Below are 224,736 nucleotides of genomic sequence, written 5' to 3'. Positions count from 1 at the left end.
TCATGGGTGGATCACTCCTTGTCGGAACCGAAGATGTCGAGGATCTCGTCCGGGCTGGTCGCCTTCTCGAGGCGCTCCACCTGGGCGGGATCGGAGAAGGTCATGGCGACCTTCTGGAGCAGCTCGAGATGCTCGTTGCCCTGGCCGGCGATGCCGACGACGAAGGTCACCGGGCTGCCGTTCCAGTCGATGCCGCCCGGGTAGCGGGTGAAGGTCATCGCCGAGCGGCGGATCGAGGACTTCGCCTCGTTCGTGCCGTGGGGGATGGCCAGGCCGTTGCCCATGAACGTCGAGACGGAGGCCTCGCGGTCGTGCATCGCGGAGACGTAGTCCTCGCCCACGGCGCCTGCGGCGACGAGCAGGGAGCCCGCCTCGTCGATCGCGGAGTCGGAGCCGGTCGCGGAGCCCTGCAGGACGATCGAGTCCCGGGAGAGGATCTGCGGCGCGGCGTCGGTGTCGGCGGCTGCGGTCTCCCCGGTTGCGGGGACCTCCGCCGCGTGACGACCCCGGGGCGAGGGCGCGGTCCCGGTCGCGGTGGCGCCCGCGCCGGCGGCCGCCGCGCCCGCACCGGCAGCGGCGGTGCCGGAGGCGTTCCCGCCGTCGGCCGTCGCGGCGGTGTCGGCTGCGTCGGCGTCGTCGGAGGCGTCCTCCCCGTTGTTGCGGCGGCGGACGAGGTCGACGACCTCGTCGTAGCGCGGGGAGTTCATGAACTGGTCCACGCTCACGTGGATCGCGGAGCCCGTGCGCTGGCGGGCGCGGTCGGTGAGCTCCTTCTGGGTCACCACCACGTCCCACTCGTCGTTCAGCGAGGAGATCGCCTTGTTGGTGACCTCGACGTCGTCGAAACCGGCGCCGCGCACCTTCTTGCGCAGCACGGTCGCGCCCATGGCGGAGGAGCCCATGCCGGCGTCGCAGGCGAAGACGATCCGCTGGATCGGGCCGGTGTGACCGGAGTCGTCGGCCGCGGAGGCGGCGCCCGCGCCCGCCCCGCCGGCGCCGGTGAGGGCGCCCGCCACGGAGGACTTCTTGCCCTTCATCTGCTCCATCTTCGCGGTCGCGGAGACGATGTCGCCGTCGTCCTGCTTGCCGACCTTCAGGAGGAGCATGGCCAGCACGAAGCTGACTGCGGTCGCTCCGAGGACGGCGATGATGATGCCGAGGTACGAGTCGGGCGTTGCGGCGCCCAGGATCGCGATGATCGACCCCGGAGCGGCAGGGGAGCGCAGGCCCGTGTGGAACAGGACGTTGAGGAACACGCCGGTCATGCCGCCGCCGATCGCGGCGAGGATGAGGATCGGCTTCATGAGCACGTACGGGAAGTAGATCTCATGGATGCCGCCGACGAACTGGATGAGGGCGGCACCGGGCGCGGAGGCGCGTGCGGCGCCGCGCCCGAAGATCGAGTAGGCGAGCAGGATGCCGAGGCCCGGGCCAGGGTTGGCCTCGAGCAGGAAGAGGATCGACTTGCCGTCCTGGGAGGCCTGCGCCAGGCCCAGGGGCGTGAGCACCCCGTGGTTGATGGCGTTGTTGAGGAAGAAGACCTTCGCCGGCTCGATGAGGATCGAGACGAGCGGCAGCAGGCCCAGGCCGATCAGGCCCTCGACGCCGGCGCTCAGCAGGCTCATGAACCCGTTGACGACCGGGGCGAGGCCGAAGAAGCCGACGACCGCCATGAGGAAGGCGAAGATGCCGGCGGAGAACATGTTCACGAGCATCTCGAAGCCCGCCGGGATGTGGTCCTGCCACAGGCGGTCGAGCTTCTTCATGAGCCAGGCGGCGAGCGGCGCCATGATCATCGCGCCGATGAACATGTGCACCTGGCCGATCTGCTCGTTCGCCGGCTGGGTGAGGTTCAGCTGCGCGATGAGCTCGTCGGAGCCGGCGATGACGCCCATCGTCGCGACGACGCCGACGACCGCGCCGCGCGCCTCGTAGACCATCCGGCCGCCCGTGTTCGCGATGAGCAGCGGGAGCAGGTAGTGGATCATCGGGCCGACGATCCCCGTATGCGGGGTGCCCGCGGAGTCCGCGAACCCGCCCAGCGCCGGGACCGGCGTGAAGCCCTTCTCGATGAAGAAGGCGGTGAAGATGCCCCACGCGATGAGCGCGGGGATGTTCGGCATCACCATGTTCGACAGCGAGGTGCCGACCTTCTGGAGCGCCACCCGCGGGCTGAACCCGCGCGGCGCCTCGGTTGCTGTGGTCATCACGTGTCCTCGGGGACGGCCGGGGGACCGACGGCGGTGCCCCGGGGGACGGGCCTGGCGCGGCGGGTGCCGTGCTCCGGTCGCCGGGTGCCCTCGGAGGGACAGAGGAAGATCCCGGCGGCTGGACGCAGTCTAGTTCTCCGCGGAGTCGCCGGTCAGGCCTTGCCGACCGCGATACCCGGGTCCTGTGACGCGTCGCCCTCCGCGGGTGCCTGGGCACGCGTGCCGCGCCAGCTCCGGAAGGCGAGGACGGTGAGGACGATCACGAGCGCCCAGGAGCAGCCGAGCACGACGCCGTGCGGCACGTCCGGCGATCCCATGAAGGCGCCGACCGCGACGAGCGAGAGCTGGCCCGGCAGCGAGGCGAGGACCGTCGCGACGAGGAAGTCACGGGCCGTCACGCCGAGGGCGCCGCTGCCGTAGTTCACGGGCCAGTAGGGGATGCCCGGCATGAGGCGCAGTGTGCAGACCGCGTAGAAACCGCCGCCGGCCAGCCGGTCCTCGACCATCGCGGCGTGGGAGCCGAGCAGGCGCATCACGGTCCGCTCGCCGAGCAGGCGGGCGATCCCGTAGCCGCCCAGGCAGCCGGTCACGACGCCGATCAGCGACAGCAGGGTCCCGAGCGGGACCCCGAAGATCATCCCGCCGGCCACGGCCATGATCGTCACCGGGATGGGGGTCGTCGCGACCGCCGCGTAGAGCAGCACGAAGACGATCGGGCCCCAGGCGCCGGCGGCGTCGACGTCGGCCCGGATCCCCGCGATCGAGGGCAGGCGGACGTTGAACGCGAGCCAGATCATGACCAGGACGACCGCGACGAGGGCGACGTTGCGCAGCACGGTGCCCCACGGCACGTGGCCGTGCGCGGGGGACGCGGCGTGCGTCTCCTCCGGGTCCTCCGTCGTGGTCACCGGGCCGTCAGCGCTCCGTCGGCTCGACGCGGCGCTCGCCGGCGCGCACCGGGATCGGCAGGTGGTTGCCCTCCGGGGGCTTCGGGCAGGTGCCGAAGGCGCTGAAGGCGGAGGGGAAGTTCAGGGCACGGTTGAGGTCCACGCGGGCACGCTCGCCGTCGATCTCGACGGGGACCTGGCGCCAGTCCGACGTCTCCGTCCCGGAGGTCTCGTCGGTGAGGATCAGCGTGCCCTCACCCGTGACCCGCAGCTCGACCTGCTCGCCGTCGACGTCGAGGGCGACGACGCCGGGGGAGGGCAGCTGCTGGGTGAGCCACGGCAGCGCGGAGCCGACGGTCACCGTCGTCGGGTCCGCGCGGAAGCTCCCCTCGAGCACGGCCGACGGGTCGTGGGGGAAGACGGGGACGCCGGTGAAGCCGGCGCGGCGCGGGGTCGCCGGGTCCAGGGGGCGCAGCCCCGTGCGGTCGCCGCGGCGGATGACGTCGATCCGCACTCCCGCGTCGGTCACGCCGAGCTGCACGTCGCCCGGATCCAGCAGGGTGAGGGTGCGCTCGCCGCCCACCTCGATGACCTGCGCCTGCGCGGGCTCGGCGAGGACGGTGTAATCCGAGGGTGCGCTGCGGGAGACGAGCCGGCCGCCCTCGAGCGCCCAGGTGCCCGGCACGCCGGGGAAGCTCAGCTCCCCGGCGCCCTCCTCCACCCAGTGCAGGCCCACCTGGGCGAGCACGGAGTGCGGGGCGGCGAGGCCCGCGTCGCGACGTCGGCGGAACTCCTCCCAGTCCTGGGTGTCGGAGGCGGTCACAGCAGGCCCTGCTCCGGGGTGCCGGCGGCGATCGGGGTCATGCGGGTGACGACCGCGGGCTTCGCGACGAGATCCGCGACGTCGCCGCGGAGGATCTCGACGACGCTGCCGGCGCCGTGCGCGTCGAGGTCCTCGGCGCTCGTCCACTTCTCGATCATCGTGACGGTGCCGTCCTCGGCGGCGTGGATCGCGTACTTCTCGCAGCCCGCCTCCTCGTGCACGGCGGCGATGCCGCGCTGCATGGCCTGGGCGAGCTCCTGCTGCTTCCCCTCGGCGGGGAAGAACACGGCGGTGACGACGACGGTCATCGGGACTCCTTCGGGTCGGTGCCGCGACGGTATCAACGCGCCGTCACCAGGGGCGAGGGCGTTCCAGCGGCCGACCCCGGGCCGGCCCGGACCGCGGCCGGGGAGCGTGAGGGGACTACAGTGCCTGTGCCCGTGCCGCGCAGAGGAGGTCAGGTGGCCCGCACGAACCCCGCACCCCGGCCGGCCCGGCCATGAGCGCCGACGATGCCCTGCACGAGGGGCAGCACTCGCTGACCCGCGCCGTCGCCGAGCGGCTGCTGCGCGAGCAGGCGCCCGCGCACGTCGAGCTGCCCGCCGACGCCGAGATCCACCTGCTCACCGGAGCCGGCACCACGAGCCATGTGGTGCGGGTGGGGGAGGAGCTCGTCGCGCGATTCCCGCTCATCGGGGAGGACCCGCGCGCGGTGCGGGCGGCGCTCGGGCGGGAGCACGCCGCGATGGCCGAGCTCGCCGGAGCGATCCCCGTGCCCGCGCCGCGGCCGCTCATGATCGGCCGCGGCGGCCACGGCTACCCGCTCCCGTGGTCCCTGCAGACCTGGGTCCCCGGCGAGATCGCGACGCCCACCGGCGCGGCGGGATCCGTGCCCCTCGCCCTCGACCTCGCCCAGCTGCTGAAGGCGCTGCGGGCCGTGCCCACCCGCGGGCGGACCTTCTCCGGCACGGGTCGCGGCGGGGACCTGCGCGCGCACGACGCCTGGATCGCCGAGTGCCTCGCCCGCAGCGAGCACCTGCTGCCCGTCCCAGAGCTCAGCCGAGCCTGGGAGCGGTGGCGGGAGCTGCCGCGGGAGGACGTGGACGTCATGAGCCACCAGGACCTCATCCCCGCGAACCTGCTCCTGGACGGCGGGGCCGCGCCCCGGCTCGCAGGAGTGCTGGACAGCGGCGGCTTCGGCCCCGCGGATCCCGCCCTGGACCTCGTCGTCGCCTGGCACCTGCTGGACGCCGGCCCCCGTGCCCTGCTGCGCGAGCACCTCCGCGTGCCCGAGCTGACCTGGCGGCGCGGGGAGGCCTGGGCCTTCGCGCAGGCGATCGGGCTGGTCTGGTACTACGAGAGGACGTCGCCCGCGATGGCGGAGCTGGGACGCAGCACGCTCGTGCGGCTGCTGGCCGACGCGGGGAGCTGAGCGGCGGCGGGGGCCCGTCGGCCTGCTGCGACCAGGAGCGGTGCTCAGCCCTCCCCGGCGAGATGCGCCCTCAGGTGCCGGCCGGTCACGCTCGCCGGATCCGCGGCGACCTCCTCGGGGGTGCCGAGGGCGACCACGCGGCCACCGGCCTCGCCGCCGCCCGGGCCCATGTCGAGGACGTGGTCCGCATTGGCGATCATGTCGAGGTCGTGCTCGATGACGACCACGCTCGCGCCGTGCTCCACGAGCCGGTCGAGCACGGCGAGCAGGGTGCGGACGTCCTCGGGATGCAGGCCTACGCTCGGCTCGTCGAAGACGAACAGGGCGTCGTCCTGGCGGCGGTCGATCTGCCCGGCGAGCTTGAGCCGCTGCGCCTCCCCGCCGGAGAGCGCCGGGGTGTCCTCGCCGAGGGTCAGGTAGCCCAGGCCCAGGTCGATGAGGGCCTGCAGCCGGCGGCGCACGGAGGGGAGGTCGTCGACGAGACCGATCGCCTCCCGCACGGAGAGGGACAGCAGGTGGGGCAGGGAGACGTCGCCGGGGTCGTCGGCCCGCGGGCGGAGGATCGCGTCGGCCTGCGGCCCGTAGCGGTGGCCGCCGCACTCGGGGCAGTCGATGTCGACGTCCGGCAGGAACTGCACGTCGAGGGAGACCTGCCCGGTGCCCTCGCAGCGCGGGCAGCGCAGGGAGCCGGTGTTGTAGGAGAAGTCGCTGAGCGTGAGCCCGCGCTCACGGGCGCCCTCGGTGCGGGCGAAGGCGCGTCGCAGCTCGTCCATGACGCCGGAGTAGGTCGCGACGGTCGAGCGGACGTTCACGCCGATCGGGCTCGCGTCGATCCGGTGCACGCGCCGGATGCCGGGCGCCTCGAGGGAGCGCACGTGGCCGGGCAGGGGGCGGTCGTCGATGAGGGCCTGCGCCGCGGGGACGAGGGAGTCGAGCACGAGCGTCGTCTTCCCGGAGCCGGAGACCCCGGTGACGGCGGTGAGGCGGCCGCGGGGCAGCTCGACCTCGAGCGGGTGGACGGTGTGGATCGCGTCGGTGACCAGGCGCAGCGACTCCCCGTCGCCCGCGGCGCGCTCCCGCACGATCACCTCCTCGCGGCCGTCGAGGAAGCCGCCGAGGCGGGAGGCGGGCGCCGCGGCGATCTGCTCGACGGTGCCCTGCGCGATGACGGTGCCGCCCTCCGCGCCGGAGCCCGGACCGATCTCGACGAGGTGGTCCACGGCGCGCAGCACCTGCACGTCGTGGTCGACGAGGACCACGGAGTTGCCGTCGGCGAGGAGGTCCTCGACGAGCCCCAGCAGGCCCTCGATGTTCGAGGGGTGCAGGCCGATGCTCGGCTCGTCGAGCACGTAGAGCACCCCGGTGGTGCGGTTGCGGACGGCCCGCGCGAGCTGCACGCGCTGCAGCTCTCCCGTGGACAGGCTCGAGCCGGCCCGGTCCAGGGCGAGGTAGCCGAGGCCCAGCTCGGTGAGCCGCCCCGCCATCGACACGAGCTGCTCGACGAGCACCCGCGCCATGGGGTGCATGCTCTCCGGCAGCGGGTCGATGATCGTGGGCGCCCAGGCCAGGAGCGCATCGAGGGTGAGGGCGGTGGCGTCGGCGAGGCCCAGGTCGCCGATCCGCGGCCCGCGGGCGCGCGGGGACAGCCGGGTGCCCTCGCAGTCCGGGCAGACGCTCTCGGTGAGGAAGCGGTCCACGCGGGCGAGCCGCTTCTCGGTATCCGCGCGGCGCAGCTCCTCGGTGACGGTGAGGCGCGCGTTGCGGAAGGTGAAGTCCAGCTCGTGCAGCCCCTTCTTCGAGGTGACGGTGATGTGCTTCTTCTCCTCGGGGCCGTCGAGGACGATCTGCCGCTCCCACTCCTCGAGGTCCTGCCAGGGCACGTCGATGCGCACGCCGAACTCGCGGGCGATGGCGGGCTGCACGTTGAAGCCGAACATCTGCCAGGGGACGACGGCGCCGTCCTCGAGGGTCCGCGTGGGATCGGGGACGAGGGACGCGTCGTCGACGGAGCGGATCGTGCCGACCCCGTCGCAGCGCGGGCAGGCGCCCTCGGCGTTGAAGGCGAGCTCCTCAGCGCCCGGGGCGATCACCTGCTCCCCGCACTCGGGGCAGGAGAAGGGGACCTCCGCGGCGACGTCGAGGGTGGGCGGGACCCGGTGGCCGTTCGGGCACAGGTGCGCGGCGAGCCGGGAGAAGATCAGCCGCAGCACGTTCAGCAGCTCGGTGGAGGTGCCGAAGGTGGAACGCACGCCGGGCACGGAGGGCCGCTGGCGCAGGGCGAGCGCGGCGGGCACGTGGGCGACCTCGTCGACGTCCGCCCGCGGCGCCTGCGAGAGCCGGCGGCGCGTGTAGGTGGACAGCGCCTCGATGTAGCGCCGTGAGCCCTCCGCGTAGAGCACGCCCATCGCGAGGGAGGACTTGCCGGAGCCGGAGACGCCGGCGATGCCGACGAGGGACTGCAGCGGGATGTCCACGTCGATCCCGCGCAGGTTGTGCACGCGCGCACCGCGCACGGCGATCGACGTGGGGATCGGCGGGGGAGTGCTGCGGCGATCGGTCACGAGGCCGAGGCTACCCGCGGGGCCCGACGGACGGGACGGCGACGGGCGCTCAGGCGCCGAGCCGCCCGGAGAGCCGCTCCATGCGCCGTGCGCTCGCCCCGTCGAGACCCACGATCCGTGCCCGCTTGCCGCGCTCGGCGTACTTGGTGACCACCGCGTCCAGCGCGGCGACGGTCGAGGCGTCCCAGACCTCCGCCGCGGAGAGGTCCACGACGACCTCCTCCGGGTCGCCCGCGTAGTCGAACTGGTGGACGAGGTCGTTGCTCGAGGCGAAGAACAGCTGGCCGCGCACCCGGTAGCGGCGCACGGTGAGCGTGCCCCCGTCGGCCCCGTCGGCCCCGTCGGCCCCGTCGGCCGTGTCAACCATGGTCGGCCCCTCCGGCTCCACGCGCACGAGGTGCGCGACCCGCCTCGCGAACAGCACGATCGCCGTGAGCACGCCGAGCACCACGCCGATCGCGAGGTTGTGCGTCCACACCGTCGCGACGACGGTCACCGCCATCACGACCGTCTCCGAGAGCGGCATGGCGCGCAGGGTCGAGGGGCGCAGGCTGTGCCAGTCCACGGTCGAGGCGCACACGGCGAGCATGACCCCGGCGAGGGCGACCATCGGCACCCGCCCCACGGCCTCGCTCAGCAGCAGCACGAGGATCAGCAGGAACACGCCCGCGCTGAAGGTCGACAGTCGCGTGCGGCCCCCGCCCTGCTTCACGTTGACCATCGTCTGGCCGATCATCGCGCAGCCGCCCATGCCGCCGAACGCGCCGGCCATGAGGTTCGCGACGCCCTGGCCCCAGGACTCGCGGGTCTTGTCGCTGCGGGTGTCCGTGATGTCGTCGACGAGCTTCGCGGTGAGCAGCGACTCCATGAGCCCCACGAGCGCCATAGCGAGCGCGTAGGGGGCGATGATCCGCAGCGTCCCGAGCGTGAGCGGCACGTGCGGCAGGCCCGGGACCGGCAGCGAGGAGGGCAGCTCGCCCTGGTCCGCGACGTCCGGCACCTGCCAGCCGGTGACGGCCACGAGCACCGTCACGACGACGATCGCGACGAGCGGGGCGGGGACGGCCGACGTCAGCCGCGGCACCACCACGAGCAGCACGAGGCAGAGGGCGAGCAGCGGGTACACGAGCCATGGCAGGTCCCGCCCCACGAGGTGCGGCAGCTGGGCGAGCAGGATCAGCACCGCGAGGGCGTTGACGAAGCCCGTCATGACCGAGCGCGGGATGAAGCGCATGAGCCGCGCGACGCCGAGCAGCGCGAGCAGGATCTGCATCAGCCCCGCGAGCAGCACCGCCGCGACGAGATAGTCGGTGCCGTGCGAGGCGACGAGCGGCGCGATCACCAGCGCCGTCGCCCCCGCGGCGGCGGAGACCATCGCCGGCCGCCCGCCCACGACCGCGATCGTGATCGCCATGATCACCGCGGTGAACAGGCCCACCTTCGGGTCCACGCCCGCGAGCACCGAGAAGGAGAGCACCTCGGGGATCATCGCGAGCGCGACGACGAGTCCGGAGAGCAGCTCGATCCGCAGCCGGCGCGGGGAGCGCAGCGCGGAGAGCACGGTGGGCGGCCGCTCCTGGGAATGGGCAGGGGCGTCCGCGGTCACGGCGGGGGAGGGGGTCATGACGTCCTCGGGGATCGGGGCGGGGCCGGAGCCGTCGCCGGGCGTCCCCGGCGCTCACCGCCGCATGCCAGGGTACGGCGGTGAGCCTCTCCGGCACCCGCCCGCCCGCTCCCAGGGCGCGCCGGGCCGGCCCTGGCACCATGGCCGGATGGACCTGCCCACGCTGCTCGGCGAGATCGGGGACCGCGCCGCGCCCGGACCGGCGCCGAGCGGGACCTGGTGGCCCCTCGTCTCCCTGTCCCTCGCCCTGGTCGCCGTGCTCGTCTCCCCGCTGTGGCGGCTGCTGCGCCCCGCCGTGACGATCGTCCACGAGCTCGGACACGCCGTGACGGGCATCCTCGCGGGCCGCCGCTTCACCGGCTTCGTCGTCTCCGCGGACATGTCCGGCCACGCGATCACCGTGGGCCGTCCGCGGGGGCCGGGCCGCGTGATCTCCGCCTGGTCCGGCTACCCCGCGCCCGCCCTCCTCGGGGCCGTGCTGATCCAGGTCGCGCTCGCCGGCGCCGCCGGGACCGCGCTCGCCGTCGCGCTGGCGGCGCTGCTCGTCTCCCTCGTCTTCACCCGTTCGGTGCACACGGTGCTCGCCGTGCTCGGCAGCGCCGCCGTCGTCGGCGCGGTGTGGTGGTGGGGGAGTCCCGCGCTCGTCGCCCTCGTGACCCTCGCCGTGGGCGCCTTCCTGCTGATGGGCGCCTGGAGGCACGTGCTCGTCGTCGCGAGCAGCGGCGGCCGCGGCGACGACCCCGCGCAGCTCGCCCGCCTCACCCCGCTGCCGGCCGCCGTCTGGATCGGCAGCTACCTGCTCGTGCTCGCCGCCTGCACGCTCTGGGCCCTCGCCGTGCTCGCACCGGGCCTGCGCAAGCTGCTCTGAGCGGCGCCGCGGTCACCGCGCGCGGCGCGCGTCGGCGCTGGTCTACCCTGGTCGCTCCCGTGCCCGCCCCTCCTCGAGGAGTCCGATGACCGCCCTGGCCCCCGCCGTCCCCACCCGCCGACCGGTGCTCGCCGACGCCCTGCTGCACCGCACCTCGTGGCTGCTCGACGCGGTCCTCGTGGCGGCCGGCGCCGCGGTCGTGGCGCTGCTCGCACAGGTCGAGATCCCGCTGCCGATCGTCCCGATCACGGGCCAGACCCTCGCCGTGCTCGTCGTCGGCTCCGCCCTCGGCGCGCGTCGCGGCGCAGCCGCCCTCGTGACCTACATGGTCGCCGGCCTCGCGGGCCTGCCCGTGTTCGCGGGCTTCTCCGGCTCGCTCGCCGCGATCATGACCCCGAGCTTCGGCTTCATCCTCGGCTTCGTGCCCGCGGCGTTCCTCGCCGGCTGGCTCGCCGAGCGCGCCTGGGACCGCCGCCCGTGGCTCGCCCTCGTGGGCTTCGTCGCCGCGAGCATCGTGCCCTTCCTCGTGGGCGTGCCCTACATGGCCTACATCCTGAACGTCGTCATGGGCGCGGGCTACGACCTCGCCGGCATCCTCGCCGTGGGCGTCACCCCGTTCCTCGCGGGCGGCCTCGTGAAGGCCGTCATCGCCGCGGTCCTCATCCCCGCCGCCTGGCGCGGCGTGCGGGCGATCGACGCGCACCGGCGGTGAGCGAGGAGCAGCAGGCCCCGCGCTACGAGCGCGAGGAGAGCCGCGCGGAGACCCTCGACCGCAACTGGAACGAGCTGCTGCAGGAGATCCGGGTCCTGCAGACGGGATCGCAGATCCTCGCGGCCTTCCTGGTCGTGCTGCCCTTCCAGGCGCGCTTCCCCGAGCTGGACGCCTTCCAGACCGCGCTCTACCTCGGGCTCCTGCTGCTCGCCCTCGTCATCGTCGCCCTGCTGCTCACCCCCGTGAGCCTGCACCGGCAGCTGTTCCGCCGGCGCCTCAAGGACCGGATGGTCCATACGGTCGGCGTGCTCGTGCAGGTCGCGCTGCTCCTGCTGGGCCTGCTGCTCGTCGCGGTCGCCGTGTTCGTGATCGACGTCGTCGTCTCCCGCGGGGCGGCGCTGGCCGCCGGGGCGGGTCTCGCGGTGCTCCTGGTGGCGCTGCAGATCGCGCTCCCGCGCGGCCTGGCACCGCGCCGGGAGGGCTGAGCGACGGGCGCGCCGGGCCGCCGACGGCCGTCCGCGGGAGCCCCCGCGCTGGCCTACGCTGGCCCCGTCACAGCAGGGTCCGTCCAGGGGCCTCGAGGGGAGGAGCACTGATGGGCGACCCCATCGAACCGCGCCGCGGCCCGAGCCGCGCCGACCGCCGGACCGCACGGCGACGCCTGGGACCGGGGCTCGTGTTCCTCGTCGTGGGGCTCACGATGATCGGCGGCTACGCCACGATCTTCCACGCGCTGATGGCCCGCGAGGGCCGCGAGTACTCGTGGATCAGCGCCGTGTACTGGGCGATCACCACGATGACCACGCTCGGCTACGGCGACGTGACCTTCGAGTCGGACGCCGGGCGGCTGTTCTCCCTGCTCGTCCTGCTCAGCGGCGTCGTCTTCCTGCTCGTGCTGCTGCCCTTCTTCGTGATCAACTACATGGTCACGCCGTGGCTGGACATGCGGCACACTGCGCGCACACCCCGCAAGGTGAGCCCGCAGCTGCGCGACCACGTGATCCTCGTGGGCTCCAACGCGGTGACCCAGACCTTCATCGCCCGGGCCGAGCGCTCCGGCGCCCCGGCCGTCATGGTCGTCGAGGACCCGGTCGAGGCCGGCCGCCTCCACGACCTGGGCCTCCAGGTCGTCGTCGGCCCCCTCGACTCCGCCTACACGTACCGCAACGCCGGGGCGGACCGCGCGAAGCTCATCGCCTCGACCCTCTCCGACACCGCGAACACCAACGTCGCCTTCACCGTGCGGCAGGTCTCCGGCGAGGTGCCGATAGCGGTCACCGCGGAGAAGTGGGCGAGCGTCGACGTGCTCGGCCTCGCCGGCGCGGACCACGTGCTCCAGCTCGGCGCGGAGCTCGGCACCGAGATGGCCGGCCGAGTGCTCGGATCGACCGGCCAGGTGCACCGGATCGGCAGCTTCGGCAGCACCGTCATCGCGGAGGCCGCCGCGCGCGGCACCTCCCTCGTGGGTCGCACCCTCGCGGAGGCGACCGCGGAGATCTCCTCCCGTGTGCGCATCCTCGCGATCATGCGCAAGGGCCGACTGCGCCCCCTCAAGCCCGAGCAGCGCATCACCGAGAACACGGTGCTCATCCTCGCGGGGGAGGTGGAGGACCTCGCCGTCTTCGACGCGGCCTTCCTCGCCGGGCAGCAGCTCGAGGCGCCCGTGGTGATCCTCGGCGGCGGCCGCGTGGGCCGCGCCGCCTCCCGCGCGCTCAGCGAGGACGGCGTGCCCAGCATGATCGTCGAGCAGATCCCCGGCCGCGTCGAGGCCTCGACCGGCGCCCGCGAGGGCACCGCGAGCTATCAGGTGGTCCACGGCGACGCGGCGGACCAGCGCGTGCTGCGCGAGGCCGGACTGCAGGAGGCCTCCGGCGTGCTCGTCACCCCGCACGACGACGACCTCAACGTCTACCTCACCCTCTACTGCCGGCGCCTGCGCCCCGAGCTGCAGATCGTCTCCCGCGCGACCTACGAGCGGAACGTCGCGACGCTCTACCGCGCCGGCGCGGACAGCGTGCTCTCCTACGCGACGATCGGCGCGACGGACCTGTGGAACCATGCCGGGCTCAGCCACCGCGTGCTCATCGCGGAGGGCAACGAGCTGTTCCTCGTGCCGTGCCCGCGGGTGCTCGTGCGCCGCAGCGTGCGCAACTCCGAGGTGCATCGCCGCACCGGCTGCCACATCGTCGCGGTCGCGGGGGAGGACGGCACACTCTCCTACGACTCGGAGTCGATCCCCTCCGGCGCGGTGAAGCTGCTGCTGCTCGGCGACCGGCACGCGGAGCGCATCTTCCGGGAGACCTACCTCCCGCTCGCCCGTCGCTGAGCGCCGCCCGCCGCGCCGCCGGGCCACAATGGGGGAGCACCCTCAGACCCCCGGAAGGGACACCGTGATCCCCAGCCCCGCAGACCCGACCACCGTCGACGGCACTGCCGCTGTCACCACCGCCGACGCCGCCGCCGTCGGCCCCACGGCCACCCCGGCGAGCTGGGAGACGATCCCCGCGGGCGCCGCGGACCTCCGCCTCGTGGTGAGCGACATGGACGGCAGCCTCCTCACCCCGAGCGGTGAGATCCCCGAGGGCTTCTGGGAGCTCATGGACCGCCTGCGCGAGCGCGGCGTCGCCTTCGTCCCCGCGAGCGGCCGCCAGCTCGCGACCCTGCAGGCGACCTTCGGCCCCGACGCCGCGACCGGCCGCGAGGGCGTCGCCAGCTACATCGCCGAGAACGGCACCCTCGTGGTGCACGAGGGCGAGATCGTCAGCACCACCGTCGTCGCCGAGGCGACCGCGGAGGCGGTGCTCGCGCTGGTCCGCGAGCTCACGGCAGGCGGAGCGGCCCTGGGCCTCGTGCGGTGCGGCATCGAGGGCGCGTTCGTCGAGAGCACCGATCCGGCCTTCCTCGCCGAGGCCCGCAAGTACTACCGGAACCTCACCGTCGTCGGCGACCTCGCCGACGTCGAGGGTCCCGTCCTCAAGCTCGCCGTGCACGACGCGGTCGACGCCGAGGCCACCGCCCCCGCCTTCGCCCGCTTCGAGGAGACCGAGCAGGTCGTCGTCTCCGGTCAGCACTGGATCGACGTCATGAACCAGGAGGTCGACAAGGGGCAGGGTGTGCTCGCCCTCCAGGAGGCGCTCGGCGTGACCCGCGCGCAGACCGCCGTGTTCGGCGACTACCTCAACGACACGGGCCTGTACGCCGTCGCCGACTGGTCCTTCGCGATGGCGAACGCGCACCCCGGAATCCTCGCCCTCGCCCGCTACGTCGCCCCCTCGAACGCGGAGCGCGGCGTCGTCACCGTGGTCGAGCACCTGCTGGGCCCTGCCGAGCACTGACGCGCCCCGCCTCCCACCGAACCTCCCTCCCGCCCGTCCCTGAGGAGCAGCCCATGACCTCCGCCCCCGTCAAGCTCGCCGTCGGCGATGCCGCCCCCGCCCTGGACCTGCCCCTCGCGGGCGGCGGCCGGGTCACGCTCGAGGACCTCGCCGGCGCCCCCGCGCTGCTGTGGTTCTACCCCGCCGCGAACACCTCCCTGTGCACCAAGCAGGCCTGCGACCTGCGGGACAACCACCAGATGTTCGTCGACGCGGGCTACCGGGTCATCGGCGTCTCCCCGGATCCGGTGCCCGAGCTCGACCGCTTCATCGCCGAGCAGGACCTGCCCTACGACCTCGCCTCCGACGAGTCGCACGCCGTCATGGCCGCCTACGGCGCCTGGGGCGAGAAGAACATGTACGGCAAGCTCGTCGAGGGCGTCATCCGCTCGACCTTCGCGATCGACGCCGAGGGCAGGATCGAGTTCGCGAAGTACCGGGTGGGCACGCCCAAGCACATCGCGCTGCTGCAGGAGAAGCTCGGCCTCTGAGCGCGTCGTCGGCGGGGCACAGGACGGCGCCGACGGTGCCGACGACTCTCGCCGCAGGTGCGGGTCCCGCGACCGGGAGCCGCCCCCGTCGGCCGGTCGCTGGATTGTGACGTGATCGCCCTCCCGCCGCTTTGGTGCGCATGCTCGGGCTCCCGTATGCTGTCACGGCATGTCCTCACCCGGTGCTGGCACCGGACGGTCATGAGGAGACGTGGCAGAGCGGCCGAATGCGCTCCCCTGCTAAGGGAGTAGGTGGTGATAAACCGCCTCGGAGGTTCAAATCCTCTCGTCTCCGCCCTCGATCGACGGGCCCCGGTGCGCAGCGCCGGGGCCCGTCGGCGTTCCCGGGCCGGCATGCGGCCCCCGCCCACCCGCCCACCTGCCCACCCGCCGCCCCGTCGGCCCGCCCGCCCCCGCCCGCCCGCCGCGCCGCGCACTTGCGTGGCGATGGTCCGATTCCGTTCCGTATTGGGGCCTGGGATGGAACGGAATCGGACCGTCGCCGGTGTGATAGGCGTGGGAGGGCGGGTGTCCCGAGGAATGGCCCTCCCCATGGGCGCGGAACGGGCGCGCGGTAGTCTGGGCGGCGTTTCCCCGCGCCGTCGCGGTCGCTCGCACCGTCGGCGGCCGTGCTGCGGCGCCGCCGATCATCAGGAGGCCCCGTGCCAGAGACCGACGCGTTCCCTGTGCCCACGCTCACGAGCGAGTTCCCCGTCGTCGGGGACGATCCGCACATCGATGCCCCGCTGCGGGCGACGGTCAGGCGGCTGTCCACGCTCCTGGGCCGCACCCTCTCCGACCAGCACGGTCAGGAGCTGCTGGACCTCGTCGAGCAGGTGCGCCAGCTGACCAAGGAGGCGAAGTCCTCGGGCAGCACCGCGACCGCGCGCGACGTGCAGAAGCGGCTCGCTGAGCTCCCCCTCGAGCAGGCGACCCCGCTGACCCGCGCCTTCACCCAGTACTTCCTGCTCGCGAACGCCGCCGAGCAGGTCTACCGCGTGCGCGCCCTGCAGGAGCGCCCCACCGCCGAGTCGTGGGTGCCCCGCGCCGTCCAGGGCGTCGTGGACAAGGTGGGCCCCGAGGGCCTGCAGGAGGCCGTCGACTCCCTCGATGTGCGCCTCGTCTTCACCGCGCACCCCACCGAGGCCTCCCGCCGCGCCGTGCTCACCAAGCTGCGTCGGATCTCCGACCTCCTGGCCACGGAGACCGCGGAGGGCAGCGTCGAGCGCCGTCGCCAGGACCACGACCTCTCCGAGGCGATCGAGGGCCTGTGGCTGACCGACGAGCTGCGCCGTGACCGGCCCACCCCGCAGGACGAGGCGCGCAACGTCCTCTACTACCTGCGCCAGCTCTACCTCCAGACCCTGCCCGGGTTCCTCGACGACCTCCGCGAGGAGCTCCGCGCCAAAGGGGCGGAGCTCTCCGAGCGCCAGGTCCCGCTGCGCTTCGGCTCCTGGATCGGCGGCGACCGCGACGGCAATCCCTTCGTCACCGCGCAGGTCACCCGCGAGGTGCTCCAGCTCCAGGCCGAGGCCGCGATCGACATCGCGACCCAGGTCATCAACGACCTGATCTCCGATCTCTCGATCTCCTCCGTACTCACGGGCGACGACGAGGAGCTCCGCGAGAGCCTCCGCGCCGATCTCGCCTTCGAGTCCCAGGTCGACGAGAACCAGCAGCGCCTCTTCGAGCAGGAGCCCTACCGCCTCAAGCTCGGCGCGATGCGCGCCAAGCTCGCCGCGACCCGGGCACGGCTGCGCAGCGGCGACGCGCACGTGGACGGCAAGGACTACCGCGACGGCGAGGAGCTCCAGGCGGACTTCGAGGTGCTGCGTGCGGCGCTCTCCCGCCATGGCGCCCACAAGGTCGCCGACGGCACCGTCGCGATCGCTCAGCAGGTGCTCGCCGGCTCCGGTCTGAACCTCGCGACCCTCGACGTGCGCGAGCACTCCGAGAAGCACCACGAGGTCGCCGCCCGTCTGTTCGACCGCGTGGGCGAGCTGGACCGGCCCTATGCCGAGCTCTCCCGCGTCGAGCGCACGGACGTGCTCTCCTCGGAGCTCTCGAGCCGCCGGCCGCTCGTGGGCGCCGCGATCTCCGAGGACGAGACCATCCTCGACGACGCCACGCGCACCACCTACGGCGTGTTCCGCGAGATCCGCGAGGCGCACCGCTCCTACGGCACCGCCGCGATCGAGACCTACATCATCTCGATGACGCACGGCGCCGACGACGTCCTCGCCGCGGCGCTGCTGGCGCGCGAGGCAGGGCTCATCACCCTCGCGGGCGGGCCGGGCAGCGACGAGAACCGGGCGGACATCGGCTTCGCGCCGCTGCTCGAGGAGGTCGCGGACCTCCGCAGCTCCGGCGAGATCCTCGAGCGCCTGTTCTCGGACCCCTCCTACCGCGAGATCGTGCGCCTGAACGGCGACCGCCAGGAGGTCATGCTCGGCTACTCCGACGGCAACAAGGACGCCGGCGTCATCACGAGCCAGTGGGAGATCCACCAGGCCCAGCGCTCGCTGCGCGACGCGGCGGCGCGCCACGGGGTCACCCTGCGCCTGTTCCACGGCCGCGGCGGGTCCGTCGGCCGCGGCGGCGGCCCCACCTACGACGCGATCCTGGCCCAGCCGTACGGCGTGCTCGAGGGCGAGATCAAGTTCACCGAGCAGGGCGAGGTCATCTCCGACAAGTACATGCTGCCCACGCTCGCGCGCGAGAACCTCGACCTCTCGCTCGCGGCCGTCATCGAGGGCTCCGCGCTGCACACCGCGCCGCGCACCACCCCCGAGCAGCTGGACCGTTTCGGCGAGGTCATGCAGCAGGTCTCCGACGCCGCCTTCACGCGGTACCGGACCCTCGCCGACGACCCCGACCTGCCCGAGTACTTCGTGACCTCCACCCCGGTGGAGCAGCTCGGCGATCTCAACATCGGCTCGCGCCCCTCCAAGCGCGCCACCTCGGACAAGGGGCTCGACGGCCTGCGCGCCATCCCGTGGGTGTTCGGCTGGACCCAGTCCCGCCAGATCGTCCCGGGCTGGTTCGGCGCCGGCTCCGGCCTCAAGGCCGCCCGCGAGGCGGGCCTCGAGCCGGATCTCCACGAGATGCTGAAGCACTGGCACTTCTTCCGCTCGCTCATCAGCAACGTCGAGATGACGCTCGCGAAGACCGACATGCAGATCGCCGCCCACTACGTGCACTCGCTGGTGCCGGAGCGGCTGTGGCCGCTGTTCGAGCGGATCCGTGAGGAGTACGAGCTCTCCGTCGCGGAGCTCGAGCGCCTCACCGGTGTGCTCGAGCTGCTGGACAACCAGCCCGTGCTCAAGCGCACCCTCGCTGTGCGCGACCGCTACCTCGACCCGATCTCCTACATGCAGGTCGCGATGCTGCAGCGCGTGCGCGCCGCCGCCGCGGCGGGCGAGGAGGTCGACCCCGAGCTCCAGCGGGCGCTGCTGACCACGATCAACGGTGTGGCCGCGGGCCTGAAGAACACGGGCTGATCTCCGGAGCCCGGCGCACGACGGCGGCCGTCCCCACCTCGGGGGCGGCCGCCGTCGGTGGTGGGTCCGCTCGATCCCGGTGATGATCGCGATGCGCAGCGCTTCTCCGGTCCGCCGGCGCTTGCGGTCCAGGGCGTTCTTCTGCAGCAGCGCGGAGAAGACTCCATCGTGGGAGCTCCGCGCCGAAGACCGGCTCCGGCGGGCGGATCTCGCTGAGCGCGAATGTCGTCGACCACATGGCGACGGCTCCTGTCGCCAGCATCGACTGGCAGACCTCCCGCCCAGCGATCTGCCGGGCGGGGAGCGGGTTGTCATGGCCCAGCGGGTGGGCGACGTGCTCGAGATCGACGGCGTGCGCCCGGAGCTCACGGGGATCTGCGCGGGACGGGTCACCCTCGACGAGGCCGGCTGAGACCCGGGGTTGCCGTCTGCGCCCGAGCCGGCCCGTCGCCGCACGGCTCGAGGGCGGTGACGCGGTCGGGATGTTCCGCGACGGCCCTGCCGAGCACCTCGGAGAGATCGAAGCGGTGGAGCGCAGGATCCACACCGTCGAGACGCCGACGGCCGCCACCGGCAGCACCGCCTTGGTGATCTGCACCCCGCCCGATCGAGAGGTCGAAACCGTCGCGTCGATCCGGGCTGCGGCATAGTCTGAGGAGGTGCTCGACATCCTCGACGGCGCCCGGGAGCGCCTCGCCCGCGCCTCCGATCCGGTCCCCTGCGCCGTCGCGACCATCGTCTCCGCCCAGGGCTCCGTGCCGCGGCCCGTGGGCACCTCGATGCTGGTGGGCGCCGATGGCGCACTGCACGGCTCGCTCTCCGGCGGCTGCGTCGAGGGAGCGGTGCTCGAGGCCTGCCGCGAAGCGCTCGAGACCGGGGGGAGCAGCCTCCGGAGCTTCGGGTTCAGCGACGAGGACGCCTTCGCCGTCGGACTGATGTGCGGAGGCTCGCTCGAGGTGCTGATCCAGCCGTTCGCTGCCCCGCCCCCGGGGGCGCGGAGCCCCCTCGGCACGGTCGACGACCCGTCCCCCGCCGCCTACGTGACCCGGTTGCCGCGAGATTCCGACTTACCACGAACGGTCGCTCCCGAGGGTGACGACGCCGACGACCCGCGCGCCGTCCTGCTCGCGGGCGACGGGGCCGAGGAGGTCCGCGGTGCGCTCACGATGCTGCTCCCCCCGGAGCTGCTCGAGGCAGGGAGCGCCCAGGTCGCCGCCATGCTCCGCGAGGCTCGCTCCGGCACCCTCCGCCTCCCTGCGGGTGCCTCGACGATCGACCTGTTCGTCGAGTCCCGTATCCGGCCCGCGCACCTGGTGGTGTGCGGGGCGAACGCCTTCGGGCAGGCGCTGGTGGAGGCGGCACGGCCGCTCGGGCTGCGGATCACGCTGTGCGACCATCGGCCGGCGTTCACCGATCCCACGGCGTTCCCGGGGGCGGAGGTGGTGCGTGCCTGGCCGCACCGGTTCCTGGCTGCGGCCGCGGAGCGCGGGGATCTCGATGCCCGCAGCATGGTCTGCGTGCTCACGCACGATCCGAAGGTCGACGTGCCGGTGCTCGCCACCGCTCTGCGGCTGGACATCGCCTACGTCGGTGCGATGGGGTCCCGGCGCAGCGATCACGATCGGCGCACGGCGCTGAGGGAGGCCGGGGTGGACGAGGAGGCGCTGTCGCGGCTGCGCTCCCCGATCGGCCTCGACCTGGGGGCGGGGAGCCCGTCGGAGGTGGCGGTCGCGATCCTCGCGGAGATCCTGGCCGTGCGGGCCGAGCGTCGCACCGTCGAGCCGCTGCGGGACGGCAGCGGTCCGCTGCATGCGCGCACCGCTGCGAGCCGCTGAGAGGTCAGCCCCGCACGTCCAGCCGCCACAGGTCCTCGGGGAGGTCGAGGTCCGCACCGTCGTCGATATCCGTGCAGTCCACGAGCTGCACGTGATCCCGTCGGGCGCGGAGCAGGTCGCGGGCGCCCACGTCCGCGCGCGCGGCCTCCGCGGCGGCGGTGGTCCAGGCGGCGTCGAGCAGCACCGGATGGCCCCGTCGGAGCTCGCCGGAGGCCTCCCGGTGGGCGGCGGCGGTGATCCCTCCAGGGCGGTGGGCGGCCAGCACCCGGGCCACCTCTGCCGCGCACGTCCCGGGGCGGTCCACCGGCGTGACCAGCACGTCGCGGCCCGGTCCGATCGCGGCCAGGCCGGTGCGCAGGGAGGTCCCCATCCCCTCGCGCCAGCGCGGGTTCTGCTCCGTGCGCGCCCACGGCATCCCGTCCATGACGGCGCCCACCCCCTCGGCGCCCGCGCCGGTGACGACCACGACCTCGGCGCAGCCGCCTTCGCGCAGGGCGCGAGCGACGTGCTCGACCAGCGGGACGCCGCGCAGGAGCAGCAGCGCCTTGGGGCCGCGGCCCAGTCGCCGTCCGGCGCCCGCGGCGAGGATCAGGCCGACGGGAGACGCGGCCGCCTGTCGAGGGCCCTCGGACGACGCGGCGCTCACCGTGCCAGGAGGTCGCTGCCGAACACGGGCAGGTCCCGCGCACGCACCCCTGTGGCATGGTGGACGGCGTTGGCGATCGCCGCGGCGGCGCCGACGGTGCCGATCTCGCCGATGCCGCGCGCGCCGAGCGGGCCGGCCTGAGGGTCCTCCTCGTCCAGCCAGTGCGCCTCGAGGGAGCGGATGTCGGCGTTGACGGGCACGTGGTACTCGGCGAGGTCGTGGTTGACGACGTGTCCGAAGCGAGGGTCGAGCTCGCCCTTCTCGTGCAGCGCCATCCCCACCCCCATGGTCATCCCGCCGAGGAGCTGGGAGCGGGCGGTGCGGGGGTTGATGATCCGCCCGACGGAGAACACCCCGAGCATGCGGTCCAGACGGATCTCGCCGGTCTCCTCCTGGACGCGGACCTGCGCGAACTGGGCGCCGTAGGAGTGCATGGCGAACTGCTTCTCGGCAGGGTTCTCCGCCGCCTCACCGATCGCTTCGACGCCATCGGCCGGGGCGGTGCCGTGCTCGCGGCGGAAGGCGTCCGCGGCGGCCAGCACAGCCGCGCTCCAGCTGGCGAGTCCGGTGGAGCTGCCGGCCACGGTCGCGTTCGGCAGCGCGGTGTCGCCGATCCGCAGCGCGATGCGGTCCGGGTCGACCTCGAGGGCGTCGGCGGAGACCTGGGTGAGAGCGGTCCAGGTGCCGGTGCCGAGGTCGGCGGCACCGATGCCCACCTCGTAGACCCCCGCCTCGTGACGGATCCGGGCCTTCGAGCCGGGCTGCCGGGATGCGGGGTAGGTCGCCGAGGCGACGCCGGTGCCGATCAGCCACCCGCCCTCCCGGCGTGCGCGGGGCCGCGGGTCGCGGTCGGCCCAGCCGAAGCGGGTGGCGCCCTCGTGCAGGCAGTCGATCAGCCGGCGTCGGTTGAAGGGCTTCCCTGTGTCGGGGTCGTGCTCCGGCTCGTTGCGCACCCGCAGTTCGATCGGGTCCAGCCCGCAGGCCTCGGCGAGCTCGTCCATCATGATCTCCAGGCCCACCATCCCCGGTGCCTCGCCGGGAGCGCGCATCCAGGAGGGGACGGCGACGTCGAGCGGGAGCACGCGCTGGGTGATGCGACGGTGCTCCCCGGCGTACATCTGCCGGGAGGGTTTGATCGCCACCTCGGGGAACTCCTTGGTGTGCGACGAGCTGGAGACCGCCTCGAGCCCGAAGGCGGTGATCGTGCCGTCGGCCCGGGCGCCGATCCGGAAGCGTTGGGAGGTGGCGGGCCGGTACCCGGTCAGCGCGAACATGTGCTGGCGGGTGACGGCGTGCTTCACGGCGCGGCCGGGCACGGCGTGCGCGGCCAGCGCCGTGAGCATCATGTCCGCGTGGGGCAAGCCCTTGGAGCCGAAGCCGCCGCCGACGTGCGGGCTGATGATCCGCAGCTGCTCGGGGTCGATGCCCAGCATCGGGGCGAGGGTCTGTCGCGCGGGGTGCACACCCTGGGTCGAGGTCCACAGCGTGAGCTGCTCGCCGTCCCAGCGCGCGATGGTGGTGTGCGGCTCCATCGGGTTGTTGTGCTCGAGCGGGGTGGAGTACCGCTGGTCCACCACGATCTCCGCGGCGGCGATCGCGGCCTCGAAGTCGCCGGTGTCGATGTCGTCACCGCCGCCCTCGGGTTCGCGCACTGCGGGGTGGTCGGGGCGGAAGACGGCGTCGTGCGGTGCGCCCTCTGCGGTGACCTCGACGAGGTCGGCGGCCTGGCGGGCCGCCTCCGGGGTCTCGGCGAGGACGGCGCCGAGGTACTGGCCGCGGAAGCCGATCCGGTCGTCCTGGAGGATCGCCAGCTCACCGTCCTCGGTGTCGGCGAGCCGGAGGGCGTTCTCGTGGGTGATCACGTGCACCACACCGTCGAGTGCGAGCGCGGCCGTGGCGTCGATGGCGGTGACGCGGCCGAGCGCGATCGTGGAGCACAGCGGGAAGAGATGGAGCGGATGCTCGACCGGGTGCTCGTAGGCGTAGGGCGCGAGGCCGCGCACCTTGTCGGGCCCGTCCAGACGCACCCGTCCGGTGCCGATCGCGGAGGCTCGCAGGAGGTCACTCATCAGGGGAATCCTCGTTCTCCTCGCCCAGGCCGGCGAGCTCGGCGAGCACGCTCCCCATCGCGCCCTGGGCCATCGTCACCTTGAACTCGTTGCCCGCGACCGGCCGGGCCCGCTCGAGCTCGGCCGCCGCGGCCCGGCGGAAGCTCTCGCGGGTGGCGGGGGCGCCGGCGAGGAGCTGCTCGGCGCGGCGAGCCCGCCAGGGGGCGTGGGCGACGCCTCCGAGGGCGATCCTCGCGGAGAGGATCGTGGGCCGCGCGGCGTCCGGGTCGAGCTCGAGCACCGCGGCGACCGAGACCAGGGCGAAGGCGTAGGAGGCGCGGTCGCGGATCTTGCGATACGTGGAACGGGTGCGGGCGGCGCCGTCCGGCGGGGGCAGCTCGACGGCGGTGATCAGGTCGCCGTGCTCGAGGACGGTGTCGCGCTCGGGCTCGTCCCCCGGAAGGCGGTGCAGCGCGGTGAGGGGCAGGCGCTTCTCGCCGTCGTCGCCCAGCACCACCACGGTCGCGTCCAGGGCGGCGAGGGCGACCGCCATGTCGGAGGGGTGGGTGGCGATGCACGCGTCGGAGGCGCCGAGGATCGCGTGGTAGCGGGTGTATCCCCCGAGCGCCGAGCAGCCGCTGCCCGGAGCACGCTTGTTGCAGGGGGTGGTGGGGTCCTGGAAGTAGACGCAACGGGTGCGCTGCAGCAGGTTCCCGCCGGTGGTGGCGGCGTTGCGCAGCTGGCCCGAGGCGCCGGAGAGAAGGGCGCGGGAGAGCATCGGGTGGTCGCGACGCACGCGCGGGTCGGCGGCGAGATCGCTGTTGCGGACCATGGCGCCGACGCGCAGGCCGCCGTCCGGCAGCTCCTCGATGTCCGCGAGGTCGAGACGGCCGAGGTCGACCAGCAGATCGGGGGCGGTGATCCCGAGCTTGAGGTGGTCGACGAGGTTGGTGCCGCCGGCGAGGTAGGCCGCGTCGGGTCGTTCGGCCATCGCGGCGACGGCGCCGGCGGGGTCGTCCGCGCGCACGTAGTCGAAGGGTCTCATCGGGCCGTCCCCTCGCTCGCGGTGCTCGCCCCGGCCGCCTGCCGGACGGCGGCGACGATGTTGACGTAGGCGCCGCAGCGGCACAGGTTCCCGCTCATCCGCTCGCGGATCTCGTCCTCGGTGAGCTCGATCGGGTGGTCGTGGCCGTGGTCCTCGGTGACCACGCTGGGGTGCCCGTCGGCCGCCTCGCGGAGCACGCCGGTCGCGGAGCAGATCTGCCCGGGGGTGCAGTAGCCGCACTGGAACGCATCCTGCTCGAGGAAAGCGGTGTGCAGGACGGAGGGCTCGCCGTCCGGGGCGAGGCCGTCCGAGGTGAGCACCTCCGCGCCGTCGAGGGACACGGCCAGCAGCAGGCAGGAATTCAGCCGCCGCCCGTCGACCAGAACGGTGCAGGCGCCGCACTGGCCGTGGTCGCAGCCCTTCTTCGGGGACATGTTCCCGAGGTGGTCCCGCAGCGCGTCGAGCAGGGTGGTGCGCGGGTCGACGGTCAGGTCATGCGGCTGACCATCGATGATGAGGTGGACTGGATGGCCCATCGGGCGCCTCCGGATCAGGTCGGGATTCGACCGTAGCGGGCGCCCGGAGGCTCGGCAACCGGTTCCCGCGGACACCGACCGATCGTTCGCCTGCGCCGCCCGTCCCCGCCGAGTCACCGGGCCTGCCCGTGTCGCCGTGCTCCTCGTTGCCGGCGCGGCGGCTGGGGATCGGCGCCGGGTACCGGGCGCCTGCATCGGGCTCGGCGAGGAAGCTGATGCCGTCGTCCACCCACCAGGGCGGCGGCATCCCGTGGAACGCGGCGGCGGTCCTATGGCTGATGACCGAGTGAGGGAGGACGCTCGTCTGCCGCACCGCAGTGATCCGATCGAGGCTCGCCGCGTCGCCCACGCCGCGACGTCCGCGCCGCGGTGGACCGGCGCGCACGGGGAGGAACGACAGAGGCGGCACCGACGGTGCACGCCAACTCCGCGGGATCCGCAGCCTGGTCCGCATCGATCCTCGGGGCGCGGGATCCTCAGAAGATGTGGCGCCTCAGAGAGCATGCTCGAGCGAAGACGCTCCCTGAGACGCCAGGAGTTTCCCGGCCGCCACATCTGAGGCTGGGCCGGCTCGCGGGAGCGGGAGTGGGGGCGGGAGGCGCGTGGGGCTCGGGCTCCGGCCGGCGCCGCGCCGGCGCCCAGGGGTCAGCGGGCGGTGCCGTCCACCGCGAACTCGTCGATCGCGGCGAGCTCGTCCTCGGTGAAGGTGAGGTTCTCGAGCGCGGAGATGTTCTGCTCGAGCTGCTGGACCGAGGAGGCGCCCACGAGAGCCGTCGCGACCTGCGGGTGGCGCAGCACCCAGGCGAGGGCGAGCTGGGCGAGGCTCTGCCCGCGGTCGTGGGCGATCGCGGAGAGGCCGCGCACACGCTCCTGGTAGAGCGGGTCGCTGATCTTCTCCTCGGAGAGCGAGCCGCTGGTCCGGGCGCGCGAGCCCTGGGGGACGCCCTGCTGGTAGCGGTTGGTGAGCAGGCCCTGCTGCAGCGGGGAGAAGACGGCGAGGCCCACACCGAGGTCCTCGACCGCGTCGAGCAGGCCGTTCTCGACGTGGCGGTTGAACATCGAGTACGACGGCTGGTGGATCAGCAGCGGCGTGCCGAGGTCGCCGAGGATCCGGGCGGCCTGGCGGGTCCGCTCGGGGGAGTAGTTGGAGATGCCCGCGTAGAGGGCGCGGCCGCTCTTCACGGCCTGGTCGAGGGCGCCCATGGTCTCCTCGAGCGGCGTCTCGGGATCCTCGCGGTGGTGGTAGAAGATGTCGACGTACTCGAGGTCCAGGCGCTCGAGCGACTGGTCGAGGGAGGACAGCAGGTACTTGCGGGAGCCCCAGTCGCCGTAGGGGCCGTCCCACATGGTGTAGCCGGCCTTCGTGGAGATGACCAGCTCGTCGCGGTGCCCGGAGAAGTCCTGGGCGAGGATCCGGCCGATGTTCTCCTCCGCGGATCCGGGCGGCGGGCCGTAGTTGTTCGCGAGGTCGAGGTGGGTGACGCCGAGGTCCACGGCGCGGCGCACGATCGAGCGCAGCAGCTCCGGGTCGCGGCCGGCGCCGAAGTTCTGCCACAGGCCCAGGGAGATGGGGGAGAGGCGGAGGCCGGAGCGGCCGACGCGGCGGTAGTCGGTGTGCGCGTAGCGCGTGGCGGCGGGGGTGTAGGCCTCGTTGCTCATGCCTCCAGCATAGTGCCGGGGCAGGGCCGACGGCAGGGGGAGATGCTGGTCAGCGCCCGGATCCTGGGAACGTCGGGCCTCTGCTCGACCGGTCGGTGCCCGGTCCCGCTGCGGAGCTCAGGACGCGGTGAGGTCCCGCTCCATGACGTCCATGCCGAGACCGGGGACCTTGAGGTCCTCGTCGCGGCCGGCGAAGGGGATGGTCTGCCCGGTCGGGACGAACCCGTGGCGCTCGTACCAGGCGTGCAGCTCGGGCCGCGACTGCAGCACGTGGATCTCGAGGACGCGCACGCCCCGCTCGGCGCAGCGCCGCACCTGCTCCTCGAGGAGCGCACGGCCGATGCCGCCGGACTGCGCGGCGGGATCGACGGCGAAGAGGCCGAACTCGGCGCGGTCCCCGTCGCGCGAGGTGTAGCAGCAGCCGAGGACGGGGGCCGAGGGATCCTCACCTGGGGCGGCGACGACGAGGTCGACGTCCGGGTCCCCGAGGAGCGCCTGCACCTCGCCGGCGTGGGTGCGGGCGCCGCCCACGAGGGAGCTCTCGGTGGTCCAGCCGCCCTCGCCGCGGTAGGCGGCCTCGACGATCTCGACGATCCGCGGCACGTCCTGCGGGCCCGCGGGACGGAGGGAGAGCGAGGTGGCGGTGCCGGTCACGAGGGGAGGACTCCGATCCTGCGCAGAGCGCGCAGCAGGCCGTGGCCGTCGGGGGCGGCGACGGAAGGGATGGGGCGGGTGGCGAGGACCTGGGCGTCGGCCTCCGCCGTGGTGGGCTCACCCGCCGGGGCGGAGGAGGCTCCGCCGACGGCGGCCGGGAGGGTGCCGGGCGGCGGGGCGACGCGCGGGGTGCCGCCGCCGAGCGGGCGCAGGGTGCCGTGGGAGAGCAGCTGCTCGGGCTCGGTCAGCTGACGGATCGCGATGGCCTCGACCTGATCGGGCCGCTCGGCCGCGAAGTCGCCGTAGATCGCGGGGTCGTGCTGGCCGTCGTCGCCCACGAGGATCCAGCGGATGCCGGGGAAGTCGCGGGCGAGGTGCTCGAGGGAGCGTTCCTTGTGGCGGCGCCCGGAGCGGAACATGCCCGTGTTCGTGGGCCCCCAGTCGGTGAGCAGCAGGGGGCCGTCGGGGTAGCCGTTCTTGTACAGGAACCGTCGCAGCACGGGGAACACGTTCCAGGCGCCCGTGGAGAGGTACAGGACCGGCATGCCGGGGTGGTCGCGCAGCAGCTGCTGGTAGAGCATCGGCATGCCGGGGACGACCTTGCGGGTGGACTGGTGGGCGACGAACGCGTTCCAGAAGGCGAGCATCGGCCGCGGCAGCCACGTGACCATGACCGTGTCGTCGATGTCGCTGACGAGGCCCACCTCCGCGTCCGGCGGGACGACGGTGACGTCTGCGGTGACGGCGTTGGACGGGGTGGTCCACAGGATCGCCTCGTGGTGCCCAGGCTCGAGCTCGACGTCGAGGCGCACGTCGACGATGCCGGCGCGGTCCGCGCGGGTCGTGATCTCCCGGTCGCCGATGCGCAGGTGCACGGTGCGGTGGGGCGCCACCTGGCCCGCGAAGTTCCGCCAGCCGCGCACCGCCATCCGCCGCATGTCCTCGACGGGCTGGTCGTGGTGGTCGGCGGGGGTGCGCGGCGAGGCGTAGCGGACCTTCGCGAGCACGCGCACGGAGCGGGTGCTGCCGTAGCCGTGGAAGGGCTGCAGGCGGAGGTCCCAGCCCAGGCGCCGCAGCACCCGGCCGATGCCCACGTTCTTCGCGTCCTCCACGCGCGCCGCCCAGTGGGGCTGCGCGGTGTGCTCGGGCGCGCCGCGACCGTTCAGTCGCGGTGCGGGCAGCGGGGAGCGCACGGGCGGGACCGCAGGCGGCTCAGACGCCGCGGGCCATCTTCAGCCAGGCGCCGTCGGGATCGTCCTCGACGATCTGCCAGCGCTCGCCCGTGTCCTGGAAGCCGAGGGCCCGGTACAGGCCGGTCGCGCCGACGTTGCTGGGGCCGACGTAGAGCGTCACCGTGTCGGCGCCGTCCTCCGCGGCCCAGGCGAGGACCGCCTCGGCGAGGCGCTGGGCGAGCCCGGTCTTGCGGGAGGTCGGGGTGACCCACATGGCCTGGAGCTCGCGCTCGTTCTCCGGGGAGTCCGCCTCGTGACGGACGGCGACCACGGCGAGGGGCTGGCCGTCCTCGACCGCGAGGAACCAGGCGGCGTCCTGGACGCGCTGGCGCCACACGGCGTCGTCGTACGTGGATTCCTTCTCCCAGCTCTGGCCGAAGGCCGCGGGGTCGGTGCTGAGAGAGCGGAGCCGGATCTCACGCACGAGCGACCAGTCGTCGTCGTGGGCGCGGATGATGTCGGCCATGGCAGTCCTCCTGAGCCGTCGGTGCGGGGGATGGGCGATGACCACCGGGGGTGGACTCATGCCGTGCGGGGCACGGCCAGGGCCGGCGCCTCCGCCAGCATCATACGGGCCATGGACGAACGGCGCGCACCTGCCCGCAGGAGTTGCGACAATGGCGCGATGGAGCCCTTCCGCGTCCTCACCGTCTGCACCGGAAACGTCTGCCGTTCCCCGGCGGCGGCGATCATGCTGCGCGAGGCCGTGCGCCTGGACGGGCTCGCCGACCGTGTCGAGATCGGCTCCGCCGGCACGAGCTGGGAGGCGGAGGGGCAGCCCATCGACGAGCGCACCGAGGTCGCCCTCGAGCGCGCGGGCTACGCCCGCCCCTTCGAGCACACGGCCCGCTCGATCCACCTCACGGAGCTGCTGACCTGGGATCTCGTGCTGCCGATGACGGCCGAGCACGCGCAGGTGCTGCGGCGCATGATCGATCAGGCGCCGGAGGGCTCCTCCGCGCCGGACGTCGTGCTGTGGCGGCAGTTCGATCCCGCGGTGCCGGTGCAGGCCCGCGAGGCGGAGCTGGGCGTCAAGGATCCCTGGTACTACGGGCAGAAGGCGTTCGACCGCACGGTGCTCCAGATGCAGAGGTCGCTGCCCTCGCTGCTGGTGCACCTGCGCCTCGCCCTGCGCGACCGCGACTGAGGCCGCGCGCCGTCGGCCGCGCCACACCCTCCGCGGGGCGGGCGAACGCGCTCAGGAACGGTGGCGGTGTCCGCGGGGCCCGGAGACCTGGCGGCTGCGGAGGGTCGCGCCGATGAACCCGGCGGCGGTCAGGAAGCCGATGCCGAGGGCCGCGACGAGCACCTGACGCAGACGGCCGAAGCCGTTCCCGTCCTCCTGGGTGATCGCGCTGAGCAGCTGGACGATCGGGCCGCCGCTCGCGTTGGGGTCGTCCGGGGTGGTCGGCGGGGCCACGGGCTCCTCGGTGGCGGATCCGTCGGCGCTGCCGGAGCTCGTGGAGCCGCCGGCGTCTGAGCCGCCGCTCGTGGTGGTGCTCTCCGTGGAAGCGCTGCCGGAGGTGCTCGCGGACTCCGAGGGCGACGCGGAATCGGTCGCGGTGAGCACGGGCTCCTCGACCGGGGCGGAGGGCTGCTCACTCGTGGGCTCCGGGTCCTGCGGCTGCTCGCTCCGCGGCGCCGTGGTGGTCGTGCTGGGGCTCTCGGAGGGCTGGGTGGTCTCGGAGGGCTCGGTGGTCTTCTCCGACTCCGGCGAGGTGGAGGGTGTCGGGGCCTTCGTCGTGGACGGCTCCGTGGTCGGCGTCCCCGGATCCTTCGTCGGGGTCTCCGACGGCGTCTCGGAGGGAGACTCCGACTCCGAGGGGGTTTCCGACGGGGTCTCCGGGGCGGAGGGCGTGCCGGTCCCGCCGCCGTTGCTGCCGTTGCCGCCTGATCCGTTCCCACCGCTGTCGCCGCCGCCGTCGGACGCGCAGCTGTCGTCGCCGCCGGCGTCGGACGGGTCGGGAGTGCACTGCTCCTCGTCCCCGCCGGCGTCGCTCGCCGAGCTGCTCCCGGTCGGGGTGGTCGACGTGTTCTCAGAGCTCGTCAGGGTCCGCGAGGGGGTCGTCGTGGCCGGCTCGACGGGGGAGTCGGTGGGGTCCTCGGCCGTGGGCTCGGGGGTGGTGGTCGTCGGCGTGGGCTCCGTCGTCGCGGGCTCGGTCGACTCCGGCTCGGTCGACGGCTTCGAGGTCTCGGCCTCGGTCGTCTCGGGCTCCGTGGTCTCCGGGGCCGCCGTCGTCTCGGAGTCCGTCGACTCCGTGGGCGTCGTGGGCGCGCTCGTCCCGGTCGTCGTCTCCTCGGCGTCAGGGGTCGTCCCGGACTCCGTGGTGGTCGTGGACTCCGTGGTGCCCTCGGACCCGTCCTCGTCCGCTGCGGGCGTCGACGCGAGCGGCGACTCCTGGGTGGCGTCGGGCTCGTCCGTCGGCGCGTCCTCGAAGGGCGTGGTCCGCTCGGAGGGGGTGGCCGCCTCGGCAGGGGTGCTCTCGCCCTGGTCGTCCTCCTCGGCGGTGCCGAGGGTGACCTCGACGGTGACGTCGTCACCGGAGGTCGTCGCGCTCGACGAGACGGTCGCGGGCTGCTGGGTGGTGGTCGTGCCCGAGGAGTCCTGGTCCCCGCCCGCGGCAAGAGCCGGGGCGGCGGCGGCGGGGAGGCCGAGGGCGAGCACCGCGGTGCCGGCGCACAGTCGTGAGCGCAGACGCATAGGCGAAACCCCCCTTCTCCCGGTGTAGTCCTGTGGGCAGGCTGTTCGTGGCACGTGCGGCAGATCCAGCGGGGAAGCTTACCCTACCGAACCTTTACCTTCTCATTCATGATGTGCGGGGAACGGCGGTCGGGGCAAGGACGTGTGCACGGTGCCACGGGCAACCGGGGAGACCTCCGTGAGGCCCCCGCGAGGTTCCCGGGAGCCCGATGGTGACCGTGCGGTCATCCCGACATGGACCGCCCGCGGCACCGATCGGCACCGCGGGCGGGGAGGGTCAGTCGGCGAGAGCGCCGTCGACCAGGGCCTTCGCCTCCTCCTGCACCTTCGCGAGATGCTCCTCGCCGCGGAACGACTCCGCATAGATCTTGTAGATGTCCTCCGTGCCGGAGGGGCGCGCGGCGAACCACGCGGACTCCGTGGAGACCTTCAGGCCGCCGATCGCCCCGCCGGCCGGGGCCTCGGTGATCGCCGCGGTGATCGGCTCGCCGGCGAGGTCCGTCGCCGTCACCTGCTGGGGGCTGAGCTTCTTGAGCTTCGCCTTCTGCTCGCGGTCCGCGGGGGCGTCCGTGCGGGCGTAGGCGCTCTCGCCGAAGCGCTCGACGAGCTCGCCGTGCAGGACGCTCGGGGAGCGGCCCGTCACCGCGAGGATCTCCGAGGCGAGCAGCGCGAGGATGATGCCGTCCTTGTCCGTGGTCCACACGGAGCCGTCACGGCGCAGGAACGAGGCGCCCGCGCTCTCCTCGCCGCCGAAGCCCACCGAGGAGTCGATGAGCCCGGGGACGAACCACTTGAAGCCCACGGGGACCTCGAACAGCTCGCGTCCCAGATCGGCGACGACCCGGTCGATGAGGCTCGAGGAGACCACCGTCTTGCCGACCTTCGCCCCCGCCGGCCAGCCCGGACGGTGCGCGAACAGGTAGGTGATCGCGACCGCGAGGTAGTGGTTGGGGTTCATGAGCCCCGCATCGGGCGTGACGATGCCGTGACGGTCGGAGTCCGCGTCGTTGCCGGTCGCGATGTCGTACTCGTCGCGGCGCTCGAGCAGGGAGGCCATCGACCACGGGCTCGAGCAGTCCATGCGGATCTTGCCGTCGCGGTCCAGGGTCATGAAGCCGAACTGCGGATCGACCTCCGGGTTCACGACCGTGAGGTCGAGGTCGTGGAGATCGCTGATCATCGCCCAGTAGTCCACCGACGCGCCGCCGAGCGGATCGGCGCCGATGCGCACGCCCGCCTTGCGGATCGCGTCGATGTCCACGACGTTCGGCAGGTCCTGCACGTAGGTGTGGAGGTAGTCGTGGCGACCGGCCTCCTGCAGCGCCTTCTGGCGGCCTGCGCGGCGCACACCCCGCAGGCCGGCCCCGAGCAGCTCGTTCGCGCGGTCGGCGATCCATCCGGTCGCGTCGGAGTCCGCGGGGCCGCCGTGGGGCGGGTTGTACTTGAAGCCGCCGTCGCGCGGCGGGTTGTGGCTCGGCGTGACGACGATGCCGTCGGCCCGCGAGGGGTCGGAGGCCGCCTTGCCGCGGTTGTGCACGAGGATCGCGTGCGAGACCGCCGGGGTCGGCGTGTAGCGGTCACCGGAGTCGATGAGCACCGCGACGTCGTTGCCGGCGAGCACCTCGAGAGCGGTGTCGAAGGCCGGGCGGGACAGCGCGTGGGTGTCGCGGCCGATGAAGAGGGGCCCGCGGATGCCCTGGCCCGCGCGGTACTCCACGATCGCCTGCGTGGTCGCGGCGATGTGGTCCTCGTTGAAGGCGGTGTCCAGGGAGGAGCCGCGGTGGCCGGAGGTGCCGAAGGCGACCTGCTGGTCCGGGTCGCGGGGGTCCGGGTGGAGGTCGTAGTACGCGTCGAGGAGCTCGTCGACGTCGACGAGATCCTCCGGGAGGGCCTTCTGGCCTGCGCGGGGATGCATGGTCACCACTCCGTTCCGGGGGTCGGGGTCACGCGGCCACTCTAGGTGCCCCCGGCCCCGACCGTGGCCCGCGCGGTCGATCCCTGAGACAGGAGGACCGCGCGGTCCGGGTCCGGGGAAGGAGATCGGGGCTCAGCTCCGCCGGGACCGCACGAGCAGGACGGCGCCCACGATCGCGAGCACCAGGCCGACGAGCCCGACGACGACGCCGATGATCGGCCCCAGGATCAGCGGCAGGGCGATGCCGAACACGTCGAGCGGCCCCATGTAGGCGGGCGCCTCGGTCCCCGTGCAGGTGATCGTGGCGGTCGTGTCCGCCGTCGCGACGACGCCGAGGCTCTGCTCGTAGGACGTGCCGTCGGGCGCGGTGATCGTGCCGGAGGTGGGGACGGTGGTGAGGTCCGACGGGCTCGCGCCCTCCACGGTGCAGGTGGCGCCGGCGTCCGCCGTCGGGACGTAGAGGATGAGCATCTCGCCCTCGCCCATCTCGACGGTGCCGCTCGTGCCCTGGACCACGGTGGGGCCGTCGGTCGCCTGCCCCATGACCCCGCTGAACCCCCAGATGATCCCGCCGACGGCGGCCGCGGGGCCCACGATGATCAGCAGCGCGAGGCCGATGATCAGCGGGACGAGCCCGCGGCGACGACGAGCGGGGGCCGGGGCCGACGGGCCGCCCGCGGGGGACGGGGCCGCGCCGTGCGAGGTCCAGGCGGCGGGCTCGTGCGGCGTCGGGCTTCCGTACTGACCCTGCGGCGCCGGGCTGCCGTACTGGCCCTGCGGGGCCGGGCTGCCGTACCGGCCCTGCGGTGCGGGGCTCCCGTACGCGCCCGGGGCGGCGGCGTCACCGGGCTGCGGGGTGGGGGCGGGCAGGCCGTAGGTGGGGCGCCGGCGCTGGCCGGGTGCCGTGGTGTCGCCGTCGGACATCAGGGGCTCCTTCGCGGGGGGACCCGGGAAGGATAGCGACGCCGCCTCCGAGAGGTCTCAGAGAGCCCCGAGCACGATCCGCATCCCCATCGCCGTGATCACACAGGTCACGATCGGGGTCGCGATCCAGAAGCCGACGATCTTCGCGGCGACCGTCCAGCGCACGTGCCGCGGACCGATCGCCGCGCCTGCACCGACCACGCTCGAGGCGAGCGTGTGGGAGCTCGAGATCGGCACCTGGAAGCCGACCACGGCGAGGGCCATGAGCAGTGCCGAGGTGCACTCCGCGACGAAGCCCTGCGCCGAGTTCAGCGACGTGAGCCGGCGCCCGATGGTGCGGATGATCCGGTGGCCGCCCATGAGGGTCCCCGCCGCGATCGCGACCGCGATCGGCGCGAGCAGCCACAGGGAGTCCGCGAGCGGGAAGCCGGCCGCCTGGCAGGCGAGGACCACGAGCGCGTAGGGGAGACGGGAGTCGCTCAGTCCGTGCCCCGTCGCGACCGCGCACGCGGAGACGGTCTGGGCGAAGCGGAGGTGCCCCACCCTCAGCCGCTCGGTGCGTCCCAGCGCGAGCAGGCCCCGCATGCCGGCGATGCTGAGGAGCATGCCCATGAGCGGTCCCAGCAGCGTCGCGAGGGCGAGCAGGCCGATCACGGGCAGCCAGGCCTCGAAGGCGCCGAGGGCGGCGGAGGCACCGAGGGCGGCCCCGAGGAAGGCGTGCCAGGTCGAGGAGGGCGTCCCGTACCACCAGGTGATGATCTCCCAGGCGAGGGTCGCGAGCAGCATGAGCACGAGCGCGATGCCGATGAGGTCCGGGGTGTCGGCGCTCGCCGCGATGATCGGGCCCAGCCCCAGCAGGGAGACCGCCCAGCCCACGCTGAGCGGCACGATGAGCATCCCGATCAGGGCGCCCAGGAGGTTGAGCACCGCGGCGAGGTTCAGCGCAGTGCTTTCCCGCAGCGAGCGGGTGGAGATGGTCGTGGAGACGGCGCTCGAGGCGTCGTGGAACCCGGTGTAGAACGCGGTGACGAAGGCGAGCAGCACCACGGCGACCAGAAGCGCGATTGTCACCTCAGGCGTCCTTGACGCGCAGCAGATCCGCGGTGCGCGCCGCCCGCTCCTGCAGCTCGACGATCGTGTCCACCGCGTCGATCACGTCCCGCTGGGGCAGCAGGTCGATCCCGGAGCCGCCGCGGGCGTAGAGCTCCCCGAGCGCCTGGCGGGTGAGCCGACGGCCCTGCCGGGCGACCTTGCGCACCTGCGCGTAGTAGTCGCCGAGCTCCCGCACGGTGTCGAGCTTCCAGCTCGCGGTGACGGTCAGCTCGGCGCAGCGCTCGATGCCCTTGGCCGCCTCGAGCAGCGGCGTGGGCTGCGTGCCACTGTGGAAGAGCACGAGCAGCTCGGCGCTGTGCTCCATCGCGGAGATCGAGTCCGCGACCGTGAGGGCGAGGGAGTAGAGAAGCTCCGCCTCGTAGGGCGTGATGAGGGAGTCCGCGAGACGGTTCGCGATGCGGCGCACGAGCTCCTCGGCGCTCGTGGAGTGCTCGTGCAGGCGGGGGGCGATGCGCATCCGCTCGCGGTAGCCCGAGCCGAGGACGGTCGAGTGGGTGTCCGCGGCCTGCACCTGGATCTCGGCGAGCTCGGCGAACAGTCCGTACATGGGGCGCTCGAGCCGCCGGGGGAACAGCTGCACCATGGCCAGACGCCTCCTCGCGCTCGGTGGCGCAGCCCTCGCCCTCGGCACCCGGATCAGGGGTGCGGGGCCGTTCCAACGTCGATGCGCCGGACCGGGATGCGCCTGTCGGCGCGAAGGCCGCTCGAAGCGGCAAATGTTGGAGCCCGGGGCAACCGCGGCCCGACGCGCGAACCATCGTAGGGCACTCGCCCGGGCGATGTCAGCGGGGAGGCCCGTGGAGCGGCCGCGGGCGGGGGAGGAGTGAAGCATCTCGCACGGCGCCCCCCAGCACGCCCCGCCCAGGAGGGGCCTCGGCGCCGTCAGTCCAGCGTGCCCGCCTCGGCGTGACGGCCGGCCGCGACGAGCTCCTCGCCCGTGCTCAGCAGCCGCTCCGCCTGCGCCGTGAGGCCCTCCTCGGGGGAGGAGTCGGCGAGGTGGGCGGTGCCGTGGGCGACGATCGTCGCGACCGCCCCGGCGCGGATCAGGGCCATGCCGAGATCGCCGGTGAAGGCGCCGCGCAGGATGTCGTCCATCGTGCGGCGCACCTCGTCGACGTCCGGCGGCTCGGAGAGGCCGGAGAGGTAGCGCAGGCCGGGCACGGTGCGGGAGCCCTGGCGGTAGCGCAGCACCACGTCGTCGCCGGCCCGCTGCACCCACGTGTGCAGCACGTACAGGCGCCAGAGCGCGCCCGGCAGGGTCGTCGCGGGGGCGCGGGACCACAGGGTCGCGAGGTCACCGAGGCCCTCGCGCGCGGCGAGGGTCAGCACCCGCTGCACGACCTCCGGGTCCTCGCTGTGGAAGACGCCGTCCAGCAGCGCGCTCGCCGAGCTGTGGGCGAGGTCGCTCGCGGTGCCCGGGTCCGGGTCGCCGGGCAGCTGGTCGGCGACGGAGGGGTACAGCGAGGCGGGACGGCGGAAGCGGGGGGAGGAGCCGGACATGCCCCGCACTGTACGACCGCTCCCTCCGCGCACGCACCTGGGGACCTCTCCCCATGGCGCGGCTCGCACGGCCGCCGTACGGTCGGGCCATGACCGTCCCCCGCTCGCTGGACCCCGGCACCGGCCCCCGGCCGCTGCCGGACTTCTCGCGCGGCGCCGCGACCGTCGAACGCATGCTGCGCGCGGTCGAGGGTCTCCGTCCCGCACCCCGTGACGCCGCCGCACCGCGCGCCGTCGCCGGGACCCGGCCGGGCGAGGGCAGGAGCGTCCCGGCCCCGCGTGTGCTGCTGCCCGCGCACGCCCTGCGACGCAGCGTGGTCGGCGCGGTCGCCGGCGCGGCGGGGCTCGCCGGGGCGACGATCGCGGCCGGCGCCGGGGTGCTGCTCGCCCTGTCCCGCACCGGCCCGGAGGCGCCCTCGCTCGGCCTCCTCGCCGCGGAGGCGGCGCTCGGCCTGCTCGTGCTGGTGCTCGGCGGCCTGGGACTGCGGTTCGCGCTGTCCGGGCTCGCGGCGGCGCGGGCGAGCGTCGAGATCGGGGCCGAGGAGATCGTCAGCCGCGGCGCCCTGCGCACGCGGCGGGTGCGCTGGGAGGACGTGGTCGACGTCGAGGCGCGGGTCGTGCACCCGGTCCACTGGCTCACGGTCGCGCTGCGCCTGCGCGGAGGACGGCGCGTGGTGCTGCCGGCGCTGGACCGACCGGTGCGCGAGCACGGCCGGCCGAGCGCCGAGGGGGTCCGGATCCTGCGGCGCGAGCTGCACCGGCGACGCCGCCGGGGCCCCGGCCACCGCTGAGGGCGGGCCGGTTCGCGCGGGGGACTGCGCGGGGAGCGGATCCGGGGCACGATGGGCGCACGGCGCCCGCGCGAGGGTCGGGTGCGCGGCAGGGGAGGCGACATGGAAGCGCTCGTGATGACGCTCGGCTCGGGATGGGTGAGCGGGGTGCGGCCCTACTTCATGGTCTTCCTGCTGGGGCTCGCCGGCCGCGTGCTGGGGCTCGAGCAGGTGCCCGAGGTGCTGCAGCGCACCGATCTCCTCGTCATCACCGGGATCCTGCTGCTCGTGGACCTCGCGGCGGACAAGATCGCCTTCCTCGACTCCTTCTGGGACCAGCTGCACCTGATCGTGCGGCCCGTGGCGGGCGGCGCGATCGGCTACCTGCTGGGCGGGGAGACCGACACGACCACCGCGATCGTCATGGCGGTGATCGGCGCCGCGACGGCCTTCGGCTCCCACGCCGTCAAGAGCACGACGCGCGCCGCCGTGAACATCTCCCCGGAGCCCGTCTCCAACGTCGTCGTCTCGACGGGGGAGGACCTCGCCGCCGTGGTGATGGGTGTGCTGACCGTGCTGCTGCCGGCCCTCGCGGCGGTGATCGCCGTGCTCCTGCTGGCCTGCGGGATCTGGGTGATGGTGCGGCTGCACCGCCGGTACCGCCATCTGCGCGCCCGGGCCCGGGAGGCCCGGGAGGTGCGGAGCGCGCGCGGGGCGGACCCTCTCGCCTGACGCACCGCGGCGGGGCGGGCGCAGCAGGTCTCAGGCGGAGGGGGCGGCGCTGACGCCGTCCTCCCAGAGGGCGCGGACGGCGTCGCCCACCTGGGCACGGTCGATCGGGGAGACCGAGAGGACCCCCTCCTCGTCGAGCGGGAGGTGGCCGGCGCGCCAGGAGCCGTCGGCCTCGACGTGGAGCATGAACGGGGTCTGCTCCTGAGCCGTCCCGAGCTCCGTGCGGCGCAGGGAGACCGTGCGGCCGGCGCCGTCCTCGAGGAAGGCGGTGACGATGTCCGTCACCGAGTGCGGCACCTGGGCGGGGTCCGGTAGGGCGGAGACGATGAAGGAGTCCAGCTCGTCCTGGGTGAGCATGAGCACCGCGTCCCCCGCGGAGACCACGAACGCCATGCGCATCGCCTCCCCCTCGGAGAGCGCGAGCCCCAGCCAGCGGTCCGCGGAGGTGAGCGTCCCCGCCACGACCTGCCCCTCCTCGCCGAGCAGCCACTGGCCGTCCTGTGAGCGCTCGACCTTGCCGCGGGCGCGCAGGCCCGAGGTGACGGCGGCGGTGACGAACTCGCGGGCCTCCTCGGGGGCGCTGCGCAGCCCCACCTGCTCGCGGGTGACCGCGGCGTTCTCGGTGGGGCGCAGGGAGATCATGAAGTCGATCTCGTAGGCGGTGTAGATCGTCGGCTGGTCGTCCGCCTCGGTCGTGGCGCTGGTCTGGCTCATCGGGGCTCCTCCTCCGGCGGCCCATGGCCGCCGCTCGATCGCTGGGGGAAGCATGTCAGATGCCCGGCGGCCCCCTCCAGCCGGGCGCCGGGGCTCAGACCAGGCCGCGTCGCTCGAGCAGGGGCGTGACCTCCCGGTCGCGGCCGCGCAGTCCGCGGTAGGCGGCGAGGAGATCGGCGGAGCCGCCGATCGCGAGGATCGCCCGCGCGAACTCCTCGCCCACCTCGCGCACGGGGCGGCCGGCGGCGAGCTGCTCCTCGAACCAGGCGACGGAGTCCGCGTCGAAGACCTCCGCCCACAGGTAGGAGTAGTACCCGGCCGCGTACCCGCCGGAGAAGGTGTGCTGGAAGTAGCCGGTGCGGTAGCGCGGGGCGACGAGCGGATGGGCGAGGCCCGCCTGCTCGAGCTGCTCCGCCTCGAAGGCGCGCGGGTCCTCGACGCGCGTGTCCCCGGGCAGGCGGTGCCAGCGCCAGTCGAGCACGGCGGCCGCGAGGTACTCCGCGGTCGCGAAGCCCTCGCCCCACAGCGCTGCGGAGCGCACCCGCTCGAGCTGCTCGGCGGGCACCGGCTCCCCGGTGTCGACATGGCGCGCGTAGTGCTCGACGATCCCGGGCCGCAGCGCCCACATCTCGTTGACCTGCGAGGGGAACTCGACGACGTCCCGCGGCACGGCCGTGCCCGAGGCGGAAGCGTGCTCGACGTCGGAGAGCAGCGCGTGCAGCGCGTGACCGAACTCGTGGAACAGGGTGCGCACCTCGTCGAGGGTGACGAAGGCCGGATCGCCCGGGGCGGGGCGGGTGATGTTCAGCGTGTTCATGACGATCGGCCGGGTGCCCTCGGCGCGGGAGCGCACGGAGAGCACGTTCATCCAGGCCCCGCCGCGCTTCGCGTCCCGGGTGAAGTAGTCGCCGATGAACAGGCCCACCTCCTCGCCGTCCTCGCGGTGCACCTCCCAGACGAGCGCCTGCGGGTGCGGGCCGGTGAGGTCGTCGCGGCGCGTGAAGGCGAGGCCGTAGACCTCGCCGGCGGCGCGCAGCACGCCGTCCTCGATCACCCGCTCGAGCACGAAGTAGGGCTGCAGGGCGGCCTCGTCCACCGCATGCTCCTCGGTGCGCACGCGCGCCTCGTAGAAGGCCCAGTCCCAGGGGGCGAGGTCCTCGACGCCGTCGCGGGCGGCGCGTGCCGCGATCCGTGCGGCCTCGCCCTCGACGTTGCGCATCGCGGGGCCGACGGTCGCCGCGAACAGCTCCTCGACGGCCTCGGGCACGGCGGCCGTGCGATCGGCGACGGCGAGGGAGGCGAAGTCCGCGAAGCCCAGCAGGGCGGCCTTGCGGGAGCGCAGCTCGGCGATCTGCGCGGCGAGGTCCCAGGTCTCGGTGCCGCGCTCGGCCGAGGCGCGGTAGAGCCGCTCGCGCACGGAGCGGTCCTCGAGGGAGGGGAGCAGGCGCTGGACGGTGGGCAGGACGAGCGAGAGCAGCCAGCCCTCGAGCCCGGCGTCGATCGCGGCCTCGCGCGCGGCCGAGCGCTGCCCCGCGTCGAGGCCCGCGAGCTGGGCCGCGTCGGTGAGGTGCACGGAGGCGCCCTTGAGGTCCGCGCGGGCCTGCTGGGTGAAGCGGGTCTCGAGGCGGGAGATCTCCTGGTTCAGCGCGGCCAGGGTCTCCTTCTGCTCGGGGTCGAGCCGCGCCCCGCGCAGCACGAAGCGCTGGTGCAGCCGCTCGAGCAGGTGGCGCTCCTCCGCGCTCAGCGCCGCTCGCGCCGTCTCGTCGCCGTGCAGAGCGTCGACGCGTGCGAAGAGCCGCGGGTCCAGGAACACGGCGTCGGAGAGCGCCGTCAGCCAGGGCGTGACCTCGGCCTCGACGGCCTGCATCTCGGGGGTGCCGTCGGTCGCGACGAGGTGGAAGAACACGCGGGAGACCCGGCGCAGCAGCGGGTCGCCGTCCTCCAGGGGCAGCACGACGGAGGCGAAGGAGGGCGGCGCGGTCGAGGTCGCGACCTCCTCGAGCAGCGCCTTCTGGGCGGCGACGCCGGCGCGGAAGGCGGGGAGGAAGTGCTCGGTGCGCAGCGCCGCGAAGTCCGGCAGGCCGTGGGGGAGGCCCGAGGGGGCCGCGAGGGGGTTGCCGCGCAGATCCGGCTCCTCCTGCCCGTGCTCGTCGGTGCCGGCGGGGGACGAGGGGCCAGTGGGCGCGGAGGTCATGCCCGCCACTCTAGTGTCCCTGCTCACGTGGGACCGGGCGCCGCCTACTCTGGTGCCCATGACCGCCGCCGCGACCGACCTCCCCGCCGCCCCGGGGTCGCCCTCCGCCGCGGCCGTCTACGAGCACCTCGTGCGCCGCGGGCCGCACGCCCGCACGGACCTCGCCGCCGTGCTCGGCCTGTCCCATCCGACCCTCACCCGCCTCGCCCGGGAGCTGCTCGAGAACGGCCTGCTGCGGGAGCTCCCGCCGCGTCCCCAGGCGAAGGGTCGGCCGCAACTGCCGCTCGACGTCGCCGAGGAGCACGTGCGGCTGATCGGCGTGAAGATCACCGCGACGGCCGTGCACACGTCGGTCGTCACCGTGCGCGGCCAGTCCCTCGAGGAGCTCGCCGCCCCGCTGCGCCGCACGGACCCGGACGCCGTGATCGCGACGGTCACGGAGCTGTGCGAGGCGCTGCGCTCCTCGCACCCGCGGATCGCGGGGGTGGGGATCGGCCTCGGGGGCAGGGTCGACGACGACGGCGTGGTCGCCCCGGCCGAGCTGCTCCGCTGGGAGGGCCCGGTGCCGCTGCGGGAGCGGCTCGAGCAGGCGCTGGGCCTGCCGGTGAGCGTCCGCAACGACATCCACGCCCTGCTCGAGGGGCTCGCCTGGTTCGGCGCGGGCCGCCGCCACGACTCCTTCGTCGCGATCACCGTGGGCGCCGGGGTCGCGGTCGGCACGGTCGAGGGCGGCGTCGTGCGCCGCGGCGCCGGGCACACGGCCGGGCTCACCGGCGCCCTCACCACGGTCACCCGCGACGGCCGCGGTGTGCGGCTCATGGACGTGGCCTGCAACGACGCCGTCATCGAGGCGGGCCGGGAGCGGGGTGTGCCGGGAGCCGGCACGGGCACCCCCGAGCAGCGGCTGCAGGCGGTGCTCGACGCGGTGCGCGCCGGCGATCCCGCCGCCCGCGAGCTCGCCGCGGAGGTGGGCCACGCGGTCGCCGTCTCCGCCGCCGGGGTGCTCGGCGTGCTGGACCCCGAGGCGCTGCTGCTGGGCGGCGAGAGCGTGGGGCTGCTGCGCGACGACCCCGCCTTCGCCGAGACCCTGCGTGCCCTGCTCCCCGCGCAGCAGCAGGACGTCGTGGTGCGCTACCTGCCCGACGACTTCGAGGACTGGGCGCGCGGCGCGGCCGTCATCGCGGCGAGGCGCTTCATCACGGGCACGGACCCCGTCTGAGCACGGGAGGGGCCCGGGCCGTGTCCCGGCCCGGGCCCCTCGCCCTCTCCCGCGCGCGTCAGGTGAACAGGGCGTTGACCTTCTCGTTGTACGCCGTCAGCGATGAGGCGTCCGTCTTGCGCAGCCAGAGGTCGTCGAGCGCCGGCTGCATGATCGACTGGATCTGGGCCGCGTTCTCGACGAGCGGGTAGAGCCCCGTCTCGCCGTTCTCGACGCGGTCCGTGTACGGGGAGGCGTCGAGCCCGCGCTCCTCGTAGGCGGCGATCGCCGCCGCCGTCCCGGCATCGGTCGCGGGGAACACGACGCCGCGCTGGCCGATGATCTCCTGCGAGGCGTCCGAGCCGAGGAACGCGACGAGCCGCGCCGCCTCCTCGGGGTGCTCGGACTGCGCCGAGATCGAGTCGCCGAGGCCGTTGAACATCGACATGGGATGGCCGATCGGGCCCGAGGGCAGCGGAGCGATCCCCAGTGAGAGCCCCTCGAGGTTCGCGTAGGTGCCGATCATCCAGGAGCCTGCGAGCGTGAGCGACGCCTTGCGCGACTGCAGCTGGGTCTGGGCGGGGCTCGAGTCGCCGAACATGCCGAAGGGCGGCAGGATCCCCTTGTCGACGAGGCCGAAGTACCAGTCGAGGGTCTGCTGCAGCTCGGGCTCGTCGTACCGGAAGCGCGTGCCCCAGGTGTCCTTGTCGGTGAACGCCCAGCCGGTGGAGAAGGCGAAGGGCGACCACGTGGACTGCCCCACGTAGTCGATCCCGGCGTCCGCCCCGAGCCCGTAGGTCGCGATGCTGCCGGCGTCGAAGCCGTCCTCGTCGCCGCGCTTCCCGTTCGTGTCCACGGTCAGGTGCAGCAGCATCTGCTCGAAGCTGCCGCCGTCGGCCGGGTTCCAGTCCAGGGACGCGAGGTCCTCGGGGGTGACCCCGGCCTCCTCGAGCACCGTCGTGTCGTACATGATCGCGATGGTGTCGTAGTCCTTGGGCAGCCCGTACTTCTTGCCGTCCTGGCCCGTCCAGAGGTCCTGGAGCCCCGGTTGGAAGCGGTCCTCGGGGATCTCCGCGATCGGGGCGAAGTCGTCGAGCGGGACGATCACGCCGAGGGAGAGCATCTCCGGGTACCGGCCCAGGTGGTCGGTGAAGACGTCGGGCCCGGCGCCGGCGACGAAGCTCGCGGTGAGCTTGGTCCAGTAGTCGTCCCAGCCCATCTGGGTGATCCGTACACGGATGCCCGGGTTCTGCTCCATGAACAGGTCGATCGCCTCGGAGTAGCCGGGCAGCTGGCTCGCGTCCCAGAGCCAGTAGTCGAGCTCGACGCCGTCGCCCGCGGCGGCGGAGGAGCCGCAGCCGGCGAGTGCCGTCGTGCCGGCCGCCGCGCCGAGGGCGGCGGCCCCGCCGAGCAGGCGCCGGCGGCTGAGGGAGTGCTGGCGGTGGTGGGGATGGTGGTTGGTCATCGTCGGTCCCTCACTTGATCCCGCTGAATCCGATGGAGTTCACGATCCGCTTCGCGAAGAGCGCGAAGAGGATCAGCATGGGCAGGGCCGCGACGAGCGTCGCCGCCATGAGCCCGGCCCAGTCGGTGCCCGTGTTCGGGGACTGCGCGCGGAACACCGCGAGCGCGACGGTCAGGACCCGCGAGGAGTCCGAGTAGGAGACCATCAGCGACCAGAAGTACTCGTTCCACGCGGTCATGTAGGTCAGCAGCCCGAGCGTCGCGAGCGGCGCCGAGGACATCGGCAGGATGAGCGTGAAGAACACGCGCACCTTGCTCGCCCCGTCGATCAGCGCGGCCTCCTCCACCTCGCGGGAGATGTTGTTGAAGAACTGCCGCAGGAAGAAGATCGCGAACGGGGAGATGAACAGGCTGGGCAGCATGATCCCGAGCAGTGTGTCCACGAGGTGCAGGTTCTTGATGAGCACGAAGTTGGGCAGCAGGGTGAAGATCTGCGGGATCATCATCGCCGCGAGGAACACGAGGAACACCGTCTCGCGGCCCCGCCAGCGCAGGCGGGAGAACGCGTAGGCGGCCATCGCGCAGGAGAAGGTCTGGACGACGGTGATGCTCGTCGCGACGACCACCGTGTTCAGCAGGTATTGCCAGAAGGTGATCGAGGCGCCGGAGCCGCCCTGGGAGACGGCGGTGTCGACGTCCTGGAGGCCGAAGACCCGTGCGAAGCCGCCCAGCGAGAAGCCCACGGGGAGCAGGCTGCTGGGGTTGGTGGCGAGCGCGGTGTTCGAGGAGAGGGCGGTGCGCAGCATCCAGTAGAAGGGGAAGACCGTGATCAGCAGGATCACGATCATCACGGCCCAGGCGGCGAGGCGGCCGGGGGAGAGGCGACGGCGCGGCCGCGCGGAGGGCGCGGGCGCCGCCGCGTGGGCGGTGGTCGTGACGGGGGCGTCGGTGGTGGTCATCGATGGGTCCTCTCAGTCCAGGTCCGACTCGCCGGCACGGCTCAGGAAGTACTGGGCGAAGGTGATGATCACGAGGATCACCAGCAGCGCCACGGAGAGCGCGGAGGCGTACCCGAACTGGTACTGCGCGAAGGCGTTCTCGTAGATGTACATCTGCAGCACCTTGGAGGCGTCCGAGGGCCCGCCCTGGGTGGTCACGGAGATCGTGTCGAACACCTGGAAGCTGCCGATGATCGACATGATCAGCACGAGCGCGAGGATCGGCCGCAGCAGCGGCAGGGTGATCCGGCGGAACAGCTGCCACTCGCCGGCGCCCTCCGTGCGGGCCGCCTCGTAGAGCTGCTCGGGGATGGACTGCAGCCCGGCGAAGAGCAGCAACGCTGTGTAGCCCATGTGGCGCCACACGTTCACGAGCGCGACGGTGGGGATCACCCAGGTCTCGCTCGCCCAGAAGGAGACGGGGTCGAAGCCGATCGCCTGCAGCGCGATGTTGACGATGCCGAGCTGGCTGTCGAGCATCCACAGGAACACGATCGCGGCGACGACGTTGGAGACGAGGTAAGGGGCGAGCACGATCGAGCGCAGCCAGGTGGACTGCGTGAGGCGCTGCATGAGCACCGCGATGAGCAGCGCGACGACCGTCTGCACGCCGATGTTGATGAGCACGTACAGCACGGTCACCCGCAGCGACTTCCAGAACACCGGGTCGGTGAGCATCGTGCGGTAGTTCTCGAGCCCCACCCACTGGGCGGGGGTGAGGATCGCGTACTCGGTGAAGGAGTAGTACAGGCCCGTGATCAGCGGCCAGACGAGGAACACGAGCAGGCCGACGCTCGCGGGCAGGATGAACAGCAGAGCCAGGCGGGTGTCGTCCCGGTGGCGGCGGCGGGGAGGCGCCGGGCGCGTGCCCGGCGTCCTCGTCGCCTCGGGGGTGGTGGTGGACATCGTCGTCCTCTCTCCGATGGGCGGGGGTCAGGGTCGGTCCGCGAGCGCGGTGACCTCGAGCAGGAACGCCGTCTCCGGCGCCATGACGGGGGCGGCGAGGCCCGTGCGCAGCAGCACCGCGCCGGGCACGTCGAGGTGGTCGACGAGGGCGGGCGGGCCGTAGCCGGCGCCCTTCGCGTCCGTGGCCGGGTCCGCGCCCTCGCGGGCCCAGGCGGGCCACACGTAGCCGGTGGGCTGGGGGCCGAGCACGAGCGGGCGCACGCGGTAGCGGCGCCGCGGGTCGAGGCCGGGCAGGCGGAGGGCGCCGACGGGGGCGATGTCGGGGGTGCCGACGGCGGTGACCGTGTACAGGGCCCGGTCGCGCTCGGGGGAGAGCACGCCGGTGATCCAGACGGCGTCCTGGCCGCGGTCCGCACGGACGAGGTCACCGGTGAACAGCAGCTCGCGTTGCTCCTTGTACAGGGCGATCCAGGTGCGCAGCTCGGCGAGCTCCTCCTCGGTCGCGCGGCGCAGGTCCCACTCGATGCCGAGGTGGCCCAGGATCGCGCTCGCGGCGCGGAAGGAGAGGGAGTGCAGACGGCCGGTGGTGTGGGAGCCGCCGGAGGCGATGTGGCTGCCCATGAGCTCGAGCGGCACGAGCTGGGAGGTCCAGCGGTTCATGGTCGCCCGCTCGAGGGGGTCGATGCAGTCGGAGACCCAGATCCTGTCCGCCCGCTCGAGGATGCCGAGGTCCACGCGGGCCCCGCCGGAGGAGCAGGACTCGATCTCGAGGCCGGGGTGCGCGGCCTTGAGGCTGTCCCAGAGCCGGTACACGGCGAGGGTCTGCTCGTGGACGGCGGCGGCGCCGGTCGCGCGGGTCGCGGCCTCGACGAGGTCGCGGTTGTGGTCCCACTTGATGTAGGCGATGTCGTGCTCGGTCAGGAGCGCGTCGATCGCGTCGTGGACGTGCTGCCAGGCCTCGGGGATCGTGAGGTTGAGGACCTGCTGGTGGCGGGCGGGCAGCGGCATGCGGTCCGGGCCGGGGGCCATGATCCACTCCGGGTGCGCGCGGGCGAGGTCGGAGTCCTCGTTGATCATCTCGGGCTCGAACCAGAGGCCGAACTGCATGCCGTGGCCGGTGACGCGCTCGACGAGCGGGGCGAGGCCGCCGGGCCAGGCCTCCTCCGAGACGGTCCAGTCACCGAGGCCCGAGGTGTCGTCGCGGCGGGAGCCGAACCAGCCGTCGTCCAGCACGAAGCGCTCGACGCCGAGCTCCGCGGCGCGGTCGGCGAGCTCGGAGAGCACGGAGAGGTCGTGGTCGAAGTAGACGGCCTCCCACACGTTGAGGGTGACGGGGCGGTCGGTGCCCGGGTAGGGGAGGCCGCCGTGCGTCTCGCGGTCGCGCAGGTGGGCATGGAAGCGGCGGGCGATCGTGTCGAGCCCGGCGGCGGAGTGGGCGCCGTAGAGCCAGGGGGAGGCGATCGCGGCGCCGGGGGCGAGGCGGCCCTCGCCGGGGAGCAGCAGCTCGCCGCCGCCGATCACCTGGACGCCCGCGGAGAGCCGCTCGGCGTGGTGGGTGTGGTTGCCGGAGAAGGCGGTGTGCACGGCCCAGATCTCGCCGGTGGCGAAGTCGAAGCCGGAGGTGCCCAGGTGCAGCAGGTGCGCGGCGTCGGCGCCGGTGCGGCCGCGGCGGTTCTCGCGCAGGTGGGTGCCGGTGACCATGGCGCGGCGCTGCGGGGTGCGCTCCTTGGTCCAGCGGCCGCCGAAGTCGAGCAGCTCGTCGGCGTCGAGGGGGACCGGCAGGGCGGGGGTGAGCTGGTGGACGGTGTAGGCGGTTTCGCCGGTGTTCGTGACCTCGGCGCGCACGCGCACGAGGCCGGAGGGGAGCAGCTCGACGTCGAGGCGCACGGCGAGGCCGAGGAGCTCGTCGGCGAGGTCGAGCATGACGAGGGCGGGGCCGGTCTCGAGGTCGGTCCCCTCGCCGGCGGGGAGCGTGCGCTCGGTGCCCTGCTCGGTGATTCGGACGCCGGTCACGGTGAGCCGCGGGGCGGTGCCGGAGCCGTCGTCGCGGGAGCCGGTGAGGCCGGGGCGGCCCAGCCAGCCGTCGGCGCTCTGGGGGAGGATCCCCGTGCGCAGCGGGACGTCCGGGCCGTTGCTCGAGATCGCGGGGGTGACGGCGGCGAGGAGCGTGGCGAGGTCCGTCCCGGTGAGCGGGCCGAGGTCCGCGCCCCAGTGGAGGATCGCGGGGACGCGCCCGCCGGTCGTGTCGAGCACGAGGGATACGCCGGCCACGCGGAGGTGCAGGCGCCGGGTCGTGGGATCGGTGGGCATCGTCGCTCTTCCTGATCGGGGGCGGGCGTCCTCGCCCGGTAATTACTTACGACCCGAAAATAAGGGGTGCGGGACGGGCCGTCAAGGGCCTCCCGCGGGCATCCCTCCACCCGTGCCCCGCACGGCGCTACCCTGAGCTCTCCCCTCCGACCCGACAGGAGCCGACTGATGATCTTCACCCAGTCCTCGAAGCTGCGCGACGTCTGCTACGAGATCCGAGGTCCGGTCCCGGCAGAGGCGGCACGCATGGAGGCCGAGGGGCACAAGATCATCAAGCTCAACATCGGCAACCCCGCGCCCTTCGGCTTCGAGGCGCCGGACGAGATCCTCGTGGACATGATCCGGTCGCTGCCCACCGCGCAGGGCTACTCCGACTCCAAGGGCCTGGTCTCCGCCCGCCGCGCGGTCGCGCAGTACTACCAGACCAAGGGCATGCCCGGCATGGAGCTGGACGACATCTACCTCGGCAACGGGGTCTCCGAGCTCATCCAGATGACCTGCCAGGCGCTCGTGGACGACGGCGACGAGGTGCTCGTGCCCGCTCCGGACTACCCGCTGTGGACCGCCTCGATCGCGCTCGCCGGCGGCCGCGCCGTGCACTACCGCTGCGACGAGGAGCAGCAGTGGTGGCCCGACGTCTCCGACCTCGCGGACAAGGTCACCGAGCGCACCAAGGCGATCGTCGTCATCAACCCCAACAACCCCACGGGCGCGGTCTACCCCGAGCACGTGCTCAGGGAGATCGTCGAGGTCGCCCGCAAGCACGGGCTGATGATCCTGGCGGACGAGATCTACGACAAGATCCTCTACGACGACGCGGTCCACCACCACATCGCGAAGCTCGCCCCGGACCTCCTGACCATCACCTTCGACGGGCTCTCCAAGGCGTACCGGGTCGCGGGCTTCCGCGCCGGATGGATGGCGCTCTACGGCCCCAAGGACCACGCGACGAGCTTCATCGAGGGCCTCGACGTGCTCTCGAACATGCGGCTCTGCCCCAACGTCCCTGCCCAGCACGTGGTCGCGACGGCGCTCGGCGGCCATCAGTCGATCCACGAGCTCCTGCTCCCGGGCGGCCGGCTCAAGGAGCAGCGCGACGTGGCCTACGAGGGGCTCAGCGCGATCGACGGGGTCGACGTCGTCAAGGCCCAGGGTGCTCTCTACATGTTCCCGCGCGTGGACCGCGAGATGTACCGGATCGACGACGACGAGCAGTTCGCCTTCGAGCTGCTGCGCTCCAAGAAGCTCCTGGTCACGCAGGGGACGGGCTTCAACTATCCGACGCCGGACCACTTCCGGCTCGTGACGCTCCCACCCGTGGACCTCCTCGAGGACGCCGTGGACCGCATCGCCGACCACCTGGCCTCCATCCGGCGCTGAGCCCGGTTCCCGGGATCGACGGGAGGGGCGCCCGCCTCCGCCATCCGGCGGGAGCGGGCGCCCCTCCTGCGCGCGGGTGCGTCAGATCGCGAGGCCGATCACGAGCGCGAGCACGGCCAGCAGCGGGAGTGTGCCCTGCTTGATCGCCGCGGCGCGGTGCGCGGGGGAGGCGAGCAGCAGGACGAGCGCGGCGGCGAGCATGCTGCCGGTGCCCGCGAGGGCGAGCGCGCCGCCCACGGCGGTGGATCCGGCGAGCAGCAGGATCGCGCCGAGGGCGGCGAGCACGGCGAGGAAGAGGTTGTAGAAGCCCTGGTTGAGGGCCATGAGCTTCGTCGTCTCGATCTCCTCGGGTGACTGCGCCCCGAACACCGCCTGGGAGCGCGGCGTGCCCCAGAGCAGGGACTCGAGCGCGAAGATCAGGACGTGCAGGGCCGCCGCCGCGAGGGCGAGCACGGATCCGAGGATGACCACAGGAACCTCCGGGGTTCTATTGAAGTAGTCATTCCATTATAGTGGGGGAAGCGGCGCCGGCACCAGGGCTCGGCGCCCGCGAGGCCGGGACGGGAACGGAAGGAGGAGCTCGTATGGGACGGCCCCTCACCTTCGATCGTGCCGAGGCGGTGCGCGCCGCGCGCGACGTCTTCTGGCACGAGGGCTACGAGGGAGCGTCCATGGCGACGCTCCAGCAGGCCACGGCGCTGAACGCGAGCAGCATCTACCACGCCTTCGGCTCCAAGCGCGGCCTGTTCGACGCCGCGGTCGAGGACTACCTCGACCAGGTCGTCCGCCCCGGCCTCACCCCGCTGCGCGGACCGGACGTCGAGCCCGGCGCCCTCGCGCAGTACTTCCGCTCCGCCCGCGAGATCTTCGCGGACCCGTCCGGACGCACCCTCCCCGACGGCTGCCTCCTGGTGAACACCGCCTGCTCCGGCCTCGCCCGGGACGACGGGATCGCCGAGGTGGTGCGCGTCTACCGCGCCGAGCTCCACGCCGCGTTCCTGCGCGGCGTCGGGGCCCGGCATCCGGGCCTCCCGCTCGCCGATCGCGAGCGCCTGGCCGAGTCCCTCGTCGCGCTGCTCGTCAGCGCTCTGGTCATGACCCGGGTGGACGCGGGGGCGGCGCTCGCCTCCCTCGACGCCGCCCTCACCTCCTTGGAAGGGAATCCGACACCATGAAGCCCCTGTATACCACCGAGGCCCTCGCCACCGGCGCCGGCCGTGACGGCCATGTCGACGTCGTCGACTCCGACCTCGCCCTCGACCTCGCCGTCCCCACCGCCATGGGCGGCACCGGCAAGGGCGCAAACCCCGAGCAGCTCTTCGCCGCCGGCTACTCCGCGTGCTTCCACTCCGCCCTCCAGCTCGTCGCCCGCGAGCGCAAGGTGAAGATCGACGGCTCGAGCGTCGGCGCGCGCGTGAGCATCGGCTCCGAGGAGAGCGGCGGCTTCTCGCTCGCCGTCGAGCTCGAGGTCGTCATCCCCGAGCTCGACCAGGAGACCGCGCAGGCCCTCGCGGACGCCGCCCACCAGGTGTGCCCGTACTCGAACGCGACCCGCGGCAACATCCCCGTCACGGTCACCGTCTCCGACGACTGACCCTCCCGCGCCCCCGGCGCGGATGCGGAGGGGCCCCGGCAGGAATCTCCTGCCGGGGCCCCTCGTCGTGGTGCGCCGGGATCAGGGGCGCAGCAGGACCTTGCCCTGGCGGCCGTCGGTCAGGGTCGCCGCGACGGCGTCCGCGACCTCGTCCAGGCCATAGGTGCCGGCGACCGGCAGGGTCGCCTCACCCGAGAGCAGGCGCGCGATGATCTCGCCGATCAGGCGGCGGCGCTGCTCGTCGCTCATGTCGGCGGAGATCTGGGCGCCCCAGAAGCCCTCGACCTTCAGGTCCTTGAAGATGATCGGCCCGGAGGGGAGCGCCATGGTCGTCGCGCCCATCGCGCCGAAGACGACGAGGCGGCCGCCGCGGCCCAGCAGCGAGAGCACCTGGCCGGCGGCCTCGCCGCCCACCGAGTCGAGGCCTGCGGCCACGTGGGCGTCGCCGATGAGGGCGCGGGCCTGCTCCTGCCAGTCGTCCTGGTCGATCGCGACGACGTCGTCGATGCCCTGCGCGGCGAGCTCCTCCACGCCGCTGCTGCGGCGCACGAGGCTGATCACGCGCAGGCCGCGGGCGCGGGCGAACTGGGCGACGAGGCGGCCCACGGCGCCGGTCGCGGCGTTCTGGACGAGCACCTCGCCCTCGCCGAGACCGAGGTGCTCGAGGAGGGACAGGGCGCTGAAGGGCATGGCGACGAGCTGGGCGGCGGCCTCGTCGGGCAGCTCCGCCGGCAGCGGGACGAGCGAGCCGGCGGGGGCGGTGAACAGCGCCGACCAGGTGCCCGGCGTCGCGGTGGCGGCGACGCGGTCGCCGACGGCCACGGAGTCCACGCCCTCGCCGAGGGCCTCGACGACGGCGACGGCCTCGCTGCCCGGCACGGCGGGCAGCTCGGGGCGCACGCCGTAGGTGCCGCGGATCGTCCACAGGTCGTGGTGGTGGATGGGGCTGAGGACCAGCCGCAGCAGCACCTCGCCGGCGGCGGGTGCGGGGGCCTCCGCCTCGCGGGTGGTGAGGACGTCGGCGGGCTCGCCGAACTGCTCGTAGGACACGGTGCGCATGGGGCCTCCTAGTAGTGGAATGACTGTTCCACTATAGGCCCGCGGCGTCGGACGCGCATCGCCCCGACGGGCGAGCTCCCTCACGTGGACGCACGACGGGCGCCGCCCGAGGAGGACGGCGCCCGCGGCGCTGCGGCCCGGCAGACCCGGGCAGGGGAGAGGGAAGGATCAGGCGGGGGTGCTGACCGAGATCGTGGTCATGCCGTCGCGGGAGACGCGCACCATCTCCTCGCGCTCGACGACCTTCACACGGGCACGGGGCTCGCCCTCGGCGTCGACCTCCGCCGCGCCGAGCGACTTCTCGTGCTCGTCGAGGGCGCGCCAGCCCTCCCACGTCGTGTACTCCACGCCGCGCTCGTCGAAGGTGCGCAGGATCGCGTCCGGGTCGCGCTCCGGCGCCGGGGTGAGGACGCCCGCGTCGATGTCCTCGAGCAGCGAGGAGATCGTCTCGATCGCATCGGACTTCGTGGCACCGATCAGGCCCACCGGGCCGCGCTTGATCCAGCCGTTGGCGTAGACGCCCGGGATGACGGTGCCGTCGGCCTTCGTCACGCGGCCGGCGGCGTTGTGGATCACGCCGCGGCTCTCGTCGTAGGGGACCCCGGGCAGCTCCGAGCCGAAGTAGCCCACCGCGCGGTACACGGCGCCGAGCTCGTAGTCCACGAGCTCGCCCGTGCCCACGAGCGAGCCGTCCTCCTCGAGGCGGGTGCGCTCGAAGCGCATGCCCGTGACCTTGCCGTCCTCGCCGAGGACCTCGACGGGGCGGTGCCAGAAGTGCAGGTGCAGGCGGCGCTGCACGGGGCCCCCGTGGGCGTCCGTGGGCTCCTCGCCGGCCGCCTCGCGGCGCTTCTGCTCCTCGAGCCAGCCCTCGAAGGTCGAGACGATCTGGTCGGTGCGCTTGTCCGCGCGGATCGCCTCCCACTCCGCCTCGGTGATCTGCTCGAGGTCGCGGCCCTCGAGGACGACCTGGACGCCCTTGGGGTGCGCGAGCTCGCGGGTCTCGAGCGGGGAGAACTTCGACTGCGCCGGGCCGCGACGGCCGAACACGTGCACGTCGGTCGTCGCCGCGGCGGCGAGGCCCGCGTGGACGTTCGCCGGGATCTCCGTGCGCAGCAGCTCGTCCGCGCTCTTGGCGAGCACGCGCGCCACGTCGAGCGCGACGTTGCCGTTGCCGATCACGGCGACGGACTCCTGGTCCAGCGCCCACTCGCGCGGGTAGTCGGGGTTGCCGTCGTACCAGGCCACGAAGTCCGCGGCGCCGAACGATCCCTCGAGGTCGATCCCCGGGATGTCGAGGTCCGCGTCCTTGAGCGCGCCGGTCGCGAAGATCGCCGCGTCGTAGTGGGTGTGGAGGTCCTCGATCGTGAGGTCCGTGCCGAACTCGACGTCGCCGAGGAAGCGGATGTCGCCGCGGTCCAGGATCCGGTGCAGCGCCGTGATGATGCCCTTGATGCGCGGGTGGTCCGGCGCGACGCCGTAGCGGATCAGGCCGAAGGGCGTGGGGAGCTGGTCGTACAGGTCGATCTCGACCGCCAGCTCACCGCTCTTCACGGGCGCGGAGCGCAGCAGGGTCTCGGCGGCGTACACGCCGGCGGGGCCGGAGCCGATCACTGCCAGGCGGAAGGGCTGCGTGGAGGAGGACATCTCACCTCGGTCTCGTGGCGCGCGGGGGCGCCGGGTCGCTGAGAATTCCGCGCCATCCTATATGCGGAAATGCCGGCGGCCGAGGAGTGTGAACCATTGCTCCCCTGCGTGACACGGGGGCCGCGGGAGGGCTCAGGAGGCGCGGCCCCGCGTGCCCGTCGAGGCCTGATCGGCCGCCGGCGCGGCGGTGGTCCCGGCGGCGGTCACCTCGTCACGGCGGTAGGCGGCCCAGAAGTACGCCGCGACGAGTACCGCGCCGCCCACGATGTTGCCCAGCAGCACCGGCACGAGGTTGTCCCAGAGCGCGTGCCCCGCCGTGATCGCCGCGAAGTCGGCCTTCGTGACCCCGGCCGCGGTGATCGCCTCGCCCTGCCAGAAGCCGGCACCCTCCGCGTTCTTCACGAGCAGGCCCAGCGGCAGCATGAACATGTTCGCGACGGAGTGCTCGAAGCCGGTCGCGACGAACAGCGCGATCGGGCCGGCGACGGCGAGGACCTTGTCCGCGACCGTCTTCCCGGCGATCGAGACCCAGACCGCGAGGCACACGGCGAGGTTCGCGAGGATCCCGAGCACGAAGGACTGCCCCCAGCTGTGGGTCACCTTCGCCTCCGTCGTGGTGAGGACGACGAGCCCCCACGCGGAGCCGTTCGTGGACGGGGTCCCGGCGAGGAAGATCAGCAGCGCGACCGTCAGCGAGCCCACGAGGTTGCCGGCGATGCTGATGCCCCAGTGGGCCAGCATCTGTCCCGTCGTGATGCGCCGGGAGAGCCACGGCATGGCCGTCATGGTGGTGCCCGTGAAGAGGTCCGAGCCGCTGACCACGACGAGGCCGAGGCCCACCGAGAAGGCCACGCCGCCGATGACCTTCGAGATGCCGACCGGCCAGTCGCCCATGCCCTGCTGCGAGGTCACCATGAACACGAAGCCGAGCGCGATGTAGGCGCCGCCCGTGAGGGACAGCAGGAACATGCGCCCGCGCGGCATGGTCGCCTTCGCGAGCATGCCCTCCTCGAGGGTGCGGGCGAGGGCGGCGGGAGCGGGGATGGCCGTGCTCGCCGGGGCGGGGGTGGTGGAGGGGGTGCTCATGGGGCTCCGTCCGGCAGGGGAGGGGATGTCGGGAAATGCGCCGACAGGCTAGTCCCCCTGACCCCCGCGGGAGGCGGTTTCCCCCGCATCCGGCCCGGCCGGGCGGTCGGCGGCGGGCTGCGGGACCACGCCGACGGCGACCCGGAGCGTGCTGCTCGCACCCGGCGGGCCCACGACGATGCCCTTCAGCGGCGGGACGTCCGCGTAGTCCCGGCCCCAGGCCGTCGTGACGAAGCGCTGGTCCACGAAGGTGTTGTTCGTGGGGTCGATGTCCACCCAGCCGGTGCCCGGCACGAGCACGCTCAGCCAGGCGTGGGAGGCGGCGGAGCCGATCATCTCGTCCGCCGGCTCCGTGACGAGGGCGCCGTCCGCCGCGGGGGCCGTGCGCAGGTAGCCCGAGACGTAGCGCGCCGCGAGGCCCGCGGCGCGCGCCGCGGCGACCCCGGCGTGCGCGAAGTCCTGGCACACGCCGTGCCGCGCCTGGAGCACCTCCTCGAGCGTCGAGGTGACGGTCGTGGCGGCGGAGTCGTAGGTGAACTCCCGGAAGATCATGCCGGTCAGCGCCGCGAGCGCCTCCCCGATCGGACGCTCGGGCGTGAGCACCTCGCGGGCGAGCTCCCGCGCGGCGGCGAGCGCGGGCACGCGCGGCGAGGGGTGGGTGAAGTCGATGCTCTCCGCCGGCATCAGCGGGCCCCAGTGCTCCGGGGTGCACTGCTCCCAGGGCCGCTCGAGGGTCTCCGCGGGATAGCGGCGCTCCGCGACGGAGACCACGGCGCGGGAGTGCACGTCGAGGTGCTCGTGCGGCTCGTCCACGAGCAGGTAGGTCGAGGAGTTGCCGAAGAAGTCGGTGTGCGCGGTGAGACGGGCGGGCGCCGGGTCCACGGTCACCTCGTGGGAGAGCACCCGCTGGTGCGGGGTCGCGCGGGGCTCCACGTGGGCCCGGCCGTAGTTGCGGGAGACCGCCTTCGCGTAGCGGTACGCGGTGAGGTGGTGGACGCGGTAGTCGATCGCCGGGGCGTCGGGGCCCTCGTCGCGCAGGGGGATGCGGGGCAGGTTCTCAGACATCGTCGAACCCCCAGGGGGAGGTGGACTCGGAGGCGCGGAAGAACCGGTTCTCCAGGGCGGTGGACAGCTCGCGCACGGACTCCATGGCGGCGCCCGCCTCGGCGACCAGACCGGTGGGGGATCCGGGCTCCTCGTCACGGGGCATGAGCAGCTCGCGCGGCTGCCAGGCGCCCACGCGGCTGCGAAGCGCCGTGAGCGGGGCGCGGAGCTCGACGGCGGGGGTCCGCTCCGGGAGCCGGTCGAGCACGGCGCCGAGCCGGTCGAGCTGGAAGGCGAGGGAGCGGGGGAGCGTCGCGTCGCCGATCAGCAGCTCGAGCAGCAGCTCGGGCTGGACCGCTGCGTGGTACGTGCGGCGATAGGTCGCGCCGGACTCCGTGATCGCGACGACGGCGGCCGTGACCCGGGCCTCCGCGGCGGCGCTACGGCGACCGCCCAGGGCGGCCTTGAGCAGGGCGAGCAGGGTGGAGGTCCGCTCGATCCTCCGGCCCGTCTCGGTGAGGTCCCAGCCGAGGTCGCGGGGCATGGAGTCCGCGACCGCGCCGGAGAGCGCGAGGCAGCCGTCGACCATGTCGGTGAGCCCCTGCTCGAGGGGCTCGTCGGCCCCGCCGAGCGCACGGATGCGACCGCGCATGCGGGAGATCGAGGGCCAGACGCTGTCCGAGACGAGGTCCCGCAGCCCGCGCGTGGTGTGGGCGAGTGCCGCGAAGGACTGCGCGAGCGAGCCGGGGCGGCCCGTGTCATGCAGCAGGCTGCGGATCTCGTCGCGCACGGCGCCGGCGTCGTGCACGTCGATCGTGTGGAAGCCGGGGAAGGTCGTCGTGACGTCGGTCGTCGCCTCGAGCAGCACGGCGAGCGCCGTGTGCGGGGCCCGGCCGGTCTCCGCGGAGAGGTCGTTCGTGGAGTCCAGGACGGTGCGCAGCAGGCGCGCGGTCGAGTCGACCCGCTCGAGGTAGCGGCCGAACCAGAAGAGGTCCGAGCCCACCGAGCGCGTCATCGCGGGGTACGGCGAGAGGCCCGTGACGGCGTCCGCGCCGCCTGTCCCCGATGCGCCGGTCGTGCCGGCTCCGCCGTGGGTCTCCGCGCCCGCGGAGGAGCTCGGGGGCACCGCGACCCAGATGTCCTTGAGGGTCTCGGGGGCGGCGTCCGCGGTGCGCGCGATCCCGCCGGGCATGACCTCGAAGCCGTCGGCCCCGGCCATGACGAGGAGCTGGAGCCGCACCGGGCGCTCGACGAGCGCGTCGCCGCCCGCGGGGTCCAGGGACGGCGCGGTCGAGGGCGGCGCCGCCCCGGGCGGCGTGGCGGGATCCGCGGGATCGTCCTCCGCCGGGCGCAGCAGCAGGTCCTCGTGGAGCAGCTGCCGGCACAGGTCCGGCAGCGCGCGCGCGAGCGCGGGGTTCTCGAGGATCCCCGCCCCGAGCGGGTTGAGGACCTCCACGTCGCCGCAGCGGGCGGCCTCGACGAGGCCCGTCACGCCGCCGAGGGGGGTGGGGCCCAGGTCCAGCGGGTCCAGCAGGGCGGAGGGCACGAGCCGCACGAGCGCGTCGATGCCGTCCCCGGGGTCGGGGTCGGCCCCCGGGAGCCGCAGCGAGAGCGAGCCCGAGCCGGTGCGGAGGTCCGTCACGGAGACGACGGGAGCCCCCAGCAGGTTCGCGAACCAGTGGTGGTCGAAGGCGCGAAGCGGATCGGTGCTGTCCGTGAGCACCACGGCGCGGCCGGCGCGGCCCTCGGCCCGGCTGCGCTGGTGGAGCGCGGAGCGCATGCCGTCCATGAAGGGGTGCAGCCGCCGCAGCGCGGTCGAGGAGTACAGCTCGGGGGCGCTGCGGGAGAGGGCGCGGCGCAGCTCGAGGGCGACGCCGGCGCCGTCGGGCACGTCCGTGTGGTCGGCGAGGACCTGCCATCCGCCGTCGGCGGCGCGCTGCACGGTGCAGCCGAGCGCGAGCAGGTGGGTGCCGCCGCGGGAGGGGATCGAGGTGGCGGTGCGCAGGTACGCGGGGTCGGCGAGCAGCGCGGCGGCCGGGGCGACGTCGCTGCCCAGCACGGTGCGCGGTCCGTAGAGATCGGCGTGCAGCGCGTCCAGCAGCCGGGCCCGCTGGACGAGGCCCGCGGAGAGCTCCCCCCACTCCTCCGGCCCCAGCACCACCGGCACCGGGTCCAGGGCGGGGGAGGGGACGGAGACGTCGGAGGCGAACAGCGAGCCGGCCGCCGCCGCGGCGCGACGCCGGCCGGCGGGGCCGAGGGCGTCGAGCGCGCAAGCGGGCGCGGTCGGGATCGCGAAGGTCACCGCGTCATCGTAGGCGGGCCGCCCGGGAGCGGCGCGCATGCCCACCCCGGGTGCCCGCCCCCGGTGACCGGCCGCGTCAGGAGCTGGTGACGACCGGGGCGCCCTCGGAGGGCTGGACGACGACGAAGCCCGGGCCGTGGAAGCCCAGCTGGAAGGACTCGCCGGAGCCGCGGCCGATGAGCGAGCCCATCTTGAAGTCGTTCTTGATCTGCGGCTGCAGGTTCGCGGACCAGCAGACGGCCGCCTGCGGGTCGACGTAGGTGGGCTGCTGCGAGCAGTCCAGGAGCATCGGCGGGCCGTCGGAGGTCACCGCGACCATGCCCTGTCCCTGGAGGAAGAGGTTGAACAGCCCGCCCGCCATGAAGCCGCCGGCGCCCAGGGAACGGATGTCCCACTGGATCGAGGAGTCGAAGGCGAGGAGGTTCTTCGTGTTCAGCGTGATCGCGTCGCCCTCGAGCTGGAGGAGGAAGATCTCCTCGGCGTTCTTCGCGAAGAACACCTCGCCCTGGCCGCGCACGTGCATGAGGTTGCCGCCCTCGCCGGTCGCGAGCTTCTTCAGGAGCTTCATGCCGCCGCCGGAGCCCTGGTAGGCGAAGTCCATCTGGCCCTGGTAGGCGACCATCGCGCCCGCCGCGGCGATGATCTCGGGGGACTGCGGCTGCAGCGCGCAGCGCAGCATCTTCGAGGACTGCAGCGCCCAGCGGTCCGTCGTCTGGCGCTCCTGGTTCGTGGCGTCGAAGAGGTTCGAGCGCATGGGACCCACCCTTCCGCGCCCGGGGGTCGGCTCCGGCCGCACGGCCGCTCCCGCGCGGCCGTGCGCATCGTCCCACAGCCGGGACCTCCCCGCACCCTGTGCGGAGCCTGCGTGCGCCTCGTGAAGGTCCGCCCCGGATGCACGTCGCCGCGCGGCCCGTTCCGTAGCATGGCGCGCATGGAGGAGACCCGACGCCAGCGCACGCCCCGCCGCGATCCCCGGCTCGGCGCGCTCGCCGAGGAGTCCGGCTACCGGATCGAGGAGCGCATCGGCGCGGGCGGCATGGGCATCGTCTACCGCGCCCACGACGCCGACGGTCGCGAGGTCGCGATCAAGCTGCTGCGCCACGACATCGCCGACGATCCCCGTGCCCGCGAGCGCCTCGCCCGGGAGGTCGCCGCCCAGAAGCTCGTGCGCAGCGAGTCGATCGTGCGGATCCTCGACGCGGAGCTCGACTCGCCGGACGCGTTCGTGGTCACCGAGTTCGTCCCCGGCCCCACCCTCGAGGACGCCGTGCGCGAGCGCGGCGGGCTGCACCCCGAGGCGGTGCGCGAGGTGGGGCTTGTGCTCGGCGACGCCCTGCGGGTCATCCACGCCGCCGGGGTCATCCACCGCGACCTCAAGCCCTCCAACGTGCTGCTGCGCGGCGCCCGCCCGCGGGACCTCGACGGCTTCGACCCCGAGGGCGACCGCCTGGACCCCGTGATCATCGACTTCGGGATCGCGATCGCCGCGGAGGAGTCCCGGCTGACCTCGACCGGGCTCGTCATGGGCACCGCCGCGTACCTCGACCCCGAGGTGGTGCGCACCAATCACACCGCGGAGGCGGGGGACTGGTGGTCCCTCGCGGCGATGCTCGCCTACGCCGCGACGGGCCGCGAGCCCTATGGCAGCGGCCGCGCGGATCTGGTGTTCCTGCGCGCGGACCGCGGGGAGATCGACGTCGACGGGCTGCCCGTCGAGCTCGCCGCCTGGCTGCGGGAGGCGCTGCAGGCGGATCCCGCGCGGCGTCCCGACCCGGCGACGCACCTCGGGAAGCTCGCGGAACTCGACCTGACCCGTTTCGAGGACGCGGGGGAGACCGAGGCCTTCGGGGCCGACGGCCGCACCGCCGTGCTCCCCGCCGGCGCGGCCGCTGCCGGCGCCACCGCGGCGACACCGTCGGAGGCGCCCGGGGACGAGGCGGCGAGCGGGGAAGGTGGCGACGGGGCGACCACGGTCCTCCCCGTCGCCGACGACGGTGCTGATGCTGATGCCGCCGACGACCCCGCGACGGGCGCCGGCGCCCCCGGACCGGAGGCCACCCAGGTGCTCCCCGTCGTCGCGGACGGCGACCGCACCGAGACGCTGCCGCGCATCGACGACGCCGGCGCGGCCCGCGCGGAGGCGGTGCGCGAGCAGCCGGGTGGCGGGTACGACGCGCCGACCGAGGCCCTGCGCACCGAGGCGCCGCGCACCGAGGCGCTCCCCGTCGTCGAGTCGCCCACCATGCGCCTGCCCGTGATCCAGGAGGAGCTCGCCGCGCCGCCCCGGCCGGTCCCCACCCCGACCCCGAGCGGGAACGACCCGCGCTCCTACGATCCGCAGCGACCCGTGCAGCGCGGGCCCGACGGTGGCCTCGCCGGCTATCCCGTGACCGCCCCGGTGGGCTCCCCGTACCCGGCGCAGTCCTCCGCCCCGTCGCCCTACCCGGCCCCGCAGCCCTACGGGCAGATGGCCCCGTACGGCATGGCGCCGCAGCCCGTCCCGCCGCCGCCCCGACGGCCGGTGCTCGTGTGGCTCGGCCACCTGCTGCTGATCGGACTCGGCGTCATCGCCCCCTACATCGCCCTCGTGCTTCTGCTGCTGCTGGGCGGCGCCGCCCGCACCTGGGAGCGCTCGCACCGGTCCGTCGCCGCACGACGGATGCGCGGCTCCTCGGGCGCCGGGCCGCTCTGGGCGGCGGGCACCGCAGCGCCCTTCCGGTTCCTACAGGGCGTCGCGGAGACGGCGCTCCAGGCGGTGCTGCCGCTGCTGCTGGGCCTGCTCGTCGGCGTCGCGGTGGACGCCGCCACGTACCTCGGGACCGGGACCGCCCTGCCGGACGGCGTCGCCCTCGGCACCGCCGTCGGCATCACGACCCTGCTGACCTGGGTCGGGATCGGATCGCGCACCACGCGCCTGGGCGCCCACCGGATGGTGGACGCGGCCGCCCCGGACCGCACCTGGACGGCCGTCCTGCTGGGCCTGCTGCTGCTCCTGCTCGTCGCGGTCGTCGCGACGATCGGCGCGCGCCAGGGCATGGTCGACTACTTCCCGTTCTCCTCCGGGCCGACCCTCGAGACCATCGCCTTCTGGCGCCGCTGAGCGGGCGGCGTGGGCCGGGTCTCCCGTCCCGGGATCGTCGAAGGTTCCACGGATACACTCGCGGCGTTCCCACCCTCGACCGCCGCACGGCGCAAGGAGAGACCATGGCGTCCGGATCCCCGAAGTCCGCGAGCGAGCGTCGCGAGGCGCAGCGCGAGGCGCTGCGCCAGCAGCGCCAGGCCGAGCTGCGCCGTCAGCGCTCGGTCCGGATCATCATCATCGCCGTCATCACGGTGATCGCGCTCGCCCTGCTCTCCGTCGCGGGCCTGTTCATCTACCGCGCCGCCACCGCGGACAAGCAGCCGGTCACCATGCCGACCGGCGTGAGCGAGGACGCCCCGTACCTCAGCTTCGGCGCGGAGGAGGGCTCCGGTGCCCCCGTCGTGGACCTGAACCTCGACTTCATGTGCCCCTACTGCGGGCAGTTCGACGGCGTGAACTCCGCGGACATCCAGGAGCTCGTCGAGAACGACCAGATGACGCTGCACCTCACGCCGCGCCGCTTCCTCGACGCGAACTCCACGAGCGGCGACTACTCCACGCGCGCCGCGAATGCGCTCGTGTGCGTGTACGAGGAGAACCCGGACAACGCCCTCGCGTTCACGACCCTCATGTACGAGAACCAGCCGGCGGAGGGCTCCGCGGGGCTCACCGACGACCAGATCCTCGAGTACGCCAAGCAGGCGGGCGCGAGCGACGAGGTGAGCAGCTGCATGAGCTCTAAGACGTACTGGGGCTACGTGCGCAAGGCGGCGGAGCCCTACGGCGCCGATCTCGCGAGCTCCACCCCGTACGTCGCGATCGACGGCACCGTCTTCGAGGACTACTACACCGAGGGCGCCTTCAAGCAGGCCGTGCTCGAGGCGGCGGGATCCTCCGCCTCCGACACCGGTGGCGCCTCCGACAGCGGACGCTGACATGGGCGGGGAGCCCTGCTCTCCGCTACCATTCCGGGGTCGATCGGCACGCTGATCGGCCCCGGCCCGCTGGAGTGGCGCAACGGTAGCGCACCTGTCTTGTAAACAGGTGGTTGCGGGTTCGATTCCCGTCTCCAGCTCGAGAGAGAGTCCCCCTGCCCGCGATGCGGGCCGGGGGACTCCCTGCGCCGTGGGGACCGCTCAGGCCTCGACGGGGACCTGGTCCCCGGCGTGGCGCCTCACCGTGTCGCGGATCTGCTCGGCGTAGCGGTAGATGTCGTCGAGGTCCTCGAGCAGGTACCGGGTCTCCACCTTGTTCTCGTCGAACAGGCCCAGGTGCTTGCGGGACTTCCCGTTGAACCACAGGCGGGCGATGGACTTGCGGTTGTTGTCGTCCAGCATGATCGCGAAGTAGGTCTTCGAGTCCCGGTGGGTGATGCGCTGCGGCTTCACGTCGCTGCAGGCGATCGCCTTGATGATCTGGTAGCCGGCGAGCTCCTGCTCGGTGGTGACGACGTCGGCGGGGCCGGTCGCCTCCTCGGCCGTCGTCGCGGCGACCTCGGCCTCCGCGTCCGGTGCCGGTGCGCCCGCGACGAGCGGCGCGGGCTCCGCCTCCCCGAGCGCCGACTTGAGGCGGGCGTTCACCTGCTCCTTGAGGAACTGCTTCATCGCCTTCGAGGTCAGCTCCGTGAACTGGCGGATGTTCTCCGCCGTGCCCCGACGGTCGGAGACGCGCCCCATGAGCATCTTGACGAGCTCGGGTGCCGGCTCACGGAACTCGTCCGCGATCTCGCGCCGGAGGGCGCCCACGTACTTCAGCTCCTCGGCGGAGCTGATCACGGAGTCGAGGTTGAAGGTCCCCTTCGTGAGCTTGCGCAGCTCGGGGAGGATCGTCTCGTCGATGTCGGCCAGGTCGAGCACGAGGAACGGGCGGTCGTCCATCATGTTGGGCTTGTCGAGGTCCGTGTAGAAGTTGAACACCTGCCCGTTGGTCAGCACGCCGATCCGGGCGTTGGTGACCGAGAAGTACCGGAACAGCTGCGAGGCGTGCTTGATGTGCAGCGGATCCCCGATGCGCTTGCACTCGATGAGGATCTGGACCTCGCCGTCCTTCATGATCGCGTAGTCGACCTTCTCGCCCCGCTTGGTGCCGTGGTCGGCCGTGAACTCCGGGACCACCTCCAGCGGGTTGAAGACGTCATATCCCAGGACGCGGGAGATGAACGGCATGATGAAGGCGTTCTTGGTCGCCTCCTCCGTCTCGATCGACGGTCCCTGGCTGATGATCTTGCTCGCGATATCCGCGATGGCCTCGTCGAAGTCCACCGTGCATCCCTTCCTCACCGCTCGACGGGCGAGATGCCCGATTGGGGAGGAGTGTGGCAGGAGGGCCGGACATCTGTCCGATACTTCGCCTGATTGGCCCGTGTGCGGTCGCGGGCCGCGTGGGCCGAGAAGGCATCGCCCCTTCGCGCCGCCTCGCCATGCCGGCCCTCGCCCATGCAGTGTCCTGCTCGTTACCGATCCGGTCCGGACCGGTCGCGGAGCGGGGCGGGGTCAGAAGGTGTCGTACGAGCTGCGGCTCACCGTGAAGCCCTTCCCGGTCATCACGTTCCAGCAGGTCATGCCGGAGGACTCGCTCGTGCAGGCCACATCGCCGTTCACGGCGCTCTCCCCGTAGGCGAGGGTCTGCGCGCCGCTGCCGAACTCCTGGGAGCAGTCCGGGGCGGCGTCCTCCCCGGCCACGACGATCGAGAACGGGCCGTCGGCGCAGCCCTCGATGTCGTCGCCGTAGCGGTGCTCCGCCACGGAGCAGCCCACGCTGTCGCCCTCGAGGCTGCAGGTGATGTTGCCGGTGGGGGAGGCGACCGCGTCGAGCTCCTGGGCGGAGTCCGGGGCGGGGGAGACCGGGTCGGCGCTCGGCTCCTCGGCGGCGCTGGACTCCTGCTCCGAGGGCTCCGCGGAGGCGGAGGTCGTGCTGTCGCGGCTGTAGGTGTCCTCGCCGTCGCTCAGCCAGGCCCGTCCCGCGAGCAGGCCGACGATCGCGAGGATCAGGGCGAGCAGCAGGCAGCCGCCGCAGGCCCACCAGACCCGGCGGCGGGACCGGCCGTCGTCGTCCGACGGCGGCCGGTTCTGGCCGCTCGTGCCCCAGGGGATCGGCCCGGCCGGGGCCGCGGCGGCAGGACCGGGAGCGGGGGCCGCGGGGGCGCTCGCACCGGCCGACGGCGCACTGCCGGAGTAGCCACCTGCAGCGGCGCCGCCCGCGACAGCACCGCCCGCGGCGGCTCCGGCGACGGCCGGGAAGGCGGCCGTGGGGGTGGGCGGCGCGGTCATGGGGGCGGTGTCGGGCTCGGGCGCCGGGGCGGCGGCCCCTGCGGCTGCCGCGGTCGAGGGACCGGGCTGCGCGGGCGACGCGGGGTCGGCCGAGGGGCGGACGACGGTCCACGCATCTGCTTCCGGGGCGTCCCCGGGGTCGGCGGCGGCGTCGGCGTCCGCGGCGGGGGAGCGCGTCGGCGCCGGGTCCGGCGAGGGTCGACCTGCGCCGGGCGGCAGGGCGACGACGCCGCTGCCCTCGTTGATGCGCACCCCGCTGCTCGCGGGGACCGGCTCGTGCGGCTCGGTGGGCGGGCCGGCGTCCAGCGGCACGGAGGCCTCCGGCGCGGCGGTGAGCGGGGCGAGCGAGGTGTCGGGCTCGGCAGCGGGGGCGGCGTCGGTCTCGGTCTCGGACCCGGTCTCGGGCTCCACCGCAGGAGCGGCGTCGGCCGCGGGGGCGGAGGGGGAGCCCGCCTCGGGCGCGGAGCCGGCACTCTGCTCGAAGGCCTGCTTCGCGGAGGGGTTCGTCGCGAGGATCCACGAGCGCGCGGCCTCCGGGCAGGACGGGTTCGTCACGATGGCGTCGTGCAGCTCGGGATGGCTCTGCGTGAGCTCGAGCAGCCGCTCCGGCGCGGTGCGCGGGTCGCGCGCCTCCTGCTCGGGCGTTCGAGGTGTCGTCACATCCGTCTCCGATTCCGTCGTCCCGGCCGCAGTCTCGGCCGAGTCCGGGCGAGCACGATACAGGTCCCGCCTCCGGACGCCGGTGAGCCGGCGGCGCGGCCGGCCCCGTGACGGCACCTCCACCGGGTCAGATCCCGACCGCGGAATCGTCGATCACCGGCAGGGCCGTGGTCTGGGTCATCGGCTCGCCGTCCTCCCGCAGCGGGCGCACGCGCAGCCAGTAGAAGCCGTGCGAGCCGAGGGTCAGGGTGAGCGAGCCGTCCTCCGCGATCGGCGGGAACTCGTGGCCGCCGAACAGGTCCCGCATGGTGCGCCGCTCGAGCCCGGTGACGTCGAGCGTCGTCGTCACGGGATGCGCCGCCAGGTTGAACACGCACAGCAGGGTCTCGGCGTGCTCGGCGGCGTCCTCTCGATATTCGGCGCCGTCGTAGCTGCGCGTGAAGGCGAGGACCCGCTCCGAGTCCGCCGCGACAGGCCCGTACTCGCCCATGCCGAAGGCCTCGTGGGCGCGGCGCACCGCGAGCATCCCCCGCACGAAGTGCAGCAGCGAGCTCGAGTGCGCCATCTGCGCCTCCACGTTCGCGGTCGCGTAGTGGTAGACGAGGTTCTGCACCACCGGCAGGTACAGCTTCCCGGGGTCCGTGATCTCGCTGAACCCGGCGTTGCGGTCGGGGGTCCACTGCATCGGGGTGCGCACCGCGTCGCGGTCCTCGAGCCAGATGTTGTCCCCCATGCCGATCTCGTCCCCGTAGTAGAGGAACGGCGAGCCGGGCAGCGAGAGCAGCAGGGCGTGGATCAGCTCGAGCTCGGCGCGGGAGTTGTCCAGCAGCGGGGCGAGGCGGCGGCGGATGCCGACGTTCGCGCGCATCCGCGAGTCCGGCGCGTACCAGCCGAGCATCGCCGCGCGGTCCTCCGGCGAGACCATCTCGAGGGTCAGCTCGTCGTGGTTGCGCAGGAAGGTGCCCCACTGGGCGCCGCGGGGGATCGACGGGGTCTGGGCCATGATGTCGATGATGTGCCGGGCGGAGCCCTCGCGCAGGGCGTAGAACAGCCGCGGCATCACCGGGAAGTGGAAGCACATGTGGCACTCCGGGGACTCCTCGGAGCCGAAGTACTCGACCACGTCGCTCGGCCACTGGTTCGCCTCGGCGATGATCACGCGGCCCGGCCAGTGCTCGTCGACGAAGGCGCGCAGCTCCGCGAGGAACGCGTGGGTCGCGGGGAGGTTCTCGCCGTCGGTGCCCTCCTCCTCGTAGAGGTAGGGGATCGCATCCGCGCGGAAGCCGTCGATGCCCTTGTCCAGCCAGAACCGCACGACGTCGAGCATCGCCTGCCGCACGGCGGGGTTCTCGAAGTTCAGGTCGGGCTGGTGGGAGAAGAAGCGGTGCCAGTAGAACTGCCGGCGCACCGGGTCGAAGCTCCAGTTGCTCTCCTCCGTGTCCACGAAGATGATGCGCGCGTCCTGGTACTTCTCGTCGGTGTCCGACCACACGTAGAAGTCCCCGTACGGGCCCTCGGGGTCGGAGCGGGACTCGAGGAACCACGGGTGCTTGTCGCTCGTGTGGTTCATCGGCAGGTCGATGATGACGCGGATCCCCCGACGGTGCGCCTCGGAGACGAGCCGCTCGAAGTCGGTGATCGACCCGAACTCCGGCAGCACCGCCTCGTAGTCGGAGATGTCGTAGCCGCCGTCGCGCAGCGGGGACGCGAAGAAGGGCGGCAGCCACAGGCAGTCGATGCCCAGCCACTGCAGGTAGTCGAGCCGTTCGATGAGCCCGCCGAAGTCGCCCGTGCCGTCCCCGTTGCCGTCCGCGAAGGCGCGCACGAGCACCTCGTAGAACACGGCGCGGCGGTACCAGTGGGGGTCGTAGTCGACCCCCGGTCCCTGCGGGGCGAACTGGGCGGAGTTCAGGGGCATCGGTTCCTCCAGGGGGAGTCGTGACCGCCGCGGCGTGCGCGCGGGGGTCGCGGGCGATGGCGACACGGTACTGCGCCGGCGGCCCCCGCCGTAGCATGGGCCCGATCATCCGGGGGACGGGGAGGCGCATGAGCGAGCAGTGGGGCCCGCAGGGGCCGACGCCGGCCCAGCAGGGCCGTCCGAACGGTCAGGGCCCGCAGGGCGGGTACCCGCAGCCGCCCGCGCCCCCGCAGGGCCGCCGCTGGGGGATCTGGATCGCCGTCGGCTGTCTCGCCCTCCTGCTCGTGCTGCTGCTCGTCGCGACGATCGGCGGCGTCGTCTACCTCGTGGGTCGCGACGGTCGCGAGGACCCGCCCGCGACGACCAGCGCCCCCGCGACCGTGACCTTCACCGGCACCACCTTCACGCTCACCCACCCCGACACCTGGGCGGAGGGCGACCGCACCCCGGACACCGGCATGGAGCTGAACCTGCGCCGCACCGCCGGCCAGGAGGAGGACGACGACGGCATGCAGCACGGGGACAACGTGACCGTCTACCAGTTCCAGTCGGAGCGGCAGGCCGTCGCCGAGTGCCGCTGGCAGGCCCCGTTCCTGGGCTGGGGCTTCGACGACCACGAGGACGCCGAGGAGCTCGACCGGACCGAGGTGGGCGGCGCCCCGGCCGCGCACCACCGGGTGCACGGCACGTGGGACGGCCGGCCGGTCGTCGCGGAGACCTGGTGCCTGGACGTGGACGGCGGCGTGCTGCAGATCGTCGCGGAGACCTACGGTGCGGAGGAGATCTCCTCCGAGGAGGCCCGGATCGTCTCGAGCCTCGTGGTCACCGCGGGCTGAACGGGCCGGCTCAGCCCTCCTGCCAGCTCCAGTCCTCGAGCAGCTGACGCGCCGCCTCGGGCTGCTCCTGATCCGGGGCCGGCGCCGACTCGGTGAGCACGGCGATCGCGGCGGTGCCGTCGGCCGCGCAGACCAGATCGGCGCGATAGGCGTCCACGGGCACGGCCTCGAGGGTGCGGCGGTCCGTGGTGCGGCCGTCGAGAGGCGGGGGATCGGCGAGATCGGTGCCGACCTGGGCGAGACCCTGGGTGATCGAGCCGGCCTGCAGAGCGTCGCACAGGGCGGAGGGCCCGGTGCCGTCCTGCGAGCGGAGGATCGAGATGCGCTGCGTGGAATCCGCGGACTCGAGGCCGGCGACGAGGGTGAGGCCCGCGCCCGCGGGCGCGCTGCGGGAGCCCCAGCCTGCCGGGGAGACGGTGGTGAAGCTGCCGCCGTCGATCGCGGTCCCCACCGGCTCCTCCCGGGCGATCGCCATGCCCGCGCCGATCGCCACCCAGAGCGCGGAGACCACGAGGAAGGCGATCGTGCCGGCCCGCCGTCGCGGATCGTCCCGGAGCGAGCGCAGCAGGGCGCGTGCGCGTCCCGCAGTGCTCGTGCCGCCGCTCATGGTCCCCTCCTCCGTCGGCCCCGCCCCACGCTAGACCGCGAGCGCCCCGTGCCCGCGCGCGTTGTGGACAGTCGGCGGGCAGTGGCCCGGGCGGGCCTCAGTCGCGCTCGATGCGCCAGTCCACCGGCGCGGCGCCCTGCTGCTCGAGAAGGGCGTTCACCTGCGAGAACGGTCGGGACCCGAAGAAGCCACGGGAGGCGGAGAGCGGGCTCGGGTGCGGCGAGGCCACGTGCGGCACGTCTCCCAGCATCGGCACGAGGGACTGCGCGTCGCGGCCCCAGAGCACGGCGACGAGCGGACCGCCGCGCTCCACGAGGGAGCGGATCGCGAGCTCGGTGACCTCCTCCCAGCCGCGGCGGCGGTGCGAGGCCGGTGCCCCGGGCCGCACGGTGAGCACTCGGTTCAGCAGCATCACGCCCTGCTCCTGCCAGGCGGTGAGATCCCCGTGGGAGGCGGGCGGGATCCCGAGATCGGCCGCGAGCTCCTTGTAGATGTTCACGAGCGAGCGGGGGAGCGGGCGCACGTGCCGCTCGACCGCGAAGGAGAGGCCGATCGGGTGGCCCGGGGTGGGGTAGGGGTCCTGGCCGACGATCAGCACGCGCACGTCCGCGAGCGGGGTGGTGAAGGCGCGCAGCACGTCCTCGCCGGCGGGCAGGTAGCCGTGTCCCGCGGCGACCTCCTCGCGGAGGAAGCCGCCGATCCCGTGGATGCGCTCCTCCACGGGGGCGAGGGCGCGGGCCCAGTCCTCGGCGAGGGTCTGCGAGAGGGGTCGCGGAGTGCTCGGCATGGTTCCAGTGTGGCAGGGGCGACAGGTCCCCGCGCGGCGGGCGGCGCGCCGCCGACGCCCGCCCCGCGCGCCGCCGTAGGGTCGATCCATGCCCGCCGAGCTCCCCTCCGATCCGTCCGCGTCCGCCCTCTCCGAGAGCGACCGCCGGATCCTCGAGCTCGAATCGCGCACCTTCCGCTACGTGGGGGCGAAGGAGCGGGCGATCCGCGAGGAGATCGGCATCTCCCGCATCGCCTACTACGTGCGTCTGAACGCGCTGCTGGACTCCCCGGACGCGCTCCGCACGGCACCCGCGCTCGTGCACCGGCTGCGCGGTCGGCGCGTCTCCGCGGACCCGTCCTCCGCCGCTTCGCAGGATCCGGGCCAGGTGGCCTGAGCCGCCGCATCCGTCGGGACGCGGAGCGTGTGCTCCCGCGACCTCCCCGGCCGAGCTGGTTCAATGGGCCCGTGGCAGATTCCCAGTACCCCTACCCGCCCGACCGGTTCGACGACGAGGCGGACGCCTCCTCGTTCCACGGCGCCCACCGCGCCGAGGAGCCGTTCTGGCGCCAGAACCTGGTCTACATCGTCATCATCGCGGCCGCGTTCGTGACCCTGGTCGTGCTGCTGTTCGTAATCGGGAACCTCGGTCGCGGCGGGGACGAGCGCTCCGCGGATCCCACGACCCCGGCCGCCTCCTCGGAGGCCGCGCAGAGCGACGGCGGCGGCGCCTCGGAGGCCCCGGCCGCGGAGGCCGACAAGTCCACCCCCGTCCTCGTCGTCAACGCCGGCGGCATCAACGGCCTGGCCGGGACCTGGCAGAGCGCCCTCGAGGACGACGGCTGGGAGAAGGTCGACGTCGGCACCGCGGACAACCGCCAGCAGGAGGCCGTGGTCTTCTACCGCGACGAGGCGGACGCCGCGAGCGCCCAGGCCCTCGCGGACTCGGTGGGCGCCGGCGAGGCCCGCCAGAGCGACGAGTACGACGCGAGCATCACCTTCGTGGCGATCGAGGAACCGGCCGACGACTTCGGCTCGGGCGACGGCGAGGGCTGAGCGCCCGGCAGAGCCCCGAGGACGGGCCGCCCACGCCGACCGGACTGCACGTCCGGGGCGCAGGGCGGCCCGTTCTGCATCAGACCGGGAGCCGCGATGTGCTCGAGGCGAACGGGGTTAGCACTCTCAGGGGGAGAGTGCTTATGATGATCTGGCACTCGGTGCACGGGAGTGACAGCTCTCCGCGTGCCGGGCCCTGAACATTCCGATCCCGTGAGGGATCCGCCGCCGTGGGACAGGAACACGGTGTCGGATGCCGTCCGTCGCGGGCACTGGATCGGGTGGACATCACAGACACGGGAGAGATTCCACCATGGCCAAGCTCATCGCTTACGACGAGGAGGCCCGTCGCGGCCTCGAGCGCGGGATGAACCAGCTCGCTGACGCCGTCAAGGTCACCCTCGGCCCCAAGGGTCGCAACGTCGTCCTCGAGAAGTCCTGGGGCGCCCCCACGATCACCAACGACGGCGTCTCCATCGCCAAGGAGATCGAGCTCGACGACCCGTACGAGAAGATCGGTGCGGAGCTCGTCAAGGAGGTCGCCAAGAAGACGGACGACGTCGCGGGCGACGGCACCACCACCGCCACCGTCCTCGCCCAGGCCCTGGTCAAGGAGGGCCTGCGCAACGTCGCCGCCGGCGCCAACCCGATCGCGCTCAAGCGCGGCATCGACAAGGCCGTGGCCGCCGTCTCCGAGACCCTGCTCGCGCAGGCGAAGGAGATCGAGACCAAGGACCAGATCGCGAACACCGCCGCCATCTCCGCGGCCGACCCGGCGATCGGCGAGCTCATCGCCGAGGCGCTCGACAAGGTCGGCAAGGAGGGCGTGATCACGGTCGAGGAGTCCAACACCATGGGCCTCGAGCTGGAGCTCACCGAGGGCATGCGCTTCGACAAGGGCTACATCTCCGCCTACTTCGTCACCGACGCCGACCGCCAGGAGGCCGTGCTCGAGGATCCCTACATCCTCCTGCTCTCCTCCAAGGTCTCCGCCGTCAAGGACCTCCTCCCGCTGCTGGAGAAGGTCATCCAGTCCGGCAAGCCCCTCGCGATCATCGCCGAGGACGTCGAGGCCGAGGCTCTCGCCGTGCTCGTCGTCAACAAGCTCAAGGGCTCCTTCAAGTCCGTGGCCGTCAAGGCCCCCGGCTTCGGCGACCGCCGCAAGGCGATGCTCGAGGACATGGCGATCCTCACCGGCGGCCAGGTCATCTCCGAGGAGGTGGGCCTCAGCCTCGAGACCGCCGGCCTCGAGCTGCTCGGCCAGGCCCGCAAGATCGTCGTCACCAAGGACGAGACCACCATCGTCGAGGGCTCCGGCGACGCCGACCGCATCGCCGGCCGTGTGAAGCAGATCCGCACCGAGATCGAGAACTCCGATTCGGACTACGACCGTGAGAAGCTCCAGGAGCGCCTCGCGAAGCTGGCCGGCGGCGTGGCCGTCATCAAGGCCGGTGCCGCGACCGAGGTCGAGCTCAAGGAGCGCAAGCACCGCATCGAGGACGCCGTGCGCAACGCGAAGGCGGCCGTCGAGGAGGGTGTCGTCGCCGGTGGCGGCGTGGCCCTGCTGCAGGCCGGCAAGGACACCTTCGACAAGCTCAGCCTCACCGGTGACGAGGCGACCGGCGCCAAGATCGTGAAGATCGCGATCGAGGCCCCGCTCAAGCAGATCGCCGTCAACGGCGGCCTCGAGGGCGGCGTCGTCGCGGAGAAGGTCAAGAGCCTCCCCGTGGGCCAGGGCCTCAACGCCGCGACCGGCGAGTACGAGGACCTCCTCGTCGCCGGCATCATCGACCCCGTCAAGGTCACCCGCTCCGCGCTGCAGAACGCGGCGTCCATCGCGGGCCTGTTCCTCACCACCGAGGCCGTCGTGGCCGACAAGCCGGAGCCCGTCAAGGCTCCCGCCGGTGGCGACGAGATGGGCGGCATGGGGGGCATGGGCGGCATGATGTGATCCAGCCCCACGGCTGATCACCTGCCGCTCGACCCGAGCGCACAGCGGGCCCCGATCCTCTCCGGAGGGTCGGGGCCCGCTGTCGTCGCCGGGCCGGTGCCGGGCAGGAGCGCGGTCCGGTCGCAGGCAGAATGGCCCGATGACCGACGAGATCCAGGAGCCCCTCGTCGTCCCCGTCCCGCCGGCGGAGGTGTACGCCGCGGTCAGCGACGTCATGCGCACGGGGGGAGTGGAGCCCGCAGTGCCGACGCTGCACCTGGGACTCGGACGCCCGCGGCGTGGACCACGGTGTCGTGGTGGCGCACGCGCACGGTGACCCGGTCGTCGGGGCCGACGCCGAGCTGCGCGAACAGGGTGCGGGGGATCGAGGTCCACAGGGACCCGTAGCGCACGTCGAGCGTGTCGATCGTGCCGGTGACGCGGCCGTCCGCGAGCTCCGGCTCCGTGATCGGCAGCCGCACGAGGGCCGCGGGGTCCAGGGCGGGGCCCACGTCCTCGAAGGCGGCGATCCCGGCGGCGAGCCGGGCGCCGGTGAAGGCGTAGATGTCCCGCCCGTGGAAGGTGTAGGACTCCTCGGATCCGGGCCGACGGTGGCGGGTCTCGTCGATCTCCCGCAGCTCCGTGATCCCGAAGATCGCGTCGAGATGGGTGAGGGTGCCGTTGTCCGGGGTGACCACGAGGTGGCCGGTCGCCGTGCGGGCGACGACGGAGAGGCGGTCGGAGCCGACGCCCGGGTCCACGACGGAGACGAACACCGTCCCCTCGGGCCAGTAGGAGAGCACCTGGGCGAGGCGGTAGGAGCCCTCCCAGATGTCGTACGGCGGGATGTTGTGGGTGACGTCGTGGATCCTCAGGCCCGGATCGACGCCCACGGCGACGCCGTACATGGCGCTCACCGCGCCGTCGTCGAGCCCGAAGTCGGACTGCAGGACGAGTGCGCTCATGGAGCGATTATGCGCGCGGCGCCCCGGCCGGGACCGGGGCGCCGTCATCCGGCGTCATCCGCCGTCACGGACGGCAGGTGCCGAGAGGGTGCGGGCTCAGAGCCCCCAGGCCTCGGCGAGCAGCTCGATGCCGCGGATCCGGTGCTCGGGGTCGAAATAGTTCGCGGTGACGATGAGCTCGTCCGCCTCGGTGGCGTCGACGATCGCCTCGAGCTGGGAGACGACGCTCGACGGGGAGCCGACGGCGCGGATCGAGAGGGTCTGCTCGACCTGCTGCATGAGGTGGTCGGGGTAGGCGCCCTCGAGGTCCCGCGGCGGCTGCGTCTTCATCCGCTGCCCGGTGACGATGCCGAGGAACTGCTGCACGTTCGTGGTGAACAGGTGCTGCGCCTCCGCGTCCGTCGGCGCGATGACGACGTTGACGCCGACCATCGTGCGCGGCGCGTCGATCTGCGCGGCCTCGCTCTGGGTGGCGCTGAAGCTCTCGCGGTACACGCGCAGCGCGTCGAGGTACTGGAAGGGCGCGAAGTGCGAGGCGACGGAGAAGGGCATCCCCAGCTGTGCGGCGAGCCGGGCCCCGTTGGTCGTGGAGCCGAGGATCCACATGGGCACGTCGGTGCCCTCGGCGACGCCGGCGCGGATCGGCAGGCGGCCGCTCGGCTCGGCCTGGGACCAGTCGCGCATCTGCTCGACGGCGGCGACGAAGGCGCCGGGCTCCGCGGAGGTGCGGGCCAGCAGCTGCGCCGTGTACTGGTCGGTGCCGGGCGCGCGGCCCAGGCCCAGGTCGATCCGGTCGCCGTGGAACTGGACGAGCGTGCCGAACTGCTCGATGACGGCGAGCGGGGAGTGGTTGGGGAGCATGATCCCGCCGGAGCCCACCCGGATCCGCTCGGTGAGGGAGGCGGCGCGGTCGATCAGCAGGCTCGTGGCGCTCGAGGCGAGGGACTCCGTGTTGTGGTGCTCGGCGTACCAGTAGCGGGAGTAGCCGGAGCGGTCCGCGGCCTGCGCGGCGCGCATCGAGACGGCGATCCCCTCCCGGGCGTCCTGCCCCTCGCTGAGGGGGACCAGATCGAGGATCGACAGGGGGACGTGGGGCGTGCTCATGGCGCGAGCCTAGCCACGTCACGGGCGCCGTGGCGGGGCCCGGAGGAGGGGGATGGATCACCCGCCCGGAGGCCCCGGAACGGGAAGAGACGCGGGGGTCGCGGCGTTGCGGATGCCGTGGAACTGTCCCTCCTCGATCGCACCCGCACGCGCTCCGACCTGCCCGAGCAGGCGGCGCCCGGGCACAGCATCGAGCGGGCCGTGGCCGCGGAGGCGCTCGGCTACCGCCGCTTCTGGGTCGCCGAGCACCATGCCGTGCCGGGCATCGCGAGCCCCGCCCCGGCGGTGCTGCTCGCCGCGATCGGCCAGCGCACCTCGAGGATCCGCCTGGGCTCCGGCGGCGTCATGCTCCCCAACCACCGCCCGCTCGTGGTCGCCGAGCAGTTCCTGCTGCTCGAGGCGCTCACCCCGGGCCGCGTGGACCTGGGGCTGGGGCGCTCGCTCGGCTTCACCGCCCCGGTGCGGGAGGCGCTGGGCCGTGACGCCGCGAGCCCCGAGGAGTTCGCCCGCGAGGTCGAGCAGGTGCGGGACCTCCTCGCCGGGGACGGCCCGATCACCGCCCGCCCGGCCGCCGCCACGCCGCCGCCGCTGCACCTGCTCGCGACCGGAGCGGGCCTCACGACGGCGGCGCAGCTCGGCCTCGGCGTCGTCATCGGCGGGCCGATCCTCCACAGCGAGGACCTCGGCGCGCAGGTCGGCGCCTACCGCCGCGGCTTCCGCCCCCATCGGGGGAGCCGTCCCCACGTCATGCTCTCGATGGACCTGCTCGTCGCGAGCACCGACGCCGAGGCCCGCGAGCTCGCCCTCCCGGAGATCTGGGCGATGGTCGCCTCCCGCGTGACGGGTGAGTTCCCGCCGCTCGAGGACCCGGCGACGATCCGCGCCCGCGACCTCACCGCTCGCGAGGCCTCCCGGGTCGAGCAGGGCCTCGCGACCGCCTGGGCGGGATCCGCCGCGACCCTGCGCCCGCGGGTCGAGCGCCTGGTCGAGGCGACCGGGGCCGACGAGGTCCTCGCCTCCGGATCGACCTTCGACCGGGGCGCGCTCGCCGCCTCCGACGCCGCGGTCGCGGAGCTGCTGGGCTGAGCGCCGGGCCGCACCCGTCGACGGACCGTACCCGGCGTGGCTATGGTGCTCGGGATCAGCCGATGGAGGAGGTGCAGGTGCCGACACGCATCACCGGTGACGATCCCTCCCACGATCCCGAGGCCGCCAAGCACCGTGCCGAGCGGGCGCCCGGTGAGGTCCTGGGAGACCGGCTCTGGTCACGGGACACCGAGGACCTGCACCTGGAGATTCCCGCGCGCAGGAGCGAACTTCCACGCGAACGAGGACTCTGACCCGCGCGACCGGCCGGAGTCCGACCCCCCCAGGGCAGGGGAGCGGTGAGGGGGCATAGCCTCGGCGCATGACCTCCTGGCAGCCGGACCTGCTCGCACGCCTCGCCGAGCGCGTCCCCGGTGACGTCGTCCCCTACGGCTCGGTGACCGCGCCGGAGCTGCTCGACGGGTGGAGCGACCTCGACGTGGCCGTCACCGCGCGGGAGCCCTTCGCCGCGCACCATCGCACCGCGACCGAGCACGACTCCCGCGCCGCCGAGGCGCAGGCCGTGCTCGCCGGGCCGCTCGGAGCGCGCACGGCCCTGGACGCCTACACCCTGTACGGGCGCCCGCGCGCCGAGATCGAGCCGGTCTACGCCGCAGATCCTGCCCCCCTCGAGGCGGTCCTCAGGCGGGGAGCGGCTTCCGGAAGCAGACGCTGATCCCGTCGGCCGGATCGTAGGGAGCGAACACGGGGACGCGCTCCCAGCCCTGCCGCTCGTAGAGCGCGATCGCCTCGGGCTGGCGGTTCCCGGTCTGCAGGAACAGCTCCGTGGCGCCCTGCTCGCGGGCGCCCTCCTCGAGCTGCTCGAGGACGGCGCTCGCGAGGCCCAGACGGCGGTGCCCGGCGTCGATGAACAGGCGCTTGACCTCCCAGCGGTCCGGGAGCCGGCGCAGGGTGCCCGTCGCGGCGACCTCGCCGTCCACGAGGGCGAGCAGCAGGAAGGCGACGTCCTCCGTGGTGGGCGGCGCCGGGCGGGGGCTGTCCCCGCGCAGGGTCGCGTACCGGGGGCCGATCTCCGCGTCCATCGCGGTGCGCAGGGCCTCGCCGCGCGGATCGTCCCAGCTGGTGCGCTCCCAGGTCAGGGTGCGGCCGTCCCGCAGGAGCGTCCGTCCCTGATCGGTGGCGGTCATGCGGGCACCTCCGTCGTGTCCCGGCGGGCGGGGATCGAGTTGATGAGCTGGCGCGTGTACTCCTCGCGCGGATCCGAGAGCACCCGGTCGACGGTACCCGCCTCGACGACCTCGCCGCGGCGCAGCACCGTGAGGGTGTCCGCGAACTGGCGCACCACGCCGAGGTCGTGGGAGATGAACAGGTAGGTCAGGCCCAGGTCCCGCTGCAGGGTGAGGAGCACCTCGAGGATCCCCGCCTGCACGGTCACGTCGAGGGCGCTCGTCGGCTCGTCGAGCACGAGGACGTCCGGCCGCAGGGCGAGGGCCCGGGCGATCGCGACGCGCTGGCGCTGCCCGCCGGAGAGTGTGCCCGGTCGCCGGGAGCGCAGCGCCTCGGGCAGGCGCACCGCCTCGAGCGCCCAGGCGGCGCGCTCCTCCCGCTCGGCGCGGTCGCCCACGCGGTACAGGTCCAGCGGCTCGCGGACGATCCGCTCCACGGTGAAGCGCGGGTCCAGGGAGGTGAAGGGGTTCTGGTGGACGATCTGCAGGTGACGGCGCACCTCGCGCAGCGCCCGACGGTCCGTCGGATCGACCGCGCGACCGCGCACGGTGAGGCTCCCCGCGTCCACGGTCTCGAGGCCCAGCAGGGCGCGGGCCGCCGTGGACTTCCCCGAGCCGGACTCGCCCACGAGGGCGTGGGTGCGGCCGCGGGGGATCGCGAAGGAGACGCCGTCCAGCGCCCGCACCTCGCGGTCACGGCTGCGGAAGGTGCGGGAGACGTCGGAGACCTGCACCTGCGGCGCATCGGTGGGGAAGGCGTCGCCCGTGAGCGGGTGCCGTTCGTCCCGCTCCGCGCGCAGCCCCGCGAAGCGGTCCGGGTTCAGGCCGGGGACGTCCGCCTGCAGGGCCCGCGTGTACGTCGAGCGGGGCGCGGTGAACACCTGCGCCGTCGGCCCCGCCTCCTGGACGGAGCCGTCCTGCAGCACGACGACCTCCTCCGCCCGGGCGGCCGCGATCGCGAGGTCGTGCGTGATCAGCAGGACCCCGATCCGGAGCTCGCGGCGCAGGTCGTCGAGCAGGTCGAGGATCTGCTTCTGCACGGTGACGTCGAGGGCGGAGGTCGGTTCGTCGGCCACGAGCAGCCGCGGCCCGGGCAGGATCGCGAGCGCGATGAGCACCCGCTGCAGCTGCCCGCCGGAGAGCTGATGGGGGAAGGAGTCGATGATCCGCTGCGGGTCCGGCAGCCCCACCCGCTCGAGCGCGCCGCGCACGAGCGCCTCGCGGTCCGCGCGGCGACGCGCTCCGGGCACGAGCGCCGCCGCCTCGAGGGCCTGCGCGCCGATCGAGCGCACCGGGTTCAGCGAGGAGCCCGGATCCTGCGGGACGAAGCCCAGCACGCGGCCGCGCAGCGGCAGGAACTCCGCCTCGCGCAGCCCCGTGAGCTCACGGCCCTGCACGGCGATCGAGCCGTCGACGCGGGCGCGGCGCGCGCCGAGCAGCCGTAGCACGGCCCGCGCGATCGTTGACTTGCCTGAGCCCGACTCGCCGATCAGCGCGAGCGCCGAGCCCTCGGCCACGGAGAACGAGACGTCGTGCACGACGTCGGTGTCCCCGTAGGCGACGCTCAGACCGCTCACCTGCAGCAGCGGGACGGGCGGCGCGGGCTCCCGGGCCGTTCCGTCGGTGCTGCCCTGCGTTCCCTCGAGAATGCTCATCGGTTCCTCCCCTGATCCAGCCAGCGGCTGATGCGGCTCACGGACAGCACGACGACGGCGATGACGAGACCCGGGGCGATCACGAGCCACGGGGCGTGCAGGAGATGCTCGCGGCCGTCGGAGACGAGCAGACCCCAGTCGGAGGCCGGGGGCGGATCCCCGTAGCCGAGGAACGCGAGCCCGGCGATCACGAGGATCGCGACGCCGAACTGCAGGATCGCGAGGGACACGACGGGCCGCAGCGCATTGGGCAGCACGTGCCGCAGCAGCACGTACGCGGAGGAGCCGCCGTTCACGCGCGCCGCCTCGATGAACACGCTCGTGCGCACCCGCAGCACCTCCGCCCGCATGAGCCGGGCGAACACGGCGACCGCGGAGACGCCCGTCGCGATCGCGGCGTTGCGGGTGTCGTAGCCGAGCGCCGTCACGACGACCACGGCGAGCAGGAAGCCGGGGATCGCGAGCAGCACCTCGACGACGCGGCCCACGACCGCGTCCACCCAGCCGCCGAGGTAGCCCGAGAGCAGGCCCAGCACGCCGCCCACGACCACACCGATGGCGACCGCGATCAATGCGCTCGTCATCGAGGAGGCGGAGCCGTGGATGATCCGCGTGAGCAGGTCCCGCCCCAGGTGGTCGGTGCCCAGCCAGTACTGCCCGCCGGGTGCGGTGAACTTGTCGTCCGGCACGCCGAGCGCCGGGTCGTGGCGGGTGAACAGGCCCGGCACGAGCGACCAGGCGAGGACCAGCAGGATCACCGCGAGGGACAGGATCACCGTCACGGGCGGTCGTCGGCGGGCGAGAGCGCGCGGGCGGGCCGCGGCGAGCGGCCCGGTGGTCAGTGCGGTCGCGGTCATCGGGTTCCCTCCGTCCCGCGCAGCCGCGGGTCCAGCAGCGGGTACAGCAGGTCGATCACGAGGTTCACGACGACGAACACGGCGGCGGAGAGCACCACGGCGACGAGCAGCACGGGGACGTCCTGCGCGGCGACCGCCTTCTGCACGACCGTCCCGACGCCCGTGCGGCCGAAGATCGTCTCGGTGATGAGCGAGCCGCCCAGCACCTCGCCGAGCACGAGGCCGACGACGGTCACGGTGGGCAGCAGGGACGGGCGCAGCAGGTGCCGCAGCACCACCTGCGCGGGCGGCAGGCCGCGCGAGGCGGCGACCTCCGCGTAGTCCTGGCCGGCGGAGTCGTCGAGCGCGGTGATGAGCACCTGCGCGATCTGCGCGGAGACGGGGATCGCGAGGGTCAGCGCCGCGGCGAGCGTCGAGCCCGCGCTGTCCGGGTCCACGAGGCTGAACAGTCCCAGGTTCACGGCGAGCACCTGGATCAGCACGAGGCCGATGAGGAAGTTCGGGGTCGAGAGGAACACCGTGGGCAGGGCGCGCACGAACCCGTTCAGCGGCCCCTCGGGCAGCAGCCGCGAGAGCAGACCCAGCACGGCCGCGATGAGCACCGCGAGCACGAGCGCCGTGACGGCGAGGGCCAGCGTCGAGGGGATCGCGGCGCCGAGCACCGCGGTGACCGGCTGCGAGGTGGACAGAGACAGCCCCAGGTCCCCGCGCACCGCATTGCCGAGCGAGATCAGCAGCCGCACGAGGACGGGCCGGTCGAGGCCGTGGAAGGAGCGGATCTGCGCCTTCTCCGCGTCGGTGTACCCGGCCTGCGGGCTGTCCAGCTGCGCGGAGATCGGGTCGCCCGGGATCGCGGCGAGCACGAGGAACACGAGCACGTAGGCGAGGACGACGACGATCAGCGCCTGGCCGGTGCGGCGCGCGGCGAAGGCGGCGTAGCGGCGGGCGGAGGCGGCGGCGGCCGACGGCGCCGCGGCCCGGCGGGGGAGGGTGGCCGCGGTGCTCATGAGGGCTCCTTCGTGGCGGCGTGGTACGAGGGGATCGCGACGGCGTTGAAGGTGATGCCGCTCAGACCCGGGGTCTGCACGTAGATGCGCTGCACGTTCTGCTCCAGGGGGATGAAGTAGGCCTGCTCGAGCACGTGCCGGGACAGCTCGTCGACCACGCCGGCGCGCTCCTCGCGGGAGACGGCGCCCGCGACCTCGTCCCGGAGCCGCACGAGCTCCGCGTCGGAGGAGCCGACGGCGAACCAGTCCTCGCCCTCGTCGGTCACGACCCCGGCGACCGTGCCGACGTCCACGAAGCTGCGGGTCACCTCGGCGACGCCCTGCGTCGGGTCGTTGGTGACGCGCTCGCCCCAGGTGGGGATGTCGAGCTTCTGCGTGCGCACATGGATCCCGAGCCGGCCCAGGTGCTGGCCGATCAGCTCCGCCTCGGGGACGGAGCCGGTGAGGTACGGGGTGGGGTAGATCGTGAAGCCGAGCTGCACGCCGTCCTTCGTGCGGAAGCCGTCGGCGTCGCGCTGCGTCCACCCGGCCTCGTCGAGCAGGGACGCCGCGAGGTCCGGGTCGTAGTCGAAGAGGTCCGTGAGGTCGGTGGCCTCGGGGACGCCGGACTGCAGCCAGCTCGTCGCCGGCTCCCAGGCGTCGGTGAAGACGGTCCGCAGGATCTCCGCCCGGTCGATGCCGCGCGTGAACGCCTGCCGCACGCGCACGTCGTCGAAGGGCGCGACGTCGGTGCGGAGGTTGTAGCCGTGCACGAAGCCGAGGTAGCGGGGCACCTCGATGTGGAAGCCGGCCTCCGTGAAGGAGTCCAGCACCTGCGGGTTCACGTTGTAGGACACGTCGGTCTGGTGGGCGCGCGCGGCGGAGGCGCGCAGCGTGTCGTCCGGGAGCACCGTGAAGGTGATCGCGGCGAGGCTCGCCGGTCCGCTCGCGCCGAGCACCTCGGGCGCCCAGTCGTAGTCCTCGCGGCGCACGAGGCGCACATGGTCCCCGGCGGCCCAGGAGTCCAGCACGAAGGGGCCCGAGCCGATCTGGAAGGCGAGGTCGGACTGCTGCTCGAGGGAGCCGGCGAGGCTCGACGGGGCCATGAGCTGGCAGCCGTGGTAGCCGAGGGTCGGCAGGAAGGAGAGGGTCGGCGCGGTGAAGGTGACCCGCACGGTCCGCGCGTCCACGGCCTCCGCGGCCTCGAAGGTGCTGCCCGGGAACAGGCCCACCCGGGCGAGCCCCTCCTCGGGCCGGCCGACGGCCCAGGCCTGGATGTTCGCGACGACGGCCTCCGCGTCCAGCGGCGTGCCGTCGGAGAAGGTGACCCCGTCCCGGAGGTGGAGCACGTACGCGGTCGCGTCCTCGTCCTGCTCCCAGGACTCCGCGATCCACGGGGACACCTTCCCCTCGGGATCGGTGTGCACGAGCTTGTCCGTGAGCTGCTGCCACACGTTCGCCTCGTAGCTCGAGATGGCGCTCTTGGAGGGCACCCAGCCGCCGTCGAGGTTGGAGATGAGGAAGCTGAGCTCCTGGTCCTGCGCGTCGGCGGCGCCGCCGGCCTGTGCGGCGTCGACCGCGCAGCCGGCGAGGGGGAGCGCGGCGAGGCCCAGGGCCCCGGCCCCGAGGCCCTGCAGGAGATGGCGCCGGGAGGTGGGGGTCATCGCCGCGCCTCGGGGGAGGTGAGGGCGCCGACGAGCCGCTCGACGCCGGTGCGCAGGCCGTCCTCGGGGAGGTGGCTGATGCCGATCCGCAGACGGCCGCGATCCTCCGTGCCCTCCTCGAGGAAGAAGAAGCGGCCGAGCACGGCATCGGTCCCGAAGCGGGTGCGGGCCAGCTGCTGCGCGGCGGCGAGGTCCACGCCCTCGTCCTCCACGCGCGCCCACAGGAAGATCCCGCCGCTGCGATGGTCCACCGTGACCCCGCCGGGGAGGGCCGCGTCGAGCAGCCCCGCGACCAGGTCGAAGCGGTCGGCGTAGGCGGCCCGGGCGCGGTCCGCGATGCCGTCGAGGCCGCCGTCGAGCGGGGCATGGTCGCCCGCGCCGACGATCCGCTCGACGACGGACTGCACGAGCACCGAGGAGTGCTGGTCCTGGTTCGCGCGCAGACGCGTCACGGGGCCGACGAGCCAGGTGGGGAGCACGAGATAGCCGAGCCGCAGCCCCGGTCCGAGGACCTTCGAGAAGGTCCGCACGTGCACCACGAGCTCGGATCCGAGGTCGTAGTCCGCGGGCACCTCGACGCCGGGGAAGCCGAGGCCCGCGTACGCGTTGTCGGAGACGATGACGAAGCCGTAGCGCTCCGCGAGCTCCGTGAGCCGCTCGCGCTGCGCCGCCGGGGTGACGAAGCCCGTCGGGTTGTGGAGGTCGGGGACCGTGTAGAGGAGCTTGGGGCGCGCGCCCGCCTCGAGCCGGGCCTCGAGGGCGTCGATGTCGAACCCGTCCTCGCCGAGCGCGAGCGGGAGCACCTCGACCTCGTGGTGCTGGAGGTCGCGGAAGATCAGCGGGTAGGTGGGGTCCTCGACGACGATCCGGTCGCCGCGGTCCAGCAGCGCGTCGAACACGAGGGACAGGCCGTGGAAGGCGCCGTTGGTGATGAGCACGCGGCTCGCGTCCACGCCCTCGCGCTCCGCGATCCACTCGCGCAGCGGGGTGATCCCCGGCGTCACGTTGTACTGCAGCGCGGCGACGAGGGCCTGCGGGTCCTCGGTGAGCGCGGCGGTGGCACGGCGGATCGCGTCGAGGGGGAGGGCGTCCGCGCTCGGGGCGCCGCCCAGCAGCGGGACGGCCCCGGGCAGCGCTCCGGCGGCCTTGCCGAAGCCGCGCGAGCGGTCCTCCCGCGCGCCGAGCGCGGAGAGGAGCCCGCCGGCGAGGCGCTCGGGGGAGAGGCGGGCGGAGGCGGTCGAGGTCGTGGTCATCACAGGGCCTTCCCGGGGTTCAGCAGGTGGCGGGGATCGAAGGCGTCCTTCAGGCGGCGCTGCAGGTCGCGGGAGGGGGTGGGGAGCTCGAGGTCGAGCCAGCCGCGCTTGGCGGTGCCGATGCCGTGCTCGCCGCTGATCGTGCCGCCCAGGTCGATCGCGGCCCGGACGAGGTCGTCCGCGGCGGCGAGGATCGCGGGCGGGAGCTGCCCGGGCACGTCCTCCGGGGCGGAGGGCAGGGCGAGGCTCGGGTGGAGGTTGCCATCTCCCGCGTGGGCGACGGCGGAGGTCTGCACGCCGTGGCGGGCGCCGATCTCCGCGAGCTCCGCGAAGACGGCGCCCAGCTGGGACTTCGGCACCGCGACGTCCTCACCCAGGCGGTGCCCGCCGGCGCCCGATCCGCGGCCCGAGCGGCGCAGCTCCCACAGGTGCTCCGCCTCCGCCTCGTCCTCGATCACGCGCAGGGTCGCCCCGGCGACGGTGAGCGCCGCGGTGAGGTCCGTGGTCTGCTCCTCGACGCCGTAGCCGTCGAGCTCGATGAGCAGGATCGTCGTGTCGCCCTCGGCGATCCGGGATCCCGCGTTCGCGTCGATGTCGTGGAGCGTCGCCGCGTCCAGCAGCTCCGTCGCGGCGGGCCGCACGGGGCTCAGCGAGATCGCGTTGACCCCGGCCGCGGCGGCGGTCGTCGAGGGGAAGCGGGCGAGCAGGGTGCGGCGGGCGACGGGAAGCGGGCGGATCCGCACCGTCGCGGCGGTGACCACGGCGAGCGTGCCCTCCGAGCCGATGAGCAGCTGCGTGAGGTCCAGGCCCGTGACGCCCTTGATGGAGCGGTGGCCGGTGCGCAGGAGCGTGCCGTCGGCGAGGACCGCCTCGAGGGCGAGCACCGACTCGCGGGTCACGCCGTACTTCGCGCAGTGCAGCCCGCCCGCGTTGGTGGCGATGTTGCCGCCGATGCTCGAGAGCCGCGCGCTCGCCGGGTCCGGTGCGTAGAAGAAGCCGTGCGGGGCCAGCGCGGCGGAGAGGTCCGCGGTGATGACGCCCGCCTCGACCACGGCGACCTCGTCGAGCGGGTCGATCTCGCGGATCGCGGTGAGCCGCTCGAGGCCCAGCACGATCGTGCCGTGCGAGGGGACGGCACCGCCGGAGAGGCCGGAGCCGGCGCCGCGCGGCACGACGACGGTGCCCGTCTCGTGGGCGGCGCGCAGGGTCGCCTGGACCCCCGCGGTGTCGCGGGGCAGGACGAGCAGGAACTCGGTCCCGGCCCCGGCGCGGACGGCCGTGTCCCCCGCGTAGCGCTCCTCGGGCTCCGTGATCACGGCGTCCTCGCCGATCTCGGCGCGCAGCCGGGCGGCGAGGTCGGTGAGGTGCGGGTTCAGCCCGGTGGTCGCGGTGGTCGTCACGCTGGCTCCTGGAGGTCGGAAGTGATCGCCGTCCATGGTGGGGCGATGAAGGCATAAGAGCAAACGATGACCAACATAAGCGTTCATGTCGCGTCACCTGAGGGTGGGGATGGGTGGGTGGCGAGCCTGCGGGAGGAGCCGGCAGCGGCGGCGGCGGTGGTCGGCGGGAACGGCTCGAACGGCTGTGAAAGGCCGGCGTGGTGTTTTGCCAGGAGTCAATGATGGCCTTTCCTCCACAGCGACCGGTTATCCACATTCTTGGCGTTCGCATTGACGCGTGAGGGTGGGGGGATGGAGGTGGCGCTGAGGGTGGGCCCGAGGTGGTGGGCGCTGCGATGGGGGAGCGGGCTGGCCACCATTGCTGCCGGTCACATGATGATCGATGCGGTACAGCCGGTCTCGAGGTCGCCGCCATCCATGGTCCTGGGGCTGCTGCCGCTCGCGGCCTGCCCTCGCCGACGCCGCGGATCGTTCCTCCCCCGAGGGTGGTCGTCCACATTCTCGGGTAGGTCGTCGAGAATGCTGGCGATCGGCGAACGGTTGTTCTAAAATGAGGGGAGTGGGGGCAAGGTGAGTTTCATCGTTCTCACTGATTCCGTGCAGTGCGCGAGAGCGCCGGGCAGATGCTTCGGGGAGGAGTGGTGGGTGATGACGGTGACGCGACCGCACGGCTCGACCCCGTCCGATGGCGAGCTCCCCGATCGCGCCGATCACTCCGATCGCTCCGATCGCTCCGATCGCTCCGATCGCTCCGATCGCTCCGAGGGGCCCGTCGGGCCCGATCGCGCCGCGCTCTCCCACCGGTTCCGTCGGCCGCCCCGCGGGCGCAGCCATGTGACCGCCGAGAACCTCGCGGCGAAGGGGGATCTCGCGGAGAGCTCGGCGGAGGTCGTGGTCCTCCGCCGTGTCCTCGAGCGGCGCCGCACCGTGCACGCCCACCTCTACATCGAGGAGCTCCGTGACCTCGCCCCCCTGTGGGACGGCGCCTCCGGGGACGACGGCGGCAACGGGATCGCCGCCGGGCTGGTGCTGCGGTCCCGGATCGGCCGCGCCACCCGTCGGCTCCACGACGCCTACATCGGGGTCACCGATCTGCCCGCGTGCCTCGCCCGGGTCGAGTCGGGGGACCTGCCCACGGAATGGTTCGACCAGCTCGTCCGCGCCGTGCGCGACCTGCCCGGGGCCCAGCGGCGGCAGGTCGACGAGACCGTCGCGGGGTGGCGGGTCGAGTCGCTGTCCCCGGATCGTTTCCGGACCCTCGTGAAGCACCTCGTGACCTGGCTCGACCCCGAGGTCGGCGCCGGAGGCGACCCCGCATCGCGGCGGGACGTCTTCCTCGAGCACTCGCCCGCACCGGACGGGACCGCGTTCCTCACCATCGTCGGCCCGATCCCGGAGATCCTCGACCTCAGCACGCGTCTGGACCAGGCCGCCCGCGCCGTGCAGGACGCGCAGCGGCACGCCCTCGAGCGGATCGCCGCCGGTAGCCAGGACCGGCAGATCCCCTGGGACCGGGACGGGGAGGTCGCCGCGAGCGGGCGGCCGATGTCGCTGCGGGCACTCCGCTACGTGCTGCTCACGCGCAGCCCGATCGCGACCGACGGGGTCGAGATCCCGTCGATGCCGCTGCGGATGAACCTCACCGTCCCCGTCCTCTCCCTGCTCGGCATGTCGGACGCCCCCGCGACGCTCGAGGGAGTGCATCCGATCCCGATCGACATGGCCCGCACGCTCTGCGCCCGGGCGACCGTGTGGCATCGCGTCCTGACCCATCCGATCACCGGCGAGTTCCTGCCGGTCGCGGCCCAGCAGTACCGGCCCAGCGCGGCGATGATCGAGCACCTGAGGCTCATCGACCCCGTGTGCGCGGTGCCGGGCTGCGATCGCACCGTGCTCCACGTGGGGGAATGGGACCACATCGAGGAGTTCGACCATCTCGATCCCGCCGCGGGCGGCCCCACCTCGCCGGAGAACCTCCACGGGCTCTGCCGGAGCCACCACCGGATGAAGACGGACGGCGCGCTGGACCCCCAGCGCTCCCCGGACGGCACCTCCACGCGGTGGGCTGCCGGCGGCATCGACTGGGTGGACGTCCAGAAGAACTCCGACCTCGTCACCAGCGTCCTCGCCGCGACGTACCAGCGGGTCTGGGACCGGTTCCAGGAGAGGATCCGCGTCGCCGAGGCGATCACCGCGGGCCGGAACGGTCCACCGGGCGATGCCTTCCGCGGTGATGAACCGCCACCACCCACGGAACCCGACCCGCCGTTCTGAGTCGCTGCCCCGCGTCCCGGGACGGTGCGGCTCAGTACCCCGGCGGGCGGTAGCCGGCCGCGGCGTACTGCGCCGCCAGCCGCTCGTTGTGCCGCGAGGCGGCCATGCATCCCCAGATCATGCTCGTGATCCACGCCGCGACCCCGATGAGCGGGACGAAGGCGAAGAGTGCGGCGCCGAAGCCCAGTGTCAGCACCCAGAGGATGCCGATCACGACGACCGCGAGCACGATCGCGCCGAGCGTCACGCCCAGCAGGATCAGCGCGCCCGAGGTCGTCGCGTAGAACATGCCCAGCACCCCGAAGAAGAAGGTGAGCACGAAGGTCACGCCCACGCTCTTCGGCGCCGACCTCATCATCACCGGGGGAGGGCCGTAGGCGGCCGGTGCCGCGTACGGCTGGATCGGCCCGGGATGGAGCGGCGCGTGCTGAGGATGCCCGGCCTGCTGCTGTGGCATGCCGTAGGGCTGCACGACCGGCACGAGCTCGCCCTGCACGACGGGTCCCTGCGGCCGGTGCCCCGCCGCGGATCAGGCGCGATGGGTGAGGTGGTCATGGAATCCCCCTGATGCTCGTCGCTCGGCCGAGATCCCCGCTCGGCGTCCCGGTCACCGTAGGGGACGCGACCGTCAGGCCTGCGGGGGCCGCAGTGCCGTCTCGTCGTCCCCGTGGATCGGGACGTGCGCCTCGGGGATGTCCTCGTAGCTCGCCGGATCGGAGATCGGCTCGAGGTGCGTGAGCACGCGCAGCGACGGCAGAGCCGTCATGAGCTCCGTCTCGAGCTCCTCGATGTAGTCGTGGCCCTGCTTGACCGTCCACTCGTCCGGCACGAGCACGTGCACGTTCATGTAGCGCTCCTGGCCCGCCTCGCGGGTCTGCAGGCCGTGGAAGGTGACCGTGCCGTCGGTGCGACGTCGGAGGATCTCGGTGATGACCTCGTTCTCCTCCTCCGGCAGCGCCTTGTCGAGCAGTCCCGAGACGGATTCCGAGATCAGGCCGACGCCGGTGACGATGATGTTCACGCCCACGAGGAACGCGACGACCGGGTCCAGCCGGTCCCAGCCGGTGATGACCACGAGCGCGACGCCCACGAGCACGCCTGCGCTGGTGACGACGTCGGTCATGAGGTGCTTGCCGTCCGCCCGCAGGGTGATCGAGCGGTGCGTGCGGCCCGCGCGCAGCAGCACCAGGGCGACGCCGCCGTTGACGAGGCTCGCGACGACGCTGATCGCGAGGCCCCAGCCGACGTTCTCGATCGGCCGCGGGTGGATGAAGCGCTCGACGGCGCTCACGAGGATCACGGCCGCCGCCACGAAGATCATGACCCCCTCGACCGCGGCGGAGAAGTACTCGGCCTTCGCGCGGCCGTAGAGGAAGCGCTCCGTCGCGGGACGGATCGCGACCCGCAGGGCGATCAGCGCGACGACGGCGGCGACGAGGTTGACGACGGACTCGGCGGCGTCGGAGAGCAGGCCGACGGAGCCCGTCATGACCCAGGCGCCGGCCTTGAGGGAGATCGTGAGGATCGCGGCGGCGATCGACAGCCACGCGAACCTCGTGAGGTCCACGCGCTCCGAGGCGGGACGGGTGGTGGTGGTCATCGGCGCTCCTTGCGCGGGGGATCGGGGGCGAGCGAGCCGTCGGGGGCGATGTGCTCGAAGATCTGCTCGACGAGCTCCACCACGTGCGGATCGTCCACCGTGTAGTAGCTGTGCCGGCCCTCACGAGTCGCGGAGACGATGCCGGTGAGCCGGAGCTTGCGCAGGTGCTGGCTCGTGGTGGGCAGGCTCAGGCCCACCTTCTCGGCGAGCTCGCCCACGTCGTAGCGGCCCGTGCTCATGAGCTGCACGAGATGCAGCCGAGCCGGGCTCGCGAGCATCGAGAAGGTGTCCGCGGCGGCGGCGAGCTGTGGCTCGGTGGGAGCGCCCGCAGGGGCGGCACCGCTCGGTGCGGGGTGGGGAGGTGTCGGCACGTCGGCCATCCTCCCCGACGTTTCGTCACTCGCGCAACTGACGAATCGTCGGCTGTGGCAGGGCCGACATCGACGCGGCCCCGCTATCGTGTGGCCACCCTGACACCGTCGTCCGTGGAGGAGAACCCATGTACAACCTCGCCGTCGCCCTCGAGGACAGCGCCCGCACCGTCCCCGACCACCCGGCCCTCGTGCTCGGGGAGACCTCCCTGACCTACGCCCAGGTCGACGCCGCCGCGAACCGGGTCGCCCACCTCCTGGTCTCCCTCGGCGTGGTCCCCGGGGACCGTGTGGTGCTCAGCTGCCCCAATCTCCCGCAGTTCCCGATCGCCTACTTCGGCATCCTCAAGGTCGGCGCCGTCGTCGTCCCCATCAACGTGCTGAGCAAGCCGCGCGAGATCACCTACTTCCTCGACGACGCCGAGGCCGTCGCCGCCCTCTGCTTCGAGGGCACCGAGGAGCTGCCCATCGGCCGCTTCATGGTCGAGGGCGCCCGCGAGGCGGCCCGGCCGCCGCAGGTCGTGCTCATGACGGCGGATCCGGCGACCCCCAGCCCCTACGAGGGCGTGCCCACCCTCGCCGCGGCCGTCGCCGAGCTCCCCACGCGCTTCGAGACCGTCCAGCGCCGCGAGACGGACACCGCCGTCGTGCTCTACACCTCCGGCACCACCGGCCGTCCCAAGGGCGCCGAGCTCAGCCACTCCAACCAGCTGATGAACGCGCTCACCTGCAACCGGCTGTTCGACTCCAAGCCGGGGGCGGACACCCACCTCGTCGCGCTGCCCCTGTTCCACACCTTCGGCGCGACGGTGAACCTCACCTCCGGCTTCTCGCTCGGGGCGACCCTCGTGCTGCTCCCCCGCTTCGACCCGCAGCAGGCTCTCGACCTCCTGCTCGCGCACCGGGTGACCGTCTTCGCCGGCGTCCCCACCATGTGGTGGGCGCTGCTGCGGCAGCTCTCCGCAGGTGGCGGAGAGGGGATCGCCGAGCGTCTCACCGAGCACCTGCGCCTCGGCGTCTCCGGCGGGGCGCCGCTGCCCGTGGAGATCCTGCGCGAGGTGCGCGAGCGCCTCGGCATCTCGATCATGGAGGGCTACGGCCTCTCCGAGACCTCCCCGGTGGCGAGCTTCTCCCTCGCGGACCGCCCCCGCCCCGGCTCGATCGGGCTGCCGGTGTGGGGCGTGGAGATGGACCTCATCGACCCGACGGACCCCGACTGGGGCCGGGTCGAGGGGGCCGACGCGATCGGCGAGATCATCGTGCGCGGCCACAACGTCATGACCGGCTACCTCCGCCGCCCCGAGGAGACCGAGGCCGTCCTCCGCGACGGCTGGTTCCGCACCGGTGACCTGGGCCGGCGCGACGAGGAGGGCTTCTACTACGTCGTGGACCGCTCGAAGGACATGATCGTGCGCGGTGGCTACAACGTGTACCCGCGCGAGGTGGAGGAGGTGCTCATGGGCCACGAGCAGGTCTCCCTCGCCGCCGTGGTGGGCGTCCCCCACGACCGGCTCGGCGAGGAGGTCCGGGCCCACGTGATCCTCGCCGACGGCGCGAGCATCGGCGTCGAGGAGCTGACGGCATGGGCCAAGGAGCAGATGGCGGACTACAAGTACCCGCGCGAGATCGTGCTCGAGACGCAGCTGCCGATGACGGCGACCGGCAAGATCCTCAAGCGCGAGCTGCGTTGAGCACCGGCCGGGCGGGAGGTCAGTCCACGTACCGGTCCGGCTCCGCGGCCACCGGCAGCCCGGCCGCCGCATAGGCGCGGAAGCCGCCGCGCAGGTCCGTCGCCCGGTGGAAGCCGAGCGCCCGCAGGTCCCGCGCCGCGAGCGAGGAGTGATAGCCCTCGTTGCACACCACGACCACCTCGTCGTCGTAGCCCGGACCGCCCGGCATCCGCCATGCGCCCTGCGGGTCCAGGCGCCACTCGAGGACGAGCCGCTCCACGACCACCGCCCCCGGGATGTGACCCTCCGGCTCCCGGGTCACGGCCGAGCGCACGTCGAACACGTGGGCGCCGCGCGCGATCGCCGCGGGCAGCGCCTCCGGCTCGACGGGGCTCGCGCCGGCGCGGGCCTCGGCGAGGACCTGGTCGATCGAGCGGGGCGGGGTCTGCTGCGGCATACCGCCCACCATAGGGGAACGGCCTCGGGCCGGTGGCGGTGCCACTGGCCCGAGGCCGTTCGTGCGAGGTCGGATCAGCGGCCGCGACCGGAGGAGAAGGCCGCGAGGCCGCCGCTCGGCCGCTCGCCGCTCGAGGTCGAGTAGACGCCGGAGGAGCCGCCCTGGCGACCGCCCGAGCGTCCCTGACCGCCGGAACGGCCCTGGCCGCCGGAGCGTCCGCGACCGCCGGAGCGACCGCTCTGCTCGCCGTCGCCGCGACCACCATGCTCACGATCGCCGCCCTGGCCGCGACCGCCGCGACCGCGACCGCGACCGCCGCCCTGACCGCGACCGCCGCCCTGGCCGCGACCGCCGCGACCGCCCTGGCCGCCACCGGAGGAGGCCTGCTGCGGCTGCTCGCCGGAGGGCGCCTCGACGGGGGAGTCGGAGATGATGCGCTCGCCCGGGGCGAGGTCGCGCAGCACGTCGCTGCTCACGCGGACGCCCTGGTGGTGCGTCGGGCGGATGTTCGCCTTCCGCATGAGGTCGTGGACGTCCTTCTTCTGGTCCGGCGTCTGCACCGTGATGACGGTGCCGCTCTCGCCCGCGCGGGCCGTGCGGCCCGAGCGGTGCAGGTACGCCTTGTGCTCGACCGGCGGATCGGCGTGGACCACGAGGCCCACCTCGTCCACGTGGATGCCGCGCGCGGCGATGTCGGTGCACACGAGCGTCGAGGCGGTGCCGTCGCTGAAGGCCTCGAGGTTGCGGGTGCGGGCACCCTGGGAGAGGTTGCCGTGGAGCTCCACGGCGCCCACGCCCTGGGCGCGCAGCTTGCGGGCCATGTTCTTCGCCCCGTACTTGGTGCGGGTGAACATGATGGTGCGGCCGGGGGCGGCGGCGAGGTCGCGCAGCACGTCGAAGCGGTCGTTCGCGGCCACCTCGAGCACGTGGTGCTCCATGGTGCCCACGGGGCTCGTCGCCGGATCCGCGGAGTGGGTGACGGGCTCGTGCAGGAACTCCTTGACGAGCTTGTTCACGCCGGAGTCGAGGGTCGCGGAGAACAGCATCCGCTGGCCCTTCTTCGGGGTCGCGGCGAGGATGCGGCGCACCATCGGCAGGAAGCCCATGTCGGCCATGTGGTCGGCCTCGTCGATGACGGTGATCTCGACGCCGCCGAGGTCCGCGTGGCCCTGGCCCATGAGGTCCAGGAGGCGGCCCGGGCAGGCGATGAGCACGTCGACGCCGCCGGCGAGCGCCTGCACCTGCGGGTTCTGACCCACGCCGCCGAACACGACGGTGCTGCGGAGGCCCACGGCCTTCTCGAGCGGTCGCAGCGACTCGGCGATCTGGGAGGCCAGCTCGCGGGTGGGAGCGAGGATCAGGGAGCGGGGGCGGCGCGCGGAGCGGCGACGCGGGTCGGCGAGCAGCCGCGCGACGAGCGGCAGCAGGAAGGCGTAGGTCTTGCCGGAACCGGTGCGGCCACGGCCCAGCAGGTCGCGGCCGGCGAGGGAGTCCGGCAGCGTGGAGGACTGGATGGGGGTGGGGGTCGTGATGCCCTGCGGGGCGAGGGCGGCGACGAGGTCGGCGGGGACGCCGAGCTGGGCGAAGTCGGGGGAGGTCAACGGGTATCCGTTCTGGAGGTTCGTTCCGCCCGGCGCGTCAGGGAAGGGATCTCCGGGACGCGGCCTCCGGCCGGCGCTGTCACCACCGCGTGCGGGTGGGACCTGTGCCGCGGCGGGAGGACGGCACGCTCCATCGACTCTAGGCCCTGCGACGCCCCAGGTCACCGGAGCGGCCCCCGCTTGTGACATATCCGTGCGGCCCACCGCTCATGGGATGATTCCGGCAGCACGAACGAGGAGGCCGACGTGGCGCGCAGGGTGAGCATCAAGGACGTGGCGCAGCGCGCCGGGGTGTCCTGGAAGACCGTCTCGAACGTCGTCAACGAGCGGCCGGTGGTGCGGGCGGAGACCCGTGACCGGGTGCTCGCGGCGATCGACGAGCTGGGCTACGTGCCCAACGCCCTGGGTCGTGACCTGCGCGGCGGCCCCACGCGCACGCTCTCCCTCGTCGTGCCGGAGCTGCAGAACCCGTACTTCGCCCGCCTCGCCGAGCGCATGCAGTCCGCCGCCCGTGAGCGTGGCTGGACGGTGAGCGTCGAGGTGTCCCTGCACAGCCCGGAGACGGAGCTCGCCCACGTGCGCGGCCTCGTGCGCCGGCCCGTGGACGCCGTCGTCATCTCGCCCTCGGCGCTGGACCCCTCGGTGCTCCCGCACCGCGAGGGCGGGCCGCGCCTCGTGCTGCTGGGGGAGCTGCTGCCCGCCTCCCGCGAGGTCACCCACGTGGTGATCGACAACGCCGCCTCCGCGGCCGACGTGGTCCGTCATCTCGTCGCCGAGGGCCGCTCGCGGCTGTTGTTCCTCGGCGCCGAGTCCGCGGTGCGGTCGACGGCGACGGACCGTCTGGCGGGCTTCCGGGCGGCGGTGCGCTTCGCGGAGCTCCACCCCGATCAGCAGCTGCAGCGGGAGGCCCCGGGCTGGACCCGCGAGGCGGGGCGGGACGCGCTGCTCGCCGTGCTCGAGGAGGGCCTGCGCTTCGACGCCGTGATCGGCGGCAACGACCTGCTCGCGCTCGGCGCGCTGCATGCGCTGCAGGAGCGCGGGCTGCGGGTCCCGGAGGACGTGGCCGTCGTGGGCTGGGACGACATCGCGGAATCCGCCTGGTCGCGACCGGGGCTGACGACGATCGCCCCGGACCTCGACGCCCTCGTCGACGCGGCCCTCGACGCGGCCCTCGCGGAGGACGGCGCGGGCACCGAGCGGATCGTGGCGCACCGGCTGGTGGTGCGCGGCTCGAGCAGCGCCGGCGCCTGAGCGGGCGCCCTGGACGGCGGCGCCGCCGTCGGCCCCAGTCCACGCCGGGATTCCCACGTTGCAATCCTGTGGCGGTTGCGGTGGAATGGTCCCCGGCGTCACCCGCACGCCCCCGATCACCGTCGATCCCAGGAGTCCTCGTGACCACCACCCCCGCGCTGCCCGAGCAGCTGGCCGCTCTCTTCGCCCGGGCGGACGCCCTCGCCTCCGCGCTCGACGCCCCGCTCTCCGAGGCGGCCGACGTCCCGCGCCCCGAGCACCCGCGCCCCCAGTTCCACCGGGCCGCCTGGCTGAACCTCAACGGCACCTGGCAGTTCGAGATCGACCGCGGCGACACCGGTCGCGAGCGCGGACTGATCGAGCGCGAGCTCGAGCGCACCATCACCGTCCCCTTCGCCCCGGAGACCGCCGCCTCCGGGATCGGCGAGCGGGAGTTCCTCGAGGCCGTCTGGTACCGCCGCACGATCACGGTCCCCGCCACCTGGGAGGGGCTGCGGCCCGTCCTCCACCTCGGCGCCGTCGACCACGACGCGACGATCTGGGCGAACGGCCAGGAGGTCGCCCGCCACCGCGGCGGCTTCACCTCCTTCGGCGTCGACCTCTCGACCGTCCCCGGTGTGGGCCCCGGCGCCGAGGTCACCCTCGTGATCCGCGCCCGCGACCCGCGCGACGCGGCCCAGGCCCGCGGGAAGCAGTCCACCTGGTTCCGTCCCACGCACGCCAACTACCCCCGCACCACCGGGATCTGGCAGACGGTCTGGCTCGAGGGCGTCCCCGCGCACGAGATCCGCACCGTGCGCATCACCCCGTCGCTCGCCTCGCACTCCTTCGCTCTCGACGTGCCCCTGAATCGCGCCGTCCCCGGCACGAGCATCGAGGTGGTCGCGAGCGAGCCCGGCGGCGGCGAGATCGCCCGCACGAGCGTCCGCGCCGACCTCGACCTCGCGCCCCACCTCGAGCTCACCATCCCCGAGGACGCCGTGCGCCTCTGGGGCCCCGGCACCCCCGAGCTCTACGCGCTGACCCTCACGCTGCGCGGGGCCGACGGCGCCGTGATCGACGAGGTCTCCTCCTACGCGGGTCTGCGCTCCACCACGCTGAGCGGCCACGAGTACCGCATCAACGGCGAGAAGGTCTTCCAGCGCCTGGTCCTCGACCAGGGCTACTGGGAGGAGACCTTCATGACCACCCCGGAGGACTCCGCCTTCACGACCGACATCCGCCTCGCCCTCGAGGCCGGGTTCAACGGCGCCCGCCTGCACCAGAAGGTCTTCGAGGAGCGCATGCACTTCTGGGCGGACCTCCACGGCTACCTCACCTGGGGCGAGTTCGGCGACTGGGGTGTCTCCGGCCGCGGGCCCGACGGCGACAACCAGCAGCCCACCGCCTCCTTCATCGGGCAGTGGGTCGAGGCCGTCTCCCGCGACCGCAACCACCCCTCGATCATCGGCTGGTGCCCGCTGAACGAGACCCACCAGCTGCTCCACGACCGCCTCACCCAGCTCGACGACGTCACCCAGGCGATGTACGACGCGACCAAGCTCGCCGACCCCACCCGCCCCGTGCTCGACGCCTCCGGCTACTCCCACCGCGTGCGCGGGGCGGACGTCTACGACTCCCACTCCTACGAGCAGGACCCGGAGCGCTTCCGCGTCGAGCAGGCGGGCCTCGCCGAGGGGAAGCCCTTCGCGAACCGCCGCGACCTGGGCCCGGACGACTACCCCTACGCGGACGGCGGCTTCTCCCTGCCCTACGCCGGCCAGCCCTACTTCGTCTCCGAGTACGGCGGCATCTGGTGGAACGAGGAGGAGGCCCGCCGGGCCGCGGAGGCGGAGCGCGCGGGGAACAATGCCGCCGAGTCCTGGGGCTACGGCCAGCGCATCGCCTCCGAGGAGGAGCTCTACGAGCGCTTCGAGGGCCTCACCCGTGTGCTGCTCGAGGACCCGCGCATGTTCGCCTACTGCTACACGCAGATGACGGACGTCTTCCAGGAGAAGAACGGCATCGTCGACTTCGAGCGCGGCCGCAAGCTCGACCTCGCCCGGCTCCGCGCCGTGCAGGAGAAGGCCGCCGCGTACGAGCAGGAGGGCTGAGCCCGGGGGCGGGGCTCTCCCTCGTCTCCCTCGTCTTCACCACCATCACGAACCTGCTCAGCCGGGAGCAACAGGTGGCCTGCTTCCGCAACGCCGACGCGCCGCTCGCCCGGCTTCAGCGGGAGTCGCGCTGGGCAGACTGGGACGCTCCGCCTTCACCGTGGACTCCCGCAGCCATGTGAGCGTCGACAGGAAGCCGGCGAAGGGCTCCCTAGAATGAGCCGGTGAACGTCGCCGACGCCCCCGTGACCTGGTCCGCCCTGAGCGCCGCGGACGTGCCCGCGCTGACCGCCCTGCTCAACGCGATCGACCGCCACGACGAGCTCGGCGAACCCGTCGAGGAGCCGAGCATGCACGAATGGCTCCGCACCCCGCGGCTCGACCTCGAGCATGACACTGTCGCCGTGCGCGCGGGCGAGGAGCTGATCGGCTTCGGGCTCGTCACCGTCTCCGCCGCGCCGGACCGCGACGGTCGTGCCCGCGTCCAGCTGAGCGGCGGCGTGCACCCTTCCCACCGGCGCCGAGGTCACGGCACCGGGATCCTCGGGCGGATCGAGACCCGCGGCGCGGCGATCGCCGCCGAGCGGCACCCGGGCGTCCCGGCCGTGCTGCGCACGGGTGGTGGCCGGGACCCCCGCTCCGGCGGCGACGCGGGCACCGGCGGGGCCGACGTCCGCCCCGTGCTCGAGCGGCGCGGCTACCGCCGGGTGCGCTCCTGGCTCGAGATGGAGCGCGGGCTCCCCGGCGTCGTCCTCGAGGTGCCCGCCCCGGAGGGTGTGGAGCTCGTGGCCCCGTCCGCGGAGCGCAGCGAGGCCGTGCGCCTCGCCCACGTCGCCGCCTTCGCCGACCACTGGGGCTCCACGCCGATCGACGCCGAGACCTGGCAGCTGTGGACCACCTCGCACACCGCGCGCCCGCAGCACAGCACGATCGCCGTGGACGCCGATGGCACCGTCCTCGCCTACGCGATCACCTCCGAGGACCGTCCCGGCGTGCTGCACGTCGCCCTCGTCGGCACCCGGCCCGAGGCCCGCGGGAGAGGACTCGCCCGCGCCGTCCTCGCCCGCACCCTCGCCTCCGGCGCGGAGGCCGGTTTCACGGGCGCGCAGCTCGAGGTGGACGCCGAGTCCCTCACCGGCGCGACCCGGCTGTACGACGCCGTCGGCTTCCGCCGCGCCCACGTCTACGCGACCTACGAGCGCCCCGTCGGCTGAGGTCCGGCCCGTGCCGCACGATGCCGCTTGACGGAACCGCTCTCACTGTTCATAGTGTCTATGAACAGTGAGAGCGCTTGGCGGGGGCGGGGTGAGGGGCATGCATATCCAGCTCGACCCCTCTGCGCCCGAGCCCCTCTTCGAGCAGATCCGTGTCCGCCTGGCCGAGGCGATCCTGCGCGGTGACCTCGCCCCGGGGGAGGCGCTGCCTTCGATCCGGGTGCTCGCGCGCGACCTCCGGGTCAGCGTCATCACCACGACCCGCGCCTACAACGAGCTCGTGGCCGACGGCCTCGCCGACGCCGTGCGCGGCAAGGGCGTCTTCGTGCGCGCCCAGGCCGAGGACGAGCTCCGCGAGCGCGCGCTCGAGCGCATCGACGCCGCCTTCGCCGACGCAGCCCGCACCGCCCGCACCGCCGGGATCCCCTCACCCGAGCTCCGGGACCGTCTCGCGCGGGCCCTCGAGGAGGAGCGATGACCCCCACCCCCGCCGTCCGTGTCGAGCACCTCGCCGTGGACCTCCCGCATCTCCGCAACAGGTTCCACGACCCCACCCGCGCCCTCGAGGACGCCGACCTCCACGCCCCCGAGGGCATGATCACCGCGCTCGTCGGCTCCAACGGGGCAGGGAAGACCACGCTGCTGCGTGCGCTCGTCGGCGCCGTGCGCCCCGTCGCCGGCACGATCGAGGTGCTGGGCAGCACGGTCGGGCCGGCCGAGCTGCCCGCCCCTCCCGGCGTCGCACTGGTCCCCGACGAGCCCCTCCTCCCCGGGGAGTGGCACGCCCGGGACGTCGTCGCCCTGCATCGCCGACTCGGCGACGACTTCGACGGGCAGGCCTTCCTCGAGATGCTGGGCAGCAACGGGATCCGCCCAAAGGCCATGATCCGCTCGCTCTCCGCGGGCCGGGCCACGATCTTCTCCCTCGCCCACGCACTCGCGACAGGCCCCCGGCTGCTGCTCCTCGACGAGCCGCTCGCCCGGCTCGACCCGCTCGCCCGGGCGACGCTGATCGACCTGCTCCGCGACCTCCTCGCCGAGGACCCCTCGCGTTCGATCGTCCTGTCGACCCACGATCTCGAGGGGATGGACCGCTTCGCCGACCACCTGATGGTGCTCCATGCGGGACGGACCGTGCTCGAGGGCGCCGTGGACGAGCTGCTCGAGGAGCACGTCGTCGCGACCTCCCCCATGGCCTCCGAGGCACCGCCGGGGACCAGGCCGCTCGGGGCGAGCGGCGCCGCGGAGCTGCTGATGCGCAGCGAGGACGCCGTGGGATTGCCGTCGAGGACCGCCCTGCGCACCCCGGACCTCGGGGAACTGGTCCGGCTCACCCTCGCCGCGCGCACCACCACCGGAGCCGTCCGATGACCACGACCGCACCGCGCACCGCGCGTCACGAGTCCCCGTCCCTCCGCGCCCTCCGGCTCGACCTCGTCCTCCAGCGTCCCGTCCTGTGGTTCGGCGGCGCGCTCGCCCTCGTGGTGCTGCTGCTCGCCCTCGGCGGCATCGCATTCGTGGGGGTCGTGCCGATCCTCATGGCGGTGGGCGTCCCGGTCGCCTTCGGGGCGCGGGAGCCGCTGCGCGAGGCCGCCCTGCGCGGGAGCCTCGGGATCGGCCGGGCCGCCCACGTGCGCGCCCGCACCGGGCTGGTCCTCGCCCTGCAGCTCCTCCTGCTGGCTCTCGCGGCGATCGTGATCCTCCTGCACGCGCACCATGTTCCGTACGACGACGCGATCGTCACCCGGCCCCTCGGACCGGATGCGGTCATGTGGGCGGGGGCCGTGCTGTGGTCCCACATCTGGGTGGGCCGGGACGCGCTGCACCACTCCTCGACGGTGCTCTGGGCCCGCGCGAGCATCTCCTACGCCTGCTTCTACGTCGCCGCGATGGTCGGCATGGGCATCCCGGTGGTGGTGGCGGGACTGCTCGGAGCCGGGGTCTTCGCGGTCCCGATCGGGACCGCGATCGGGGCGGTGGTCGTGCTCGGCGGCGCCCTCGCCGTGCTGCGGTGGCGCTCGCGGGTCTGGGCCCGCACCGCCTGAGCCGGGGAGCGCTCAGCCCGCCGGGCTGAAGAAGCCCGCCACGAGGTTCACCGCCGCGGCCAGCAGGATCGTGCCGAAGGCGAAGGAGATCACCGCGTGGCGCCACGCGATCATGCGGATCGCGCGGTCGGAGACGTCGTTGTCGGTGACGCCGTAGGTCATGCCGATCGCGTAGCTGAAGTAGAGGAAGTCTCCGAAGGTCGGGGCGTCGGCACCTTCCTGGTCGACGTCCTGATGGAAATCGATGCCCGACTCCTCGAGGTAGTACCGGTAGGCGTAGTGCAGGGCGTAGGTCTGCTGGATGCAGGCCCAGGCGCCGAACACCCCCACGAGCGTGATCACCGAGCCGATCGTGCTGACGGCCGCGCCGCCCGCCCCGAGGTGCAGGGTCACCATCGTGATCACGGCGAGCACGCACAGCGCCGCGACGAGCGCCTCGTCGGCGACCGGCCGCAGGTCCTCGCGGCGGGCGTTCGCACGAGTCCTCTCCGCGTCCATCGGCAGGACCGCCGCGAGCGAGGACACGAGGAACACGACCTCCGCCACGGTCACCCCGGTCATCGCGGCGAGTGCCGGACCGGCGAGCAGTCCCGTCAGGACCGCGGCGACGGCACCGATCAGGGCGCTGCCGAGCAGGCGGCGGCGCGGGGAATGCCACAGCGACGACAGCGTGCTCACGGCGGGTGTCCCTCCTGGCTGTGGAACGATGGCGGCCATGACGATCACCGCTGCGGCCGACGGCTCCGCCCTCGGCAACCCCGGTCCCGCCGGCTGGGCCTGGTACATCGACGAGGGTACGTGGCGCGCGGGCGGCTGGCCCCACGGCACGAACAACATGGGCGAGCTCAAGGCCGTCCTCGACCTCCTCGAGGCGACGGCGGTGGACGCCGATCAGCACCTGCACGTGCTGTGCGACAGCCAGTACGTCATCAACTCCGTGACGAAGTGGATGCCGGGCTGGAAGCGCAAGGGCTGGCGCAAGAAGGACGGCAAGCCCGTCATGAACGTCGAGCTGCTGCAGGCGATCGACCGCGCCCTCGTGGGCCGCAGCGTCGAGTTCGAATGGGTCAAGGGCCACGCCGGCCATGCGATGAACGAGGCGGCGGACCGCCGCGCCAACGCCGCCGCGACTGCCTACTCCAAGAAGCAGGATCCGGAGGTCGGCCCCGGCTACCGGGGTGCGGGCGGAGGGCCGACGGCGGCTCGCGTCGGCCCCGCGTCCGCCCCCGCAGCGCCCGCTGCGCCCGCGGTGGACGACCTCTTCAGCCTCTTCGACGAGGCAGGACCCGGCGACGCCCCCGCCCCGCCTGCCCGCTGCGGCGCGCCCGAGGGCACGGGCCCGGACCCGACCCTCGGCACCGTCCTCGAGCAGGTCACCGCCCACGAGCTCGCCCTGCTCGACGACCGCCTGCGCTCCGACCCGCCGAGCGCCGCCGCCCTCCTGCACCCCCGGTTCTCGGAGATCGGCGCGAGCGGCCGCGCCTGGACCCGCGAGGAGATCCTCGAGGAGATCGGCCCGCTCCAGGGCGTCGAGGCGGAGGACCTCGTGGCCGACGAGATCGCCCCCGGCGTGGTCCTGCTGACCTTCACGACCCGCGACGCCGACGGCGCACGGGTGCTGCGCAGCTCGCTCTGGCTGCGTGAGGGGGACCGCTGGCTGCTGCGCCACCACCAGGGCACCCCCGCCGCCCGGTGAGCGTCGGCTCGGTCCCGCTCGCGCAGCGCGCGGCCGGGCCGGACCTCGCCCGCGGCGCGGCACTCCTGGGCATCGCCCTCGCCAACACCGTCGGCTGGCTCCACGGCGACCGCTGGACGGTGCTGCTGAAGCAGACCCACGCCTCCGCCGGGGACCGCGCCGTGGACGTGCTCGTCGCCCTGCTCGCGGACAACCGCGGCTTCCCCCTGTTCGCGCTGCTCTTCGGCTACGGGATCGGCATCATGCACCGCCGGTCCCTCGCGGCGGGGGAGCGGCCGGGCCGCTTCGCCCTGCGCATGCTGCGCCGCTTCACGGTGCTCGGCGCGATCGGCATGCTCCACGCGATCCTGCTGTTCAGCGGGGACATCCTCGTCTCCTACGCGGTGATCGGCACCGCCTGCGCCCTGCTCGCGACCCGGGGCCGCCTCGCCCTGCTGCTCGCGGCCATGGTCTGCCTCGCCCCGCTCGGGCTCTGGGGCTGGGTCGACGCGACCATCGCCCTCGGCGGCGGGGACGGCTACCCGACCGCCGCGGCGGGCAGCTGGGGCGAGGGCGTCACGCTTCGCGCGCACGAGGCGCTGCGCTCCCTCGCCTTCGCCCCCGTCGAGCAGATCGGGCTGCTCGCGCCGATGGCGCTCGGCGCGGTGGCCGCCTCGCTCCGGCTGCTGGAGCTGCCCCGCGAGAACGCGGACCAGCTGCGGACGCTCGCCCGCTGGGGCGTGCTCGTGGGCCTCGCGGGCGCCGTCCCGCTCACCGCCGTGCTCGTCCTCGACCCGCGGCAGGAGGTGCTGGGCGACGAGGTGGTGCTCGGCGTTCTCGGGGTGCTGCACCAGGTCAGCGGGCTCGCCGGGGCGGTCGGCGCGGCGGCGCTGTGCGCACTGGTCGCGGATCGGTGGGGGAGGAGCCGCGCGCTCACCGCGCTCACCGCCCTCGGGGCGACGGCCCTCAGCGCCTACGTCGCGCAGTCGCTCGCCGCCTCCCTGCTCTTCCCGCCGTACATGCTCGACCTCGGCGCACGGCTCGGCTCCGCCGGCGCCTCCGCGATCATGGCGCTCACGTGGCTCGTGACCCTGCTGGCGGCGGCGGCCTGGCATCGCACGGGCCGCCGCGGACCGCTCGAGGCGGTGCTGCGCCGCCTCGCCGGGTCCGCCACGCCCGCCGGCGCCCGTCGGAGCGCCGATGCGAGTAGCGTCGGCGCACGATGACCGTCCTCGCCGACACCCCGCGCTGGCCCCGCCACGGCTTGCTCTGGGGGCACCTGATCTCCGATGCCTCCCTCGAGGAGCTGCACGCGGCGGCGGCACGCTGCGGCCTGACGCCGCGCGCCTTCGACCTCGACCACTACGACTGGCCCGAGTCCGCCCGCGGGGACCTCGAGGCGGCCGGCGTGCGCTTCGTGAGCGCCGGGGAGCTCACCCGGGCGCTCCTGCGGTCGGGGCTGCGCGTGCCGCTGCGGGACCGGGCCGCCGCCCGTGCCCGGCGCACCGCCGAGCACGCCGCGGACCTCGGCCTCGAGATGGTGCCGACGGATCTCGTGCTCGGTCCGATCGGCCATGCGGATCCGCTGCCCCCGGCAGGTCAGGCACCGGCCGGCGCGTTCCGGCTCTCGCAGGAGGCGCCGGGCGGCGCGCCCCGCGTCGAGGCGCACGACGCCGCCGGCCGGCAGGCCGCGCAGGAGATGCTCGCCCTGCTCGACGCACACACCCGGGACCGGGGCGCGCCGGGCTTCACCGGACAGGTGCTGAGCCTGCCTCAGGACTCGCGGCCGGGATCCTCGGAGTCGGCGGACGGGGAGTCGGTGAGCGGGCGCACCTGATCCGGGGTCGAGAGGTGCTCCTCGTCCACGGTCGCCGCCTGCAGCTCCACCCAGAAGGTCGCGCCGCCGCCGGCGGTCTCCATGACCCCGATCGTGCCGCCGTGCTGCTGCACGATCGTCGCCGCGATCGAGAGGCCGAGCCCCGCGCCGCCGCCCTGGGACGCGATGCGCACCCGCGAGGAGTCGGTGCGGTAGAAGCGCTCGAAGACCTTCTCCCGCTGGTCCGCCTCGATGCCGTCGCCGTGGTCGCGCAGCTCGAGCCGCACGGTGCCGCGGGTCGTGGTGCCCGCCGCGATCTCCACGGGGGAGCCCTTGGGCGTGTGCCGGTTCGCGTTGCCCACGAGGTTGAGGATCACCTGGCGCAGGGACGCCTCGTCGCCGAGCACGCCCACGCTCTGGTGCGGGGAGACCGGCAGCGGCACCCCGGCGAGGTTCACGACCATGACCTGGCGGCTCGGGTCCAGCGCCCGGAGGTCCTGGGCGGCGTCGAAGAGCGCGTCGGAGAGGTCCACGGGGGCGAGGTCCAGCGTCGGGTTCTCGTCGAGCCGGGCCAGGCGCAGCAGGTTCTCCACGAGGGAGCCCATGCGGCGGGCCTCGTCCTCGATGCGGCGCATCGCCTGGGCGACGTCCTCGTCCGAGCGCAGGGCGCCCATCCGGTACAGCTCGCCGAAGCCGCGGATCGCCGCGAGCGGGGTGCGCAGCTCGTGGGAGGCGTCCCCCACGAAGCGGCGCATCTTCGCCTCGTTGCGCGTCGCGTGCTCCTCCGAGTCCGACTGCGCGGCGAAGGCCTGCTCGATGCGCACGAGCATCTCGTTCAGGGAGATCGCGAGGGCGTGCACCTCGAGGCTCGTGTCGGTGACGGGCACACGGCGCGAGAGGTCGCCGCCGGCGATCTGGGAGGCGGTCGCCTCGACGTCCTGCAGCGGCTCGAGGGAGCGGTGCGCCATGTAGCCGCCGAGCCCCATGCCCGCGAGCACCACGAGGGTCCCCACGAGCACGATGATCAGGGCCATCTCGTGCATGGTGCGGTCCACGCCCGTGAGCGGCAGCGCCACGTAGACGGTGCCGCCGTCGGGCCCCGTGTTGACCATCGCCGCGACCCGCCAGCGGTTCTCGGCGGAGTCCAGCACGGTGAACGGCTTCCCGCCGCGGTCCAGGATCTGCTGGTCCGTGAGCTGCGGGAAGGTGACCGTGACGTCGTCGTCGTTGTAGAGGAAGACCTCGTGGACGATCGACTCGCCCTGCTCGTTGCGGATCTCCACCGCGTACTCAACGGGGATGTACCCGGAGCGCGCGGACGGATCGTCCTCGGAGATCTCCTTCTGCGCGAGGGAGAGCATCTCGCCCATGCCGGAGTGCAGGTTCGAGTCGACCGACTGGATCAGGGTCCGGTTCAGGAGGAACAGCGAGAGGCTGCCCGTGATGACCGTGCCCGCCACGAGCAGCAGGGAGATGAGCGCGACGATCCGCGTCCAGAGGGACACGGGTCGCTGCGCTCGGAGGGTCGGGAGGGCCACGGGAGCTGCGGGGAGCGGGTCAGCGGGACTCGGCCGCGCGGAGCACGTAGCCGATGCCGCGCTTGGTGTGGATCATCGGGTCGCCCACCACGTCGACCTTGCGGCGCAGGTAGGAGATGTAGGACTCGACGATGCCGACCTCGCCGGACCAGTCGTAGTCCCACACGTGGTCGAGGATCTGGGTCTTGGAGACCACGCGCCCGGCGTTGAGCATGAGGTAGCGCAGGAGCTTGAACTCGGTGGGGGAGAGGTCGATCGCGACGTCGCCGCGGTAGACCTCGTGGGAGTCCTCGTCCAGGCGCAGGTCGCCCACCACGAGGGCGCTCTCGACCGCGCCCTCCGCGGCGCCGTGGGTGCGGCGCAGCACCGCCCGGATGCGGGCCACGACCTCCTCGAGGCTGAAGGGCTTGGTGACGTAGTCGTCGCCGCCGACGGTGAGGCCGTTGACCTTGTCCTGCGTCTCGTCGCGCGCGGTGAGGAAGAGGATCGGGTACTCCTCGCCGCGGTCGCGCAGGCGGCGGGTGACGGTGAAGCCGTCCATGTCCGGGAGCATCACGTCGAGCACGACGAGATCCGGCTGGTGCTCGGTGGCCTCACGGATCGCCTCGTTGCCGGTGGACGCCGTGAACACCTCGAAGCCCGCGAAGCGCAGCGACGTGGCGAGCAGGTCGCGGATGTTGGGCTCGTCGTCGACGACGAGCAGTCGGGCCTCGTACTCCTGGTCAGCGGTGTTCATGGCGCCCACCGTCCTCCCTCAGCCTGGGAATCGGTTGGACGTCCGCTGGACGGATCAGCGGACGGCGTTCTGGATCTTGGTCTGGGTCTTGCGGAGCTTGCGGATGGTCCAGCTCAGCTGGAAGATCCGCACGGAGCCCACGAGCGCCATGACCAGCGCGCCTGCGATCGCCGCGAGCAGCATCGCCACGCCGAGCGGGAGATCGAACTGCGCGCCGAAGTACTCGAAGGTCGCCTTGACGTTGTTCTGGATCACGAAGATCAGCAGCAGGATGAGCACCACGGCGCCGAGGATCAGCGCGATCCAGATGCCGGCGGTCTTGCCGCCGCCGGTCTTGACGTCCTCGATCTCCGGGGTGCGGGGCTGCTCGGAGGTCTCCGCACGGCGGCGCGGCGCGGGCGCCGGCTCCGCGGGCCGGGAGACGGGCTCGGTGCCCGCGGTCGGGGTGGGATCGATCGGCTGGGGATCACGCGCGACGGGATGGTCGGTGCTCTCGGGTCCGGTGCTCATGGCTCGCTCCTGGGGAATGGGTGCGGGGGAAGGGATGCGATCTGGCGCCACTGTATCCCCGCCCCCGGTCGCGGGCGGGCAGGTGGGGCGGGGTCAGCCGGCGTCGGCCGCACGCTCGGGGGCGGCGAGGTCCTCGCCGTCCACGATCGTGTACGCGTAGCCCTGCTCGGCGAGGAAGCGCTGACGGTGCGCGGCGAAGTCCTGGTCCTGCGTGTCCCGCATGACCACGGTGTAGAAGTGCGCGGTGCGGCCGTCGCCCTTGGGGCGCAGCAGGCGCCCCAGCCGCTGGGCCTCCTCCTGCCGCGAGCCGAACGCACCGCTCACCTGGATCGCGACCGAGGCCTCCGGGAGGTCCACGGAGAAGTTCGCGACCTTCGAGACGACCAGGCGGTCGATCTCGCCGCTGCGGAACGCGGCGAACAGCTCCTGGCGCCGGCGCACGTTCGTCTGCCCCGTGATGAGCTCCGAGCCCAGGTGCGCGGCGATCTCCTCGAGCTGGTCGAGGTACTGGCCGATCACGAGCAGCGGCTCCCCGGGATGCCGGGCCGCCAGCCGCTCGACGACCGGGATCTTCGCGGGGTGCGCGGCGCCCAGGCGGGGACGGTCCTCCGGCTCCGCCATCGCGTAGGCCATGCGGTCCTCCGCGGGCATCGCGACCCGCACCTCGGTGCAGTCCGCGGGGGCGATGTAGCCCTGCGCCTCGATGTCCTTCCACGGGGCGTCGTAGCGCTTGGGGCCGATCAGCGAGAACACCTCGCCCTCGCGGCCGTCCTCCCGCACGAGGGTCGCGGTGAGCCCCAGCCGGCGCCGGGCCTGGAGATCCGCGGTCATCCGGAACACGGGCGCGGGCAGCAGGTGCACCTCGTCGTACAGGATCAGACCCCAGTCGCGGGCGCTCATGAGCTCGAGGTGCGGGTGCACGCCCTTCCGCTTCATCGTGAGCACCTGGTAGGTGGCGATCGTGACGGGACGGATCTCCTTGCTCGCGCCGGAGTACTCGCCGATCTCCTCCTCGGTGAGGGAGGTGCGGCGCAGCAGCTCGTCGCGCCACTGGCGGGCGGAGACGGTGTTCGTCACGAGGATCAGGGTGGTGCGGCCCATCGCGGCCATCGCCCCCGCGCCCACGATCGTCTTGCCCGCGCCGCAGGGCAGGACGACCACGCCGCTGCCGCCGTGGCGGAAGCCGTCCACGGCCTCCTGCTGGTAGGGGCGCAGCGACCAGCCGTCCTCCGCGAGGGCGATCGGGTGCGCCTCGCCGTCGACGTAGCCGGCGTGGTCCTCCGCGGGCCAGCCGAGCTTCAGCAGCGCCTGCTTCAGGGCGCCCCGCTCGGAGGGGTGCACGGCGGAGGTGTCCTCGTCGATCCGGGCGCCGACCATGCCCTGGACCCGCTTGGAGCGCAGCACCTCCTCGAGCACGGGGCGGTCCGTGGTGCGCAGCACGAGGCCGTGGTGCGGATCGGCCTCGAGGCGGAGGCGGCCGTAGCGGTCCATGGTGTCCGCGACGTCGAGCAGCAGCGCATGCGGCACCGGGTAGCGGGAGTGGTCCACGAGCGCGGCGACGACGGACTCGGCGTCGTACCCGGCGGCGCGCGCGTTCCACAGGCCCAGGTCGGTGATCCGGTAGGTGTGCACGTGCTCGGGGGCGCGCTCGAGCTCCGCGAACGGGGCGATCGCCGCGCGCGCCGCGGCCGCGCGCTCGTGGGCGACCTCGAGCAGCAGGGACTTGTCGCTCTGGACGATGAGGGGGCCGTCGGTCATCCCGCCAGGCTACGCCGGGCAGGAGGCCGACGGCCCCCTCACGTGGCGCCCCTCTCGGGGCGCCCCGGGATCGGCCGACGGGACCGGCCGAGGTGAGTCCTCAGGCGCTGCGCAGGTCCGGGAGCTCCCGGCCGCTCAGGCGCTCGAACATCCCCAGCTGGAAGAGGATCGTGAAGGGGACGAGCGCGATGACCGTGATGATCAGCGACCCGGCGACGGAGCCGATCACGGAGAGCACGAGCCACGCGACGATCGTGGTGACGAGGTTCGCGCGGACCAGCCGCACGCTCTGCTTGAGCGCCTCGACGGGGGAGGCGCCGCGGGCGGCGGCCGGGATCGCGTAGAAGAAGGCGATCGAGGCGACGAGGCCCGGCAGGTAGAGCAGGAACGTGCCGATCGTGACGATCACACCCATGAGCAGCGCGGTGAGCATGATCCGGCCCGGGCCCACGAGGGCCTGGCCGATGCTCGGGCGGCCGCCCTCGAGGATCAGCTCGCCGGCGCGGCCGGTGCCGGACTCCCACAGCAGCATGATCGGCACGAGGAGCAGCAGGATCCCGAACATGATCGCGTAGGCGGCGACGAACATCCCGAGCTCGGGCTCCGCGTACGGATCCGAGGGCATCGCGTTGACCATGTAGACGGCGAGCCCGGCGATCGAGGCGCCCACCACGATCAGGGTCAGCAGCCCGTAGACGGCGCCCGCGACGAGGAACGCGGCGGGGTTGCGCAGCAGGGAGCGGCCGGCGAAGGCGAGGGCGGCGCCGAGGTCCGCGCCGAGATCCGTCCCGGGGCGGGGCCCGGGAGCCTGCGGGACGGGCTGCTGCTGCGGCGCGCCGGGAGGCGGCGGGACGGTGGACATGGTGGGTCTCCCCTCGGAGGGCGTCGGATTGTGAGCGGCGACACCGGCGGACCCCCGGCCACGGCCGGTTCCCCACGCCGTCGGCGCAGGAAGAGCCTCGGTGACGGCCCCGCGCGCGGCGCAAGCGGTGGCACGCTCCGACACAGGACCGCCGAGGTCCCTAGAATGGTCTGCGATGCCCCGGGGCGGGGCGCGCGACGCACCGCGGACGCGGCGACCCTCCCCGGTTCACACCCACCGATCCGAGGAGATCCCATGGCAAGCTTCGCTCCGTCCCCCGCTGATGTCGCCGACATCGGTGTCACCGGAATGGCGGTGATGGGCTCCAACCTGGCCCGCAACTTCGCCCGCAACGGCTTCAAGGTCGCGATCCACAACCGCTCCGTCGGCAAGACCGAGAAGGTCATCGACTCCTACGGCACCGAGGGCGAGTTCTACCCCTCGGAGTCCGCCGCCGAGTTCGTCGCCTCCCTGCAGAAGCCGCGCGTCGCGATCATCATGGTCAAGGCCGGCGGCCCGACGGACGCCGTCATCGACGAGCTCGCCGAGCTCATGGACGAGGGCGACATCATCGTGGACGCGGGCAACGCCCTGTACACCGACACGATCCGTCGCGAGTCCGCCCTGCGCGAGAAGGGCCTGCACTTCGTGGGCTCCGGCGTCTCCGGCGGCGAGGAGGGCGCCCTCAACGGCCCCTCGATCATGCCCGGCGGCACCAAGGAGTCCTACGACCGCCTCGGCCCGATGTTCGAGAAGATCTCCGCGCACGTCGACGGCGCCCCCTGCTGCACCCACGTGGGCGCGGACGGCGCGGGCCACTTCGTGAAGATGGTCCACAACGGCATCGAGTACGCCGACATGCAGGTCATCTCCGAGGCCTACGACCTCATGTCCAAGGCGCTCGGCAAGGGCGCCTCCGAGATCGGTGACGTCTTCGCCGAGTGGAACAAGGGCGACCTCGAGTCCTTCCTCATCGAGATCACCGCAGAGGTGCTCCACCACCAGGACGCCACCTCCGGCAAGCCGTTCGTGGACGTCATCCTCGACCAGGCCGCCCAGAAGGGCACCGGCGCCTGGACCGTGCAGACCGCGCTCTCCCTGGGCGTGCCGGTCACCGGCATCGCCGAGGCCACCTTTGCGCGCTCCACCTCCGGCGGCACCGCGCAGCGCGAGGCCGCCCGTGCGGTCCTCCCGGCGGAGACCCAGCAGCTCGAGATCGCCGACGAGGCGCAGTTCGTCGACGACCTCCAGAAGGCGCTCTACGCCGCGAAGCTGGTCTCCTACTCGCAGGGCTTCGACGAGATCGCGGCCGGCGCCAAGGAGTTCGGCTGGGACATCAACCTGGGCGACATGGCGAAGATCTGGCGCGGCGGCTGCATCATCCGCGCGAAGTTCCTCAACCGCATCACCGAGGCGTACGACCGCAACCCGGAGCTCGCGCTCCTGCTCGCGGACGAGTACTTCACCGCCGAGATCGCCAAGTGCGTCCCGGCCTGGCGCCGCGTGGTGGCCTACGCCGCCGCCTCCGGCTTCCCGGTCCCGGTGTTCTCCTCGACCCTGTCCTACTACGACGCGGTCCGCGCGGAGCGTCTCCCGGCCGCCCTGGTCCAGGCGCAGCGCGACTACTTCGGCGCGCACACCTACCAGCGCGTCGACACCGAGGGCACCTTCCACGTGGAGTGGTCCGAGGATCGTCGCGAGTCCAAGCAGGACTGAACCTGACGCAGGGCTGAGGCCCTGCTGACGACGGAAGGCCCGGACCGTGAGGTCCGGGCCTTCCGTGCGTCCGGGCCGCTGTGCCCGGGCGGTGGTGCTCAGTAGGTCGTGTAGTCGCCGCTGTTGACGGCGGCGACGATCACCACGACGTAGATGATGATGAGGATGATCGCCAGGACCCAGCAGATGGCGAAGACGATCCAGGCCCACTTGGTGAACTTCTTCGCGGTCGCCGGCTCCTGGTCGGCCTTCAGGTAACCGAGCAGGCCCAGCACGCCGGGCAGCACGCCGCCGCAGACGAAGCCGACGATCATGGCGATGAGCGCGTTCTTCTTGATGCGCTCGCTGTCGAGTCCCATCCCGGGAGCAGTCATGGGGAGTCCCCTCTTCCTCGTGATCAGCCCCGGGGCGCTGCTGCGCTCGGGGACGGTCGCGACACGGCTGCGTCGTCGACCTGCAGGGAGGATCGTAACCTGGGGAACCCCCGGGAGCGCCATGGGGAGGAGTCCCCATGGCGTGTCGCTGGCCAGGGAGGACGTGGCTCTTTCGACTACCGGACGGTCACCGGCGATGGGAGCTCAGCCGAGCGTCACCCGGTGCACGAGCACGGTGAACTCCTCGGGCTTGCCCGGCTCCCGCGCCCGCAGCCGCCCGCCGTCGAGGGAGACCGGCAGCGCCCGGCGCACCACGACCCCGCCGCGGCCGTCGACGATGCCGAGGTCCAGCTCGGCGCCCTGCGAGATCGCCTCGAGCAGCCGGTCCGTGACGGAGAGGTCGCCCTCGCCGTCCTCCGCCGCGCGCAGCCGGGCCACGGCCTCCGCCGCGGGGAGCCGCAGCTCGGGGCCGTCCACCGTGACGAGGTCCGTGTCCACGCCGCCGACGGTCAGCGCGTGCGTGAGCTCGGGCCCGCCGGCGCGGCCGTCGGGGCCGACGGCCGCAGGGGAGAGCCCCGCCTTCCGGGCGACCTGCAGGGCGAAGCCCGCGTCGGAGAGCGTCACGGCGACCGTCGGCGCGATCCGGTGCAGGGTCAGGGCTGCCGCCTCCGGGGCGGCCTGCAGCAGGTCCAGCACCTCCGCGGGGGCGGTGAGCACGGTCGAGGCGCGCGAGACGCACACCCGCCCGTGGCGACGCTGCTCGTCCCGCACGAGGTACTCGAGCGCCTGCGGCACCGGGGTGCGTGAGGTCGCCGTCAGCAGGGCGAGGAGGTCCTCGGGGTCCCGGCCTGCGGCGAGGGCGCGGCGCAGCGAGGCCGCCTCGAAGCGCAGCGTGAGCGCGCCGCCGCGGGAGACGGTCGTCGCCCAGTCCAGCAGCGGCAGCAGGCGCTCCGACGGGCGGCCGGGGATGACGGCGGTGAGGTCCGCGTCGAGCAGTATCTCGTCGACCGGGGGAGGGGAGGCCTCGTGGAGGGCGGCGGCGAGGCGAGCGTCGGCCGCGGTGACGTCGTCGTCGAGGGCGAGTGCGAGGGCGTCGCCGAGCACGGTGAGCGCGCCGTCGTCGATCACGCCGAGCACCTCGCCCTCGGCGAGCACCGCCTCGGCCTCCTCCTGAAGGATCGCGGCGGGGACCAGCGGGAACGCCCAGGCGAGGTTCGCGGCGAGGGACTCGGCGGTCGCGGCGACCCCGGGGGCGGCCCGCAGGGCGCGCAGGGCGCTGCCGCGACGCGTGCGGGCGCCGTCGCGGCGGGTGAGGTCGGAGAGCAGGGAGCGGGTCGCCCCGGAGGGATCGGGGGTGCCGACGATCGTGGCGAGGTGACGGCCGTGCGCCCAGGCGAGCACGAGCTCGGCCCAGCGCTGCTCGGCGGCCCGCTCGCGGAAGGCGTCCCAGTCCCGGGTGGCCTGCCACTCCTGGCCGTCGTGGCCCAGCAGTCCCGCCTGCCAGCCGCTCTGCAGCACGGTCGCATACGCGAGCACGGTGGTGCCCGCGCGCTCGGCGAGCCGGCGCAGGTCCCGCTGCGGGATCCCACCGCGACGCAGCACCCCCGGCGGGTCCTCGTCGAAGCCGCGCACGGTGCCCAGCAGGCGCAGCGCCTCGAAGGCCCGCTCGACGGCCTGCGCGGCCCGGCTGCCGGGGATCCGCTCGGTGACCTCGGGCCCCTCCGGCGCCGGCTGCAGCGGGGAGAAGGCGCGGCGCACCCGGCCGCCCCGCAGGGCGAGATGCACCGCCCGCGGGATGACGAGCCCGGACTCCTCGCGGCGCAGGAAACCGGAGGCCTCGAGGGTGCGGGCGAGCGCGCCGTCCCCGGTGACCTCGGCCGGGCCCCAGGCGAGCGCGTCGAGCACCGGTGCGGGCACGCCGTCGGCCCGGGCGCGGTCCAGCAGCGCCTGCGCCTGCTCGGAATCCGGGTCCGACGGATCGGCGGGGGCGAGGCCGGCGGGGGAGCGCAGGCCCTCGCGCAGCGGTCGCACGAGGTGCAGGGCGTCCTCGCCCCACAGCAGGGCGAGGGTCGTGAGGCGCTCGAGGGCGGGGCCGATGGCGGCCGGCTCGGCGGAGACGGCGGCCGCGAGCGCCCCGGGGGAGGCGCCGTCCTCGAGCACGGCGAGCGCCTCGACGAGGTGCAGCTCGGGGAGCGTGAGCGCCTGGAGCGCGCGGCGGGCGGAGGTGGGCCCCGCGGCGCGGGCGGCGAGCGGGCCGATCCCGTGGGGCACCGGCGAGGCGAGGTCCGGCCGGGCGACGAGCAGGGCCTCGAGGCGGTCGTCGCCGAACCTTCGCAGGGAGTCCGCGAGGGACCGGATCGCAGCGGTCATGATCACCCCAGCATAGGCTGGAGCCTCGCCCCCATAGCCCAACCGGCAGAGGCAGCCGCCTTAAAAGCGGCGCAGTGCGGGTTCGAACCCCGCTGGGGGCACCTCGTACCCTGGTGCGGTCCTGCACCTCGTCCCGGACGGAGCCATGAGCACCTCCCCGCCTGCCCCCTCTCTCGCCGAGCGCCTCGACGCGGTGCTCGGGCGGATCGACGCCGCCGCGGAGCGCAGCGGGCGGGACGCGTCGGCGATCACCCTGCTGCTCGCGACGAAGACCCGCACCCCGGCGGAGGTCGCCGAGGCGGTCGCGCTCGTCCGCGAGCGGGGCCGGCGCCTCGCCGTGGGGGAGAACCGCGCCCAGGAGATCGCGAAGCACGCGGACCCGCTGCTCGCGGGCAACGGCGTGCCGCGGCACTTCATCGGCCGCCTGCAGACGAACAAGGCACGGGACGTCATCGCCTTCGCGGAGCTCGTCCACAGCGCGGACCGCGACGACATCGTCGACGCCCTCGAGCGCCGCGCCGAGCTCGCCGGCACCTCGCGGGACGTGCTCGTGCAGGTCAACACCTCCGGCGAGGAGTCCAAGGGTGGGTACGCGCCGAGCCTCGAGGCGCTCGCCCCGGTCGTGGACCGGCTCGGGTCGAGCGACTGGCTGCACCCCGTGGGGCTCATGACGATCGGCGCGAACACGAGCGAGGAGTCGCAGGTGCGGGCCTCGCTGCGGTCGCTGCGGGAGCTGCGGGACGCCCTCGCCGCCCGCCCCGGCGCCCCGGCGCTGCCGGAGCTGTCCATGGGGATGAGCGGGGACCTCGAGATCGCCGTCGAGGAGGGCGCGACGATCGTCCGCGTCGGCTCGGCGATCTTCGGCGCCCGCGCCTGAGCGCCCCGCGTCGCGACGGCGCGCGGATCAGCCGGCGCCGACGAGCGCCTGCGGGATCCCGTACTCGTGCTCGAGCACCTCGCACGCGGCGCCCACCGCGATGAGGTCGGTGCCCCGCGTGGAGAGCATGACCTCCACGTGCTGCCAGGGCTCCCCGTGCAGCCCCGCCTCGAGCACCTCGCGGATCGCGTCCATCGTGCGGCCGTGATGCGCGTGGACGGTGCGGCCGCCGAGCACGATCCGGTCCACGTCCACGAGCCGCACGAGATCCAGCACGATGCTCGCGATGATCCGGGCGGCGAGCGCGTCGTCGCCCGCGGCGAGGGCGGCCTGGTGCTCGGCCTGCGCGCAGCCGCGGCGACCGCAGGTGCACGGCTCGCCGTCGAGGCGCACGACCGTGTGGCCCACCTCGCCGGCGTGGGAGTGGGCGCCGCGCACGATCCGCCCGTCGAGGCAGAGCGCCGCGCCGAGGCCGTCCTCGACGAGCAGCAGGGCGGCGTCGCGCAGCAGTCCGGGCTGGGACCAGGTCTCGCCCACGAGGGCGGCGCGCGAGTCGTGGTCCAGCAGCACGGGGAGGTCGAGCTCCGCGGCGAGCAGCGCCCGCAGCGGGGCGCCGCGCCAGGGATCGGGCCAGGAGGTGCCGCGGTAGACGCCGTCGGCCGCGTCGACCGGGCCGGGCATGCCGAGGCCCACGCCGACGAGCTCCCCGTCGCCGTGCCCGGCGAGCTCGCGCGCCTGGGCGGCGAGGGTCGCGACGAGCTCGGGGACGGGCTGCAGCCGGCCGATCTCGAGCTCGCGGCGGGCGATGATCTCGCCGGAGAGGTCGGCGACGACGCCGTGCAGGCGGGAGCGGGTCAGGTGCAGTCCGATCGCGCGGCGGGAGCCGGGCTCCATGCGGTACAGGGTCGTGGGCTTGCCGGGGCCGGCGATCACGGTGCCGGCCTCCGCGACCAGGCCGCGGCCCATGAGGCGGCCCAGGATCTTGGAGATGGCCTGGGGCGTGACCTGCAGCGCGGCGGCGAGCTCGGCGCGGGAGACGGGCTCGCCGCGGCGTGCGACGGCGAGCACGGCGGCATCGTGCGCGCCCGCCACGCGGTCGAGAGCGCCCGGGGATCCCATCGCGCCATCGTCGCACGGGACGTGATCTGGGTCAGGTCCGCCCGGGAGTTCCGCCCCGACCCCTTGACGTGTCGCAACAGCGTTTGCTTATTCTGGTGCCGGGTCGATGGAGCCCGTCCCTGAACGCACTCCCCGCAAAGGTCGAACGCCTCATGACCACCATCGACGACCAGACCGGCACCGCCGTCACCCGATCCGCCGAGCCCAGCACCCGGACCGGCGTCCACGCCGCCCTCACCCCCGCCCGCCGCCGCCTCGCGCTCCTCGCGATCGCCCTCGGCGGCTTCGGGATCGGCGGCTCCGAGTTCGTCTCCATGGGCCTGCTGCCCGGGATCGCGGACTCCCTCCTCCCCGGCCTCATGGCCACCGACCCCGAGCGCGGCATCGCCCACGCCGGCGTCGCCATCTCCGCCTACGCCCTCGGCGTCGTCGTCGGCGCCCCCGTGCTGGCCCTGCTCTCCGTGCGCTGGAGCCGCACCTCGATGATCGTCGCCATGGCGGGCGCCCTCGCCGTGGGCACCCTGCTCTCCGGCATCATGCCGACCTTCGAGCTCACCGTCGCCGCGCGCTTCCTCGCCGGCATCCCGCACGGCGCCTATTTCGGCGTCGCCTCCCTGCTCGCCGCCTCCCTCATGGGCCCCGGCAACCAGGGCAAGGGCGTCGCCTTCGCGCTCTCCGGCCTCACCGTCGCGAACCTCGCGGGCGTCCCCGTGCTCACCGCCGTCGGCCAGGCCCTCGGCTGGCGTGCCGTGTACCTGCTGCTGACCCTCGTCTTCGTGCTCACCGTCGTCGCGCTCCTGCGCACCGTCCCGCGCGAGGCCAGGGTCGAGGGCCGACGCATGGTCGACGAGCTCGCCGCCCTGCGCCGCCTCCAGCTCTGGATCATCATCGGCATCGCCGCGATCGGCTTCGCGGGCGCCTTCGCCGTCTTCAGCTACATCGCGGACATCACCACGCGCGTCACCGGCGCCCCCGCGGCCGCCGTGCCGTGGGTGCTCGTCGCCGCGGGCCTCGGCATGACCATCGGCAACCTCGTGGGCGGTGCCGGCACGGACCGCTCCCTCGAGAAGACGCTGCTCATCGGCTTCCCGCTCTACATCGCCTCGCTCGTGGGCCTGTTCCTCGTCGCGCACACCTCGCTCACCGCGCTGATCGTGGGCTTCTTCCTCGTGAACCTCACGAACTCCGTGCTGAACCCCGCCATGCAGACCTGGCTGATCCGCGTGGCCCGCCGCTCCGAGGTGCTCGGCGCCTCCCTGAACCACGCCGCGTTCAACGTCGCCAACGCCCTCGGCGCCGCGCTCGGCGGTGCGGTCATCGCGGCGGGCTTCGGCTACCAGGCGCCGATGGTCGTCTCGATCGTGCTCTCCGTGCTCGGCTTCGTCATGGTCTCCGGGACGCTCGTCGCGCTCCGGGTGCGCGCCCGCCGCACCCTCCGGACCCTCCGCGAGAACGAGCTGCCCGTGACCGGCTCGATCCCCGCGGTCACCGTCGACGCCTGAGACCCCTCGGGGGTTCGCTCCGGGCGGAGCCCGCACCCAGCCACGGTGCGGGAATGCCCGATACAGTGGGCGCGTCGGCATTGTCGGGACGCTGGAGAACGGCACCTCGCGACCGGCACCGGCCCGCCACGACGTCCATCTGAGGAGCCCTCGCCCATGGCACGCCACAACATCATCCTCGGCCAGGACAAGGCCGTGCGGAACGCGTCCTCCGCGCCGCAGTTCGGCCAGTCCTCGCAGCAGAGCGCCTACGCCCAGCCCGACTCCCGCACCCAGTGGTCCTCCGGCTTCGGCCCGCAGGCCTCCCAGGCCCCGCAGTTCGGCGGCGGGCAGCAGGAGGACCTCGAGGCGATCTACGCCCGCCCCTCCGCGACCGGCCACGACACCGGCCGGATGACCATGCGGGACGCCCTGAACGCGATCACCGCGACCCTCGGCGTCATCGTCGTCATCGGCTTCGTCGTCGCGATCACCCCGGCGCTCCTGAGCGCGACCGGCGGCACCGCCGGGGCGCAGGCGGGCCTCGCGATCACCGGCGTCGCGACCGCGATCGGCGCGATCGGCGGCCTCGTGCTCGGCCTCGTCAACGCCTTCAAGCGCGAGCCCTCCGCGATCCTCGTGCTGCTCTACGCCGCGGCGGAGGGCCTCCTGCTGGGCGGCATCTCCGGGACCATGGAGTACTACTACCCCGGCATCGCGCTGCAGGCCGTGGTCGGCACCCTCGCCGTCGCGGTCACCGTGCTGCTCCTCTTCCGCGCGGGCATCCTGCGCACCTCGCCCACGCTCACGAAGATCTTCGCGGTCGCGATGATCGCGTACCTGCTCTTCGGTCTCGTGAACATCGGCTACCTGCTCTTCACCGGGCAGAGCCTCCGCGACGGCGTGCTCGGCCTCGTCATCGGCGGCCTCGCCGTGTGCATGGCCTCCTACTCGCTCGTCATGGATTTCGAGGACGTCCAGCGCGCCGCCAACGCGGGCGTCGCCCGGAAGTACGCCTGGCGCTGCGCCTTCGGTCTCGCCGCGACCCTCGTGTGGCTCTACATCGAGATCCTGCGCATCCTCGCGATCCTGCGCGGCAACGACTGAGCCCGCGCATTCCGTAGGCTGAGCGGCGGGTCCCCGGAACCGGGGGCCCGCCGCTCCGTCGTGAAGGGAGTGCCGGTGCAGGGTCTCTGGCAGTGGATCACCGAGCACGGCGTCGTCGTGGGCACCTACGCCCTGCTCGTCGTCGACATCGTCCTGCGCCTCGCAGCGCTCGTGGTGGTGCCCCGCAACCGGCGCCCCGGCTCCGCGCTCGCCTGGCTGCTCGCGATCATGGTGCTGCCGATCGTGGGCTTCCCGCTGTACCTCATGCTCGGCAAGGCCCAGCTGCCCCGCGCCCGCCGCGAGAAGCAGCAGCAGGTCAACCGCCTCATGCGGGTGCGGGCCCAGGGCATCCCGGACAGCGAGCTCGACGAGGACAGTCCCAGCTGGCTGCAGTCCGCCGTGCGCCTGAACCGCGAGCTCGGCGCGTTCCCGCTCGTCGGCAACAACGACGTGGAGCTCGAGATCGACTACGAGACCTCCCTCGCCCGCATGGCCGCGGACATCCGCACCGCCCGCGAGGACGTCCACGTGCTCTTCTACACGATGGGGCTCGACGAGGTCACCGCCGACTTCTTCGGCGCCCTCGGGGAGGTCGCCGACCGCGGCGTCACCGTGCGCGTGCTCTACGACCACTGGGGCTCGGTGAGCCACCGCCGCGAGTACAAGGCCATGCGCCGCTTCCTCGACGCCCACGGCATCGCCCACTTCCCGATGATGCCCATGCGCCCCTTCCGCGACGGCGCCTTCCAGCGGCCGGACCTGCGCAACCACCGCAAGCTCCTCGTCATCGACGGCGCACGCGGCTGGATGGGCAGCCAGAACCTCATCGCCTCCCACTACGACAAGCCCGCGAACATCCGCCGAGGCCTGCACTGGCAGGAGACCATGGCCCGGCTGCGCGGGCCGATCGTCTCGGAGCTCAACCTGCTCTTCGGCATCGACTGGTACTTCGAGTCCGACGAGGTGCTCGAGGACGAGGAGCTCGTGCGCCAGGCGCCGGACACCTCCGGCACCTACGAGTGCCAGCTCGTGCCGAGCGGGCCGGGCTTCGTGCTCGAGAACAACCTGCTGCTGTTCAACCAGCTCTTCTACTCCGCGCGCCACCGCATCTGCGCCGTGAGCCCGTACTTCGTCCCGGACGAGTCGATGCTGGCCGCCCTCACGACGGCCGCGAAGCGCGGCGTCGAGGTCGAGCTGTTCGTCTCCGAGATCGGGGACCAGTTCCTCGTCTTCCATGCCCAGCGCTCGTACTACACGGCGCTGCTCGAGGCGGGGGTGCGGATCCACCTCTACCGGGCGCCCACGATCCTCCACGCCAAGCACGTGACGATCGACGACTCGGTGAGCGTGATCGGCTCCTCCAACATGGACATCCGCTCGTTCCTGCTGGACATGGAGAGCTCGATGATGGTGGGCGGCTCCGACTTCATGGAGCGCATGCGCGAGGTGGAGGACGTCTACCGCTCCCGCAGCCGGGAGCTGACCCTCGAGGAGTGGACGAAGCGGCCGGCACCCATGATGCTGCTGGACAACCTGTGCCGGCTCGCCTCCTCGGTGGTCTGAATCAGCCGGAGAGGCCGGTGAGGGAGTCGTAAGCGGTGTTCTGCGCCTCCTCGTGCTCGGTGACGCCGACGGCGACGTCGGAGATGAAGGCGGAGGGACCCTCGGGCGTGCTGATGACGGCGACCATGATCCGCGTGCCGTCGGTCTTCTCGAGCTTGTCTTGGCCGAAGTGCAGCACCCCGGTGGTGCGGTAGCCGGACATGCCCGCCACGGTCACCGGCTCGGTCACCTGGTCCTGCACGGAGCGTCCCGAGGTGCCGTCCCAGATGGCGCTGTTGGAGACGAGGCACGCGAAGATGCGCTCCGCGGCGTCGCGGTCCCCGGGGTACTCGACCCCCGGCTGCCACTCGACCTTGCCGACCGCGACGGTGGAGTACCAGGTGCCCTCGACCTTCGCCGCTGCCCGGGACGCGTCGGTCACGAAGTTCGCCTGGGTGGTGTCGGTGCGGTCGTCGAAGCCCTTCGGGGGGATCATCTCGAGGCCGCCGCCACGCAGCTTGCCCGAGGGATTCTTCGAGCTGCGGGTCTGGTCGGGGGACCAGCACCGCTCCTCCTCCGCGGCGCTGGTCGCCTCCGTGGTCTGCTCGGTGCTCGCGCTCGCCGACTCGGTGGTCGCCGTCGCGCTCGCCGTCGGGTCGCCGCCACCGGAGCCGGGACGCAGCACGAGGTAGCCGACGGTCGCCCCGACGATCAGCAGGAACACGATCGCGAAGGCGAGGCCGCCGATGAGCAGCGGCATGCCGCGACCGCCGCCGGGTCGCTGGGGCCCGGTGCCGGGGCTCGTCGTGGTGCTCGGTCCGGTGTGCATCGATGCTCCTGAAGGGCGGTCCGGTGGGGCGGGTCGTCAGTCGACGACCTCGAGGCTCGCGATGATGTCCTCGAGGTTCTGGACGTGGTCGGGGTGGTCGGCGGCGACGTCGGAGGCGAGGGCGCTGGGACCGTCCGGGGTCTCCACCACGATCGAGGTGACGATCGAGGCGCTCGTGCTGCTGAACTGGTCCTGGTCCTCGAAGTGGTAGGTGGCCTGCACGATCCACGCCGGCTGGCCGTCCACCGTCGTCGGCTCGGAGCGGTGGTCGGTGACCTCGGGGTTCTCCCCGAAGCCCACGAGCACGCCGGAGGTCGTCGCGTAGCACTGGAAGATCGTCACGGCGGCCTGCTCGAGGCCGGGGTAGCCGCCCTCGTCCTCGGTGAACTCGACCTTGCCGAGGTTGACGACGCTGTACCAGGAGCCCTCGACGTTGCGGCCCTGGGAGCCGACCTCGGACATGTAGGGCAGCGAGCTCTCGCTCCACGGGTAGTCCCAGCCCTCGGGGGGCGTGTATTGGAGGTTCCCCCCGCGCACCGTCCCCGGATCGGCGGCGGCGGCCGGCGCGTACTCCGGCATCGTGCAGTCCGTGGTGGGCGCCTGGGTGAAGATCGGGGGCGGCGGGGCGAGGGACGGGTCCTCCTCGTTGGGGACGTACTCCTCGTGGCCCTCGGCGCTGCGCGACGCGGTCGAGGAGGCGACGGTGCGCTCCTCGTCGTCGAGGCCGCGGAACACGGTCTGGGACAGCACGAGCGTCCCCACGGCGAGCAGCACGAGCGCGGAGCCGATCACGGAGAGCACGAGCACGAGGGTGCGGCGCCGCGCGCCCTCGGTGGGGCCGACGGGATCGTCGCCGCCGTGCTCGTAGTCGGGGAGCCCGTCGGGGCCCGACCCGACGAAGTCGGGCAGCCCGGAGGCGGAGCCCGTGCCGGTGCCCTGATCCTGCGTCGGCGACATCCCGCCTCCCCTCACCCCTGGTCCGGCGGTCCCGATCGTGCCGCCCGGGGGCGATTCTCGCACGGGCGCGCGCGGTGCACGGCGAGCGCACGCCCATCGGGTCACCAGGACCCGCCGCTAGACTCCCCGCCAGCGAACGAACGGAGAACCCCATGCGCCCGCCCCTCGTCCTCACCGTCGCCGGGTCCGACGCCGCCGGCGCCGCCGGCGTCCAGGCGGACCTCAAGACCTTCACCGCCCTCGGCGTCTACGGGGCCAGCGCGATCACGCTCGTCACCTCCGTGGCCGGACACGGACCGCGCGGCACGCACCCGCTGCCGCCGGACGTCGTGCGCACCCAGATCGACGAGGTGGTCCGCGACCTCCACGTGGACGTCCTGAAGATCGGTGCGCTCGGCACCGCCGCGATCGTCCAGACGGTCGCGGACGCCGTGCGCACGCACCGCGACCGGTTCGGGCCGATCGTGCTGGACCCGGTGATGATCGCCTCCGACAGCGCCCCGCTGATCTCCGCCGAGGGGGCCGATGCGCTCCGATCGGAGCTCGTGCCGCTCGCGACCGTGCTCACCCCGAACCTCGCCGAGGCGGCGCAGCTGCTGGGCCGCCCGCAGGCGACGACGATCGAGGAGATGCGCGAGCAGGCCCTCGCCCTGCAGGCGCTCGGCCCGCAGGCCGTCGTCATGAGCGGCGGGCTGCTGCCCGCGGAGGACGACGCCGTCGACGTCGTGGTCCATCCCGGCGGCACGGACCTGCTGCGCGCCGAGCGCGAGGCGGGCCGGCACGTCGCCGGCGCGGGGGCGACCTACTCGGCCGCGATCGCCGCGCAGCTCGCACGGATCGCGGACTTCGACCGGGCCGGGGAGCTCGAGGAGATCGGCGAGGAGGGCGAGGACGACGACCTCGCGACCATCATCGCGACCGCCCGCGAGTTCGTCGCGAGCGCGACCGCGCACGCCGCGGACTGGGAGATCACCCGCTCCGCGCAGGTGCGCCGGCCGCTGAACCACCTCATCACCCTCGACAAGAGCTGACCCCGGGCGGCGCGGGCGATCAGGAGCCGAGCAGCCCCCGCTTCTCCTTGAGCGCGAGCATCCGTCCCGCTGCCTCCCGCACCCGGGCCGCCTGCTCGGGCGACTCCTGCGCCCAGGCGGCGATCGCCTCCGCGAGCTCGGCGGCGATCGACGGGTCCGCGGTGAGGACGACGTCGCCGCCCGCGGCCAGCAGGCGGGTCGCGCGCTCCGCGACGGGGACGTCCGCGACGGCCTTCGCGGCGCCGATGTCGTCGGTGACCACGAGGCCGTCGAAGCCGAGGGTCCCCCGCAGCAGGTCCGTCACCACGGCGGAGGAGAACATCGCGGCGTTGTCCGGGTCGATCCGCGGGTAGACGGCGGAGGCGAGCATGACGGCGTCCGCGCCGGCCGCGATGCCCTCCGCGAAGGAGTCGAGGAACTGGTCCTCCGCGCTCGTGGTGGTGTCCTCGATGCCCTCGGCGGAGAAGTCGGTGTTCTCCCGCACCCGGCCCAGGCCCGGGAAGTGCTTGAGGGAGGCGCCCACCCCCTGCGCGTCGAGCGCCTCGACGGCCGCGCGCACGCACGCGCCCACCTGCTCCGGGTCCGTGCCGAAGCCGCGGTCCAGCGCGCCGACGGGCCCGTTGTCCTCGCCGAGCTCGGGGTCGACGACGTCCGCGACGGGGGAGAGGGCCAGCGGGATGCGGCGCGCGGCGAGGTCCTCGCCGATGCTCGTGTAGGCCTCCGTGACCGCCGCCGCCCCCTCCTCGCCGAGCCGGGCGGCGGAGGAGGTGCGACGGGCGGCGCTCCCGCGCAGCATGCGCACCTGCCCGCCCTCCTGGTCCACGGCGAGCAGCGGGGGGAGGTCCTCGCGGCCGCCGTCGAGGGCGGCGTCGACGACCTCGTCCACGGCGTCGGCGGACTCCCACACGCCGAGCAGGAAGAAGCCGCCCACGGGATGCTCCTCGAGCAGCTCCGGGTCGATCGAGGTGCCCGTGCGCACGCCCACCATGACGAGCTGGGCGGCGAGGTCGTCCTCGGAGAGGTCCTCGAGCAGCAGCTCCGCGGCGCTCGGCGGGGCGGGGGCCGTGGGCTCCGTGGTGGCCGCGCCGTCCGAGGCGCCGCCGCCGTCGGACGCGGAGCCGTCGGAGACGCCCCCGTCGGACGTCCCGCCGTCGGCGGTTCCGTCGGAGCCGCCGCCCGCGGTGCACGCGGCGAGGGCGGGCGGCAGGGAGAGCGCGAGGGCGAGGGCACGGCGGCGGGGGAGGGAGGACATGACCTCGAGTGTTCCACGGCTCCCCGTGACCGGGGACACGGGCGGGACCGTAGTCTGGCCCCATGCAGGACCTCCCCGTCACGATCCCCCCGCAGGAGCACGCCCAGGCCGCCGCGATCGAGCGCGCCACCGGCACCCCGCTCGCCGAGTGGACCGCGCGCCTGGACGCCGCCGGCGCGCGCGAGCTGGGCCACCGGGAGATCGCCCGGCTGCTCGTGGACCGCCACGGCGTCGAGGAGTGGTGGGCGCAGGGCGTGACCGTCGCCTACGAGCAGGCCGTGGGGCTGCGCGTCGTGGGGCAGACCTGCGAGGGCGACTTCGCCGTCTCCGCCTCCCGCACCGTCCCCGGGGACAGGGACGCGGTGCTCGCCGCGTGGAGCGCCTTCATGACCCCCGAGCGCCGCGAGGACCTCCGGCTCGAGGAGCCCGCGATCAGCGAGACCGCGCGCTGGCGATACTGGCGCGCCTCCGGGCTCGACGGGTCGCGCGCCTCGATCAGCATCTGCGCCAAGGACGAGCAGGGCGGCCGCCCCCGCTGCACCCTCGCCGTCGCCCACAAGGGTATGGAGGACGCCGACCAGCGTGAGGCCTGGAAGGCCGCCTGGAAGCAGACCCTCACCGACTTCACCGACAGCCTCGACACCACCACGGACACCACGCAGGAGCAGCGATGAGCACCACCCCCACCCCGTCCCTGCCCGCGCCGGACGGCTCCTCCGACCCGCACCTGTGGCTCGAGGACGTCACCGGCGAGAAGGCCCTGGACTGGGTGCGCGAGCACAACGCGCGCGCCGAGGCGGAGCTCGACGCGGTCACCGGCCCGGACGGCGCGCCGCTCGCCGCGACCCTCCAGCGGGAGATCCTCGAGATCCTCGACGCGAGCGACCGCATCCCCGGCGTCACCCACCGTGGCGGCTACCTCTACAACGTGTGGACCGACGCCGAGCACGAGCGCGGCCTGTGGCGCCGCACGACGCTCGAGTCCTACCGCACCGAGGAGCCCGAATGGGAGGTGCTGATCGACGTCGACGCGCTCAACGAGGCCGAGGGCGAGGACTGGGTGTGGCACGGCGCCCGCCTGCTGCGTCCCGCCCCCGGGCAGCCGTACCGGCGCGCCCTCGTGGACCTCTCCCACGGCGGCTCCGACGCGGACACGACCCGCGAGTTCGACCTCGAGACCCTCACCTTCGTGCCCGCCGCCGAGGGCGGCTTCGAGCGCCCCGAGGCGAAGGGCAGCCTCGCCTGGATCGACGAGGACACCGTGTGGGCCTGCACGGACTTCGGCGAGGGCACGCTCACGAGCTCCGGGTACGCCCGGCAGGCGCGGATCTGGCGCCGCGGCACCCCGCTCGCCGAGGCGGAGCTCGTGCTCGAGGCCGCGGAGTCCGACCTCGCGGCCTTCGCCTCCCACGACTCCACCCCCGGCTGGGAGCGCGACTGGGTGCTGCAGGCCCACGCGTTCTACGACCAGACCCTCCACCTCGTCGAGGGGATCGGGACCGAGGACGGCGTGCGGCTCACGACGATCGACGTGCCGCGGGACCTCGAGGCGAACGCCCACCGCGACCTCGGCGTCTTCTCCCCGCGCAGCGACTGGACCGTGGGGGAGCAGGTGTTCCCCGCCGGCTCCCTCGTGGTCGGCGACTTCGCCTCCTTCCTCGACGGGGAGCCGGACCTCCACCTGCTCTTCGAGCCCACGGACTCCACCTCCCTCGACGGCATGACCATCACCCGCAGCACGATCGTGCTCTCGATCCTCGAGGACGTCGTGCACCGGCTCGAGGTCCACCACCGCGACGAGGACGGCGCGTGGGTCAGCCAGGACCTCTACCCCGAGCTGCGCGGAGCGCTCGGCGTCGCCGCCTTCGACGCGGACGAGGACGACCGCGTCTGGCTCACCGTCACCGACTTCGTGGAGCCCACGACCCTGCTGCTCGGCGACCTCTCCGAGGTGCCCCATGGCGGCGCCCCCGGCGAGCTCGAGACGATCAAGCGCGCCCCGGCCCGCTTCGACGCGGAGGGCATGGACGTCACCCAGCACTTCACGACGAGCGAGGACGGCACCCGCGTGCCGTACTTCGAGATCTCGCCGCGCGGCGCCGAGGAGGCCGCCGAGGCCGGCACCCCCGTGCCCACCCTGCTCTACGGCTACGGCGGCTTCGAGATCTCCCTGACCCCGAGCTACCTCGGCCCGATCGGGAAGGCCTGGATCGAGCGCGGCGGCCGCTACGTCATCGCGAACATCCGCGGCGGCGGCGAGTACGGCCCCCGCTGGCACCAGGCGGCGCTCACCGAGCACCGCCACCGCGCCTACGAGGACTTCGCCGCCGTCGCGCAGGACCTCGTGGAGCGCGGTGTCACGGACCGCGAGCACCTCGCGGTGCGCGGCGGCTCCAACGGCGGGCTGCTCACCGGCAACATGCTCACCCGCTACCCCGAGCTGATCGGCGCCGCGGTGATCCAGGTGCCGCTGCTGGACATGAAGCGCTACTCGCACCTGCTCGCGGGCGCCTCCTGGATGGCCGAGTACGGCGACCCGGACACCGAGGACTGGGAGTTCGTGCGCACCTTCAGCCCGTACCACCTGCTCGCGGAGGGGGTCGACTACCCGCCGTCCTTCGTGCTCACCTCGACCCGGGACGACCGCGTGCACCCCGGGCACGCGCGCAAGCTCACGGCGGCGCTCGAGTCCCTCGGGGCGGACGTCCGCTCCTTCGAGAACATCGAGGGAGGACACGGCGGCGCGGCCACGAACGAGCAGGCCGCACGGATGAACGCCCTGCTCTACAGCTTTCTGTGGAGCACGATCGGGCGGGACGAGCGCACCGCGTGAGGTCCGTCGACCTCTTCGAGCGCTCCGCGCAGGACGACCTGCTGCTGCTGCGCGGGGACGTCATGACGGTGCTGCGGGAGATCTCGGGGAAGGACCCGCGGCTGTTCCCGCTGCGGTACGCCCGGCGCACGCCGCGCCATCCGCGGCCGCAGGACCTCGAGGCTGCGCGCCGCGCCGGGGTCGCCGCCCCGCAGGTGCCGCTGCTGCTGATCCCCGACGGGCCCGGCCGCGCCTCGGTGCTGCCCTACGACCGCCTGCGCCGCACCCTCAGCGACCGCGGCATGGACGTCATCATGATGGAGCACCGCGGGGTGGGGCTCTCGCGGCAGGACGGCGCGGGCCGCGACCTGCCGCGCCACGGCATGCGCCTGACGGAGGTGCTCGCGGATCTCGTCGCCGTCCTCGACCACGCGCACGTGCCGGAGGCGGCCGTCTACGGCGCCGGCTACGGCGGCCATCTCGCGCTCGCCCTCGCCGCGCACCATCCGGAGCGCGTGGCCTCCCTGGTGCTGGACTCCCCGCTCATCACCCCGGACGACGAGGCCGCGGGCCGGGACGCGCTGCGCGCCGCCTACTGGGACGGGACGGTCCCGGCGACCTCCTCCACGGCGTCGGTGCTGCGGCGGCTCGTGGAGGAGGGGCAGGTGGAGGGCCGGCACGCGGGAGCGGTGGTGCTCGCGGTGCACGAGCACGGCGGGCCCGCCGCGGTGCGCGACCTCGTGGACCTCCTCGCACTCGGCCGCGGCCGCCTCACCTGGAGCAGCGTGCGCCAGGTGCTCGCCCAGGACTGGCTGCAGTCCACCCCGTACGTCGACGAGCACGACCTCGTCGCCCCGATCGCGCACACCGAGCTCGGATACGGGCACCATGCCGACGGCGGCCCGCTGGACCCGCTGGGCCTCGCCGCCTCGCAGGGCCACGGGGTCCCGCCCTTCGCCGGGGAGCCCTGGGACATGCCCCGCCTCGCCGCGGGGATCACGACGCCGACGCTCGTGCTCGCGGGGGAGCGGGACCTCGTGCGGCCCCCGCACCTCTCGCGTGCGCTCGCCGCGGCGATGCCGGAGGCGGCGATGCTCGAGGTGCCGGGCGCGGGCCACGTGCTGCTCGAGTCGCGCACGCCGCTCGCGCAGGTCGCCGCCCGCTGGGCCGTGAGCGGGGCGCAGATGGAGCTGCCCCGCCTCACCCGGTCGCTCGCGGCGCTCCCCGCGACTCCCGCGGACCAGACCCTCGCGGGCGGCCTCCGGCTCGCGCTCGCCGCGGAGCGGTACTCGCCGTGGCGCCTGCGCGTGGAGTCCGCGCGCACGCGGCGGCACGAGGCGGCGGTGGATCCGACGGCCCGGCGCAGCCGCTCCGTGAAGCTCTGAGACCGCGCCGGACCGCACCGGCGTGACCTGCACGGACCCTGGTGTCGGGGTTCGGAATCTCCCGATACCCTGTGCGCATGCGCCGTCGAGCCACCGGGATCCGCAGCTCCCTCCCCCTGCCGCCGCGCCGCCGCACGCCCGTGCTCGCGGCCGCCTCGTGCCTCGTCCTCGTGGGCGGGCTGACGGGTCTCGGACTCGCCGGCATGGGACCGCTCGGCGCCCTCGGCGGATCCTCCGCACAGGACGGCGCCGGCAGCGCCGTGGCCTCGACGCCGCCCTCCGCGTCGCCGAGCGCCTCGCCATCCGCCTCGGAGGAGCCGACGGTCGCACCCCCGACCATGGAGCAGCCGACGACCGAGCAGCCCACGACCGAGGCGCCCACGACGGAGGCGCCCGTGACCGAGGCGCCGACGACGGACGCGCCCGCGGTCGAGGAGCCCACCGCCCGGGAGACCGCGGCCGAGGACCCCACCCCCGTCGAGTCGGCGACCACGTCCTCGACGCGAGGCAGCTCGACGCGCGGCACCGGCGGGGACCACGGATCCTCGGGGTCGGGGTCGGGGTCGGGGTCGAGCGGCGGATCCTCCTCGGGCGGGACGGGGTCGTCCGGTGGGAAGGGCGGCTCCGGTGGCCAGGGCGGCTCCGGCGGCAGCGGCACCGGCGGGTCGAGCACCCCGTCGGAGTCGGAGGAGCCCGCGAGCCCCTCGCCCTCCGACCCCGCCGATCCCGAGCCCACGACGCCGGACCCCACGGTGCCCGATCCCGATGACGGCACGCCGACCGGCGGCACCCCGGGCGAGGGGACGCCGTCGGAGGGGACCGCCGATCCGGGGGAGCCGGGCGAGGGGACGTCCTCCGGCTCCGCCTCGCCGGTCACCGATCCCGCCGCGAGGACGGGCGCCGGGACGGGCGCGGAGGGCTGAGCCCCGCCCCGTCCGGCGCTCAGGAGCGGCAGGCCACCACGAAGCCGCCGTCGTCCGAGGTCACGGAGTAGGTCGACCCGTACTGCTCGTGCGCCCAGGCGGCGACGTCGGAGGGCGGGGCGCCGCTCCAGGAGAAGGCCTGCTCGTCGACGAGCACGCACTGCGGGACCCGCTGGTTCGGCCCGTGCACCCACTGCACGTCGTGGTCCGGGACCGCACGGGCGAGCAGGGTGATGTCGGAGGCGACGACGGTGCCCTCGGGCAGCGCGTCCAGGGCGCGCTCGGCCGCGGGGAGCCGCGGGCTCTCCTGCCAGGCGGAGGGACGCAGCACGTCCACGAGCGGCAGTGCCCCGCCCAGGGTCGCCGTCACCGCGAGGGACACACCGATCGCGAGGCCGCGCACCACGGCGCCGGGCCGGGCCGCAGAGGTCCCCGTCCAGTCGCCCGCGCGGCCCGTGCGGCGGTCGCCGAGCGCGTCGAGCAGCGCCGCGATCATGACCGGCATGAGGATCGCGCTGTAGTGCCAGGTCCAGTCCCAGTAGAACTCGACCGTGCCGGTGAAGCGCCAGGCGAGCGTGGGCAGCACGAGCACCAGGAGCGGGGAGCGCAGCCCCACCATCCCCGCCAGCGCGAGCAGCATGAGGACCACCTGCCACTTCGAGGCGGGGGTGAACACGTCGAAGACGGACCCGAGGTTGCCCGTGTAGTCGTAGCGCCCGGCCACGTTCAGCAGCGGCAGGATGACGAAGGTCGAGAGCACGAACCAGGCGAGCCCCCAGGCGGCGAGGCCCAGGCCCCAGTGCCGTCCCTCGGCGCGTGACCGCTCCTCCGTGTGCGACCGCCAGGCGATGACGAGCCCCAGCATCAGCACCGTGAGCCCCAGGTCCTCCTTGACCAGGACGAGCGCCCCGCCCCACAGCGCCGCCGCCCGCACCCGCCCGCGCAGCAGGGCCGTGAGGGACAGGGCCAGCAGCGGCACCCCGAAGGCGATCTCGTGGAACTGCACGGCCGCCGCGGCCTGCAGCCCCCAGGACAGCGCGTAGGCGAGGCCCACGAGGGTGCCGGGGAGCGTGCCCAGGCGGTCGATCGCGAGCCGTGCGAGAGGGATCGCGGAGCCGCCCAGCAGCAGCGCCTGCGTCCACAGCAGCGCCGCGCCCGAGGGCCACACCCACCACACGGGGGCGAGCAGCACGAGGATCGGATGGAAGTGGTCGCCCAGCAGGTTCGCGCCGTCCCCCTTGATCGGCACGATCGGGGCGGAGAACGTGCCGTAGTCCTTCGCGAGCTGGGTGAAGATCCCCAGGTCCCAGGACGGCGCGTCGAGCGAGCGCCACTGCTGCACGCCGAGCAGCCCGTAGCCGAGCGCCGCGATCAGGGCGATCAGCGGCGGCACGAGCACCCGCGCCGTGAGCAGGCTCCGCACCGGGCGGGGACCGGCGGCGGCGACGGGGCGGGGCGGGTCGGCGGCGAGGGTCACGGCACGAGCGTAGCGGGAGCGGGACGGCGGGCCCCGGGCCGGCTCACAGGAGCACGATCGCCTGCACCACCAGGATCTTCACGACCATGCCGACGGCGAAGAGGGCGGAGTAGCCGGTCTCCGCGCGCTCGTCGTCCGTGAGCGACTGGACGTGGCCCAGCAGCACCGGCTGGCCCACGAAGCCGGCCATCGCGCCGAGCGTGCGCGGAGTGGACATGCCGAGCCGCCGGCCCAGCTCCCGCAGGGCGAGCACCGACGCGGCCGTGAGCACCGCGGCGAGCAGGGCGATCTGCAGGCCCGTGAGGCTGAAGGCGGTCGCCGCGAAGGAGTGGCCGCTCGCGAGGCCCACGCAGGCGAGGAAGAGCACGAGCCCCAGCTGCCGGATCGTGAGGTTCGCGGCGCTCGGCATCGTCCACACGAGCCGGCCCGTCCGCTCGATCCGGCCCAGCACGAGGCCCACGACGAGCGGACCGGCGGCCGCGCCGAGCGCGACGGAGGCCCCGCCGCCGAGCGGGACCGCGACGAGCCCCGCGAGCACGCCGAGGGCGATGCCGAGGCCCGCGCTCGTCCAGTCCACCTCGGTGATGCGCTGCTCGCTGTCCCCGAACAGGGCGGAGATCTCGCCCATCCGCTCGCGCGGCACGACCACCCGCACCCGGTCGCCGAGGTGCAGCGGCATGTCCGGCACGGCGAGCAGGTCCCGGTCCCCGCGGCGCACCCGGGTGATGATCCCGCCGAACCGCGAGGGGATCCGCAGCTGGGCGACGGTGCGCCCGGCGATCTGCGGGTCGGAGACCACCCAGCGGCGGTAGTCGACGACGGAGCGGTCGTCCGCGAGGTGCTCGGGGACCACGTGCCCCAGGGCCTCCGCGGCGAGCCGCACGGCCTCCGGCACGCCGACGAGCAGCAGGCGGTCGCCCACCTCGAGCGAGTCCTCCGGCCGGGCGACGCGCACGGCGCCGCCGCGCAGCAGGTAGGACATGCGCACCTGGCCTCCCGCGAGGCCCGTCGTCGCGGCGATGCCGGGGATCTCCCGCACCGTCATCGCCCGCTCGACCTCGACGGTCACGGTGAGCAGGCCCGCCGCGGAGGACGGCGCCGGGTCCCGGTGCCCCCGCAGCGGACGGTGCGCGACGGCGGAGAGCACGAGCAGGGAGACGACGACGCCGACGGGGTACCCGATCGCGAAGCCGATCGCCGGCTGCGGGGAGCCGCCGGTCGCCGCGGTCGCCGTGTCGAGCGCGGGGGAGGCGGTGGTCATGCCGGCGAACATGCCGCCGATCGCGCCCGTGTCCAGTCCCAGCAGCCGCGCCGCACCGAGGCTCGCGGCGCCCACGAGCACGAGCAGCACGGTCGCCCCGAGCACGAGCCGGGTCTGGGTGCGCAGGTCCCGGAAGACGGTCGCGCCCGCGGCGAGGCCCGTCGTGTAGACGAACAGGGCGAGGCCGAGCGCCTGCAGCAGTGCGAGCCCCTCGCCCAGGCGCGGATCGAGCGCGCCCACGGCGAGCCCCACGAACAGCGCGCCCGCCGCACCGAAGCGCACAGGCCCCAGCCGCACCGATCCGAGGGCCGAGCCCGCCGCCATGACGAGGAGCAGGACGAGCAGCGGGGAGGCGGCGAGGAAGTCCAGCATGCGACGAGCCTAGAACGCGGGGACCGTGACTCCGCAGGTCAGAGCGTGACGTGATCGGAACGTCACCGTGTCGTCCCGGTCACGGCCGAATAACGGTTTGCGTCTCCGGGGCGATTCCGGCCCCGTGACGCGGCGCACATGGTCGAATGCCGCCAGCGGTGCGCCCCGGGAACGGTCCCGGAGGCGCGCGAGCGCGGCGCACCGCCCGTCCCCACCCCGGAGGTCCTCCTCGATGTCCGTCAGATCCACGCCGCCCTCTCCTTCCTCGCCGCCGTCGGCCCCGCGCCGGCACCTCCCGCGGGCCCGCGGGCTCCTCGCCGGGACCGCCGGGGCCGCCCTCGTCGCCGGGCTGCTCACCGCCCCCGCCGCCCTCGCCGCCCCCGCGGACCTCGACCCCCTCGGCTCCGCCTCCGAGCTCGGCGTCGGCGTCCCCGTCCAGGACGACCTCCTCGACGGCGCCGCCGAGGCGATCCCCGGCCGCTGGCTCGTGCAGGTCTCCGGCGACCCCGCCCTCCAGGGCGGCAGCGCGGGCGCCAACCGCACCACCCAGAAGAAGGTCGAGGACTCGGCGGAGGCCGCCGCGGTCCCCTTCACCGTGCAGCGCTCCTTCACGGGCGGCTGGAACGGCATGTCGGTCTCCATGGACGACGCCGACGTCGCCGCCCTCCGCCAGGTCCCCGGCGTCGAGGCCGTCTTCCCGGTGCTCGCCGTCGAGGCCCCGCGGCCCGCCGACGCCGCCCCCGAGGACGAGTACGGCAACGCGATGACCGGGGCGGACACGCTCCAGCAGGTCGACGGCCTCACCGGCGACGGCGTGAAGGTCGCCGTCATCGACTCCGGCATCGACTACAACAACCCCGACCTCGGCGGCGCCGGGACGGACGACGAGACCGCCGACTTCCCCGGCGATCGCGTGATCGGCGGCTACGACTACGTGGGCGACGACTACGACTCCTCCACCGCGGGCAGCACCCCGCAGCCCGATGCGTACCCCGACGACTGCGGCGGCCACGGCACGCACGTCGCCGGCATCATCGGCGCCGACGGCGAGGTCACCGGGGTGGCCCCCGAGGCGGACCTCCTCGCGTACCGGATCTTCGGCTGCGACGGCACGAGCGACACCGACGTGATCCTCGCGGCGATGGAGCAGGCTCGGGCCGACGGCGCCGACGTGGTCAACATGTCCCTCGGCGCCTCGTTCATGACCTGGCAGGACTACCCGACGGCGCAGCTCGCCGACTCCCTCGTCGCCTCCGGCACGACCGTCGTGATCTCCGCCGGCAACTCCGGCACCTCCGGCACCTTCTCGAGCGGCGCCCCGGGCGTGGCCTCCGACGCGATCACCGTCGCCTCCGTGGACAGCACCCACCGCCGCTCGCCCTTCGCGACCGCCGCCGGTGCCGACCGCGGCTACGCGGCCGCCGAGGGCGCCGTCGCCCCGCCCACCTCCGGTGAGCTCACGCTCGTCGCGGCGGGCGAGGCCGGCACCGACGCCGCGCTCGCCTGCGACCCCGCCGCCGTCCCCGCGGCGACGGGCGAGGGCCAGGCGCTGCTCGTCTCGCGCGGCACCTGCAGCTTCCGCGAGAAGGCGCTCGCCGGCGAGTCCGCCGGCTACGACGCCGTGATCCTCCACAACAACGCCCCCGGCTCCCTCTCGCCGACGGTCGAGGGCGACCCCGCCCTCACGATCCCCGTGGTCATGGCCTCGCAGGCGGACGGCCTCGCCCTCCAGGAGGCACTCGCCGCCGGCCCGGTCACCTGGGCCTGGCAGGAGGGCACCACGGTGCTCGAGAACGAGACCGCTGGCCTCGTCTCCGACTTCTCCTCCTACGGCCTGACCGCGGAGCTGGAGCTCAAGCCCGACATCGCCGCCCCCGGCGGCTCCATCTGGTCCACGCTCCCGCTCGAGGAGGGCGGACACGGCTCCATGTCCGGCACCTCGATGGCCGCTCCGCACGTCGCGGGCGCCGCCGCGCTGCTGCTCGAGAAGTCCCCGGAGCTCACCCCGGCGCAGGTCAAGTCCGCGATGATGAACACCGCCGACCCGCTGACCTGGTCCCTCGTCCCGGACCAGGGCTACCTCGAGCCCGTCCACCGCCAGGGCGCGGGCCTGCTCGACCTCGTCTCCGCCGCGCATACGACGACCAGTGTCGCGGAGCCGTCGATCTCCCTCGGTGAGGGCGAGGACGGCCCCCGCACCGTGACCATCACGGTCGCGAACGCCGCCGACGAGGACCGCACCTACGACGTCGGCGTCCGCCACGGCGTCGCCACCGGCGCCCCGACCTCGGACCCGGAGTTCTACGCCGCCGAGGGGATCGCGGAGCCCTCCGCGAGCACCGTCACCGTCCCCGCCCACGGCAGCGCCGACGTCGAGGTGACCCTCGGCGAGGACTTCGGCGAGGACGGCATCATCTACGGCGGCTGGGTGACGCTGACCGGCACCGACGAGGACCTCGTGGTCCCCTTCGCGGGTCTCTCCGGCGACTACCAGGCGCTCACCGTGCTCGACGACGCCGGCGCCGGCCTGCCTGCGCTCGGCGTCTCCGACGGCGAGGGCAGCGTGAACCTCGATCCCGACGGCGGCCACACGTACACGATGCAGGACGGCGATGTCCCCTACCTCGCGTACTCCCTCGCCTACCCGGCGGAGCGCTTCGAGGTCCGTGCCTACGAGGTGAAGAAGAACGGGAAGCTGAAGATCGTGAACCCGTCCGTCGGCCACGTCGCCGCGGAGGACCACCTCGGTCGCACCGCGTCCCCCGAGGTCTGGGCCTGGGACGGCAGCTACGCGCTGAAGAACGAGAAGTCCAAGTCGGTCAAGAACGGCGACTACCTGCTCGAGCTGCGGGTGCTCAAGCCGCTCGGCGACGCCTCGGACCCCTCGGACTGGGAGACCTACACGTCCCCCCGGTTCACCATCGCGAACCCGACGCCCGGCAAGCCCGGGGCGCACTGACGCGCTGAGCGCGCACCGATGACGATCGGGCGGCGATCCCCTCGGGGTCGCCGCCCGTCGTGCATCCGGCACGGATCCGGGTCGGGCCCGCGCCGCGGGCTCAGCCGATCGAGCAGGCCACGCCGTTGAACCCGTGGTTGCAGTACCCGCCGGGGTTCTTCGCGAGGTACTGCTGGTGCTCGGGCTCCGCCGTGTAGTAGCGGCCGTCGCCGGCCTCCGCGAGCGGGGCGAGCTCTGTCGTGATCGCGCCACGGCCCGCCGCGTCCAGATCGCGCTGGTAGCGCTCGGCGCTGTCCCGCACCACGCGGCCCTGGGCCTCGGAGGTCCAGTAGACGGCGCTGCGGTACTCGGTGCCCACGTCGTTGCCCTGACGGTTCGCCGTCGTCGGGTCGTGCTGCTCCCAGAAGGCGGTGAGCAGGGCGCGGAGGGTCTCCTCGCCGCCCGTGTAGACCACCCGCACGGCCTCGGCGTGACCCGTCCGTGCGGAGAACACCTCCTCGTAGGTGGGATGCGCGGTGAAGCCGCCCGCATAGCCGGCGGAGGTCGTGTGGACGCCCGGCACCTCCCAGGCGATGCGCTCCACGCCCCAGAAGCAGCCGCCCGCGAGGACGATCTCCTCGGAGCCCGCCGGCCAGGGGGCCGGGTCCGTCGGCGCGTCGGGGCCGAGCATGTCCGTGCCGAGCACCGCGTGCTCGCGCACCAGGGGATAGGCGTAGCCGGGACGCCCCGGGAGGGCCTCCTCGCGCGAGATCATCTGCTTCTTGTGCCCGTACAGGAGGTCCATCATCTGCCACATGCCGACCACGCTAGACCTCCCGCGCACGGCGGTGGAAGCGGAGGTCGCGCACGGAACACGGGGATCCGCCCAGGGCGTACCGGGAGGGCCGTGGGGCCGACGGGACCCGCCTCAGCGCTCCCGGCGGGGGAGCACCACGACCGTGAGTGCGGCGAGCGCGAGCACCGCGGGGACCAGCATCCAGGGGCCGAGGTCCACCCGGGAGACGAGCAGCACGAGGAGGGCCCCCGCCGCGGAGGCCACGAGGACCACCAGGTGCGCACGCCCCGTGAGCGCCCACGCGGCGCGGGTGAGGCGGCTGTGCAGCGGGATCGTCGCCGCGAGCGCCCACGCGCAGTGCGCCGCGAGCAGGCACAGCGCCACGAGCACGGCCCGGCCCACGGTCAGCTCCGCCTGCGGCACCAGCGCGAGCACCACGGCGGCGGGGGCGAGCAGTCCGAGGTCGGAGTCCGGGGCGAGGGTCGAGGCGATCAGCCCCGCGATCGCGGCGAGGGACAGCAGCGCCGGGCCGAGCCCCGAGAACAGGCCACCGGGCATCGTGAGCAGCAGCGCGGCCACCGTCGCGGCGAGGCCGAGCAGGCGCAGCCCCGCCTGCTCGGGGCTCACCGTGCGCAGCAGGAGCAGTCCCCGGGCGAGCGGGTCGACGAACCGCTGGATCCACCGCATCAGGACCGCCTCCGTCGCGGCGCGGTGCGGGCGGCGGTGAGCGAGAGCAGCACGGGAGCGAGCGAGCTCGGCCCCTCCCAGGGCGTGACCGACACCCCGGACTCCCGCAGCTCGCGCACGGTCTCCTCCCGCTGCAGGCGCCGCAGCGCCCAGGCCTCCGCCCAGAAGCGCTCGCTCGCGCGGCCGTCCACGGCGAGCGGCCGGCCCTGGAGCACCGAGGTGTCGCCCACGCTCGCGGGCAGGGTGTCCACGACGACGACGTCCGCCCCGTGCGCGACGAGCACCCCGATCTGCTCGATCGCGGGCACGGCGAGCAGCGGGGAGCAGACCACCACGAGCGTGCCCGGCCGCACCGAGCGCAGGCGCCGCGCGGGCTTCGGGGCACCCGTGTCACGGGCGGCGCGCGAGAGGGCGTCGGTGAGCACGCGCAGCTGCCGCGGCCCGGTCCCCGGGCGCACGGGGCCCAGCAGATGGCCCACGTCGAACACGCCCACCCGGTCTCCGGCGCTCAGGTAGTGGCGGGCCACGGCGGCCGTGGCCCGCACGGTCACGTCGAGGCTGCTGGGCGCGTCCGGTCCCGCCCAGGGCGCGGGCAGGACGTCCGCGATCGTGTCCGTCACGATGAGCACGTCCGTGTCCTGCTCGGTGAAGGTCGCATTAGTGTGCAGGGTGCCGGTGCGGCTCGTGACCCGCCAGTTCACGCGATGCAGGCGGTCGCCCGGGCGGAAGGCCCGCACCTCCGCGAGGGCCGTGCCGTCCCCGCGCCGGCGGGAGAGGTGCACCCCGCTCACGCCGATCGGTGTGGGCACCTCGACGGGAGCCTCGAGCACCGAGGCGTCCGGCAGCACCTGCACGCGCACGGGGGCGACCTCGACCTGCGCGCGCGAGGCGCCGAGGGGATCGGAGGCGAGGACGTGCAGCGGGCCCACCGCGATCCGGCCCCAGCGCCGGGCGCGCACCGCGATCCGCACCGCGCCGTCCCCCGCGAGGGAGCCGTGCGGCGGCGTGAGATCGCTGTGGCGGGTGAGCGGCACGGTCACCGCGGTGAGCACCCCCGGCCCCGTGCGCACGTCCACCGCGACGCTCGAGCCCTCCTCGACGATCCGCCGCGACGCCGCGACCCGTGCGGAGGGCACGCCCTCGGGGTCGCGGCGGAGCAACGCGACGAACGCCCACACGAGCAGCGGCACGACGACGAGGAGCACGAGCGGGCGCCCCACGAGCACCGCGAGCAGCGCCCCGCCGCCGCCCACGGCCCCGGCGCGCACGAGCGCGGCCGACGGCCGGTCGCGCAGGCGCCGGGTCGTCGACGGGGGAGCGGGGGAGGAGGTCATCCGGCGCCGCCGGCCTGCTCGCCGACGGGGCCGGGCGTCGCCGAGGGCTGCTCCGCGGCGGGGACGGGGACCTGCTCGAGCACCGCGGAGACCACGCCCGCACCGGTCGCGTTCTGCAGCCACAGCTCGGGCTTGACGGTCACGCGGTGGTCGAGCGCCGGGTGGGCGAGGGCCTTGACGTCCTCGGGGACCACGTAGTCGCGGCCGCGGATCACCGCGAGCGCCCGCGCGCACGTGATGAGCGCGAGGGTGCCGCGGGGCGAGGCGCCCACGAGGGCGTGCGCGTGCTCGCGGGTGCGGCCCACCAGCTCGACCGCGTACCGGCCCACGGCGTCGGCCACGTGCACCGTCTCCACGGCGGCCTGCACGGCGAGCAGGCCCTCGCCGTCGAGCACCTGGGGGACGGACTGCTCCTCCTGGCGCCGCACGAGGCGACGGGAGACGACGTCCCACTCCTCCTCGGGCGTCGGGTAGCCGAAGGAGAGCCGCAGCAGGAAGCGGTCCAGCTGGGCCTCGGGGAGCGGGTACGTGCCCTCGTGCTCGACGGGGTTCGCGGTCGCGAGCACGTGGAAGGGGCGGGGCAGCGGGCGGGTCGTCCCCTCGACCGAGACCTGCCGCTCCTGCATCGCCTCGAGCAGCGCGGACTGGGTCTTCGGCGGGGTCCGGTTGATCTCGTCGGCGAGCAGGAGGCCCGTGAAGACGGGACCGGGCCGGAACACGAACTCCCCCGTGCGCTGGTCGAACACCTCGGCGCCGGTGAGATCGGCGGGCAGCAGGTCCGGTGTGAACTGGGCGCGCGTGAAGGGCAGCCCGAGCGCCTGCGCGAAGGAGCGCGCGGCGAGGGTCTTGCCGAGCCCCGGGAGGTCCTCGAGCAGCACGTGACCGCCCGCGAGGACCCCGGCGAGCACGAGCTCGAGGGCGGTGCGCTTGCCCACGACCGCGCCCTCGACGGCATCGAGCACACGGGCCGCCGCGCGGCTCGCGGCGGGTACGTCCGACGGCGGGGGCGTCCTCGCTCCGGCCGTGGGGGCGGGGTGCTGCGGGGTGTGGGTCATGGGAGCCTCTCCTCGTCGGCGGCGGCGAGCTGTCTCAGGTGGCGGTGCAGGGCGGCCCGGTCCACGGGCACGGCCTCGGGGCCGTCGGGCCCGCTGCGGCGCGGCAGGTCCAGGTGCACGCCGCGCGCCGCGGCGAGGCCCTCGAGCTCCCGCACGAGCGCGCCGGTCGTCATCCGGCGGCGCGGGCCGGCGCCGTGGATCGTCTCCTCGAGCCGCCGCACCCGCTGGTCCTGCGCATGGGGCAGGGCGTAGTCGACGTCGAGGTCCAGCGGCGGGGAGTGCAGCTGGTCGGCATGGTCCACGCCGACATGCACCCACCAGGCGATCGCCCCGGCCGCGAGGCCGAGCGCGAGCGGCAGCGGGAGCGCGAGCTGCAGGTCGAACAGGGAGCACACGAGCACGACGACGAGCGCGGTCGCGGCGCCGATCAGCAGCCGCACCGCGAGACCCGTGCCGCGCCCGTTCACGGCGCCTCCTGCAGCTGCGACTCGAGCCGCTCGAGCAGCAGCAGGGCGCGGTCGCGGTCCGCCTCGACGAGCGGGTGCGGGTCGAACAGGGCGCGCCGGTACAGTCCGGCGAGCTCGTCGAGGGCGGCGGCGTCGAGCGCGAGCGCGCCGAGCACCGCCACGACGTACTCGAGGGTCGTCTGCGAGGGAGCACGGCTCACCCCGGCCCGGCCGATCGCCCGCTCGAGGGCGAGCCAGGCGGCGATCACCGCGTCGTGCGCGGAGACGACGGTGGAGAGCGAGCGGCGGGCCTCGGCGAGCGCGTCCCGGGCCTGCTCCGTCGTGAAGCCCTCCTCGTCCTCCACCTCGCCGGCGCCGCGCAGCCGCTCCGGGGCGAGGCGCCACATGCGATAGGCGACGAGGGCCACGAGGGCCGCGGCGATCACGCCGAGCACCACGAGGATCCGCACGAAGGACTCCCGGGACATCGGGTCCATCGGCGGGGGGATCGTGGGCTGGTCCTCCGTCGCCCATTCGGGCTCCTCATAGGCCTGGCCCTCGGCCGGCGGCGGGGGAGCGGTGCGCTTCTGCCCGTCGAACAGGGCGATCGTGCCGCGATCCGCCCCGGCGCCCAGGGCGAGCATCGCCAGGGCGAGCACGCCGAGCAGGACCAGCAGCGGCGCGAGCGCGCGGCGGCGTGGGGCCCTGCCCGGGGCGGTCATGCCCTCGTGCTCCCGTGCGGTGACGCGACGATCACCGACTGCTCCCCGGCGATCCGGGTGAGCACGAGCGTCGCGGCCTCGTCGCCGAAGCGGCGGGGACGCAGCCTGCGGCGCAGCTCCTCGGGCTCGACGGCGGTGCCCCGCTTCTTGATCTCGAGCACCCCGATCCGGTGCTCCCGCAGGTAGCCCGTGAGGGCCTTGATCGAGAAGGGCATGACGTCGCGGACGGCGTAGCCGCGGGCGAGGGGCGAGTCGACGCGGCGGTCCGCGGTGAGATAGGCGATCGTCGGGTCGAGGGTGCGCGCCCCGAGCCGCTCGGCGAGGGCGCCGAGCAGACCGGCGCGGATGACGGCGCCGTCGGGCTCGTAGAGGTGGTCGCCGAGCGCACCGGGCACCGGGTCGCCGGGGGCGTCCGCGCGCAGGTCCAGCCGGTGCGCCCCCTCACGGCCGATGACCAGGGCGGAGGACCGGACCCCCTCGCGCGCGAGGGGGCCGCACCACAGCACCGCCTCGAGCACGCTCCCGTGCAGGGACAGCCACTGGACCTCGACCTCCTCGGGCAGCGCGGAGCGGTCCACGGCCGGGCCGAGCTTCGCGCCGAGCGCGCCGAGCGTCCCGGGCGCGGCACCGCCGCGCTCCCCGAGCCGGCGGGCGAGGTCGAGCACGAAGGACAGCGGCGGCTCGTACTCCTCGGGGTCGTGGAGCCGGCGGGCGCCGCGCGCCGAACCGCGCGCGGGAGCGCGGCGGGCGGGATCCAGCCAGATGCCGTCGGTCAGCGCGGGGTCGTGGTCCTCCGCGCTGCCCAGGTGCACGGCCGCGGAGGGGAAGGGGCGCAGGTTGACGGTCGCGACGGCCACCGTGAGCGGGTCCCGGTCCACGGCGCGCACGTCGAGGCCGAGGCCCGCGAGGGCCATCGCGTCCCCGCCGATCCCGCAGCCCAGATCCGCCACGGCGGAGACCCCGGCGCGCTGGAAGCGCTCCGCGTGCAGGGCCGCGACCGGCAGGCGGGTCGCCTGCTCGAGGCCGTGCTCGGTGAACAGCATGGAGCGCGCGAACTCGCCGAACTTCTCCTCGCCGCGGGCGCGCAGGCGTGACTGGGTGAGGGCGGCGGAGACGAGCTCCGGGGAGTGACCCGCCTCGCGCAGGGAGCTCGAGCGGGAGAGCACGTCCTGCTCCCGGTAGGGCGGGAGGGAGTTCAGCAGCGCCCAGCCCTGGGGGTGCAGCAGGGGCTCGATCGCCCGCGCGGCGTCGTCGGCAGGGGCGGAGGGCATACCCGACACCCTACCGGCGGCGACGCGCCGGCGCGGCCGTTCAGGCGTGCGCGTCCAGCACGAGCTTCCCGCGCGTGTGACCCTCCGCGAGCAGGCGGTGCGCGCGGGCGATCTCGCCGAGCGGCAGCACGGTGGAGGCCTCGAGCGGGTAGGCGCCCGAGCGCAGGCCCTGCACGAGGTGGTCGAGGCGGTCGCGGCCGGGCACGAGCTGCGGCACGTGCACCTCGATGCCGCGCTCGGTCGCGGGGGAGGTGTCCGCGAGGGTGGGGAGGGTGACGATCCGCCCGCCCGGGGCGAGATGGTCCAGGCTCGGCACGAAGGTGGTGAAGTAGTGCGTGTCCAGCACGACGTCCACGCCGCGGCCGCCCGTCGCCTCGTCGATCTCGGCGCGCCAGTCGGCGTCGTCGTACGCGATCGGGGTCGCGCCCAGCTCGCGGATCCGCTCCGCGTTCGCCGCGCGGCCCGTGGCCCACACCTGGGCGGCGCCTGCCTCGAGGGCCATGGGGATCAGCAGCTGTCCGACGCCGCCCGCGCCCCCGTGCACGAGCACCGTCTCGCCCTCGGCGATCCGGGCGCTGTCGCGCACCACGGCGATCGCCGTGAGGCCCACGAGGGCGAGGCCCGCCCAGCGCGGGAGCTCCTCGGCGGTGACCTCGTCCGGGATCGGGGCGAGATCGTCCGCCGCGATCGCGATGACCTCCGCCGCCGTGCCGCGCTGGTCCGCGCCGGCGCGCATGCCGAACACCCGGGTGCCGGGGGCGACGCCACGCGCCTCGAGCTCCGCCTCGTCGAGGTCGGGACCGGCGGAGAGCACCACGCCCGCCATCTCGCGGCCCGTCCCCGCGGGGAGCACGAGATCCTTCGAACGACCGGAGGAGCCGTCGCGGATCTTGTAGTCCAGAGGGTTCAGGCCCACGTAGGCGACCTCCACGAGCACCTCGCCCGGGCCCGCCACGGGCTGCGGGGCGTCGGTGTGGAGCGTCAGGACCTCGGGGCCGCCGAAGCTGTCGAAACGGATCTCACGCATGGCTCCATGATGCACCGGGAGACGGGGAGGTGGCAGGGTGCACCATGGGAACGGACCGTGATGGGACGATGCCACCGAGCACGGAGCCGCAGGCCGAGGAGGAGCAGCATGGGTGAGCACCGCGGCGATCCGTGGCAGTGGCGCGACGAGATCGTGCAGGCGCACGGCGCCGGGCGTCACGACACGTCGCACCACAGCGATCGCGGCCCGTCGGCCGGCCCGCTGCCGCGCACCTCCCTCGTCCCGCTCGCGGAGGTGGCCGGCCGGGTGCTCGCCGCGCCCCTGACCAGCCCCGAGGCGCTCCCCGCCCAGGACCTCTCCGCGATGGACGGCTTCGCCGTGCGCCGCGCCGAGCTCACCGCCCCCGGCGCGACCGTGCTCCCCGTCGTCGCGGACCTCCCCGCCCGGCCCGGTCACCCCGCACCGCTGCCGCCCGGCACCGCCGCCCGCATCATGACGGGCGCCCCGCTGCCGCCCGGGGCGGACGCCGTCGTCCCCGTCGAGGACACCGACGCGGATCCCGCCGGCCCCGTCCCCGCCGCCGTGCGGATCACCCTCGCCTCGCCCCTGCCCCCGCGCAAGCACGTGCGCGGTCCCGGGGAGGAGGTCACCCGCGGCGAGGAGCTCGCCCCCGCCGGGACCCGGGTGGGCGCCGCCCTCATCGGGCTCGCCGCCGCCCTCGGCGTGACCGACCTCGAGGTGCACGCGCCGCCGCGGGTGGGCATCGTCGTCACCGGGGACGAGCTCACGGGCGCCGGCCCGGCCGTCCCCGGGACCGTCCGCGAGTCCGACGGGACGATGCTCGCCGCCGCGCTCGTGACCCACGGGGCGATCCCGCGGGTGCTCCGCGGCCCCGACGACCCCGCCCGGCTCCGCGCGGTGCTCGCGGACGCCGCCCGGGACGCGGACCTCGTCGTGACGACCGGCGGGATCGGCCACGGCGCCTACGACGTGGTGAAGTCGCTGCTGGGCCCGGGCGGTGACGGCACCTCCCGCTTCGCGCACCTCGCCCTGAGGCCCGGCGGGCCGCAGGGGCACGGGACCCTGCCACCTGCCGACGGGGCCGACCACGGCACGCCCGTCGTGCACCTGCCCGGCACCCCCGTCGGCGCGCTCGTGGGCTACCACCTCTTCGTGCGGCCGCTGCTGCCGGGGCCCGCCTCCGCGCCGCGCCGCGTGCTCGTGGGGGAGGGCTCCTTCGCGGTGCGCCGCCCGGGGCTCACCGTCGTCGCCGGGAGGCTGCGCCGCGGGGCCGACGGGGGCGAGAGCGTGGACACGCTCCCCGGACGGCGGCTCGCCCCCTACGGCCGGGCGGACGCGCTCGTGCTGCTCGACGGGTCGCTCCCTGCCACGGCGGCTCCGGGGGAGAGCGTGCTCGTCCTCGATCTCTGAGCAGGTCATGGGCGGGCGGTTCCACTACCGTGGGTCCATGCCCGCCGCGCCCGATCCCGCCGCACCGCTGATTCTGCGCCCCCGCAGCGCGGAGGTGATCACGATCGTCGTGGCCGTCGCCGCGGCGCTGCTCGCCCTCGATGCGGTGCTGCGCGCCGGGCTCACCGGTGCGCTGCTGCTGCCCGGGCTGCTGCTGCTCCTCGCCGTCGTCTGGGCGCTCCTGTGGGCGCCGAGGGTGGTGCTGCACCGCGAGAGCCTCGAGATCCGCAACGTGTGGCGCACCCACATGCTGCCCTTCACCGCGATCCGCGAGGTGCGCCTCGGCGCCATGCTCCGCGTCGACGCGATCACGGCCGACGGCACCGAGCAGACCCTCACCGCCTGGAACGCCCCCGGCCTGCGCCGCGACAACCCGCTGCGCCGCCGCGAGGCCGCGGCCGACGGCGGCCCCCGCGTGCGCATGGGACCCGAGGAGCGCCTGCGCAAGGACCAGCGCGACTCGCGCAGCGCGATCGTCGTGGACCGCGTCGAGGCCTGGCAGGAGCACCACGAGGCGGAGGTCGGCACCGGCCGCGCCCGCACCCGCTGGAACGTGCCCGTCATCGCCGTGCTCGCAGTGACGCTCCTGCTCGTCGTGCTCCGCGCGGTGCTCTGAGCGCACAGCGAAGGGCCCGGCCACCGCAGGTGCGGTGACCGGGCCCTCGTTCGCGGTACGACGCTCAGGCTCTGCTTCTCCTGCCTGATCTCCTACCGCTCGTTCCTCGCAGTACGTCGATCAGGCTCTGCTTCTCCTGCCTGATCTCCTACCGCTCGTTCCTCGCAGTACGTCGATCAGGCCTTGATACCCACCTGGGTCCAGTCGGTGTTCTCGAACTGGGACGCGCCGGTGTTCACGACGCCCTTCTTCACGCCCACGATGTTCGGCGTCGCGTAGAAGGGAATGAGCACGAAGGACTCGGCGATGACCTTCGAGATCTCGTTGGCGACCTTGTGGCGCTCGTCGAGGTCGAAAGCGGCCTTGATCTGCTTGTCCAGATCGCCCAGGCGGTCGTCCGCGAAGTTCGTGTAGTTCTGCTGGGAGTCCAGCGGGTACACGAGGTTCACGGAGGAGGACTCCGGGAACTGCGAGCCCACCCACGAGAAGGTCACCATGTCGAAGGTCTTCGGGTTGATGTAGTCGTCGAAGTACGCGTCGGAGGGGACCGTCTGCAGCTCGACGTTCAGACCCACCGCGTTGAGGTTGGTCTGCACCTGGCGGGCGCGGTCGGAGTTCGACTTGGTGTCCGCCGGGATGATGATCGAGAGGTCGAAGGTCTTGCCGTCCTTCTTCCGCTTGTCGCCGTCGAGCGCCCAGCCGGCCTCGTCGAGCAGCTTGCCCGCGGCCTCGGCGTCGTACTTCAGACCCCCGAAGGAGTCCTCGTAGCCGTCCTGGCCGGGCATGTACACGAAGTTGTCGACCAGCTGGATCGGGGCCTCGAGCGGGCCCACCACGGCGCGGCCGATCGCGTCGCGGTCGATCGCGCGGGCGATCGCCTCGCGGACCTTGACGTCCTCGAGCTTGCCGTCGGCGCCCTTGACGTTCATGGTCAGGTGCGTCCAGGTGAGGCCGTTCGTGGACTGGATCTCCGCATCGGAGCGGGTCTTCGCCTGGGAGAGCACGTCACCGTTCGCGATGTCGAGGAGGTCGATCTCGCCGTTCGCGAAGGACTGCGGCTGCGTGGTCTGGTCCACCACCGAGAAGGTGATCGTCTCGAGCTTGGGGGCGCGGCCCCACCACTTGTCGTTGCGCTTGATGTTCACGACGCCGCCGGTGGTGTCCACGGAGTCCACGGTGAAGGGGCCCTTGGAGGGGGTCGGGGTCGAGACGTAGGACTCGTTCCACGCCTTCGCGGACTCCGAGACCTTCTTCGGGACGTCCGGGTGCACCACGGTGATCCAGTCGATGAAGGGCTCGGAGAAGACGATCTCACCGGTGTACTCGTCATCGGTCTGGGTGATCGACGTGATCTGGTCCCAGCCCACCGTGGAGCCGATCTGGTAGTCCTCGTTCTCGCCCGAGTTCGCCTTCCACTGCGAGATGAGGTCCTCGACCACGATCGGGGAGCCGTCGTCCCACACGCCCTTGGGGTTGTAGGAGAAGGTGACCGTCTGCGGGTCCTCGCTCGTGAGCTCGGCCTTCGCGATGTAGTCCGGGTTCAGGGTCTTCTCGCCGGACTCGGAGTAGGTGATCTCCGCGCCGGCGCCGAGCGGGCCGCGGATGTCGCTGAGGTCGGCGAGGAGGCCGTCGGCGTGGTTGTAGTTCCAGTTGTTGGGCAGCTGGGACACGGCGAGCTTCAGCGAGCCGCCGTCCGGCACCTGGTCGTAGTCTAGACGCTCCCAGGCGGTGCTGGGTAGCGCGGCCGCCTCCTCCGCGGCGGAGGAGTTCTCCTCGGCGGCCTTCGAGGCCTGCTCCTCGGCGGACTGCTGGCCGCAGGCGGCGAGCGCGGCGGCGCTGCCGACGACGCCGGTGCCGGCGAGGAACAGACGGCGGGTGCTCGTGATCTTCATGGTGTTTCTCTCTTCCTGGGTGGGATGCTGCGTCAGGCGCTGGTCACGGACGACTGGGAGGCGGCGTCGACGGTGTCGAGCCGGGAGATGGAGTCCACGTGGTGGCAGGCCACCCGTGAACCCCCGTGGAGCACGGGGACCGGGTCCTCGCCGCGGCACCGCTGCTGCTTGCCCTCGGGGAGGAGCGAGATCAGCGGGCACCGGGAGGCGAAGTTGCAGCCGGCGATGTCCTCCGCCGGGCTGGGCTGGTCGCCGGCGAGGATGATCCGGCGGCGCGTGCGCTCGACCTCGGGATCCGGGACCGGCACCGCGCTCATGAGCGCCCGCGTGTACGGGTGGCGCGGCGAGGCGTAGACCTCCGCGACCGGGCCGTACTCGACGATGCGCCCCAGGTACATGACGGCGATCGTGTCCGCGATCTCGCGGACGATCGCCAGGTCGTGGGCGACGAACAGGTAGGACAGGCCCAGCTTGTCCCGCAGGTCCTCGAGCAGGTTGACGACGCCCGCCTGCACCGACACGTCCAGCGCGGAGACCGGCTCGTCGAGCACGAGCACCTTGGGCTCGGTGATGAGCGCGCGGGCGATGCCGATGCGCTGGCGCTGGCCGCCGGAGAACTCGTGCGGGTAGCGGTCCGCCATCTCGGGGTCCAGGCCCACGAGCTCGAGCATCTCGGCGACCTTGCGCTGGCGCTCGGCGCGCGGGACCTTGTGGACCGTCAGCGGCTCGGCGACGATGTCGCCCACCGGGAGCCGAGGGTCCACCGCGGCCATCGGGTCCTGGAAGACGATCTGCACGTCCTTGCGCATCGCGAGGCGGTCCGCCTTGCTGAGCTTCGAGACGTCGTGACCGGCGACGTGGAGGCTGCCCGCCTGCGGCGCGGTGAGCTCCATGAGCTCGAGGCTCGTCGTCGACTTCCCGGAGCCGGACTCGCCGACGAGGCCGAGGGTCTGGCCGGGCAGGACCTCGAAGTCCACGCCGTCCACGGCCTTGACCGTGCCCACGGCGCGCCGGAACACGGCGCCCTTGTACAGCGGGAAGTGCTTGACCAGGCCCTTCGCGGAGACCACCGGCTCGGTGACGCGGTCCTCGAGCACCTCGCGCTCGTGGAACGGGGGCCGGGGGAAGATGTCCACCGCCCGCAGCGTGCCCGCGGCGATCTCGTCCGCGCGATGGCAGGCGACCTGGCGGCCGGTGCCGTCGGTGACGAGCAGCTCGGGCTCCGCCTCGCGGCAGCGATCCTGCGCGGCGGGGCAGCGGGCCGCGAACGGGCAGCCCTGGGGGAGCTTCGCGAGGTTCGGCGGGCGCCCCTCGAGGGGCACGAGCCGGCTGCTGCCGGCGGTGAGCATGTTCGGCACCGAGCGCAGCAGGCCCATCGTGTACGGCATGCGGGGGGCGGAGAAGATCTCGTCCACGGGGCCCGTCTCGACGAGCTTGCCCGCGTACATGACGGCGACCCGGTCCACGTTGCCGGCGACCACGCCGAGGTCGTGCGTGATGAGCACGACCGAGGCGCCCGTGACCTCCTTGGCCTTCTGGAGGACCTCGAGGATCTGCGCCTGGATCGTCACGTCCAGGGCGGTCGTGGGCTCGTCGGCGATGATCAGCGAGGGATCGTTCGCCATGGCGATCGCGATCATCGCGCGCTGGCGCATGCCGCCGGAGAACTCGTGGGGGAACGCCTTCACCCGGCGCTCCGCGGCGGGGATGCCGACGATCTTCAGCAGCTCCACGGCCCGCTTGTGGGCGAGGTCCCCGCTGATCCCCCTGTTGTGCAGGGTCAGGGCCTCCTCGATCTGCTGGCCCACCGTGTAGACGGGGGTGAGCGCGGAGAGGGGGTCCTGGAAGATCATCGCCATCTCGCGGCCGCGCAGCCGGGAGAGCTGCTTGTCGCCCATCCCCAGCAGCGACTGCCCCCGGAAAGTGATGTCCCCGGTGATCCGTGCGGAGGAGGGCAGCAGGCCCATGACGGCGAGCGAGGAGACGGACTTGCCGGAGCCGGACTCGCCGACGATGCCGAGGAACTCGCCCTCGGCTACCGAGTAGTCGACGCCGCGCACCGCGCGGACGTCGCCGCTCGCGTTCGGGAAGGAGACGGTCAGGTCCTTGACCTCGAGAAGGGGCTCAGGCACGGTTCACCTCACTGGTGGGATCGATCGCGTCGCGCAGTCCGTCGCCGATCAGGGCGACGGCCGTGAGGAGCGTGACGAGGAAGCCGGCGGGGATCAGGAACAGCCACGGCCGGGAGACGGCGGCGCTCGTGCCGTCCTGAAGGAGCGTCCCGAGGGAGACGTCCGGCGCCTGGATGCCCAGGCCGAAGTAGGACAGCGAGGTCTCCGCGAGGATCGCGGAGGCGACGCCGAGGGTGGCGTCGATGATCAGCAGCGAGGCGACGTTGGGGATGATGTGGCGGCGCAGGATGGTCAGCGTGCCGACCCCCATGTAGCGGGCCGCCTTGACGTACTCCCTCTCCTTGAGGGACTTCGTCTGGTTCTTGACGATCTGGGCCATGATCATCCAGCCGAACAGGCCGATCGCGACGACCAGGATCACCCAGCTCATCGAGGACAGCAGCGGCGAGATGATCATGAGGACGTAGAACACCGGCAGCACGAGCAGCAGGTTGATGACCCAGTTGGTCGCCGTCTCCACGAAGCCGCCGAGGTAGCCGGCGAGGGAGCCGATGAAGGCGGCGAGCACGGTCGCGAGAGGCGCGGCGAGGAAGCCGATCAGCAGGGACTTGCGCAGCGCCTCCGTCATCGAGGCGTAGAGGTCCACGCCGATCGCGTCGGTGCCGAAGAAGTGCTGCCCACTGGGCTTCGCGTTGAAGCTGTACGGGTCCTGCTCACCCAGCTCGTAGATGTTCAGCAGGTCGCCGAACAGGGCGAAGAGGATGATCAGCGCGAGGATGACGGCGCCGATCCAGAAGTTCGGCTTGCGCCGCAGGCGGCGCCAGACGAGGCGGCCGCGGGAGACGGGACGGTAGGCCTTCTGGGCCGCGGAGCCGGCGCCCACGCCGGCCTCCTCCGCGAGGGAGGCGGTGGGCTCGAGATCCGTGGGGAGGTCGACGGCCTGGTCGGTGGGAGGGGTCGGAGTCATCGACATGGGTCAGACCCTCACTCTCGGGTCGAGCGCCGCGTAGAGGACTTCGGAGAGCGTGGAGCTGATCAGCAGCAGGATCGCGGTGAAGCAGACGGTGCCCGCGAGGGCGTTCACGTCGGACTGCTGGACCGCCATGATCCCGTACTGGCCCATGCCGGCCCACGAGAAGATGATCTCGAGGAAGGCGGAGCCGGAGACGAGCGTGCCGAAGTTGTACGCGAAGTAGGTGGACATGGGGATGAGGGCCACGCGCACGCCGTGCTTGACGAGGGCGTGGGTGCGGGTCGCACCCTTGGCGCGGGCCGTGCGGATGAAGTCGCTGCCGAGCACGTCGAGCATGACCGCGCGCTGGTAGCGCGAGTAGCCGGCGGCGCCGAACAGCGCGAGCGCGATGGTGGGCAGCAGCAGGTGCACGCCCTTGTCCATGAGCTGCGGCCAGAAGCCCGTGATGCCGGGGGTGTAGGCGCCCGTGAAGCGGATCAGCTGGTGACCGGTGGCGTTGTTGAAGTTCGTCGCGAGGATCTGCAGGATCACGCCGCCCACGAAGGTGGGGGTCGAGATGAGGATGAACGACGTGTAGGAGACGATCTGGTCCGAGGCCTTGTACTGGCGCACCGCGCCCCAGACGCCGAAGAACACCCCGAGGAACGCCGCGATGATCGCGCCCACGAGCAGCAGCCGCAGGCTCACGCCGGCCCGGGAGAAGATCTCGGCGATGACCGCGTTGTTGCCGAGGTCGTGCCCGAGCTTGTCCGGCAGCGGGTTCGTGACGATGCGCTCGATCCACCACCAGGTCCGCAGGAGGACCGGGTCCTTGTCGTTGATGCCGTACCCGGTGAGGATGCTGTCGATAGAGTCCTCGGGGATCGGGGGGTTGCGCCCCAGGTACCGGCGCCGAGGATAGAAGAACGTGGACGCGGCGATGTAGACGAACACCGTCGCGAGCGCCGTGAGGATGGCGTAGTTGACGAAGCGTCGCAGGATGTAGCTGGTCACGCAGCGGCTCCTCGTCGTGCACGGGCTCCACCGATGGTGCGGTCGACGTCACTGGACCCGATCGCGGGGCGATCGGCGAGCCGTCCCGACGGGGGCGGTGAGTAGGGGTGGAGCACGAGAGGGTCCTCACGGATCGGAAGGTGGTTCCCGCTCCGGCGCGGGACCTGTCAGTAAGTTGTGGAGACTGTATGCCGAGTCACAGGGTGTTCAGTGCCAGATCGAGAGGCCATGGCCGAATCGTTATCGAGGGTCACGGAAGCGGAGGTGAGAGCGACGTGCCTCACATGGTGGACGGTAATGGCGGAGCGAGGGCGGACGTGCAGGGCAAAAGTGCTGGACTGGTGTCGGAACAGGGTGCGCTGGGGCCCCGCTACGCCCGGCAGCGCCGGCTGCCCGAGCTCGGCGACGCGGGCCAGGAGCGTCTCGCGACCTCCCGGGTGCTCGTGATCGGCGCGGGCGGCCTGGGCGCGCCGCTGCTGTCCTATCTCGCCGCCGCCGGCATCGGCTCGCTGACGGTCGTGGACCCCGATCGGGTCGACCTCACGAACCTCCACCGCCAGGTGCTGTTCTCCGCGGCGGACGTCGGCCGGGCGAAGGCGGAGGTCGCCGCGGAGCGGCTGACCCTCCAGAACCCCGAGGTCGAGGTGCGGGCCGTCGTGGACGCGGTGACGCCTGCGACCGCGCTCGACCTCCTCTCCGGGCACGACCTCGTCCTCGACGGCAGCGACAACTTCCCCACCCGCTACCTCGCCTCCGACGCGTGCGAGATCCTCCGCCTCCCGCTCGTGTGGGGCTCGATCCTCGCCTTCTCCGGGCAGGTGGCCGTGTTCCGTGCGGACACCGGCGGACCCACCTACCGCGACCTCCACCCCGTGCCCCCGCGACCCGGCGAGGTGCCGTCCTGCGCGGAGGCCGGGGTGCTCGGCATGCTGTGCGGGGTCATCGGCTCGACCATGGCGCTCGAGGCCGTCAAGGTGCTCACCGGGATGGGGGAGCCGCTCCAGGGCCGGCTCGCGCTGTACGACGCGCTGCGGGCGCGGTGGGACGAGCTGCCGCTCGCCCGCGACCCCTCCCGCGCCCCCGTGACCGCCCTCGAGGACCTGCGGGTGACCTGCGCGCTCCCCGGTCCGTCGGGGCCCGCGGGATCCGCGGCGGCGCCCGAGGTGCTGCCCGTGGAGCTCCCGGCCCTGCTCGCCGCCGGCGTGCGCGTCATCGACCTGCGCGAGAGCTCGGAGATCGCCGAGCGCGGCGCCGTCGCGGGCGCGGAGCACGTGCCGCTCGCGGAGCTGCTCGCGCTCACGGGGGAGGCGCGGGCCGCGCTCGAGGGAGCGGTGCTGCTGTGCGCGGGCGGCACCCGCTCCGGCAGCGCCCAGCGGGTGCTCGCCGAGCACGGCGTGGGCGTGCGCTCCCTGCGCGGCGGGGCCGAGGCCCTGCGCGCCTTCCGCGCGCGCTGACGCGGCCGCAGCGGCGAGATCAGCCGCCCGCGAAGGGCGGGAGCACGTCGATCCGGTCGCCGTCGGCCAGCGTCCTCCCGGGATCGGTGCAGGCCACGGCGTTCACGAGCAGGCTCGAACGGCCCACCACGGTGCGGGCCTCCGCGGAGGCACCCTCGAGCAGGTCCGCGATCGCCGCCTCCACGGTCGCCCCGTGCACGGTGGCGTCGTCGGCCCCGTAGGCCGCCGCCGCCCCGGCGAACAGCCGCACCCGGACCTCCGGGCTCCCTGCTGCGCTCATGCTCATCCTCCGATCGCGCTCATGGGCCGCTCGGGCGGCACGAAGTCCGCCCGGTCCATGCCGTGCCCGGCCTTCTTGCCCCAGTGGGCGGCGCGCCAGAGGTCCGCGATCTCCGCGTCCGTCGCACCGGAGCGCAGGGCCGTGCGCAGGTCCGTCTCCTCGCGGGAGAACAGGCACGTGCGCACGCTGCCCTCCGCGGTGAGCCGGGTGCGGCGGCAGTCCGCGCAGAAGGGCTCGGTGACCGAGGCGATGATCCCGAGGCGGCCCAGGTGCTCCCCATCGTCCCGGGCGGCGACGTCGAACAGCTCCGCGGGGGCGCCCTCGCGGGCCACGGGGGCGGGGGAGAGGGAGAAGCGGTCCTCGAGGATCTCCCGCACCCTGCCGGCGGTGACCATCGCGCCGCGGTCCCAGGCATGGTCCGCGTCCAGCGGCATCTGCTCGATGACCCGCAGCTGCAGGTCCCGCTCGAGGCACCAGGCCAGCAGGTTTGGCAGCTCGTGGTCGTTCACGCCCGGCAGGATCACCGCGTTGATCTTGATCGGGGAGAGCCCGGCCTCCCGCGCCCCGTCGATGCCCTCGAGCACGCGGTGCAGCAGGGGGCGGCGGGTGATGCGCTCGAAGGTCTCGGAGACCACCGTGTCCAGGGAGACGTTGATCCGGTCCAGCCCGGCAGCGGCGAGACCGGCCGCCCGATGGTCCAGCCCGATCGCGTTCGTGGTGAGCGAGAGCTCGGGCCGCCCGGGCAGGGCCGCGCAGCCGGCGAGGATCTCCTCGAGGTCCGGGCGGGTGAGCGGCTCCCCGCCGGTGAAGCGCACCTGCTCCACGCCCAGCTCCTCCACGCCGATCCGCACCAGGCGGACGATCTCCTCCGTGGAGAGCAGCTGGTCGCGCTTGAGGAAGGTGAGCCCGGACTCCGGCATGCAGTAGCTGCAGCGCAGGTTGCAGAAGTCGGTGAGCGAGACCCGCAGGTCCGTCGCCGCGCGGCCGAAGCGGTCCACGAGGGCGGGGGAGGAGGGGCGGTCGGAGACGTCCGGCAGATCGCCCCGGGGATCGGTGCGGCGGGGCACGGGGATGCCGAGCGCGATGCGGGCCATGCGGCGGCTCCTTCCGTGGCGCGGGATGGCGGGCGTCCCTCCAGGATAGGCCGGGCGCTACCCTCGGTGGTGGCCCCCTCACCGCGCCGGATCGGTGAGGAGGTGCCCAGAAGGAGGCCCCGCCATGGCATCGCGCCGCATCCCCCTCGCGGACCACGTGGCGGACGTCACCGCCCTGCTCGCGGAGACCCTGGGGGCGTTGCCGGTGCCGCTGGGCGCCGCGGCCCTGGGACGCGTGGCCGCGCAGGAGCTGCGCAGCCCGCTCGACGTCCCCGCGGCGGACGTCTCCCAGATGGACGGCTATGCGGTGCGCGCCGCGGACCTCCCCGCCGCGGGCGAGGAGGTCACCCTGCCGCTCGGGGCGATGATCGCCGCCGGAGACCTGCCCGGCGAGCTCGCGCCCGGCACCGCCCGCGCGATCATGACCGGCGCCCCCGTCCCCGCCGGCGCGGACCTGGTGGTCCCCGTCGAGGAGAGCGCCGCCGGGCGCTTCGTGCCGGGTGGGTCCGACGGGCCCGACGGCGACGCGGTCTCCGTGGTGCTGACTCCGCTCGGGACCGGGTCCGGGCGCTTCGTGCGTCCCCGGGGCTCGGCGACCCGTCGCGGGGACACGATCCTGCGCGTGGGGCAGGTGCTCACCCCCGGCCGGATCGCCCACCTCGCCGCGTGCGGCGCCCGCGAGGTCGAGGCCCGCATCCCGCCGCGCGTGCTCGTCCTCTCCACCGGCAGCGAGGTCGCCCCCGCGGGCGGCGACCCCGGCCCCGGGCGCACCCATGACGCGAACGGGCCCGGTCTCGCCGCCGCGCTCGCCGAGGCCGGCGCCGAGGTCGTCGGCACGGCCGCCGTGCCGGACGACCCGGCCCTCCTGCTCGAGCGCCTCCACGCGGAGCTCGAGAGCACCGATGCGGACCTCATCGTCACGAGCGGCGGCGTGAGCCAGGGCGCCCGCGAGGTGGTGCGGATGGCCGCCGAGCACCCTGAGGTCTCGCTCGCCTTCCCGACCCTCGCCCTCCAGCCGGGCGGGCCCCAGGGCATCGGCACCCTGCTCCACGAGGGGCGCCGTGTGCCCTGGATCGCCCTGCCCGGCAACCCCGTCTCCGCGCTGCTCAGCTGCGAGCTGATCCTGCGACCGGCACTCGGCGCCCCGCCCCGCCGGCGGCTGCGGCTGCCGCTGCGGCTCGAGGACCCCGCCCGTCCCGAGCCCTCTCCCGCTCACCTGCTCCAGCACCGGCGGGCGCGCGTGCTCCCCTCGGGCCAGGTGCGGCTCGTGGGCGGCCCCGGCTCCCACCTCGTCGCCGCGCTCGCCGCCGCGGACGCCCTCGTCGCCGTGCCGGTCGGCACCGACCTCCTCCACGACGGCGACCTCGTCGAGACGATCCTGCTCACGGAAGGCTCCTGATGACCCGACCCGACGGCCTCTCCCATGTGCGCGCGGACGGCTCCGCCCACATGGTCGACGTCACCGACAAGCCCGTCACCTCCCGCGAGGCCACCGCCCGCGGGCTCCTGCGCACGCGGCCGGACGTGCGCGAGCGGATCCTCGCCGGGGACCTCCCCAAGGGCGAGGCGGTGCCCGTAGCCCGCATCGCCGGGATCATGGGCGCGAAGCGCACGAGCGACCTCGTGCCGCTGTGCCACCCGCTGCCGATCTCCGGCGTCACCGTGGACGTGGCCCCCGCGGGGGAGGATGCCCTCGAGATCACCGCCCGGGTGCGCACCACGGGCGTCACCGGGGTGGAGATGGAGGCGCTCACCGCGGTGAGCGTGACCGCCCTGACCCTCTACGACATGATCAAGGCCGTGGACCGGGAGGCGAGCATCGAGGGGATCCGGGTGCTCGCGAAGTCCGGCGGCCGCAGCGGCGACTGGCAGCGCGAGGAGGACCGATGAAGGAGATGCCCGCACGGCGCAGCGACGCCGACTGCTCCGCCCGCGACGAGGACGCGCCGCCGCCCGCCCTGCGCGGCAGGGCGCACGTGGTCGTCGCCTCGACCCGCGCGGCGGACGGCACCTACGAGGACCGCACCGGACCGCTGCTCGTCTCCTGGCTCGAGGGCAGGGGGCTGGAACCCGTCGTCCGCGAGGTCGTGGCCGACGGCCCCGAGGTCGGCGCCGCGATCCGTCGCGGACTCGACACGGGGGCCGACGTGGTCGTCACGACCGGCGGCACCGGCATCGGCCCCGCGGACGTGACGCCCGAGCAGACGGCGCCCCTCATCGAGCGGGAGATGCCGGGCGTGCTCGAGGCGGTGCGTCGGCGCGGGGAGGCCGCCTCACCCGCGGCGCTGCTCAGCCGCGGTCTCGCCGGCATGGCCGGCCGCTGCTTCGTCGTGAACCTGCCGGGCTCCCGCGGCGGTGTGAAGGACGGCATCGCCGTGCTCGACCCGATCCTCGACCACCTGCTCGAGCAGCGCGACGGGGCGGGTCACGAGTGAGCGCCGACGATCCCGCGATGGGTGAGGCGGCGGAGCGTCTCCGGCACGCCGGGGTGACGACCGCGGTCATCGAGGTCGCCGCGATGGTCGAGGCGGTCGCCGATCCGCGCTGCGGCGCCGTGGTCACCTTCGACGGCGTGGTCCGCGACCACGACGAGGGCAGGGGCGTCACGGCACTCACGTACACGGCGCATCCGTCGGCCCAGGAGGTCCTCGCGCAGGTGGCGCACGGGATCGCGGAGCGCTTCCCGGACGTGCGCCTCGCGGTGGCGCACCGTCACGGACCGCTCGCGATCGGGGACAGCGCGCTCGTCGCCGCGGTCGCCGCCCCGCACCGCAAGGCGGCCTTCGCGGCGTGCGACGCGCTCGTGGACGAGGTCAAGGCCCAGGTGCCGATCTGGAAGCATCAGCGGTTCACCGACGGCACCGACGAGTGGGTCGGGGCGCTCGGATAGGACGACCGCGCGCGGGTGAGGGGCTCCCGTTCACCCACGGGACACCCCCGCTCGCTACGGTGCCCGCATGCGCATCCTCCAGATCACGGACACCCACCTCTACGGCGACCCCGCCGCCCGCCACTACGACCGCATCGACACCGGCGCTGCCCTCGAGGGCCTGCTCGGGGCGCTCGGCGCGATCGGTCCCGTGGACGCGGTGGTGCACACGGGGGACGCCTCCGAGGACGGCACGGAGGAGTCCTATCGGCGCCTGCACGCGATCCTCGACCCCGTCGCGGAGCGGCTCGGCGCGCCGCTCGTGGTGACGATGGGCAACCACGACGTGAGCGCGGCCTACGCGGCGGTACGGGGTCCGGGGGCGCGGGGCACGGAGGTGCAGGACCGGGTGCACGAGCTCGCGGGCGGCGGCCGCGTCGTGGTGCTCGACTCGAGCCGGCCGGGTGCGGGCTACGGGGAGCTGACGGGGGAGCAGCTGGACTGGCTGCGCGAGGTGCTCGCGGAGCCCGCGGCGGGCGGGACCGTGCTCGCGATCCACCACCCGCCGCTCGTCGCGGCGACCCCGCTGCTGCGCAGCCTCGACCTCGAGCCGCTGGAGGAGCTCGCAGAGGTGCTCGCGGGGAGCGATGTGCGGATCGTGCTCGCGGGGCACTACCACCACGAGATGAGCGGCAGCATCGGCGGGGTGCCGGTGCACGTCGCCCCCGGGGTCACGAACGTGGTGGACCCGCTGGGGGCGGGGGAGAGCGAGCGGGCGCTCGCGCTGAGCGGGGCGAGCCTCGTCGAGCTCGGGGAGGGCGCCCCGCGGGTCGTCACCTCGGTGCTCCCGAGCGCGGGGGACACGCTCGGGGACGTCACCGTGCCGGTCTACCTGTTCGGGCCGGCGGAGGTGCGGGCGATCGCGGAGGCCGCGGGGCGCTGAGCCCGCGCCCGGCGGTCAGCGGCCCAGGCCGAGGGGGCTCACGCCCTGGGAGGTGCGGGCCTGGGTGACGGCGGCGACGTCGCCGCCCATGCGGTTGCCGACGACGGCGTTGTGCCGCTCGACGTCCTGGCCCTGCATGCGGTCGGCCATGCGGCCGAGGGCGGTGGAGAGGCTGCGGAGGAAGGTCATGGGGGTCTCCTGGTGGATCGGTCCTCGTGCGGGCCGCCCGGGGTCTCCGGTGCGGCCGTGTCCCTCTTGTTGTACGCGGGCGCGGACGGGCCGTCACGGGTTCCGTCATGTCCAGTTGCCAGATTCACAATAAGTGTGTGACCTGGGGCGCAGGAGAGTTCGCCGGGGGCGGACGTCCGGCCGTTAGCACTCGTCTTGCATGAGTGCCAGGACGGTCCTAGAGTGGTCCCGTTGGCAGTCGAAGGCCGAGAGTGCCAGAGGCTGCCGTGAGGGTCCCGTCCCGGTCGGCACCGCGACGACGTCCAGGACACCGGGTCCCTCCGCCCAGAACTCAGCAGAGTCCATTCTTCTATGAAGGAGTGAGCCGCATGTCGGTCTCCATCAAGCCCCTCGAGGATCGCGTCGTCGTCAAGCCGCTCGAGGCCGAGCAGACCACGGCCTCCGGCCTGGTCATCCCGGACACCGCGAAGGAGAAGCCCCAGGAGGGCGAGGTCGTCGCCGTCGGCGAGGGCCGCTTCGACGACAAGGGTGCCCGCATCCCGGTCGACGTCAAGGTCGGCGACAAGGTCGTCTTCTCCAAGTACGGCGGCACCGAGCTCAAGTACGGCAACGAGGAGTTCCTCGTGCTGGGCGCCCGCGACATCCTCGCGATCATCGAGGCCTGATCCATGGCCAAGGAGATCCTGTACAACGAGGAGGCGCGCCGCGCCCTCGAGCGCGGCGTCGACAAGCTCGCCGACACCGTCAAGGTGACGCTCGGCCCCAAGGGCCGCAACGTCGTCCTCGACAAGAAGTGGGGTGCCCCCACGATCACGAACGACGGCGTCACCATCGCCCGTGAGATCGAGCTCGAGGACCCCTACGAGAACCTCGGCGCGCAGCTGGCGAAGGAGGTCTCCACCAAGACCAACGACGTCGCCGGCGACGGCACCACCACCGCCACCGTGCTCGCCCAGGCGCTCGTCCACGAGGGCCTGCGCAACGTGACCTCCGGTGCGGCCCCGGCCGCGCTCAAGCGGGGCATCGAGAAGGCCGTCGAGGCCGTCTCGGAGAAGCTCGGCGAGCTGTCCATCCCGGTCGACGGCAAGGAGCAGATCGCGTCCGTCGCGGCCGTCTCCAGCCAGGACCGCGAGATCGGCGAGCTGCTCGCCGAGGCGTTCGACAAGGTCGGCAAGGACGGCGTCATCACGGTCGAGGAGTCCTCCACGACCGCGATGGAGCTCGACTTCACCGAGGGCATGCAGTTCGACAAGGGCTTCATCTCCCCGCACTTCGTGACCGACGGCGACCGCCAGGAGGCCGTGCTCGAGGACGCCCAGGTGCTGCTGCACCAGGGCAAGATCTCGGCCGTGGCCGACATCCTCCCGCTGCTCGAGAAGGTCGTGGAGGGCGGCAAGCCGCTCTTCATCATCGCCGAGGACGTCGACGGCGAGGCCCTGTCCACGCTGGTCGTCAACCGCATCCGCGGCAACTTCAAGGGCGCCGCCGTGAAGGCCCCGGCCTTCGGCGACCGTCGCAAGGCGATGCTCCAGGACATCGCGGTCCTCACCGGTGCGCAGGTTGTCACCGCGGACCTCGGCCTGGACCTCAAGTCTGTGGGCACCGACGTGCTCGGCCATGCCGGCCGCGTCGTCATCACCAAGGACTCCACCACGATCGTGGGCGGGGCCGGCGACGAGCAGGCCGTGGCCGATCGCGTGGCGCAGATCCGCTCCGAGATCGAGAACACCGATTCCGACTGGGACCGCGAGAAGCTCCAGGAGCGTCTCGCCAAGCTCGCCGGCGGCGTGTCCGTGATCAAGGTGGGCGCCCACACGGAGGTGGAGCTCAAGGAGAAGAAGATGCGCATCGAGGACGCGGTCTCCGCGACTCGTGCGGCCATCGAGGAGGGCATCGTCGCCGGTGGCGGAAGCGCCATCGTCCAGGCCTCCACCGTCCTCGAGGGCGACCTCGGGCTCTCCGGCGACGAGGCCGTGGGCGTGCGCGCCGTGGCCCGCGCCGTCGTCGAGCCGCTGCGCTGGATCGCGGAGAACGCGGGCCTCGAGGGCTACGTCGTCGTCGAGAAGGTGCGCGACGCGCAGGCCGGCCACGGCCTGAACGCCGCCACCGACGAGTACGTCGACCTCGTCGCGGCCGGCATCATCGACCCGGTCAAGGTGACCCGCTCCGCGCTGCGGAACGCCGCCTCGATCGCGGCCCTGGTGCTCACCACCGAGACGCTCGTCATCGAGAAGAAGGACGACGAGGAGGCCTGAGCCCCCTCGCCCCACCGGGACGGCCGGTCGATCCTCGGATCGACCGGCCGTCCTGCTGCGCGTCGGGACGGGCCGCCCGGCAGCGACCCGACCGCCCGGACCGTGGCGGTGCGTCCCCGCCGTCAGGGAGGGGACCTAGTATGTGCAGGTCCGATGTGTCCGATCGTTGCGTGGCAGGAGGCGGTTCCGTGGCCGGAGGCCCCCGTGTCGACGAGGAGTCCCTGCCCACCCGGACCTTCTCCCCGCCGGCGATCGTGATCGGTGCGGCCCTTCTCGCCGGCGTCGTCTTCGGCGTGGTCCTCGAGTTCCTCGTCATCGTGAGCCTCATCGGGCAGCGGCTGTGGCACGACCCCGCCCTCGGCCACGACCTCCTGTTCACGCTCCCGCTGCTGCTCTGGGTCGCCGTGCTCGCGGCGACCGTGCTGGGTGTGGTGCGCGTGGTCTCCTCGTGGCTCGAGGTGGACGAGCACGGCTTCCGCCTGCACGGCCTCGTGCGCCGCGACAGCGCCGCCGGCTGGGACGAGGTCGCCAAGGTGCTCGCGATCCGCGAGATCGACCGCGGCCTGACCCCCGTCGAGCTCCTCGACGTGCCCGAGACCGCGTACGACGGGATCTACCTCCTCGACGCGCAGGGCCGGCGGATGCTCGCGGTCTCCAGCCGCATGTTCGGCCACCGCGCCCAGCGGATCACTCTCGAGCGGGCCCGCGCCGCCGGCGTCGAGGTCGAGGACATCGAGGTGCTCGCCTTCACCGAGCTGCGGGCGCGGGCGCCCCAGGCGCTCACCGTGCTGGACCGTCACCCGAACCTCTGCCTGGCCCTGCTGGCCCTGTTCTACGTGGGCCACAACGTGCTCACCTTCGTCGTCTGGGGACTGTGAGCGCATCCGGCCCCGGGCCCCGGCCCGGCCGTGCGGCCCGTCGGCGGGCGCGGCGGCCTCCCGCCCCGCTCCCGCAGCGGGACGGCCTGGACCCCGTGCGCTGGAGCGTCCCTCCCGCCTGGGACGGACCCACCACCGCTCTCGCCGCCCTGCTCCACCGCTTCCCGCCGCTCGCGGCGCCCGCGGCGACCTCGCTCGCGGACCGGTTCCGGGCCGGCGAGGTCGTGCGCACCGACGGCACGCCCTGGGCCGCCGAGGACGCCGTGCACCCGGGGGAGGAGTTGTGGTTCCACCGCGAGCTCGCCGCGGAGGAGGTGCCTCCGGCGCGGATCCCCGTGCTGCTGCACGACGCGCATCTGCTCGTGGTGGACAAGCCCCACGACATGGCCACCATGCCCCGTGGGGCGCACGTCCGCTCGAGCCTGCTCGTGCGCCTGCGCCGCGAGACCGGCATCGCGGAGCTGAGCCCCCTGCACCGGCTGGACCGGCGCACCGCCGGCGTCATCGCGCTCGGCATCCGCGCCGAGGAGCGCTCCGCCTACCAGCAGCTCTTCGCCGCGCGCGCCGTGCGCAAGGAGTACCTCGCCCGGGTGCGACCCGCGGAGGGATCGACGCTGCCGAAGGCGGTGGGGGAGCGGGCGCTGCTCGAGGACCGGCTCGAGAAGCACCACGGGGAGCTCACCACCCGGGTGCTGCCCGGGGAGCCGAACTCCTCCACCGAGCTCGAGGTGCTCGACGTCGAGGCCGACGGCACGCTCCTGCTGCGGCTCGTCCCGCTCACCGGCCGCACCCACCAGCTGCGCGCCCAGCTCTCCTCCCGCGGCGCCCCGATCGTGGGGGAGGACCTCTACCCGAGCCCCGCGGAGGCCGCTCGCACGGCAGGCGGCGGAGCCCTCCAGCTGCTCGCCCGCGGCCTCGCCTTCACCGACCCGGTCACGGGGGAGGCGCGTCACGTCACGAGCACACGGACCCTCGGGCCGGGCCCCCGTACGCTGGCACGATGAACGAGAGCGCGCCCGCGGAGGGACCCCGCGAGGAGGCCCCGGGGATGCCCGACGGGCCCGCGGGGTCGCCCGACGGGCCCGTCGCCGCGCCTCCCGCGCCCCGGCGCACCCGCTCCGGCGCCGTCGTCGTGGGCCCCACCGCGATCGCGCGCTGGCGCCCGCTCGCCCTCGTGGGTCTCCCGATCATCGCCCTGCTCCTGTGCCCCTTCGCCGCGACCGGCATCGCCCAGTGGCAGCAGGGCCGCGCCGCCGCGGGCCTCGACGACCTGCTCACCCGAGCCCTCGGCCACGGAGCGCTCCAGCTGCTGGTCGGCGCGATCGTGCTGTGGATCCTCTTCGCGCTGTGGGCCCTGGTCCCGATCCTCGCCACCCACAAGGTGGCCCTGCTCGACGAGGACGCCCGCACGCTCACCCTGCGCCGCGGGCTGCGCACCGCCGGGACCGCGCCGCTCGCGCAGGTGGTCTACGCCGTCGGCGAGGCGGAGCGCGGCAGCACCGGTCTCATCGGCGTGGACCGCGGCGGCGAGGAGCCCGAGCGCTGGATCCTGCCCGAGGTCGCCTGGGACGAGGAGTCCTTCGACGGGCTGCGCGTGCTGCAGGCCGCGGCCGGTCTGCGGCCCGCCCCGTCGCGCCGTGTGCTCGCCGCCCTCGCGCGCCGCAGCCGCCGCGGCGCCGCCCACCGTGAGCTCGCCGCTCGGCTCGGCATGCCCTGGCGGCCCGAGTACGAGGAGGACGAGGCCGCCTTCGGCGCCGAGTTCGACCGCGTGCGCCGGGTGATCGGCGGCAAGGAGCCGCCGCGCGAGGGGGACCCGCGCCCCTGACCCCCGTCGGCCGTCGGTCGCTGCGCCGGGGTCGACGTGGCCGGTCCCACGTCTCACGGCCTGCCGCCCCCCGGGACGCCCCGAGTAGCATCGGTGCATGACGAGCGCGGACCCCTTCGGCTTCATCGGACTGACCTACGACGACGTCCTCCTCCTCCCCGGGGAGACGGACATCATCCCCTCCGAGGTGGACACCAGCAGTCGCCTCACCAAGGAGATCTCGCTGCGGATCCCGCTGGCCAGCGCCGCGATGGACACCGTCACCGAGTCCCGCATGGCGATCGCCATGGCCCGCCACGGCGGCATCGGCATCCTCCACCGCAACCTCTCGATCGAGGACCAGGCCCACCAGGTGGACCTCGTCAAGCGCACCCAGACCGGCCGCATCACCAACCCCGTCACGATCGGCCCCGAGGCGACCCTCGAGGACTTCGACGCCCTGTGCGGCCAGTACCGCGTCTCCGGCCTGCCCGTCGTCGACGAGGGCCTGCGCCTGCTGGGCATCTGCACCAACCGCGACCTCCGCTTCATCCCCGTCGCCGAGTGGGCCACCACCAAGGTCGGCGACGTCATGACCACCGAGCTGTTCACCGCGCCGAGCGACGTCTCCCACGAGGACGCGACCGCGCTGCTGCGCAGGAACAAGCGCGAGCGCCTGCCGCTCGTCGACGAGCGCGGCATCCTCACCGGCCTCATCACGGTGAAGGACTTCGTGAAGTCCGAGCAGTTCCCCGACGCCTCCAAGGACGGCCAGGGCCGCCTGCTCGTCGGCGCCGGCGTCGGCTTCTTCGGCGACTCCCTCGAGCGCGCGGGCGCCCTCCGCGACGCCGGGGTGGACGTGCTCGTCGTCGACACCGCGAACGGCCACGCGCGCCTCGCGCTCGAGATGATCCGTCGCATCAAGGGCGATCCGGCCTTCAAGGACGTCCAGGTGATCGGCGGCAACGTCGCCACCCGGGCGGGCGCGCAGGCGCTCGTGGACGCGGGCGCGGACGCCGTGAAGGTGGGCGTCGGCCCCGGCTCCATCTGCACCACCCGCGTCGTCGCCGGCGTCGGCGTCCCCCAGGTGACCGCGATCCACGAGGCCTCCAAGGCCACGAAGCCCGCCGGCGTCCCGCTGATCGGCGACGGCGGCCTGCAGTACTCCGGCGACATCGCCAAGGCGCTCGTCGCCGGCGCGGACACCGTCATGCTCGGCTCGCTGCTCGCGGGCACCGAGGAGTCCCCGGGCGAGGTCGTCCTCGTGGCGGGCAAGCAGTTCAAGGCCTACCGCGGCATGGGCTCGCTGGGCGCCATGTCCTCGCGCGGCAAGAAGTCCTTCTCGAAGGACCGCTACTTCCAGGCCGACGTCGACTCCGACGACAAGATCGTCCCCGAGGGCATCGAGGGCCGCGTCTCCTACAAGGGCCAGCTGCGCTCGGTGGTGCACCAGCTCGTGGGCGGTCTGCACCAGTCCATGTTCTACGTGGGCTCGCAGGACATCACGCAGCTCAAGGAGCGCGGTCAGTTCGTGCGCATCACCGCGGCAGGCCTCAAGGAGTCCCACCCGCACGACATGGCCGCGATCATCGAGGCGCCGAACTACTCGGCGCGCTGAGCGGACCTCTCCGCTGAGTCACTCCGCCCGCTGGGCGGGATCCGCCTCGGTGTGCTCGTAGCCGATCAGCCAGAGCACGCCGAAGCGGTCCCGCACCTGCCCGTCGGAGGCGCCCCAGGGGCGACGCTGCAGCGGGTCGACCACCTCGCCGCCCTCGGAGAGCGCCGCGAACCAGGTGCGCAGCGTCGTCGGCTCCGCCCTCCCCAGGAGCGCCATCATGAGCCCGCGGGAGGCGAACACCTCGTCCCGCTCCGTCGCGTCCGAGGCGCACACGTCCACCGAGCCGCGCAGCTCGCCGTGGGCGATCGCGTGCGCCGGCCCGTCGGTGCGCGAGAAGTCCTCGTAGGTCGCGAGCACCAGCTCCCCGCCGAACACCCGCTGGTAGAGCTCGAGCGCCTCGCGCGCGGTGCCGGAAAGGTGGAGGTACGGGGTGGGCGCGGGCATCGGGATCTCCTCGGGGAGCGGGGTCGGGCGTCCCGTGATCATTCCTCCCCAGCGCCGCGCCGTCCACCGCCCCGGCCGGCGCGGGGGTGGACGGTCGGTGCCGGTGCCTAGGCTGGGGGCATGACGACGGACACCGCCTCCCGCTGGATCGACCGGCCCCTGCTCGGCTTCGACACCGAGACCACCGGCACCTCGACGAGCGAGGACCGCATCGTCACCGTCGCGCTCGTCCACTCGGTGGGGCAGGGCCGGGAGAACGAGACCGTCGCGACCTGGCTGATCGACCCCGGTGTGCCGATCCCCGAGCAGGCGGCCGCGATCCACGGCATCAGCACCGAGCACGCCGCCTCCCACGGGATGGCGCCGGCCGCCGCCCTCGAGGAGGTCGCCGCGCTCATCGCGGAGTCCCTCGCGAAGGACGTCCCGCTCGTCGCCTTCAACGGCGCCTTCGACGTGCAGATCCTCGAGAACGAGCTGCGCCGCCACGAGCTGCCGACGGTCGCCGAGCGCCTGGGCCATGACGTCGCCCCGCTCGTGGACCCGCTGGTCATCGACCGCGGCGTGGACCGCTACCGCAAGGGCAAGCGCAAGCTCGTGGACCTCCTCGAGGTCTACGGCGTGCAGCAGGACGGCCGTCTCCACACGGCCGACGTCGACGTCTCCTCGACCCTCGACGTGCTGCGCGCGATGGTCGCCAAGCATCCGCGGCTCGGCGAGTCCTCCCTCGAGGAGCTGTTCCGCCAGGAGATGGAATGGCACCGCGAATGGGCGGAGAACTTCATCGGCTACATGAAGAAGCAGGGCAAGACGGTCGACGTCAGCACGACCTGGCCGCTGTGATCCCGGCTCCGGGCCGCGTCGCCGGTAGACTCCTCGCGTGATGAACGAGATCGAGATCGGCCGGAACAAGCGCGGGCGCCGCAGCTACAGCTTCGACGACGTGGCGGTGGTCCCCTCCCGGCGCACCCGTGACCCCGAGGACGTCTCGACCGCCTGGCAGGTGGACGCGTACCATTTCGACATCCCCATCTTCGCCGCCCCCATGGACTCGATCATGTCCCCCGAGGTCGCGATCGAGCTGGGGCGCCTGGGCGGACTGGGCGTGCTGGACCTCGAGGGCCTCTGGACCCGCTACGAGGACCCGACCCCCCAGTACGAGCGCATCGCGACCGCCTCCGAGGCCGAGTCCGTGCAGGTCATGCGTGAGATCTACAGCGAGCCCGTGAAGGGTGAGCTGATCCGCGACCGGATCGCGCAGCTGCGCGACGCGGGCGTCACGGCGGCCGGCTCGCTGTCCCCGCAGCGCACGCAGGAGCACTGGAAGACGGTCGTGGACGCGGGCGTGGACCTCTTCTTCATCCGCGGCACCACCGTCTCCGCGGAGCACGTCTCCTCGGACCGCGAGCCGCTGAACCTCAAGCGATTCATCTACGAGCTCGACGTCCCCGTCATCGTGGGCGGCTGCGCGACTTACACCGCCGCCCTCCACCTCATGCGCACGGGCGCCGCGGGCGTCCTCGTGGGCTTCGGCGGCGGCGCCTCGCAGACCACCCGCGAGACCCTCGGCATCCAGGTGCCGCTCGCGAGCGCGGTGGCGGACGTCGCCGCCGCCCGCCGCGACTACATGGACGAGTCCGGCGGCCGCTACGTGCACGTCATCGCCGACGGCGGCCTGGGCCGCTCGGGCGACCTCGTCAAGGCGATCGCCTGCGGCGCCGACGGCCTCATGGTCGGTGCGGCGCTCGCCCGCGCCGAGGAGGCGCCGGGCCGCGGCCACCACTGGGGGAGCGAGGCCCACCACCCCACGCTCACCCGCGGCCACCGCGTCGAGGTGGGCACGGCGGCGCCGCTCGAGCAGATCCTCTTCGGCCCCTCGATCTCCGCGGACGCGACGACGAACCTCGTGGGCGCCCTGCGCCACGCCATGGCCACCACCGGCTACACCGAGCTCAAGGAGTTCCAGCGCGTCGAGGTCGTCACCACGGCCTGAGCCGGCACGAGGAAGGAAACGCCGCATGGAGCACAGCACGACGCTCGCCCGGGACGGCGTGCACCTGCGCCCGCTGCGCGTCGAGGACGCCCCGGCGTTCCGCGCGCTCGTGGACGAGGAGAGCTGGGCGGGCATGTCCTCCCCGCTGCCGGCGAGCGACGAGGCCATGGCCGAGCATCTCGCGCGCATGATCGCGGCCCCGGCACAGCTCGCCTTCGCCGTGGAGCAGGACGGCCGACTCGCGGGCCGCACGACCCTCTACGAGCTCGTGCCGGGACTGCGCGTCGAGATCGGCAGCACGATCTACGCCCGGGACGTGTGGGGCACCGAGGTGAACCCCACCGCGAAGCTGCTGCTGTTCACACACGCCTTCGAGGAGCTCGGCGTGGGCCGCGTCGCGCTGCGCTGCGATCACCGCAATACCCGCTCGCACCGAGCGATCGCCCGGCTCGGCGCCCGCTTCGAGGGCACGCTGCGGGCGTTCCGCCGCGCGGCCGACGGCACCGTCGCCGACATCGACTACTTCTCGGTGCTGCGCTCGGAGTGGCCGGCGGTGCGGCAGGGGCTCGAGGCGCGGCTGCGCCCGGCCGAGCCCGTGCCGGGCATCGCCTGAGTCGGCTCAGGGTCGCGAGGAGCGCACGCGCGCCACGATTCCCCAGATGAGCAGGGCGATCGCGACCAGGCCCAGCAGCACCGGGATCAGCAGACCGACCACGAGCCCCACCAGGGTGCTGCCGAACCCCATCTCGCCCACGGCCACGTCGCTCACGCCCTGGCACGCGACGTCCACCTGCTGCGAGCTCGTCACCGTCACCGTGCCGACGCTCTCGTACGCGGCGCCGTCGACGGTGACCGGCATCCCCGAGGTGCTCGCGTCCCACTCGACGTCGCTCCCGGTCACCTCGCACGAGGCGGAGGCGGCCTCCCCCGCGGGAGCGTAGACGAAGATCATCGAGGAGGATGAGGTCTCGATCGTCGCGGTGGTGCCGCCCGCGCTCGTCGCGTCCACGTTCAGCACGGCGAACGCGGCGACCACGATGCTCGCGAGGAGCGGCATGACGACGAGCCCGATGAGGTTCGCGAGGATGCCGAGCGCGCCGAACACGATCCGCTTCATGCCGCGCTTGCGCGGTGGCGGTGCGTACGAGCCGTTGCCCGGGGCGGAGGGGTACGGGCTGGGTGCGGGGTAGGACACGGCAGGCTCCTCGAGGGTGCGGGACGGATGCTCCCAGCCTAGAGGAGCCGCAGGTCGGGGCCGACCTCCTTATGGACGGGGGGCCCGCCCGTGCCGTGTCAGCGGGCGGAGCGCGCCACCTCGAGGGACTGCTGCGCGATCGCGAGCTCCTCGTCCGTCGGCACGACGAGCACCCGTACGGCGGAGTCCGGGGCGGAGATGGTGCGCACGCCCTTCTCGCGCCGCGCGTTCGCCTCGGGGTCCAGCACGATGCCGAAGGCCTCGAGGCCCTCGAGGGTGCGCTCGCGCACCTCCGGCACGTTCTCCCCGATGCCGGCGGTGAAGGCGATCGTGTCCAGACCGCCCAGGGTGAAGGCGTAGGAGCCCACGTACTTGCGCAGCCGGTGCACGTAGACCCGCATCGCGAGCTCCGCCCGCTCGTCCCCGGCGCGGATCGCGGCGGTGATGTCGCGGAAGTCGTTCATCCCGCACAGGCCCTGCATGCCCGAGGACTTGTTCAGGAGCGTGTCGATCTCGTCGATGCTCATGCCCGCGCTGCGGGACAGGTGGGCGTACACCGAGGCGTCGATGTCGCCGGTGCGGGTGCCCATGACGAGGCCCTCGAGCGGGGTCAGGCCCATGGAGGTGTCCAGTGGCGCGTCACCGCGCACAGCGGAGGCGGAGGCCCCGTTGCCCAGGTGCAGGACGATCTGGCGCAGATCGGAGACGTCCGTCCCCTCGGAGGCGAGCAGTGCGGAGACCTGCTCGGAGACGTAGCGGTGGCTCGTCCCGTGCGCGCCGTAGCGGCGGATCCGGTACTCGGAGGCGACCTGCGCGTTCAGGGCGTAGGTGCGGGCCTCCTCCGGCAGGGCCGTGAAGAACGCGGTGTCGAAGACGGCCACGTGGGGGATGTCGGGGAAGAGCCGACGGGCCGCGTCGATGCCCTGGACCGCGGCGGGGTTGTGCAGCGGCGCGAGCGCGCCGAGATCCGCGATCTGGTCCCGCACCCAGGAGTCCACGAGCTGCGGGCTCGTGAAGCGGGCTCCGCCCTGGACCACACGGTGCCCCACGGCGACGACGTTCGCCTCCTGCAGGCTCATGCCGGCGTCCTCGAACAGCCCGGTGACGACCTCCATGGCGACCTTGTGGTCGGGGACCTCGCCCGCGTACGGCTGGCGGAGGTCGCCGGCCTCGAGATGCGCTTGGCCGCGGTCCTGGCCGATCCGCTCGACGATGCCGGAGGCGTGGACGACCTCGGCGACGGGATCCAGGAGCTGGAACTTCAAGGAGGAGGAGCCCGAGTTCAGCACGAGCACGGTCGCGGCGTCCGGCACCCCGGGGAGGCGGCCGGCGGCGTCGGAGCGAGGGGCGGGGGAGGTCATGCGGTCTCCTTCGGGGACGCGGCCGGGGCGGGGCTCTCCTCGGCGGCCTGCGCCTGGATCGCCGTGATCACCACGGTGTTGATGATGTCGTCGACGAGCGCGCCGCGGGAGAGGTCGTTGACGGGCTTGTTCAGGCCCTGCAGCACCGGCCCGATCGCGATCGCCCCGGCGGAGCGCTGCACGGCCTTGTACGTGTTGTTGCCGGTGTTGAGGTCCGGGAAGACGAACACGGTCGCGCGGCCGGCGACCGCCGAGTCCGGGAGCTTCGTGCGCGCCACGGAGGCGTCCACCGCGGCGTCGTACTGGATGGGCCCCTCGACGTCGAGATCGGGGGCGAGCTCGCGCACCAGGGCGGTCGCCTCGCGCACCTTGTCGACGTCGGCCCCGCTGCCGGAGGTGCCGGTCGAGTAGGAGAGCATCGCGACCCGGGGCTCCACGCCGAAGCGGCGTGCGGTCTCCGCGGACTGCAGGGCGATGTCCGCGAGCTGCTCCGCCGTCGGATCCGGGTTCACGGCGCAGTCGCCGTAGACGAGCACCCGGTCCTGCAGCGCCATGAGGAACACGGAGGAGACGATCTTCGCGCCGGGCTTCGTCCGGATGATCTCGAAGCTCGGCCTGATGGTGTGGGCGGTGGAGTGGACGGCGCCGGAGACCATGCCGTCCGCCTGGCCCGTCTGCACCATCATCGTGCCGAAGTAGGAGACGTCCTGGACCTTCTCGCGGGCCTGCTCGAGGGTCACGCCCTTCTTCGCGCGCAGCCGCGCGTACTCGGCGGCGAAGGACTCCACGAGCTCCGGGTCCTGCGGGGAGACGATCCGGGCCTCGGAGATGTCGTGGCCCAGCTGCGCCGCCCTCGCCCGGATCGCGGTCTCCTCGCCGAGCAGCACGATCCGTGCGACGCCGCGCGCGAGGATCGACTCGGCGGCGGCGAGGATGCGCGGCTCGTCGCCCTCGGGCAGCACGATCGTCTTCTTCTCGCCGCGGGCGCGGGCGAGCAGCTCGAACTCGAACATCATCGGGGTGACGACCTCGCTGCGCGTGACCTCGAGAGCGGAGAGCACGGCGGAGGCGGGGAGGTGCTCGGCGACGGCGCGGCGGGCCGCGTCGAGCTTCTGCGGGCTGTCGCCGCTCAGCCGGCCGCGGGTCCCGGCGACCTTCACGGCGGTGTCGAAGGTCGAGAGGTCCGTGGCGATGATCGGGAGGTCCTGCTGCACGCCCTCGATGAGCCGGTGCACCGCGGGCGGGATGTCGTAGCCGCCGGTCAGCACGATCGAGGAGAGCGCAGGGAAGGTGCCCGAGTGCTGCGCGAGGATCAGCCCGGGCAGCAGGTCGTAGCGGTCGCCGGGGGCGACGACGGTGCAGTTCTCGGTGAGCCGCTCGAGCACGTTGGGCAGGCTCATCGCGGCGACCACGGTGCCGGTGGAGACGCGGCCCAGCCACTCGGGGCTGCCCTGCAGGAGGGTGCCGGAGACGGCGTCCTTCACCTGCTGCACGGTGGGCGCGAGGATCACGGGGTTCTCGGGGATCGCGGAGACCAGCAGGCCCGGCACACGGGCGCTCACCGCCTCGCGCACCGCGTCCAGGCTCGCCGGGTCCGCGCGGTTGACGACCACGGCGATGGGGGTCGCGTGGTGGCCCGCGAACTCGCCCTGCGCGACCGCGGCGAGCGCGCCCACCTGGTCCGGGCTGCGGTCCATGCCGGAGAGCACGAGGATCACCGGGGCGCCGAGGTTCGCGGCGACCTCCGCGTTGAAGGCGAGCTCGGTGGGGTTCGCGAGGTCGTCGTAGTCGGAGCCGAGCACCACGAGCAGCGAGTACTTCGCGGAGAGCTCGCGGTGGCGGCGCAGGATCTCCTCCTGCGCGGCGTCCGGGTCCGCGAGCACCTGCTCGTAGTCGACGCCGACCGCCTCCTCGTAGGGCTGGTCCACGGCGGGATGCGCGGTCAGCAGGCTGACGGCGTAGTCCGGTGCGCCCGCGGACTTCACCACGGGGCGGAAGACGCCCACCCGCTCGGAGCGGGAGGCGAGGGCTTCGAGGAGACCGAAGGCCACGATGGACTTCCCGGTCATCCCCTCGGGGCTGGCGACGTACACGCTCTGGGACACGCGCTCACCCTACGGCGGGGACGGCGCGGTGGGGAGGCCCGAGGTCCTGTCCGGACGCCCGCGGGAGGTGCACGGGGCCGACGGCGGTGAGGAGGGCCACCTCGTCCCGGCCGCGTCCAGCCGGGGCTCCTACGATGAAGGCATGCTCCGTGCCGCCCTGCGCCCCCGCTCCCTCGGGATGCTCGCCCTCATGGTGGCGGCGACCGTCGTGTGCGGCATGCTCGCGGGCTGGCAGTGGGACCGTGCGCACCGGGCGATCACCGAGCGCACCTCCGCCCCGGCGGAGCTCGGCGACGTGCGCGACGTGCTCGAGATCGGCGGGGTCGTCACGAACGACGACTCCGGCGGCATCGTCACCGCGACCGGCACCTACGACGCCTCCCAGCAGATCCTCGTGGGCGGGCGGCACATCGACGGGACGGACGCCGCGATCGTCGTCACGGCCCTCCACCTGACCCTCGCCGACGGCTCCGAGGTGCTGCTGCCCGTCGCCCGCGGCTGGGTCGCGGCGGAGGACGTCACCGGGGCCGACGGCGAGCTCGACCCGGCCCTCGCCCCCGACCCGCCGAGCGGCGAGGTGACCGCGACCGGCCGGCTCGAGGCGAGCGAGGCCGCGACCGACGGCGTCGAGGACGGCATCGCCTCGGAGATCTCCACCCCGCTGCTCGTGAACGAGTGGGGGAGCCCCATGTACGCGGGCTACGTCGCGCAGACCTCCGCCGCGGAGGGCCTGCAGCCGATGCCGGAGGCCGAGTCCGCCTTCTCCCGCGGCCTGGACTGGCAGAACATCGGCTACGCGGCCCAGTGGATCGTCTTCGGCGTCTTCTTCCTGTACCTGTGGTGGCGCACCGTGCGCACCCACCACCTCGACGAGCAGGAGGCGCAGCGGGAGGCCCTGCGCGCCGCCCTCGGCGAGGAGACCCCGCGTCCCGCCCCCGGCGCGGACGCCCCGACCCCCGCCGGCGCCCCGGGCGCCGCCCATCCCCAGGAGGACGCCGATGCCGGCACCCCGCCCGCTCGATGAGGTGCAGGTGCGCACCTCCTTCGCCCGCTTCCGGGTCGCCTCGATCGTCGAGGGCTGCGCCCTGCTCGTGCTCTGCGCGATCATGATCATGCGCTACCTCGTCTACGGGGGGACCTCCCACACCTGGGAGCAGGTCTCCTCGGTGTGGTCCCCGATCCACGGCCTCATCTACATGGTCTACGTGATCCTCGGCTTCGACCTGTGGCTGAAGATGCGGTGGGCGCTGCCGCGCATGCTCCTGCTCATGCTCTTCGGCGTCGTGCCGGTGCTGTCCTTCTTCGGCGAGCGCTGGACCCACGAGTCGGTCGAGCGGGAGCTCGCCCGTCGGCCCACCCTGCAGGACGGCGAGCGCTGAACTCCCGCGCTCGGTGAGACGAGCACCGCTCGTTGAGACGAGCACCCCACGGGACGCGGGCGCGCCCGGGGTGCCGCGGCCCGTAGACTCTGCCGGGTGACCGACACCGACCAGCGCCCCGTCCTCGTCGTCGACTTCGGCGCCCAGTACGCCCAGCTCATCGCACGCCGCGTGCGTGAGGCGCGCGTCTACTCCGAGGTCGTCCCCCACACCATGGGTGTGCAGGACGTGCTCGCGAAGCAGCCGCGCGCGATCATCCTCTCCGGCGGCCCCTCCTCCGTGTACGCCGAGGGTGCGCCGCGCCTGGACCCGGCGCTGCTCGAGGCGGGGATCCCCGTGCTCGGCCTCTGCTACGGCTTCCAGTCGATGGCCGCGGCCCTCGACGGGACCGTCGCGCCGACGGGGGTGCGCGAGTACGGCGCCACGCGCCTCGAGGCCCTCGACGGCGGCTCCGAGCTGCTGCGGGATCAGGACCTCGAGCAGAACGTGTGGATGAGCCACGGCGACTCCGTGACCGAGGCCCCGGCGGGCTTCCGCGTGGTCGCCCGCTCGCAGGGCTCCCCGGTCGCCGCCTTCGAGCATCCCGAGAAGCACCTCTACGGCGTGCAGTGGCACCCCGAGGTGGGCCACAGCGACCGCGGCCAGGAGGTGCTCGAGAACTTCCTGCACCGTGGCGCGGGCATCGAGCCCACCTGGACCACCGGCAACGTCATCGAGGAGCAGGTCGAGCGGATCCGCGCCCAGGTGGGCGAGGGCACCGCGATCTGCGGCCTCTCCGGCGGCGTGGACTCCGCGGTCGCCGCCGCGCTCGTGCAGCGCGCGATCGGTGACCGTCTCACCTGCGTGTACGTGGACCACGGGCTCATGCGCCAGGACGAGTCCGCGCAGATCGAGAAGGCCTTCGGCGAGTCCACCGGCGGCGCCCGGCTCGTCATGGTCGACGCCGAGGAGCAGTTCCTCAGCGCGCTCGCCGGGGTCACCGACCCCGAGGAGAAGCGCAAGATCATCGGCCGCGAGTTCATCCGCTCCTTCGAGGGCGCCCAGGCGGAGATCCTCCGCGAGCAGGGCGTCATCCAGGGCGACCACGCCGAGGCGAAGACCTTCCTCGTGCAGGGCACGCTCTACCCCGACGTCGTCGAGTCCGGCGGCGGCGAGGGCGCGGCGAACATCAAGAGCCACCACAACGTGGGCGGCCTGCCCGAGGATCTCTCCTTCGAGCTCGTCGAGCCGCTGCGCGCCCTGTTCAAGGACGAGGTCCGCGCCGTCGGCTCCGAGCTGGGCCTGCCGGACGAGATCGTCTGGCGCCAGCCCTTCCCGGGCCCGGGCCTCGGCATCCGGATCATCGGCGAGGTCACCAAGGAGCGCCTGGACGTGCTGCGCAAGGCCGACGCGATCGCCCGCGCCGAGCTCACCGCCGCCGGCCTGGACCGCGACATCTGGCAGTGCCCCGTCGTGCTCCTCGCCGACGTCCGCTCCGTCGGCGTCCAGGGCGACGGTCGCACCTACGGCCACCCCGTCGTGCTGCGCCCCGTCACGAGCGACGACGCGATGACCGCGGACTGGGCGAAGGTCCCCTTCGAGGTGCTCTCCCGCATCTCCACGCGGATCACGAACGAGGTCAGCGAGATCAACCGCGTCACCCTCGACATCACCTCGAAGCCCCCGGGCACCATCGAGTGGGAGTGACGGCGCGTCCCTGACGCGCCCGCCCCCCCGCAATGGTCCGATTCCGTTCCAGATCCGCCGGCAATCCGGAACGAAATCGGACCTCTTTGCATTCGGGCGCCTCGTCGACCGCGACCCGGTCGCGCAGTTCGGCGACCTGTTCGCGATCGCGCAGCGCCACGGATGCGGGATCGACCTCCAGCTGCATGCCGGCGGTGAGCTCAGCTCTGCTCTTTCGACGACGCGATGATCAAGGACCGCACGCGTCACAGCGGGCTCACGGGGCGGCGGGACGTGGCGCACGGCTCCGCGCTCGGCCGTCTGCCCGCGGCGCGGCGGGAGGAGCTGCTCGCGCAGTTCGCGGAGCACCGCGACCGGGGCCGGGCGGTCGTGGAGGACGGCGCGCTGGCCGTCTGAGCCGCGCTCAGCCCTCCGGCGGCTCGAGCAGCCGGGAGGGGTGGGACGCGGCCCGCGCGTGCCAGGTCTGCGTGCGCTCGAAGGCCCGGAAGCCCATCGCCTCGTAGAGGCCGTTCGCCCCGGTGGGGGAGTCCGCGTCGACCTCGAGCTCGAGACGGGCGCGGCCGCGCTCGGCGGCGTCGCGGAAGGCGGCGTGCAGCAGCGCCTTGGCCACGCCCCGGCCGCGGGCGCTGCGGTGCACCCCGAGGTACTCGAGATAGGTGCCCTCGCCGAGGTCGCCGCGGGGCTCCTGGCGGGCGGCGACGAGACCGCCGGCGGGCAGCCATCGGCCCTCCCTTTCGACCTCGGCGATCCACCAGTGGTCCCAGTCCGCCTCGCGGGGGTCCTCGACCAGGCGCTGCACGAACTCGGCGAAGGACTCCCTGTAGGACCCCCAGTGGTCCGCGAAGGACTCCTCGAGCATGCGGTGCACGGTGGTGACGTCCTGGGCGACGGGCAGGCCCGAGGGGTGTCGGTGCACGCGCCGCACCCGTGTCCCCTCGCGAGGGGCGGGCAGGTCGGTCGCGTCGGTGGGGTCGACGGGGCGGCGCATGTGCAGCCAGGTGCGCACGTGCGTGAAGCCGGAGGCGGCCAGCAGCGCCGAGCGGTCCGTGTCCGTCTCGGTGACGGAGGCGTCCAGCCAGGTGGCCTCGACCCCGCGGTGGCGGGCGAAGGAGCCGCCCACCTCGCGGGCCCAGGCGAGCAGGGCCGCGGCGAGCTCCGCCCGGCGGGGCAGGTCGCGGGCGAGCGCCCACTGCAGGTCGGTGCGGCCGCTCGCGCGGTCGGCCAGGGCGATCCAGCCCACCGGCTCCGCCGTGTCGCCCGCTCCGTCGGGCACGACGACGACCTGCCGGCGGGAGAAGGAGCGCAGCCCCACGAGCCGCGAGCGCAGCGAGTCGGCGGTGACCTCGGCGTCGGGGGTGTGGGTGCGCTGGTCCGCGGTGACCAGGGCGTCGAGCGGTCCCACGTCCGCCTCGACGGGAAGGCGCGAGGTGAACCCCGCGGGCAGGTCGGGCGGGAAGTGGTCGCGCAGGAGCATCCGCCCATGGTGGCACGGCCGTGCCTCGGAGGCGCCCCGGGACGACCACGGCCCCCTGCCGCGAGGGCAGGGGGCCGTGGGGGAGCGGGGCGGACGCCGAGGTGCCGTCCGCGCCCGGGGTCAGCGCTCGGCGGGTCCGTCCGCCCGGTGCGAGTGCCGCTCCTCCGTGTCGACCACGCGGATCTCACCGGTCGTGGTGACCGAGCCGCTCGCGCCGATCGCCGCGAGGGCGCCGGTCGTGGTGTCGCGGAACTCGTGCGTCTCCTCGGCGGTCTCCGTCGAGTCCTGCTCGTGGAGCGTGTCGCGCAGCGGCATCTGCTTGATGAACAGCGAGAGCAGCAGCGCGGCGATCACGAAGGGCAGGGCGGTGAGGAACACGTCGTGCATGGCCTCGCCCATGCCGGTGCGGATCGGGTCCACGAGGAACGCGGGGAGCTTCGCGAGGGCCGACGGGTCCAGCACCGCGGCCTCGAGCTGGGAGGCGTCCAGCCCGCCCTGCTGCTGCAGGGCCGCCATCTGCTCGGCGGGGAGCTTCGCGAGCTGCTCGGGGATGGCGGTGGCCATCTGCGCGGTCATCACGGTGCCCAGCACCGCGGTGCCGATGGTCGAGCCGATGTTGCGGAAGAACTGGATCGCGGCGGTCGCGATGCCCAGCTCGCGCTGCGCGACGGCGTTCTGCACGACCAGCGTGTACACCTGCATGCACAGGCCGAGCCCCAGGCCGATCACGATCATCGCGAGGGTCAGGTGCCACTGCGAGTCGCCGTACTGCAGGTTCGCCAGCAGCAGGTAGCCGCCCACGAGCACGAGTCCGCCGAGGATCAGGAAGGGCTTGTAGCGGCCGGTGCGGGTGATGAGCAGGCCCACCACGATCGAGGTGACGATCATGGCGACGGAGAGCGGGATGAGGATCGCCCCGGAGTTCGTGGCGGAGACGCCCATGACGCCCTGCGCGTAGACCGGGATGTAGATGATCGCACCGAACATGGCGACGGCGATCGCGAAGGACGCGCCGACGGAGAGCGCCACGATCGGGCGGCCCAGCAGGTGCATGGGCAGCAGCGGCTCTGCCACGCGGGTCTCGATGATCACGAAGGCGGCGAGGAACAGCGCGGCCACGGCGTACATGCCGATGATCGTCGCGGAGCCCCAGTCGTAGGTGTTGCCGCCCCAGGTCGTCGCGAGCAGCGCGATGACCAGGCCCGGGGTGAGGGTGAGGATGCCGGGGAAGTCGACCTTGCCGTGCTGGCCGGAGACCGGCAGGTGCAGGAAGCGCAGGATGAAGCCGAAGGCGACCACGCCGAGCGGCAGGGTCAGGTAGAACAGCCAGCGCCAGCCGAAGTTGTCCGTGATCGTGCCGCCGATGAGCGGGCCGACCACGGAGGTCACGCCGAAGACGGCGCCCATGATGCCCTGGTACTTGCCGCGCTGGCGGGGCGGGATGATATCGCCGATGATCGTCTGGGACAGCGGCATCAGGGTGCCCATGCCCAGGCCCTGGACCGCGCGGGCGAAGACCAGGAACCAGAAGCCCTGGGAGAGGCCGGCGAGGATCGAGCCGATCATGAACACGGCGAGGCCGCCGAGGTAGAACCAGCGGCGACCGTAGAGGTCGGACAGCTTGCCGACGATCGGGACGGCCACGGCGGAGACCAGCATCGCGGCGGTCGCGATCCAGCTGTAGTGCTCGACGCCGCCGAGCTCGGCGACGATGCGCGGCATCGCGGGGCCGACGATGGTCTGGGAGAGGGAGGCCACGAACATGCCGAGCATGAGGCCGACGAAGACGAGCTTGCCCTGCCGGTCGAGGCCGGTGAAGGCGGTCTGGGGTTCGGCGCCGGAGCCCGGCGCCTGGGGGGTGGATGTGCTCACGGATACCTCGGAGTGATGGACGGTGGACGGATGGTGAGGGCGCGCGCGGACGCGCCCGGCGGTCGCAGCACGCCCTCGGGCCCGACCGGAACATGCTAGCCAACTGTTGCATTCACTGCACTATTGCACTGAGTGCAGTTTTTGTGAGATGGCGGACCTACGATGGACCCCGTGACCGACACCCGCACCCCGACCGACACCTCCACGGCCGCCCCCGCCTGCGAGGAGCTCGGGCTGCGCGAGCAGAAGAAGCGCCAGACCCGCCTGGCCATGCACCGCGCCGCCCTCGAGCTCGTCGCCGAGCACGGGCTCTCCGCGGTCACCGCGCAGATGATCGCCCAGCGCGCCGGCGTCTCGACCCGGACCTTCTTCAACCACTGGTCCACCAAGGAGTCCGCCATCCTCGGGGTCGTCGGGGACGAGGGGCCCCGCGCCGTCGCGTCGCTGCGCGAGAAGCTCGTGGTGATGACCGTCCGGCAGGCGCTGCACGCGGTCATGCGGGACGGCATCGCGAACGTGCCCGTCGACCCCGAGCTACGCGACCTCAAGAAGAGGGTCATGGCCAAGGAGCCGAGCCTGCAGAGCATGTCGACGGGGAACCTGCAGGCGATGCAGGCGGAGCTCGTCGATGTGCTCACCGAGTCCCTCGACGGCGAGCACGCGCGCGACCACGCCGAGATCATGGTGCAGGTGGGCTTCGCGCTCACGCGCAGCGCCTTCTCGATCGCCATGCGCCGCGGCATCGACCCCGTGCGCGCCTTCGACCAGGTCGTCGCCGTCTATCTCCGGGACGACATCGACCTCTGACCGCAGCGGCCTCAGCGCATCAGGCGCCCCGTGCCGCCCGTCCAGCCGCGGCCGTCGGCCAGCCGCTCCGCGACGCCCTGCTCGAGGCGGGTGCGGCGGGGGAGCGAGGCCGGGTCCACGGGCGGGCGCTGCCCGAACACGAAGAACAGTGCCGCGTCGTCCATGCGGGTGTGCTCGAGCATCTGCCAGAGCGCGGCGAAGCGCGCGAGGTTCGAGGTGGGTCCGGTGACCTCGGCGAGCTCCTCGCTCAGCAGCCAGGAGTCGCACGTGAACTCGTGGCCGAAGGCAGGCTCGTCCTCGGCGCGACCGGCGCCGAGATCGGCATAGTGCTCCGAGAAGTAGGCGGTGGCCGCCGCGAAGGAGGCCTCGACCTCAGCGGGGTCCAGCGGCCCGGTCGCGGGGATGTGCGTGCCGACCATCCAGCGGGAGGGCTCGTCCGGTGAGATCCGCTCGGCGCCGGTCGCGAGCCGCGCGACCCGCCGTTGCGAGAGGTCGAACTGGAGCCGGCCCAGGTGCACGAGGCGCCCCGCCCAGTTCCCGCTCACCCAGTTCAGCTGGTGCAGGCCCAGGCGGCCGGTGCCTTCGCGGTGCACCCGCATCTGCTGGCCGAGGTCCGCGAGCACGTGCCAAGACTGCTCGGGGCTCAGTCCGCGGGCGGCGTGCCAGGCCCGCACGGTCGAGGTCGAGACCAGCAGGGCGAGGATCGGCACGAGGCCCTCACCGGGGGCGAGGCGCTGCTGGAGCGCGTCGTGGCGGGGCTTCTCCGTCTCGAGGTCCACGGCGGGCACCTCGAGGCCCGCGCCGGCGCGCAGACGGTTCGCGAGGGCGGTGACCTCGGCGAGGATCTCCTCGTCGGCCGCGGCGGCATCGAGCAGCGCGGGGAGCTCCGCGGCGTCCTCACCCGTGATCCCGAGCTGGTCGAGGAGGGCGGAGCGCGAGGGGGCGGTGAGCATGACGCGCACGGCGGCGGCCTCGAGCTCGTCCTCGGCGTGCAGGGCGGTGGGCGCGGGCGACGTCATGGGGACACGCTAGTGGGTGACGGGCGCCACGGTGGTTACGATCACGGGGTCCCGTCCACCAGCGCCGTCCCCCGGCGACCAAGGAGCCCTCGATGACCGCCACGCCGCAGGATCCCTCCGCCCCTGCCACCCCGCCCGCCGCCGGCTCCGAGGAGGCGCAGAAGGTCCGCGACGCGTACGCCTTCGAGGGCGGCCGCATCCACCTCGGCGCGATGCTCGACGGCGAGGAGCCCGACCCCTCCGTCCCCGTGAACCTCTCCCTCGCCATGCTCAACCGCCACGGCCTCATCGCGGGCGCCACCGGCACCGGCAAGACCCGCACCCTGCAGATCATCGCGGAGCAGGCCGCGCACGCGGGCGCCGCCGTCTTCGTCGCAGACATGAAGGGCGACCTCTCCGGCATCGCCGTCCCCGGCACCGCCTCGGAGAAGCTCACCGCGCGCGCCGCCGCCCGCGGCCAGGAGTGGGTCTCCCGCGCCGCGCCCACGGAGTTCTACACCCTCGGCGGCGAGGGCGAGGGCGTGCCGATCCGCACCACGGTGAGCGACTTCGGCCCCGTGCTCATGGCGAAGGTGCTCGAGCTCAACGAGACCCAGGAGTCCTCGCTGGGTCTGATCTTCCACTACGCGGACTCCCAGGGCCTGGCCCTGCTGGACCTCAAGGACCTGCGCGCGCTCATCCAGTTCCTCACCTCGAAGGAGGGCAAGGGCGAGCTCCAGGGCATCGGCGGGATCTCCTCGGCGACCGCGGGCGTCATCCTGCGCAGCCTCACCGCCTTCGAGGCCTCCGGGGCCGACGTCTTCTTCGGCGAGCCGGCCTTCGACACCCAGCAGCTGCTGCGCACGAAGGACGGCGCCGGGATCATCTCCTGCCTCGAGCTGCCCGGCGTCGCGACCCGGCCCGCGCTCTTCTCGACCTTCATGATGTGGATGCTCGCGGAGCTCTACCAGGAGCTGCCCGAGGTGGGCGACCAGCCCGTCCCCAAGCTCGTGTTCTTCTTCGACGAGGCGCACCTGCTGTTCAAGGACGCCTCCAAGGCGTTCCTGGACCAGGTCGTGCAGACGGTCCGGCTGATCCGCTCGAAGGGCGTGGGGATCTTCTTCATCACCCAGACCCCCAAGGACATCCCCTCCGAGGTCCTCGCCCAGCTCGGCAACCGCGTCCAGCACGCCCTGCGCGCCTTCACCCCGGACGACGCGAAGGCCCTCAAGGCGACCGCTAAGACCTTCCCCACCTCGAGCCACGATCTCGAGGAGGTCATCCCGGCGCTCGGCACGGGCGCCGCGATCGTCACCGTCATGAGCGAGGACGGCGCCCCCACGCCCGTCGCGATCACCGCGGTGCGCGCGCCGGAGTCCTCGATGGAGCCCGCGGGTGCGGAGGTCATCAGCGGGATCGTCGCGGCCTCCCCGCTGCAGGCCGAGTACGGCACCCCGGTGGACCGCGAGTCCGCCTACGAGATCCTGCAGAAGCGCGCGGCCGGCGCCCCGGAGGCCGGTGCGGCCGACGGCGCACCCGCTCAACAGGGCCGGGCGGCGGAGCCCGACGCCGAGCCGGCCGCGAAGGCGAAGAAGAAGGAGGAGGGGATGCTCGACAACCCCGCCGTGAAGTCCTTCCTCCGCTCGGCGGGAACCGTCCTCGGCCGCGAGATCAGCCGCTCCCTGTTCGGCACCCGCAAGCGGCGCTGAGGCGCCGGGCGCCGCGCACGCCAGGGCCCCGGGGACACGGTCCCCGGGGCCCTCTACACTCCGGAACCGTCAGTCGCCCTCGTCGAGGGCTACGTAACCATCTGCCATGTCTCTGAACGCGAGGTTGTGCGCGGCAAGGGCCATGACCTGGTCCCTCCATGCACGGCGGAACGGGGCTCCGAAGTGAGCCAGCTCGGGGAGATCAGCGGCGGGGGAGACGTCTTTGCTGTCGATCGTCACCCCCGCGAGGTCCGAGGTGGATCGCCTCGAGTCCGTGCAGTCCGCTGATCGGGCTCAAGTCCTCGTAAGGGCCCCACTTGACGTCCAGGAACCGCAGGTTCGGCAATCCCGAGACGGCATCCAACAACCGCTGGGGGACGCGGGATGCGAGGAAGAGGTGGGTGATCGGCGCATCCCCCGCGGAGAGCAGCTCAATCCACCCGTCGAGTATGCGCCGTTTCTGGGTCGTCGTCCTCGCCTGCTCGTCGTCGAGCTGTGTCGCCTGGACGGCGACCCACGACTCGCCCGCGTAGGTCGCGGGGTCCCACAGCCCGGTGAAACGGTCCATGTGGCGCATCGGTGGGCTGAAGCCCTCAGGGACATCGGGGTAGAACATGGGCATCCTCCTGCAGGCGTCTGATGCCCCAATGATGCGCTGTCGGTCCTCGGACGAGATGCCACCGCGTCGTCCGTGGTGCGCCGGGGACCCGGCACGGTTCGACGCTGGCACGCCCCCGGTGACCCGGGGAAGGGGGAGAAGTCCCCATGGACAGCACGGCGCCCCCACCCTGCAGCAGGATGGGGGCGCCGTGGGCGCGGAGCGCTCAGCTCACTTCTTGCCCTGGTTGGCGACGGCCTCGGCGGCGGCCTTCGCGGCGACCGGGTCGAGGTAGCGGCCGCCCTTCTCCACGGGGGAGAAGGACTCGTCGAGCTCGTAGACCAGCGGCTGACCGGTCGGGATGTTCAGGCCGGAGATCTCGTCGTCGGAGATGCCGTCGAGGTACTTCACGAGCGCGCGCAGCGAGTTGCCGTGTGCCGCGATCAGCACGACCTTGCCGGAGACGAGGTCGGGCTTGATGCCCTCCTCCCAGTAGGGGAGGAAGCGCTCGACGACGTCCTTGAGGCACTCGGACTTCGGGAGCTGGTCGCCGAGGTCCGCGTACTGCGGGTCCTGGTCCTGCGAGAACTCGGAGCCGAACTCGATTGGCGGCGGCGGGGTGTCGTAGGAGCGGCGCCAGGCCATGAACTGCTCCTCGCCGTACTTCTCCCGGATCTCGGTCTTGTCCAGGCCCTGCAGGGCGCCGTAGTGGCGCTCGTTCAGGCGCCAGTCGCGGCGCACGGGGATCCAGTGGCGGTCCGCGGCGTCGAGCGCGAGGTTCGCGGTCATGATCGCGCGGCGCTGCAGGGAGGTGTGCACGACGTCCGGGAGGATGCCGGCCTCCTTGAGGAGCACGCCGCCGCCGGCGGCCTCCTCACGGCCCTTCTCGGTGAGGGCCACGTCGACCCAGCCGGTGAACAGGTTCTTCGCGTTCCATTCGCTCTCGCCGTGGCGGAGCAGCACGAGTGTGTAGGTCATGCCCTCAGCGTACTGGGCGCGCCCGGGCAGCCGCCGGGCCTCTCATCTCAGGCCTCGACGAGCACCGTGAAGGGGCCGTCGTTCAGGAGGCCCACGCGCATCTGCGCGCCGAACACGCCGGTCGCGACGGTGATCCCGCGGCCGCGCAGGTCCGTGACGACGGCGTCGACGAGCGGCTCCGCGACCGGTCCCGGGGCGGCGGCGCTCCACGAGGGCCGGCGGCCCTTGCGCGTCTCGCCGTAGAGCGTGAACTGGGAGACCACGAGGACCTCCGCCCCGGCGTCGGCCACGGAGCGCTCGCCGTCGAGGATCCGCAGCTCCGCGATCTTGCGCGCGATCGTCGCCGCCTGCTCGGGGCCGTCCTCGTGGGTGACGCCGACGAGGGCGAGCAGACCCTCGCCCGCGATCGCGCCGACGACCTCGCCGTCGACCTCCACGCTCGCGCCGTCCACGCGCTGCAGCACCGCTCGCACCGTCGCCTCAGCCCGGGAGGTTCGTGGGCAGGCGGCGCTCCTGCGTGGGGGCGTCGTCCTCCGCCGCGGCGGCCGCGTCGAGGGGAGCCTGCGGCGCGGTCGCGACGCCGGGCGCCGAGGGGACCGAGCGTGGCGGGGACGTCATCGGGGCGCCCGCGGGGGGAACGGGGTGCGGTGCCGGGGCCGCCGCAGGGACGGGACCCGGGGCCGACGGCGTGGGCACGACGGGCAGGCGCTGCGACTCCGCCGCCCGCGCCCGCTCGACCCAGCGCTCGGCGACCCGCACGATGGCCTCCGTCGCCGCCTCCCAGGACGCCTCCTGCTGGCGGTGCGGGCCGGTCGCGAGGGAGAGCACCACGCCCGCGGAGCGCAGCGCGAGCTCGGTGGGGTCCACCCGTTGGGCGAAGGTGACCTGCCAGGTCGTGATCGCCTCCTCGACTCGCTGCTGCATCGCCCGGTCGATCCGGCCGGCGTTGCCGTAGTCCGCGAGCACGCTCAGGTGCGCGAGCAGGCACGCGAGGTCGTCGGAGCGGCGGCCCGGACCCACGGTGTCGATGTCCAGCAGGCCCACCACGCGGCCGTCCTGCACGAACACCTGCGCCTCGTAGAAGTCGCCGTGGACGACGTCGTGCGGGCGCACGTCCATCCGCCGCTCGAGCGCCGCGAGGCCCTCGCGGATCGCGCGCACGAGCCCGTCCAGGCGCGGCCCGAGGGCGGGGACGGAGGAGGCGACGATGCCGGCGTAGAACTCGACGGAGTCCGTCCACGGCGGGCGCAGCGGCAGCGGGTACAGCGAGGCGGGGAGACGGTCCAGCAGGGCGACCAGGTCGTCCGCGGAGCAGGCCTGCACCCCCTCGTCCACGACTGCTCGGGAGAGCGGGCGGCCCGGCAGCTCGCGGAGCACGACGAGGCCGTCGTGATGGGCGAGGACCTCCGGGACGGGCACGCCGGCGCCGAGCAGCCGCTGGTGGCGGTCCACGATCTCGCCGCTGCGGTGGGGCTGCATGACCTTGAGGAAGACGGCGACGCCGTCCTGGCTCGCGCGGAGCACCGCGCGCCGGCCGGGACGGTAGGAGACGACGTCGATCGCGATCGGCGCCTGCGGGTCCGGCCCGAGCGCGACGCCCAGGTCGCGGAGGGTGCGGCCGACGACGTCCGGGTAGCAGACCTGGGGGAGCATCGGCAGCCACGGGTCGTGCGGGTAGCGCCACACGCGCACGTTGATGTCGCCGTCGGTCATGACGAGGGTCTGCTCGGCGACGTAGAGGTCCTTCTCCCGCTCGCCGATGTGGGCGCTCGCCCCGAACAGCTCCTCGCGGGCGGGGGCGTCCGGCCCGTCGAGCTCCGGCCAGGAGACCATCGTGCGGTACAGGGCCTTGGTGCTCCGGCCGGGACGGTGGTCGACGTGGTCGAGCTGCCAGCTGTGCAGCACCCCACCGGAGTTGCCGACGGCGGAGCGGAGGAGGCCTCCGGCGCCCGTGCCGGTGAGCAGCTCCGAGCCGTCCTGCGTGCGTGCCATGGATCGTTTCTACCAAGCGTCGGGGGATCGTGAGGCGGGCTCGCCTACGATGCGTGCATGGCTGATCGTACCGATACCCCGCGCTCCGCGAACCTCCTGGGGATCCCGGAGACCCTCCTCCCCGACGACTTCGTCGACGTCGAGGTGGCCGAGCTGCTCGTCGACGGGGACCCCCGGGAGATCGCGAGCACCCACCTGGATTCGCCCCTGGCCTGGGCGATCCTCGCGCAGGACGCCCTCGAGGACGGTGACGAGGTCGCCGCTTACGCCTATGCCCGCACCGGATACCACCGCGGTCTGGACGCATTGCGACGCAACGGCTGGCGCGGCCAGGGCCCGGTGCCCGCCTCGCACGCCCCCAACCGCGGCTTCCTGCGCGCGCTGGTCATGCTGGGGGAGACCTCCCGTCGGCTGGGCGACGAGGCCGAGCACGAGCGCGTGCAGGACTTCCTGCGCGAGGCGGATCCCACACTCCTGCCCTGAGCCCCGGGATCCCCTCGGGGACTCTGAGACCCCTGTCGCCGCGGCGGCGGCTCCCGGCCCGGTCACGGGTGGCGCTTGGTACGATCCTCGCGTCCTTCCACCGTCCTCCGAGGAGTCGCCATGCCCGCCGTCGTGATCGTCGGAGCCCAGTGGGGCGACGAGGGCAAGGGAAAGGCCACCGACCTCCTCGGTGAGCGCGTCGACTTCGTCGTCAAGCCCAACGGCGGCAACAACGCCGGGCACACGGTCGTCGTCCACGGCGAGAAGTTCGAGCTCAAGCTCCTCCCCGCCGGCATCCTCTCCCCGCGGGTGACCCCGGTCATCGGCAACGGCGTGGTCGTGAACCTCGAGGCGCTCTTCGAGGAGATCGCGACGCTCGAGTCCCGCGGCGTGGACACCAGCCGCCTGCGGATCAGCGCGAACGCGCACGTCGTCGCCCCGTACCACCAGACCCTCGACAAGGTCACCGAGCGCTTCCTCGGCAAGCGCGCGATCGGCACCACCGGCCGCGGCATCGGCCCCGCCTACATGGACAAGATCGGTCGCCTCGGCATCCGCGTCCAGGACCTGCTGGACGCGTCGATCCTGCGCCAGAAGGTCGAGGGCGCTCTGCGCCAGAAGAACGAGCTGCTGGTCAAGCTCTACAACCGCCGCTCCGTCGACGTCGACGAGATCACCGACGGCCTGCTCGCCTACGCCGACCGGCTGCGCCCGATGATCGTGGACACCACCGAGCTGCTGAACTCGGCGCTGGACCGCGACGAGGTCGTCCTCATGGAGGGCGGCCAGGCGACCTACCTCGACGTGGACCACGGCACCTACCCGTTCGTCACGAGCTCGAACCCCACCGCGGGCGGCGCGTGCACCGGCACGGGCATCGGCCCCACCCGGATCGACCGCGTGATCGGCATCGTCAAGGCGTACACGACGCGCGTGGGCGCCGGCCCGTTCCCGACCGAGCTCGAGGACAAGTGGGGCGAGTACCTCCAGCGCGTGGGCCACGAGGTCGGCGTGAACACCGGTCGTCCCCGGCGCTGCGGCTGGTACGACGCGCTCATGATCCGCCACGCGGTGCGCATCAACGGCTTCACCGACATCGTGCTCACGAAGCTCGACGTCCTCACCGGCATCGAGGAGGTGCCGATCTGCACCGCCTACGACGTGGACGGCGTGCTCCACCACGACATGCCGATGACGCAGACGGACTTCCACCACGCGAAGCCGGTGTTCGAGACCCTCCCCGGCTGGACCGAGGACCTCTCGCTCGCCCGCAGCTTCGAGGAGCTGCCCGAGAACGCGCAGAACTACGTGCGCCGCCTCGAGGAGCTCGCCGGCTGCCGGATCAGCGCGATCGGCGTGGGCCCGGACCGCGAGGACACGATCGTCGTGCACGAGCTGCTCCCGGCGGCGACCCGCTGACGTGGTGACCCGCCGCACCGATCCGCAGGAGGGACGGGACGCGCTCGCCGCCTGGGCCCTCGACCCCGAGGGCGCCCGGCGGCCCGTGCTCGCCCCGGCCGTGCGGCACACCCTCGAGCTGTTCGCCGAGGAGTTCCCCGGCGGCGCCGTCGAGCTGCGGGTCCCGCCCTACGCCGCGGTCCAGGCGGTCCCCGGGACCCGGCACACGCGCGGCACCCCGCCGGCCGTCGTCGAGACCGACGCCGCGACCTGGCTCGCCCTCGTGACCGGCGGCCTCACCTGGGCCGAGGCCCGCGACACCGGCCGCCTGACGGCCTCGGGGGAGCGCAGCGACCTCTCCGAGCTGCTGCCGCTGCCCGGACCCCGTCGCACCGTCCGCACGGCGCTGGCCGCGGGCGCCGCGGAGGACCCCTCATGAGCGTCGCCGTCGAGATCGCCGTCCAGGACCTCGCGGGGCTCGAGATCGCCGCCCTCGCGGGCGCCGACCGGGTCGAGCTTTGCGTGGACCTCGAGCGCGGCGGCATCACCCCGCCCGCCGAGCTGGTCGCCGAGGCCGCGGAGCGCGCCGCGGCGCTGGTCTCCGTGCGCGACGCCCGGCCGCAGTTCGACGTCCACGTGCTCCTGCGCACCCGCGCGAGCACGGGCGACTTCCTCGGCCGGCCCGCGGAGTTCGTGCACGACGCCGAGGAGATCGCCCTGCTCGCCGTGCAGGCCGCCGAGGTCGTCGAGGCGGGTGCCGCGGGCGTGGTGCTCGGCGGGCTCACCCCCGACGGCGAGCTCGACGTCCCCGCGCTCACCACGATCCGCGACGCGGCCCTGGGCGCCGCGCAGTCCGCGATGCGCGGGCTCACCCTCACCGCGCACCGGGCGGTGGACGCCCTGCCCGAGCGGGCCGCCCGCGAGGAGGCCGTGCGCACGCTGCTCGGCCTCGGATTCCACCGGGTGCTGAGCTCCGGCGGCGCCGCGCGGGCCCTCGACGGCGCCGGCGACCTCGCCGCCATGGTCCGTGCGGGCGAGGAGCTCATCGACATCTGCGCCGGAGCCGGCATCCGCCCGGCGGACATCGCCGAGCTCGTGCGCACCACGGGCGTCGCCGACGTCCATCTCTCCGCCCGCCGCCGCCCCGGCTCCGCCGTCGAGGCGGACGCCCCCGACACCCCCACCGACCCGGCGATCGTCGCCGCCGCGGTCGACGCCGCAGGAGCACTGTGAACGACACGTCCTACCCCGCCAGCCCGTCCACCCCCGAGGCCGCCCCGGAGGCCCCCGCCGCCGCGCGCGTCCCGACGGAGTCCGAGCTCGCGGGCGCCACCACGCTCTACAAGCGCACGGGCCGCAGGCCCACGCTCGGCTTCTGGATCGTGATCGCGTTCCTCGTGCCCGTGCTGGTCGCCCTGATCGTCTCCCCGTTCCTGCAGCTCGGCGGTCTCGCCGGCGCCGTGACCCTCGCGCTGGACGCCGCCCTCTTCGTGGGTGTGCCGCTCGCGGCGATCGTCTGCCTCGTCGAGATGCTCGTGCTCCGCGCACGGTCCCGCCGCGCCGGTCGCTGACCAGCGGTTCCGTCGCCCGAGCGGGCGCGCGGACGACCGTCGCCGGGGATCTGCCGCTGTGGCAGAATGGCCGGGTGGCACGCGGCGACGGAACCCTCTCCCACGACCTCCTCCCCGGCGAGAAGGGCCCCCAGGACGCCTGCGGCGTCTTCGGAGTCTTCGCCCCGGGGGAAGAGGTCTCCAAGCTCACCTATTACGGGCTCTACGCCCTGCAGCACCGCGGGCAGGAGTCCGCTGGCATCGCGACCTCCGACGGCTCGCAGATCCTCGTCTACAAGGACATGGGACTCGTCTCCCAGGTCTTCGACGAGACCAGCCTCGAGGCGCTCCAGGGGCACATCGCGATCGGGCACACCCGCTATTCGACGACCGGCGGCTCGATCTGGTCCAACGCCCAGCCCACGCTGGGCCCGCGGCCGGACGGCACCGTCGCCCTCGCCCACAACGGCAACCTCGTGAACACCGAGGAGCTCCTCGCGCTCGTCGAGGAGCGTCACGGCGGGCAGTCCCGCGGCGAGATCGCCCGCGGCAACACGACGGACACCGCCCTGGTGACGGCCCTGCTGAACACCGAGGGATCGCTCGAGGACTCCCTCGCCGAGATCATGCCCCGCCTGCACGGCGCCTACTGCTTCACGCTCATGGACGAGCGCACCCTCTACGCCGCGCGCGACCCCCAGGGGATCCGCCCGCTCGTGCTGGGCCGTCTCGAGCGCGGCTGGGTGGTCGCCTCGGAGACCGCCGCCCTGGACATCTGCGGCGCGAGCTTCGTGCGGGAGGTCGCCCCGGGCGAGATGCTCGTCATCGACGAGCAGGGCCTGCGCAGCCGCCAGGTCATCGAGCCGAAGCCCAAGGGCTGCGTCTTCGAGTACGTCTACCTCGCCCGCCCGGACACCCGCATCGCCGGCCGCAGCGTCAACGAGTCGCGCGCCGAGATGGGCCGCCGCCTCGCCCGCGAGCACCCCGTCGAGGCGGATCTCGTGATCCCCACCCCGGAGTCCGGCACGCCCGCCGCGATCGGCTACGCGCAGGAGTCCGGCATCGCCTACGGCCAGGGCATGGTGAAGAACGCCTACGTGGGCCGCACCTTCATCCAGCCCAGCCAGACGATCCGCCAGCTCGGCATCCGCCTCAAGCTCAACCCGCTGCGCGAGGTCATCGCGGGCAAGCGCCTCGTCGTCATCGACGACTCGATCGTGCGCGGCAACACGCAGCGCGCGGTCGTGCGGATGCTGCGGGAGGCCGGGGCCGCGGAGGTGCACGTGCGCATCTCCTCCCCGCCGGTGCGCTGGCCCTGCTTCTACGGCATCGACTTCGCCTCGCGTGCGGAGCTGATCGCCAACGGGCTGGACACCGAGGAGATCGCGCGCTCGATCGGTGCGGACTCCCTCGGCTACATCTCCGCGGAGGGCATGATCGCGGCGACGGAGCAGGGCCGCGGCGCCCTGTGCACGGCCTGCTTCTCCGGCGAGTACCCCGTGTCCCTCCCGGATCCGGTCGCCCGCGCGCAGGGGATCCCCGCGTCGGCGAACTCCGCACCTCTCGAGCACCGCACCGTCAAGGAGCCCGCATGACCACGAGCGAGTCCGCCTCGCCCTCCGGCCTGACCTACGCCGCCTCCGGCGTCGACACCGCGGCGGGGGACCGTGCGGTGGACCTCATGAAGGAGGCGGTGGCCGCGACCCACGGCCCCAAGGTGATGGGCGGGATCGGCGCCTTCGCCGGCCTCGTCGACGTGAGCGCCCTCAAGGACTTCCGCCGACCGCTGCTCGCGTCCTCGACCGACGGCGTCGGCACGAAGATCGCGATCGCCCGCGCCCTGGACGTGCACGACACGATCGGCCAGGACCTCGTGGGCATGGTCGTCGACGACATCGTCGTGGTCGGCGCCCGCCCGATCGCGATGACCGACTACATCGCCACCGGCAAGGTCGTCCCCGAGCGGATCGCCGACATCGTCCGCGGCATCGCGGAGGGCTGCCGGCTCGCCGGCTGCGCGCTCGTGGGCGGCGAGACGGCGGAGCACCCCGGTCTCATGGCCGCCGACGACTACGACGTGGCCGGAGCGGCCGTCGGCGTCGTCGAGGCGGATGCGCTGCTCGGCCCCGAGCGCGTGCGCGCCGGTGACGTCGTGCTCGGCATGGACGCCTCCGGACTGCACTCCAATGGCTTCTCCCTCGTGCGCGCCGTGCTCGACGGCGCCGGCATCCCGCTGGAGGGGCACGTCGAGGCGCTCGGCCGCACGGTGGGGGAGGAGCTCCTGGAGCCCACCCGCATCTACGCGGCGGACGTCCTCGCCCTGCTCGAGGACGCGCGCACGACGGGCGCGGTCCATGCCCTGAGCCATGTCACCGGCGGCGGGCTCGCCGCGAACCTCGCCCGTGTGGTGCCCGAGGGCATCGGGGTGCGGATCGACCGCGCCTCCTGGACGCCGCTGCCCGTCTTCGGGGAGATCGCCCGCTGGGGTGCGGTGCCGCAGCTCGATCTCGAGGGGACCCTCAACATGGGGATCGGCATGATCGCCGTCCTCGAGGCGGAGCGCGCCGAGGCCGCGATCGCGGTGCTCGCCGAGCGCGGGCTGGGGGCGCGGGTGATCGGCGAGGTCCTCGATCCCGCGGAGCTGCCCGCCGCGTCCTCCCCGATCGAGCACGTCGTGACGGGGGCGAAGGGCGTCGAGGGCGGCGAGGTGCTCATGGCCGGCCAGCACCCGGGCTGGGCCTGAGCGGGCCGGGACCGCTCACCAGGACCATGACGGACAGACGGAGGGCCGCCCCGATGGGGCGGCCCTCCGTCGCACGGATCCGGTGCGTGACCGGGGAACGTCAGCGGCGACGTGCGGACGGAGCGTCCTCGTCGGCCCAGTCGTCGCTGTCCTCGTTCCCGTCGCTCTCGCCGACCTCTCCTCGCTGGCTCTGCAGCTCGCGCTGGAGCGCGGTGAGGTCGGTGGGCGGGCTGTAGTACTTGAGGTCCCGTGCCACCTTGGTCTGCTTGGCTTTCTGTCGGCCGCGACCCATGGATCTGACCCCCTGTGCGTCGGCTGGCGGGCGCTCTGACGGGCCCGGGAGATGGCAATGTATCGGAGTCCAAGAATACATGCCTGCACCGCCCCGCGCCCACCGCGCCCGAGGAGACGTGAGCGACTCCCTCGACATGGGGGCCGTCGGGGCCCCCGACGAGGCGGGGGCCGGGGTCATCGGCGCGCGCCGCGCGGGGAGAGGTCGTGCATATGTGGACACCTGTCGCGGGACACGGCACCGTGATCGTTTTACGATACTGTGGATAGACGTGCACGATGCAGGCCGCATCGGTGTGCGATGGGTCCGCGCCGCCTCTTCAGATGAACGGCCCCGATCGTGGGCGTCTACGCTGGTCCCCGGCGCGTCGGATTCCCCGCCCCGCAGCCGCTCTTCCCGCCCTGTCGAAAGGCCCACCTCCGATGAACGGATCCTCGGACGCTCCCACGAACGGTGACGAGCAGACGCAGCTGCTCACGCCGGCCGAGGTGGCCCAGATGTTCCATGTCGACCCGAAGACCGTGACCCGCTGGGCGCAGGCCGGGAAGCTGTCCTACATGCGCACCCTCGGCGGCCACCGCCGCTACCATCGCCACGAGGTCATCGAGCTGCTCAAGGAGAGCTCCGGGGACGCATGATCCGCGACCCCGTCTTCGGGGCCGGATACACGGCGCGGCGGATCGATCTCGGCGAGGACGCCGAGGGGCCGCTGATCGCCACCCTCGTCCATCGCGAGCAGGAGGACGCACCGCAGGAGCGACGACGCCCCCCGGTGCTCGCGCTGCACGGGTGGTCCGACTACGTGCTGGACCGGGACCTGCTCGACCACCTCGGCGCGTCCGGTCACGACGTCTGGGGGCTGGACCTGCGCAAGCACGGCCGCAGCCTGCTGCCGGGCCAGACGCCCACCGCGATCGACCACCTCTCCCGGTACGACCGTGAGCTCGATGCCGCGCTCCGGATCATCGGGACGCCTCCCGTCCTGCTCGCGCATTCCACGGGCGGGCTCGTCGCCGCGCTGTACGCGCAGCGCCGACCGGGCGCCGTCGCCGCGCTCGCGCTGAACTCCCCGTGGCTCGAGATGCACCTGGGTCGGGCCGCACGCGCCCTGCTCGAGGCGCCGATCGCGGCCCTCGCGGCGCGGAGGGGCGACCTGCCCGTGCTCCCGCCGGGGCCGTCGCACTACGTGCGCACCGTGCACCGCGACTACGGCGGCGAGTACCACTACGACCTCGAGCTCAAGCCGCCCGGCGGCCACCGCTTCCCGACCTCCACGCTCGCCGCGGTGCTCGACGGCCAGCACCGCCTCGCCGCGGCCGGTCCGCTCACCGTGCCGGTGCTCGTCCTGCACTCCGAGCGCAGCCGGCTCGGGTTCCGCTTCCAGGAGTCGATGCGGCGCGCGGACGTGGTGCTCGACGTCCGCGCGATCGCCTCCGCCGGGAGGCGGCTCGGGCCGTCCGTGCGGGTCGTCGCGCTCCCCGGCGCCCGCCACGAGGTGTTCCTCTCGGAGGAGTCCGTGCGGACAGCCGCGATCGACGTGCTCGACGGGTGGCTCGAGGAGCTTCCCGCGCCGCCGGACGGCCCTACGATGGGCAGGCAGCAGTCCCCGGGCGGCACGGCCGGGGGCCCGAGGACGGCGAGCAGCGGGGGTGCACCGAGCGATGGACTCTGACCTGCGACATCACGCCTCCGCCCTGCGCCGCGGCGCGGACCGCCTGACCCTGCTGCGGCTGCGCGTCTCCCACGGGCTCGGCGCCCTCGCCGGATCCGGGCCGGAGCCGGAGCCGTCCGGGGCCGACGGCCCTGCCGCGGGGGAGGACCTCCTGGAGCAGTGGTCGGAGGGCGCCTATCCCGCGCTGGGCCGGGCCGCCGCGATGCTGCGCGGACGCGCCGGGGAGCTCGAGCGGCACGCCGAGCGGATCGAGCGCCGCAGCGGTCGCCGGCTCGGCGGCTACGCGGGCGCCGGGTTCCTGGGGCGCGGCGAGGAGGCCGGGCACCACGTGCGGGCCGTCGCGCGCTTCGTGGGGGCGGAGCAGGGTGCCGGGATCGGCGGGTTCCCGCTGCCCGGAGGGGCGGCCCCCGCCCCGTTGCACGTCTCCGACGACCTCGGTCAGTCCACGCCGGACGATCTCGAGGACTGAGCCGTCGCCTGAGGCGACCCTCAGGCGGAGACGCTGCGCCGCCGGGGCAGGAGCGCCGCGGCGACCGCGCCGATCACGATCGGCACGAGGGTCGTCGTCACCATGAGCAGCAGCATCGCGGAGGCCGCGGCGGCGGCCGGGACGCCGATCGCGACGAGCAGCGCCGCCCCGGCGGTCTCCGCGATCCCCGTGCCGCCGGGGGTGAGCGGGACGAGGGCGAGCAGCCGCCCCAGCGCGTAGACGACGAGCACGAGCAGCAGCGGGAGCACGACGTCCACCGCCCGCAGCGCCAGCCAGAGCGAGAGCAGCTGCACGGCGCGGGCGAGCAGGGTGGGGACCAGCAGGCCTGCGGGGCGACGCCGGAGCAGGGTGACCAGCCGGTCCCGCTGCTCGAGCACGGTGCCGAGGAAGACGGCCCGGCGGGACTCGTCCTGCTCCGCCGGGGCGAGGGCGGCGTCGGCCTCCTTCCGTGCGGGATCGCGCAGGTCCGGGAGATCCGTGAGGCGACCCGCCTGCTCCAGGAGGGTGCTCAGAACCCCGCGGCGCAGCGCGAGGGTCAGCAGGCCCAGGCACAGCAGCGCGACGAGGACGGTCGCGATCGCCGCGCCGATCCCCCCGGGCAGGTCCACGGACGCCGCACCGGTCGACGAGACGACCGCGTAGCTCCCGAGCCCGAGGACGGGGATCAGCATGGAGCCGATCACGAGCTCGACGAGGGAGGCGGCGATCACGCCCACGAGGATCGTGAGCAGGGTGCTGCCGCGCCGGCGGAGCACGAGACCCAGCAGGAAGGTCCCGATGATCCCGCCGCCGGGCACGGCCACGGAGACCGCGGTCGCGGCGGAATGCCCCTGCAGCGCCGCGGGATAGCGCGAGCCGGTGACGGCGACCTGCACGGTGCGGGCCTCGAGCGCGAGCGCGAGCACCCCGGCGAGCACCGCGGCGGGCAGCGCCCAGGCGGGCAGGGCGCCCAGCGCGCCGCCGATCTCGGTCCACGTGGTACCGGTCAGGCGGGGCAGCGCCCACCCCAGCAGCGCTCCCACGAGGAGCAGAGAGGCGAGGGCCGCGAGGATCCGACCCCGGCCCAGGTGCGGAGCCTGCGCGGCGAGCTGCTCGTCGGTCAGCCAGGCCGGATCCGCCGACTCGTGCGAGGGCGGGGGAGCGGCGTCGCGGCGGGGCTCGGGCATCTGCCGATTCTCGCACGTGACCTGGGGGAGCGGCGGGCACCGGGGACGTACCCTGGAGGCATGTCCTTCCTGATCTCCCTGTTCGTCGTCCTGCACATGATCTGCTGGGCCATGGCCCTTGGCACCTGGGTCGCGGCCGCCCGCACGAAGGAGCCGAACCCCGGCATGGCGCACGCCGCCGCGGGCGCGCTCGTGTTCGGCCTCGTGCTGATGATCCTGGTGTCCGTCGGCGGTGACGCGAACCAGGCCAAGCTCGGCGTGAAGTTCCTCCTCGCGCTGGTCGCGACCGCCTTCGCCTTCGTCGCGAAGAACCGCCGCGCCGAGACGCCCGGCGTCGTGTGGTTCGGCATCCCCGTCGCGATCATCGCGAACATCGTCATCGCCGTCTTCGTCTGAGCCGCGGAGACCTCGTCCACACCGGGCCCCGTCGGCGCTGCGCCGTCGGGGCCCGCGCCTATCCTGGGTGGGCCATGAGCTCACTCTTCGACGACCTCTCCCTCCCCGACTCCTTCCGCACCCTCGAAGGGGTGCGTGCGGATCCGGCCGCCCCCGCGCGCCGGGACGATCTCGAGGCGGACGTCCCGCCGGAGGAGGCGCCCGTCGAGGACGCCCCGCCGGAGGAGGACGGCCCCGAGGAGGAGGATCCCTTCGCGGGGGACGCCCCGTGGACCCCGGCCCCGCCCGCGCTGCAGCAGGCCGTCGCCCGCGTGCCCGCGCCGCGCCGCCAGGTCGACCCCGCCGCCCTCGCCGTGCTCGTCGAGGACCTCAACGGGCCCCAGCGCGAGGCCGTCGAGCACCGCGGCGGGCCGCTGCTGATCGTCGCCGGCGCCGGCTCCGGCAAGACCCGGGTCCTCACCCGGCGCATCGCCCACCTGCTCCGCTCCGGCGAGGCGCTGCCCGGCGAGATCCTGGCGATCACCTTCACGAACAAGGCCGCCGCGGAGATGCGCGAACGCGTCGCGGAGCTCGTGGGCCCCGCGTCGGCCGGTATGTGGGTCTCCACCTTCCACAGCGCCTGCGTGCGGATCCTGCGCCGCGACGCGCAGGCGGCGGGCCTGAAGAGCTCCTTCACGATCTACGACAGCGCGGACTCCCTGCGGCTGATCACCACGATCTCCAAGGACCTCGAGCTGGACACGAAGAAGAACGCGCCGCGCGCGATCGCGGCGCGGATCTCCGCGCTCAAGAACGAGCTCGTGGACCCGATCGACTTCGCGGACCAGGCGGAGACCGCGAAGAACCCCTTCGAGAAGACCCTCGCGCGCATCTACACGAACTACACCGAGCGCCTCCGCCAGGCGAACGCGGTGGACTTCGACGACCTGATCGGCCTCACGGTGCAGATGCTGCGGGAGAACCCGGCGATCCGCGAGGGCTACCGGCGCCGCTTCCGCCACCTCATGGTGGACGAGTACCAGGACACGAACCCCGCCCAGTACGCGCTCGTCCAGGAGCTCGTGGGGGAGGACCCGCGGGCGGACCTCACCGTCGTCGGCGACTCCGACCAGTCCATCTACGCGTTCCGCGGTGCGACGATCCGCAACATCGTCGAGTTCGAGCAGGACTTCCCCTCCGCGCGCACGATCGTGCTGGAGCAGAACTACCGCTCGACGCAGAACATCCTCTCCGCGGCGAACACGCTCATCGCGGGCAACGAGGGGCGGCGCCGCAAGAACCTGTGGACCGACCACGGCTCCGGGGAGAAGATCACCCTCTACGTCGCTGACGACGAGGCCTCCGAGGCGCGCTACATCGGCCGGCAGATCGACGCCCTCGTCGACGCCGGGCGCCGCGCGGGCGACGTCGCGATCTTCTACCGCGCCAACGCCCAGTCGCGCGCGCTCGAGGACCAGCTGATCCGCGTGGGCCTGCCGTACAAGGTCGTGGGCGGGACGCGCTTCTACGAGCGCCGGGAGATCAAGGACGCCCTCGCCTACCTGCAGGTCCTCGCGAACCCCGAGGACGAGGTCAACCTGCGCCGCATCCTCAACGTGCCCAAGCGCGGCATCGGGGACCGGGCGGAGGCCGCGGTCGCCATGCTCGCCGAGCGGGAGCGGATCGGGTTCGGCGAGGCGCTGCGCCGCGCCGAGGAGGCGCCGGGCATCGCCACGCGCTCCCTGAACGCCGTGCGCCTGTTCGTCGTCATGCTCGACGAGCTGCGGGAGCTGAGCGAGCAGGGCGTGACGCCCGCGGAGCTGCTCGAGGCGATCCTCACGAAGTCCGGCTACTACGCGGAGCTCCAGGGCAGCGACGACCCGCAGGACGAGTCGCGTCTCGAGAACCTCGCGGAGCTCATCAGCGTCGCCGCCGAGTTCGAAGCGCAGCAGGAGGCCATGGCCGCCGCCGCGAGCGAGGCGGAGGACGAGGAGCTCGACGGAGCCGTCGGCGCGGACGGGGCCGACGGCACCGCCACGTCCGACGGGGCCGGGGCCGCCACGGCCGGCGGGGCCACCGCCGGAGGGGCCGACGCGGCGTCGGCCGCCGAGGGCGCGGGGGACGGCGCGGCGGGCACGCGCCTGCCGAGCGTCGAGGACCCCGACGCGACGCTGCTGGACGCCTTCCTCGAGAAGGTCGCACTCGTGGCGGATGCGGACCAGGTCCCCGGGGGTGAGGACCAGTTCGTCACCCTCATGACCCTCCACACCGCGAAGGGTCTCGAGTTCCCGGTCGTGTTCCTCACCGGCATGGAGGACGGCACCTTCCCGCACCAGCGCACCCTCTCTGATCCCACGGAGCTCGAGGAGGAGCGGCGGCTCGCGTACGTGGGCATCACCCGTGCCCGCGAGAAGCTCTACCTCACGCGCGCCCAGATGCGCGCGACCTGGGGCGCCCCGCAGTTCATGCCCGCCAGCCGCTTCCTCGACGAGGTCCCCGACGAGGTGCTCGACGTCGCGCGCGCCGGCTCCTCGCTGAGCGGCGTGGGCTACGGCGGCCGGGGCGGCTCCGGCGGGTACGGGAGCTCGGGCGGATCCGGTGGTCGCGGGCCCTCCTTCTCCGGCGGGATCGGCGGCGGCCGCAGCGACGTCAGGCGCACGAGCAGCTTCGGCTCGGGCCGCACGCCCACCCCGACCGCGTCGCTCCCGCAGCTCGCAGTGGGGGACCGGGTCACCCATGACTCCTTCGGCATGGGCATGGTCTCCGAGGTCGCCGGCCAGGGGGAGAAGACCCAGGTCGAGGTGCAGTTCAAGGCGCCGCACGGCACCAAGCGGCTGCTGCTGCGCTACGCCCCGCTCACGAAGCTCTGAGCCCCGGTGCGGCCGCGGCGAGGTCGCCGGTCCACAGCTCGAGGTGGTGCAGCGCGCCGCGGGCGCCGGGGGAGGGGACCGTCACCGGTCGCGGGGATCCGCGGCGCGCTCCCGCTGCCGGCGGACGTTCGCGTAGAGGCTGCTCGCGAAGGCGATGAGCACGATGATCAGCACCGCGACGATCACGGCCGTGAACGGGATGGGCAGCCCCGCCGCGTAGAGCACGCCCCAGATCGCGAGCAGCGAGCCGCCGATCAGCAGCGCGTCGCGGAAGGCGCGGGCGATCTTCCCGCCCAGGCCCTCCGACTTCGCCCGGTCGCCCGCGCGCTGCGCGGTGCGGCCGGCGACGGTGGCATACGCGTTCGCGCTGCGCCGGGCCCTCTCCGCGGAGTCCTGCACAGCGCGCTTCGCCCCGGGCGCCTGCTTCTTGGCCGTGTTCTGCGCGGCCTTCACATAGGTCTTCCAGTCGGCCATCGCGTCTCCTCGTGCTCCGTCCTCGCCGCGGCTCAGCGGCGGTCGTCCTCGCGCCAGCGGATGTCCCCGCCGCCCTGCGCCGGCGGGTTCCGCCGCGCGGTGCGGGCGCGGTGCTCCGACCAGTAGGACAGGCCGACGTTCAGCGCGAGGGTGATGAGCACGCTGAAGAAGAAGCCGGAGACCGTGGAGCGGACACCGAGCAGGCGCAGCAGGATGAACAGCACGAGGATCGCGACCACGCTGAAACCGAGGTGCTCGCGGATGCGCTGGGTGAGGCTGCGGGAGGAGCGGCTCATCGCGCCATCGTAGTCGTGGACCCTGGGACCTGCGTCACGGGCCCCGCGGCCGCTGTGACGGCGGGCACGCTGCCGCGGAGGCGTCCGGGAACCCCTGGTGGAGCGGCTACGCTGGCACCGATCACAGGGGCGGCCCCGAGGCCGAAGGCGGCCGGTCGCCCGCTGCCGACTGGGAAGGAAACTCACCCCGTGGACCTGTTCGAATACCAGGCCCGCGACATCTTCGAGAAGCACGGGGTTCCCGTGCTCGGAGGAGTCGTCGCGGAAGATCCCGCCGCCGCCCGAGCAGCCGCAGAGCAGCTCGGCACCCCCGTCGTCGTCGTCAAGGCCCAGGTCAAGACCGGCGGTCGTGGCAAGGCGGGCGGCGTGAAGGTCGCGAAGTCCCCCGAGGAGGCGGAGCAGAAGGCCTCCGAGATCCTCGGCATGGACATCAAGGGCCACACCGTGCACCGCGTCATGGTCGCCGCCGGTGCCGACATCGCCGAGGAGTACTACTTCTCGCTGCTGCTGGACCGCGCGAACCGCAACTACCTCGCCATGTGCTCCGTCGAGGGCGGCATGGAGATCGAGCAGCTCGCCGTCGAGCGGCCCGAGGCCCTCGCCCGCGTCGCCGTGGACCCGAACGTGGGCATCGACGAGGCCAAGGCGAAGGAGATCGTCGAGGCCGCGAGGTTCGACGCCGAGACCGGCGCGAAGGTCGCCCCCGTGCTGCAGAAGCTCTGGGACGTCTACCGCGAGGAGGACGCGACCCTCGTCGAGGTGAACCCGCTCGTGAAGACCGGCGCCGGCGACATCGTCGCGCTCGACGGCAAGGTCACGCTCGATGAGAACGCCGAGTTCCGCCACGAGGACCACACCGCCCTCGTGGACACCAAGTCCGAGGACCCGCTCGAGGCGAAGGCCAAGGCCCTCGACCTCAACTATGTGAAGCTCGACGGCGAGGTCGGCATCATCGGCAACGGCGCCGGCCTGGTCATGTCGACCCTCGACGTGGTCGCCTACGCCGGTGAGGCGCACGGCGTGAAGCCCGCGAACTTCCTCGACATCGGCGGCGGCGCCTCCGCGGAGGTCATGGCCAACGGCCTCGACGTCATCCTCGGCGACGAGCAGGTCTCCGCCGTGTTCGTCAACGTCTTCGGCGGCATCACCGCCTGCGACGCGGTCGCCAACGGCATCGTCGGCGCGCTGCAGAAGCTCGGCGACGCCGCCACCAAGCCGCTCGTGGTGCGCCTCGACGGCAACAACGTGGAGGAGGGGCGGAAGATCCTCGCGGACCTCGCCCACCCCCTCGTCACCCAGGCCGACACCATGGACGGCGGCGCGGCCAAGGTCGCCGAGCTCGCCGCCGGAAAGTGAGGGACCGCCATGTCGATCTTCCTCGATGAGAACAGCAAGGTCATCGTCCAGGGCATGACGGGCTCGGAGGGTATGAAGCACTCCCAGCGCATGCTCGACTCGGGCACGCAGATCGTGGGCGGCGTGAACCCCCGCAAGGCCGGCCAGTCCGTCGCCTTCGAGGGCGGCCACGAGGTGCCGGTCTTCGGCTCCGTCGCCGAGGCCATGGAGGCCACCGGCGCGAACGTCTCGGTCGTCTTCGTGCCTCCGAAGTTCGCCAAGGATGCGGCGCTCGAGGCCATCGATGCGGCGATCCCGCTGCTCGTGGTCATCACCGAGGGCATCCCGGTCAAGGACTCCGCGGAGTTCTTCAACTACGCGCAGGGCAAGGGCACCACCCGCATCATCGGCCCGAACTGCCCGGGCCTCATCAGCCCCGGGAAGTCCAACGCCGGCATCACCCCCGCGAACATCACGGGCGCCGGCAAGCTGGGCCTGGTCTCCAAGTCCGGCACGCTGACCTACCAGATGATGTACGAGCTCGCGGACATCGGCTTCACGACCGCGATCGGCATCGGCGGGGACCCGGTCATCGGGACCACGCACATCGACGCGCTCGAGGCCTTCGAGAACGATCCCGACACCGTGGGCGTCGTGATGATCGGCGAGATCGGCGGCGACGCCGAGGAGCGCGCCGCCGCGTACATCAAGGACAACATGTCCAAGCCGGTGGTCGGCTACGTCGCGGGCTTCACCGCCCCCGAGGGCAAGACCATGGGCCACGCCGGCGCGATCGTCTCCGGCTCCGCCGGCACCGCGCAGGCGAAGAAGGAGGCCCTCGAGGCCGCCGGCGTGAAGGTGGGCAAGACCCCCACCGAGACCGCCGATCTCATGCGCGAGATCGTCAAGGGCCTCGCCTGAGCGATCCCGCACCGCACCGGCGCCGCCGGTGAGCGCGCCCCGGAGCCCCACGGCTCCGGGGCGCGCCCGCGTCGGGGCGGGTCGGGGCGTCCGCCCGGACGACTAGGCTGGGGTGATCTGCCGGCCGACCAAGGAGGGGACCGAGTGAGCGGCGATCTCATCGACACCACCGAGATGTACCTGAAGACGGTGTTCGAGCTCCACGAGACGGGCACCGCGCCGATGCGTGCCCGCATCGCCGAGCGACTGGGCCATTCGGGACCCACCGTCTCGCAGACGGTCGCGCGCATGGAGCGCGACGGGTTGCTGCATCTCGACGAGAACCGTCGGATCCAGCTGACGGACGCGGGCCGGGAGCTCGCGACGGACGTCATGCGCCGCCACCGGCTCGCCGAGCGGCACCTGCTGGACGTGATCGGGCTCGACTACGCGCTCGTCCACGAGGAGGCGTGCCGCTGGGAGCACGTCATGAGCCGTGAGGTGGAGCGTCGCATCGCCGAGCGCATCACCCCGCCCTACGTGGACCCCTACGGCAACCCGATCCCGGGGCTGCGCGAGCTCGGCGTCACCCTGGCGGGCGGCGAGGAGCAGGTCACCCCGGAGGGTCAAGAGCGTGCCAAGGCGATCGCGGACCTCGGCGACGTCGTCGCCGACGGCGCCCGCGCGGAGGTGCGCATCGAGCGGATCGGCGAGGTGCTGCAGTCCGATCCCGGCCAGCTCGGCGAACTCGCAGACCACGGCATCGTCCCCGGCGCGGTCGTGGACGTCGACCGGGTCGCCGACAGCTTCGTGCTGCGCGGGCCGGCCGGGGGCGAGATCGGGGTTCCGCTCGTCGTCGCAGGTCAGCTCCGTGTGACCGTGATCACTCGCGGGTAAAGGGTTCTCCAAGCTCTTCCCCAGAAGCGCCCAGCGGGCGCGCAGGGGCGGGTGGGTCCCCCTAGGGTCGAACGCGTGCCGCGGCGAGGATCGCCCGGCTCGTCCCCCGTGTCCCCCACTGCGCACCGGGCAGGACAGCGAGGAGATCCGTGCGCAGGGCGAGAGCCCCGGGGGTCGGGAGCTCACGTGTCGAAGACTGCGAACAACACTCACCGTCGCGCCATGCGCACGGTGACCCCTGCCGTCCGCGCCGGGCGCGCCGCCGCCGGTGCCGCCGTCGCCGCGGGCCTCATGCTCGGCGGTGCCTCCGCCGCCCTCGCCGATCCGCAGTCCGACTCCGCTCCCCAGGCCGAGGCCGCCGCCGCGCCCGTCCTCGCCCCTGTGACCGCCCCCGCCGTCGGCATCCCCGCGGTGCAGGCGTCCGGCGACGACGAGGCCGAGGCCGCCCCGGCGCTCGCCCCCGCCGCCGGCACGATCTCGATCGAGCTGCCGCCCGAGCCCGAGCCCGTCGTCGAGGAGACCACGACCGAGGACGACACCACCTCGGAGGAGGCCGCCGCCGCGGAGGACACCACCTCCGAGGCCGCCGACGACTCCTCGGAGGACACCTCCTCCTCGCAGGAGACCCGCTCGGAGAGCTCCTCCTCGCGCAGCACCGAGCGCACCTCGACCGATGACGACCACGAGGACTCCTCGAGCTCCTCCTCGTCCTCCTCGAGCGAGAAGAAGTCCTCCTCGAAGAAGAAGTCGACCTCCTCCTCGTCCTCCTCGGACAGCGACTCCTCGGACGACTCCTCCTCCTCGAAGGAGTCGGAGAGCTCAACCCCGGCGCCGTCCGCCGGCAAGGGCTCCTCGATCCTCGCGACCGCCCGCAACGGCATCGGCGTCCCCTACGTGTACGGCGGCTCGACGACCTCCGGCTGGGACTGCTCGGGCTTCACCGCCTGGGTCTACGCCCAGCACGGCGTCTCGCTGCCCCACAGCGCGGGCGCGCAGGCCGCCATGGGCACGAAGGTCTCCGCCTCCGAGGCCCGCCCCGGCGACCTCGTCTACAAGCCCGGCCACATCGGCATCTACGCCGGCAACGGCAAGTTCGTGGACGCCGGCAACAAGCGCGTGGACACCTCCGAGCGCAACATCTACTCCGGCAGCTGGACCTACATCCGCATCGGCTGATCCTCGGCCCGCCCGCCGCGGCCCCGCATCCCTCCTCGGATGCGGGGCCGCGGTGCGTCCGGGACCCTCAGGCGCCGCCGGTACCGTGGGGCCCGTGACCGCCCTCCGCGACCTGCTCTCCGTCCTGCTGCTCCTGGGCGCCCTCGTGCTCGGGGCGGCCTGGCTGCCCGCCGTGTGGTTCGAGCAGAACGTCGTCGACCAGGAGGGCTTCCTCGCGGTGACGCAGCCGCTCGCGGACGACCCCGCCTTCCGGACCACGCTCACGGACAGCGTCGTCGAGCAGCTGCTCGCCGACGACGCCGTGCCCTCCTGGATCCAGGAGTCGCTGACCCCGCTCGCCCAGGACCAGGCCTCGAAGCTCGCGGGGACCGACGCCTACGCCGCCATGTGGGACGAGACGATGGTCCAGCTGCACGGTGCGCTGTTCACGCCCGGCGGCGCCCCGGTCGACGTGGACCTCGCCCCCGGGATCGACGCGATCCTCGACGGGGTGGAGACGCACCTGCCGATCACCCTGCCGCGCCCCGACAGCGCCTCCGTCACGCTCTTCACGGTGCCGGACGTCCCGTTCCTCCACCATGCGACGGTGATGGACCCGTGGGCGCAGCGTCTGGGGCCGATCGCCCTGGGCATGGCGCTGCTCGCCCTGCTGATAGGCGGCCACCGCCGAGGGCTGCTGCTGCTCGCCGGGATCGCCGCGGCGGCCGCGGGGGCGCTCGACTGCATGCTCGCCTCGAGGATCGAGCAGGTGGTGCCCGATGCCGTGGACCAGGCCGCGTTCCTGGGCCCGCTCGTGCAGGTCTTCGAGGGTCGCTTCGCCGATCAGCTGCCGGCGCAGGCGGTCGTGCTCATGGGGGCCGGGGCGCTCGTCGCCGTCGCGGGCCTCGTGCTCCTGGGCCTGCGCCGGCGACCGGTGCGCTGAGGCCGCCGGGCGCCGGGCGCTCGTTCGCGGCTCCGTCGCGGGGAGGGCCTCAGAGCAGGCCGAGGCGCTCGAAGGCCAGGGCGAGGCCTGCCTCCTCCGGGCCGGGGACCACAAGATCCGCCGCCTCGAGCACCGACGCCGGGGCGCCCTCGATCGCGATCGAGGTGCCCGTGGCACGCAGCATGCCGAGATCGTTCAGCCCGTCGCCGGCGCCGACCGTGGCGTCCATGCCGAGCCCGAGGTGCTCCGCCGCCAGCTGCACGCCGCCCGCCTTGTCGAGGTGGCGCAGGAACAGCTCCCCGGCGCTGCCGTCCACCCGGCTCATCGAGCTGGGCAGCGCGGCGATCTCCTCACCGATCTCCGCAGCGAGCTGCTCGACGGCCACAGGGGAGCGCCACAGCGAGATCTTCGCGAAGGAGCAGCATGCGAGATCCTCGGGGAGCCGCACGGCGCGCGCCAGGTCGAGGGGGCCGCCGCCCACGGTGCCGGCTGCGGCGGGCGGGAGCGCCTTGGCGCGGTCGCGGATCCAGTCGGCCATCGCCGGGGTGCAGAGCAGGGCGTCGGGGGCCTCGAGCACGAAGGGGACCTCGTGCGCGGTGAGGACCTCGACGGCGCGGCGGCCCAGTTCCTCCGGGTAGCGCTCGTCCCGCAGCAGGGCGTCTCCCACGCGCACGTGGGCGCCCGCGGAGCAGACGGCGCCGTCGAGCAGGTCGAGCACCTCGGGGGCGACGATCGAGGCGCAGCGGCCGGTGCTGAGCAGCACCGCGTGGCCGTTCTCGCGCACCGCGCGCACGGCCTCGACATGGGCGGCGGGCACGACGCCCTGCTCCGCGAGGGTCCCGTCGTAGTCGAGGAAGACGGCGCGGCGGTCGGACGGGGCGGGAGTGGTGGGCACGACGCTCCTGGTGCGTTCGGGACGGATGCTCCCAGCCTATGTCGTGGGCACGGTCGGGGGAGCGGCCTCGCCCGCCTGGGCGGCGCCGGTCGTGCCCCGGGATGGCATCCTGGCCTCGATGCCCCATTCCAAAGTGCCCGCGGCCGATGCCACCCTGCGCATCCTCACGCATCTCGCGACCCAGCAGGGCCCGGTCGCCGCGGCGCGGATCGCGCAGGACCTCGATCTCCCGCGATCGCGGACCTACGACCTGCTCGCGGCCCTCACCGAGCACGGGTACGTCGTGCACCTGGGGGAGGAGCGCCTGTACGGGCTCGGGCCGGCGGCGCACGAGCTGGCCGGCGGCCACCTGCGTCAGGTGCCGCTCGCGAGGATCGGCCGGCGGGTCGTGGAGACGATGGTCGACGAGGTGGGGGAGTCCGGGCACCTGGCCGTGCTGCGCGGGGCCGACGTCCTCTACGTCGTCGAGGAGCGCGCACCACGGCGCCCGAGCCTCGTGACCGACATCGACGTGCGGCTCGCCGCGCACCTCACGGCGAGCGGCCGGGCGATCCTCGCGCAGCTCCCCGCGGCGCAGCTGCGCGCGCTCTACGGTCGCGAGGCGGACTTCTCCGCCCGCACCGATGTGCCCGGGCCCACCTCGCCGCGGGAGCTGCGGGAGCTGCTCGCCCGGGTGCGCGCCGAGGGTGTCGCCCACGAGCACGGGGAGGTGACGGCGGAGCTCGCCTCCGTCGCGGCGGTGGTCCGTGACCACGCCGGCTATCCCGCGGCCTCCGTCGCCCTCACCTATCCCGCCCCGCGGGAGGGCGGTGACCTCGCGGCGCGCTGCGAGGCGGCGGTGCGCGGCGCCGCCGCGGAGATCACGCGGCGGCTGCGCGGCGTCGCGGGCTGAGCCGCACGCCGCCTATCCTGCGCCCATGGACCCTTCCGACCGTGCCCGCCACCGGACCGGCTCGGGGCGCCCTCCCGTGGGGGAGCTGCGGTCGCGGCTGCTGGGTCTGTTCTCCGCGCCCCGCGTGAACATGCGCGAGGACTACGCGAAGGTGCGCCGCCTGCAGCGCGCGCTCGCCGGGCTCCCCTCACTGCGGTACCAGCCGATCGACGTCACCGCCCGCTACGGCGAGGGCACCCATCCCGTGCCGATCCGGATGTTCCTTCCGCGCGAGCGGAGCCGCGAGGAGGTGGTCCTCTTCCTCCACGGCGGGGGCTGGGTCACCGGGGACGTCGAGAGCTACACGCCCGCCTGCGCCGCGATCGCTGACGCGCTGGGCTGCCCCGTGGCCTCCGTCGACTACCGGCTCGCGCCCGAGCACCCCTTCCCGGCCGGCCTCGAGGACTGCTACCGGGTCGCGCGGATGTTCCTCGCGGAGCCCTGGCGGGTGGGCCTCGAGGACGCCCGCTCTCTCGTGCTGATGGGCGACTCGGCCGGCGGGAACCTCGCCGCCGTCGTCTCCCAGCGGCTCGCCCGCGAGGGGCATGCGGTGCCGCGGCGGCAGATCCTGCTCTACCCGGTCACGCAGGAGGACCACGACCCGGCGACGAGCCCCTTCGAGTCCGTGCGCAGCTACGGGGAAGGGCTGCGGCTGACCTCCGCCGAGGTGCGCGACTACCTGGAGCTCTACGTCCCCGATCCCACGCGCCGGCATGACCCGGAGGTGGCGCCGCTGCACGGCGCCGATCTCACGGGGCAGCCGGACACGCTCGTGATCACCGCGCAGCTCGACCTGCTCGCGGACGAGGGCGCCGCCTACGCCGCCGCGCTTGAGGCGGCCGGGAACCGGGTGCTCCTGCACGAGGTCGCGGGCGCCCTGCACGGCTTCATCACGCTGCCCCGCCGGGCGCGAGCGCCCCGTGAGGCGCTCGGCGTCATGACGGCCTTCCTCGACGACGGGCCGCCCGGGTGAGCACCCGCGCCTGGGCACGGCTGGACAACGCCTCGAACATCTTCCTCGCGGCGCGCAGCGCCCGCGATCCCAAGGTGTTCCGTCTCGGTGCGGAGCTCGACCACGAGGTGGATCCGGCGCTGCTCCAGCGGGCGCTCGAGCTCACCGTGGACCGCTACCCGCTGTTCCGGGCGGTGCTGCGTCGTGGGCTGTTCTGGTACTACCTGCAGGGCAGCGACAAGCATCCGCAGGTCGTGGCCGACGTCCTGCCGCCCTGCGCCCCGCTCTATGAGCCGGGCCACCCCGGCCTGCTGTTCCGCGTGGTCCACCACGGGGATCGGGTGGGCCTCGAGGTCTTCCACGCGCTCGTCGACGGCACCGGAGCGCTGTGGTTCCTCGGCGACCTGCTGGCCGCCTACCTGCGGCTGCGGGGCGAGGGAGCGGGCACGGACGCCGAGCGGGAGACCGGGGAGGCGATCGAGGCGGACGCCTCGGAGCACCGGGGCATCACGGGCGACGCCTTCCGCCACCACTTCCGGCGCCGCCGGATCCGCGACCGGGCCCCCGATCCCGCCCGCTTTGCCCGCGACGCCGCCCCCGCGGCCCTGCGCTCCGCCGAGGAGCTCGCCTCCCTCGTCTCCACCGGGGCGACCCGTCGGGGCGGTCGCGCCGGTCGCGACGCCGGGGGCGCCGGCGGCCACCACCGCCCGCGCGTGCACCGCGTGCACGGGGAGCTCACCCCGGACCTCCGCCCCCGCACCGTCGAGCTGTCGATGCCCGCGGACCAGGTGCTCGTCCTGTCGCGTGCGGCGGGGGTGTCCCTCTCCTCGTACCTCACGGCGCTGCTGCTCGAAGGGGTGCGCCGCTCCTCCGGCGGGCTCGGCGCGGCCCGCACCCTCGCGGTCTCTGTGCCCGTGAACCTGCGGCAGTTCTTCCCCTCGCGCTCCCCGCGCAACTTCTTCGCGACCGTGCGCCTCGAGCACACCTATGCGCCCCACGAGGCGGATCCCGAGGTCGAGGTGGACCTCGACGAGCTCGCCCGCTCCCTCGAGGAGGGGTTCCGCCCGCAGGTGAGCGCGGAGGCGCTCGCGGCGCGGCTGCGCCGGCTGATCGGCCTCGAGCAGATGCTGGGGCCGCGACTGGTGCCCCGCCCGCTCAAGGACCTGCTGCTGCGGGTCGTCAACGCGCGGGTGAACCGCACGCTGACCCTTGCCGTCTCGAATCTGGGCCGGGTGCGGCTGCCGGAGCCGGCGGAGGCGCATGTGCGGCGGATGATGTTCGAGGTCTCCGCGGTGCGCCCGCAGTTCTGCGCGATCTCCCACGCGGGGGTCCTCACCGTGAGCTTCACCGCGCCGTTCGTGCGCACGGACCACGTGCGGGAGGTGGTGCGGCTGCTCGTCGCACGCGGCGTCGAGGTCTCCGTCGCGGCGACGCGCGTGACCGAGCACGAGCTCGCCGAGGTGGGCGTGTGAGCCGCTGCCGCGGGTGCGAGGCCCGGGTCGAGGGGAGCTGGGCTCGCTGCCCGCTGTGCGGCACGGAGCTCGAGCCGCTCACGGACGGGACCGGCCCCGGCTCGCCGCGTCCCTCGGAGCCGTTCGCCGCCGTCGCGCTGCGCTACTCGGGCCGGCGCGTGCTGCGGGTGCTGCTGCTGGTCTCGTTGGGGATGGTGATCGCGTCCTTCGCGCTGCAGCTGCTGCTGCCGCACACCGAGTCCGGCTGGGGCTGGCTGCGCGCCTCCTGGCTGGGGCTCGCGACGACCTGGCTGCTCGTCCTCATCGCGCTGCGGGAGCGGCGCAACCTCGCCCGGGCGACGGCCTATCTCGTGGTGCTCGTGGGGCTGGTGAGCGCGTACTGGGACTACCTCACCGGCTGGCACGCCTGGTCGCTGACCTACACCGTGCCGATCGTGTGCGGCAGCTCGATCATCGCGGTGCTCGTGCTGGTCCGGGTGCGGCGCATGGAGCCGGGTGACCACGTCCTGTACGCGGCGCTCACGATCGCGGTGGGCCTGGTCCCGCTGCTCTTCCTGGTCCTGGGGTGGGTGACGACGCCGCTTCCCTCGCTGCTGTGCGCCGCGCTCGCGCTCGCGCAGATCACCGTCTCGCGGGGCCGGGAGGTGCTCCGCGAGCTCTCGAGGAGGCTCCATCTGTGACAGGCGTGTGAACTGTCCGGTATCCCGGACAACGGCTGCTCGGGGGCCCTCGACGGCCCGGGGTGCGGATGGTGTCCTGGATCTCACCCCGATCCCCACCCCGCAGCAGGAGCCCCGATGTCCCTCCCCGGCGCACGCCCCGTCCGCGCACCGCGCGGCACCGCCCTCACCGCGAAGTCCTGGCAGACCGAGGCCCCGCTGCGGATGCTCATGAACAACCTCGACCCCGAGGTCGCCGAGCGTCCCGACGACCTCGTCGTCTACGGCGGCACCGGCCGCGCCGCCCGCAGCTGGGAGGCCTTCGACGCGATCGTCGAGACCCTGCAGGACCTCGAGGAGGACGAGACCCTGCTCGTGCAGTCCGGCAAGCCGGTGGGCGTGCTGCGCACCAACCCCTGGGCGCCGCGCGTGCTCCTCGCGAACTCGCACCTCGTCCCGGACTGGGCGACCTGGCCCGAGTTCCGCCGCCTCGAGGGGGAGGGCCTGCTCATGTACGGGCAGATGACCGCCGGCTCCTGGATCTACATCGCGACCCAGGGCATCCTCCAGGGCACCTACGAGACCTTCGCGGCCGTCGCCCGCGCCCGCTTCGGCGGCACCCTCGCCGGGACGATCACCCTCACCGGCGGCTGCGGCGGCATGGGCGGCGCGCAACCCCTCGCCGTGACCCTCAACGGGGGCGTGTGCCTCATCGCCGACGTCGACCGCTCGCGCCTCGAGCGCCGCGTCGCCAAGCGCTATCTCACCGAGATCGCGGAGGACCTCGACGACGCCGTCGCCCGCGCCCGCGCCGCCCGCGACGAGGAGCGCGCCGTCTCCATCGGCATCGTCGGCAACGCCGCCGAGGTCTTCCCCGCGCTGCTCGAGCGCCACCGCGCGGGGGACCTGCGGATCGACGTCGTCACCGACCAGACCTCCGCGCACGACCCGCTCTCCTACCTCCCGCTCGAGCACGAGGTGGGCACCTGGCAGGCCGAGGCCGCCGCGGACCCCGAGGGCTTCACCAAGAAGTCCCGCGAGTCGATGGCCCGCCAGGTCCAGGCCATGGTCGACTTCCAGGACGAGGGCGCCGAGGTCTTCGACTACGGCAACTCGATCCGCGACGAGGCCCGCACCGCCGGCTGCGAGCGCGCCTTCGCCTTCCCCGGCTTCGTCCCCGCCTACATCCGCCCGCTGTTCTGCGAGGGCCTCGGCCCGTTCCGCTGGGTCGCCCTCTCCGGCGACCCGCAGGACATCGCCGTCACCGATGCCGCGCTCAAGGAGCTCTTCCCCCAGAACGAGCACCTGCACCGCTGGCTCGACGCGGCCGGCGAGTACGTCGAGTTCGAGGGGCTCCCCGCCCGCATCTGCTGGCTCGGCTACGGCGAGCGCCACCTCGCCGGGCAGCTCTTCAACCGCCTCGTGAAGGAGGGCAAGGTCTCCGCGCCGATCGTCATCGGCCGCGACCACCTCGACTCCGGCTCCGTCGCCTCCCCGTACCGGGAGACCGAGGGCATGCTCGACGGCTCCGACGCGATCGCCGACTGGCCGCTGCTGAACGCCCTCACCGCCGCGAGCTCGGGCGCGACCTGGGTGTCCCTCCACCACGGCGGCGGCGTCGGCATCGGTCGCTCGATCCACGCCGGCCAGGTGGGCGTCGCCGACGGCACCGACCTCGCCGCCGCGAAGCTCACCGCGCTGCTCACCAACGACCCCGCCATGGGCGTGATCCGCCACGTCGACGCCGGCTACTCCCGCGCTGCCGAGGTCGCGGACGAGCGGGGCGTGCGCGTCCCCCTGCCCCCGCACGTGCGCGACGCGGGGGACCCCGCCGCCGCGCAGCGCGAGGCGACCGCCCGCGCCGCCTCCCGACAGGCCCCGAAGGCCGGGGCCTGAGCGCCGTGGCCGGAGGGTTCGACCGCCGCTGGGCGGAGCTGCTGCCCGTGGGCCGCGACGGCACCACGGGCGGCTACCGGCGCTTCGCCTGGACCCGCGAGGACCACACCCTGCGCGAGTGGTTCGCGGGGGAGTGCGGTGCTCTGGGCCTCGACCTCACCGAGGACCGCATGGGCAACCAGTGGGCCTGGTGGGGCGACCCCGACGCCGCGCCCGGCGTCGTCATCGGCTCCCACCTCGACTCCGTGCCCGACGGCGGCGCGTACGACGGCCCGCTCGGCGTGGTCTCCGCGCTCGCCGCCGTGCAGGCCCTCCAGGAAGAGGGCTTCCGCCCCTCCGTCCCGATCGGCGTCGTGAACTTCGGCGACGAGGAGGGCGCGCGCTTCGGCGTCGCCTGCGCGGGGTCCCGCGTCATCACGGGAGCCATGACCGCGGAGCGGGCCCTGGGCCTGCGCGACGCGGACGGCGTGAGCATGGCCGAGGCCCTGCGCGCCACCGGGCGCGGACTCGACCTCGGCCCGGACCCGGCGACCCTCGCCCGCGTCGGCTCCTTCGTCGAGCTGCACGTCGAGCAGGGGAAGGCGCTCGCGCTCATGGACCCGGCGACCTCAGCGGTCGCCGTCGGCACCGACATCTGGCCGCACGGCCGCTGGCGCGCGGACTTCGCCGGCCGCGCCGATCACGCCGGCACCACGGCCCTCGCCGACCGGACGGACGCGATGCTCGAGGCCGCGGCCTTCGCCCTCGCCGCGCGGGAGGCCGCCGCCCGCCGCGACGACCACGAGCACCGCTGCGTGGCGACCGTCGGCAAGCTCGAGGTGACCCCGGGCGGGATCAACGCGATCCCCTCCCACGTCACCGCCTGGCTCGACGCCCGCTCCCCGCGCGAGGACCTCGTGCAGGGGGTGATCGCCGACCTCCACGGACTGTTCCCCGAGGCGCTGCGCGAGGAGTCCTGGACCCCCGCGACCCGCTTCGACGAGACGCTCACGCTGCGGGTGAGGGACGCGCTCGGGGAGACCACGCCTCTCCTGGGCACGGGCGCCGGACACGACGCCGGGATCCTTGCGAACGCCGGCGTGCCCACCACCATGCTGTTCGTCCGCAACCCCACGGGCTCCTCCCACACCCCCGAGGAGCATGCGGACGCCGCGGACTGCCACGCGGGCGTGGACGCCCTGGTCACCGTCGTGAAGGAGCTCGCGGCATGAGCGGGACGGCCGCCAGGGGCGTGCGGCGCACCCTCTGGTGCGAGCACGCGCTGCTGCCCGAGGGGCACCGCCGCGGGGTGCGCCTCGGCATCGACGCCGCCGGCCGGCTGGACCGGGTCGAGGTCGCCCGGCGACAGGACGGCGACGAGATCCTGCCCGGCGTGACCCTGCCGGGCCTCGCGAACACCCACAGCCATGCCTTCCACCGGGCGCTGCGCGGTCGCACCCATGATGCGGGCGGCACCTTCTGGACCTGGCGCGAGCGGATGTACCACGTGGCCGCGCGCCTGGACCCGGATGCGTACCTCGCGCTGGCCCGGGCCGCCTACGCCGAGATGGCGCTCGCCGGCGTCACCGCCGTCGGCGAGTTCCACTACGTCCACCACGCCCCTGGCGGCACGCCCTATGCGGATCCGAACGCCATGGGCCGCGCGCTCGAGCAGGCCGCCGCGGAGGCCGGGGTGCGGCTCACCCTGCTGGACACGCTCTACCTCGCGGGCGGCCTCGACGCGGGCGGGCACCTGCCCCCGGCCCCCGAGCAGCGCCGCTTCACCGATCGCGACGCGGACGCCTGGGCGCAGCGGGTCCGGGCCCTGCAGGAGCGCGAGGACCCGCAGGGCGACATGCTCGTGGGCGCCGCCGCGCATTCCGTGCGCGCCGTGCCGCTCGACCAGCTCGGGCGGCTCACGACCCTGCTCCCCGAGCTCGGCGGGGACGGGCCCCGCCTGCCGCTGCACGTGCACGTGAGCGAGCAGCCCGCGGAGAACGCGGCCTGCCTCGCCCACCACGGACGCACCCCCGTGCGCCTGCTCGCCGATGCGGGCCTGCTGGACGAGCACCTCACCGCCGTCCACGCCACCCACCTCACCACGCAGGACCTGCACCTGCTGGGGGAGGCCCGGGCCTGGGCGAGCTTCTGCCCCACCACCGAGCGGGACCTCGCCGACGGCATCGGACCCGCGCGGGCCCTGCGCGAGGCCGGGGCGCGGATGTGCCTGGGCAGCGATCAGCACGCCGTGATCGACCTCGTCGAGGAGGCCCGCGCCCTCGAGATGCACGAGCGGCTGGCGAGCGGAGAGCGCGGTCGGTTCACGCCCGCACAGCTGCTCGAGGCCGCGACGGGCCACGGCAGCATCGGGCGGCCCGACGCCGGACGCCTCGCCGTCGGCGCCCCCGCGGATCTCGCGGTGCTCTCCCTGGACACGGTGCGCACCGCCGGCTCCGACCCCGCGCAGATCCTGCTCACCGCCACCGCGGCCGACGTCACGACCGTGATCCGCGGCGGGGAGACCATCGTCGCCGCGGGCCGTCACCGCCTGGGTGACGTGGCCCGCCTGCTCCAGGACGCCATCAGCCCCCTCTGGGAGGACGCATGACCAGCACCCTGCTCACCGGCATCAGCGAGCTCTGGACCCTCGACCCGGCCCTCGAGGAGCCGGGGGAGCGGGGCGCGGCCCCCGGCCAGGTGCTCCACGACGCCGCGCTCGTGGTCGAGGAGGGCCGCGTCGCCTGGACCGGCCCGGCCGCGACGGTTCCTGCCGCAGACCGGCGCGAGGACCTCGGCGGCCGCGCCGTGCTCCCCGGCTGGGTCGACTCCCACACCCACCTCGCCTTCGACGGCGACCGCGCCGCCGAGTTCGAGGCCCGCATGGCCGGGGAGTCCTACGCCGCGGGCGGCATCGCCGTCACGACCGCCGCGACGCGCGCCGCGAGCGACGAGCGGCTCCTCGCGCTCGTGCGCTCACGGCTCGCGGAGGCCGCCGCGGGCGGCACCACGACCCTCGAGACGAAGACCGGCTACGGACTCACCGTCGCCGAGGAGGGCCGCGCCGCGCGCCTGCTCGACGCCCTCGCCCGGGCCGGGGAGATCGACGAGGTGACCTTCCTCGGCGCGCACCTCGTGCCCGAGGAGCACGCGGGCCGCGCGGAGGAGTACGTGGACCTCGTGGTGGGGGACATGCTGCAGGCGGTCGCCCCGCACGTGCGCTGGATCGACGTGTTCTGCGAGGCGGGTGCCTTCGACCCGGAGCAGTCCGCGCGCGTGCTCGCGGCGGGCGCCGCCGCGGGCCTCGGACTTCGCGTGCACGGCCATCAGCTGGGCCGCAGCGGCGGCGTGGAGCTCGCCGTGCGCCACCGCGCCGCGAGCGTCGACCACCTCAACCACCTCGACGCGGGGGACGTGGACGCGCTCGCCGCGACCGCCTCCCTCCCCACCGCCCCCGGGGACGCCCCGGGCCGCCTCGCCGTGGACGCGGGGCCGACGGTCGCGACGGTGCTGCCCGCGTGCGACCTCTCCACCCGCGCCCCGCTCGCCCCCGCCCGCGCCCTGCTCGACGCGGGCGCCCAGCTCGCGATCGCCTCGAACTGCAACCCCGGCACGAGCTACACGAGCGCCGTGGCCTTCTGCGTCGCGACCGCGGTGCTGCAGATGCGCCTCACCCTCGCCGAGGCGATCCGGGCCGCGACCCGCGGCGGGGCGCTCGCCCTGCGCCGCGACGACGTCGGCCACCTCGGTGTGGGCGCCCGCGCGGACCTCCACGTGCTCGACGCCCCCGCCGCGATCCACCTCGCCTACCGCCCCGGCATGCCGCTCACCCATCAGGTGCGCCGTGCGGGGAGCCGGCTCGCCTGACCCGGGACACCCCGCTCCCCGCCCCCCGCACCGAAGAGGTCTTCATGATGACGACGCCCGACGCAGTCCAGGACCCCCGCCGCGAGCCCTTCGCGGGTTCCGCCGCCGATCGCGCCCGTTCCGTGATCGGCGCCGACGGCACCGAGCGTCCCGTCCCACCCCACCGCTGGCGGTTCTTCCTCTACAGCGCGATCGGCATCGCGATGTTCTTCGTCTCGGTCGAGATCGGCGGGAAGTCCACGATCCTCGTCGACCACGCCCTGACGTTCGTGCGGTGGGTGCTCGGCCCCGCCGTGCCCTGGGTGGTCGTGGCGCTCGTGCTCGTCGGCACCGTCCGCCCCTTCGTCACCGGCACCTGGAGGGACGGCGCGCTGCGCACCGTCTTCGCCCTCGCGAACATCGTGGGCCTCGTCGTCGCGGTCTGCGCGGCCGCGGGCTTCTATCCGGGCCCGCTCTCGAACCCGGACATCGGCCCGTTCCTGTGGGAGAAGCTCGGCATCCCGGTGGGGCTGATCGTGCCCGTCGGCGCCGTGTTCCTCGCTCTGCTGATCAACTACGGCCTGATGGAGTTCATCGGCGTGCTGGTCCAGCCGATCATGCGTCCGGTGTGGAAGGTCCCCGGCCGCGCCGCGGTCGACGCCGTCGCCTCCTTCGTCGGCTCCTACTCCCTCGCCCTGCTCATCACCGACCGGGTCTATCGCGAGGGGCGCTACACGGGCCGGGAGGCCGCGATCATCGCGACCGGGTTCTCGACCGTCTCGGCGACCTTCATGGTCATCGTGGCGAGCACCCTGGACCTCATGCAGCACTGGACGCTCTACTTCCTCCTCACCTTCGCGGTGACCTTCGCGGTCACCGCGATCACGGTGCGGATCCCCCCGCTGAGCCGGGTGGCCGACGAGCCCTTCGAGGGGGTGGAGCATCTCGCCGAGCCGGTCTCGCGGGGCAACCGCCTCACGCAGGCCTGGGACGAGGCGATGCGGGCGCTCGCGATCGCCCCGGGCGTGGTCCGGGGAAGCTGGGCGACCTTCAAGGACGGCGTGCTCATGGCCGCCGCGATCGTCCCCTCGATCCTCTCGATCGGTCTCGCTGGGCTGCTGCTGGCCACGTACACCCCGGTGTTCGACCTCATCGGCTGGCTGTTCGTGCCCTTCGCCTGGCTGGTCCAGCTCCCCGAGCCGGCGCTCGCGGGGAAGGCCTTCGCCGTGGGCATCGCGGAGATGTTCCTGCCGGCGACCGTGGTCGCCGGCCACGAGTCGGAGGCGCTGCGCTTCACCGTGGGCGTCACCGCCGTCTCCCAGATCGTGTTCTTCTCCGCCCTGGTCCCCTCGATCCTCGCCACGCGGATCCCCGTGAACGTGGGCCAGCTGGTGGTGCTGTGGTTCGTCCGGGTCGTGCTGACGATCCTCATCACCGCACCGCTCGCCCACCTCCTGCTCTGAGCGGCCCCGTCCTCACCCCGTCCTCACCACGGCCACCGTCCGCGGCGGTCGGCGCGGCCCGCGACCGCCGTCCGAAAGGAACCCCATGACCGACACCGTCCGTCTCTCCCGCTCCGACCTCACCGCCGCCGAGGTGCTCGCGGTCGCCCGCCGCGGCGCCCGCGTCGAGCTCGACCCCGACGCCCGCGAGCACGTCGCCGCCGTCCGCGCCCACATCGACGCCCTCGCCGCGGGGGAGACCCCCGTGTACGGCGTCTCCACCGGGTTCGGCGCCCTCGCGGACACGTCCATCCCGCCGTCGATGCGGCACGCCCTGCAGCGCTCCCTCATCCGCTCCCACGCGGCGGGCGCCGGTCCCGAGGTGGAGCGGGAGGTGGTGCGCGCCCTCATGCTGCTGCGCGCCCGCACCCTCGCCTCCGGCCGGACCGGCGTGCGGCCCGTCGTCATCGAGACCATGCTCGCGCTGCTGAACGCCGGCATCACCCCGATCGTCCACGAGTACGGCTCGCTGGGCTGCTCGGGGGACCTCGCCCCGCTGTCGCACTGCGCGATCGTGCTCATGGGGGAGGGGCGCGCCCGGGACCGCGACGGCGCGGAGCGTCCCGTCCCGGAGCTGCTCGCGGAGGCCGGGATCGTCCCCGTGCTGCTCGAGGAGAAGGAGGGCCTCGCCCTCATCAACGGGACCGACGGCATGCTCGGCATGCTCCTCATGGCCCTCGCTGACCTCGACGAGCTGGTGCGCACCGCGGATCTCGCCACCGCCCTGACCGTGCAGGGCCTGCGCGGCCGGGACGGCGTCTTCCGGCCCGAGCTGCACGCGCCCCTGCGCCCGCACCCCGGGCAGGCGGCCTCCGCCGCGAACGTGCTGGCTCTGCTCGAGGGCTCGCCGATCATCGCCGACGTCGCCGCCGAGGGCTCGCGCGTCCAGGACGCCTACTCGCTGCGCTGCGCCCCGCAGGTCGCGGGAGCCGTCCGGGACACGATCACGCATGCCCGCACGGTCGCCGAGCGGGAGCTCGCGAGCGCGATCGACAACCCCGTCGTGCTCGAGGACGGCACCGTCACCTCGAACGGCAACTTCCACGGCGCCCCCGTGGCCTACGTGCTCGACTTCCTCGCGATCGCGAGCGCGGACCTCGCCTCGATCGCCGAGCGCCGCACCGACCGCATGCTCGACAAGTCCCGCTCCCACGGGCTGCCGCCCTTCCTCGCCGACGATCCCGGCGTCGACTCGGGCTTCATGATCGCCCAGTACACGCAGGCGGCCCTGGTCTCCGAGATGAAGCGGCTCGCGGTGCCCGCGAGCGTCGACTCGATCCCCTCCTCGGCGATGCAGGAGGACCACGTCTCCATGGGATGGCACGCGGCTCGCAAGCTCCGCACCTCCGTGGAGAACCTGCGCCGGGTGCTCGCGATCGAGCTGCTCACCGCCGCGCGGGCCGTGGACCTGCGCGCCCCGCTGCAGCCCTCGGCCGCGTGCGCCGCGGTGATCGGCGTGCTCCGCGAGGACGTCGAGGGGCCGGGCCCGGACCGCTTCCTCGCCCCGGACATCGCGGCCGCGGAGGAGGGCCTGAGGGACGGCTCCCTGCTCGCCGCCGCGGAGGAGGTCGTGGGGCCGCTCGCCTGATCCCGCGTGTGGACGGTGCGGGTCAGCGCACCGTCCACGCGCTCACCCGTACCGAGAGCGTCACCTCGAGCTCGTCCGGCAGGCCGAGCGCGGCGGGGTCGACGTGGCGCGCGCTCGGGGTCATGAGCACGAGGTCCGCGGCCGCCTCCGCGCCGAGCCGCAGCGGCGCCCGCACGATGATCTCGGGGCCTGCCGTGAAGTGCGGGTCCAGGGCGGCGGCGAGCCGCTCCTCCTTGCGCGGGTCGATGCCGACCATCGCGGGCACGGTCTCCCGCAGCTCGGCGAGGTGGTCCGGTGCGGGGCGGGCCACGACGAGCCGGCCGCCCGGGCGCAGCATACGCGCGAACTCGGGCGGATTGCGCGGGGAGAACACGTCGAGCACGACGTCCACGGAGGCGTCGGCGAGCGGCAGGCGGGAGAACAGGTCCGCGCCGATCGCGGCGAGGTCCTCGTGGGCGCGGGCCGCGAAGCGCAGGGACCGGGTCGAGGTGTCCAGGCCGATGCCGAGGGTCCCCGGCTGCTCCGCGAGCAGGGCGGCGAGGTACCACCCGGAGCCGCAGCCCGCGTCCAGGACCGTCCGACGGGCGCCGACGGGGCTCCCGTCGGGATCGGCGCAGACCTCCGGTGCGGCGAGGTCCAGCACGGCGTCCCGCAGCGGGCCGTAGGCGCCGGTCGCGAGGAAGCGGTCCCGGGCCCGGGCCATGTCGTCGTCGTCCCCGCTCACGGGGGCGGGACCGGAGAGCAGGGAGACGGAGCCGCCGCGCGCCGCGTCGAAGCGGTGGCCGCCCGCGCAGCCGAGGGTGCGCTCCCGGGCGTCGAGCGGCAGGGCGCACACGGGACAGCGCAGCAGCGGCAGCGCGGCGAGCAGGGCGGCGGGGAGCGGGCGGGTCACGGGGACACGGTACGGGGTGCGCCGGCCCTACGCTGGCGCCATGACGGCGCAGCGGCAGGACCCTCACGAGCGCGTGGCCCCGGAGCGGATCGCGCTGCGGCTCCTGCTCGAGGAGGACGCCGCGCGCCTCGCCCACCTCGAGACTGTCAACCGCGAGCACCTGCTCACCGGGGCCCCGGTGCGCCCCGAGGGATGGGCGACGGAGGAGGGCCAGCGGCGCATGATCCGCTCGCTGCGCACCCAGCTCGAGGCCGGGTCCACGGTCCCGCTCGTCATCACCGTGGACGACGAGGTCGTGGGCCGGCTGACCCTCAGCGGGGTGCTGCGCGGCCCCGCCCAGTGGGCGAGCCTCGGCTACTGGGTCGATGCGGGGGCCACGGGGCGCGGCGTCGCCTCCTGTGCGGTGCGCGAGGCCGTCGACCTCGCCTTCGGCGCCCTCGACCTGCACCGCGTCGAGGCGAGCGTCGCCGTGGGCAACGAGGCCTCCGCGCGGGTCCTCGAGCGCAACGGCTTCACGCAGATCGGCCTCGCCCCGCAGTACCTCCGGCTCGGCTCGGCGGGCGGCGGCTGGGCGGACTGCCGCCTGTTCCAGCGGATCAACCCCGCCTGGCGCGGCAAGAGCTGAGCCGGCGGGCCGACGTCCCCGTCGGCCGTCCCGGCGTCGGCCCCGTCGGCCGGCCCCTCAGGCCCCGACGTACTGCGCGAGCGCCTCCCCGGTGAGGCCCGCCCGCTCGGCGACGAGCTGCGCGGGCGTGCCCTCGAAGACGACGGTGCCGCCGTGCTGGCCGGCGCCGGGGCCCATGTCGATGATGCGGTCCGCATGCGCCATCACGGCCTGGTGGTGCTCGATGACGATCACGGACCTCCCGGCGTCCACGAGGGCGTCCAGGAGCGCGAGCAGCTGCTCGACGTCCGCCATGTGCAGGCCCGAGGTGGGCTCGTCGAGCACGTAGATCCCGCCCTTCTCGCCCATGTGGGTGGCGAGCTTGAGGCGCTGCCGCTCGCCGCCGGAGAGGGTCGTGAGCGGCTGGCCGATCGTGAGATAGCCGAGGCCCACCTGGTCCAGGTGGCCGAGGATCCGCGCCGCGGCGGGCACCTTCGCCTCCCCGTCGGAGAACAGCTCGCGCGCCTCCGCGACCGACATCTCGAGAACGTCGGCGATGCTGCGCCCGCCGAGGGTGTGCTCGAGCACGGAGGCCTGGAAGCGGCGGCCCTCGCACTCCTCGCACACGGACTCGACGGTCTCGAGGAAGCCCAGCTCGGTGTACGTGACGCCGGCGCCGTTGCAGACGGGGCAGGCCCCCTCGGAGTTCGCGGAGAACAGGGCGGGCTTGACGCCGTTCGCCTTCGCGAAGGCCTTCCGGATCGGCTCGAGCAGTCCCGTGTAGGTCGCGGGGTTCGAGCGGCGAGAGCCGCGGATCGGGGACTGGTCCACCATGACGACGTCCGCGTCGCGGGGGAGGGAGTCGTGGATGAGCGAGCTCTTGCCGGAGCCGGCCACGCCGGTGACGACCGTGAGCACGCCGAGCGGCACGTCGACGTCGACGTCGCGGAGGTTGTGGGTGCTCGCCCCGCGGATCTCGAGCACCCCGCTGGGCTCGCGCACCGTCTCCTTGAGCCGGGTGCGGGCGGCGAGGAAGCGGCCCGTGAGGGTGCCGGAGGAGCGCAGCCCCTCGACGTCCCCCTCGAACACGAGCTCCCCGCCGTCGCGGCCGGCCCGCGGGCCCAGGTCGACGACGTGGTCCGCGATCTCGATGGTCTCCGGCTTGTGCTCGACGACGAGCACCGTGTTGCCCTTGTCACGCAGCTCGAGCAGCAGCTCGTTCATGCGGGAGATGTCGTGGGGGTGCAGGCCCACCGTCGGCTCGTCGAAGACGTAGGTGACGTCGGTGAGGGCGGAGCCGATGTGCTGGACGAGCTTCGTGCGCTGCGCCTCGCCGCCGGAGAGCGTGCCGGAGGGGCGGTCCAGGGAGAGGTAGCCGAGGCCGATACCGACGAAGGCGTCGAGCAGGGCGCGGAGGTTCGCCAGCAGCGGGCCCACGCCTTCGTCGTCGAGACCCGCGACCCAGTCGCGCAGGTCGGTCACGGGCAGGGCGGAGACGTCGGCGATGGAGACCCCGTCGATGAGGGAGGTGCGGGCGTGCTCCGCGAGCCGCGTGCCCGCGCAGTCGGGGCAGGTGATGAAGGTGACCGCGCGGTCCACGAAGGCGCGGATGTGCGGCTGCATCTGGTCGCGGTCCTTGGACAGCATGGACTTGCGGATCTTCGGGACGAGCCCCTCGTAGGTGAGGTTCACGTCCCCGATCTTCACCTTCGTGGGCTCCTTGTAGAGGAAGTCCTCGCGCTGGCGGGCGGTGAAGTCCTGGATCGGGACGTCCGGCGGTATGAACCCGGACTCACGGATGATCCGCACGTTCCAGCCGTCGCCCGTGTAGCCGGGGATCGTGAACGGGTCCTCGGAGAGGGTCTTCGTGGCGTCGTACAGCTCCGTCAGGTCGAGGTCGCTCACGTTCCCCATGCCCTCGCAGCGCGGGCACATGCCGCCCACGCGGGAGAAGTCCGCCTTCTCCGCGAGGGTCTTCCCGCCCTTCTTCACGGTGATCGCCCCGGCGGCGGAGACCGAGGGGACGTTGAAGGAGTACGCGCCGGGGCCGCCCACGTGGGGCTCGGCGCGGCGGGAGAAGAGGGTGCGCAGGTAGGCGCTCGCATCGGTGATGGTGCCGACGGTCGAGCGGGGCCCGCCGCCGAGCCGCTCCTGGTCCACGACGATCGCGGAGGTCACCCCGGAGAGCACGTCGACCTCGGGGCGCGAGGTCGAGGGCATGAAGCCCTGCACGAAGGCGCTGTAGGTCTCGTTGAGCAGGCGGCGGGACTCCGCGGCGATCGTCCCGAACACGAGCGAGCTCTTCCCGGAGCCGGAGACGCCCGTGAAGACGGTGAGGCGGCGCTTGGGGATGTCGACGTCGACCCCGCGGAGGTTGTTCTCGCGGGCCCCGACCACGTGGATCACGTCATGGGCGTCGGCGGGATGGGCGGCGGCGGTCATGGCGGCTCCTGGGTGCGGTGGGGGACGTCGGGACCGATTCAACCAGGATCACCCCGCCGGCGCGCGGCGGACTAGCCTGGCCCGGTGAACGCGCAGACCCATTACGACATCGCCCTCATCGGCTCCGGCTCGGTGAACTCCTTCCCGGGACCGGACCTCGCGGGCCACAGCATCGTGCAGATCGACCGCGGGGTGGGCCCGCAGGCCGTGTTCGGCGGCACCTGCCTGAACCTCGGCTGCATCCCCACGAAGATGTTCGTGCGCACCGCGGACCTCGCGCTCGCGCCGTCGGAGTCCGCCGCGCTCGGTGTGCGCGAGCGGCTCGAGGGCGTGGACTGGCCCGCGATCCGGGACCGGATCTTCGGCCGGATCGACCCGATCTCCGCGGGCGGCGAGGAGTACCGCGCCTCCCACGAGGACAATGCGAACCTCACCCTGCTGCGCGGCGAGGCCCGCTTCACGGGCCCGAAGGCGCTGCGGGTCGAGCTCGCGGACGGCACCACCCGCGAGATCACCGCGGACACGATCGTCCTCGGCGCCGGCTCCCGCCCCGAGATCCCCGCGATCGACGGGCTCGCCGACGCCGCCCCGCAGACCTCCGACACGGTCATGCGGATGGACGCGCTGCCCGCGTCGATGCTGATCCTCGGCTCGGGGATCATCGCCGTCGAGTTCGCGCACGTGCTCGACGCGCTCGGTGTGGACGTCACCCTCGTCGCCCGCTCGCAGCGGGTGCTGCGCGCGGCCGATGCCGACGTCTCCGCCCGGCTCACCGAGATCCTCGGCGGCCGGATCCGGCTCGAGACGGGCCTGGACACGACCTCCGTGCGCCGCACCGAGGGCGGTGTCGAGCTGCGCGGCACGCGCGGCCGCGAGGAGGTCGTCCTGCAGGCGGAGGACGTGCTCGTCGCGACCGGCAGGCGCCCCAACTCCGACCGGCTCGACGTGGCCGCCGGCGGCATCGGCCTCGCCGACGGCGGCCGGGTCGCCGTCGACGCCTGCCAGCGGGTGCTCGACCCGGAGGGCCAAGTCCTCCCCGGGCTCTGGGCGCTCGGGGACATCTCGAGCCCCGACCAGCTCAAGCACGTCGCGAACCATCAGCTGCGGATCGTTCGGCACAACGTGCTCCACCCCGAGGAGATGCGCCGCTCCGACGAGATGCCCGTGCCCTTCGGCGTCTTCACCCATCCCCAGGTGGCCTGGGTGGGCAGGGACGAGGAGACGGCCCGCGCGGAGGCCGAGCGCTCCGGTCGCGAGATCCGCGTCGCCGTGCAGGAGTACTCCTCGATCGCCTACGGCTGGGCGATGGAGGACACCACCGGGTTCCTCAAGCTCGTCGTGGACGCGGAGTCCACGGCGATCCTGGGTGCGCAGATCATCGGCCCGGAGGCGACCTCGCTCATCCAGCTGCTCGTGCAGGCGATGAGCACCGGGCAGACGGCCCGGGACCTCGCGCGCACCCAGTACTGGATCCATCCGGCGATGCCGGAGCTCGTGGAGAACGCCCTGCTGCAGGTGGCCGACTGACCCGTCCCCGTCACCGGGGAGGGCCGGGGGAGTGACCCCCTGTCAGTTCCCCTCCTCGGCCCCCGGCAGGCAGGACTTCAGCGGGTCCTGCTCGATGACCGGGGCGGAGGACTCGCTCGAGGTCTCGTCCCCCGTGGAGGAGGACTCCTCCTCGGTGGGCGTCGCCTCCTCGGTCGTGGTCTCCTCCTCCTCGGCGGAGGAGCTGGACTCCTGGTCCGGGGCGGCGCCCGTCTCCGCGGGCTCCGTGGAGCCGGCCTTCGTCTCGCCGGTCACGGACTGCGCGCCGGTGGACTGCATGGAGTCCTCGATCGAGGCCTGGGTCCACTTCTTGAGGTAGTCCCAGTCGGCGTCGTAGCTCGGCGTGACGTCCTGCGTGATCGGGTAGGACTTGAAGCCGGAGTCCTTGATCCGCAGGGCGAGCTCGGCGAAGGCGTCGATGTCCGAGGTCGGGATGTCGGTGACGATGTTGTTCTCGGTCGCGGTGACGAGCCCGGGGATCGACATGGCGAGCGTCGCCGGGTTGGACTCCTCGGTGACCACGCGCACCATGCGCTGCTGGCGGCACATGCGGTTGAAGTCGTCGGAGCCCTCACGGGAGCGGGCGTACCAGAGGGCGTGGTAGCCGTCGAGGTGCTGCTGGCCGGGCTCGATGTACCCGGTGATCGGGTACTTGCCGCCCGTGGCCTGGTTGGTGCCGCCGCCGATCGGGATGCGGCGCTCCACGACCATGTCCACGCCGCCGATCGCGTTGACCATGTCCTCGAAGCCCTGCAGGTTCACCTGCGCGTAGTAGTCGGTCTTCAGGCCGAGGGTCTCCTCGACGGCCCAGGTGGTGGCGGTGAGGCCGGGGCTGTCGTCCCCGGGGAACAGGTCCTTGTTCTCCTCCGCCCACGCCCACACGGCGTTGATGAGGTTCTGGTTCTTCCCGTAGTAGTCGAAGCCGTCGGGGAACTTCTCCGCGGCGACGGTGCCCTCCGGGAAGCGCACCTTCTCGAGGTTGCGGGGGATCGAGAAGAGGGCCGTCTTGCCGGTCGCGGTGTCCACGGAGGCGACCATGATCGTGTCCGGTCGGGTGCCCGTGCGGTCCTGCCCGGCGTCCTGGCCGAGCATGAGGATGTTGATGCGGCCGACGCCGGCCCACGGGTCCTCGCCGTCCGCGAGGGTGGAGGAGCCCGAGCGGGAGAACACGGAGTCCGAGCCGAGCAGTCCCTGGGTCGCCCACAGCGACTGGACGCCGCGGCCGAAGGGCAGGCCGACGGCGATCACCATGACGGCGGCGAGGCCGAGCGCGACCAGCCGGCGCCGGCGCTCGAGCCGCTGCGCCGTGGAGTGCGCGAGGGCGGCGAGGACGATCTGCACCATCCACACGATCATCGCGACCGCGGCGGCGACGAGCAGGGCGATCAGCACGCCGCGGTGGGTGACCAGCTTGACTCCCGTGCGCAGGGGGTCGCCGAGCAGCAGGAAGGCCGCGACGCCGAGGACGACGGCGGTGAGCACGCCGAGCAGCACCCAGCCGAGCTTCCGCATCCGGGTCGTGACCAGGCCCAGGCCCGGCAGCACCGTGGTGCCGACGGTCCAGGCGGCCACGCGTCCCAGGCTCCCGCCGCGGCGGGAGGGCTCGGGGCGCTCGTCGCGCGCGCCCCGATCCGAGGGAGGTTCGTCCCCGGAGCCGGAGCCGGAGCCGGAGCCGGATCCCGACCCCGCTTCGGAGCTCGCGGCTGCGGGAGCGGCGGCTGCGGGAGCGGCGGCGGTGACGTCGGCGGGGCGCGAGGGCTCGCGCGGGGGGACGGCGCCGCGCTCGGCGGCCGCGGCGGGACGGCCGGCGGTGGACCAGGCGTCACGCTCCTCGGCGGGCTCGGGGGAGGAGGCCGCCGCCGCCAGATCGTGCTCGGCGGCGATCGGGCGCGCCGCGCGCCGACCGTGGCCGGTGCGTCGCGCCGGGGGGACGACCGTCCCGCGGGGGTCCTCACCGGATCCGGCGTTCCCCTCCGGCGCGGCCGACGTCGCGCCTGTGCCGGACTCTGCCGATGCTGCGGACCGGACGCTCGGCGTCGGCGCGGGGGCTGCGGCGGGCTCCGCGGCCGCGGCGGGCCGGAGCGGCTCGGTGGCCGGCTCGACGGTCCCCGCCGGGGGCGTCAGGGGACGGGAGGCGTCGCCGGCCCGAGCGGCGGGAGCGCTCTGCTCGTCGGCCGTGTCGGGCCGGGAAGGGTCGACGGGATCCGCGCCGTGACCGGTAGGGGCGTCCACCCAGGTGCGGGGGGACGTGCCGAACGCCTGCTCCCGATTCTGGCGGGCGACGTCGGGAGGGAGAGGGCGGGACGAGTCGCGGCGGACCGGCTGCTGATGCCGGCCTCCACGACGAGTCCTGCGCCACGAGGCCGAATCCGTCATGCGGGCCATCCTAGGTTCTCCCTCGGCGGGACCCGGGACGCGCCTGTGAGGGGATCGTGGAGGTCACGCGGATCCGGGGTCCCTATCCTGGGCAGATGCGCCTCATCCACACCCCGTCGACGGACCTCACCTACGACGACTGCTTCTTCCTCCCCGCGCGCTCCGACGTCACCTCGCGGTTCGACGTCGACCTCGCGAGCGACGACGGCACCGGCACCACGATCCCCCTGGTCGCGGCCAACATGACCGCTGTCTCCGGCCGCCGGATGGCCGAGACGATGGCGCGTCGCGGCGGACTCGCCGTGCTCCCGCAGGACCTCTCCGCGGAGCGCATCGACTCGATCGTCCGCTCGCTGAAGACCCGCGACCTGCTCGTCGACCACCCGCTCACCCTCCCCGCGGACGCCACCCTCGGCCAGGCCGCGTCGCTGCTGCCCAAGCGACCACACGGCGTCGTCGTCGTCGTGGACGGGGAGCGTCGCCCCCTCGGCGTCGTCGGTCCCGAGGAGATCACGGGCCGGGACTCCTTCGCCGCCGTCGGCGACCAGCTCGCCGCGGACGTGCTCGTGCTCCGTCCCGCGGATCTCGGGGCGGAGCCCGCGGCGCTGCACGCCCGGATCGCCGCGACCCACCACGACGCCGCCGTCGTCGTCACCGAGGACGGCGTGCTCCAGGGCGTGCTCACCGCGACCGGCGTGCTCCGCTCCACGATCTACCGCCCGGCGACCGACGCCGAGGGCCGCCTCCGCGTCGCGGTCGCCGTCGGCATCAACGCCGACGTCGCCTCCCGCGTCACGGACCTCGTCGCCGCCGGCACCGACGTGATCGTCCTGGACACCGCCCACGGCCACCAGGACAAGATGATCGAGGCGCTCCGCACCGCGCGCGCCGTGCTCGGTCCCTGCGAGGGGACCTCCGTCCGGCTCGTCGCCGGCAACATCGTCACCGCCGAGGGGACGCGCGAGCTCATCGAGGCCGGCGCCGACATCGTCAAGGTGGGCGTGGGCCCGGGCGCCATGTGCACGACCCGCATGATGACGGGCGTCGGCCGCCCCCAGTTCTCCGCGGTGCTCGAGTGCGCCGCCGAGGCCGCCCGCCACGGGAAGCACGTGTGGGCGGACGGCGGCGTGCGCCATCCCCGCGACGTGGCCCTCGCGCTCGCCGCGGGCGCCTCCAACGTCATGATCGGCTCCTGGTTCGCCGGGACCTTCGAGTCGCCCGGCGAGATGCGCACCGACGAGCACGGCCGCCGCTACAAGGAGAGCTTCGGAATGGCCTCCAAGCGGGCCGTCTCCCACCGCACCGCGCACGAGGACGCCTTCGCCCGGGCCCGCAAGGGCCTCTTCGAGGAGGGCATCTCGAGCTCGCGCATGTACCTCGCGGAGGGCTCCGGCAGCGTCGAGGGGCTCATCGACGAGATCACCGCCGGCGTGCGCTCCTCCTACACCTACGCCGGCGCGCGCAGCACGCCCGAGTTCCGCGACCGCGCGGTGATCGGCCTGCAGGGCGCGGCC

203 protein-coding genes and 3 tRNA genes (2 of these 206 running past the window's edge) are annotated in these 224,736 nt (G+C 73.6%); 105 read left to right on the top strand and 101 right to left on the bottom strand.

Features of this window, described 5'->3' with window-relative positions; translation table 11 throughout:
• From C1N80_RS15265 to C1N80_RS15245, 5 genes are all read right to left on the bottom strand, one after another.
• Positions 1-4, bottom strand: partial view of a mannitol-1-phosphate 5-dehydrogenase gene (locus C1N80_RS15265; protein ID WP_137771560.1) — the beginning only. It extends 1,139 nt beyond the left edge of the window; only the first 4 of its 1,143 coding nucleotides appear in the window; its start codon is at positions 2-4; its stop codon lies off the left edge, out of view.
• A gap of 7 nt (positions 5-11) precedes the next feature.
• Positions 12-2,207: a PTS sugar transporter subunit IIA gene (locus tag C1N80_RS15260; RefSeq protein ID WP_137771559.1), complete on the bottom strand. Its 2,196-nt coding sequence runs from the start codon at positions 2,205-2,207 to the stop codon at positions 12-14.
• 155 nt (positions 2,208-2,362) lie between these two features.
• Positions 2,363-3,118 (bottom strand): TVP38/TMEM64 family protein, encoded by a 756-nt coding sequence (locus C1N80_RS15255; protein ID WP_240811166.1) that lies wholly within the window; start codon positions 3,116-3,118, stop codon positions 2,363-2,365.
• A gap of 7 nt (positions 3,119-3,125) precedes the next feature.
• A complete protein-coding gene (locus C1N80_RS15250; protein ID WP_137771558.1) occupies positions 3,126-3,920 on the bottom strand; it encodes a DUF1684 domain-containing protein in 795 nt (264 codons plus the stop codon).
• Positions 3,917-4,228, bottom strand: coding sequence for a putative quinol monooxygenase (locus C1N80_RS15245; protein ID WP_137771557.1), 312 nt, complete (start codon positions 4,226-4,228; stop codon positions 3,917-3,919). Before C1N80_RS15245 ends, C1N80_RS15250 begins: the two co-directional genes overlap by 4 nt.
• Positions 4,229-4,419: 191 nt before the next feature.
• Between C1N80_RS15245 and C1N80_RS15240 the strand changes: the two genes are divergently transcribed.
• Positions 4,420-5,352: a phosphotransferase gene (locus C1N80_RS15240; protein ID WP_240811165.1), complete on the top strand. Its 933-nt coding sequence runs from the start codon at positions 4,420-4,422 to the stop codon at positions 5,350-5,352.
• 44 nt (positions 5,353-5,396) lie between these two features.
• Here C1N80_RS15240 and C1N80_RS15235 read toward each other — a convergent pair whose 3' ends face one another.
• Positions 5,397-7,913: an excinuclease ABC subunit UvrA gene (locus C1N80_RS15235; protein WP_240811164.1), complete on the bottom strand. Its 2,517-nt coding sequence runs from the start codon at positions 7,911-7,913 to the stop codon at positions 5,397-5,399.
• A 49-nt stretch (positions 7,914-7,962) separates the two neighbouring features.
• Positions 7,963-9,537 (bottom strand): SulP family inorganic anion transporter, encoded by a 1,575-nt coding sequence (locus C1N80_RS15230; protein ID WP_137771556.1) that lies wholly within the window; start codon positions 9,535-9,537, stop codon positions 7,963-7,965.
• A gap of 148 nt (positions 9,538-9,685) precedes the next feature.
• Between C1N80_RS15230 and C1N80_RS15225 the strand changes: the two genes are divergently transcribed.
• The 10 genes from C1N80_RS15225 (at position 9,686) to C1N80_RS15180 (ending at position 20,317) form a co-directional block, all read left to right on the top strand.
• Positions 9,686-10,405, top strand: a complete 720-nt coding sequence (locus C1N80_RS15225) for a M50 family metallopeptidase (RefSeq protein WP_137771555.1) — start codon at positions 9,686-9,688, stop codon at positions 10,403-10,405.
• A gap of 85 nt (positions 10,406-10,490) precedes the next feature.
• Positions 10,491-11,117 carry a biotin transporter BioY gene (locus C1N80_RS15220; protein WP_137771554.1) on the top strand — a complete coding sequence of 209 codons (627 nt, stop codon included), beginning with the start codon at positions 10,491-10,493 and terminating at the stop codon, positions 11,115-11,117.
• Positions 11,114-11,602 carry a DUF6328 family protein gene (locus tag C1N80_RS15215; protein ID WP_137771553.1) on the top strand — a complete coding sequence of 163 codons (489 nt, stop codon included), beginning with the start codon at positions 11,114-11,116 and terminating at the stop codon, positions 11,600-11,602. The genes C1N80_RS15220 and C1N80_RS15215 overlap by 4 nt, the downstream gene beginning before the upstream one ends.
• 110 nt (positions 11,603-11,712) lie before the next feature.
• Positions 11,713-13,443: a TrkA family potassium uptake protein gene (locus C1N80_RS15210; protein WP_137771552.1), complete on the top strand. Its 1,731-nt coding sequence runs from the start codon at positions 11,713-11,715 to the stop codon at positions 13,441-13,443.
• Positions 13,444-13,507: 64 nt separating this feature from the next.
• Positions 13,508-14,452, top strand: a complete 945-nt coding sequence (locus C1N80_RS15205; protein ID WP_240811163.1) for an HAD-IIB family hydrolase — start codon at positions 13,508-13,510, stop codon at positions 14,450-14,452.
• 53 nt (positions 14,453-14,505) lie between these two features.
• Positions 14,506-14,982 carry a peroxiredoxin gene (locus C1N80_RS15200; protein WP_137771550.1) on the top strand — a complete coding sequence of 159 codons (477 nt, stop codon included), beginning with the start codon at positions 14,506-14,508 and terminating at the stop codon, positions 14,980-14,982.
• Positions 14,983-15,187: 205 nt separating this feature from the next.
• Positions 15,188-15,277, top strand: a tRNA-Ser gene (locus C1N80_RS15195).
• Between the two features lie 367 nt (positions 15,278-15,644).
• Positions 15,645-18,482, top strand: a complete 2,838-nt coding sequence (gene ppc / locus C1N80_RS15190) for a phosphoenolpyruvate carboxylase (protein ID WP_137771549.1) — start codon at positions 15,645-15,647, stop codon at positions 18,480-18,482.
• A 482-nt stretch (positions 18,483-18,964) separates the two neighbouring features.
• Positions 18,965-19,132 carry a hypothetical protein gene (locus tag C1N80_RS15605; protein WP_168198128.1) on the top strand — a complete coding sequence of 56 codons (168 nt, stop codon included), beginning with the start codon at positions 18,965-18,967 and terminating at the stop codon, positions 19,130-19,132.
• A 9-nt stretch (positions 19,133-19,141) separates the two neighbouring features.
• Entirely contained in the window at positions 19,142-20,317 is a 1,176-nt protein-coding gene (locus tag C1N80_RS15180) for an XdhC family protein (protein WP_137771548.1), read from the top strand.
• 4 nt (positions 20,318-20,321) lie between these two features.
• On the opposite strand, the gene C1N80_RS15175 is transcribed toward C1N80_RS15180, so the two are convergent.
• The 8 genes from C1N80_RS15175 to C1N80_RS15140 all read right to left on the bottom strand — a co-directional run bounded on the left by C1N80_RS15175 (position 20,322) and on the right by C1N80_RS15140 (position 28,603).
• Complete coding sequence (locus C1N80_RS15175; RefSeq protein ID WP_137771547.1) at positions 20,322-20,963, bottom strand: NTP transferase domain-containing protein; 642 nt, start codon at positions 20,961-20,963, stop codon at positions 20,322-20,324.
• Positions 20,960-23,032 carry a xanthine dehydrogenase family protein molybdopterin-binding subunit gene (locus tag C1N80_RS15170; RefSeq protein ID WP_137771546.1) on the bottom strand — a complete coding sequence of 691 codons (2,073 nt, stop codon included), beginning with the start codon at positions 23,030-23,032 and terminating at the stop codon, positions 20,960-20,962. The genes C1N80_RS15175 and C1N80_RS15170 overlap by 4 nt, the downstream gene beginning before the upstream one ends.
• Positions 23,025-24,056 carry a xanthine dehydrogenase family protein subunit M gene (locus C1N80_RS15165; RefSeq protein ID WP_137771545.1) on the bottom strand — a complete coding sequence of 344 codons (1,032 nt, stop codon included), beginning with the start codon at positions 24,054-24,056 and terminating at the stop codon, positions 23,025-23,027. Before C1N80_RS15165 ends, C1N80_RS15170 begins: the two co-directional genes overlap by 8 nt.
• Complete coding sequence (locus C1N80_RS15160; protein ID WP_137771544.1) at positions 24,053-24,592, bottom strand: (2Fe-2S)-binding protein; 540 nt, start codon at positions 24,590-24,592, stop codon at positions 24,053-24,055. The genes C1N80_RS15165 and C1N80_RS15160 overlap by 4 nt, the downstream gene beginning before the upstream one ends.
• Positions 24,593-25,237: 645 nt before the next feature.
• The gene (locus C1N80_RS15155) at positions 25,238-26,251 is read right to left on the bottom strand and encodes an aldo/keto reductase (RefSeq protein WP_137771543.1); all 1,014 of its coding nucleotides are present in this window, start codon (positions 26,249-26,251) and stop codon (positions 25,238-25,240) included.
• A 117-nt stretch (positions 26,252-26,368) separates the two neighbouring features.
• Positions 26,369-26,905 carry a GNAT family N-acetyltransferase gene (locus C1N80_RS15150; RefSeq protein WP_137771542.1) on the bottom strand — a complete coding sequence of 179 codons (537 nt, stop codon included), beginning with the start codon at positions 26,903-26,905 and terminating at the stop codon, positions 26,369-26,371.
• Positions 26,902-28,098, bottom strand: a complete 1,197-nt coding sequence (locus C1N80_RS15145; RefSeq protein WP_137771541.1) for an App1 family protein — start codon at positions 28,096-28,098, stop codon at positions 26,902-26,904. Before C1N80_RS15145 ends, C1N80_RS15150 begins: the two co-directional genes overlap by 4 nt.
• A 19-nt stretch (positions 28,099-28,117) precedes the next feature.
• A complete protein-coding gene (locus tag C1N80_RS15140; RefSeq protein ID WP_137771540.1) occupies positions 28,118-28,603 on the bottom strand; it encodes a GNAT family N-acetyltransferase in 486 nt (161 codons plus the stop codon).
• A 159-nt stretch (positions 28,604-28,762) separates the two neighbouring features.
• On the opposite strand from C1N80_RS15140, the gene C1N80_RS15135 reads away from it, so the two are divergent.
• Positions 28,763-29,284 carry a protein tyrosine phosphatase gene (locus tag C1N80_RS15135; protein WP_137771539.1) on the top strand — a complete coding sequence of 174 codons (522 nt, stop codon included), beginning with the start codon at positions 28,763-28,765 and terminating at the stop codon, positions 29,282-29,284.
• Between the two features lie 51 nt (positions 29,285-29,335).
• On the opposite strand, the gene C1N80_RS15130 is transcribed toward C1N80_RS15135, so the two are convergent.
• From C1N80_RS15130 to C1N80_RS15105, 6 genes are all read right to left on the bottom strand, one after another.
• On the bottom strand, positions 29,336-30,838 hold the full coding sequence (locus C1N80_RS15130; protein WP_137771538.1) for a hypothetical protein: 1,503 nt from the start codon (positions 30,836-30,838) through the stop codon (positions 29,336-29,338).
• Positions 30,839-31,115: 277 nt separating this feature from the next.
• On the bottom strand, positions 31,116-32,753 hold the full coding sequence (pgm, locus tag C1N80_RS15125) for a phosphoglucomutase (alpha-D-glucose-1,6-bisphosphate-dependent) (protein ID WP_137771537.1): 1,638 nt from the start codon (positions 32,751-32,753) through the stop codon (positions 31,116-31,118).
• 132 nt (positions 32,754-32,885) lie between these two features.
• On the bottom strand, positions 32,886-33,677 hold the full coding sequence (locus C1N80_RS15120) for a hypothetical protein (protein ID WP_137771536.1): 792 nt from the start codon (positions 33,675-33,677) through the stop codon (positions 32,886-32,888).
• 57 nt (positions 33,678-33,734) lie between these two features.
• Positions 33,735-34,748 carry an inorganic phosphate transporter gene (locus tag C1N80_RS15115; protein WP_137771535.1) on the bottom strand — a complete coding sequence of 338 codons (1,014 nt, stop codon included), beginning with the start codon at positions 34,746-34,748 and terminating at the stop codon, positions 33,735-33,737.
• Position 34,749: 1 nt separating this feature from the next.
• A complete protein-coding gene (locus tag C1N80_RS15110) occupies positions 34,750-35,373 on the bottom strand; it encodes a hypothetical protein (protein ID WP_137771534.1) in 624 nt (207 codons plus the stop codon).
• Between the two features lie 299 nt (positions 35,374-35,672).
• Positions 35,673-36,290: a hypothetical protein gene (locus C1N80_RS15105; protein ID WP_137771533.1), complete on the bottom strand. Its 618-nt coding sequence runs from the start codon at positions 36,288-36,290 to the stop codon at positions 35,673-35,675.
• Between the two features lie 89 nt (positions 36,291-36,379).
• Between C1N80_RS15105 and C1N80_RS15100 the strand changes: the two genes are divergently transcribed.
• Together C1N80_RS15100 and C1N80_RS15095 are read left to right on the top strand one after the other, a co-directional pair.
• Entirely contained in the window at positions 36,380-37,081 is a 702-nt protein-coding gene (locus C1N80_RS15100; RefSeq protein ID WP_137771532.1) for a PH domain-containing protein, read from the top strand.
• A gap of 102 nt (positions 37,082-37,183) precedes the next feature.
• Positions 37,184-37,792 carry a DUF4126 domain-containing protein gene (locus tag C1N80_RS15095; protein ID WP_137771531.1) on the top strand — a complete coding sequence of 203 codons (609 nt, stop codon included), beginning with the start codon at positions 37,184-37,186 and terminating at the stop codon, positions 37,790-37,792.
• Between the two features lie 30 nt (positions 37,793-37,822).
• Here the strand turns inward: C1N80_RS15095 and C1N80_RS15090 are convergent, their stop codons facing one another.
• Positions 37,823-38,506 carry a hypothetical protein gene (locus tag C1N80_RS15090; protein WP_137771530.1) on the bottom strand — a complete coding sequence of 228 codons (684 nt, stop codon included), beginning with the start codon at positions 38,504-38,506 and terminating at the stop codon, positions 37,823-37,825.
• 94 nt (positions 38,507-38,600) lie between these two features.
• A complete protein-coding gene (locus C1N80_RS15085) occupies positions 38,601-40,700 on the bottom strand; it encodes a M3 family metallopeptidase (RefSeq protein ID WP_137771529.1) in 2,100 nt (699 codons plus the stop codon).
• A gap of 58 nt (positions 40,701-40,758) precedes the next feature.
• On the opposite strand from C1N80_RS15085, the gene C1N80_RS15080 reads away from it, so the two are divergent.
• Positions 40,759-41,919 carry an ROK family transcriptional regulator gene (locus C1N80_RS15080; RefSeq protein ID WP_137771528.1) on the top strand — a complete coding sequence of 387 codons (1,161 nt, stop codon included), beginning with the start codon at positions 40,759-40,761 and terminating at the stop codon, positions 41,917-41,919.
• 58 nt (positions 41,920-41,977) lie between these two features.
• Here the strand turns inward: C1N80_RS15080 and C1N80_RS15075 are convergent, their stop codons facing one another.
• Genes C1N80_RS15075 through C1N80_RS15060 form a run of 4 tightly spaced genes read right to left on the bottom strand, consistent with a single transcriptional unit; the run spans position 41,978 to position 47,576 of the window.
• Entirely contained in the window at positions 41,978-43,363 is a 1,386-nt protein-coding gene (locus C1N80_RS15075; RefSeq protein WP_137771527.1) for a sugar ABC transporter substrate-binding protein, read from the bottom strand.
• 10 nt (positions 43,364-43,373) lie between these two features.
• The gene (locus C1N80_RS15070) at positions 43,374-44,321 is read right to left on the bottom strand and encodes a carbohydrate ABC transporter permease (RefSeq protein ID WP_137771526.1); all 948 of its coding nucleotides are present in this window, start codon (positions 44,319-44,321) and stop codon (positions 43,374-43,376) included.
• A 12-nt stretch (positions 44,322-44,333) separates the two neighbouring features.
• Entirely contained in the window at positions 44,334-45,266 is a 933-nt protein-coding gene (locus C1N80_RS15065) for a carbohydrate ABC transporter permease (protein WP_137771525.1), read from the bottom strand.
• Positions 45,267-45,293: 27 nt separating this feature from the next.
• Complete coding sequence (locus C1N80_RS15060) at positions 45,294-47,576, bottom strand: alpha-galactosidase (RefSeq protein ID WP_137771524.1); 2,283 nt, start codon at positions 47,574-47,576, stop codon at positions 45,294-45,296.
• Between the two features lie 168 nt (positions 47,577-47,744).
• On the opposite strand from C1N80_RS15060, the gene C1N80_RS15055 reads away from it, so the two are divergent.
• Positions 47,745-48,956: a pyridoxal phosphate-dependent aminotransferase gene (locus tag C1N80_RS15055; protein ID WP_137771523.1), complete on the top strand. Its 1,212-nt coding sequence runs from the start codon at positions 47,745-47,747 to the stop codon at positions 48,954-48,956.
• 81 nt (positions 48,957-49,037) lie between these two features.
• Here the strand turns inward: C1N80_RS15055 and C1N80_RS15050 are convergent, their stop codons facing one another.
• A complete protein-coding gene (locus C1N80_RS15050; RefSeq protein WP_137771522.1) occupies positions 49,038-49,427 on the bottom strand; it encodes a DUF1304 family protein in 390 nt (129 codons plus the stop codon).
• 113 nt (positions 49,428-49,540) lie between these two features.
• Between C1N80_RS15050 and C1N80_RS15045 the strand changes: the two genes are divergently transcribed.
• The gene (locus C1N80_RS15045) at positions 49,541-50,131 is read left to right on the top strand and encodes a TetR/AcrR family transcriptional regulator (protein ID WP_137771521.1); all 591 of its coding nucleotides are present in this window, start codon (positions 49,541-49,543) and stop codon (positions 50,129-50,131) included.
• Positions 50,128-50,550, top strand: a complete 423-nt coding sequence (locus C1N80_RS15040; RefSeq protein WP_137771520.1) for an organic hydroperoxide resistance protein — start codon at positions 50,128-50,130, stop codon at positions 50,548-50,550. Before C1N80_RS15045 ends, C1N80_RS15040 begins: the two co-directional genes overlap by 4 nt.
• 81 nt (positions 50,551-50,631) lie before the next feature.
• Here C1N80_RS15040 and C1N80_RS15035 read toward each other — a convergent pair whose 3' ends face one another.
• The 6 genes from C1N80_RS15035 to C1N80_RS15010 form a co-directional block, all read right to left on the bottom strand.
• Entirely contained in the window at positions 50,632-51,609 is a 978-nt protein-coding gene (locus C1N80_RS15035) for a zinc-binding dehydrogenase (RefSeq protein ID WP_137771519.1), read from the bottom strand.
• A 168-nt stretch (positions 51,610-51,777) separates the two neighbouring features.
• A complete protein-coding gene (locus tag C1N80_RS15030) occupies positions 51,778-53,253 on the bottom strand; it encodes an FAD-dependent oxidoreductase (RefSeq protein ID WP_137771518.1) in 1,476 nt (491 codons plus the stop codon).
• A gap of 132 nt (positions 53,254-53,385) precedes the next feature.
• On the bottom strand, positions 53,386-54,339 hold the full coding sequence (locus tag C1N80_RS15025; RefSeq protein ID WP_137771517.1) for a formate transporter FocA: 954 nt from the start codon (positions 54,337-54,339) through the stop codon (positions 53,386-53,388).
• A gap of 48 nt (positions 54,340-54,387) precedes the next feature.
• Complete coding sequence (locus C1N80_RS15020) at positions 54,388-55,404, bottom strand: transglutaminase family protein (protein WP_137771516.1); 1,017 nt, start codon at positions 55,402-55,404, stop codon at positions 54,388-54,390.
• Positions 55,397-57,685 carry a circularly permuted type 2 ATP-grasp protein gene (locus C1N80_RS15015; protein ID WP_240811162.1) on the bottom strand — a complete coding sequence of 763 codons (2,289 nt, stop codon included), beginning with the start codon at positions 57,683-57,685 and terminating at the stop codon, positions 55,397-55,399. Before C1N80_RS15015 ends, C1N80_RS15020 begins: the two co-directional genes overlap by 8 nt.
• 76 nt (positions 57,686-57,761) lie before the next feature.
• Positions 57,762-58,439: an AIM24 family protein gene (locus tag C1N80_RS15010; protein ID WP_137771514.1), complete on the bottom strand. Its 678-nt coding sequence runs from the start codon at positions 58,437-58,439 to the stop codon at positions 57,762-57,764.
• Between the two features lie 177 nt (positions 58,440-58,616).
• Between C1N80_RS15010 and C1N80_RS15005 the strand changes: the two genes are divergently transcribed.
• From C1N80_RS15005 to C1N80_RS14995, 3 genes are all read left to right on the top strand, one after another.
• Positions 58,617-60,785 carry a serine/threonine-protein kinase gene (locus C1N80_RS15005; protein ID WP_137771513.1) on the top strand — a complete coding sequence of 723 codons (2,169 nt, stop codon included), beginning with the start codon at positions 58,617-58,619 and terminating at the stop codon, positions 60,783-60,785.
• 104 nt (positions 60,786-60,889) lie between these two features.
• Positions 60,890-61,702, top strand: a complete 813-nt coding sequence (locus C1N80_RS15000) for a thioredoxin domain-containing protein (RefSeq protein ID WP_137771512.1) — start codon at positions 60,890-60,892, stop codon at positions 61,700-61,702.
• A gap of 68 nt (positions 61,703-61,770) precedes the next feature.
• Positions 61,771-61,842 (top strand) — tRNA-Thr (locus C1N80_RS14995).
• A 61-nt stretch (positions 61,843-61,903) separates the two neighbouring features.
• On the opposite strand, the gene C1N80_RS14990 is transcribed toward C1N80_RS14995, so the two are convergent.
• The 3 genes from C1N80_RS14990 to treS form a co-directional block, all read right to left on the bottom strand.
• Complete coding sequence (locus C1N80_RS14990) at positions 61,904-63,028, bottom strand: type I restriction endonuclease (protein WP_137771511.1); 1,125 nt, start codon at positions 63,026-63,028, stop codon at positions 61,904-61,906.
• Positions 63,029-63,259: 231 nt separating this feature from the next.
• Positions 63,260-64,696: a hypothetical protein gene (locus tag C1N80_RS14985; RefSeq protein ID WP_137771510.1), complete on the bottom strand. Its 1,437-nt coding sequence runs from the start codon at positions 64,694-64,696 to the stop codon at positions 63,260-63,262.
• 127 nt (positions 64,697-64,823) lie between these two features.
• Positions 64,824-66,614, bottom strand: coding sequence for a maltose alpha-D-glucosyltransferase (treS, locus tag C1N80_RS14980; protein WP_137771509.1), 1,791 nt, complete (start codon positions 66,612-66,614; stop codon positions 64,824-64,826).
• Between the two features lie 128 nt (positions 66,615-66,742).
• Between treS and C1N80_RS14975 the strand changes: the two genes are divergently transcribed.
• Positions 66,743-67,450 carry a hypothetical protein gene (locus tag C1N80_RS14975; protein ID WP_137771508.1) on the top strand — a complete coding sequence of 236 codons (708 nt, stop codon included), beginning with the start codon at positions 66,743-66,745 and terminating at the stop codon, positions 67,448-67,450.
• A gap of 10 nt (positions 67,451-67,460) precedes the next feature.
• Here the strand turns inward: C1N80_RS14975 and C1N80_RS14970 are convergent, their stop codons facing one another.
• Positions 67,461-68,057 (bottom strand): hypothetical protein, encoded by a 597-nt coding sequence (locus C1N80_RS14970; protein ID WP_137771507.1) that lies wholly within the window; start codon positions 68,055-68,057, stop codon positions 67,461-67,463.
• 97 nt (positions 68,058-68,154) lie between these two features.
• Positions 68,155-68,844, bottom strand: coding sequence for a uracil-DNA glycosylase (locus C1N80_RS14965; protein WP_137771506.1), 690 nt, complete (start codon positions 68,842-68,844; stop codon positions 68,155-68,157).
• Positions 68,845-68,932: 88 nt separating this feature from the next.
• Between C1N80_RS14965 and C1N80_RS14960 the strand changes: the two genes are divergently transcribed.
• The 3 genes from C1N80_RS14960 (at position 68,933) to groL (C1N80_RS14950) (ending at position 71,830) form a co-directional block, all read left to right on the top strand.
• A complete protein-coding gene (locus C1N80_RS14960; RefSeq protein ID WP_137771505.1) occupies positions 68,933-69,220 on the top strand; it encodes a DUF3263 domain-containing protein in 288 nt (95 codons plus the stop codon).
• Between the two features lie 71 nt (positions 69,221-69,291).
• Positions 69,292-69,879: a LytR C-terminal domain-containing protein gene (locus C1N80_RS14955; protein ID WP_137771504.1), complete on the top strand. Its 588-nt coding sequence runs from the start codon at positions 69,292-69,294 to the stop codon at positions 69,877-69,879.
• 313 nt (positions 69,880-70,192) lie between these two features.
• Positions 70,193-71,830: a chaperonin GroEL gene (gene groL / locus C1N80_RS14950; RefSeq protein WP_137771503.1), complete on the top strand. Its 1,638-nt coding sequence runs from the start codon at positions 70,193-70,195 to the stop codon at positions 71,828-71,830.
• A gap of 212 nt (positions 71,831-72,042) precedes the next feature.
• On the opposite strand, the gene C1N80_RS14945 is transcribed toward groL (C1N80_RS14950), so the two are convergent.
• The gene (locus C1N80_RS14945; RefSeq protein ID WP_137771502.1) at positions 72,043-72,774 is read right to left on the bottom strand and encodes an S-adenosyl-l-methionine hydroxide adenosyltransferase family protein; all 732 of its coding nucleotides are present in this window, start codon (positions 72,772-72,774) and stop codon (positions 72,043-72,045) included.
• 96 nt (positions 72,775-72,870) lie between these two features.
• Positions 72,871-73,878 (bottom strand): LLM class flavin-dependent oxidoreductase, encoded by a 1,008-nt coding sequence (locus tag C1N80_RS14940; protein WP_137771501.1) that lies wholly within the window; start codon positions 73,876-73,878, stop codon positions 72,871-72,873.
• Between the two features lie 117 nt (positions 73,879-73,995).
• Here C1N80_RS14940 and C1N80_RS14935 point away from each other — a divergent pair, with 117 nt between their 5' ends.
• The 3 genes from C1N80_RS14935 to C1N80_RS14925 all read left to right on the top strand — a co-directional run bounded on the left by C1N80_RS14935 (position 73,996) and on the right by C1N80_RS14925 (position 75,640).
• Entirely contained in the window at positions 73,996-74,964 is a 969-nt protein-coding gene (locus C1N80_RS14935; RefSeq protein ID WP_137771500.1) for an MsnO8 family LLM class oxidoreductase, read from the top strand.
• A gap of 62 nt (positions 74,965-75,026) precedes the next feature.
• Positions 75,027-75,218: a hypothetical protein gene (locus tag C1N80_RS14930; protein ID WP_137771499.1), complete on the top strand. Its 192-nt coding sequence runs from the start codon at positions 75,027-75,029 to the stop codon at positions 75,216-75,218.
• 68 nt (positions 75,219-75,286) lie between these two features.
• Positions 75,287-75,640 (top strand): hypothetical protein, encoded by a 354-nt coding sequence (locus C1N80_RS14925; RefSeq protein WP_137771498.1) that lies wholly within the window; start codon positions 75,287-75,289, stop codon positions 75,638-75,640.
• Here the strand turns inward: C1N80_RS14925 and C1N80_RS14920 are convergent.
• The 7 genes from C1N80_RS14920 to C1N80_RS14890 are packed head-to-tail and all read right to left on the bottom strand — an operon-like array spanning position 75,606 to position 83,966.
• Complete coding sequence (locus C1N80_RS14920) at positions 75,606-76,112, bottom strand: GNAT family N-acetyltransferase (RefSeq protein WP_137771497.1); 507 nt, start codon at positions 76,110-76,112, stop codon at positions 75,606-75,608. The genes C1N80_RS14925 and C1N80_RS14920 overlap by 35 nt on opposite strands.
• Complete coding sequence (locus C1N80_RS14915) at positions 76,109-77,806, bottom strand: ABC transporter ATP-binding protein (protein WP_137771496.1); 1,698 nt, start codon at positions 77,804-77,806, stop codon at positions 76,109-76,111. The genes C1N80_RS14920 and C1N80_RS14915 overlap by 4 nt, the downstream gene beginning before the upstream one ends.
• Positions 77,803-78,663 (bottom strand): ABC transporter permease, encoded by an 861-nt coding sequence (locus C1N80_RS14910; RefSeq protein ID WP_137771495.1) that lies wholly within the window; start codon positions 78,661-78,663, stop codon positions 77,803-77,805. The genes C1N80_RS14915 and C1N80_RS14910 overlap by 4 nt, the downstream gene beginning before the upstream one ends.
• Positions 78,660-79,670, bottom strand: a complete 1,011-nt coding sequence (locus tag C1N80_RS14905; RefSeq protein ID WP_137771494.1) for an ABC transporter permease — start codon at positions 79,668-79,670, stop codon at positions 78,660-78,662. Before C1N80_RS14905 ends, C1N80_RS14910 begins: the two co-directional genes overlap by 4 nt.
• Positions 79,667-81,313, bottom strand: coding sequence for an ABC transporter substrate-binding protein (locus tag C1N80_RS14900; RefSeq protein ID WP_137771493.1), 1,647 nt, complete (start codon positions 81,311-81,313; stop codon positions 79,667-79,669). The genes C1N80_RS14905 and C1N80_RS14900 overlap by 4 nt, the downstream gene beginning before the upstream one ends.
• Entirely contained in the window at positions 81,310-82,566 is a 1,257-nt protein-coding gene (locus tag C1N80_RS14895; RefSeq protein WP_137771492.1) for a PLP-dependent aminotransferase family protein, read from the bottom strand. Before C1N80_RS14895 ends, C1N80_RS14900 begins: the two co-directional genes overlap by 4 nt.
• A complete protein-coding gene (locus C1N80_RS14890) occupies positions 82,566-83,966 on the bottom strand; it encodes an FAD-binding oxidoreductase (protein ID WP_240811161.1) in 1,401 nt (466 codons plus the stop codon). The genes C1N80_RS14895 and C1N80_RS14890 overlap by 1 nt, the downstream gene beginning before the upstream one ends.
• A gap of 834 nt (positions 83,967-84,800) precedes the next feature.
• Between C1N80_RS14890 and C1N80_RS14880 the strand changes: the two genes are divergently transcribed.
• Positions 84,801-86,240 (top strand): HNH endonuclease signature motif containing protein, encoded by a 1,440-nt coding sequence (locus C1N80_RS14880; protein ID WP_137771490.1) that lies wholly within the window; start codon positions 84,801-84,803, stop codon positions 86,238-86,240.
• 31 nt (positions 86,241-86,271) lie between these two features.
• On the opposite strand, the gene C1N80_RS14875 is transcribed toward C1N80_RS14880, so the two are convergent.
• Positions 86,272-86,568, bottom strand: a complete 297-nt coding sequence (locus C1N80_RS14875) for a hypothetical protein (RefSeq protein ID WP_240811160.1) — start codon at positions 86,566-86,568, stop codon at positions 86,272-86,274.
• 96 nt (positions 86,569-86,664) lie between these two features.
• Here C1N80_RS14875 and C1N80_RS15600 point away from each other — a divergent pair, with 96 nt between their 5' ends.
• Positions 86,665-86,808 (top strand): hypothetical protein, encoded by a 144-nt coding sequence (locus C1N80_RS15600; protein WP_168197977.1) that lies wholly within the window; start codon positions 86,665-86,667, stop codon positions 86,806-86,808.
• Between the two features lie 60 nt (positions 86,809-86,868).
• Here the strand turns inward: C1N80_RS15600 and C1N80_RS14870 are convergent, their stop codons facing one another.
• Together C1N80_RS14870 and C1N80_RS14865 are read right to left on the bottom strand one after the other, a co-directional pair.
• A complete protein-coding gene (locus C1N80_RS14870) occupies positions 86,869-87,840 on the bottom strand; it encodes a cation diffusion facilitator family transporter (protein ID WP_137771489.1) in 972 nt (323 codons plus the stop codon).
• A complete protein-coding gene (locus tag C1N80_RS14865; protein WP_240811159.1) occupies positions 87,837-88,211 on the bottom strand; it encodes a metalloregulator ArsR/SmtB family transcription factor in 375 nt (124 codons plus the stop codon). Before C1N80_RS14865 ends, C1N80_RS14870 begins: the two co-directional genes overlap by 4 nt.
• Before the next feature lie 128 nt (positions 88,212-88,339).
• Between C1N80_RS14865 and C1N80_RS14860 the strand changes: the two genes are divergently transcribed.
• Positions 88,340-89,902, top strand: a complete 1,563-nt coding sequence (locus tag C1N80_RS14860) for a long-chain fatty acid--CoA ligase (RefSeq protein ID WP_137771487.1) — start codon at positions 88,340-88,342, stop codon at positions 89,900-89,902.
• A gap of 19 nt (positions 89,903-89,921) precedes the next feature.
• On the opposite strand, the gene C1N80_RS14855 is transcribed toward C1N80_RS14860, so the two are convergent.
• Together C1N80_RS14855 and C1N80_RS14850 are read right to left on the bottom strand one after the other, a co-directional pair.
• Entirely contained in the window at positions 89,922-90,338 is a 417-nt protein-coding gene (locus C1N80_RS14855) for a rhodanese-like domain-containing protein (protein WP_137771486.1), read from the bottom strand.
• Positions 90,339-90,412: 74 nt separating this feature from the next.
• On the bottom strand, positions 90,413-91,939 hold the full coding sequence (locus C1N80_RS14850) for a DEAD/DEAH box helicase (protein WP_137771485.1): 1,527 nt from the start codon (positions 91,937-91,939) through the stop codon (positions 90,413-90,415).
• A gap of 246 nt (positions 91,940-92,185) precedes the next feature.
• On the opposite strand from C1N80_RS14850, the gene C1N80_RS14845 reads away from it, so the two are divergent.
• The 6 genes from C1N80_RS14845 (at position 92,186) to C1N80_RS14820 (ending at position 98,542) form a co-directional block, all read left to right on the top strand.
• The gene (locus tag C1N80_RS14845; protein ID WP_137771484.1) at positions 92,186-93,190 is read left to right on the top strand and encodes a LacI family DNA-binding transcriptional regulator; all 1,005 of its coding nucleotides are present in this window, start codon (positions 92,186-92,188) and stop codon (positions 93,188-93,190) included.
• 140 nt (positions 93,191-93,330) lie between these two features.
• Positions 93,331-95,283: a glycoside hydrolase family 2 protein gene (locus C1N80_RS14840; protein WP_137771483.1), complete on the top strand. Its 1,953-nt coding sequence runs from the start codon at positions 93,331-93,333 to the stop codon at positions 95,281-95,283.
• 224 nt (positions 95,284-95,507) lie between these two features.
• Positions 95,508-96,497, top strand: a complete 990-nt coding sequence (locus C1N80_RS14835; protein ID WP_137771482.1) for a GNAT family N-acetyltransferase — start codon at positions 95,508-95,510, stop codon at positions 96,495-96,497.
• Between the two features lie 100 nt (positions 96,498-96,597).
• Positions 96,598-96,975, top strand: a complete 378-nt coding sequence (locus tag C1N80_RS14830; RefSeq protein ID WP_137771481.1) for a GntR family transcriptional regulator — start codon at positions 96,598-96,600, stop codon at positions 96,973-96,975.
• Entirely contained in the window at positions 96,972-97,868 is an 897-nt protein-coding gene (locus tag C1N80_RS14825) for an ATP-binding cassette domain-containing protein (protein WP_137771480.1), read from the top strand. The genes C1N80_RS14830 and C1N80_RS14825 overlap by 4 nt, the downstream gene beginning before the upstream one ends.
• Positions 97,865-98,542 carry a hypothetical protein gene (locus C1N80_RS14820; RefSeq protein ID WP_137771479.1) on the top strand — a complete coding sequence of 226 codons (678 nt, stop codon included), beginning with the start codon at positions 97,865-97,867 and terminating at the stop codon, positions 98,540-98,542. Before C1N80_RS14825 ends, C1N80_RS14820 begins: the two co-directional genes overlap by 4 nt.
• A 12-nt stretch (positions 98,543-98,554) precedes the next feature.
• Here C1N80_RS14820 and C1N80_RS14815 read toward each other — a convergent pair whose 3' ends face one another.
• Positions 98,555-99,220: a DUF1345 domain-containing protein gene (locus C1N80_RS14815; protein ID WP_168198127.1), complete on the bottom strand. Its 666-nt coding sequence runs from the start codon at positions 99,218-99,220 to the stop codon at positions 98,555-98,557.
• 37 nt (positions 99,221-99,257) lie between these two features.
• Between C1N80_RS14815 and C1N80_RS14810 the strand changes: the two genes are divergently transcribed.
• Genes C1N80_RS14810 through C1N80_RS14800 form a run of 3 tightly spaced genes read left to right on the top strand, consistent with a single transcriptional unit; the run spans position 99,258 to position 102,054 of the window.
• Positions 99,258-100,238, top strand: coding sequence for a ribonuclease HI family protein (locus tag C1N80_RS14810; RefSeq protein WP_137771477.1), 981 nt, complete (start codon positions 99,258-99,260; stop codon positions 100,236-100,238).
• Positions 100,235-101,443, top strand: coding sequence for a DUF418 domain-containing protein (locus tag C1N80_RS14805; RefSeq protein WP_137771476.1), 1,209 nt, complete (start codon positions 100,235-100,237; stop codon positions 101,441-101,443). The genes C1N80_RS14810 and C1N80_RS14805 overlap by 4 nt, the downstream gene beginning before the upstream one ends.
• Positions 101,440-102,054 (top strand): DUF4031 domain-containing protein, encoded by a 615-nt coding sequence (locus C1N80_RS14800; RefSeq protein ID WP_137771475.1) that lies wholly within the window; start codon positions 101,440-101,442, stop codon positions 102,052-102,054. Before C1N80_RS14805 ends, C1N80_RS14800 begins: the two co-directional genes overlap by 4 nt.
• On the opposite strand, the gene C1N80_RS14795 is transcribed toward C1N80_RS14800, so the two are convergent.
• The 5 genes from C1N80_RS14795 to C1N80_RS14775 all read right to left on the bottom strand — a co-directional run bounded on the left by C1N80_RS14795 (position 101,991) and on the right by C1N80_RS14775 (position 107,437).
• The gene (locus C1N80_RS14795) at positions 101,991-103,538 is read right to left on the bottom strand and encodes a HAMP domain-containing sensor histidine kinase (RefSeq protein ID WP_240811158.1); all 1,548 of its coding nucleotides are present in this window, start codon (positions 103,536-103,538) and stop codon (positions 101,991-101,993) included. The genes C1N80_RS14800 and C1N80_RS14795 overlap by 64 nt on opposite strands.
• Positions 103,539-103,590: 52 nt before the next feature.
• Entirely contained in the window at positions 103,591-104,307 is a 717-nt protein-coding gene (locus C1N80_RS14790; protein WP_137771473.1) for a response regulator transcription factor, read from the bottom strand.
• A gap of 54 nt (positions 104,308-104,361) precedes the next feature.
• Complete coding sequence (locus C1N80_RS14785; RefSeq protein WP_137771472.1) at positions 104,362-104,817, bottom strand: lipopolysaccharide assembly LapA domain-containing protein; 456 nt, start codon at positions 104,815-104,817, stop codon at positions 104,362-104,364.
• Positions 104,818-104,910: 93 nt separating this feature from the next.
• Entirely contained in the window at positions 104,911-106,575 is a 1,665-nt protein-coding gene (locus C1N80_RS14780; RefSeq protein ID WP_137771471.1) for a DNA repair helicase XPB, read from the bottom strand.
• 100 nt (positions 106,576-106,675) lie between these two features.
• Entirely contained in the window at positions 106,676-107,437 is a 762-nt protein-coding gene (locus C1N80_RS14775; protein ID WP_137771470.1) for a hypothetical protein, read from the bottom strand.
• Between the two features lie 255 nt (positions 107,438-107,692).
• Between C1N80_RS14775 and gndA the strand changes: the two genes are divergently transcribed.
• Positions 107,693-109,153: an NADP-dependent phosphogluconate dehydrogenase gene (gene gndA, locus C1N80_RS14770; protein WP_137771469.1), complete on the top strand. Its 1,461-nt coding sequence runs from the start codon at positions 107,693-107,695 to the stop codon at positions 109,151-109,153.
• A gap of 98 nt (positions 109,154-109,251) precedes the next feature.
• On the opposite strand, the gene C1N80_RS14765 is transcribed toward gndA, so the two are convergent.
• Together C1N80_RS14765 and C1N80_RS14760 are read right to left on the bottom strand one after the other, a co-directional pair.
• The gene (locus tag C1N80_RS14765; RefSeq protein WP_103385003.1) at positions 109,252-109,527 is read right to left on the bottom strand and encodes a DUF2700 domain-containing protein; all 276 of its coding nucleotides are present in this window, start codon (positions 109,525-109,527) and stop codon (positions 109,252-109,254) included.
• A 204-nt stretch (positions 109,528-109,731) separates the two neighbouring features.
• Positions 109,732-111,897 carry a helicase-associated domain-containing protein gene (locus C1N80_RS14760; RefSeq protein ID WP_137771468.1) on the bottom strand — a complete coding sequence of 722 codons (2,166 nt, stop codon included), beginning with the start codon at positions 111,895-111,897 and terminating at the stop codon, positions 109,732-109,734.
• Positions 111,898-111,924: 27 nt separating this feature from the next.
• Here C1N80_RS14760 and C1N80_RS14755 point away from each other — a divergent pair.
• Positions 111,925-111,998, top strand: a tRNA-Leu gene (locus C1N80_RS14755).
• Positions 111,999-112,042: 44 nt separating this feature from the next.
• Positions 112,043-112,774: a YggS family pyridoxal phosphate-dependent enzyme gene (locus C1N80_RS14750; RefSeq protein WP_137771467.1), complete on the top strand. Its 732-nt coding sequence runs from the start codon at positions 112,043-112,045 to the stop codon at positions 112,772-112,774.
• Between the two features lie 27 nt (positions 112,775-112,801).
• Here C1N80_RS14750 and C1N80_RS14745 read toward each other — a convergent pair whose 3' ends face one another.
• Entirely contained in the window at positions 112,802-113,893 is a 1,092-nt protein-coding gene (locus tag C1N80_RS14745; RefSeq protein WP_137771466.1) for an ROK family transcriptional regulator, read from the bottom strand.
• A gap of 152 nt (positions 113,894-114,045) precedes the next feature.
• Here C1N80_RS14745 and C1N80_RS14740 point away from each other — a divergent pair, with 152 nt between their 5' ends.
• The 3 genes from C1N80_RS14740 (at position 114,046) to cls (ending at position 118,044) form a co-directional block, all read left to right on the top strand.
• Positions 114,046-115,395 (top strand): MFS transporter, encoded by a 1,350-nt coding sequence (locus tag C1N80_RS14740; RefSeq protein WP_137771465.1) that lies wholly within the window; start codon positions 114,046-114,048, stop codon positions 115,393-115,395.
• 156 nt (positions 115,396-115,551) lie between these two features.
• Positions 115,552-116,481, top strand: a complete 930-nt coding sequence (locus C1N80_RS14735) for a Bax inhibitor-1/YccA family protein (protein WP_137771464.1) — start codon at positions 115,552-115,554, stop codon at positions 116,479-116,481.
• A 75-nt stretch (positions 116,482-116,556) separates the two neighbouring features.
• Positions 116,557-118,044 carry a cardiolipin synthase gene (gene cls, locus C1N80_RS14730; protein WP_137771463.1) on the top strand — a complete coding sequence of 496 codons (1,488 nt, stop codon included), beginning with the start codon at positions 116,557-116,559 and terminating at the stop codon, positions 118,042-118,044.
• A 1-nt stretch (position 118,045) separates the two neighbouring features.
• On the opposite strand, the gene C1N80_RS14725 is transcribed toward cls, so the two are convergent.
• Positions 118,046-118,852 (bottom strand): hypothetical protein, encoded by an 807-nt coding sequence (locus tag C1N80_RS14725; protein ID WP_137771462.1) that lies wholly within the window; start codon positions 118,850-118,852, stop codon positions 118,046-118,048.
• Positions 118,853-118,888: 36 nt separating this feature from the next.
• Positions 118,889-119,809, bottom strand: coding sequence for a hypothetical protein (locus C1N80_RS14720; RefSeq protein WP_137771461.1), 921 nt, complete (start codon positions 119,807-119,809; stop codon positions 118,889-118,891).
• Between the two features lie 152 nt (positions 119,810-119,961).
• Between C1N80_RS14720 and thiD the strand changes: the two genes are divergently transcribed.
• Positions 119,962-120,840, top strand: a complete 879-nt coding sequence (thiD, locus tag C1N80_RS14715) for a bifunctional hydroxymethylpyrimidine kinase/phosphomethylpyrimidine kinase (RefSeq protein ID WP_137771460.1) — start codon at positions 119,962-119,964, stop codon at positions 120,838-120,840.
• Between the two features lie 19 nt (positions 120,841-120,859).
• Here the strand turns inward: thiD and C1N80_RS14710 are convergent, their stop codons facing one another.
• The gene (locus C1N80_RS14710) at positions 120,860-122,092 is read right to left on the bottom strand and encodes a glycoside hydrolase family 3 protein (RefSeq protein ID WP_168198126.1); all 1,233 of its coding nucleotides are present in this window, start codon (positions 122,090-122,092) and stop codon (positions 120,860-120,862) included.
• 62 nt (positions 122,093-122,154) lie between these two features.
• Here C1N80_RS14710 and C1N80_RS14705 point away from each other — a divergent pair, with 62 nt between their 5' ends.
• From C1N80_RS14705 to C1N80_RS14690, 4 genes are all read left to right on the top strand, one after another.
• On the top strand, positions 122,155-122,766 hold the full coding sequence (locus C1N80_RS14705; protein ID WP_137771459.1) for a hypothetical protein: 612 nt from the start codon (positions 122,155-122,157) through the stop codon (positions 122,764-122,766).
• Positions 122,763-124,925: a prolyl oligopeptidase family protein gene (locus C1N80_RS14700; protein ID WP_137771458.1), complete on the top strand. Its 2,163-nt coding sequence runs from the start codon at positions 122,763-122,765 to the stop codon at positions 124,923-124,925. The genes C1N80_RS14705 and C1N80_RS14700 overlap by 4 nt, the downstream gene beginning before the upstream one ends.
• Positions 124,922-126,289 (top strand): alpha/beta hydrolase, encoded by a 1,368-nt coding sequence (locus C1N80_RS14695; protein ID WP_240811157.1) that lies wholly within the window; start codon positions 124,922-124,924, stop codon positions 126,287-126,289. Before C1N80_RS14700 ends, C1N80_RS14695 begins: the two co-directional genes overlap by 4 nt.
• A 77-nt stretch (positions 126,290-126,366) precedes the next feature.
• On the top strand, positions 126,367-127,212 hold the full coding sequence (locus tag C1N80_RS14690) for a hypothetical protein (RefSeq protein ID WP_137771457.1): 846 nt from the start codon (positions 126,367-126,369) through the stop codon (positions 127,210-127,212).
• Positions 127,213-127,231: 19 nt separating this feature from the next.
• Here the strand turns inward: C1N80_RS14690 and C1N80_RS14685 are convergent, their stop codons facing one another.
• Together C1N80_RS14685 and C1N80_RS14680 are read right to left on the bottom strand one after the other, a co-directional pair.
• Positions 127,232-128,689 (bottom strand): DUF2079 domain-containing protein, encoded by a 1,458-nt coding sequence (locus C1N80_RS14685; RefSeq protein WP_240811156.1) that lies wholly within the window; start codon positions 128,687-128,689, stop codon positions 127,232-127,234.
• Between the two features lie 43 nt (positions 128,690-128,732).
• Positions 128,733-130,322, bottom strand: a complete 1,590-nt coding sequence (locus tag C1N80_RS14680; protein WP_137771456.1) for an aspartate:alanine exchanger family transporter — start codon at positions 130,320-130,322, stop codon at positions 128,733-128,735.
• 232 nt (positions 130,323-130,554) lie between these two features.
• Between C1N80_RS14680 and C1N80_RS15965 the strand changes: the two genes are divergently transcribed.
• On the top strand, positions 130,555-133,281 hold the full coding sequence (locus tag C1N80_RS15965; protein ID WP_137771455.1) for a S8 family serine peptidase: 2,727 nt from the start codon (positions 130,555-130,557) through the stop codon (positions 133,279-133,281).
• A gap of 100 nt (positions 133,282-133,381) precedes the next feature.
• Here C1N80_RS15965 and msrA read toward each other — a convergent pair whose 3' ends face one another.
• The 8 genes from msrA to C1N80_RS14635 form a co-directional block, all read right to left on the bottom strand.
• Positions 133,382-134,077 (bottom strand): peptide-methionine (S)-S-oxide reductase MsrA, encoded by a 696-nt coding sequence (msrA, locus tag C1N80_RS14670; protein WP_137771454.1) that lies wholly within the window; start codon positions 134,075-134,077, stop codon positions 133,382-133,384.
• Positions 134,078-134,188: 111 nt separating this feature from the next.
• Positions 134,189-134,743, bottom strand: coding sequence for a hypothetical protein (locus C1N80_RS14665; protein WP_137771453.1), 555 nt, complete (start codon positions 134,741-134,743; stop codon positions 134,189-134,191).
• The gene (locus tag C1N80_RS14660) at positions 134,743-136,077 is read right to left on the bottom strand and encodes a DUF58 domain-containing protein (RefSeq protein WP_137771452.1); all 1,335 of its coding nucleotides are present in this window, start codon (positions 136,075-136,077) and stop codon (positions 134,743-134,745) included. The genes C1N80_RS14665 and C1N80_RS14660 overlap by 1 nt, the downstream gene beginning before the upstream one ends.
• A complete protein-coding gene (locus C1N80_RS14655; protein WP_137771788.1) occupies positions 136,074-137,132 on the bottom strand; it encodes a MoxR family ATPase in 1,059 nt (352 codons plus the stop codon). The genes C1N80_RS14660 and C1N80_RS14655 overlap by 4 nt, the downstream gene beginning before the upstream one ends.
• On the bottom strand, positions 137,129-137,599 hold the full coding sequence (locus tag C1N80_RS14650; protein WP_137771451.1) for a hypothetical protein: 471 nt from the start codon (positions 137,597-137,599) through the stop codon (positions 137,129-137,131). Before C1N80_RS14650 ends, C1N80_RS14655 begins: the two co-directional genes overlap by 4 nt.
• Positions 137,596-138,300, bottom strand: a complete 705-nt coding sequence (locus C1N80_RS14645; RefSeq protein WP_137771450.1) for a DUF4129 domain-containing protein — start codon at positions 138,298-138,300, stop codon at positions 137,596-137,598. The genes C1N80_RS14650 and C1N80_RS14645 overlap by 4 nt, the downstream gene beginning before the upstream one ends.
• On the bottom strand, positions 138,297-139,571 hold the full coding sequence (locus tag C1N80_RS14640) for a class I SAM-dependent methyltransferase (protein ID WP_137771449.1): 1,275 nt from the start codon (positions 139,569-139,571) through the stop codon (positions 138,297-138,299). Before C1N80_RS14640 ends, C1N80_RS14645 begins: the two co-directional genes overlap by 4 nt.
• Before the next feature lie 40 nt (positions 139,572-139,611).
• Positions 139,612-140,598, bottom strand: a complete 987-nt coding sequence (locus C1N80_RS14635; RefSeq protein ID WP_137771448.1) for an NADP-dependent oxidoreductase — start codon at positions 140,596-140,598, stop codon at positions 139,612-139,614.
• Positions 140,599-140,706: 108 nt separating this feature from the next.
• On the opposite strand from C1N80_RS14635, the gene C1N80_RS14630 reads away from it, so the two are divergent.
• On the top strand, positions 140,707-141,990 hold the full coding sequence (locus C1N80_RS14630) for a molybdopterin molybdotransferase MoeA (protein ID WP_137771447.1): 1,284 nt from the start codon (positions 140,707-140,709) through the stop codon (positions 141,988-141,990).
• Positions 141,991-142,027: 37 nt separating this feature from the next.
• On the top strand, positions 142,028-142,645 hold the full coding sequence (locus C1N80_RS14625; RefSeq protein ID WP_168198125.1) for a PH domain-containing protein: 618 nt from the start codon (positions 142,028-142,030) through the stop codon (positions 142,643-142,645).
• Between the two features lie 176 nt (positions 142,646-142,821).
• Here the strand turns inward: C1N80_RS14625 and C1N80_RS14620 are convergent, their stop codons facing one another.
• The 4 genes from C1N80_RS14620 to C1N80_RS14605 are packed head-to-tail and all read right to left on the bottom strand — an operon-like array spanning position 142,822 to position 148,635.
• A complete protein-coding gene (locus C1N80_RS14620) occupies positions 142,822-144,537 on the bottom strand; it encodes an ABC transporter family substrate-binding protein (protein WP_137771445.1) in 1,716 nt (571 codons plus the stop codon).
• A gap of 32 nt (positions 144,538-144,569) precedes the next feature.
• Entirely contained in the window at positions 144,570-146,669 is a 2,100-nt protein-coding gene (locus tag C1N80_RS14615; RefSeq protein WP_137771444.1) for an ABC transporter ATP-binding protein, read from the bottom strand.
• The gene (locus C1N80_RS14610; RefSeq protein ID WP_137771787.1) at positions 146,662-147,636 is read right to left on the bottom strand and encodes an ABC transporter permease; all 975 of its coding nucleotides are present in this window, start codon (positions 147,634-147,636) and stop codon (positions 146,662-146,664) included. Before C1N80_RS14610 ends, C1N80_RS14615 begins: the two co-directional genes overlap by 8 nt.
• A gap of 9 nt (positions 147,637-147,645) precedes the next feature.
• A complete protein-coding gene (locus tag C1N80_RS14605; RefSeq protein ID WP_137771443.1) occupies positions 147,646-148,635 on the bottom strand; it encodes an ABC transporter permease in 990 nt (329 codons plus the stop codon).
• A 341-nt stretch (positions 148,636-148,976) separates the two neighbouring features.
• On the opposite strand from C1N80_RS14605, the gene C1N80_RS14600 reads away from it, so the two are divergent.
• Complete coding sequence (locus C1N80_RS14600) at positions 148,977-150,089, top strand: ThiF family adenylyltransferase (protein ID WP_240811155.1); 1,113 nt, start codon at positions 148,977-148,979, stop codon at positions 150,087-150,089.
• A gap of 19 nt (positions 150,090-150,108) precedes the next feature.
• Here the strand turns inward: C1N80_RS14600 and C1N80_RS14595 are convergent, their stop codons facing one another.
• Together C1N80_RS14595 and moaA are read right to left on the bottom strand one after the other, a co-directional pair.
• Positions 150,109-150,369 (bottom strand): MoaD/ThiS family protein, encoded by a 261-nt coding sequence (locus C1N80_RS14595; protein WP_240811154.1) that lies wholly within the window; start codon positions 150,367-150,369, stop codon positions 150,109-150,111.
• A 2-nt stretch (positions 150,370-150,371) separates the two neighbouring features.
• A complete protein-coding gene (gene moaA / locus C1N80_RS14590) occupies positions 150,372-151,463 on the bottom strand; it encodes a GTP 3',8-cyclase MoaA (protein ID WP_137771441.1) in 1,092 nt (363 codons plus the stop codon).
• A 124-nt stretch (positions 151,464-151,587) separates the two neighbouring features.
• Between moaA and glp the strand changes: the two genes are divergently transcribed.
• From glp to C1N80_RS14565, 5 genes are all read left to right on the top strand, one after another.
• Entirely contained in the window at positions 151,588-152,862 is a 1,275-nt protein-coding gene (gene glp / locus C1N80_RS14585; protein ID WP_137771440.1) for a gephyrin-like molybdotransferase Glp, read from the top strand.
• Complete coding sequence (gene moaC, locus C1N80_RS14580) at positions 152,862-153,353, top strand: cyclic pyranopterin monophosphate synthase MoaC (protein ID WP_137771439.1); 492 nt, start codon at positions 152,862-152,864, stop codon at positions 153,351-153,353. Before glp ends, moaC begins: the two co-directional genes overlap by 1 nt.
• Positions 153,350-153,898, top strand: coding sequence for a molybdenum cofactor biosynthesis protein B (locus C1N80_RS14575; protein ID WP_240811153.1), 549 nt, complete (start codon positions 153,350-153,352; stop codon positions 153,896-153,898). The genes moaC and C1N80_RS14575 overlap by 4 nt, the downstream gene beginning before the upstream one ends.
• 17 nt (positions 153,899-153,915) lie before the next feature.
• Complete coding sequence (locus C1N80_RS14570) at positions 153,916-154,353, top strand: molybdenum cofactor biosynthesis protein MoaE (RefSeq protein ID WP_137771438.1); 438 nt, start codon at positions 153,916-153,918, stop codon at positions 154,351-154,353.
• Positions 154,354-154,420: 67 nt separating this feature from the next.
• Entirely contained in the window at positions 154,421-155,275 is an 855-nt protein-coding gene (locus C1N80_RS14565) for a metallophosphoesterase (protein WP_137771437.1), read from the top strand.
• Positions 155,276-155,290: 15 nt separating this feature from the next.
• Here C1N80_RS14565 and C1N80_RS15595 read toward each other — a convergent pair whose 3' ends face one another.
• The gene (locus tag C1N80_RS15595) at positions 155,291-155,464 is read right to left on the bottom strand and encodes a hypothetical protein (RefSeq protein WP_168198124.1); all 174 of its coding nucleotides are present in this window, start codon (positions 155,462-155,464) and stop codon (positions 155,291-155,293) included.
• 368 nt (positions 155,465-155,832) lie between these two features.
• On the opposite strand from C1N80_RS15595, the gene groES reads away from it, so the two are divergent.
• From groES to guaB, 6 genes are all read left to right on the top strand, one after another.
• Positions 155,833-156,129, top strand: a complete 297-nt coding sequence (groES, locus tag C1N80_RS14560) for a co-chaperone GroES (protein WP_137771436.1) — start codon at positions 155,833-155,835, stop codon at positions 156,127-156,129.
• Positions 156,130-156,132: 3 nt separating this feature from the next.
• A complete protein-coding gene (groL, locus tag C1N80_RS14555; RefSeq protein WP_137771435.1) occupies positions 156,133-157,719 on the top strand; it encodes a chaperonin GroEL in 1,587 nt (528 codons plus the stop codon).
• 188 nt (positions 157,720-157,907) lie between these two features.
• The gene (locus tag C1N80_RS14550; protein ID WP_137771434.1) at positions 157,908-158,597 is read left to right on the top strand and encodes a hypothetical protein; all 690 of its coding nucleotides are present in this window, start codon (positions 157,908-157,910) and stop codon (positions 158,595-158,597) included.
• A complete protein-coding gene (locus C1N80_RS14545; protein WP_168198123.1) occupies positions 158,594-159,601 on the top strand; it encodes a pseudouridine synthase in 1,008 nt (335 codons plus the stop codon). The genes C1N80_RS14550 and C1N80_RS14545 overlap by 4 nt, the downstream gene beginning before the upstream one ends.
• Positions 159,598-160,422 (top strand): hypothetical protein, encoded by an 825-nt coding sequence (locus tag C1N80_RS14540; protein WP_240811152.1) that lies wholly within the window; start codon positions 159,598-159,600, stop codon positions 160,420-160,422. Before C1N80_RS14545 ends, C1N80_RS14540 begins: the two co-directional genes overlap by 4 nt.
• 97 nt (positions 160,423-160,519) lie before the next feature.
• Positions 160,520-162,019: an IMP dehydrogenase gene (guaB, locus tag C1N80_RS14535; RefSeq protein WP_137771433.1), complete on the top strand. Its 1,500-nt coding sequence runs from the start codon at positions 160,520-160,522 to the stop codon at positions 162,017-162,019.
• Between the two features lie 18 nt (positions 162,020-162,037).
• On the opposite strand, the gene C1N80_RS14530 is transcribed toward guaB, so the two are convergent.
• Complete coding sequence (locus C1N80_RS14530) at positions 162,038-162,463, bottom strand: VOC family protein (protein ID WP_137771432.1); 426 nt, start codon at positions 162,461-162,463, stop codon at positions 162,038-162,040.
• 120 nt (positions 162,464-162,583) lie between these two features.
• Between C1N80_RS14530 and C1N80_RS14525 the strand changes: the two genes are divergently transcribed.
• Genes C1N80_RS14525 through C1N80_RS14515 form a run of 3 tightly spaced genes read left to right on the top strand, consistent with a single transcriptional unit; the run spans position 162,584 to position 165,066 of the window.
• Positions 162,584-163,303: an exonuclease domain-containing protein gene (locus C1N80_RS14525; protein ID WP_137771431.1), complete on the top strand. Its 720-nt coding sequence runs from the start codon at positions 162,584-162,586 to the stop codon at positions 163,301-163,303.
• A gap of 40 nt (positions 163,304-163,343) precedes the next feature.
• Positions 163,344-164,453, top strand: coding sequence for a GuaB3 family IMP dehydrogenase-related protein (locus C1N80_RS14520; RefSeq protein ID WP_137771782.1), 1,110 nt, complete (start codon positions 163,344-163,346; stop codon positions 164,451-164,453).
• Between the two features lie 25 nt (positions 164,454-164,478).
• Positions 164,479-165,066 (top strand): GNAT family N-acetyltransferase, encoded by a 588-nt coding sequence (locus C1N80_RS14515; RefSeq protein ID WP_137771430.1) that lies wholly within the window; start codon positions 164,479-164,481, stop codon positions 165,064-165,066.
• A 6-nt stretch (positions 165,067-165,072) separates the two neighbouring features.
• Here C1N80_RS14515 and C1N80_RS14510 read toward each other — a convergent pair whose 3' ends face one another.
• The 3 genes from C1N80_RS14510 to pta all read right to left on the bottom strand — a co-directional run bounded on the left by C1N80_RS14510 (position 165,073) and on the right by pta (position 169,114).
• Positions 165,073-165,648: a hypothetical protein gene (locus C1N80_RS14510; RefSeq protein ID WP_137771429.1), complete on the bottom strand. Its 576-nt coding sequence runs from the start codon at positions 165,646-165,648 to the stop codon at positions 165,073-165,075.
• A 98-nt stretch (positions 165,649-165,746) separates the two neighbouring features.
• Entirely contained in the window at positions 165,747-167,009 is a 1,263-nt protein-coding gene (locus C1N80_RS14505) for an acetate kinase (RefSeq protein ID WP_137771428.1), read from the bottom strand.
• Positions 167,006-169,114 (bottom strand): phosphate acetyltransferase, encoded by a 2,109-nt coding sequence (gene pta / locus C1N80_RS14500; RefSeq protein WP_205750649.1) that lies wholly within the window; start codon positions 169,112-169,114, stop codon positions 167,006-167,008. The genes C1N80_RS14505 and pta overlap by 4 nt, the downstream gene beginning before the upstream one ends.
• Positions 169,115-169,256: 142 nt before the next feature.
• Here pta and C1N80_RS14495 point away from each other — a divergent pair, with 142 nt between their 5' ends.
• From C1N80_RS14495 to C1N80_RS15590, 4 genes are all read left to right on the top strand, one after another.
• Complete coding sequence (locus C1N80_RS14495) at positions 169,257-170,138, top strand: SURF1 family protein (protein WP_137771427.1); 882 nt, start codon at positions 169,257-169,259, stop codon at positions 170,136-170,138.
• Positions 170,113-170,493, top strand: a complete 381-nt coding sequence (locus C1N80_RS14490) for a DUF3817 domain-containing protein (RefSeq protein WP_103385005.1) — start codon at positions 170,113-170,115, stop codon at positions 170,491-170,493. Before C1N80_RS14495 ends, C1N80_RS14490 begins: the two co-directional genes overlap by 26 nt.
• 96 nt (positions 170,494-170,589) lie before the next feature.
• A complete protein-coding gene (guaA, locus tag C1N80_RS14485; RefSeq protein ID WP_137771426.1) occupies positions 170,590-172,179 on the top strand; it encodes a glutamine-hydrolyzing GMP synthase in 1,590 nt (529 codons plus the stop codon).
• Between the two features lie 225 nt (positions 172,180-172,404).
• The gene (locus tag C1N80_RS15590; RefSeq protein WP_168198122.1) at positions 172,405-172,575 is read left to right on the top strand and encodes a hypothetical protein; all 171 of its coding nucleotides are present in this window, start codon (positions 172,405-172,407) and stop codon (positions 172,573-172,575) included.
• Between the two features lie 7 nt (positions 172,576-172,582).
• On the opposite strand, the gene C1N80_RS14480 is transcribed toward C1N80_RS15590, so the two are convergent.
• Together C1N80_RS14480 and C1N80_RS14475 are read right to left on the bottom strand one after the other, a co-directional pair.
• The gene (locus C1N80_RS14480; RefSeq protein WP_137771425.1) at positions 172,583-173,653 is read right to left on the bottom strand and encodes a GNAT family N-acetyltransferase; all 1,071 of its coding nucleotides are present in this window, start codon (positions 173,651-173,653) and stop codon (positions 172,583-172,585) included.
• A 120-nt stretch (positions 173,654-173,773) separates the two neighbouring features.
• The gene (locus C1N80_RS14475) at positions 173,774-175,525 is read right to left on the bottom strand and encodes an MDR family MFS transporter (protein WP_240811151.1); all 1,752 of its coding nucleotides are present in this window, start codon (positions 175,523-175,525) and stop codon (positions 173,774-173,776) included.
• A gap of 171 nt (positions 175,526-175,696) precedes the next feature.
• Between C1N80_RS14475 and C1N80_RS14470 the strand changes: the two genes are divergently transcribed.
• Positions 175,697-176,332, top strand: a complete 636-nt coding sequence (locus C1N80_RS14470; protein ID WP_240811150.1) for a TetR/AcrR family transcriptional regulator — start codon at positions 175,697-175,699, stop codon at positions 176,330-176,332.
• 11 nt (positions 176,333-176,343) lie between these two features.
• Here the strand turns inward: C1N80_RS14470 and C1N80_RS14465 are convergent, their stop codons facing one another.
• Positions 176,344-177,351: an acyltransferase domain-containing protein gene (locus C1N80_RS14465; protein WP_137771423.1), complete on the bottom strand. Its 1,008-nt coding sequence runs from the start codon at positions 177,349-177,351 to the stop codon at positions 176,344-176,346.
• 92 nt (positions 177,352-177,443) lie between these two features.
• On the opposite strand from C1N80_RS14465, the gene C1N80_RS14460 reads away from it, so the two are divergent.
• Complete coding sequence (locus C1N80_RS14460; protein ID WP_137771422.1) at positions 177,444-179,039, top strand: helicase HerA-like domain-containing protein; 1,596 nt, start codon at positions 177,444-177,446, stop codon at positions 179,037-179,039.
• A gap of 202 nt (positions 179,040-179,241) precedes the next feature.
• On the opposite strand, the gene C1N80_RS14455 is transcribed toward C1N80_RS14460, so the two are convergent.
• The 4 genes from C1N80_RS14455 to C1N80_RS14440 all read right to left on the bottom strand — a co-directional run bounded on the left by C1N80_RS14455 (position 179,242) and on the right by C1N80_RS14440 (position 182,607).
• Positions 179,242-179,655 carry a hypothetical protein gene (locus tag C1N80_RS14455; RefSeq protein WP_137771421.1) on the bottom strand — a complete coding sequence of 138 codons (414 nt, stop codon included), beginning with the start codon at positions 179,653-179,655 and terminating at the stop codon, positions 179,242-179,244.
• Positions 179,656-179,868: 213 nt separating this feature from the next.
• On the bottom strand, positions 179,869-180,615 hold the full coding sequence (locus tag C1N80_RS14450; protein ID WP_137771420.1) for a phosphoglyceromutase: 747 nt from the start codon (positions 180,613-180,615) through the stop codon (positions 179,869-179,871).
• Positions 180,616-180,662: 47 nt separating this feature from the next.
• The gene (gene dtd, locus C1N80_RS14445) at positions 180,663-181,088 is read right to left on the bottom strand and encodes a D-aminoacyl-tRNA deacylase (protein ID WP_137771419.1); all 426 of its coding nucleotides are present in this window, start codon (positions 181,086-181,088) and stop codon (positions 180,663-180,665) included.
• 7 nt (positions 181,089-181,095) lie between these two features.
• The gene (locus C1N80_RS14440; RefSeq protein ID WP_137771418.1) at positions 181,096-182,607 is read right to left on the bottom strand and encodes a phosphotransferase; all 1,512 of its coding nucleotides are present in this window, start codon (positions 182,605-182,607) and stop codon (positions 181,096-181,098) included.
• Positions 182,608-182,664: 57 nt separating this feature from the next.
• On the opposite strand from C1N80_RS14440, the gene C1N80_RS14435 reads away from it, so the two are divergent.
• The 7 genes from C1N80_RS14435 (at position 182,665) to purM (ending at position 188,781) form a co-directional block, all read left to right on the top strand.
• Complete coding sequence (locus C1N80_RS14435; RefSeq protein ID WP_137771417.1) at positions 182,665-183,090, top strand: DUF3151 domain-containing protein; 426 nt, start codon at positions 182,665-182,667, stop codon at positions 183,088-183,090.
• A 120-nt stretch (positions 183,091-183,210) separates the two neighbouring features.
• The gene (locus C1N80_RS14430; protein WP_137771416.1) at positions 183,211-184,509 is read left to right on the top strand and encodes an adenylosuccinate synthase; all 1,299 of its coding nucleotides are present in this window, start codon (positions 183,211-183,213) and stop codon (positions 184,507-184,509) included.
• A 1-nt stretch (position 184,510) separates the two neighbouring features.
• Complete coding sequence (locus C1N80_RS14425) at positions 184,511-184,927, top strand: sterol carrier family protein (protein WP_137771415.1); 417 nt, start codon at positions 184,511-184,513, stop codon at positions 184,925-184,927.
• A complete protein-coding gene (locus tag C1N80_RS14420) occupies positions 184,924-185,721 on the top strand; it encodes a copper homeostasis protein CutC (protein WP_137771414.1) in 798 nt (265 codons plus the stop codon). The genes C1N80_RS14425 and C1N80_RS14420 overlap by 4 nt, the downstream gene beginning before the upstream one ends.
• Complete coding sequence (locus C1N80_RS14415) at positions 185,718-186,059, top strand: hypothetical protein (RefSeq protein ID WP_137771413.1); 342 nt, start codon at positions 185,718-185,720, stop codon at positions 186,057-186,059. Before C1N80_RS14420 ends, C1N80_RS14415 begins: the two co-directional genes overlap by 4 nt.
• 74 nt (positions 186,060-186,133) lie before the next feature.
• Positions 186,134-187,633 (top strand): amidophosphoribosyltransferase, encoded by a 1,500-nt coding sequence (gene purF / locus C1N80_RS14410; RefSeq protein ID WP_137771412.1) that lies wholly within the window; start codon positions 186,134-186,136, stop codon positions 187,631-187,633.
• Positions 187,630-188,781, top strand: coding sequence for a phosphoribosylformylglycinamidine cyclo-ligase (purM, locus tag C1N80_RS14405; protein ID WP_137771411.1), 1,152 nt, complete (start codon positions 187,630-187,632; stop codon positions 188,779-188,781). The genes purF and purM overlap by 4 nt, the downstream gene beginning before the upstream one ends.
• 100 nt (positions 188,782-188,881) lie before the next feature.
• On the opposite strand, the gene C1N80_RS14400 is transcribed toward purM, so the two are convergent.
• Positions 188,882-189,073: a DUF3073 domain-containing protein gene (locus C1N80_RS14400; protein WP_137771410.1), complete on the bottom strand. Its 192-nt coding sequence runs from the start codon at positions 189,071-189,073 to the stop codon at positions 188,882-188,884.
• Between the two features lie 422 nt (positions 189,074-189,495).
• On the opposite strand from C1N80_RS14400, the gene C1N80_RS14395 reads away from it, so the two are divergent.
• Genes C1N80_RS14395 through C1N80_RS14385 form a run of 3 tightly spaced genes read left to right on the top strand, consistent with a single transcriptional unit; the run spans position 189,496 to position 191,214 of the window.
• Positions 189,496-189,711 (top strand): BldC family transcriptional regulator, encoded by a 216-nt coding sequence (locus C1N80_RS14395; RefSeq protein ID WP_137771409.1) that lies wholly within the window; start codon positions 189,496-189,498, stop codon positions 189,709-189,711.
• The gene (locus C1N80_RS14390; RefSeq protein WP_137771408.1) at positions 189,708-190,745 is read left to right on the top strand and encodes an alpha/beta hydrolase; all 1,038 of its coding nucleotides are present in this window, start codon (positions 189,708-189,710) and stop codon (positions 190,743-190,745) included. The genes C1N80_RS14395 and C1N80_RS14390 overlap by 4 nt, the downstream gene beginning before the upstream one ends.
• Positions 190,735-191,214 (top strand): hypothetical protein, encoded by a 480-nt coding sequence (locus C1N80_RS14385; protein ID WP_137771407.1) that lies wholly within the window; start codon positions 190,735-190,737, stop codon positions 191,212-191,214. Before C1N80_RS14390 ends, C1N80_RS14385 begins: the two co-directional genes overlap by 11 nt.
• Positions 191,215-191,234: 20 nt before the next feature.
• Here C1N80_RS14385 and C1N80_RS14380 read toward each other — a convergent pair whose 3' ends face one another.
• Positions 191,235-192,401 carry a flippase-like domain-containing protein gene (locus C1N80_RS14380; protein ID WP_137771406.1) on the bottom strand — a complete coding sequence of 389 codons (1,167 nt, stop codon included), beginning with the start codon at positions 192,399-192,401 and terminating at the stop codon, positions 191,235-191,237.
• 60 nt (positions 192,402-192,461) lie between these two features.
• Here C1N80_RS14380 and C1N80_RS14375 point away from each other — a divergent pair, with 60 nt between their 5' ends.
• On the top strand, positions 192,462-192,797 hold the full coding sequence (locus tag C1N80_RS14375) for a hypothetical protein (RefSeq protein ID WP_137771779.1): 336 nt from the start codon (positions 192,462-192,464) through the stop codon (positions 192,795-192,797).
• 74 nt (positions 192,798-192,871) lie between these two features.
• Positions 192,872-195,646, top strand: coding sequence for a UvrD-helicase domain-containing protein (locus C1N80_RS14370; RefSeq protein WP_137771405.1), 2,775 nt, complete (start codon positions 192,872-192,874; stop codon positions 195,644-195,646).
• Between the two features lie 81 nt (positions 195,647-195,727).
• Here C1N80_RS14370 and C1N80_RS14365 read toward each other — a convergent pair whose 3' ends face one another.
• A complete protein-coding gene (locus C1N80_RS14365; protein WP_137771404.1) occupies positions 195,728-196,120 on the bottom strand; it encodes a hypothetical protein in 393 nt (130 codons plus the stop codon).
• A gap of 32 nt (positions 196,121-196,152) precedes the next feature.
• Entirely contained in the window at positions 196,153-196,416 is a 264-nt protein-coding gene (locus tag C1N80_RS14360) for a hypothetical protein (protein ID WP_137771403.1), read from the bottom strand.
• Between the two features lie 189 nt (positions 196,417-196,605).
• Here C1N80_RS14360 and sucC point away from each other — a divergent pair, with 189 nt between their 5' ends.
• The 5 genes from sucC to C1N80_RS14335 all read left to right on the top strand — a co-directional run bounded on the left by sucC (position 196,606) and on the right by C1N80_RS14335 (position 201,646).
• Entirely contained in the window at positions 196,606-197,772 is a 1,167-nt protein-coding gene (gene sucC / locus C1N80_RS14355; RefSeq protein WP_137771402.1) for an ADP-forming succinate--CoA ligase subunit beta, read from the top strand.
• Positions 197,773-197,781: 9 nt separating this feature from the next.
• Positions 197,782-198,672, top strand: coding sequence for a succinate--CoA ligase subunit alpha (gene sucD / locus C1N80_RS14350; RefSeq protein WP_137771401.1), 891 nt, complete (start codon positions 197,782-197,784; stop codon positions 198,670-198,672).
• A gap of 144 nt (positions 198,673-198,816) precedes the next feature.
• Positions 198,817-199,548: an iron dependent repressor, metal binding and dimerization domain protein gene (locus C1N80_RS14345; protein WP_137771400.1), complete on the top strand. Its 732-nt coding sequence runs from the start codon at positions 198,817-198,819 to the stop codon at positions 199,546-199,548.
• A 222-nt stretch (positions 199,549-199,770) separates the two neighbouring features.
• The gene (locus C1N80_RS14340; RefSeq protein ID WP_137771399.1) at positions 199,771-200,724 is read left to right on the top strand and encodes a C40 family peptidase; all 954 of its coding nucleotides are present in this window, start codon (positions 199,771-199,773) and stop codon (positions 200,722-200,724) included.
• A 94-nt stretch (positions 200,725-200,818) separates the two neighbouring features.
• Positions 200,819-201,646, top strand: a complete 828-nt coding sequence (locus C1N80_RS14335) for a hypothetical protein (RefSeq protein ID WP_137771398.1) — start codon at positions 200,819-200,821, stop codon at positions 201,644-201,646.
• 49 nt (positions 201,647-201,695) lie between these two features.
• Here C1N80_RS14335 and C1N80_RS14330 read toward each other — a convergent pair whose 3' ends face one another.
• Positions 201,696-202,541 (bottom strand): HAD hydrolase family protein, encoded by an 846-nt coding sequence (locus C1N80_RS14330; RefSeq protein WP_137771397.1) that lies wholly within the window; start codon positions 202,539-202,541, stop codon positions 201,696-201,698.
• Between the two features lie 118 nt (positions 202,542-202,659).
• Between C1N80_RS14330 and C1N80_RS14325 the strand changes: the two genes are divergently transcribed.
• From C1N80_RS14325 to hutH, 10 genes are all read left to right on the top strand, one after another.
• Entirely contained in the window at positions 202,660-203,433 is a 774-nt protein-coding gene (locus tag C1N80_RS14325) for an IclR family transcriptional regulator (RefSeq protein WP_137771396.1), read from the top strand.
• A 25-nt stretch (positions 203,434-203,458) separates the two neighbouring features.
• On the top strand, positions 203,459-204,445 hold the full coding sequence (locus C1N80_RS14320) for an alpha/beta hydrolase (RefSeq protein ID WP_137771395.1): 987 nt from the start codon (positions 203,459-203,461) through the stop codon (positions 204,443-204,445).
• Positions 204,442-205,896 carry an alcohol acetyltransferase gene (locus C1N80_RS14315; RefSeq protein WP_137771394.1) on the top strand — a complete coding sequence of 485 codons (1,455 nt, stop codon included), beginning with the start codon at positions 204,442-204,444 and terminating at the stop codon, positions 205,894-205,896. Before C1N80_RS14320 ends, C1N80_RS14315 begins: the two co-directional genes overlap by 4 nt.
• Positions 205,893-206,576: a DUF6320 domain-containing protein gene (locus C1N80_RS14310; RefSeq protein WP_137771393.1), complete on the top strand. Its 684-nt coding sequence runs from the start codon at positions 205,893-205,895 to the stop codon at positions 206,574-206,576. The genes C1N80_RS14315 and C1N80_RS14310 overlap by 4 nt, the downstream gene beginning before the upstream one ends.
• Positions 206,577-206,693: 117 nt before the next feature.
• Complete coding sequence (locus C1N80_RS14305) at positions 206,694-208,451, top strand: urocanate hydratase (RefSeq protein ID WP_137771392.1); 1,758 nt, start codon at positions 206,694-206,696, stop codon at positions 208,449-208,451.
• Positions 208,452-208,456: 5 nt separating this feature from the next.
• A complete protein-coding gene (locus tag C1N80_RS14300; RefSeq protein WP_137771391.1) occupies positions 208,457-209,662 on the top strand; it encodes an allantoate amidohydrolase in 1,206 nt (401 codons plus the stop codon).
• Entirely contained in the window at positions 209,659-211,038 is a 1,380-nt protein-coding gene (locus tag C1N80_RS14295; protein WP_137771390.1) for a formimidoylglutamate deiminase, read from the top strand. Before C1N80_RS14300 ends, C1N80_RS14295 begins: the two co-directional genes overlap by 4 nt.
• A complete protein-coding gene (locus C1N80_RS14290) occupies positions 211,035-212,294 on the top strand; it encodes an amidohydrolase family protein (RefSeq protein WP_137771389.1) in 1,260 nt (419 codons plus the stop codon). Before C1N80_RS14295 ends, C1N80_RS14290 begins: the two co-directional genes overlap by 4 nt.
• A gap of 44 nt (positions 212,295-212,338) precedes the next feature.
• Positions 212,339-213,736, top strand: coding sequence for a YjiH family protein (locus C1N80_RS14285; RefSeq protein ID WP_137771388.1), 1,398 nt, complete (start codon positions 212,339-212,341; stop codon positions 213,734-213,736).
• 85 nt (positions 213,737-213,821) lie between these two features.
• On the top strand, positions 213,822-215,363 hold the full coding sequence (hutH, locus tag C1N80_RS14280; protein ID WP_137771387.1) for a histidine ammonia-lyase: 1,542 nt from the start codon (positions 213,822-213,824) through the stop codon (positions 215,361-215,363).
• Between the two features lie 22 nt (positions 215,364-215,385).
• On the opposite strand, the gene C1N80_RS14275 is transcribed toward hutH, so the two are convergent.
• Positions 215,386-216,255 (bottom strand): methyltransferase domain-containing protein, encoded by an 870-nt coding sequence (locus tag C1N80_RS14275; RefSeq protein ID WP_137771386.1) that lies wholly within the window; start codon positions 216,253-216,255, stop codon positions 215,386-215,388.
• A gap of 40 nt (positions 216,256-216,295) precedes the next feature.
• Here C1N80_RS14275 and C1N80_RS14270 point away from each other — a divergent pair, with 40 nt between their 5' ends.
• Positions 216,296-216,880, top strand: a complete 585-nt coding sequence (locus C1N80_RS14270) for a GNAT family N-acetyltransferase (RefSeq protein ID WP_137771385.1) — start codon at positions 216,296-216,298, stop codon at positions 216,878-216,880.
• Positions 216,881-216,937: 57 nt separating this feature from the next.
• On the opposite strand, the gene C1N80_RS14265 is transcribed toward C1N80_RS14270, so the two are convergent.
• The gene (locus C1N80_RS14265) at positions 216,938-219,301 is read right to left on the bottom strand and encodes an excinuclease ABC subunit UvrA (protein ID WP_137771384.1); all 2,364 of its coding nucleotides are present in this window, start codon (positions 219,299-219,301) and stop codon (positions 216,938-216,940) included.
• Between the two features lie 84 nt (positions 219,302-219,385).
• On the opposite strand from C1N80_RS14265, the gene C1N80_RS14260 reads away from it, so the two are divergent.
• Positions 219,386-220,828: a mycothione reductase gene (locus C1N80_RS14260; protein ID WP_137771383.1), complete on the top strand. Its 1,443-nt coding sequence runs from the start codon at positions 219,386-219,388 to the stop codon at positions 220,826-220,828.
• Between the two features lie 42 nt (positions 220,829-220,870).
• On the opposite strand, the gene C1N80_RS14255 is transcribed toward C1N80_RS14260, so the two are convergent.
• A complete protein-coding gene (locus tag C1N80_RS14255) occupies positions 220,871-223,078 on the bottom strand; it encodes an LCP family protein (RefSeq protein ID WP_240811149.1) in 2,208 nt (735 codons plus the stop codon).
• Between the two features lie 239 nt (positions 223,079-223,317).
• Here C1N80_RS14255 and C1N80_RS14250 point away from each other — a divergent pair, with 239 nt between their 5' ends.
• On the top strand, positions 223,318-224,736 hold the 5' portion of the coding sequence (locus C1N80_RS14250; protein WP_137771381.1) for a GuaB1 family IMP dehydrogenase-related protein. The gene runs 42 nt beyond the window's last position; only the first 1,419 of its 1,461 coding nucleotides appear in the window; the start codon lies at positions 223,318-223,320; its stop codon lies off the right edge, out of view.

Origin of the sequence: Brachybacterium sp. SGAir0954 (assembly GCF_005490785.1) — a bacterium.
GTDB lineage: Bacteria > Actinomycetota > Actinomycetes > Actinomycetales > Dermabacteraceae > Brachybacterium > Brachybacterium rhamnosum.
The sequence above is the reverse complement of the archived record's forward strand: the minus strand, read 5'-3'. Positions and strand labels throughout refer to the sequence as shown.

What these genes read in the sequence shown, in the direction of transcription:
- C1N80_RS14665 (WP_137771453.1), bottom strand. Translation starts at nt 134,743, where the DNA reads ATGCGGTGGATCCAGCGGTTCGTCGACCCGCTCGCCCGGGGACTGCTC.
- groL (WP_137771503.1), top strand. Translation starts at nt 70,193, where the DNA reads ATGGCCAAGCTCATCGCTTACGACGAGGAGGCCCGTCGCGGCCTCGAG.
- C1N80_RS14925 (WP_137771498.1), top strand. Translation starts at nt 75,287, where the DNA reads ATGACCTCCTGGCAGCCGGACCTGCTCGCACGCCTCGCCGAGCGCGTC.
- C1N80_RS14320 (WP_137771395.1), top strand. Translation starts at nt 203,459, where the DNA reads ATGGACCCTTCCGACCGTGCCCGCCACCGGACCGGCTCGGGGCGCCCT.
- C1N80_RS14710 (WP_168198126.1), bottom strand. Translation starts at nt 122,092, where the DNA reads ATGTCCTCCCTCCCCCGCCGCCGTGCCCTCGCCCTCGCGCTCTCCCTG.
- C1N80_RS15040 (WP_137771520.1), top strand. Translation starts at nt 50,128, where the DNA reads ATGAAGCCCCTGTATACCACCGAGGCCCTCGCCACCGGCGCCGGCCGT.
- C1N80_RS14760 (WP_137771468.1), bottom strand. Translation starts at nt 111,897, where the DNA reads ATGACCGCTGCGATCCGGTCCCTCGCGGACTCCCTGCGAAGGTTCGGC.
- C1N80_RS14930 (WP_137771499.1), top strand. Translation starts at nt 75,027, where the DNA reads ATGGAGGAGGTGCAGGTGCCGACACGCATCACCGGTGACGATCCCTCC.
- C1N80_RS15225 (WP_137771555.1), top strand. Translation starts at nt 9,686, where the DNA reads ATGGACCTGCCCACGCTGCTCGGCGAGATCGGGGACCGCGCCGCGCCC.
- C1N80_RS15080 (WP_137771528.1), top strand. Translation starts at nt 40,759, where the DNA reads ATGACCGCCGCCGCGACCGACCTCCCCGCCGCCCCGGGGTCGCCCTCC.
- C1N80_RS14565 (WP_137771437.1), top strand. Translation starts at nt 154,421, where the DNA reads ATGCGCATCCTCCAGATCACGGACACCCACCTCTACGGCGACCCCGCC.
- C1N80_RS15000 (WP_137771512.1), top strand. Translation starts at nt 60,890, where the DNA reads ATGGCGTCCGGATCCCCGAAGTCCGCGAGCGAGCGTCGCGAGGCGCAG.
- C1N80_RS15085 (WP_137771529.1), bottom strand. Translation starts at nt 40,700, where the DNA reads ATGACCTCCGCGCCCACTGGCCCCTCGTCCCCCGCCGGCACCGACGAG.
- C1N80_RS14400 (WP_137771410.1), bottom strand. Translation starts at nt 189,073, where the DNA reads ATGGGTCGCGGCCGACAGAAAGCCAAGCAGACCAAGGTGGCACGGGAC.
- C1N80_RS14690 (WP_137771457.1), top strand. Translation starts at nt 126,367, where the DNA reads ATGCGCCGTCGAGCCACCGGGATCCGCAGCTCCCTCCCCCTGCCGCCG.
- msrA (WP_137771454.1), bottom strand. Translation starts at nt 134,077, where the DNA reads ATGTGGCAGATGATGGACCTCCTGTACGGGCACAAGAAGCAGATGATC.
- C1N80_RS15090 (WP_137771530.1), bottom strand. Translation starts at nt 38,506, where the DNA reads ATGAGCCAGACCAGCGCCACGACCGAGGCGGACGACCAGCCGACGATC.
- C1N80_RS15095 (WP_137771531.1), top strand. Translation starts at nt 37,184, where the DNA reads ATGGAAGCGCTCGTGATGACGCTCGGCTCGGGATGGGTGAGCGGGGTG.
- C1N80_RS14700 (WP_137771458.1), top strand. Translation starts at nt 122,763, where the DNA reads ATGAGCACCACCCCCACCCCGTCCCTGCCCGCGCCGGACGGCTCCTCC.
- C1N80_RS14640 (WP_137771449.1), bottom strand. Translation starts at nt 139,571, where the DNA reads ATGCCCTCCGCCCCTGCCGACGACGCCGCGCGGGCGATCGAGCCCCTG.
- C1N80_RS14785 (WP_137771472.1), bottom strand. Translation starts at nt 104,817, where the DNA reads ATGAGCACCGGACCCGAGAGCACCGACCATCCCGTCGCGCGTGATCCC.
- C1N80_RS14635 (WP_137771448.1), bottom strand. Translation starts at nt 140,598, where the DNA reads ATGCGTGAGATCCGTTTCGACAGCTTCGGCGGCCCCGAGGTCCTGACG.
- C1N80_RS15105 (WP_137771533.1), bottom strand. Translation starts at nt 36,290, where the DNA reads ATGTCCGGCTCCTCCCCCCGCTTCCGCCGTCCCGCCTCGCTGTACCCC.
- sucD (WP_137771401.1), top strand. Translation starts at nt 197,782, where the DNA reads ATGTCGATCTTCCTCGATGAGAACAGCAAGGTCATCGTCCAGGGCATG.
- C1N80_RS15140 (WP_137771540.1), bottom strand. Translation starts at nt 28,603, where the DNA reads ATGGCCGACATCATCCGCGCCCACGACGACGACTGGTCGCTCGTGCGT.
- C1N80_RS14620 (WP_137771445.1), bottom strand. Translation starts at nt 144,537, where the DNA reads ATGAAGATCACGAGCACCCGCCGTCTGTTCCTCGCCGGCACCGGCGTC.
- C1N80_RS14960 (WP_137771505.1), top strand. Translation starts at nt 68,933, where the DNA reads ATGCCCGCCGAGCTCCCCTCCGATCCGTCCGCGTCCGCCCTCTCCGAG.
- C1N80_RS14515 (WP_137771430.1), top strand. Translation starts at nt 164,479, where the DNA reads ATGGAGCACAGCACGACGCTCGCCCGGGACGGCGTGCACCTGCGCCCG.
- C1N80_RS14660 (WP_137771452.1), bottom strand. Translation starts at nt 136,077, where the DNA reads ATGACCTCCTCCCCCGCTCCCCCGTCGACGACCCGGCGCCTGCGCGAC.
- C1N80_RS14435 (WP_137771417.1), top strand. Translation starts at nt 182,665, where the DNA reads ATGGCTGATCGTACCGATACCCCGCGCTCCGCGAACCTCCTGGGGATC.
- C1N80_RS14380 (WP_137771406.1), bottom strand. Translation starts at nt 192,401, where the DNA reads ATGCCCGAGCCCCGCCGCGACGCCGCTCCCCCGCCCTCGCACGAGTCG.
- C1N80_RS14655 (WP_137771788.1), bottom strand. Translation starts at nt 137,132, where the DNA reads ATGACCCACACCCCGCAGCACCCCGCCCCCACGGCCGGAGCGAGGACG.
- C1N80_RS14370 (WP_137771405.1), top strand. Translation starts at nt 192,872, where the DNA reads ATGAGCTCACTCTTCGACGACCTCTCCCTCCCCGACTCCTTCCGCACC.
- C1N80_RS14265 (WP_137771384.1), bottom strand. Translation starts at nt 219,301, where the DNA reads ATGACCGCCGCCGCCCATCCCGCCGACGCCCATGACGTGATCCACGTG.
- treS (WP_137771509.1), bottom strand. Translation starts at nt 66,614, where the DNA reads ATGCCCCTGAACTCCGCCCAGTTCGCCCCGCAGGGACCGGGGGTCGAC.
- C1N80_RS14525 (WP_137771431.1), top strand. Translation starts at nt 162,584, where the DNA reads ATGACGACGGACACCGCCTCCCGCTGGATCGACCGGCCCCTGCTCGGC.
- C1N80_RS14775 (WP_137771470.1), bottom strand. Translation starts at nt 107,437, where the DNA reads ATGTCCACCGTCCCGCCGCCTCCCGGCGCGCCGCAGCAGCAGCCCGTC.
- C1N80_RS15020 (WP_137771516.1), bottom strand. Translation starts at nt 55,404, where the DNA reads ATGTCTGAGAACCTGCCCCGCATCCCCCTGCGCGACGAGGGCCCCGAC.
- C1N80_RS14395 (WP_137771409.1), top strand. Translation starts at nt 189,496, where the DNA reads ATGAACGGATCCTCGGACGCTCCCACGAACGGTGACGAGCAGACGCAG.
- C1N80_RS15010 (WP_137771514.1), bottom strand. Translation starts at nt 58,439, where the DNA reads ATGCGCTCGAACCTCTTCGACGCCACGAACCAGGAGCGCCAGACGACG.
- C1N80_RS15030 (WP_137771518.1), bottom strand. Translation starts at nt 53,253, where the DNA reads ATGTCCTCCTCCACGCAGCCCTTCCGCCTGGCAGTGATCGGCTCCGGC.
- C1N80_RS14720 (WP_137771461.1), bottom strand. Translation starts at nt 119,809, where the DNA reads ATGTCGCCGACGCAGGATCAGGGCACCGGCACGGGCTCCGCCTCCGGG.
- gndA (WP_137771469.1), top strand. Translation starts at nt 107,693, where the DNA reads ATGGCAAGCTTCGCTCCGTCCCCCGCTGATGTCGCCGACATCGGTGTC.
- C1N80_RS14745 (WP_137771466.1), bottom strand. Translation starts at nt 113,893, where the DNA reads ATGGGATCCCCGGGCGCTCTCGACCGCGTGGCGGGCGCGCACGATGCC.
- C1N80_RS15065 (WP_137771525.1), bottom strand. Translation starts at nt 45,266, where the DNA reads ATGTCCACCACCACCCCCGAGGCGACGAGGACGCCGGGCACGCGCCCG.
- C1N80_RS14855 (WP_137771486.1), bottom strand. Translation starts at nt 90,338, where the DNA reads ATGCCGCAGCAGACCCCGCCCCGCTCGATCGACCAGGTCCTCGCCGAG.
- C1N80_RS14860 (WP_137771487.1), top strand. Translation starts at nt 88,340, where the DNA reads ATGTACAACCTCGCCGTCGCCCTCGAGGACAGCGCCCGCACCGTCCCC.
- C1N80_RS14295 (WP_137771390.1), top strand. Translation starts at nt 209,659, where the DNA reads ATGAGCGGGACGGCCGCCAGGGGCGTGCGGCGCACCCTCTGGTGCGAG.
- C1N80_RS14790 (WP_137771473.1), bottom strand. Translation starts at nt 104,307, where the DNA reads ATGAACACCGCTGACCAGGAGTACGAGGCCCGACTGCTCGTCGTCGAC.
- C1N80_RS15165 (WP_137771545.1), bottom strand. Translation starts at nt 24,056, where the DNA reads ATGAGACCCTTCGACTACGTGCGCGCGGACGACCCCGCCGGCGCCGTC.
- C1N80_RS14360 (WP_137771403.1), bottom strand. Translation starts at nt 196,416, where the DNA reads ATGAGCCGCTCCTCCCGCAGCCTCACCCAGCGCATCCGCGAGCACCTC.
- C1N80_RS15160 (WP_137771544.1), bottom strand. Translation starts at nt 24,592, where the DNA reads ATGGGCCATCCAGTCCACCTCATCATCGATGGTCAGCCGCATGACCTG.
- C1N80_RS14575 (WP_240811153.1), top strand. Translation starts at nt 153,350, where the DNA reads ATGAAGGAGATGCCCGCACGGCGCAGCGACGCCGACTGCTCCGCCCGC.
- C1N80_RS15075 (WP_137771527.1), bottom strand. Translation starts at nt 43,363, where the DNA reads ATGACCAACCACCATCCCCACCACCGCCAGCACTCCCTCAGCCGCCGG.
- C1N80_RS15965 (WP_137771455.1), top strand. Translation starts at nt 130,555, where the DNA reads ATGTCCGTCAGATCCACGCCGCCCTCTCCTTCCTCGCCGCCGTCGGCC.
- C1N80_RS15590 (WP_168198122.1), top strand. Translation starts at nt 172,405, where the DNA reads ATGATCAAGGACCGCACGCGTCACAGCGGGCTCACGGGGCGGCGGGAC.
- C1N80_RS14540 (WP_240811152.1), top strand. Translation starts at nt 159,598, where the DNA reads ATGAACGAGAGCGCGCCCGCGGAGGGACCCCGCGAGGAGGCCCCGGGG.
- moaA (WP_137771441.1), bottom strand. Translation starts at nt 151,463, where the DNA reads ATGGCCCGCATCGCGCTCGGCATCCCCGTGCCCCGCCGCACCGATCCC.
- moaC (WP_137771439.1), top strand. Translation starts at nt 152,862, where the DNA reads ATGACCCGACCCGACGGCCTCTCCCATGTGCGCGCGGACGGCTCCGCC.
- C1N80_RS14455 (WP_137771421.1), bottom strand. Translation starts at nt 179,655, where the DNA reads ATGTTCTACCCCGATGTCCCTGAGGGCTTCAGCCCACCGATGCGCCAC.
- C1N80_RS15200 (WP_137771550.1), top strand. Translation starts at nt 14,506, where the DNA reads ATGACCTCCGCCCCCGTCAAGCTCGCCGTCGGCGATGCCGCCCCCGCC.
- C1N80_RS15605 (WP_168198128.1), top strand. Translation starts at nt 18,965, where the DNA reads ATGTTCCGCGACGGCCCTGCCGAGCACCTCGGAGAGATCGAAGCGGTG.
- C1N80_RS15260 (WP_137771559.1), bottom strand. Translation starts at nt 2,207, where the DNA reads ATGACCACAGCAACCGAGGCGCCGCGCGGGTTCAGCCCGCGGGTGGCG.
- C1N80_RS15120 (WP_137771536.1), bottom strand. Translation starts at nt 33,677, where the DNA reads ATGTCCGACGGCGACACCACGGCACCCGGCCAGCGCCGGCGCCCCACC.
- C1N80_RS14810 (WP_137771477.1), top strand. Translation starts at nt 99,258, where the DNA reads ATGACGATCACCGCTGCGGCCGACGGCTCCGCCCTCGGCAACCCCGGT.
- C1N80_RS14750 (WP_137771467.1), top strand. Translation starts at nt 112,043, where the DNA reads ATGAGCACCTCCCCGCCTGCCCCCTCTCTCGCCGAGCGCCTCGACGCG.
- C1N80_RS14705 (WP_137771459.1), top strand. Translation starts at nt 122,155, where the DNA reads ATGCAGGACCTCCCCGTCACGATCCCCCCGCAGGAGCACGCCCAGGCC.
- C1N80_RS14290 (WP_137771389.1), top strand. Translation starts at nt 211,035, where the DNA reads ATGACCAGCACCCTGCTCACCGGCATCAGCGAGCTCTGGACCCTCGAC.
- C1N80_RS14800 (WP_137771475.1), top strand. Translation starts at nt 101,440, where the DNA reads ATGACCGTCCTCGCCGACACCCCGCGCTGGCCCCGCCACGGCTTGCTC.
- C1N80_RS14965 (WP_137771506.1), bottom strand. Translation starts at nt 68,844, where the DNA reads ATGCCGAGCACTCCGCGACCCCTCTCGCAGACCCTCGCCGAGGACTGG.
- C1N80_RS14505 (WP_137771428.1), bottom strand. Translation starts at nt 167,009, where the DNA reads ATGACCTCCCCCGCCCCTCGCTCCGACGCCGCCGGCCGCCTCCCCGGG.
- C1N80_RS15595 (WP_168198124.1), bottom strand. Translation starts at nt 155,464, where the DNA reads ATGACCTTCCTCCGCAGCCTCTCCACCGCCCTCGGCCGCATGGCCGAC.
- C1N80_RS14610 (WP_137771787.1), bottom strand. Translation starts at nt 147,636, where the DNA reads ATGACTCCGACCCCTCCCACCGACCAGGCCGTCGACCTCCCCACGGAT.
- hutH (WP_137771387.1), top strand. Translation starts at nt 213,822, where the DNA reads ATGACCGACACCGTCCGTCTCTCCCGCTCCGACCTCACCGCCGCCGAG.
- C1N80_RS14430 (WP_137771416.1), top strand. Translation starts at nt 183,211, where the DNA reads ATGCCCGCCGTCGTGATCGTCGGAGCCCAGTGGGGCGACGAGGGCAAG.
- C1N80_RS14465 (WP_137771423.1), bottom strand. Translation starts at nt 177,351, where the DNA reads ATGACGTCGCCCGCGCCCACCGCCCTGCACGCCGAGGACGAGCTCGAG.
- C1N80_RS14825 (WP_137771480.1), top strand. Translation starts at nt 96,972, where the DNA reads ATGACCCCCACCCCCGCCGTCCGTGTCGAGCACCTCGCCGTGGACCTC.
- C1N80_RS14870 (WP_137771489.1), bottom strand. Translation starts at nt 87,840, where the DNA reads ATGACCACCACCACCCGTCCCGCCTCGGAGCGCGTGGACCTCACGAGG.
- C1N80_RS14915 (WP_137771496.1), bottom strand. Translation starts at nt 77,806, where the DNA reads ATGAGCATTCTCGAGGGAACGCAGGGCAGCACCGACGGAACGGCCCGG.
- C1N80_RS14450 (WP_137771420.1), bottom strand. Translation starts at nt 180,615, where the DNA reads ATGACCTACACACTCGTGCTGCTCCGCCACGGCGAGAGCGAATGGAAC.
- C1N80_RS14940 (WP_137771501.1), bottom strand. Translation starts at nt 73,878, where the DNA reads ATGAGCACGCCCCACGTCCCCCTGTCGATCCTCGATCTGGTCCCCCTC.
- C1N80_RS15210 (WP_137771552.1), top strand. Translation starts at nt 11,713, where the DNA reads ATGGGCGACCCCATCGAACCGCGCCGCGGCCCGAGCCGCGCCGACCGC.
- C1N80_RS14910 (WP_137771495.1), bottom strand. Translation starts at nt 78,663, where the DNA reads ATGACCGCGACCGCACTGACCACCGGGCCGCTCGCCGCGGCCCGCCCG.
- C1N80_RS14645 (WP_137771450.1), bottom strand. Translation starts at nt 138,300, where the DNA reads ATGACCGCCCCGGGCAGGGCCCCACGCCGCCGCGCGCTCGCGCCGCTG.
- C1N80_RS14725 (WP_137771462.1), bottom strand. Translation starts at nt 118,852, where the DNA reads ATGCACACCGGACCGAGCACCACGACGAGCCCCGGCACCGGGCCCCAG.
- C1N80_RS14520 (WP_137771782.1), top strand. Translation starts at nt 163,344, where the DNA reads ATGAACGAGATCGAGATCGGCCGGAACAAGCGCGGGCGCCGCAGCTAC.
- C1N80_RS15025 (WP_137771517.1), bottom strand. Translation starts at nt 54,339, where the DNA reads ATGAGCACCCCCTCCACCACCCCCGCCCCGGCGAGCACGGCCATCCCC.
- C1N80_RS15240 (WP_240811165.1), top strand. Translation starts at nt 4,420, where the DNA reads ATGAGCGCCGACGATGCCCTGCACGAGGGGCAGCACTCGCTGACCCGC.
- C1N80_RS14375 (WP_137771779.1), top strand. Translation starts at nt 192,462, where the DNA reads ATGTCCTTCCTGATCTCCCTGTTCGTCGTCCTGCACATGATCTGCTGG.
- C1N80_RS15220 (WP_137771554.1), top strand. Translation starts at nt 10,491, where the DNA reads ATGACCGCCCTGGCCCCCGCCGTCCCCACCCGCCGACCGGTGCTCGCC.
- C1N80_RS14830 (WP_137771481.1), top strand. Translation starts at nt 96,598, where the DNA reads ATGCATATCCAGCTCGACCCCTCTGCGCCCGAGCCCCTCTTCGAGCAG.
- C1N80_RS15070 (WP_137771526.1), bottom strand. Translation starts at nt 44,321, where the DNA reads ATGACCACCACCGACGCCCCCGTCACGACCACCGCCCACGCGGCGGCG.
- C1N80_RS15060 (WP_137771524.1), bottom strand. Translation starts at nt 47,576, where the DNA reads ATGCCCACCGATCCCACGACCCGGCGCCTGCACCTCCGCGTGGCCGGC.
- purM (WP_137771411.1), top strand. Translation starts at nt 187,630, where the DNA reads ATGACCACGAGCGAGTCCGCCTCGCCCTCCGGCCTGACCTACGCCGCC.
- C1N80_RS14765 (WP_103385003.1), bottom strand. Translation starts at nt 109,527, where the DNA reads ATGACTGCTCCCGGGATGGGACTCGACAGCGAGCGCATCAAGAAGAAC.
- C1N80_RS15230 (WP_137771556.1), bottom strand. Translation starts at nt 9,537, where the DNA reads ATGACCCCCTCCCCCGCCGTGACCGCGGACGCCCCTGCCCATTCCCAG.
- groL (WP_137771435.1), top strand. Translation starts at nt 156,133, where the DNA reads ATGGCCAAGGAGATCCTGTACAACGAGGAGGCGCGCCGCGCCCTCGAG.
- C1N80_RS14820 (WP_137771479.1), top strand. Translation starts at nt 97,865, where the DNA reads ATGACCACGACCGCACCGCGCACCGCGCGTCACGAGTCCCCGTCCCTC.
- C1N80_RS14365 (WP_137771404.1), bottom strand. Translation starts at nt 196,120, where the DNA reads ATGGCCGACTGGAAGACCTATGTGAAGGCCGCGCAGAACACGGCCAAG.
- C1N80_RS14595 (WP_240811154.1), bottom strand. Translation starts at nt 150,369, where the DNA reads ATGAGCGCAGCAGGGAGCCCGGAGGTCCGGGTGCGGCTGTTCGCCGGG.
- C1N80_RS14285 (WP_137771388.1), top strand. Translation starts at nt 212,339, where the DNA reads ATGATGACGACGCCCGACGCAGTCCAGGACCCCCGCCGCGAGCCCTTC.
- C1N80_RS14530 (WP_137771432.1), bottom strand. Translation starts at nt 162,463, where the DNA reads ATGCCCGCGCCCACCCCGTACCTCCACCTTTCCGGCACCGCGCGCGAG.
- C1N80_RS15045 (WP_137771521.1), top strand. Translation starts at nt 49,541, where the DNA reads ATGGGACGGCCCCTCACCTTCGATCGTGCCGAGGCGGTGCGCGCCGCG.
- C1N80_RS15100 (WP_137771532.1), top strand. Translation starts at nt 36,380, where the DNA reads ATGACCGTCCCCCGCTCGCTGGACCCCGGCACCGGCCCCCGGCCGCTG.
- C1N80_RS14895 (WP_137771492.1), bottom strand. Translation starts at nt 82,566, where the DNA reads ATGACCACGACCTCGACCGCCTCCGCCCGCCTCTCCCCCGAGCGCCTC.
- C1N80_RS14625 (WP_168198125.1), top strand. Translation starts at nt 142,028, where the DNA reads ATGCCCGCCGCGCCCGATCCCGCCGCACCGCTGATTCTGCGCCCCCGC.
- C1N80_RS14440 (WP_137771418.1), bottom strand. Translation starts at nt 182,607, where the DNA reads ATGGCACGCACGCAGGACGGCTCGGAGCTGCTCACCGGCACGGGCGCC.
- C1N80_RS15135 (WP_137771539.1), top strand. Translation starts at nt 28,763, where the DNA reads ATGGAGCCCTTCCGCGTCCTCACCGTCTGCACCGGAAACGTCTGCCGT.
- C1N80_RS14740 (WP_137771465.1), top strand. Translation starts at nt 114,046, where the DNA reads ATGACCACCATCGACGACCAGACCGGCACCGCCGTCACCCGATCCGCC.
- C1N80_RS14900 (WP_137771493.1), bottom strand. Translation starts at nt 81,313, where the DNA reads ATGACCCCCACCTCCCGGCGCCATCTCCTGCAGGGCCTCGGGGCCGGG.
- C1N80_RS14420 (WP_137771414.1), top strand. Translation starts at nt 184,924, where the DNA reads ATGAGCGTCGCCGTCGAGATCGCCGTCCAGGACCTCGCGGGGCTCGAG.
- C1N80_RS14680 (WP_137771456.1), bottom strand. Translation starts at nt 130,322, where the DNA reads ATGCTGGACTTCCTCGCCGCCTCCCCGCTGCTCGTCCTGCTCCTCGTC.
- C1N80_RS14270 (WP_137771385.1), top strand. Translation starts at nt 216,296, where the DNA reads ATGACGGCGCAGCGGCAGGACCCTCACGAGCGCGTGGCCCCGGAGCGG.
- C1N80_RS15245 (WP_137771557.1), bottom strand. Translation starts at nt 4,228, where the DNA reads ATGACCGTCGTCGTCACCGCCGTGTTCTTCCCCGCCGAGGGGAAGCAG.
- C1N80_RS14920 (WP_137771497.1), bottom strand. Translation starts at nt 76,112, where the DNA reads ATGACCGCCACCGATCAGGGACGGACGCTCCTGCGGGACGGCCGCACC.
- C1N80_RS15110 (WP_137771534.1), bottom strand. Translation starts at nt 35,373, where the DNA reads ATGGTGCAGCTGTTCCCCCGGCGGCTCGAGCGCCCCATGTACGGACTG.
- C1N80_RS14390 (WP_137771408.1), top strand. Translation starts at nt 189,708, where the DNA reads ATGATCCGCGACCCCGTCTTCGGGGCCGGATACACGGCGCGGCGGATC.
- pgm (WP_137771537.1), bottom strand. Translation starts at nt 32,753, where the DNA reads ATGCATCCCCGCGCAGGCCAGAAGGCCCTCCCGGAGGATCTCGTCGAC.
- C1N80_RS14495 (WP_137771427.1), top strand. Translation starts at nt 169,257, where the DNA reads ATGCTCCGTGCCGCCCTGCGCCCCCGCTCCCTCGGGATGCTCGCCCTC.
- glp (WP_137771440.1), top strand. Translation starts at nt 151,588, where the DNA reads ATGGCATCGCGCCGCATCCCCCTCGCGGACCACGTGGCGGACGTCACC.
- C1N80_RS14970 (WP_137771507.1), bottom strand. Translation starts at nt 68,057, where the DNA reads ATGAGCGGCGGCACGAGCACTGCGGGACGCGCACGCGCCCTGCTGCGC.
- C1N80_RS14945 (WP_137771502.1), bottom strand. Translation starts at nt 72,774, where the DNA reads ATGAGCGCACTCGTCCTGCAGTCCGACTTCGGGCTCGACGACGGCGCG.
- C1N80_RS15130 (WP_137771538.1), bottom strand. Translation starts at nt 30,838, where the DNA reads ATGCGTCTGCGCTCACGACTGTGCGCCGGCACCGCGGTGCTCGCCCTC.
- C1N80_RS15035 (WP_137771519.1), bottom strand. Translation starts at nt 51,609, where the DNA reads ATGCGCACCGTGTCCTACGAGCAGTTCGGCGAGCCCGCCGACGTCCTC.
- groES (WP_137771436.1), top strand. Translation starts at nt 155,833, where the DNA reads ATGTCGGTCTCCATCAAGCCCCTCGAGGATCGCGTCGTCGTCAAGCCG.
- C1N80_RS14905 (WP_137771494.1), bottom strand. Translation starts at nt 79,670, where the DNA reads ATGAGCACCGCGGCCACCCTCCCCCGCCGGGCCGCGGCGCCGTCGGCC.
- C1N80_RS15155 (WP_137771543.1), bottom strand. Translation starts at nt 26,251, where the DNA reads ATGAGCAACGAGGCCTACACCCCCGCCGCCACGCGCTACGCGCACACC.
- C1N80_RS14630 (WP_137771447.1), top strand. Translation starts at nt 140,707, where the DNA reads ATGGGTGAGCACCGCGGCGATCCGTGGCAGTGGCGCGACGAGATCGTG.
- C1N80_RS14490 (WP_103385005.1), top strand. Translation starts at nt 170,113, where the DNA reads ATGCCGGCACCCCGCCCGCTCGATGAGGTGCAGGTGCGCACCTCCTTC.
- C1N80_RS14460 (WP_137771422.1), top strand. Translation starts at nt 177,444, where the DNA reads ATGACCGCCACGCCGCAGGATCCCTCCGCCCCTGCCACCCCGCCCGCC.
- C1N80_RS15170 (WP_137771546.1), bottom strand. Translation starts at nt 23,032, where the DNA reads ATGAGTGACCTCCTGCGAGCCTCCGCGATCGGCACCGGACGGGTGCGT.
- C1N80_RS14385 (WP_137771407.1), top strand. Translation starts at nt 190,735, where the DNA reads ATGGACTCTGACCTGCGACATCACGCCTCCGCCCTGCGCCGCGGCGCG.
- thiD (WP_137771460.1), top strand. Translation starts at nt 119,962, where the DNA reads ATGCGCCCGCCCCTCGTCCTCACCGTCGCCGGGTCCGACGCCGCCGGC.
- C1N80_RS14570 (WP_137771438.1), top strand. Translation starts at nt 153,916, where the DNA reads ATGGGTGAGGCGGCGGAGCGTCTCCGGCACGCCGGGGTGACGACCGCG.
- guaB (WP_137771433.1), top strand. Translation starts at nt 160,520, where the DNA reads ATGACGAGCGCGGACCCCTTCGGCTTCATCGGACTGACCTACGACGAC.
- C1N80_RS14480 (WP_137771425.1), bottom strand. Translation starts at nt 173,653, where the DNA reads ATGCTCCTGCGCGACCACTTCCCGCCCGACCTGCCCGCGGGGTTCACC.
- C1N80_RS14975 (WP_137771508.1), top strand. Translation starts at nt 66,743, where the DNA reads ATGAGCGAGCAGTGGGGCCCGCAGGGGCCGACGCCGGCCCAGCAGGGC.
- C1N80_RS14325 (WP_137771396.1), top strand. Translation starts at nt 202,660, where the DNA reads ATGCCCCATTCCAAAGTGCCCGCGGCCGATGCCACCCTGCGCATCCTC.
- C1N80_RS15005 (WP_137771513.1), top strand. Translation starts at nt 58,617, where the DNA reads ATGGAGGAGACCCGACGCCAGCGCACGCCCCGCCGCGATCCCCGGCTC.
- C1N80_RS14780 (WP_137771471.1), bottom strand. Translation starts at nt 106,575, where the DNA reads ATGACCGACGGCCCCCTCATCGTCCAGAGCGACAAGTCCCTGCTGCTC.
- C1N80_RS15055 (WP_137771523.1), top strand. Translation starts at nt 47,745, where the DNA reads ATGATCTTCACCCAGTCCTCGAAGCTGCGCGACGTCTGCTACGAGATC.
- C1N80_RS14305 (WP_137771392.1), top strand. Translation starts at nt 206,694, where the DNA reads ATGTCCCTCCCCGGCGCACGCCCCGTCCGCGCACCGCGCGGCACCGCC.
- C1N80_RS14735 (WP_137771464.1), top strand. Translation starts at nt 115,552, where the DNA reads ATGGCACGCCACAACATCATCCTCGGCCAGGACAAGGCCGTGCGGAAC.
- C1N80_RS14340 (WP_137771399.1), top strand. Translation starts at nt 199,771, where the DNA reads ATGCGCACGGTGACCCCTGCCGTCCGCGCCGGGCGCGCCGCCGCCGGT.